This is a genomic window from Micromonospora sp. NPDC048947, assembly GCF_040649495.1.
In the GTDB taxonomy this organism is placed as follows: domain Bacteria; phylum Actinomycetota; class Actinomycetes; order Mycobacteriales; family Micromonosporaceae; genus Micromonospora; species Micromonospora alfalfae.
On the sequence record NZ_JBEZFO010000013.1, the window covers coordinates 1 to 205,244 of the forward strand.

General features: G+C 71.1%; 197 protein-coding genes, 4 tRNA genes and 6 pseudogenes. 129 read left to right on the forward strand and 78 right to left on the reverse strand.

Features of this window, described 5'->3' with window-relative positions; all coding sequences use genetic code 11:
- Nucleotides 1–838: AI-2E family transporter (locus AB0B98_RS19285; RefSeq protein ID WP_357364238.1), on the forward strand; the 838-nt coding region annotated here is incomplete at its 5' end.
- A gap of 109 nt (nt 839–947) precedes the next feature.
- Here AB0B98_RS19285 and AB0B98_RS19290 read toward each other — a convergent pair.
- Complete coding sequence (locus AB0B98_RS19290; protein ID WP_357364240.1) at nt 948–3,152, reverse strand: ATP-dependent DNA helicase; 2,205 nt, start codon at nt 3,150–3,152, stop codon at nt 948–950.
- A gap of 103 nt (nt 3,153–3,255) precedes the next feature.
- Here AB0B98_RS19290 and AB0B98_RS19295 point away from each other — a divergent pair, with 103 nt between their 5' ends.
- A complete protein-coding gene (locus AB0B98_RS19295) occupies nt 3,256–3,762 on the forward strand; it encodes a DUF402 domain-containing protein (protein WP_357279879.1) in 507 nt (168 codons plus the stop codon).
- Nucleotides 3,763–3,786: 24 nt separating this feature from the next.
- Here AB0B98_RS19295 and sigJ read toward each other — a convergent pair whose 3' ends face one another.
- Nucleotides 3,787–4,752 carry an RNA polymerase sigma factor SigJ gene (gene sigJ / locus AB0B98_RS19300; RefSeq protein WP_357364242.1) on the reverse strand — a complete coding sequence of 322 codons (966 nt, stop codon included), beginning with the start codon at nt 4,750–4,752 and terminating at the stop codon, nt 3,787–3,789.
- Nucleotides 4,753–4,944: 192 nt separating this feature from the next.
- On the opposite strand from sigJ, the gene AB0B98_RS19305 reads away from it, so the two are divergent.
- The 3 genes from AB0B98_RS19305 (at nt 4,945) to AB0B98_RS19315 (ending at nt 7,655) form a co-directional block, all read left to right on the forward strand.
- A complete protein-coding gene (locus AB0B98_RS19305) occupies nt 4,945–5,889 on the forward strand; it encodes a PPK2 family polyphosphate kinase (RefSeq protein WP_357364243.1) in 945 nt (314 codons plus the stop codon).
- Nucleotides 5,890–6,016: 127 nt separating this feature from the next.
- A complete protein-coding gene (locus AB0B98_RS19310) occupies nt 6,017–6,643 on the forward strand; it encodes a DUF47 family protein (protein WP_053655020.1) in 627 nt (208 codons plus the stop codon).
- A gap of 4 nt (nt 6,644–6,647) precedes the next feature.
- Nucleotides 6,648–7,655, forward strand: coding sequence for an inorganic phosphate transporter (locus tag AB0B98_RS19315; protein WP_091402868.1), 1,008 nt, complete (start codon nt 6,648–6,650; stop codon nt 7,653–7,655).
- Nucleotides 7,656–7,711: 56 nt separating this feature from the next.
- On the opposite strand, the gene AB0B98_RS19320 is transcribed toward AB0B98_RS19315, so the two are convergent.
- Nucleotides 7,712–8,680, reverse strand: coding sequence for a Gfo/Idh/MocA family oxidoreductase (locus tag AB0B98_RS19320; RefSeq protein WP_357364245.1), 969 nt, complete (start codon nt 8,678–8,680; stop codon nt 7,712–7,714).
- Between the two features lie 297 nt (nt 8,681–8,977).
- Between AB0B98_RS19320 and AB0B98_RS19325 the strand changes: the two genes are divergently transcribed.
- Nucleotides 8,978–9,811, forward strand: a complete 834-nt coding sequence (locus AB0B98_RS19325) for an NUDIX hydrolase (RefSeq protein ID WP_357364247.1) — start codon at nt 8,978–8,980, stop codon at nt 9,809–9,811.
- 277 nt (nt 9,812–10,088) lie between these two features.
- Here the strand turns inward: AB0B98_RS19325 and pstB are convergent, their stop codons facing one another.
- From pstB to AB0B98_RS19360, 7 genes are all read right to left on the reverse strand, one after another.
- Nucleotides 10,089–10,865 (reverse strand): phosphate ABC transporter ATP-binding protein PstB, encoded by a 777-nt coding sequence (gene pstB, locus AB0B98_RS19330; RefSeq protein ID WP_112584183.1) that lies wholly within the window; start codon nt 10,863–10,865, stop codon nt 10,089–10,091.
- A gap of 17 nt (nt 10,866–10,882) precedes the next feature.
- A complete protein-coding gene (pstA, locus tag AB0B98_RS19335) occupies nt 10,883–11,971 on the reverse strand; it encodes a phosphate ABC transporter permease PstA (protein ID WP_357364248.1) in 1,089 nt (362 codons plus the stop codon).
- Entirely contained in the window at nt 11,968–13,059 is a 1,092-nt protein-coding gene (gene pstC, locus AB0B98_RS19340; protein ID WP_238666994.1) for a phosphate ABC transporter permease subunit PstC, read from the reverse strand. Before pstC ends, pstA begins: the two co-directional genes overlap by 4 nt.
- 38 nt (nt 13,060–13,097) lie before the next feature.
- Complete coding sequence (pstS, locus tag AB0B98_RS19345) at nt 13,098–14,204, reverse strand: phosphate ABC transporter substrate-binding protein PstS (protein ID WP_238666993.1); 1,107 nt, start codon at nt 14,202–14,204, stop codon at nt 13,098–13,100.
- 291 nt (nt 14,205–14,495) lie between these two features.
- Complete coding sequence (gene mshD / locus AB0B98_RS19350; protein ID WP_357364250.1) at nt 14,496–15,422, reverse strand: mycothiol synthase; 927 nt, start codon at nt 15,420–15,422, stop codon at nt 14,496–14,498.
- A gap of 58 nt (nt 15,423–15,480) precedes the next feature.
- Nucleotides 15,481–16,356: a polysaccharide deacetylase family protein gene (locus AB0B98_RS19355; RefSeq protein WP_357364251.1), complete on the reverse strand. Its 876-nt coding sequence runs from the start codon at nt 16,354–16,356 to the stop codon at nt 15,481–15,483.
- A gap of 157 nt (nt 16,357–16,513) precedes the next feature.
- Entirely contained in the window at nt 16,514–17,233 is a 720-nt protein-coding gene (locus tag AB0B98_RS19360; RefSeq protein WP_238667165.1) for a response regulator transcription factor, read from the reverse strand.
- 241 nt (nt 17,234–17,474) lie between these two features.
- Here AB0B98_RS19360 and AB0B98_RS19365 point away from each other — a divergent pair, with 241 nt between their 5' ends.
- The 7 genes from AB0B98_RS19365 (at nt 17,475) to AB0B98_RS19395 (ending at nt 22,567) form a co-directional block, all read left to right on the forward strand.
- Entirely contained in the window at nt 17,475–18,533 is a 1,059-nt protein-coding gene (locus AB0B98_RS19365) for a hypothetical protein (RefSeq protein WP_357364253.1), read from the forward strand.
- Between the two features lie 104 nt (nt 18,534–18,637).
- On the forward strand, nt 18,638–19,426 hold the full coding sequence (locus tag AB0B98_RS19370) for a DUF2993 domain-containing protein (RefSeq protein ID WP_238666989.1): 789 nt from the start codon (nt 18,638–18,640) through the stop codon (nt 19,424–19,426).
- A 105-nt stretch (nt 19,427–19,531) separates the two neighbouring features.
- A complete protein-coding gene (locus tag AB0B98_RS19375; protein WP_310503780.1) occupies nt 19,532–19,609 on the forward strand; it encodes an Ms5788A family Cys-rich leader peptide in 78 nt (25 codons plus the stop codon).
- Between the two features lie 205 nt (nt 19,610–19,814).
- Entirely contained in the window at nt 19,815–20,663 is an 849-nt protein-coding gene (locus AB0B98_RS19380) for a sulfurtransferase (protein WP_357364255.1), read from the forward strand.
- Nucleotides 20,664–20,665: 2 nt separating this feature from the next.
- Nucleotides 20,666–20,986, forward strand: a complete 321-nt coding sequence (locus tag AB0B98_RS19385) for a DUF1416 domain-containing protein (protein ID WP_091402852.1) — start codon at nt 20,666–20,668, stop codon at nt 20,984–20,986.
- A gap of 187 nt (nt 20,987–21,173) precedes the next feature.
- Nucleotides 21,174–21,632, forward strand: a complete 459-nt coding sequence (locus AB0B98_RS19390) for a winged helix-turn-helix domain-containing protein (RefSeq protein WP_357364468.1) — start codon at nt 21,174–21,176, stop codon at nt 21,630–21,632.
- A gap of 71 nt (nt 21,633–21,703) precedes the next feature.
- Nucleotides 21,704–22,567 (forward strand): hypothetical protein, encoded by an 864-nt coding sequence (locus tag AB0B98_RS19395; protein ID WP_357364257.1) that lies wholly within the window; start codon nt 21,704–21,706, stop codon nt 22,565–22,567.
- A gap of 19 nt (nt 22,568–22,586) precedes the next feature.
- Here AB0B98_RS19395 and AB0B98_RS19400 read toward each other — a convergent pair whose 3' ends face one another.
- The 3 genes from AB0B98_RS19400 to AB0B98_RS19410 all read right to left on the reverse strand — a co-directional run bounded on the left by AB0B98_RS19400 (nt 22,587) and on the right by AB0B98_RS19410 (nt 25,472).
- Nucleotides 22,587–24,641 carry a glycogen debranching N-terminal domain-containing protein gene (locus AB0B98_RS19400; RefSeq protein WP_357364259.1) on the reverse strand — a complete coding sequence of 685 codons (2,055 nt, stop codon included), beginning with the start codon at nt 24,639–24,641 and terminating at the stop codon, nt 22,587–22,589.
- Nucleotides 24,638–25,018, reverse strand: a complete 381-nt coding sequence (locus tag AB0B98_RS19405; protein ID WP_357279827.1) for an SCP2 sterol-binding domain-containing protein — start codon at nt 25,016–25,018, stop codon at nt 24,638–24,640. The genes AB0B98_RS19400 and AB0B98_RS19405 overlap by 4 nt, the downstream gene beginning before the upstream one ends.
- 79 nt (nt 25,019–25,097) lie before the next feature.
- The gene (locus AB0B98_RS19410) at nt 25,098–25,472 is read right to left on the reverse strand and encodes a DsrE family protein (RefSeq protein WP_238666984.1); all 375 of its coding nucleotides are present in this window, start codon (nt 25,470–25,472) and stop codon (nt 25,098–25,100) included.
- A 12-nt stretch (nt 25,473–25,484) separates the two neighbouring features.
- Between AB0B98_RS19410 and mtfM the strand changes: the two genes are divergently transcribed.
- Nucleotides 25,485–25,589: a small membrane protein MtfM gene (gene mtfM, locus AB0B98_RS19415; protein ID WP_030327764.1), complete on the forward strand. Its 105-nt coding sequence runs from the start codon at nt 25,485–25,487 to the stop codon at nt 25,587–25,589.
- Nucleotides 25,586–26,176 (forward strand): FABP family protein, encoded by a 591-nt coding sequence (locus AB0B98_RS19420; RefSeq protein WP_357364261.1) that lies wholly within the window; start codon nt 25,586–25,588, stop codon nt 26,174–26,176. Before mtfM ends, AB0B98_RS19420 begins: the two co-directional genes overlap by 4 nt.
- A 3-nt stretch (nt 26,177–26,179) precedes the next feature.
- Here AB0B98_RS19420 and AB0B98_RS19425 read toward each other — a convergent pair whose 3' ends face one another.
- On the reverse strand, nt 26,180–27,061 hold the full coding sequence (locus AB0B98_RS19425) for an aminotransferase class IV (RefSeq protein ID WP_357364263.1): 882 nt from the start codon (nt 27,059–27,061) through the stop codon (nt 26,180–26,182).
- A 69-nt stretch (nt 27,062–27,130) separates the two neighbouring features.
- Between AB0B98_RS19425 and AB0B98_RS19430 the strand changes: the two genes are divergently transcribed.
- The 4 genes from AB0B98_RS19430 to AB0B98_RS19445 all read left to right on the forward strand — a co-directional run bounded on the left by AB0B98_RS19430 (nt 27,131) and on the right by AB0B98_RS19445 (nt 30,573).
- A complete protein-coding gene (locus AB0B98_RS19430; protein ID WP_238666982.1) occupies nt 27,131–27,559 on the forward strand; it encodes a Fur family transcriptional regulator in 429 nt (142 codons plus the stop codon).
- A complete protein-coding gene (locus AB0B98_RS19435; RefSeq protein WP_357364265.1) occupies nt 27,556–28,668 on the forward strand; it encodes a folate-binding protein in 1,113 nt (370 codons plus the stop codon). Before AB0B98_RS19430 ends, AB0B98_RS19435 begins: the two co-directional genes overlap by 4 nt.
- A gap of 23 nt (nt 28,669–28,691) precedes the next feature.
- Nucleotides 28,692–29,519, forward strand: coding sequence for a 3-keto-5-aminohexanoate cleavage protein (locus AB0B98_RS19440; RefSeq protein ID WP_357364267.1), 828 nt, complete (start codon nt 28,692–28,694; stop codon nt 29,517–29,519).
- A gap of 94 nt (nt 29,520–29,613) precedes the next feature.
- Nucleotides 29,614–30,573, forward strand: a complete 960-nt coding sequence (locus AB0B98_RS19445; RefSeq protein WP_238666980.1) for an asparaginase — start codon at nt 29,614–29,616, stop codon at nt 30,571–30,573.
- 18 nt (nt 30,574–30,591) lie between these two features.
- On the opposite strand, the gene AB0B98_RS19450 is transcribed toward AB0B98_RS19445, so the two are convergent.
- Nucleotides 30,592–31,389, reverse strand: coding sequence for an alpha/beta hydrolase (locus AB0B98_RS19450; RefSeq protein WP_357364269.1), 798 nt, complete (start codon nt 31,387–31,389; stop codon nt 30,592–30,594).
- A 112-nt stretch (nt 31,390–31,501) separates the two neighbouring features.
- On the opposite strand from AB0B98_RS19450, the pseudogene AB0B98_RS19455 reads away from it, so the two are divergent.
- The 6 genes and pseudogenes from AB0B98_RS19455 to AB0B98_RS19480 form a co-directional block, all read left to right on the forward strand.
- A pseudogene (locus AB0B98_RS19455) lies at nt 31,502–31,996 on the forward strand (helix-turn-helix transcriptional regulator); the annotation flags it as partial.
- A gap of 113 nt (nt 31,997–32,109) precedes the next feature.
- Complete coding sequence (locus AB0B98_RS19460) at nt 32,110–32,739, forward strand: hypothetical protein (RefSeq protein WP_357364270.1); 630 nt, start codon at nt 32,110–32,112, stop codon at nt 32,737–32,739.
- Nucleotides 32,740–32,810: 71 nt separating this feature from the next.
- On the forward strand, nt 32,811–33,125 hold the full coding sequence (locus AB0B98_RS19465) for a DUF2516 family protein (protein ID WP_238666976.1): 315 nt from the start codon (nt 32,811–32,813) through the stop codon (nt 33,123–33,125).
- Entirely contained in the window at nt 33,122–34,009 is an 888-nt protein-coding gene (locus tag AB0B98_RS19470) for an alpha/beta hydrolase (RefSeq protein WP_357364272.1), read from the forward strand. Before AB0B98_RS19465 ends, AB0B98_RS19470 begins: the two co-directional genes overlap by 4 nt.
- Nucleotides 34,010–34,020: 11 nt before the next feature.
- A complete protein-coding gene (locus AB0B98_RS19475) occupies nt 34,021–34,758 on the forward strand; it encodes an alanyl-tRNA editing protein (protein WP_238666974.1) in 738 nt (245 codons plus the stop codon).
- A 55-nt stretch (nt 34,759–34,813) separates the two neighbouring features.
- Nucleotides 34,814–35,728: an SDR family oxidoreductase gene (locus AB0B98_RS19480; protein ID WP_238666973.1), complete on the forward strand. Its 915-nt coding sequence runs from the start codon at nt 34,814–34,816 to the stop codon at nt 35,726–35,728.
- Here AB0B98_RS19480 and AB0B98_RS19485 read toward each other — a convergent pair.
- From AB0B98_RS19485 to AB0B98_RS19505, 5 genes are read right to left on the reverse strand one after another with little or no spacing between them, the layout of a single operon-like run.
- Nucleotides 35,719–36,687 (reverse strand): WYL domain-containing protein, encoded by a 969-nt coding sequence (locus AB0B98_RS19485; protein WP_357364275.1) that lies wholly within the window; start codon nt 36,685–36,687, stop codon nt 35,719–35,721. The two genes, AB0B98_RS19480 and AB0B98_RS19485, sit on opposite strands and share 10 nt — an antisense overlap.
- Before the next feature lie 23 nt (nt 36,688–36,710).
- Nucleotides 36,711–37,352, reverse strand: coding sequence for a response regulator transcription factor (locus tag AB0B98_RS19490; protein ID WP_357364277.1), 642 nt, complete (start codon nt 37,350–37,352; stop codon nt 36,711–36,713).
- Nucleotides 37,349–38,617 (reverse strand): sensor histidine kinase, encoded by a 1,269-nt coding sequence (locus AB0B98_RS19495; RefSeq protein WP_357364278.1) that lies wholly within the window; start codon nt 38,615–38,617, stop codon nt 37,349–37,351. Before AB0B98_RS19495 ends, AB0B98_RS19490 begins: the two co-directional genes overlap by 4 nt.
- 11 nt (nt 38,618–38,628) lie before the next feature.
- The gene (locus tag AB0B98_RS19500) at nt 38,629–39,363 is read right to left on the reverse strand and encodes an ABC transporter permease (RefSeq protein ID WP_357364280.1); all 735 of its coding nucleotides are present in this window, start codon (nt 39,361–39,363) and stop codon (nt 38,629–38,631) included.
- A 12-nt stretch (nt 39,364–39,375) separates the two neighbouring features.
- Nucleotides 39,376–40,284: an ABC transporter ATP-binding protein gene (locus tag AB0B98_RS19505; protein ID WP_357364283.1), complete on the reverse strand. Its 909-nt coding sequence runs from the start codon at nt 40,282–40,284 to the stop codon at nt 39,376–39,378.
- Between the two features lie 200 nt (nt 40,285–40,484).
- Between AB0B98_RS19505 and AB0B98_RS19510 the strand changes: the two genes are divergently transcribed.
- Entirely contained in the window at nt 40,485–41,315 is an 831-nt protein-coding gene (locus tag AB0B98_RS19510; protein WP_357364285.1) for an EI24 domain-containing protein, read from the forward strand.
- Between the two features lie 2 nt (nt 41,316–41,317).
- Nucleotides 41,318–41,839, forward strand: coding sequence for an O-acetyl-ADP-ribose deacetylase (locus AB0B98_RS19515; RefSeq protein ID WP_357364287.1), 522 nt, complete (start codon nt 41,318–41,320; stop codon nt 41,837–41,839).
- A gap of 368 nt (nt 41,840–42,207) precedes the next feature.
- Here AB0B98_RS19515 and AB0B98_RS19520 read toward each other — a convergent pair whose 3' ends face one another.
- Nucleotides 42,208–42,939, reverse strand: a complete 732-nt coding sequence (locus AB0B98_RS19520; RefSeq protein WP_357364289.1) for a helix-turn-helix transcriptional regulator — start codon at nt 42,937–42,939, stop codon at nt 42,208–42,210.
- Nucleotides 42,940–43,293: 354 nt separating this feature from the next.
- On the opposite strand from AB0B98_RS19520, the gene AB0B98_RS19525 reads away from it, so the two are divergent.
- Both AB0B98_RS19525 and AB0B98_RS19530 read left to right on the forward strand, forming a co-directional pair.
- Nucleotides 43,294–43,566, forward strand: a complete 273-nt coding sequence (locus AB0B98_RS19525) for a hypothetical protein (RefSeq protein WP_357364470.1) — start codon at nt 43,294–43,296, stop codon at nt 43,564–43,566.
- Nucleotides 43,563–43,838, forward strand: coding sequence for a hypothetical protein (locus AB0B98_RS19530; protein WP_357364291.1), 276 nt, complete (start codon nt 43,563–43,565; stop codon nt 43,836–43,838). Before AB0B98_RS19525 ends, AB0B98_RS19530 begins: the two co-directional genes overlap by 4 nt.
- Nucleotides 43,839–43,875: 37 nt before the next feature.
- On the opposite strand, the gene AB0B98_RS19535 is transcribed toward AB0B98_RS19530, so the two are convergent.
- The 7 genes from AB0B98_RS19535 to AB0B98_RS19565 all read right to left on the reverse strand — a co-directional run bounded on the left by AB0B98_RS19535 (nt 43,876) and on the right by AB0B98_RS19565 (nt 51,527).
- Nucleotides 43,876–44,772 (reverse strand): GNAT family N-acetyltransferase, encoded by an 897-nt coding sequence (locus AB0B98_RS19535; protein WP_357364293.1) that lies wholly within the window; start codon nt 44,770–44,772, stop codon nt 43,876–43,878.
- Between the two features lie 143 nt (nt 44,773–44,915).
- Nucleotides 44,916–45,923 carry a LacI family DNA-binding transcriptional regulator gene (locus AB0B98_RS19540; protein ID WP_112584215.1) on the reverse strand — a complete coding sequence of 336 codons (1,008 nt, stop codon included), beginning with the start codon at nt 45,921–45,923 and terminating at the stop codon, nt 44,916–44,918.
- 18 nt (nt 45,924–45,941) lie between these two features.
- A complete protein-coding gene (locus AB0B98_RS19545) occupies nt 45,942–47,354 on the reverse strand; it encodes a GH1 family beta-glucosidase (protein WP_357364295.1) in 1,413 nt (470 codons plus the stop codon).
- Nucleotides 47,351–48,184, reverse strand: coding sequence for a carbohydrate ABC transporter permease (locus AB0B98_RS19550; RefSeq protein WP_238666961.1), 834 nt, complete (start codon nt 48,182–48,184; stop codon nt 47,351–47,353). The genes AB0B98_RS19545 and AB0B98_RS19550 overlap by 4 nt, the downstream gene beginning before the upstream one ends.
- The gene (locus AB0B98_RS19555; RefSeq protein ID WP_357364297.1) at nt 48,181–49,161 is read right to left on the reverse strand and encodes a sugar ABC transporter permease; all 981 of its coding nucleotides are present in this window, start codon (nt 49,159–49,161) and stop codon (nt 48,181–48,183) included. Before AB0B98_RS19555 ends, AB0B98_RS19550 begins: the two co-directional genes overlap by 4 nt.
- A gap of 73 nt (nt 49,162–49,234) precedes the next feature.
- Nucleotides 49,235–50,539, reverse strand: coding sequence for an extracellular solute-binding protein (locus AB0B98_RS19560; RefSeq protein WP_357364299.1), 1,305 nt, complete (start codon nt 50,537–50,539; stop codon nt 49,235–49,237).
- 229 nt (nt 50,540–50,768) lie between these two features.
- Nucleotides 50,769–51,527: a maleylpyruvate isomerase family mycothiol-dependent enzyme gene (locus tag AB0B98_RS19565; protein ID WP_357364301.1), complete on the reverse strand. Its 759-nt coding sequence runs from the start codon at nt 51,525–51,527 to the stop codon at nt 50,769–50,771.
- 69 nt (nt 51,528–51,596) lie between these two features.
- Between AB0B98_RS19565 and AB0B98_RS19570 the strand changes: the two genes are divergently transcribed.
- The gene (locus AB0B98_RS19570) at nt 51,597–52,679 is read left to right on the forward strand and encodes a UDP-N-acetylmuramate dehydrogenase (protein WP_357364303.1); all 1,083 of its coding nucleotides are present in this window, start codon (nt 51,597–51,599) and stop codon (nt 52,677–52,679) included.
- A gap of 165 nt (nt 52,680–52,844) precedes the next feature.
- Here AB0B98_RS19570 and AB0B98_RS19575 read toward each other — a convergent pair whose 3' ends face one another.
- Nucleotides 52,845–53,633, reverse strand: a complete 789-nt coding sequence (locus AB0B98_RS19575; RefSeq protein WP_357364305.1) for a class I SAM-dependent methyltransferase — start codon at nt 53,631–53,633, stop codon at nt 52,845–52,847.
- 225 nt (nt 53,634–53,858) lie between these two features.
- Nucleotides 53,859–54,620 carry an SDR family oxidoreductase gene (locus AB0B98_RS19580; protein WP_238666956.1) on the reverse strand — a complete coding sequence of 254 codons (762 nt, stop codon included), beginning with the start codon at nt 54,618–54,620 and terminating at the stop codon, nt 53,859–53,861.
- Between the two features lie 205 nt (nt 54,621–54,825).
- Here AB0B98_RS19580 and mshA point away from each other — a divergent pair, with 205 nt between their 5' ends.
- The 3 genes from mshA to AB0B98_RS19595 all read left to right on the forward strand — a co-directional run bounded on the left by mshA (nt 54,826) and on the right by AB0B98_RS19595 (nt 58,186).
- Complete coding sequence (gene mshA, locus AB0B98_RS19585; protein WP_357364307.1) at nt 54,826–56,190, forward strand: D-inositol-3-phosphate glycosyltransferase; 1,365 nt, start codon at nt 54,826–54,828, stop codon at nt 56,188–56,190.
- Nucleotides 56,191–56,248: 58 nt separating this feature from the next.
- Nucleotides 56,249–56,764 (forward strand): YbjN domain-containing protein, encoded by a 516-nt coding sequence (locus AB0B98_RS19590; protein ID WP_357364309.1) that lies wholly within the window; start codon nt 56,249–56,251, stop codon nt 56,762–56,764.
- A 351-nt stretch (nt 56,765–57,115) separates the two neighbouring features.
- Nucleotides 57,116–58,186: a hypothetical protein gene (locus AB0B98_RS19595; protein ID WP_357364472.1), complete on the forward strand. Its 1,071-nt coding sequence runs from the start codon at nt 57,116–57,118 to the stop codon at nt 58,184–58,186.
- A gap of 365 nt (nt 58,187–58,551) precedes the next feature.
- Here the strand turns inward: AB0B98_RS19595 and AB0B98_RS19600 are convergent, their stop codons facing one another.
- Entirely contained in the window at nt 58,552–59,847 is a 1,296-nt protein-coding gene (locus AB0B98_RS19600) for an MFS transporter (protein WP_357364311.1), read from the reverse strand.
- A gap of 74 nt (nt 59,848–59,921) precedes the next feature.
- Nucleotides 59,922–61,202: an MFS transporter gene (locus tag AB0B98_RS19605; RefSeq protein ID WP_357364313.1), complete on the reverse strand. Its 1,281-nt coding sequence runs from the start codon at nt 61,200–61,202 to the stop codon at nt 59,922–59,924.
- 152 nt (nt 61,203–61,354) lie between these two features.
- On the opposite strand from AB0B98_RS19605, the gene AB0B98_RS19610 reads away from it, so the two are divergent.
- The gene (locus AB0B98_RS19610) at nt 61,355–62,122 is read left to right on the forward strand and encodes a phosphoglyceromutase (protein WP_124817985.1); all 768 of its coding nucleotides are present in this window, start codon (nt 61,355–61,357) and stop codon (nt 62,120–62,122) included.
- A gap of 65 nt (nt 62,123–62,187) precedes the next feature.
- On the opposite strand, the gene phoU is transcribed toward AB0B98_RS19610, so the two are convergent.
- Nucleotides 62,188–62,841 (reverse strand): phosphate signaling complex protein PhoU, encoded by a 654-nt coding sequence (gene phoU / locus AB0B98_RS19615; protein WP_238666950.1) that lies wholly within the window; start codon nt 62,839–62,841, stop codon nt 62,188–62,190.
- 204 nt (nt 62,842–63,045) lie between these two features.
- Here phoU and AB0B98_RS19620 point away from each other — a divergent pair, with 204 nt between their 5' ends.
- Together AB0B98_RS19620 and AB0B98_RS19625 are read left to right on the forward strand one after the other, a co-directional pair.
- Nucleotides 63,046–64,329 (forward strand): ATP-binding protein, encoded by a 1,284-nt coding sequence (locus AB0B98_RS19620; RefSeq protein ID WP_238666949.1) that lies wholly within the window; start codon nt 63,046–63,048, stop codon nt 64,327–64,329.
- A 24-nt stretch (nt 64,330–64,353) separates the two neighbouring features.
- Nucleotides 64,354–65,037: a response regulator transcription factor gene (locus AB0B98_RS19625; RefSeq protein WP_030329696.1), complete on the forward strand. Its 684-nt coding sequence runs from the start codon at nt 64,354–64,356 to the stop codon at nt 65,035–65,037.
- Nucleotides 65,038–65,139: 102 nt separating this feature from the next.
- Here the strand turns inward: AB0B98_RS19625 and AB0B98_RS19630 are convergent, their stop codons facing one another.
- The 3 genes from AB0B98_RS19630 to AB0B98_RS19640 are packed head-to-tail and all read right to left on the reverse strand — an operon-like array spanning nt 65,140 to nt 66,580.
- A complete protein-coding gene (locus AB0B98_RS19630) occupies nt 65,140–65,547 on the reverse strand; it encodes a type II toxin-antitoxin system death-on-curing family toxin (protein ID WP_357364474.1) in 408 nt (135 codons plus the stop codon).
- Nucleotides 65,547–65,747 carry a hypothetical protein gene (locus tag AB0B98_RS19635; RefSeq protein WP_357364315.1) on the reverse strand — a complete coding sequence of 67 codons (201 nt, stop codon included), beginning with the start codon at nt 65,745–65,747 and terminating at the stop codon, nt 65,547–65,549. The genes AB0B98_RS19630 and AB0B98_RS19635 overlap by 1 nt, the downstream gene beginning before the upstream one ends.
- A gap of 35 nt (nt 65,748–65,782) precedes the next feature.
- The gene (locus AB0B98_RS19640; protein WP_357364476.1) at nt 65,783–66,580 is read right to left on the reverse strand and encodes a hypothetical protein; all 798 of its coding nucleotides are present in this window, start codon (nt 66,578–66,580) and stop codon (nt 65,783–65,785) included.
- Nucleotides 66,581–66,660: 80 nt separating this feature from the next.
- Here AB0B98_RS19640 and AB0B98_RS19645 point away from each other — a divergent pair, with 80 nt between their 5' ends.
- Nucleotides 66,661–67,605: a Ppx/GppA phosphatase family protein gene (locus tag AB0B98_RS19645; RefSeq protein WP_357364317.1), complete on the forward strand. Its 945-nt coding sequence runs from the start codon at nt 66,661–66,663 to the stop codon at nt 67,603–67,605.
- 75 nt (nt 67,606–67,680) lie between these two features.
- A complete protein-coding gene (locus AB0B98_RS19650; RefSeq protein ID WP_238666947.1) occupies nt 67,681–68,487 on the forward strand; it encodes a sugar phosphate isomerase/epimerase in 807 nt (268 codons plus the stop codon).
- 31 nt (nt 68,488–68,518) lie between these two features.
- Here the strand turns inward: AB0B98_RS19650 and AB0B98_RS19655 are convergent, their stop codons facing one another.
- The 3 genes from AB0B98_RS19655 to AB0B98_RS19665 are packed head-to-tail and all read right to left on the reverse strand — an operon-like array spanning nt 68,519 to nt 70,565.
- Complete coding sequence (locus AB0B98_RS19655) at nt 68,519–69,106, reverse strand: CGNR zinc finger domain-containing protein (protein WP_238666946.1); 588 nt, start codon at nt 69,104–69,106, stop codon at nt 68,519–68,521.
- Nucleotides 69,107–69,124: 18 nt separating this feature from the next.
- Entirely contained in the window at nt 69,125–70,291 is a 1,167-nt protein-coding gene (locus AB0B98_RS19660; RefSeq protein WP_357364319.1) for a glutathionylspermidine synthase family protein, read from the reverse strand.
- A 1-nt stretch (nt 70,292) separates the two neighbouring features.
- Complete coding sequence (locus AB0B98_RS19665) at nt 70,293–70,565, reverse strand: hypothetical protein (protein ID WP_238666944.1); 273 nt, start codon at nt 70,563–70,565, stop codon at nt 70,293–70,295.
- Nucleotides 70,566–70,671: 106 nt separating this feature from the next.
- Between AB0B98_RS19665 and AB0B98_RS19670 the strand changes: the two genes are divergently transcribed.
- The 11 genes from AB0B98_RS19670 (at nt 70,672) to AB0B98_RS19720 (ending at nt 81,060) form a co-directional block, all read left to right on the forward strand.
- Nucleotides 70,672–71,592: a proline dehydrogenase family protein gene (locus tag AB0B98_RS19670; protein ID WP_355005766.1), complete on the forward strand. Its 921-nt coding sequence runs from the start codon at nt 70,672–70,674 to the stop codon at nt 71,590–71,592.
- A 106-nt stretch (nt 71,593–71,698) separates the two neighbouring features.
- Nucleotides 71,699–72,499, forward strand: coding sequence for an alpha/beta hydrolase (locus AB0B98_RS19675; RefSeq protein WP_357364321.1), 801 nt, complete (start codon nt 71,699–71,701; stop codon nt 72,497–72,499).
- Nucleotides 72,492–73,067 (forward strand): WHG domain-containing protein, encoded by a 576-nt coding sequence (locus tag AB0B98_RS19680; RefSeq protein WP_357364323.1) that lies wholly within the window; start codon nt 72,492–72,494, stop codon nt 73,065–73,067. Before AB0B98_RS19675 ends, AB0B98_RS19680 begins: the two co-directional genes overlap by 8 nt.
- 69 nt (nt 73,068–73,136) lie before the next feature.
- On the forward strand, nt 73,137–74,426 hold the full coding sequence (locus AB0B98_RS19685; protein WP_357364325.1) for a hypothetical protein: 1,290 nt from the start codon (nt 73,137–73,139) through the stop codon (nt 74,424–74,426).
- A 79-nt stretch (nt 74,427–74,505) separates the two neighbouring features.
- Nucleotides 74,506–75,852 carry an efflux RND transporter periplasmic adaptor subunit gene (locus tag AB0B98_RS19690; RefSeq protein WP_357364478.1) on the forward strand — a complete coding sequence of 449 codons (1,347 nt, stop codon included), beginning with the start codon at nt 74,506–74,508 and terminating at the stop codon, nt 75,850–75,852.
- Nucleotides 75,849–76,751: an ABC transporter ATP-binding protein gene (locus AB0B98_RS19695; RefSeq protein ID WP_357364327.1), complete on the forward strand. Its 903-nt coding sequence runs from the start codon at nt 75,849–75,851 to the stop codon at nt 76,749–76,751. The genes AB0B98_RS19690 and AB0B98_RS19695 overlap by 4 nt, the downstream gene beginning before the upstream one ends.
- Nucleotides 76,748–77,932 (forward strand): ABC transporter permease, encoded by a 1,185-nt coding sequence (locus AB0B98_RS19700; RefSeq protein ID WP_238666938.1) that lies wholly within the window; start codon nt 76,748–76,750, stop codon nt 77,930–77,932. The genes AB0B98_RS19695 and AB0B98_RS19700 overlap by 4 nt, the downstream gene beginning before the upstream one ends.
- A gap of 212 nt (nt 77,933–78,144) precedes the next feature.
- Nucleotides 78,145–78,354 carry a helix-turn-helix domain-containing protein gene (locus AB0B98_RS19705; RefSeq protein ID WP_007465625.1) on the forward strand — a complete coding sequence of 70 codons (210 nt, stop codon included), beginning with the start codon at nt 78,145–78,147 and terminating at the stop codon, nt 78,352–78,354.
- Nucleotides 78,355–78,624: 270 nt separating this feature from the next.
- Complete coding sequence (locus AB0B98_RS19710; protein ID WP_007465623.1) at nt 78,625–78,726, forward strand: AURKAIP1/COX24 domain-containing protein; 102 nt, start codon at nt 78,625–78,627, stop codon at nt 78,724–78,726.
- A 122-nt stretch (nt 78,727–78,848) separates the two neighbouring features.
- Entirely contained in the window at nt 78,849–79,925 is a 1,077-nt protein-coding gene (locus AB0B98_RS19715; protein WP_238666937.1) for an NAD-dependent epimerase/dehydratase family protein, read from the forward strand.
- A 226-nt stretch (nt 79,926–80,151) separates the two neighbouring features.
- The gene (locus tag AB0B98_RS19720) at nt 80,152–81,060 is read left to right on the forward strand and encodes a lysophospholipid acyltransferase family protein (RefSeq protein ID WP_238684595.1); all 909 of its coding nucleotides are present in this window, start codon (nt 80,152–80,154) and stop codon (nt 81,058–81,060) included.
- A 35-nt stretch (nt 81,061–81,095) separates the two neighbouring features.
- Here AB0B98_RS19720 and AB0B98_RS19725 read toward each other — a convergent pair whose 3' ends face one another.
- The 3 genes from AB0B98_RS19725 to AB0B98_RS19735 form a co-directional block, all read right to left on the reverse strand.
- Nucleotides 81,096–81,965 carry an HAD-IB family hydrolase gene (locus AB0B98_RS19725; protein WP_357364328.1) on the reverse strand — a complete coding sequence of 290 codons (870 nt, stop codon included), beginning with the start codon at nt 81,963–81,965 and terminating at the stop codon, nt 81,096–81,098.
- A gap of 127 nt (nt 81,966–82,092) precedes the next feature.
- A complete protein-coding gene (locus AB0B98_RS19730; protein WP_357364330.1) occupies nt 82,093–82,962 on the reverse strand; it encodes a DUF5667 domain-containing protein in 870 nt (289 codons plus the stop codon).
- Nucleotides 82,963–83,251: 289 nt separating this feature from the next.
- Nucleotides 83,252–84,208: an ECF subfamily RNA polymerase sigma factor, BldN family gene (locus AB0B98_RS19735; RefSeq protein ID WP_357364333.1), complete on the reverse strand. Its 957-nt coding sequence runs from the start codon at nt 84,206–84,208 to the stop codon at nt 83,252–83,254.
- 585 nt (nt 84,209–84,793) lie between these two features.
- Here AB0B98_RS19735 and AB0B98_RS19740 point away from each other — a divergent pair.
- From AB0B98_RS19740 to AB0B98_RS19750, 3 genes are read left to right on the forward strand one after another with little or no spacing between them, the layout of a single operon-like run.
- Nucleotides 84,794–86,401 carry an AMP-binding protein gene (locus tag AB0B98_RS19740; protein WP_357364335.1) on the forward strand — a complete coding sequence of 536 codons (1,608 nt, stop codon included), beginning with the start codon at nt 84,794–84,796 and terminating at the stop codon, nt 86,399–86,401.
- Nucleotides 86,391–86,645 (forward strand): glutaredoxin family protein, encoded by a 255-nt coding sequence (locus tag AB0B98_RS19745; RefSeq protein ID WP_030490173.1) that lies wholly within the window; start codon nt 86,391–86,393, stop codon nt 86,643–86,645. The genes AB0B98_RS19740 and AB0B98_RS19745 overlap by 11 nt, the downstream gene beginning before the upstream one ends.
- A 20-nt stretch (nt 86,646–86,665) precedes the next feature.
- Nucleotides 86,666–87,328 carry an HAD hydrolase-like protein gene (locus tag AB0B98_RS19750; protein WP_357364337.1) on the forward strand — a complete coding sequence of 221 codons (663 nt, stop codon included), beginning with the start codon at nt 86,666–86,668 and terminating at the stop codon, nt 87,326–87,328.
- Here the strand turns inward: AB0B98_RS19750 and AB0B98_RS19755 are convergent.
- On the reverse strand, nt 87,309–87,962 hold the full coding sequence (locus tag AB0B98_RS19755; RefSeq protein WP_030329744.1) for a response regulator transcription factor: 654 nt from the start codon (nt 87,960–87,962) through the stop codon (nt 87,309–87,311). The genes AB0B98_RS19750 and AB0B98_RS19755 overlap by 20 nt on opposite strands.
- A gap of 58 nt (nt 87,963–88,020) precedes the next feature.
- A complete protein-coding gene (locus AB0B98_RS19760) occupies nt 88,021–89,325 on the reverse strand; it encodes a sensor histidine kinase (RefSeq protein WP_357364338.1) in 1,305 nt (434 codons plus the stop codon).
- A gap of 371 nt (nt 89,326–89,696) precedes the next feature.
- On the opposite strand from AB0B98_RS19760, the gene AB0B98_RS19765 reads away from it, so the two are divergent.
- From AB0B98_RS19765 to AB0B98_RS19790, 6 genes are all read left to right on the forward strand, one after another.
- On the forward strand, nt 89,697–90,467 hold the full coding sequence (locus tag AB0B98_RS19765; RefSeq protein ID WP_238666930.1) for a redox-sensing transcriptional repressor Rex: 771 nt from the start codon (nt 89,697–89,699) through the stop codon (nt 90,465–90,467).
- Nucleotides 90,464–91,861, forward strand: coding sequence for a glutamyl-tRNA reductase (locus tag AB0B98_RS19770; RefSeq protein ID WP_357364340.1), 1,398 nt, complete (start codon nt 90,464–90,466; stop codon nt 91,859–91,861). The genes AB0B98_RS19765 and AB0B98_RS19770 overlap by 4 nt, the downstream gene beginning before the upstream one ends.
- On the forward strand, nt 91,858–92,826 hold the full coding sequence (hemC, locus tag AB0B98_RS19775; RefSeq protein WP_238666928.1) for a hydroxymethylbilane synthase: 969 nt from the start codon (nt 91,858–91,860) through the stop codon (nt 92,824–92,826). The genes AB0B98_RS19770 and hemC overlap by 4 nt, the downstream gene beginning before the upstream one ends.
- Nucleotides 92,823–94,403 (forward strand): uroporphyrinogen-III synthase, encoded by a 1,581-nt coding sequence (locus tag AB0B98_RS19780; protein ID WP_112584249.1) that lies wholly within the window; start codon nt 92,823–92,825, stop codon nt 94,401–94,403. Before hemC ends, AB0B98_RS19780 begins: the two co-directional genes overlap by 4 nt.
- 20 nt (nt 94,404–94,423) lie before the next feature.
- Nucleotides 94,424–95,407: a porphobilinogen synthase gene (gene hemB / locus AB0B98_RS19785; protein ID WP_196919917.1), complete on the forward strand. Its 984-nt coding sequence runs from the start codon at nt 94,424–94,426 to the stop codon at nt 95,405–95,407.
- Nucleotides 95,408–95,959: 552 nt separating this feature from the next.
- Complete coding sequence (locus AB0B98_RS19790; protein WP_357279580.1) at nt 95,960–96,448, forward strand: helix-turn-helix transcriptional regulator; 489 nt, start codon at nt 95,960–95,962, stop codon at nt 96,446–96,448.
- Between the two features lie 66 nt (nt 96,449–96,514).
- Here the strand turns inward: AB0B98_RS19790 and AB0B98_RS19795 are convergent, their stop codons facing one another.
- The 3 genes from AB0B98_RS19795 to AB0B98_RS19805 form a co-directional block, all read right to left on the reverse strand.
- Nucleotides 96,515–99,817 (reverse strand): lamin tail domain-containing protein, encoded by a 3,303-nt coding sequence (locus tag AB0B98_RS19795; protein WP_357364344.1) that lies wholly within the window; start codon nt 99,815–99,817, stop codon nt 96,515–96,517.
- 92 nt (nt 99,818–99,909) lie between these two features.
- Complete coding sequence (locus tag AB0B98_RS19800) at nt 99,910–100,926, reverse strand: GNAT family N-acetyltransferase (RefSeq protein WP_357364481.1); 1,017 nt, start codon at nt 100,924–100,926, stop codon at nt 99,910–99,912.
- Nucleotides 100,927–100,998: 72 nt separating this feature from the next.
- A complete protein-coding gene (locus AB0B98_RS19805) occupies nt 100,999–102,543 on the reverse strand; it encodes a lytic transglycosylase domain-containing protein (RefSeq protein WP_357364346.1) in 1,545 nt (514 codons plus the stop codon).
- Between the two features lie 36 nt (nt 102,544–102,579).
- Here AB0B98_RS19805 and AB0B98_RS19810 point away from each other — a divergent pair, with 36 nt between their 5' ends.
- Together AB0B98_RS19810 and AB0B98_RS19815 are read left to right on the forward strand one after the other, a co-directional pair.
- Complete coding sequence (locus AB0B98_RS19810; protein WP_238666924.1) at nt 102,580–102,795, forward strand: zinc ribbon domain-containing protein; 216 nt, start codon at nt 102,580–102,582, stop codon at nt 102,793–102,795.
- Between the two features lie 152 nt (nt 102,796–102,947).
- Nucleotides 102,948–105,788, forward strand: coding sequence for an adenylate/guanylate cyclase domain-containing protein (locus tag AB0B98_RS19815; RefSeq protein WP_357364347.1), 2,841 nt, complete (start codon nt 102,948–102,950; stop codon nt 105,786–105,788).
- A 198-nt stretch (nt 105,789–105,986) separates the two neighbouring features.
- Here the strand turns inward: AB0B98_RS19815 and AB0B98_RS19820 are convergent, their stop codons facing one another.
- Entirely contained in the window at nt 105,987–106,523 is a 537-nt protein-coding gene (locus AB0B98_RS19820) for a phospholipase (RefSeq protein ID WP_238666922.1), read from the reverse strand.
- A gap of 178 nt (nt 106,524–106,701) precedes the next feature.
- Nucleotides 106,702–108,354, reverse strand: coding sequence for a family 10 glycosylhydrolase (locus tag AB0B98_RS19825; protein ID WP_357364350.1), 1,653 nt, complete (start codon nt 108,352–108,354; stop codon nt 106,702–106,704).
- Nucleotides 108,355–108,556: 202 nt separating this feature from the next.
- Here AB0B98_RS19825 and AB0B98_RS19830 point away from each other — a divergent pair, with 202 nt between their 5' ends.
- Together AB0B98_RS19830 and AB0B98_RS19835 are read left to right on the forward strand one after the other, a co-directional pair.
- Nucleotides 108,557–110,059 carry an amino acid permease gene (locus tag AB0B98_RS19830; protein WP_357364352.1) on the forward strand — a complete coding sequence of 501 codons (1,503 nt, stop codon included), beginning with the start codon at nt 108,557–108,559 and terminating at the stop codon, nt 110,057–110,059.
- A 120-nt stretch (nt 110,060–110,179) separates the two neighbouring features.
- Nucleotides 110,180–111,232: a LacI family DNA-binding transcriptional regulator gene (locus AB0B98_RS19835; RefSeq protein ID WP_357364354.1), complete on the forward strand. Its 1,053-nt coding sequence runs from the start codon at nt 110,180–110,182 to the stop codon at nt 111,230–111,232.
- Between the two features lie 45 nt (nt 111,233–111,277).
- On the opposite strand, the gene AB0B98_RS19840 is transcribed toward AB0B98_RS19835, so the two are convergent.
- From AB0B98_RS19840 to AB0B98_RS19850, 3 genes are all read right to left on the reverse strand, one after another.
- Nucleotides 111,278–112,003, reverse strand: coding sequence for a methyltransferase domain-containing protein (locus AB0B98_RS19840; RefSeq protein ID WP_357364356.1), 726 nt, complete (start codon nt 112,001–112,003; stop codon nt 111,278–111,280).
- Nucleotides 112,004–112,265: 262 nt separating this feature from the next.
- Nucleotides 112,266–112,574, reverse strand: a complete 309-nt coding sequence (locus AB0B98_RS19845) for a hypothetical protein (RefSeq protein WP_124822832.1) — start codon at nt 112,572–112,574, stop codon at nt 112,266–112,268.
- A 38-nt stretch (nt 112,575–112,612) separates the two neighbouring features.
- Nucleotides 112,613–114,250 (reverse strand): ABC-F family ATP-binding cassette domain-containing protein, encoded by a 1,638-nt coding sequence (locus AB0B98_RS19850; protein ID WP_357364358.1) that lies wholly within the window; start codon nt 114,248–114,250, stop codon nt 112,613–112,615.
- A gap of 62 nt (nt 114,251–114,312) precedes the next feature.
- On the opposite strand from AB0B98_RS19850, the gene AB0B98_RS19855 reads away from it, so the two are divergent.
- The 4 genes from AB0B98_RS19855 (at nt 114,313) to AB0B98_RS19870 (ending at nt 116,560) form a co-directional block, all read left to right on the forward strand.
- A complete protein-coding gene (locus tag AB0B98_RS19855) occupies nt 114,313–115,083 on the forward strand; it encodes an ROK family protein (protein ID WP_357364360.1) in 771 nt (256 codons plus the stop codon).
- A gap of 129 nt (nt 115,084–115,212) precedes the next feature.
- Nucleotides 115,213–115,581: a tetratricopeptide repeat protein gene (locus AB0B98_RS19860; RefSeq protein WP_112584722.1), complete on the forward strand. Its 369-nt coding sequence runs from the start codon at nt 115,213–115,215 to the stop codon at nt 115,579–115,581.
- A 116-nt stretch (nt 115,582–115,697) separates the two neighbouring features.
- Nucleotides 115,698–115,952 carry a Smr/MutS family protein gene (locus AB0B98_RS19865; RefSeq protein ID WP_007465523.1) on the forward strand — a complete coding sequence of 85 codons (255 nt, stop codon included), beginning with the start codon at nt 115,698–115,700 and terminating at the stop codon, nt 115,950–115,952.
- A gap of 41 nt (nt 115,953–115,993) precedes the next feature.
- A complete protein-coding gene (locus AB0B98_RS19870) occupies nt 115,994–116,560 on the forward strand; it encodes an NUDIX hydrolase (RefSeq protein ID WP_357364362.1) in 567 nt (188 codons plus the stop codon).
- On the opposite strand, the pseudogene AB0B98_RS19875 reads toward AB0B98_RS19870, so the two are convergent.
- Nucleotides 116,561–117,355 (reverse strand): annotated as a pseudogene (locus AB0B98_RS19875) (XRE family transcriptional regulator); the annotation flags it as partial.
- A 65-nt stretch (nt 117,356–117,420) separates the two neighbouring features.
- On the opposite strand from AB0B98_RS19875, the gene AB0B98_RS19880 reads away from it, so the two are divergent.
- Complete coding sequence (locus AB0B98_RS19880; RefSeq protein ID WP_357364364.1) at nt 117,421–117,639, forward strand: hypothetical protein; 219 nt, start codon at nt 117,421–117,423, stop codon at nt 117,637–117,639.
- A 47-nt stretch (nt 117,640–117,686) separates the two neighbouring features.
- Here the strand turns inward: AB0B98_RS19880 and AB0B98_RS19885 are convergent, their stop codons facing one another.
- Both AB0B98_RS19885 and AB0B98_RS19890 read right to left on the reverse strand, forming a co-directional pair.
- Nucleotides 117,687–118,031: a hypothetical protein gene (locus tag AB0B98_RS19885; protein ID WP_357364366.1), complete on the reverse strand. Its 345-nt coding sequence runs from the start codon at nt 118,029–118,031 to the stop codon at nt 117,687–117,689.
- A 163-nt stretch (nt 118,032–118,194) separates the two neighbouring features.
- Complete coding sequence (locus AB0B98_RS19890; RefSeq protein WP_357364368.1) at nt 118,195–118,689, reverse strand: GNAT family N-acetyltransferase; 495 nt, start codon at nt 118,687–118,689, stop codon at nt 118,195–118,197.
- A 210-nt stretch (nt 118,690–118,899) separates the two neighbouring features.
- Between AB0B98_RS19890 and AB0B98_RS19895 the strand changes: the two genes are divergently transcribed.
- A complete protein-coding gene (locus AB0B98_RS19895; RefSeq protein WP_357364370.1) occupies nt 118,900–119,397 on the forward strand; it encodes an NUDIX domain-containing protein in 498 nt (165 codons plus the stop codon).
- Between the two features lie 83 nt (nt 119,398–119,480).
- Here AB0B98_RS19895 and AB0B98_RS19900 read toward each other — a convergent pair whose 3' ends face one another.
- Together AB0B98_RS19900 and AB0B98_RS19905 are read right to left on the reverse strand one after the other, a co-directional pair.
- Complete coding sequence (locus AB0B98_RS19900; protein WP_357364372.1) at nt 119,481–120,167, reverse strand: hypothetical protein; 687 nt, start codon at nt 120,165–120,167, stop codon at nt 119,481–119,483.
- A gap of 82 nt (nt 120,168–120,249) precedes the next feature.
- Entirely contained in the window at nt 120,250–120,498 is a 249-nt protein-coding gene (locus AB0B98_RS19905) for a hypothetical protein (RefSeq protein WP_238666906.1), read from the reverse strand.
- A gap of 194 nt (nt 120,499–120,692) precedes the next feature.
- On the opposite strand from AB0B98_RS19905, the gene AB0B98_RS19910 reads away from it, so the two are divergent.
- Together AB0B98_RS19910 and AB0B98_RS19915 are read left to right on the forward strand one after the other, a co-directional pair.
- A complete protein-coding gene (locus tag AB0B98_RS19910) occupies nt 120,693–121,493 on the forward strand; it encodes a proline hydroxylase (RefSeq protein ID WP_357364374.1) in 801 nt (266 codons plus the stop codon).
- A gap of 16 nt (nt 121,494–121,509) precedes the next feature.
- Nucleotides 121,510–122,451, forward strand: a complete 942-nt coding sequence (locus AB0B98_RS19915; RefSeq protein WP_266304376.1) for a threonine/serine dehydratase — start codon at nt 121,510–121,512, stop codon at nt 122,449–122,451.
- 4 nt (nt 122,452–122,455) lie between these two features.
- Here AB0B98_RS19915 and AB0B98_RS19920 read toward each other — a convergent pair whose 3' ends face one another.
- Nucleotides 122,456–124,606, reverse strand: a complete 2,151-nt coding sequence (locus AB0B98_RS19920) for a tetratricopeptide repeat protein (RefSeq protein WP_357364377.1) — start codon at nt 124,604–124,606, stop codon at nt 122,456–122,458.
- A gap of 281 nt (nt 124,607–124,887) precedes the next feature.
- Here AB0B98_RS19920 and AB0B98_RS19925 point away from each other — a divergent pair, with 281 nt between their 5' ends.
- A complete protein-coding gene (locus AB0B98_RS19925; RefSeq protein ID WP_357364379.1) occupies nt 124,888–125,376 on the forward strand; it encodes a hypothetical protein in 489 nt (162 codons plus the stop codon).
- Nucleotides 125,377–125,464: 88 nt separating this feature from the next.
- On the opposite strand, the gene AB0B98_RS19930 is transcribed toward AB0B98_RS19925, so the two are convergent.
- On the reverse strand, nt 125,465–127,837 hold the full coding sequence (locus AB0B98_RS19930) for a M28 family peptidase (RefSeq protein ID WP_357364483.1): 2,373 nt from the start codon (nt 127,835–127,837) through the stop codon (nt 125,465–125,467).
- A 338-nt stretch (nt 127,838–128,175) separates the two neighbouring features.
- Here AB0B98_RS19930 and AB0B98_RS19935 point away from each other — a divergent pair, with 338 nt between their 5' ends.
- From AB0B98_RS19935 to AB0B98_RS19965, 7 genes are all read left to right on the forward strand, one after another.
- A complete protein-coding gene (locus AB0B98_RS19935) occupies nt 128,176–129,375 on the forward strand; it encodes a fused response regulator/phosphatase (RefSeq protein WP_238667156.1) in 1,200 nt (399 codons plus the stop codon).
- Entirely contained in the window at nt 129,372–131,105 is a 1,734-nt protein-coding gene (locus AB0B98_RS19940) for an ATP-binding protein (protein WP_357364380.1), read from the forward strand. The genes AB0B98_RS19935 and AB0B98_RS19940 overlap by 4 nt, the downstream gene beginning before the upstream one ends.
- Nucleotides 131,102–131,554 (forward strand): response regulator, encoded by a 453-nt coding sequence (locus tag AB0B98_RS19945; RefSeq protein WP_357364382.1) that lies wholly within the window; start codon nt 131,102–131,104, stop codon nt 131,552–131,554. Before AB0B98_RS19940 ends, AB0B98_RS19945 begins: the two co-directional genes overlap by 4 nt.
- Nucleotides 131,547–132,356: an inositol monophosphatase gene (locus AB0B98_RS19950; protein ID WP_357364384.1), complete on the forward strand. Its 810-nt coding sequence runs from the start codon at nt 131,547–131,549 to the stop codon at nt 132,354–132,356. The genes AB0B98_RS19945 and AB0B98_RS19950 overlap by 8 nt, the downstream gene beginning before the upstream one ends.
- A 180-nt stretch (nt 132,357–132,536) precedes the next feature.
- The gene (locus AB0B98_RS19955; protein WP_357364386.1) at nt 132,537–133,553 is read left to right on the forward strand and encodes a hypothetical protein; all 1,017 of its coding nucleotides are present in this window, start codon (nt 132,537–132,539) and stop codon (nt 133,551–133,553) included.
- A 36-nt stretch (nt 133,554–133,589) separates the two neighbouring features.
- Nucleotides 133,590–135,152 carry a fused MFS/spermidine synthase gene (locus AB0B98_RS19960; RefSeq protein ID WP_357364388.1) on the forward strand — a complete coding sequence of 521 codons (1,563 nt, stop codon included), beginning with the start codon at nt 133,590–133,592 and terminating at the stop codon, nt 135,150–135,152.
- Between the two features lie 71 nt (nt 135,153–135,223).
- A complete protein-coding gene (locus AB0B98_RS19965) occupies nt 135,224–136,873 on the forward strand; it encodes a serine/threonine-protein kinase (protein WP_357364390.1) in 1,650 nt (549 codons plus the stop codon).
- 119 nt (nt 136,874–136,992) lie between these two features.
- Here the strand turns inward: AB0B98_RS19965 and AB0B98_RS19970 are convergent, their stop codons facing one another.
- Together AB0B98_RS19970 and AB0B98_RS19975 are read right to left on the reverse strand one after the other, a co-directional pair.
- Nucleotides 136,993–137,661: a TrkA family potassium uptake protein gene (locus AB0B98_RS19970; RefSeq protein ID WP_357364392.1), complete on the reverse strand. Its 669-nt coding sequence runs from the start codon at nt 137,659–137,661 to the stop codon at nt 136,993–136,995.
- Nucleotides 137,662–137,729: 68 nt separating this feature from the next.
- The gene (locus AB0B98_RS19975) at nt 137,730–139,064 is read right to left on the reverse strand and encodes a potassium transporter TrkG (protein ID WP_357364394.1); all 1,335 of its coding nucleotides are present in this window, start codon (nt 139,062–139,064) and stop codon (nt 137,730–137,732) included.
- A gap of 123 nt (nt 139,065–139,187) precedes the next feature.
- Here AB0B98_RS19975 and AB0B98_RS19980 point away from each other — a divergent pair, with 123 nt between their 5' ends.
- Entirely contained in the window at nt 139,188–139,409 is a 222-nt protein-coding gene (locus tag AB0B98_RS19980; RefSeq protein WP_357364396.1) for a hypothetical protein, read from the forward strand.
- Between the two features lie 427 nt (nt 139,410–139,836).
- Complete coding sequence (locus AB0B98_RS19985; protein ID WP_357364398.1) at nt 139,837–140,592, forward strand: phage Gp37/Gp68 family protein; 756 nt, start codon at nt 139,837–139,839, stop codon at nt 140,590–140,592.
- Between the two features lie 339 nt (nt 140,593–140,931).
- On the opposite strand, the gene tcmP is transcribed toward AB0B98_RS19985, so the two are convergent.
- Together tcmP and AB0B98_RS19995 are read right to left on the reverse strand one after the other, a co-directional pair.
- Nucleotides 140,932–141,792, reverse strand: coding sequence for a three-Cys-motif partner protein TcmP (gene tcmP, locus AB0B98_RS19990; protein WP_357364400.1), 861 nt, complete (start codon nt 141,790–141,792; stop codon nt 140,932–140,934).
- Between the two features lie 244 nt (nt 141,793–142,036).
- Nucleotides 142,037–142,267 (reverse strand): winged helix-turn-helix domain-containing protein, encoded by a 231-nt coding sequence (locus AB0B98_RS19995; RefSeq protein WP_357364402.1) that lies wholly within the window; start codon nt 142,265–142,267, stop codon nt 142,037–142,039.
- 287 nt (nt 142,268–142,554) lie between these two features.
- On the opposite strand from AB0B98_RS19995, the gene AB0B98_RS20000 reads away from it, so the two are divergent.
- The 8 genes from AB0B98_RS20000 to AB0B98_RS20035 all read left to right on the forward strand — a co-directional run bounded on the left by AB0B98_RS20000 (nt 142,555) and on the right by AB0B98_RS20035 (nt 151,133).
- On the forward strand, nt 142,555–142,794 hold the full coding sequence (locus tag AB0B98_RS20000; protein ID WP_357364404.1) for a hypothetical protein: 240 nt from the start codon (nt 142,555–142,557) through the stop codon (nt 142,792–142,794).
- A gap of 219 nt (nt 142,795–143,013) precedes the next feature.
- On the forward strand, nt 143,014–144,213 hold the full coding sequence (locus AB0B98_RS20005; RefSeq protein ID WP_238666895.1) for a substrate-binding domain-containing protein: 1,200 nt from the start codon (nt 143,014–143,016) through the stop codon (nt 144,211–144,213).
- Nucleotides 144,214–144,215: 2 nt separating this feature from the next.
- Nucleotides 144,216–144,959, forward strand: coding sequence for an ABC transporter ATP-binding protein (locus AB0B98_RS20010; protein WP_238666894.1), 744 nt, complete (start codon nt 144,216–144,218; stop codon nt 144,957–144,959).
- A gap of 62 nt (nt 144,960–145,021) precedes the next feature.
- Nucleotides 145,022–145,783, forward strand: coding sequence for an ABC transporter ATP-binding protein (locus AB0B98_RS20015; protein WP_238666893.1), 762 nt, complete (start codon nt 145,022–145,024; stop codon nt 145,781–145,783).
- On the forward strand, nt 145,783–146,673 hold the full coding sequence (locus AB0B98_RS20020; RefSeq protein WP_124815814.1) for a branched-chain amino acid ABC transporter permease: 891 nt from the start codon (nt 145,783–145,785) through the stop codon (nt 146,671–146,673). Before AB0B98_RS20015 ends, AB0B98_RS20020 begins: the two co-directional genes overlap by 1 nt.
- The gene (locus AB0B98_RS20025; RefSeq protein ID WP_357364408.1) at nt 146,670–147,773 is read left to right on the forward strand and encodes a branched-chain amino acid ABC transporter permease; all 1,104 of its coding nucleotides are present in this window, start codon (nt 146,670–146,672) and stop codon (nt 147,771–147,773) included. The genes AB0B98_RS20020 and AB0B98_RS20025 overlap by 4 nt, the downstream gene beginning before the upstream one ends.
- Nucleotides 147,774–147,872: 99 nt before the next feature.
- Entirely contained in the window at nt 147,873–150,005 is a 2,133-nt protein-coding gene (locus AB0B98_RS20030; RefSeq protein ID WP_357364410.1) for a DEAD/DEAH box helicase, read from the forward strand.
- A 201-nt stretch (nt 150,006–150,206) separates the two neighbouring features.
- On the forward strand, nt 150,207–151,133 hold the full coding sequence (locus AB0B98_RS20035; protein ID WP_357364412.1) for a hypothetical protein: 927 nt from the start codon (nt 150,207–150,209) through the stop codon (nt 151,131–151,133).
- 144 nt (nt 151,134–151,277) lie between these two features.
- Here the strand turns inward: AB0B98_RS20035 and AB0B98_RS20040 are convergent, their stop codons facing one another.
- Nucleotides 151,278–151,694, reverse strand: coding sequence for a helix-turn-helix domain-containing protein (locus tag AB0B98_RS20040; protein WP_210785506.1), 417 nt, complete (start codon nt 151,692–151,694; stop codon nt 151,278–151,280).
- 247 nt (nt 151,695–151,941) lie between these two features.
- On the opposite strand from AB0B98_RS20040, the gene AB0B98_RS20045 reads away from it, so the two are divergent.
- Nucleotides 151,942–152,382 (forward strand): hypothetical protein, encoded by a 441-nt coding sequence (locus tag AB0B98_RS20045; protein WP_238666888.1) that lies wholly within the window; start codon nt 151,942–151,944, stop codon nt 152,380–152,382.
- Between the two features lie 11 nt (nt 152,383–152,393).
- Here the strand turns inward: AB0B98_RS20045 and AB0B98_RS20050 are convergent, their stop codons facing one another.
- Both AB0B98_RS20050 and AB0B98_RS20055 read right to left on the reverse strand, forming a co-directional pair.
- Nucleotides 152,394–153,554, reverse strand: a complete 1,161-nt coding sequence (locus tag AB0B98_RS20050; RefSeq protein WP_357279398.1) for an SAM-dependent methyltransferase — start codon at nt 153,552–153,554, stop codon at nt 152,394–152,396.
- 88 nt (nt 153,555–153,642) lie between these two features.
- On the reverse strand, nt 153,643–155,340 hold the full coding sequence (locus AB0B98_RS20055; RefSeq protein WP_357364414.1) for a DEAD/DEAH box helicase: 1,698 nt from the start codon (nt 155,338–155,340) through the stop codon (nt 153,643–153,645).
- A 415-nt stretch (nt 155,341–155,755) separates the two neighbouring features.
- On the opposite strand from AB0B98_RS20055, the gene AB0B98_RS20060 reads away from it, so the two are divergent.
- A complete protein-coding gene (locus AB0B98_RS20060) occupies nt 155,756–156,397 on the forward strand; it encodes a ferritin-like fold-containing protein (protein WP_238666885.1) in 642 nt (213 codons plus the stop codon).
- A gap of 75 nt (nt 156,398–156,472) precedes the next feature.
- On the opposite strand, the gene AB0B98_RS20065 is transcribed toward AB0B98_RS20060, so the two are convergent.
- Both AB0B98_RS20065 and AB0B98_RS20070 read right to left on the reverse strand, forming a co-directional pair.
- Nucleotides 156,473–156,700 carry a DUF3107 domain-containing protein gene (locus tag AB0B98_RS20065; RefSeq protein WP_088950288.1) on the reverse strand — a complete coding sequence of 76 codons (228 nt, stop codon included), beginning with the start codon at nt 156,698–156,700 and terminating at the stop codon, nt 156,473–156,475.
- Nucleotides 156,701–156,764: 64 nt separating this feature from the next.
- A complete protein-coding gene (locus AB0B98_RS20070; protein ID WP_030489514.1) occupies nt 156,765–157,403 on the reverse strand; it encodes a TetR/AcrR family transcriptional regulator in 639 nt (212 codons plus the stop codon).
- Between the two features lie 2,333 nt (nt 157,404–159,736).
- Between AB0B98_RS20070 and AB0B98_RS20075 the strand changes: the two are divergent.
- From AB0B98_RS20075 to AB0B98_RS20100, 6 genes and pseudogenes are all read left to right on the forward strand, one after another.
- Nucleotides 159,737–160,894, forward strand: a pseudogene (locus tag AB0B98_RS20075) (hypothetical protein); the annotation flags it as partial.
- Between the two features lie 23 nt (nt 160,895–160,917).
- Nucleotides 160,918–161,892: an alpha/beta hydrolase gene (locus AB0B98_RS20080; RefSeq protein WP_357364416.1), complete on the forward strand. Its 975-nt coding sequence runs from the start codon at nt 160,918–160,920 to the stop codon at nt 161,890–161,892.
- Nucleotides 161,893–161,897: 5 nt separating this feature from the next.
- A complete protein-coding gene (locus tag AB0B98_RS20085) occupies nt 161,898–162,743 on the forward strand; it encodes a DUF3152 domain-containing protein (protein WP_357364418.1) in 846 nt (281 codons plus the stop codon).
- A gap of 188 nt (nt 162,744–162,931) precedes the next feature.
- A complete protein-coding gene (locus AB0B98_RS20090; RefSeq protein WP_357364420.1) occupies nt 162,932–163,669 on the forward strand; it encodes a DUF3152 domain-containing protein in 738 nt (245 codons plus the stop codon).
- A 56-nt stretch (nt 163,670–163,725) separates the two neighbouring features.
- A pseudogene (moeZ, locus tag AB0B98_RS20095) lies at nt 163,726–164,974 on the forward strand (adenylyltransferase/sulfurtransferase MoeZ).
- 128 nt (nt 164,975–165,102) lie between these two features.
- Entirely contained in the window at nt 165,103–165,990 is an 888-nt protein-coding gene (locus tag AB0B98_RS20100; RefSeq protein WP_357364485.1) for a prenyltransferase/squalene oxidase repeat-containing protein, read from the forward strand.
- Nucleotides 165,991–166,096: 106 nt separating this feature from the next.
- Here the strand turns inward: AB0B98_RS20100 and AB0B98_RS20105 are convergent, their stop codons facing one another.
- Both AB0B98_RS20105 and proB read right to left on the reverse strand, forming a co-directional pair.
- Nucleotides 166,097–167,338: a glutamate-5-semialdehyde dehydrogenase gene (locus AB0B98_RS20105; protein WP_357364422.1), complete on the reverse strand. Its 1,242-nt coding sequence runs from the start codon at nt 167,336–167,338 to the stop codon at nt 166,097–166,099.
- A 37-nt stretch (nt 167,339–167,375) separates the two neighbouring features.
- Nucleotides 167,376–168,485 (reverse strand): glutamate 5-kinase, encoded by a 1,110-nt coding sequence (gene proB, locus AB0B98_RS20110; RefSeq protein WP_357364424.1) that lies wholly within the window; start codon nt 168,483–168,485, stop codon nt 167,376–167,378.
- A gap of 61 nt (nt 168,486–168,546) precedes the next feature.
- On the opposite strand from proB, the gene AB0B98_RS20115 reads away from it, so the two are divergent.
- From AB0B98_RS20115 to AB0B98_RS20125, 3 genes are read left to right on the forward strand one after another with little or no spacing between them, the layout of a single operon-like run.
- Nucleotides 168,547–168,861, forward strand: a complete 315-nt coding sequence (locus AB0B98_RS20115; protein WP_238666878.1) for an MGMT family protein — start codon at nt 168,547–168,549, stop codon at nt 168,859–168,861.
- Between the two features lie 32 nt (nt 168,862–168,893).
- Nucleotides 168,894–170,279, forward strand: a complete 1,386-nt coding sequence (locus AB0B98_RS20120) for an MFS transporter (RefSeq protein WP_238666877.1) — start codon at nt 168,894–168,896, stop codon at nt 170,277–170,279.
- Nucleotides 170,280–170,306: 27 nt separating this feature from the next.
- Nucleotides 170,307–171,815, forward strand: a complete 1,509-nt coding sequence (locus AB0B98_RS20125; RefSeq protein ID WP_357364426.1) for an aminotransferase class V-fold PLP-dependent enzyme — start codon at nt 170,307–170,309, stop codon at nt 171,813–171,815.
- Between the two features lie 54 nt (nt 171,816–171,869).
- On the opposite strand, the gene AB0B98_RS20130 is transcribed toward AB0B98_RS20125, so the two are convergent.
- The 4 genes from AB0B98_RS20130 to AB0B98_RS20145 all read right to left on the reverse strand — a co-directional run bounded on the left by AB0B98_RS20130 (nt 171,870) and on the right by AB0B98_RS20145 (nt 175,611).
- On the reverse strand, nt 171,870–173,075 hold the full coding sequence (locus tag AB0B98_RS20130; protein ID WP_357364428.1) for a hypothetical protein: 1,206 nt from the start codon (nt 173,073–173,075) through the stop codon (nt 171,870–171,872).
- Entirely contained in the window at nt 173,068–173,634 is a 567-nt protein-coding gene (locus tag AB0B98_RS20135) for a SigE family RNA polymerase sigma factor (RefSeq protein WP_357364430.1), read from the reverse strand. The genes AB0B98_RS20130 and AB0B98_RS20135 overlap by 8 nt, the downstream gene beginning before the upstream one ends.
- A 269-nt stretch (nt 173,635–173,903) precedes the next feature.
- Nucleotides 173,904–175,103 carry a hypothetical protein gene (locus tag AB0B98_RS20140; protein ID WP_357364432.1) on the reverse strand — a complete coding sequence of 400 codons (1,200 nt, stop codon included), beginning with the start codon at nt 175,101–175,103 and terminating at the stop codon, nt 173,904–173,906.
- Nucleotides 175,096–175,611, reverse strand: coding sequence for a SigE family RNA polymerase sigma factor (locus tag AB0B98_RS20145; protein ID WP_238667154.1), 516 nt, complete (start codon nt 175,609–175,611; stop codon nt 175,096–175,098). The genes AB0B98_RS20140 and AB0B98_RS20145 overlap by 8 nt, the downstream gene beginning before the upstream one ends.
- A gap of 240 nt (nt 175,612–175,851) precedes the next feature.
- Here AB0B98_RS20145 and AB0B98_RS20150 point away from each other — a divergent pair, with 240 nt between their 5' ends.
- Complete coding sequence (locus AB0B98_RS20150; RefSeq protein WP_112620697.1) at nt 175,852–176,433, forward strand: NADH-quinone oxidoreductase subunit B; 582 nt, start codon at nt 175,852–175,854, stop codon at nt 176,431–176,433.
- A 50-nt stretch (nt 176,434–176,483) separates the two neighbouring features.
- Nucleotides 176,484–177,800 carry a DUF2252 domain-containing protein gene (locus AB0B98_RS20155; protein ID WP_357364434.1) on the forward strand — a complete coding sequence of 439 codons (1,317 nt, stop codon included), beginning with the start codon at nt 176,484–176,486 and terminating at the stop codon, nt 177,798–177,800.
- Between the two features lie 16 nt (nt 177,801–177,816).
- Here AB0B98_RS20155 and AB0B98_RS20160 read toward each other — a convergent pair whose 3' ends face one another.
- A complete protein-coding gene (locus tag AB0B98_RS20160; protein ID WP_357364436.1) occupies nt 177,817–178,863 on the reverse strand; it encodes a glucose 1-dehydrogenase in 1,047 nt (348 codons plus the stop codon).
- Nucleotides 178,864–178,968: 105 nt separating this feature from the next.
- On the opposite strand from AB0B98_RS20160, the pseudogene AB0B98_RS20165 reads away from it, so the two are divergent.
- A pseudogene (locus AB0B98_RS20165) lies at nt 178,969–179,547 on the forward strand (NADH-quinone oxidoreductase subunit C); the annotation flags it as partial.
- Nucleotides 179,548–180,032: 485 nt separating this feature from the next.
- A complete protein-coding gene (locus tag AB0B98_RS20170) occupies nt 180,033–180,995 on the forward strand; it encodes a complex I subunit 1 family protein (RefSeq protein WP_030329816.1) in 963 nt (320 codons plus the stop codon).
- 325 nt (nt 180,996–181,320) lie between these two features.
- On the opposite strand, the gene AB0B98_RS20175 is transcribed toward AB0B98_RS20170, so the two are convergent.
- The gene (locus tag AB0B98_RS20175; protein WP_357364438.1) at nt 181,321–182,340 is read right to left on the reverse strand and encodes a glutathione S-transferase C-terminal domain-containing protein; all 1,020 of its coding nucleotides are present in this window, start codon (nt 182,338–182,340) and stop codon (nt 181,321–181,323) included.
- 81 nt (nt 182,341–182,421) lie between these two features.
- Between AB0B98_RS20175 and AB0B98_RS20180 the strand changes: the two genes are divergently transcribed.
- The 12 genes from AB0B98_RS20180 to AB0B98_RS20235 all read left to right on the forward strand — a co-directional run bounded on the left by AB0B98_RS20180 (nt 182,422) and on the right by AB0B98_RS20235 (nt 193,929).
- Nucleotides 182,422–182,847, forward strand: a complete 426-nt coding sequence (locus AB0B98_RS20180) for an ester cyclase (protein WP_357364440.1) — start codon at nt 182,422–182,424, stop codon at nt 182,845–182,847.
- A gap of 103 nt (nt 182,848–182,950) precedes the next feature.
- Entirely contained in the window at nt 182,951–183,547 is a 597-nt protein-coding gene (locus AB0B98_RS20185) for an NADH-quinone oxidoreductase subunit I (protein WP_357364441.1), read from the forward strand.
- A 25-nt stretch (nt 183,548–183,572) separates the two neighbouring features.
- Complete coding sequence (locus AB0B98_RS20190; RefSeq protein ID WP_238667496.1) at nt 183,573–184,133, forward strand: NADH-quinone oxidoreductase subunit J; 561 nt, start codon at nt 183,573–183,575, stop codon at nt 184,131–184,133.
- A complete protein-coding gene (gene nuoK / locus AB0B98_RS20195; protein WP_238667497.1) occupies nt 184,130–184,492 on the forward strand; it encodes an NADH-quinone oxidoreductase subunit NuoK in 363 nt (120 codons plus the stop codon). The genes AB0B98_RS20190 and nuoK overlap by 4 nt, the downstream gene beginning before the upstream one ends.
- Nucleotides 184,489–186,420 (forward strand): NADH-quinone oxidoreductase subunit L, encoded by a 1,932-nt coding sequence (locus AB0B98_RS20200; RefSeq protein ID WP_357364444.1) that lies wholly within the window; start codon nt 184,489–184,491, stop codon nt 186,418–186,420. Before nuoK ends, AB0B98_RS20200 begins: the two co-directional genes overlap by 4 nt.
- Nucleotides 186,417–187,925 carry an NADH-quinone oxidoreductase subunit M gene (locus AB0B98_RS20205; RefSeq protein ID WP_357364446.1) on the forward strand — a complete coding sequence of 503 codons (1,509 nt, stop codon included), beginning with the start codon at nt 186,417–186,419 and terminating at the stop codon, nt 187,923–187,925. Before AB0B98_RS20200 ends, AB0B98_RS20205 begins: the two co-directional genes overlap by 4 nt.
- Nucleotides 187,922–189,421, forward strand: a complete 1,500-nt coding sequence (locus tag AB0B98_RS20210) for a proton-conducting transporter membrane subunit (protein WP_357364448.1) — start codon at nt 187,922–187,924, stop codon at nt 189,419–189,421. Before AB0B98_RS20205 ends, AB0B98_RS20210 begins: the two co-directional genes overlap by 4 nt.
- 115 nt (nt 189,422–189,536) lie before the next feature.
- A complete protein-coding gene (gene htpX / locus AB0B98_RS20215; RefSeq protein ID WP_357364450.1) occupies nt 189,537–190,412 on the forward strand; it encodes a zinc metalloprotease HtpX in 876 nt (291 codons plus the stop codon).
- A gap of 145 nt (nt 190,413–190,557) precedes the next feature.
- Complete coding sequence (locus AB0B98_RS20220; protein ID WP_357364451.1) at nt 190,558–191,817, forward strand: MFS transporter; 1,260 nt, start codon at nt 190,558–190,560, stop codon at nt 191,815–191,817.
- Between the two features lie 189 nt (nt 191,818–192,006).
- Nucleotides 192,007–192,534, forward strand: coding sequence for a dihydrofolate reductase family protein (locus AB0B98_RS20225; RefSeq protein ID WP_357364453.1), 528 nt, complete (start codon nt 192,007–192,009; stop codon nt 192,532–192,534).
- Between the two features lie 26 nt (nt 192,535–192,560).
- Nucleotides 192,561–192,950 (forward strand): hypothetical protein, encoded by a 390-nt coding sequence (locus AB0B98_RS20230; protein ID WP_357364455.1) that lies wholly within the window; start codon nt 192,561–192,563, stop codon nt 192,948–192,950.
- Between the two features lie 226 nt (nt 192,951–193,176).
- Nucleotides 193,177–193,929: a DUF1028 domain-containing protein gene (locus tag AB0B98_RS20235; RefSeq protein ID WP_357364457.1), complete on the forward strand. Its 753-nt coding sequence runs from the start codon at nt 193,177–193,179 to the stop codon at nt 193,927–193,929.
- 123 nt (nt 193,930–194,052) lie between these two features.
- Here the strand turns inward: AB0B98_RS20235 and AB0B98_RS20240 are convergent, their stop codons facing one another.
- Nucleotides 194,053–194,547, reverse strand: a complete 495-nt coding sequence (locus AB0B98_RS20240; RefSeq protein ID WP_091402478.1) for a YajQ family cyclic di-GMP-binding protein — start codon at nt 194,545–194,547, stop codon at nt 194,053–194,055.
- Nucleotides 194,548–194,694: 147 nt separating this feature from the next.
- On the opposite strand from AB0B98_RS20240, the gene AB0B98_RS20245 reads away from it, so the two are divergent.
- The 14 genes from AB0B98_RS20245 to rplA all read left to right on the forward strand — a co-directional run bounded on the left by AB0B98_RS20245 (nt 194,695) and on the right by rplA (nt 205,132).
- Nucleotides 194,695–194,778: transfer RNA gene (locus AB0B98_RS20245), tRNA-Tyr, on the forward strand.
- 241 nt (nt 194,779–195,019) lie between these two features.
- The gene (locus tag AB0B98_RS20250; protein ID WP_357364459.1) at nt 195,020–195,769 is read left to right on the forward strand and encodes a hypothetical protein; all 750 of its coding nucleotides are present in this window, start codon (nt 195,020–195,022) and stop codon (nt 195,767–195,769) included.
- A 638-nt stretch (nt 195,770–196,407) separates the two neighbouring features.
- A complete protein-coding gene (locus AB0B98_RS20255) occupies nt 196,408–196,944 on the forward strand; it encodes a hypothetical protein (protein WP_357364461.1) in 537 nt (178 codons plus the stop codon).
- 1,206 nt (nt 196,945–198,150) lie between these two features.
- On the forward strand, nt 198,151–200,622 hold the full coding sequence (locus AB0B98_RS20260; protein WP_238667615.1) for an EAL domain-containing protein: 2,472 nt from the start codon (nt 198,151–198,153) through the stop codon (nt 200,620–200,622).
- A 93-nt stretch (nt 200,623–200,715) separates the two neighbouring features.
- A tRNA-Thr gene (locus tag AB0B98_RS20265) sits at nt 200,716–200,788 on the forward strand.
- Nucleotides 200,789–200,812: 24 nt separating this feature from the next.
- A tRNA-Met gene (locus AB0B98_RS20270) sits at nt 200,813–200,885 on the forward strand.
- Between the two features lie 132 nt (nt 200,886–201,017).
- Nucleotides 201,018–201,185, forward strand: a complete 168-nt coding sequence (rpmG, locus tag AB0B98_RS20275; protein ID WP_007073056.1) for a 50S ribosomal protein L33 — start codon at nt 201,018–201,020, stop codon at nt 201,183–201,185.
- Nucleotides 201,186–201,311: 126 nt separating this feature from the next.
- Nucleotides 201,312–201,758: a MaoC family dehydratase N-terminal domain-containing protein gene (locus AB0B98_RS20280; protein ID WP_357364463.1), complete on the forward strand. Its 447-nt coding sequence runs from the start codon at nt 201,312–201,314 to the stop codon at nt 201,756–201,758.
- Nucleotide 201,759: 1 nt separating this feature from the next.
- The gene (locus AB0B98_RS20285; protein WP_357364465.1) at nt 201,760–202,152 is read left to right on the forward strand and encodes a MaoC family dehydratase; all 393 of its coding nucleotides are present in this window, start codon (nt 201,760–201,762) and stop codon (nt 202,150–202,152) included.
- 129 nt (nt 202,153–202,281) lie between these two features.
- A tRNA-Trp gene (locus tag AB0B98_RS20290) sits at nt 202,282–202,354 on the forward strand.
- A 214-nt stretch (nt 202,355–202,568) separates the two neighbouring features.
- Entirely contained in the window at nt 202,569–202,958 is a 390-nt protein-coding gene (gene secE / locus AB0B98_RS20295; RefSeq protein ID WP_030329860.1) for a preprotein translocase subunit SecE, read from the forward strand.
- A 38-nt stretch (nt 202,959–202,996) separates the two neighbouring features.
- Nucleotides 202,997–203,719 (forward strand): transcription termination/antitermination protein NusG, encoded by a 723-nt coding sequence (gene nusG / locus AB0B98_RS20300; protein ID WP_238667527.1) that lies wholly within the window; start codon nt 202,997–202,999, stop codon nt 203,717–203,719.
- Between the two features lie 186 nt (nt 203,720–203,905).
- Entirely contained in the window at nt 203,906–204,337 is a 432-nt protein-coding gene (gene rplK / locus AB0B98_RS20305; protein ID WP_091402426.1) for a 50S ribosomal protein L11, read from the forward strand.
- Between the two features lie 78 nt (nt 204,338–204,415).
- Nucleotides 204,416–205,132: a 50S ribosomal protein L1 gene (gene rplA / locus AB0B98_RS20310; RefSeq protein ID WP_091402424.1), complete on the forward strand. Its 717-nt coding sequence runs from the start codon at nt 204,416–204,418 to the stop codon at nt 205,130–205,132.
- A 21-nt stretch (nt 205,133–205,153) separates the two neighbouring features.
- On the opposite strand, the pseudogene AB0B98_RS20315 reads toward rplA, so the two are convergent.
- A pseudogene (locus AB0B98_RS20315) lies at nt 205,154–205,244 on the reverse strand (hypothetical protein); the annotation flags it as partial.

Consider the following 205,244-nt stretch of genomic DNA (forward strand, 5'->3'; position numbering starts at 1 on the left):
CACGCTGACACTGGTGGTCAACGAGTTCATTCGCGGCGTACCGGAGCTGAGCGAGAAGTCGTCGGAGGGCGTCCGGCAGATCCAGAACTGGCTGAAGACGGGCCCGCTGCACCTCTCCGACACCCAACTCGACAGGTACATCGACGAGGCGCAGGCCTGGATCAACAACAACACCTCGAGGTTCACCAGCGGCGCGCTGAGCACCGCCGCGACCCTGGCCGAGGTGCTGACCGGCACGCTGCTGGTGCTCTTCGCGACGTTCTTCTTCCTGCGCGACGGCAACCGGATCTGGCGCTTCCTGGTCCGGCTGCTGCCGGTGGCCGCCCGGTGGAAGGTCGACGACGCGGGCCGCGCCTCCTGGCAGACGCTTGTCGCCTACGTCCGCGCGACAGTGCTTGTCGCGTTCATCGACGCGGTCGGCATCGGCATCTTCCTGGTCGCCTTCGACATCCCGTTCGCCTTCCCGCTGGCCGCCCTGGTCTTCCTCGGCGCGTTCATCCCGATCGTCGGTGCGGCGCTCTCCGGCGGCGTGGCGGTGCTGGTGGCCCTGGTCGACAGCGGCCCGGTCACCGCGCTGATCATCCTGGGCGCGGTGATCGGCGTGCAGCAGATCGAGGGGCACGTGCTCCAACCGCTGATCATGGGCCGGGCGGTCGCCCTCCACCCGCTCGCCGTGATCATCGGTATCGCCGCCGGTGTCGTACTCGCCGGCATCACCGGCGCGCTGGTCTCCGTGCCGCTCATCGCGGTGCTGAACACCGCGGTCCGCCGGCTTGCCGCCCGCAGGGTCCCGGACACTCCGCCCGACGCGGTGGTCGTCGCCTCCCAGGCCCCCTAGACCCGCGAGATCACGCAGGATCAAGGAAAGAGTGGCCTCCCGACAACGGGAGACCACTCTTTCCTTGTTTGAGCGCGATCTTGGGCCTGCCCGAGCGGCGCGGTGCGGGTCAGGACTTGGCCAGGCGTTCCAGCGCGCCCCGGGCCACCTCGGGGCGGGTCGTGTACCAGAACGGGGGCAGCGAGCAGCGCAGGAACGGCCCGTACCCTCGGGCCGTCTCCAGCCGGGAGTCGAGCACTGCTACCACTCCCTTGTCGCCGGTCGCCCGGATCAGCCGGCCCACGCCCTGCGCCAGCCGTACCGCCGCGATCGGCACGCTGACCGCCGCGAAGCCGGAGCCACCGCCCGCGTCCACTGCCGCCGCGCGGGCCGCCGCCAGCGGTTCGTCCGGGCGGGGGAAGGGCAGCCGGTCGATGACGACGAGCTGGCAGGCGTCACCCGGCACATCCACCCCCTGCCAGAGCGACATCACCCCGAACAGGCAGCTGGCGCGCTCCTCGCGGAAGCGGCGCACCAGCAGCGGCAGCGCCTCCTCACCCTGGAGCAACACCGGCAGGTCGGTCCGCGCGCGCAACAGCTCCGCCGCCTGCTGCGCGGCCCGCCGGGAGGAGAAGAGCCCCAGAGTACGACCACCGAGCGCCTCGACCAGCCCGAGCAGTTCCTCCCCGGCCGCCTCGGGCAACCCGGAGACGCTGGGGCGGGGAAGGTGCGCGGCGACGTACAGGATGCCCTGCCGGGCGTAGTCGAACGGCGAACCGACGTCGAGTGACCGCCAACCGGGGCCTTCGGTGGCCGGGACGACGGCGTTCGCTGTGACGTCGCCGGCGACGCGACGGCCCGGTGCCTCGGCAGCCGGCCGGCCGGGCCCGGTGCGGGCGGCCAGTGCGGCAGCGGCGGGGGTCGGCGGGGCGGGCGGCGGCGCGTCCAGCCCGAGGGCGCGGGCGACGGTGTCGAACCGGCCGCCCAGCGCCAGGGTCGCCGAGGTGGCCACGACGGTGCGTTCGTCGTACAGGTGGGTGGCGAGGGTGCCGGCCACCGACAGCGGCGCGACCACAAGCGCGCGGCGGTTGCCGCTGTCGTTCTTCTCCACCCAGGCCACGTCGTGGTCGCCCTCCTCCAGCAGCCGCTGCGCGGTGGTGGAGAGCTCGTCCAGGGCAGCCTTGGCCTGCTGCTTGCGGACCGGGTCGGGATCGTCGGACTTGATGTCGCCGATCGCGTCCAGGGCGGAGCGGGTCGCCGCGTCGAGCAGCGTGCACGCCTCCCGCAGTGGCGTCGGCAGCCCCGCGGTGATCCGCCCGGCCGGCGCCTCGGCCAGCCCGACCGCCAGGGCGTCGCCGGCGGCGGTGAGCGCCTCGGCGGTCTCCGGGCGCAGCAGCGTACGGGCCCGCCGGGTGGTCCGGTCGATCAGCTCCGGCACCAGCTCCGCCTGGGCGGCGGAGGAGACCCGGTCGGCCAGCTCGTGCGCCTCGTCGACGATGAGCAACTTGTGCGGCGGCACGATGTGCCGGTCGGCGAGCATGTCGACAGCGAGCAGGCTGTGGTTGGTCACCACGATGTCGGCCTCCCGGGCGCGGGCCCGCGACGCCTCGGCGAAGCACTCCTGCCCGAACGGGCAACGGGCCGCGCCGACGCACTCCCGGGCCGGCATCGACACCAGCCGCCAGGCCTGGTCGTCGACGCCCGGGTCCAGTTCGTCCCGGTCGCCGGTGGCGGTCTTCTCGGCCCAGTCGCGCAGCCGCTCGACCTGCTTGCCCAGCCGGCCCGCCTCACCGAGCCACTTCGTCCCGCCGCCAGGGCGCGCCGCGGGGGCGTCGAAGAGGGTGTCCTCCGGTTCCTCCTCGGTGGAGTTGTCCAGTCGGGCGAGGCAGAGATAGTGATGGCGGCCCTTGAGCACGGCGAAGGTGGGCCGACGGCCGAGCACCGGCTCGACCGCGTCGGCGAGCCGGGGCAGGTCGTGGTCGACCAGTTGGGACTGCAAAGCCAGGGTGGCAGTGGAGACCACCACCGGGCCGTCCACAGTGAGCGCCGGCGCGAGGTACGCCAGCGACTTGCCGGTCCCGGTGCCCGCCTGCACGAGCAGATGCTCGCCGCCGGCCACGCACTCCTCGATCGCCGTGGTCATCTGCAGTTGGCCGGGGCGCTCAGCGCCGCCGGGCACCGCGCCGACCGCCGCCGCCAGCAGCTCGGTGCCACTGGGCCGGGCACCCCGCCGCCGGCCCTTTCCACGGGCCGACGGGGTGGCGGAACCGGTGGCGGTGCGGGGCGGAGTCACCGTGCGACGGTACCCGGCGCCGCCGACACCGACCGCGCCCATCCGCCGCGTGGCGCGATGCCGACCGGCGCGGGCGTTGCGGCCGACCCCGTCCGGTTACGGCCGCGCTACGACGCGTTGGGCTGTATCGGTTAGGGTGCGAATCATGCCGAGCGACATGGTCCGCGTGATCTACCGCAAGTACGACGGCAGCGCCCACCGCGACTACCCGGCCCGCCGGCTCACCGAGGACGATCTCGGCGTCTGGCTCGGCGTGCCCGAGGGCACCGAGTCGGTCTACCACGGCCGGCCCTCGGTGGAGAAGATCCCGTTCGTGCTGTTGGTGCCACACCGCGCCTGGTGGACGGGCATGTTCAACCCCCCGCCCCGCACCAGCGAGGTCTACTGCGACATCACGACCCCGGCCCACTGGGAGTCCGACGACACCGTCCACCTGATCGACCTGGACCTGGACGTCGTCAGGCGTCGGGCCACCGGCCTGGTGGAGCTGCTCGACGAGGACGAGTTCGCCGAGCACCGGGCCCGGTTCGGCTACCCGGACGACGTGGTTGCCGAGGCCGAAGCCGCGGCACAGCGGCTGTTGGGGGCCCTGGGCGACGGCACCGAGCCGTTCGCCACCGCGTACCGCAAATGGTTGGCTCTGGTGGTCTGAGGCCGCACGCCCGGCCGCGCCAGCTCACCAGCGCGGCGGCCAGCCGTCCGCCGCCGCCAGCGGTGGCAGGTCGGTCAGCTTCTCCGGGTTGAGCTGGTTGTAGATCGCGGTGATCCGGCCCTGGTCGACAGCGAACGCGGTGACCAGGCGGATCGGTCGCCCGTCGCTGTGCGTCGTCTCCAGTTGCAGGCCGAGAACGCCGTCGACGAGCACCGGCCGAGCCAGCACCCGGTCGGTGTACCGGCCGGTCCGGCCGAACAGGCCGAGCGTGAGGCGAGCCACGGAGTCCGCGCCGAGCACCGGCCAGCGGGCGGCCGGGAAATGCCCGCCCGAGTCGCCGACGAAGACCACGTCCGGCGCGAGCACCTGAAGCAGTTGGTCCAGTTCGCCGGACTCGGTGGCGGCGACGAACGCCTCGAGCACCCGGCGTTGCTCGGCCGGGTCGGCGGTGTGCCGGGGTACGTCCGGCGAGGTGACCGCCCGTCGGGCCCGGGAGGCGAGCTGCCGAGCCGCCACCTCGGTGGTGCCGAGCACCCCCGCGACCTGCGCGAACGGCAGCGCGAACACGTCGTGCAGAACGAGAGCGACCCGTTGCTCCGGCGCGAGCCGCTCCAGCACCACCAGCAGCGCCGTGCCGACCTCGTCGGTGCGCACCGCCCGCTCCGCCGGGTCTGGCGCGTAGCCGTCGGCTGGCAGCCGGCCGCCCAACTGGCTCACCACAGGCTCCGGCAGCCACTGCCCCGGGTACGCCTCCCGGCGGACCCGGGCCGAGCGGAGCACGTCCAGGCAGATCCGAGCGCAGGTGGTGGTCAGCCACGCGGACAGGTCCCGGATCTCGGCGCGGGCCGCCGGGTCGGCCAGCGCCCCGGCGTAACGCAGCCAGGTCTCCTGCACCGCGTCCTCCGCCTCGCTGCGGCTGCCCAGCATCCGGTGGGCCACCGCGAGCAGCCGGCCCCGCTCGGCCTCGAACTCCGTCGCCAGCTCCCGCACGACCCACCACCCCTTCCGGTCGGCGTCCCCGGCCTACATCCTCCCGCCGAGGGGCCGCGCCGGCAGCCCCGAAACGGCCCGGCGGGCCGATGCTGTCGGTGGGGTGGGGACCGCGTGGTGCCGGACAGCGGGTCGGGTCCAGGAGGTGACTCTCGGCGGGCGGAACGGCGGTGGGTGGGCGATGATCCGTGCATGAGCGCACCCCAGCAAGGGCAGATCGTGGCGCCGGACGGCGGTTCCGTGCGGGACCTGCTGCGCGTCACCGCGCCGGTGGATCTCGGCGCGATCGATCCGCGGTCCATGCCCGGCCTGCCGGAGCCCGCCGGCCGCGGCGAGCACCGTAAGACCTGGGCGCGCGAGCAGGTGGAGCTGGTCGGCGAGGAGTTGGGCCGGCAGCAGGAGATGCTTTTCGCGATGGCCAAGACCGGGTCGGAACGGCCGGCGCGCCGGGTGCTGCTGGTGCTCCAGGCAATGGACTGCGGCGGCAAGGACGGCACGATCAAGCGGGTGGCCGGCGCGATGAACCCGCTGGGCCTGCACATCCGCTCGTTCGGGCCGCCGACCCGCCAGGAGCTGCGGCACGACTTCCTCTGGCGGATTCGCCGGGAGCTGCCACCGCCCGGGTACGTGGGGATGTTCAACCGTTCACACTACGAGGATGTGTTGATCGCCCGGGTCGGCTCGCTGGTGCCGGAGACGACCTGGCGAGCCCGCTATGACGAGATCAACTCTTTCGAGCAGGAGCTGGCCGAGGGCGGCGGCGTCACCCTGATCAAGGTGATGCTGCACATCTCGTACGCCGAGCAGGGCAAGCGCCTGATGGAGCGGCTCACCGACCCGCGCAAGCACTGGAAGTACAACCCCTCCGACATCGACTCGCGAGGGCACTGGGACGACTACCAGGCCGCGTACGCAGAGGCCCTGGGCCGGTGCGACACGGACGCCGCGCCCTGGTTCGTGGTGCCGGCGGACCGCAAGTGGTACCGGGACTGGGCGGTGGCTCACCTGCTGCGTGAGACGTTCGACACGCTCGAACTGGGGTATCCGGCTGCCGATTTCGACGTGTCGCGGGAGCGCAAGCGCCTGTTGGCTGGGGGAGTGGGTGCGGGTGGGGCGGCCGAGATGAACGGCAGGTGAACGACCGGTGAATGGTGCCTGGCCAGGGGTGGGCCGGCGAATTCCCGGTTCTGCCGTTTTCTAGCATTCACCGAGCGGGCGCTCTCGGGCACCGCCACCCTTCCACCGACGCGACGAGGTCTGTGCTGTGAAGTTTTCCTTCCGCCCCACCGAGGGCGCCTTCTACGAGCTCTTCACCAGGGCCGCGCAGAACCTGGTCCGGGGCACCGCGCTGCTCAACGAGCTGGCCCTGCCCGGCGTGGACGTGCAGTCCGTCAGCGAGCGGCTGACCGAGGTCGAGCACGACAGCGACCAGATCACCCACGATCTGTACAAGAAGATCAACTCGACCTTCATCACCCCGTTCGACAGGGAGGACATCTACCGGCTCGGCTCGCTGCTGGACGACGTGATGGACCACCTGGAAGCGGTCGGCGACCTGCTCTACCTGTACGGGCTGACCGAGCTTCCGGCGCTCCCCCGTGAGCTGCACGAGATGGTCAACGTGCTCGACCAGCAGGCCAAGCTGACCGCCGACGCCATGCCCCGGCTCAAGTCGATGAAGGATCTCGAGGACTACTGGATCGAGTGCAACCGGCTAGAGAACGAGGGCGACCGGATCAACCGGCAGCTGCTCGTCCGGCTCTTCTCCGGTGAGTACGACGCGTTGACGGTGCTGAAGATGAAGGAGGTCGCCGACGAGCTGGAGGCCGCCTGCGACGCCTTCGAGCACGTGGCCAACACCGTCGAGACCATCGCCGTCAAGGAGTCCTGAGCCGGTGTCCCCTGAACTCATCGCCGTGTTGGCGGTGATCGCGGTGGCCTTGGCGTTCGACTACACCAACGGCTTCCACGACGCCGCCAACGCGATCGCCACAAGCGTCTCCACGCGGGCACTGACACCTCGGATCGCCCTCGGGCTCGCCGCTGTCGGCAATTTCGTCGGCGCCCACTTCGGCGCCGGCGTGGCCAAGACCGTCGGCGACGGTCTGGTCACCCTCCCCACCGGGGTGAACAGCCTCGGGGTGGTCTTCGCCGGGGTGCTCGGGGCGATCGCTTGGAACCTGATCACCTGGTACTTCGGTCTGCCGTCGTCGTCCTCGCACGCGCTCTTCGGCGGCCTCGTCGGCGCGACCCTGCTGTCCACCGGCGGCATCGTGCAGTGGGGCAACATCGGCGAGAAGGTGCTGCTGCCGATGGTGCTGTCGCCGATCGTCGGCCTCACCCTCGGTTACCTGCTGATGCTGGCGATCCTGTGGCTGTTCCGGAAGGGGCAGCCGGGCAAGCTCAACCGGGGCTTCCGCTGGGCGCAGACCGCCTCGGCGGCCGCCATGTCGGTAGGCCACGGCATGCAGGACGCCGCCAAGACCATGGGCATCGTGGTGCTGGCGCTCTACACCGGTGGTTTCCAGGAGAGCAAGACGCACATCCCGGGCTGGGTCTTCTGGACCTCGGCGACGATGCTCGCCCTCGGCACGTACGCCGGCGGCTGGCGGATCATCCGTACCCTCGGACGAAAGATCATCGATCTGGGGCCGCCGGAAGGCTTCGCCGCCGAGACCGTCGCCAGCGCGGTGCTCTACTTCAACGCCCTGGTGCTGAAGGCGCCGATCTCCACCACCCACACGATCACCTCGGCGATCATGGGTGTGGGCGCGACCAAGCGGCTCTCCGCCGTCCGCTGGAACGTGGCCGGCAACATCGTGCTCGCCTGGATCATCACGTTCCCGGCCGCCGCGCTGATCGCGTGCGTCACGTACCTGCTGGTCCGACCGCTCTTCGGCTGAGTTTCCGGAAGGGCCCCTGGCTACGGCGAGACCGTGGCCGGGGGCCCTTTCGCCGTTCAGACGTAACGCACGCCGATCTGCTCGCGGACCGTGTCCAGCAGTGTCATCACCTCAAGGGTCGTGGCATGCGGCACCACAGGGCTCTCGGTCAGGCCGGCGGCCAGGCAGCGCTGCACCTCGATCGCCTCGTACTGGTAGCCGTTGCCGGCCCCGTCGGCGACGATCGTCTCCGGCTCCGCGCCGGCCCGGTGCACTGTCACCGAACCCGGCCGGAAGAACGGCTCCGGCAGGTCGATCCGCCCCGTGGTGCCGGTGATCGAGGCGGTCTGCCCGCTCAACCCGACCATGCCGCAGCTCAGGTTCGCCAGCGCGCCGGTGTCGTAGCCGAACAGCATGCCGGTGTTCTCGTCAGTGCCCTCCGGCCCGAGCTGCGCCCAGGACCTGATGTGCTGCGGCACCCCGAGCAGCAGGTGGGCCAGGCTGATCGGGTAGATCCCCAGGTCGAGCAGGGCACCCCCGCCCAGCGCCGCGTTGCGCATCCGGTGCTCCGGCGGGAACGGCCCGGCCACCCCGAAGTCGGCCCGGAGGCCGGTCACGGTGCCGATCGCCCCGTCCGCGATGAGCTCGACGACCCGCAGGATCATCGGATTCAGCCGCATCCACATGGCCTCCATCAGGAAGACCCCGGCCGCGCGGGCAGTCTGCACCAACTCGGTGCTGGTGGCCAGGTCGAGCGTGAACGGCTTCTCCAACAGCACCGCCCGCCCGGCGGTGAGGCAGGTCATCGCCGCCTCATAGTGCGCGGAGTGTGGCGTCGCCACGTAGATCGCGTCCACCTCCGGGTCGGCGGCCAACTCCACCCAGGAGCCGTAGGCGCGCTTCGCGCCGTACGTGTCGGCGAAGCGCCGCGCGCTCTCCACGGCGCGGGAACCGACAGCCACCAACTCGGCGTCCGGCACCAGCCGGAGGTCTTCGGCGAAACGGCTGGCGATGTGGCCGGTGGCCAGGATGCCCCAACGAGTCATGCCGGAACGCTAACCGAGCCAGGTGAACCGCCCGCTGCCCGGTCGCCAGCCAGTTCATCCGGCGGGACCCGGAGGCGTTCCTGGCCGCCCCGCGCGCCGCGCGCCGCGCCCTGCCGTGAGCCGCGCCCCGTTGTGAGCCGCGCTCCGCCGGGCGACCACCCGCACCCAGGCCCTTTGCTCTGCTTCAACCGACGCAACAGTGACCGGACATCCTCGCCTGGATTGAAGCAGAGCAAGGGAGGCGTGGGGCGATGCGGGCGAGCCGGCGCCGGCTGGTCGGGGAACTAGGCTCGCGGCATGACGATCGACAGCGACGGTTTCGCCGCCCCGGCCGCCCTGGTCGAGCACGCCCGCCGGTTCCAGGCCGAGGGTGGCACCCCGGCGACGCCGCGGGTCGCGGCCACCGTGCTGCTGCTGCGTCCGACCGACACCGACTTCGAGGTGTACGTCATCCGCCGGGTCGCCGCGATGACCTTCGGCGGGATGTACGCCTTCCCCGGCGGCGGGGTGGACCGCTCCGACTCGGAGGCGCACCTGGACTGGGCCGGCCCGACCCCCGCCGAGTGGGCGGACCGGCTCGGGGTGGCCCCGCAGGCCGCGCAGGCGGTGGTCTGCGCCGCCGCTCGGGAGGTCTTCGAGGAGGCCGGCGTACTGCTCGCCGGTCCGAACCGGGAAACCGTTGTGGGCGACGTCAGCGGCGACGACTGGGAGGCGGCCCGGCAGGACCTGGAGGGGCGACGGCTGGGCTTCGCCGCGCTGCTCGCCGATCGTCAGCTCACCCTCCGGTCGGACCTGCTGCTGCCGTGGAGCCGGTGGATCACTCCCGAGTTCGAGCCGCGCCGCTTCGACACGTACTTCTTCATCGCCCTGCTGCCGGCGGGCCAGCGGACCCGCGACGTCTCCGGCGAGGCCGACCACACGCTGTGGATCCGGCCGGCGGACGCGCTGGCCCGCGCGCAGGCCGGCGAGCTGACCATGTTGCCACCGACAGTGGTCACGCTGGCCCAGGTGGCGGCGGCCGGCGACCTGGCCGGGGTGGCGCGGGCGGCGGCCGATCGAGACGCGGCCACGCCGGTCACCCCGCGCCTGGACCTGCCCCCGAACGGCGAACCCCGCTTCGTCCTGGGCTGACCACCGCCCCGAGCCTGACCCCGCCCGCGCCTGCCCGCCCGGAGCGCGCCCGTACCCGCGCCTGCCTGCGCCTCCCGCCGCCACCGCCACCGCCACCGCAAGATCGTGCTCGATCCAGGAAGTAGTGGCGTCGTTGCGGGGAGGAGGCCACTACTTCCACGTTCCAGCGCGATCTTGGAGGCGCGCGACGGCGTTGGTGGCGGGGTGAGGCGGGGCCGGACATGGCACCGGCGCCCACGCCGGGAGGGCGGGGCGCCGGTGACCGGACGTGGTCGGCTCAGCCGAAGCGGCCGGTGATGTAGTCCTCGGTCTTCTTCACGCTCGGGTTGCTGAAGATCTTCTGGGTGTTGTCGTACTCGATCAGCCGGCCCGGGTCGCCGGTCTTCTCGATCGAGAAGAAGGCGGTCCGGTCCGACACGCGGGCGGCCTGCTGCATGTTGTGCGTCACGATGATGATCGTGAACTTGTCCTTGAGCTGGAACATCAGGTCCTCGATCGCCAGCGTGGAGATCGGGTCCAGGGCGGAGCACGGTTCGTCCATCAGGACGACCTGCGGCTCGACCGCGATGGTCCGGGCGATGCAAAGCCGCTGCTGCTGACCGCCGGAGAGGCCCGCGCCGGGCTTGCCCAGCCGGTCCTTGACCTCGCCCCACAGGTTCGCGGCGCGCAGGGCCTTCTCGGCCGCGTCCTCCAGGATCGACTTCTTGCGGACCCCGTTGAGCTTCAGCCCGGCCACCACGTTCTCGAAGATGCTCATGGTGGGGAACGGGTTCGGCCGTTGGAAGACCATGCCGATGGTGCGCCGGACCGCTGTGACGTCCACGTCCCGGTCGTAGATGTCCTGGTCGTCGATGGTCAGGCTGCCCTCGACCCGGGCCCCCGGCAGCACCTCGTGCATCCGGTTGATCGACCGCAGGAACGTCGACTTGCCGCAGCCGGACGGCCCGATGAGAGCGGTGACCGTCTTCGGCTCGACAGTCAGGTTGATGTTCTCGATCGCTTTGAAGCCGCCGTAGTACGCGGTGACGTTCGAGGCGGATACGCGCTTGGCCATTGTGGTACCTCCGGGGTTCATCGGCTGAGCCTGTTGCGACGGGCCAGCAGCTTCGCCGCGATCGTCAGGATGAGCACGAGGGCGACCAGGGTGAGTGCCGCGGTCCACGCCCGTGCCGGTGCGTACTTCGACGCGTCGCCGGCCTGCTGGTAGACGAAGAGGGACAGCGACGACTGGTTGTTCTCGAAGGGGTTGGTGTTGATCGCGGCGCCACCGCCGGCGACCAGCAGCACCGGCGCGGTCTCACCGGCCGCGCGGGCGATGGCGAGCATGACGCCGGTGACGATGCCGGGCAGCGCCGTCGGCAGCACCACCCGCAGGATGGTCTTCCACTTGGGTACGCCGAGCGCGTACGCGCCCTCGCGCAGTGGCGCCGGTACGAGGCGGAGCATCTCCTCGGTGGACCGGACGATGGTGGGCAGCATGAGCACGCTCAGCGCGAGCGCGGCGGCGAAGCCGGAGAAGCTGGGCCGACCGTCGTTGAACCACGGCGACACGATCAGCACCCAGAACGCCAGCACGAAGAGGCCGGAGACGATCGACGGGATGCCGGTCATCACGTCCACGAAGAACCGGATCGCGAAGGCGAACTTGCCCCGCCCGTACTCGACGATGTAGATCGCGCAGAGAACGCCGAGCGGGACGGTGATCAGTGCGGCGATGCCGACCTGCTCCAGCGTGCCGACGATCGCGTGGTACGCGCCGCCGTTGGCGTCCCGGGCCCCGATGTTGTTCATCGAGGTCTGGAAGAAGTTGACGTCCAGTCGGTCGGCGCCCTTGCTGACCAGCGTCCAGACCACCGACACGAGCGGCAGCACCGCCAGCACGAAGGCGGAGTGGATCAGTGCGCTCCAGGTGCGGTTGCGGGCCGATCGGCGCCCCTCGACCGCGTTGGCGGCGGCGAAGAGCCCGACCAGGTAGAGGATCGCGGCGAGGACGACCACGAGGACCGGGCCGCCGATGCTGGTGCCGTAGACGATCACGGCGGAGAGCGCCAGGGCCGCCACGGCGATGGCCGGGGCGGCGTACCAGGGCAGCCGCTTGGCCCGCAGCGAGTCGGGTTGGGCCGGCGGCCGGGTGCGGTGGGAGGTGGCGGTTGTGGTCATGCGGCCGACTCCGTGAACTCCCGGCGGCGGTAGATGATCGCCCGCGCCGTGATGTTGACGATCAGCGTGATGGTGAACAGCACCAGACCGGAGGCGATGAGCGCGCCCCGGCCGGTCTCGTTCGCCTCGCCGAACGCGTTGGCGATGTTGGCGGCGATGGTGTTGCCGCCGTTCTGGATCAGGTTGAACGAGATGCCGAAGGTGATACCGAGGGTCAGCGCCAGGGCGATGGTCTCGCCGAGCGCCCGGCCGAGGCCGAGCATCATCGCGGCGATGATGCCGGGACGGCCGTAGGGCAGCACCGCGGTGCGGAGCATCTCCCAACGGGTGGCGCCCAGGGCGAGGGCGGCTTCCTCGTTCGCCGTCGGCGTCTGGAGGAACACCTCGCGGGAGAGCGAGGTGATGATCGGCAGCACCATGATCGCGAGCACCAGGGCGCCGAGCATGACGGACGCCCCGAACGGGCCGTCGCCACCGAAGAGCGGGATCCAGCCGAAGTGCTCGTTCAGCCAGACCGAGAAGTCCCGGACGGGGCTGCTGAAGACGTCCCGCCCCCAGAGGCCGAAGACCACGCTCGGCACGGCGGCCAGCAGGTCGACCAGGAAGCCGAGCGCGGTGCCCAACCGGCGCGGCGCGTAGTGCGAGAGGTAGAGCGCGATGCCGAGCGCGACCGGCACCGCGATGAGCAGTGCGAGCGCCGAGCTGAGCACGGTGCCGAAGGCGAGCGCACCGATGCCGAACTTCGGCTCTGTCTCGTTGGGGGACCAGCCCTCGTAGGACCAGAAGTTCTCGGTGTTGGCGCGTAGGGCCGGCACCGCCTTGGCGACCAGGAAGATCGCGATGGCGGCGATGATGACCAGAACTGCGGTGCCGGCGGCCAGGGTGAGGCCGCGGAAGGCCCGCTCGGCGCCGAACCTACGGCTGCGCGGCAGCGCGCCGCCGCCGCCCAGCCCGGTGCCGCCCGGGGAACGGGTGCTGACTGGTGCCTCGGCCACACGCGCCGAGGCACCGGCGGGCCACTCGTGACTCTGCGTCACGCGCGTCCCGCCGGTGCCGGCGTCGGCCGAGCGGTGAGGGGTTTCACCCATCTGCTCGCTCGATTCGGTTGCGGAGGTGTGGAATCGGGTCAGGAGAGGTTCTTGACCGCGGTCTCGACCTTGGTGCGGACCGTCTCCGGCAGCGGGGCGTAGCCCAGCTCGGTGAGAGAGGCCTGGCCCTCGGCGCTGGCGGCGTGGCCCAGCAGGCCCTTGACCAGCTTCAGCTTGTCGGCCGCGAGGCCCTTGCTGCAGACGATCTCGTACGTGGCAAGGACGATCGGGTACGCCCCGGCCTCCTTGGTGTTGTAGTCGATCTTCAGCTTGAGGTCGTCGCCCTGACCCTCGACGGCAGCGCCGGCGATGGTCTTGCCGGCCGCCTCGGCGGTCAGCGCGGCGAACTCGCCGTTGCCGTTGCCGATCTTCGACATCTTCAGACCGGCGTTCTCGGCGAACGACCACTCCATGTAGCCGATGGCGCCGTCCGCGCCCTTGACCTTGCTGGCCACGCCGTCCGAGCCCTTGGCGCCGGTGCCGCCCGGGGCCTTCCACGCCTTGGCGTTGCCCAGGGTCCAGTCGCTCTCAGCGGTCTTCGAGAGGTACTTGGTGAAGTTGTCGGTGGTGCCCGACTCGTCCGAGCGGTGGACGGTCTGGATCGTGGTCGCCGGGAGCTTGGCCTCCGGGTTGTCGGCCTTGATCGTGGCGTCGTCCCACTTGGTGACCTTGCCGGCGAAGATCTTCGCCAGGGTGGCCGGCTTGAGCTGGAGGTTGTCCACGCCGCTGACGTTGTAGGCGACGGCCACCGGGCCGATCACCATCGGCAGGTGGATGGCCTTGCCGCCGACGCACTTGGCGTCCGCCTGCGGCTGCTCCTCCGGCTTGAGCGCGGAGTCGGAACCGGCGAAGTCGGCGGTCCCGGCGATGAACGCCTGGATGCCGGCACCCGAGCCGGAAGCCTCGTAGTTGATCGTGGTGCCCTGGCACTTCTGCTGGTACGCCTTGATCCACTCGGCCATGGCGTTCTTCTGCGCCGACGAGCCCTGGGCGTTCAGCGTGCCGGTAGCGCAGTCGACCGCGGCGGCCGAGCCCGAAGCACTCGCGCCGGAGGCGGGCTCGTTGTTGTCCGAGCCGCATGCACTGAGGCCGAGCGTCGCGGCAAGAGCGAGGCAGGCAATAGTGCCGTACCGCTGGAGCTTCACCTGAGGGGTTTCCCTTCGCGTCTGACTTGGCGCCCCGATCCCGGGGCCCGAGGACCGGCACTGACCGGCTGACACGAAAGTTAGAAGTGCCAGGTAGCCGGTTCGCCGGTCGCAAGTGAACGCAAGGTGAACACGTACGGCCCCTGAGGTGACCGCTTGCCGAGGGTGAGTTGTCCGTTAAATGAACCCGGGTACACCTGTCGGAAGTATGGGTATATTTCCGGTTCGGCGTTATCCCGCCGATGCTCGGCCGTTACCCACCGGTGACGCGGTCGGGGCGACGGCCGCAGCTCAGCCCAGGTGGTAGTTGATGTGCGCGGACCAGCGGGCGAAGCCCAGCCGCTCGTAGAGCGCGACGGCCCCGGTGTTCGAGTCGTCCACGAAGAGCATCACCCGGTCGAGGCCACGCTTGTCCCGCAGGTGTGCCAACCCGGCGGTGGTCAGGGCCCGGCCGAGACCGCCACCGTGCGCGGTCGGCTCCACCCCCAGGACGTACACCTCGCCGATCCGGGCCGACCCCGGCCGCTCGTGCACCTTGGTCCAGTGGAAGCCGAGCAGCCGGCCGGTTGCGGTCTCCTCGGCGAGCAGGAAACCGGCCGGGTCGAACCACGGCTCGGCGAGGCGGACCCGCAGGTCGTCCGACGTCCACCGGCCCTGTTCGGGGTGCTCGGCGAAGGCCCGTGCGTTGAGGGCCAACCAGGCCGCGTCGTCAGCCCCGGGCCGGAACGCGCGCAGCGCCACACCCTCGGGCAGGCGCGGCTCACCCAGCGGGGCGGCCAACGGCCGGCGCAACTGCCAGAGCACCCGGGAGCGGGTGAAGCCGAGGTCGACGGCGAGCGCGGCGGCCGAGGGGTGGTCGCCGTGCGCCCACGCCCGCAGCGGCCCGGTGGCCGAGGCGAGTACGCCCCGGGCGAGCGCCCGCCCGGTGCCCCGCCGCCGGTACGCGGGGTGCACCACGAGCTCCACCCCGATCCCACCGACCGGGTCACTGGTGTCCAGGTGTGCGTACCCGGTGAGAGTGCCGTCGTCGGCGCGGGCGATCAGATGTACGGCGGGGGCGTCGGGATCGCGCAGCCGCAGCAGGACGTGTTCGTCGAGCGGGTCCGCTCCGTCCGTGTCACCTGCGGCGCTGGCGAGGGCGAGTACGTCGGCGATCTCCGCCGGCGCCAGTTGGTCGCTCCGGGTCACCTGGTCGCTGGTCGGCTCCGCGCTGCTCATCCCGCCACCGTATCCGTTGCCTGTGGTTACGCCCGGAGCGTCGCCGTAAAGCCGCGGCTCACGTCGGGTCGGTGGGGAGTGCCTCCAGCTCGAACCGGGCCGTCAGGTCGGGCAGGATCCGGCGCAGCGCCTCCATCGTGCCCTGCCGGTCCCCACCGGCGTCGTGCAGCAGCACCACCGAGCCCGGTTCGGCCTGGCTCAGCACCGTCGCGGTGATCTTGCTGGCGCCGGGTAGCTCCCAGTCCGACGGATCCACCGACCAGTGCAGCGGGGTCATGCCGAGCTGCCGCGCCACCGACACCACCGGGTACGTCCAGGCTCCGCCCGGCTGGCGGTACCAGACGATCGGCGCGTTCGGCACCGCCGCCCGGATCGCCGCGTTGGTGCGCAGGAGGTCGGAGCGGATGGCGTCGGCCGACCGGGCGCCCAGGCCGACGTCGTGGTGCCAGGAGTGGTTGCACAGGGTGTGCCCGGCGTCCACGATCGACTGGACCAGGTCGGGGTGGTTCTGCGCGTTCTCGCCGACCACGCAGAACGTGGCGCGCACGTCGTATTCGCGCAGGAGGGCGAGGACCTGCGGCGTGTAGCGCGGGTCCGGCCCGTCGTCGAAGGTCAGCGCGAGCCGCGGGGTGCCGGTGGTGGCGTGCGCGCCGAACAGGTTGTCGTCTCCGGCGTCCCGTCCGGACCCGTCCTGGCCGGTCTCGGCTGGGCCGGTCTCGGTCGCGCTTGCGCTGGCGCTCGGGGCTCCGTTCGGCTCGCCAACGCTGGGTTGGTCGGCGTAGTGCGGTCCGTCGGCGCTCGTTGTGACACTGGTGGAGTGCCGAGGCGTCTGGTCGGGGACGAGGCTGCGGCCCAGCACGTACGCGGAGCCGAGCAGCCCTGCCACCACAAGCGTCACGATCCCCGCCGCCCTCGCGGTCGAGTTGCCCCGCATCACGACTTCCGCCTGGCTTGCCGGTCACGCCGGCCCGTCGCCCCCGTGTTCAGTGCGCGCACCGTCGCCCCTTTCTCCGACAAACCCGGCAGTCAGAATAGAGCTGCCAAGCCGCGCAAAAAGGGCATATGGGAAATCGCCCGGAGTGGTCTCCGGATCAGACAGACACTGGCGTGTGCTCAGCCTCGGGGAGCGACCGCGACGGCGGAACGACGAACTTGTAGCCGACCTGGCGGACGGTGCCGATCATCGACTCGTACTCCGAGCCGAGCTTGGCGCGCAGTCGCCGGACGTGCACGTCCACGGTGCGGGTGCCGCCGAAGTAGTCGTAGCCCCAGACCTCGCGCAGGAGCTGGTCCCGGGTGAACACCCGGCCCGGGTGCTGGGCCAGGAACTTCAGCAGCTCGAACTCCTTGTAGGTGAGGTCGAGCGGACGGCCCTTCAGCTTGGCCGCGTAGGTGTCCGGGTCGATGGTCAACTCGCCGGCCCGGATCGAGCCACCCGCGCCAGCTGTCGCGTTGCTGAGCCGGCCCACCGCCAGCCGCAGCCGTGCCTCGACCTCGGCAGGGCCGGCCGAGGCGAGGATGACATCGTCGACGCCCCAGTCGGCGTTGAGTGCGATCAGGCCGGCCTCGGTCACCACCGCGACCAACGGCACGCCGAGCCCGGTGGCGTGCAACATCCGGCAGGTCGCCCGGGCCTCGCTCAACTCCGATCGGGCATCCACCATCACCGCGTCCGGGCTGGGGCCCGCGACCAGGGTGCGAACATCACGCGGCGCGGTGCGGACCGAGTGCGGCAGCAGGTCGAGCGCCGGCAGCACAGCCGACGGTTCTCCTGCGCGCGCGGTCACCAGCAGCAGGATCTCCACGATCACCTCCGTCCCGGCGGCGCGAGGCCGCACGCGACCAGTCGCACTCATCAAGGAGTGCGCTGAGAAATTGCGTGGTCCCGGCGTCGCTGACGGGCGGGTAACGCGTTGAGCCTAACCGATCGCCTCGGCCGCGCCGTCAGGCCATTTCCTGTTTGTCTAGCTTGCCCCTGATCGTGGCGCGGATTTTAACGTCGCTGAAACCCGTGACCACCGCGTCGGGCCGCCGGTCTGGCACGATCGGGTCGTGTTTCCCTCCACCTCGCCCGAGGCCGGCCGCGAATCGTGGCCCGCTGGGCCCCAACCGGGTCCGGCCGCCGCAGCGACGCGCGGCCAACCGCCCGCGCCGCGTACCGGTCCGGCCACCACCGACGGCGACCGCCGCGAACGGGGTGGGCCGCGCCGGGCCCGTCGCGCCGGCGAGCCGGCCCGCCGATCCGAAGACGAGATCGACGAGCCGGAAGAGGAGGTCATTCCTCCGGTCGCGGTGCACCGTCAACTGGCGCTGACCATCGCCGGCTTCGCCGCGCTGCTCGGTGTCGGCCTGGTGCTCGGCGCGCAGACGTCGGGCCCCGGCCACCGGCTGCCGTTCGCCTTCATCATCTTCGGCGTCCAACTTCTGTTCGTGCTGGCCTGGACGATGGCCATGCGACCGCCCGCGCTGTTGGTGGTCGCCGGTATCAGCGCCGCTGTCGCGGCGTTCGTCGACATCGCCGCGGTGCAGACCGACGTCGCCGGCCTGGCACCGCTGGGCTACCTGGCCGCCGGTGGGTTCCTCGCCGCGGTGCTCGGTCAGCTGGTCCGTCGGGTCGACCGGGTCCGGGTCACCGACTCCCTCGGCTCCACACTGCTCATCGTGGTCGGGGTGGTGGCCTTCGGCACCCTGATCGTGCTCAGCCGGATCCCGGCCGGCACTCAGGCGATCACCGTCTGCCTGACCGCGAGCGGCGTCGCGCTCACCGTCGCCCGGCTCACCGACGCAGTGCTGCCCTGGCCCCGACTCGCACCGCAGGTGCCCCGGGGTGCGGCCGGCGTGGTTGCCGGCGCGATGGTCGGCACGCTGACCAGCGCCCTGCTCGGCAGCTATCTGGTGGCTCCCTTCACGCCGACCCGGGCCGCCGTGATCGGCTTGGTTGCGGCGGTCACCGCCGTCCTCTCCGACCTCGCCGTGGGGTACGCGGAGGCGGGCCGGTTGATGGCCGGCGAACCTCCCACGATGTGGGTGGCCCGGCACATGCAGGGCCCACTCGGCGGCTTCGCCCTGGCGGCGCCCACCGCGTACGCCATGTGCATGCTCTTCCTCTGAGTCACGGTTGAGCGCTGAGCCGGTCGGGTACCTACTGGTGCGCCGCCCTGCGGCGTCGGTACGAACGATCCGTCGCGGCGCGACGGGCGGAGACAGGAGGCGGCGTGGCGCAGGACTATCCGGTGGACCAGGCGCGACCCCGACGGCGTGGCCGCAAGCTGCTCATCGGGCTGTTCGTGCTGCTCCTGCTGCTGGCGGGGCTGCTGGTGGTCGCCGACCGGGTCGCGGTCGGGGTCGCCGAGCGGATGATCGGCGACCGCGTACAACAGGAGATCGCCAAGCAGGGCGCACAGTCCGCCGCACCCGAGGTGGAGGTGGGCGGAACTCCGTTCCTCACCCAGGTGCTGGATGGCCGTTACCAGCGGATCACCATCAACCTGCGGGACGTGCAGGCCTCGGTCGAGGGCGACGCCGTCCGGCTGCCGGTGCTCGATGTGACGGCCCGCGACGTTCGCGCTTCGCTGGACACCCTGCGCACCGGCCAGGGTGACATCGTGGCGGACACCGTCAACGGTGCCGGCACGATCAGCTACGAGAGTCTGGCAGCGCTGCTCAACCGCCCGGGTCTCACCCTCGGCGAGCAGAACGGCAAGCTCACCGTCAAGGCCCCGGCCGACATCCTCGGTCAGAAGCTCACCATCAGCGGCACCGCCGACGTCACAGTCGCCGACAACGGCGCTGTCGCCCTGCGGTTCAACGACCTGGACGCCGCGGGTCTGCCGAACCTCCCGCTCGCTCGTGCCTTCCTGAGCAACTACGCCAAGAGCATCTCCATCGACGTTCCTCTGCCGGAGTTGCCGTTCCAGCTCGCGGTCCGGGAGGTCCGTCCACTGCCGGAAGGGCTGGCGGTCACCGCCGACGCCAAGAACGTGCCGATCAACTCCGCTGGCTGACGCCGGAGGCGCTGTGGGACGCCGAGATCCTCGGCGATCCCGGCGATTCCCGGATGGTGGTCGGCCCAGTGGCAGCACGGTCACTGGCTGGTAGGCTCCCTGGCCATGGGGACCCACCTCACCAAACGGCGCGCGGTCGACCTGTGTCGCGTGGCCACCTGCCTGTGTCGCCCCGTCATCTGACGGCGGGGCTGTCTCCGGCCGCCTGACGGCGGCCACCGGCACAGGGTTCTCGCACCCTCCGGTTATCCCACCGAACGCCCGGCAGCGGCGCCGTCGCACGAACCCGTGATCCGTCCTTCCGCTGGGTCCCGCGCGTGGTGCGACAGTTACACACATCGATTCGCGCGCGTTGGCTCACCATCCATCCTCACCAGGGAGTGATTCGATGAGTCGCGACACCGCACTCGTTTCGGCCGAGTGGGCCGAGAAGAACCTCGACGCCCCGGGCGTCGTCTTCGTCGAGGTCGACGAGGACACCTCGGCCTACGAGACCGGCCACATCGCCGGTGCCATCAAGATTGACTGGAGGACCGACCTCCAGGACCAGGTCCGCCGGGACTTCGTCAACAAGACGCAGTTCGAGGCGCTGCTCTCCGAGCGGGGCATCAGCAACGACGACACCGTCATCCTGTACGGCGGCAACAACAACTGGTTCGCCGCGTACGCCTACTGGTACTTCAAGCTCTACGGCCACCGTGACGTGAAGCTGCTCGACGGCGGCCGCAAGAAGTGGGAACTGGACGCCCGCCCGCTCGTCACCGACGCGGTGTCCCGCCCGGCGACCCAGTACGTCGCGCAGGAGCCGGACACCTCCATCCGGGCCTTCCGCGACGAGGTCGTCGCCGCGATCGGCACCAAGAACCTTGTCGACGTGCGCAGCCCCGACGAGTTCGCCGGTCGCCTCCTCGCCCCCGCCCACCTGCCGCAGGAGCAGGCGCAGCGGGCCGGCCACATCCCCACCGCGATCAGCGTGCCGTGGTCCAAGGCGGCCAACGAGGACGGCACCTTCCGGTCCGACGACGACCTGCGCAGGATCTACGGCGACGCGGGGCTCGACGACGGCAAGGAGACCATCGCGTACTGCCGGATCGGTGAGCGCTCGTCGCACACCTGGTTCGTGCTCCAGGAGCTGCTGGGTCACCGCAACGTCAAGAACTACGACGGCTCCTGGACCGAGTACGGCTCGCTGGTCGGTGTGCCGGTGGCGCTCGGCGACGAACCCGGGGAGGCATGATCATGACTCTTCCCACCGCCGCGGGTTGCGCCGCACCGGACCAGGCCGCGCCGCTGCCGGCCAGCCTGGACCTGGAGAAGGAAACCGTCATCACCGGCATCGTCCGGTCCGCCGAGGCCGAGCCGGTGCCGGGCGCGTACGTCCGGCTGCTCGACTCGACCGGTGAGTTCACCGCCGAGGTGGTCACCTCGGCCGCCGGGCAGTTCCGGTTCTTCGCCGCGCCGGGTTCCTGGACGCTGCGGGCGTTGTCCCGGCACGGCAACGGCGACACCGCTGTCACTGCCGGCCGAGGCGTCAACGAGGTGGCCGTCACCGTCGCCTGACCCACTGCTCTGATCGACCGGGGCCGGTCACCCTCCCGGGGGTGGCTGGCCCCGGTCGTTTCTTCGCAGCGCGCCGGAGCGGGTGCCGAAATCCATCGGCGTGCGTCACTATCTACTGGTGAGTTTCAGGGATGAAAGCGGCGGGTCCGACGAAGCGGTCCCCATCGTCCTCTGCGTGGGCACCGACATGTCGCTGCGGGAGCGGGTGCTGAGCCAACTCGACGGGCACGCCCCGGTGCTCAGCTGTTCCGATCTGACCGAGCTGCGCGAACTGTTGTCGTCGCCGACGGGTCCGGCGCCGGTCAGTCCCACAGTCCTTCCGCTCGCCGGGGCGCGGGGGCTGGTGAAGTGGGGTGAACTGGTCGTCGACCGGGCCGGACACCGGGTCACCTGGCGCGGCGAGGTGCTCCCGCTGACTCCCACCGAGCGGGAGTTGCTCACAGTGCTCATCGGCCCACCGCTGGTGGTGTGGAGCTACGAACGCCTCTGCGCCTCTGCGTTGGGTGGCGCGGAGACCGCAGCGCTGCAATCCACAGTCAGGCGGCTTCGTCGCAGGCTGCGGGGCCTGCCGGGCGGACCGCAGGTGCACACGGTGCGGGGCGTCGGCTACCGGCTCGACCCGCCGCCCCGGCTCAACGACCACTGACCCGCGGTTGCTCCGTCGGGCCGACCGCCTCCGCCGCCGGCCCGGCGGCGGGCACGTGACACCATTGCCGGGTGAGCGGTGCTGTGCAGACGGGTTGGGCCTCTTCGGCCGGCCCCGCCGCGCCGACACCGGCCCGGTCGCGGCGGCGTTGGCTGCTGGCGGTGACAGTGGCCTGGGCGGTGCTGCTGGCCGGGCTCACCTGGATATCGGTGCGGGATGACCCGCCGACCGTGCGTGAACAGCGTTCCCTCGATCAGGCCGGCCCGGTTGTCGACCGGGCGGTCGGCGAGTTGGCTCGCGCGGCCGGTGCGGCAGGTCTGCTGGAACTGAGCCCGGCACGGGTCGCGTCCGGTTGTCGGGTCACCCCGTTCGCCGACGGGGCGAGGTTGCGGCGCGAGGTCGGGGTGCTCGCTGCCGCCGGTGACGAGAAGGCAGTGCTGGCCGGCATCGCCGAGCGGCTGCCGGCGAGCTGGCGGGCCGGGGTCGGGCCCGGGGTGGACGGTCCCGAGCTGCGCGCCGACGCCGGAGAGTTCGTGGCCGTCGAGGGCCGGCCGACAGTCGATGGCCGGGTGCGACTGGTCGTCGACACCGGTTGCCGGCCGGTCGGCGCCGGCTACACGCCGGCTCCGGCCACCGCCGCCGGCCCGGAGACCGCAGCGCTGACCGCCGCACTGAAAGCCCTTGACCGGCCGGGCGACGCCGCGCCGGAGCTGGTCACCGCGCCCTGCCCGGGCGGCGGTCTCGCCCGTACCTCGTGGTCCGCGAACGGTCCCGGCCCGGCGGCCTCGACGGCCGCGCTCGCCCCGCTGGCCGGCAACGCCCCACTGCTTGACCAACCCCCGGTGTACGCGTACCGCAGCGGTGCCGTCACGGTGCTGGCCGAGATCGGCCCGGACGCCACCCGACTGACCGCCACCGTCGGCTGCCCGAGCTGAGCCGGGCCGCCCGCGCGGGTCAGCCGCCGTCCGGCTGGTCCTCCGGGTCACGGCTGCGGCCCAACGCGTCGACCATGCCCCACCGGCCGGGGATGTCCAGCAGCTCGACCCGGCCCATCCCCGGTGGCACCGCCGGATCGATGATCAGGTGTTCGCCCTGCGGCTCCAACCCCAGCATCACCCGCAGCAGCAGCAGCGGGGTGCCTGTCGACCAGGCCTGCGGGCTGCACGCGGTCGGGTACTCCACCGGGTAGTCGGTGAGGTCGCGGGCGTAGCCGGCGAACGCCTCCGGCAGCCGACCCTCGAAGTACCGGGACGCGGCCAGCATGGTGTCGCAGATCAGCCCGGCCTCCTCCCGGAAGCCGTACCGCCACAACCCCCAGGCGATGATCGAGTTGTCGAACGGCCAGACGGTGCCCACGTGGTAGCCGATCGGGTTGTACCGCCCCTCGTCCGAGGCGAGCGTCCGCACCCCCCAGCCGGAGAACAGCCGTGGCCCGAGCAGGTGCTCGACCACCTTGCCGGCCCGGGACTCGTCCACGATGCCGCTCCACAGCAGGTGCCCGATGTTCGAGGTCAGCGCGTCCACCTGCCGGCCGTCGGCGTCCAACGCGAGCGCGTAGTACCCGCGGTCGGCGATCCAGAAGTCTCTGTCGAACCGCCGTTTCAGGTCGGCGGCCTGCCGCTCCAACTCGTCGGCGAACTCCGGATCGTTCCAGAAGGTCCTGGCCAGCCGGGCGGCCCGGATCTTCGCGTCGTACGCGTAGCCCTGCAACTCGCAGGTGGCCCGGGGGAAGCCGGGCAGCTCACCGTCGGCGTACGAGATGGCGTCCCAGGAGTCCTTCCAGCACTGGTTCTGCAGGCCGGTCTCCGGGTTGCGGGTCTGATACCAGAGGTAGCCGGTGCCGAGCAGGTCACCGTAGGTGTCGATCCATTCCAGCGCCCTGCGGACCTGCGACTCCAGCTTGCGGACGAGTGTGGCGTCACCGGTCCACAGCTCGTACTCGTCGATCAGGATGATGAACAGGGGCGTCGAGTCGGCCGACCCGTAGTACGGCGAGTGTGGCTGCTCCTCGAAGCCGGCGGTCTCCCCGTACCGCAACTCGTGCAGGATCTTGCCGGGTTCCTCGTCCCGGAAGTCGTCCACCCGCTGCCCCTGAAGTCCGGCAAGCATCAGGAGGGTCGGCGGGACCAGCTCCGGCAGGAACGGCAGCACCTGCAACGAGGTGATGATGCTGTCCCTGCCGAACAGGGTCATGAACCAGGGGAGCCCTGCGGCGATCAGCCGTACGCCCAGGGCGATCGACTCGTAGCGCAGCGCGGCCAGGTCGTTGAGGCTGCGCCGGTACGCCCCGGCCAGCGGCTCGCAGTCGCAGCCGAGCTTCGGCGCCCTGTCGATCAGCTCCTGCTGCTCGGCCCGGATGGCGTCCGCGCTGCGGCTGCCGCCGTACGGGAGGGTGGCCCGGATGTCCTCGCCCCGGGCCCCGTAGACGACGCTTGACACGTGCAGCGTGGTGGTCCAGCTGTCGTTGCGGGCCACCCGGATCCGGAAGGTCATCCCAGTCTCGTCGACCTGCGCGGGAGCGGTGCTGCTGACCACCATCTCCCGGTGGAACGCCTCCCGTCGGTAGGTCAGCCGCAGCTCGTTCTCGGCGACGGTGACAGTGGTCCGGCCCCGCTTCTGCCGAGAGTTCTTGATCTCGAACAGGTCGGCGAAGTCGGCCCCGACCTCGATCCGGAGGGTGCACTCGACGTCCGCGCCGAGGTGGTTCAGCACTGTCAGCTCCTCCTCGAAGCTGCCCACAATCGCCCGGCTGCGGATCACCGACGCCTTGGCGTCCAGATAGTGCGTGGGCTCGCCGGGGGCGAGGAAGAACTTGGTGCGGTACGACTGGGCATCGTCGACGGAGAGGGCGTGCAGCCGCTGGCCGTCCAGGGTGAGCACCCAGGTGGACAGGAAGCGGGTGTCGAAGGAGAACAGCCCGGTGGGGAAGTCGTAGGACGGTTCGATGTCCCCACGCCGGTCGCTGACCATGAAGGTGTTGCCGTCCAGAATGCTGACGAGGTCCTTCACCGCAGTCGCCCGGCTGCTCGGCGGGCCGTTTCGCGGGGGTCGCGGGTGCCGGGCGGGTCCGGGAAGAACCGGCGGAAGGCGAGGAAGAGCACCACGTTCCCGCTGAACGTGCTCTCGTTGCGCAGCACCGCGGCGACCCCCTGGGCTTCGCCGCTGATCAGCCGGTCGAAGAGGGCGGCGCTGCTGTACCAGATCGCGTCGGCCGGGCCACGCCCCCGGATGACCTGTACCGACCCGGGCCGCATCCGGACCAGCCAGTGTTCGGTGCGGTGGTCCTCGCCGAGGTCGATCTGGAGGGTGCCGTCGGCCAGGCCGCCCAGAACCTCGGCGGCGCGCGACGGCAGTGCCTCGAAGAACCTCTCCGCCGCCTCGGTCACATCCGAATCGTAGGCAGCCGTCCGAGATGTCGGGTCGGTATCGGCACTCCGCTCGGATCGACCCACCGCAGCCGTGCGGTCAGTAGACGAGTGCCTGCGCGCCCTCGGCCATGGCCTCCTCGACGAAGACCGCGGCACCGGCGATCCGGACCCCGGGGAGTACGTCGTCCGGACCGATCTCCCGTCGGGCCGCGCACTGCGTGCAGGCGGTCACCCGGCCGCTGGTCAGGATGACGTGCAACAACTCGGCAAGGGGTGCCGAGTGCGGCAGGTCGAACTGCTGGGCGCGACCGGGCAGCGCGAACCAGGTGGACTCACCGGTCAGCCAGAGCGAGACGTCCACCCCTGCCGCTACCGCCGTCGCGGCGACTGTGAATGCCTGCGCGCACCGCTCCGGGGCGTCCGCCCCTGCGGTGGCCTTGACGACGAGAGTGCGGGCCATGTGACCCAGCATAGGATGGCCGGGATGGTTACCGAGATCGGGTTTGTCAGCCTGCTTGTCGCTGGCCTGGGCGGGCTCGCCGGTGGCCTGGTCTACCTTGCCGTACGCATTTCGAGAGGACGCTGGTGAGCGACGAGAACCCGCTGCAGCCGCCGTGGCTGAACGCGCCGCCGGTCGAGGAGTACCCGTTCGAGGAGAGCCACGACCTGCGGGTCGGGCCGAAGCTGCACCCCGCGCTGGATGCCCTGTTGCCGTACATCGGTCTGTGGCGCGGTCGGGGCAAGGGCGGTTTTCCCACCATCGAGGATTTCGACTACGCGCAGGAGATCCGGATCAGCCATGACGGCCGGCCGTTTCTGCACTACGAGTCGCGTGCCTGGATCCTCGACGAGCAGAGCAAGCCGGTCCGTCCGGCCGGCCGCGAGGTGGGCTGGTGGCGACCGGTGCTGGTGGATGGGCGGGCGACCGACGAGCTGGAGGCGTTGCTGACCACCCCGACCGGGGTGATGGAGCTGCACCTGGGCAAGCGCACCGGCACGCAGCTCGAGTTCGCCACCGACGCGGTGATCCGGACTCCGACCGCCAAGGAGGTCACCGGCGGGCACCGGCTCTTCGGCATCGTCGAGGGTGCGCTGCTCTACGCCCAGGAGATGGCCGCCATGGGGCACGGGCTCAGTCCGCACCTCTCCGCCCGACTCGTCCGGGTCGGCGGCTGACGCTCAGTCGACAGGGAAGCCCAGCAGGGCCTGTAGGGAGGGGGTACGCGGGCAGCGAGCCCGTCGTACCCCGTCCAGCGTGTGCACCTCGGCGGCGCCGCGCAGTGACGAGGTGAACCACACGCCGTCCGCCGCGTGCAGGTCGGCCGGGCTGACCATCCGTTCGGTGGCGCTCAGGCCCAGGTCGTTCGCGTGGGCGAGCAGCCAGGCCGCTGTGGTGCCGGCGAGGATGCCGGTGCTGGTGGCCGGCACCGCGCAGAGCGTGTGGTTGGTGAGCCACACCACATTGGCTGTGGGGCCCTCCAGCGCGTACCCGTCGGAGGAGACCCAGAGCACGTCGTCGACGCCGGCCCGGCGGGCCCAGCGGCGGGCGGCGCTGTTCACCGCGTACGACGTGGACTTGATGCCGGCCGGCAGCCAGGTGAGCCCGCTGCGGGCGGCGGCGGGTAGACCCAGCGGCAGGGTGGCCACACTGATGCCGTCCCGCCGGGCGGCCCGGAAGATCGCCGGCACCGGGGCCAGCGTGGCGTAGATCGTGGGCGGACCGCCGGCCTCCGGGCCGCGGGTGCAGACCAACCTGAGTGCCCCCTCCACAGCCGCTGGCCAGCCTGTCCGCACCTGGTCCAGCAGGTCGATCAGCGCGGTGGTGGGGGGCAGGGGCAGCTCGACGGCGGTGGCCGCCGTGGCCAGGCGGGCCAGGTGTTCGTCGCGCAGCCACGGCTGGCCGTCGCGCAGGTGCATGGTCTCGAAGAGGCCGTCGCCGTGCAGCACGCCGAGGTCGTCACCGCGCAGCACCGGGTCGTCGGGCGGCACCGGGCCACGCCCCAGGACGGCGATCCGCGCGGTCGGGTCGGCCGGGTTCTTCTCGACGGACGACCTCACCATGACCGTCGAGCGTAGCGGTGATCGATCGCCGGGCGGGGAACAGCCTGCTGGCCGAACTATGATCGGACGGTGTCCGAATCCTCCCTCGCGGAAATGCTGCGGTCCCGTGGGCTGCGGCTGACGGCCCAGCGGCAGCTCGTCCTCCAGGCGGTGCTCGATCTGGGCCACGCCACCCCGGAGCAGGTGCACACCGCGGTCCGGGAGGTCGCCGCCGGCGTCAACATCACCACCATCTACCGCACGCTCGAGCTGCTGGAACGGCTCGGTCTGGTCACCCACACGCACCTGTCGCACGGCTCACCGACCTATCACGCCGCCGGTGAACACCAACACGTCCACCTGGTCTGCCGGGAGTGTGGCGCGATCGACGAGATCGATCCGGAGCTGCTCCGCCCTCTCGCCGACCAGTTGGCCGCGCAGCGCGGGTTCCGGGTGGACATCGGGCACGTGTCACTCTTCGGCGTCTGCGTACGCTGCGAGAACGGGGACGAAAAATGATCGACATCGCGGGCGCGGTGGCCGTCGAGAGCATCGACGAGGCCAGCCGTGACCAGCCGGATCCGGCGCACGTCGCGGCCGGGGTGCGAGGGGTGGCCGCGCACTACGGCGACCCGCTGCGCGAGCAGCGCACCCTCGACACCGCTGTCGGTCTGGTCGACCGGTCGCACCGAGGGGTCATCGCGGTGCCCGGGGAAGAGCGGGCCAGTTGGCTGCACACTGTCACCTCGCAGCACCTGAACGCGCTGGCCGCCGGTGAGGGCACCGAGTTGCTGGTGCTGTCGCCGCACGGCCACGTCGAGCAGCACGCCATGGTCGCCGAGGACGGCGAGACCGCCTGGCTCGACACCGAGCCCGGCGCGACCCAGGGCCTGCTGACCTACCTGGAGAAGATGCGGTTCTTCAGCAAGGTCGAACCACGCGACGCGACGGCCGAGCGCGCGCTGTTGTCGCTGGTCGGGCCGGAGGCCATGGAGGCGCTCGGCACGCTCGGCGTGACCGGGCTCGCCGCACCGGACGTGGTCGCGGTGCCGGGTCCGAAGTTCCCGCACGGTGCCGTGCCACCGCGGGCGAGCGCTAGGTACGACGTACGACCGCTGCCGATCGGCGGCTGGGCCCGACGTGGTCCGCTCGGGGTGGACCTGCTGGTGCCCCGCTCGGCGATGGACCAGGTGGTTGCGGAGCTGCGCGGCGCCGGGGTGCCGGTCGCGGGGCTGTGGGCGTACGAGGCGATCCGGGTGGCCGCCCGGCAGCCCCGGGTCGGGGTGGACACCGACCACCGGACCATTCCGGCCGAGGTCGACCTGATCGCCCCGGCGGTGCATCTGGACAAGGGTTGCTACCGGGGGCAGGAGACGGTGGCGCGGGTGCACAACATGGGCCGGCCGCCGCGTCGCCTCGTACTGCTGCATCTGGACGGGGTGACAACCGATCAGCCGCCGGTGGCCGGTACGCCGGTGACGCTCGATGGCCGGGCGGTCGGCTTCGTCGGCACCGCCGTGCTGCACCACGAGCTGGGCCAGGTCGCTCTCGCCGTGCTGAAGCGGAACGTCCCGGACGACGCCGCGTTGCTGATCGGCGAGACCGCGGCGGCGATCGACCCGTCCTGAGCGGGCCGTCTAGGATCGCCGGCATGACGACAGGGACGTTGATCACGGTGGCCCCGACCGGCGCTGAGTCGGCCAAGGCGGAGGTGCCGGCGCTGCCGGTGACCCTCGACGAGTTGCTGCTCACCGCCAAGGAGTGCGAGGCGCTCGGCGCCGCCGTGATCCACGTCCACATCCGCGACGACGAGGCCCGGCCGACGCTCGACCCGGTGCGGCTGGCCGACACCGTGGCGGCGCTGCGGGAGAGCACCGACCTGATCGTGCAGCTCTCCTCCGGTGGCGCGGTGACCGACCCGGAGGCGGCCCGGCTCGCCGTGCTCGACGCCCGTCCGGACATGGCCTCCTGCACCATGGGCACCGTCAACTTCGGCGACGACGTCTTCCTCAACCGTTGGGAGTTCATCGTCGACCTGCACACCCGGATGCAGGAACGCGGGATCGTGCCGGAGTACGAGATCTTCGACCTCGGTCACCTGTCCGCGTTGCAGCGGTTGCTCGCTAAGTACGGGCTGCCGGCCGGCGGGCACGTGCACGTCGACTTCGTGATGGGTGTGCCGGGCGGGATGCCGGGCACCACCGAGACCCTTGTCGCGGCCCACCGGATGCTGCGGGACCTGCCCGAGGGCACCACCTTCTCGGCCACCGGCGTCGGCCGGAGCACCATCGCGGTGCTGCTGGCCTCGCTGTCGACCGGCGGGCACCTGCGGGTCGGCATGGAGGACACCGTGACGTACGCGAAGGGACGCCCGGTGGAGTCCAACATGCAGTTGGTCGCCCGCGCTGTGGGTTTCGCCCAGCTCGCTCAGCGCCCACCGCTGACCACCACCGAGGCCCGCGAACTGCTCGGGCTGTAAGGCCGGGTCTGTCCCGCGCCCCTGTCACCCGGGCGGTGGACCTCCTGGTCACCCCGCCGCCGGGCACCCCCGGACCGTCGGTACCGTCCAGCGCGTGACGAAGACGTACGAGGGCGGCGCGCCGCTCGCCGAGGTGGTCCGGTCCGGGTTCGTGGAGGGTGCGCACCGCGGCTCGGTGGTGGTGCTGGACGCCGCCGGTGTCGCTGTGGCGTCCGCGGGCGACGTGACCTCGCCGATCTTCCCCAGGTCGGCCAGCAAGCCGATGCAGGCGATCGGGATGCTCCGGGCCGGCCTGGCCCTTACCGACCCGGCCGACGTGGCGCTGGTCTCGGCGAGCCACGCCGGCGAGGAATTCCACCTGGCCCGGGTCGGTGCGCTGTTGGAGCGCGCCGGGTTGGACGCGTCGGCGCTGCACTGCCCGCCCGACCTGCCGGTGGGGGCCGCGGCCCGGGAGGCGGTCCTTCGGGCCGGTGGCGGCCCGAGCCGGGTGCAGATGAACTGCTCCGGCAAGCACAGCGGGATGCTGTTGACCTGCGAGGCCGCCGGTTGGTCGCGGGAGGGCTACTGGCGGCCGGAGCACCCGCTTCAGCAGCGGCTGCGGGCCGCCATCGAGGAGTTCACCGGCGAGCAGGCGGCGGCGGTGGGGGTCGACGGTTGCGGCGCCCCGGTCCTCGCGGTGTCGCTGGCCGGTCTGGCCGGGGCGTACCTGCGGCTGGTCGACGCCGAGCCCGGCTCGGTGCCGCGCACGGTGGCCGACGCGATGCGGGCGCACCCGGAGATCGTGGGTGGCACCCAGGCCGACGACACCCGTCTGATGCGCGGTGTCCCGGGGCTGCTGGCCAAGGTCGGTGCCGAGGGTGTGATCGCCGTGGCGCTGCCGGGCGTCGGCGCCGTCGCACTGAAGATCGACGACGGCGCCGACCGGGCCCGGATGCCGGTGCTGGTCTCCGCGCTGCGCCGGCTCGGCGTGGACGCTCCGGTGTTGACCGAGTACGCCGAGGCACCGCTCTTCGGTGGCGGGGTCCCGGTCGGGGCGGTTCGCCCGCTCTGGTGAGACCAGCGGCGGTGGTGGCTAGCCCAGGAAGTCGAGCAGCGCGGCGTTGACCGGCTCCGGACGCTCCAGCGGGAGCAGGTGCGCGGCGTCCGGCACGTCCGGCAGTCGTACCGCGCCGGGGACCTCGGCGGCGATCCGGTCGGCGAGCCGACTGATGTCCGGCACGTCCGCGGCGCCGGCGGTGACCAGGACGGGGATCTTCAGCTCACCGAGACGACCGATCGCCGGTGGCGTCAGCTCTCCCACCTCGACCGCGCCGAGCGCCAGCTCCGCGGCGAGGGCACGCTGGTCCATCTCCTGCGCGAACGCGAGCAGCTCGGTGTCGACGTCCTCCGGCTGGCGTCGCGGGCCGACCACCCAGAACCGCACCTCACCGGCCGCGCCGGCGACGAAGTCGTCCGGGTCGACCTCGCCGACCAGGTCGTCCCAGAGGTCGTTCGCCTCGTCGGACCACTCGTTGCCGGAGACCGCCGTGTCGAACAGCGCGAGCGCGCTCACCCGGTCGGGGTGGGCCAGCGCGGTGTCGATGGCGACCGCCCCGCCGAAGGAGCAGCCGACCAGGGCGGCCCGGGGCAGGTCGAGCGCGTCCAGCAGCCCGGCCACGTCGTCGTGGTGCGTGAACGGGGTCGGCGGGAGCTCCGAGTCGCCGTAGCCACGCAGGTCCGGGACGATCACCCGGTGCCGGGCGGCGAGCGCTGCCACCTGCCCGCGCCACATCCGCCGGTCGGCGATTCCGGCGTGCAGCAGGACGACTGGCGAACCGGTGCCGGCCTCGTCGTACGCGATGCTTGCTCCATTGACTGTGATCTTGTGCACGGACGGACCGTACGGAGCGGCCGGGCGGCGCGCAAACGGGATCCTGAGACCTTGCTAACTATGGTTAGCGTTTTGCTTGCAAGAGCTAGCGCTGGCGGTTAGCGTCGCTGCCATGGCCACACCCAAGGACCTTCCCGACGTCGGCGGGTTCATCCGCGATCTGCGGCGTAACGCCAAGATCTCGCTTCGGCAGCTCGCCGAGCAGGCGGGGGTCAGCAACCCGTACCTCAGCCAGATCGAGCGCGGCCTGCGCAAGCCCAGCGCCGAGGTGCTCCAGCAACTGGCGAGCGCGCTGCGGGTCTCCACGCCGGCGATGTACCTGCGCGCCGGTCTGCTCGATGACAAGGAAGGCCACGGGGTGCTCGCCGCCATCGCCGTGGACGCCGACCTGACGATGGCGCAGAAGCAGTCGCTCAGTCAGATCTACGAGACGTTCCGCCGGGAGAACACCCGGCTGGCCGAGGCCCAGGCCGGAGCCGAGACGGCGCAGGCCGACCAGCCCGCCAGCCAGCCCGCGGACCTGGCCGCCAGTCAGCCCGCCAGTCAGGCCGCGGACCTGGCAAATGTGGCAGCGACCGGCCCCACCACCGTCGGCGGCACCCCGACCGAGGCCGTGCTCGAGTCGGTCGCCGTCACCGAGGCGGGCACCGCCCCCGCCCCGGGCAGCACCAGCATCCCCCAGAAGAAGAAGGCCGCCGAGGCGGCCGAAGAGGAGACGTCATGAGCGAGCCGAAGACCAACCGCATCCCCGCCCCGATCTACGCCGCAGCCGGTGCCGGTGAGCTGGCCATCGAGCAGCTGCGCAAGCTGCCGGCCGTGGTCGGTGTCCTCAGCACCCGGGTCGTCGCCGACCTGGGTGGCCGGGCCGTGCTGACCGGCTTCGAGCTGAAGCAGAAGGCCACCGAGACGCTGCGCACCGCCAACGAGACCGCCGACCTGGCGAAGCTGCGTGAGGTGGCCGACATCGACAAGCTGCGCGCCGCCGCGACCCGCAACGCCGCCCTGGTGGTCGCGGGCGCCCAGGTCGCCCAGGAGCGCGCGTTCGCCGCGTACGGCGCGCTGGTCGCCCGGGGCGAGCGGGTCGTCGGTGCCGGTGTGCTGGAGGCCGCCGACACGGTCAACGCCGACATCGAGGCCACCGAGTCCGTGACGCCGGCCGCCCCCGCCGCCGCCGCCACCGCTGCGGCCCCCGTCGCCGCGCCGACCCCGGCCGACGTGGCCGAGATCGCCGAGGCCAAGCCGGCCGCGATCAAGAAGGTCGCCCGCGCGCCGAAGGCCGCCAAGCCGGCCGAGACCCCGTCGGCGAAGCTCCCCCGGGCCACCAAGCGGACCCGTCCGGCAGCCGAGTAGCTCGTCGGGTCGACGACCCCGGCGGCGTCCTTGTCGGACGTAGCCGGGGTCGTGGACATAAACTGGCCGACATGGCCAACGCCGCGCCGATCTTCGCCTTTGCCGTCCGTGACGTGATCGAGCTGATCCTGCTCGTCTTCGCGCTGATCGTTCAGGGCGTCGCCCTGGTGCACGCCGTCACGCAGCGCTCCGACGCCTTCCCCGCCATCGGCACGCTCCCCAAGGGCGGCTGGATCGCCATCCTGGCGGTGTGCCTCGCGCTCACCCTGCTCGGGTTCGGTCCGATCAGCCTCTTCGGACTCGTCGGCATCGCCGCCGGTCTGATCTACCTGCTCGACGTCCGGGTCGGTCTGCGCGACCTGAGTGACGGCAAAGGGTTCTGGTGAGAGGTTTTCGCTGGCCACCCCCACCCGACAGCGGGCCCCGCACCTGGGGGCCCGGGCCGGGTGGGCCGCGTACCGGCCGGCCGGCACTGCCGGAGCCGGAGACCGAGCTGGTCACCACCCCGCACGGCGTCCGGCTGGAGCGGCTGGTCACCGGCACCGGTGATCCGGCCACCGTGTTCGCGCACGGGCTGGGCAACGGCATCGCCACCACCCGCCCCTTCGGCAGTGGGGTGAACGGCCGCAAGGTGTTCTTCCAGTTCCGCGGGCACGGCCGTTCCGAAGCCCCGGACGGGCCGTGGGACTACCTGGACCTGGCCCGGGACCTACGGGCGATCGCCGACCTCGGCGGCGCCAGCCGGGCGTTCGGCGCGAGCCTCGGCGCGGGTGCCCTCTGCCGGCTCCTCGTGGAGAGCCCGGAGCGTTTCGACAAGCTGGTCTTCTTCCTGCCGGCGGTCCTCGACGAGCCACGCGGGCCGCTCGCCCGGGAGCGCATCACCGACCTGCTGGAGGCGGTGGAGAGCGGGGACGCCTCGGCGGTCGCCGACATCGTCACGCTGGAGTTGCCCCCGGCGGTGCGCAACACCCCGGCCGGCTGGGCCTACCTGCGGCAACGGCTCGACCAGCTGCTCCGCGACGGTCTGGCCGACGGTCTGGCCACGCTCACCGACCAGACTCCGCTGCGCCAGATCGGTGACCTGACGGCGGTCACCGCGCCGGCGCTGGTGATCGGTTGCGCGGGCGACGACCTGCACCCGGTCGACGTCGCCGAGCGGCTCGCCGTCGCGCTGCCACAGGCCACCCTGCACGTGTACGACCGGCCCGGCGTGCTCTGGTCGGAACGCGCCGATCTGCGGGACCGCATCTCCGGCTTCCTGAACGAGTAACCTGCCCAGTCATGGGCGTCACACAGCACGGCCGGACGCACCGGCTTGACCTTGCCGACCCGACACTGCGCGAATGGACCTGCACGGTCCTGCACTCCGATGCGGAGCAGGGCATCGTGCTCGACCGTTCGGCGTTCTACCCGGGCGGCGGTGGTCAACCACCCGACCACGGCGTGCTGCTCTGGCAGGGCGTGCAGACCCGGATCGTCGGCACCCGCAAGGGCGACGACCCCTACCTGATTCCCGCCGAGGGTGACCCGCTGCCGCCGGTCGGCACCGCTGTCGTCGGTGCGTTGGAAGACGAGCGCCGCACCCGCCTGATGCGTACCCACTCCGGGCTGCACGTGCTCTGCGGTGTAGTGTTCCGCGACTTCGGCGCGCTGGTGACCGGAAACTCGATGGAACCGGGCGAGGCCCGGATGGATTTCAACCTCCCCGAGGTGCCCCCGGACTTCAAGAGCCGCATCGAGGAGTTGGTGAACGCCGAGGTGGCCGCCGACCGATCGGTCGCCACCCGGGTGCTGCCGCGCACCGAGGCGCTGGCTCTGCCGGACATCATCCGTACCCAGTCCAACCTCATCCCGCCGGATGAGCAGGAGGTCCGGATCGTCGACATCGTCGGTCTGGACGTGCAGGCCGACGGTGGCACCCACGTCGCCTCCACCGCCCAGATCGGCAAGGTCCAGGTGGTCAAGGTGGAGAGCAAGGGCCGCGCCAACCGCCGGGTCCGGGTCCGACTGGTCGACTAGATCGAGTCCCGAATTCGGACGTCGGTTGTCAGGTATTCCTGACAACGTCGCAGGCATGACACAACCGCTCACAGGAAAGATCGCGCTCGTCGCCGGTGCCACCCGTGGTGCCGGACGGCAGATCGCCGTTCAGCTCGGCGCGGCCGGTGCCACTGTCTACGCCACCGGTCGCAGCTCCCGGGCCGGCCGCTCCGAGATGGACCGACCGGAGACCATCGAGGAGACCGCCGAGCTGGTCAGCGCGGCCGGCGGCACCGGCATCGCCGTTCAGGTCGACCACCTGGTGCCCGAGCAGGTCCGCGACCTGGTCGCCCGGATCGACGCCGAGCAGGGGCAACTCGACGTGCTGGTGAACGACATCTGGGGCGGCGACCCACTGGTCACCTGGGACAAGCCGGTCTGGGAGCAGCCGCTCGACGCAGGTTTCCGTACGCTGCGACTGGCTGTCGACACGCACATCATCACCAGCCACTTCGCGCTGCCGCTGCTGATCCGCAAGCCCGGCGGCCTGGTGGTGGAGATGGGCGACGGCACCAAGGCGTACAACGACGAGAACTACCGGCTGTCGGTCTTCTACGACCTGGCCAAGGTCTCGGTCAACCGGCTCGCCTTCAGTCAGGCGCACGAGCTGAAGCCGCACGGCTGCACGGCCGTGGCGCTCACTCCCGGCTGGATCCGCTCCGAGGCGATGCTGGAGCACTTCGGCGTGACCGAGGAGAACTGGCGCGACGGCGCCGCCACCGACCCGAACTTCCTCATCTCGGAGACCCCGGCCTTCGTCGGCCGGGCGGTGGCCGCGCTCGCCGCCGACGAGGAGAAGGCCCGCTGGAGCGGCAGATCCGTCGACGCCGGCACGCTGTCCAAGGTGTACGGCTTCACCGACCTCGACGGCAGCCAACCCGAGGGTTTCCGCTACATCACCGAGGTGGTCGACGCGGGCAAGCCGGCGGACGTGACCGGCTACCGGTAGAGCGCGGCGAGCCGGTCGGCGCTCTCCGCGAACAACCGCCGCAGCTCTGGTGGGTCGATGACCTCCACCTCGGGGCCGAGCCCCAGCAGTTGGCGGTACGCCACCGGGACCGACTCGACGGACAGCCGGGTCACCACCCAGCCCTGCCCGTCGGGTGGGCCGGCGGCGGCGACCAGTTCGTCGTACACGAAGGGGGCATCGACCAGGTGCCGGAGCTGGCGCAGGCCGGCGGGGCTCAGCCGGACGACGACCTCGGCCCGCAGCATGGTCCGCAGGAACGACCCGGCCTGCTCGCGCCAGTGCCCGGCCAGGTCGAAGCCCTCGTCGCGGTCGAAGTGCTCGTCGCCCACCTCGACCCCGGTGACCCGGTCCACCCGGTAGGTGCGCACGTTCTCGCCGACCCGGCCGACCAGATACCAGACCCCGCTCTTGAGGACCAGGCCGTACGGCTGGACGGGGCGGGTCACCTCCCGGTCGCCGCGTCGGTAGCGCAGCTCCACCACAAGGTCTCCCCAGACCGCCCGCGCCAGGTCGGGCAGCCAGAGCGGTGGCGCTGTCTCCCGGAACCAGCCCGGCACGTCCAGGTGGAACCGCTGCCCGGTGCGGGCCGGCGCGTCGCGTAGGGCGGGTGGCAGCGCGGCGAGCACCTTCAGCTCGGCCGACGCGACAGCGTCGGCGAGTCCCATCTCGCCGGCCGGCCCGGGCAGCCCGGCGAGGAAGAGCGCCTCCGCCTCGTCCCGGGTCAGCCCGGTCAACCGGGTGCGGTACCCACCGAGCAGGCGGTAACCGCCGGCCCGCCCCCGGTCGGCGTAGACCGGCACGCCCGCCGCGGAGAGCGCCAGGACGTCCCGGTAGACGGTCCGCTCGGACACCTCCAGCTCCCGCGCCAGCTCGCTCGCGGTCATCGACCCGCGCGACTGCAACAGCAACAGCAACGAGATCAGTCGGGACGCGCGCATCCGCCCATCCTGCCCGGTGCCGCTCACCGCCCGCCGGGCGTCAGCAACCCCCTGTCGTACGCGGTGGCCACCGCGGCAGCCCGGTCGTTGACCCCGAGCTTGGCGTACAGGTGCAGCAGGTGCGTCTTGACGGTGGCCTCACTGATGAACAGGCGGGCCGCCGCCTCCCGGTTGGAGGCACCCCGGGCCACCAGGGTGAGCACTTCCAGCTCCCGTTGACTGAGCGGCTCCTCGGCGGGAGCGCGCAGCCGGCCCATCAGCCGGCCGGCGACGCTCGGCGCGAGCACCGACTCGCCCCGGGCCGCGGCCCGGACCGCCCGGACCAGATCCTCCCGAGGGGTGTCCTTGAGCAGGTAACCTGTCGCGCCGGCCTCGATCGCCGGCAGCACGTCGGCGTCCGTGTCGTAGGTGGTGAGCACCAGCACCCGGGCGGCGCTGCCGGCGCGGGCCAGCCTGCCGATGGCTGTCACCCCGTCCATTCCGGGCATCCGGAGGTCCATCAGCACCACGTCCGGCCGCAGCGTCGCTACCAGGACCAACGCCTCCGACCCGTCCGCTGCCTCGCCCACCACCTCGAAATCGCTGTCGCCGGTGAACATCCCCCGCAGGCCGTCCCGCACGACCGGGTGGTCGTCGACGATCAGCAGCCGTATCGGGGCGGTCAACAGGCACCTCCGGGTAGCGCCGGGACGGACGCCGAGATGGCGGTGCCGCCGCCCGGCTCGGACTCGACTGCCAACTCGCCGCCGACCCGGGTGACCCGCTGCCGCATGGCGGTCAGCCCGTACCCGCCGCCCGGCTCGCGGGAGGCCGGCCGGTCGGTGATGTCGAAGCCGGCCCCGTCGTCGCGCACATCGAGCGTGACCACGTCCGCCATGTACGACAGGGTCAGCCCGACCCGCGACGCGGCGGCGTGCCGGGCCACGTTGGCCAGCGCTTCCTGAGCGGCCCGGAGCAGGGTCACCTCGACCTCAGGGTGCAGCGGGCGGGGCGTGCCGGTGGTGGCCACGTCGGCTCGTACCCCGTTGAGGGCCGACCAGCGCCCACCCAACTCCACCAGGGCATCGGGTAGCCGGGCCGTCTCCAACGGTTCCGGACGGACCGCCTGTACCGAGCGGCGGGCCTCGGTGAGGCTCTCCCGGGCCAGTGCGAGCGCGTTGTCCACGTGCCGGCGCCAGTCTGCGGACCGGTCGCGGGTCTGCTCGGCCGCCTCCAACTGGGTGATGATGCCGGTCAGCCCCTGGGCCAGGGTGTCGTGGATCTCCCGTGCCATCCGTTGCCGCTCGTCGAGCACGCCGGCCTCCCGGGCCTGCGTGAGCAGTTGGGCGTGCAGCCCGGCGTTCTCACTGACCGTCTCGGTGAGCTGGCGGTTGGTCTCGCCGAGTTCCGCCACCAACCGTTTGCGTTTGGCGTCCTCCTGTTCGGCGACCATCGCGAACCAGCTCACCGAGCCGGCCACCACCAGGTTGAACAGCACCAGCACCAGCCAGAGCGGCCAGTGCGACATCACCACCGACAGACCACCGCCCTGCGACGTGGCGACGAGGGTGGCCGTGGTGACCACGCCGGCGACCCGCCAGCGCCCGGGCAGCACCGGAAAGGCGTGGATGTAGCCGATCCAGGCGAAGAAGCCGTACCACGGGCTGGCGGCCACCAGTGCGGCGGCGAACGTGAGCAGGCCGGCGTAGTAGATCGCCATCAGCGTGCGCCGGCTATGCCAGCCGGGGTGCACTGTGACGAACCAGGCGACCCAGCATCCGGCCGCCACGGCGATGGCGAGGGTGGGCAGTGTGTCGAGATGATCGGGTGCCGGGGCGACCAGGGCCAGCAGGGTGCCCAGGGTCAGCCCGCCGAAGGGGAACACCCGATAGAGGCTCGCCTCGCGCTCCCGCCAACTGGCCAGACGGTCGTGCCCACCGTCGCAGGTCATCGCATCTCCGCTCACTCCCAGCGGAACAGTTTCGCCGCGCCGGCGCCGGCCGCCACGGCGATGACCGCCATTATCCCCAGATGCAGCGGCTGCGGCGGGGTGCCGGTCCAGGCGTCGAGGAGCGCCTGCACCCCGGGCGGCGTGTAGTCGCCGATCCGCGCCACAAAGTCCGGGAGCAGGAACCGGGGCAGGTAGACCCCGCCGAAGAACATGATGACCAGGAAGAGCGGCACGGCCAGGGCCTGTGCCGCCTTCGTCGTCCGGGCCACAGCGGCGACCAGCAGGCCGAGCGACAGCAGGGCGGCCGTGCCGAGGATGAACGCCAGCGTGAAGCCGAGCGGGTGCCGGGGGAAGGGCACACCGAACGCGAGCCGGGCGACGACGATGAGCAGCAGCGCGCTGGCCAGGATCCCGGCCAGGGCCAGCACCAGTTGGGCGGCGAGCAGAGCGGCCGGGTGCGCCGGGGTGGTCGCCAGCCGACGCAGCACGCCGCGTTCCCGGTAGGTGGCCAGCACGGCGGGCAGGATGTTCACCCCGACCATGGCGAGGGTGACCACCAGCAGCGACGGGGCGAAGTAGCTGACGAAGGTCTGCCCGTCGAAGGTCGGATCCGGCTTGCGCAGCGAGGGGACCAACCCGAGCACCACCAGGATCAGTGTGGGCAGCCCGATCGTGGTGAGAAGCGTCGGCAGGTCCCGCAGGTAGAGGCGCGCCTCGGTTCTCAGGATGTTGCGGAAGGCGTGCATGCTGGCTTCCCCTCAGTTGGCGGGCCGGTGCCCGGTCAGCTCGACGAAGGCATCGTCGAGGGTGGACTGCTCCAGCCGCAGGTCCGCGGCGACGATCTGGTGGCGGGCGAGCACCGAGGTGACGGCGTGCAGCAACTCACCGGTGCCGGTCACCACCACCTGGCTGCCGGTGCGCTGCACGGCGGACACCTCGGGCAGATCGGCGAGGAGTCGGTCGTCGATCGGAGTCGAGGGCCGGAACCGGATCCGCTGCTCCGGAGCCACCGCCGACACCAGGCCCGCCGGGCTGTCCAGGGCGACCACCCGACCCCTGTCGATCACCGCGACCCGGTCGCAGAGCCGCTCGGCCTCCTCCATGAAGTGGGTGACCAGCACGATCGTCACCCCGCTGTCGCGGACCTGTTCGATGAGGCCCCAGGTGTCCCGGCGGGCCTGCGGGTCCAGCCCGGTGGTCAGCTCGTCGAGGATCGCGATCTCCGGGTTGCCCACCAGTGCCAGCGCGATGGAGAGTCGCTGCTTCTGACCGCCGGAGAGCTTCTTGTACGCGGTGTTCCGTTTGTCGCCGAGGCCCAGCTTGTCGATCAACTCGGCCGGGTCGGCCGGGTTGCGGTAGAACGAGGCGTACAACTCCAGTGCCTCGGCCACCCGCAACCGGTCCGGCAGTTGGCTCTCCTGGAGTTGCACACCGACCCGCTGGCGTAGCTGGGCCGCGTCCCTGCGGGGGTCGAGCCCGAGGACCGACACCCCGCCCCCGTCGGGAACACGCAGCCCGGCGACGCACTCCACTGTGGTGGTCTTGCCGGCGCCGTTCGGGCCGAGGACGCCGAAGATCTCCCCGGCCTCAACGGCGAGCGACACGTCGTCCACCGCCACCAGATCGCCGTACCGCTTCTTCAGGTGGGTCACCTCGATGACCGGCATCGTGCCGCCTTCCGCCGCCGCTGACTTCGTACCCCTCAAGCGTTGTCGGGGTGGCCCGTCGGCGAATCGACCGGTCAGCGACGAACCCTGGCGTCCCCGGTGGATCACCGCTGTCCGTCAACCGGTTGATGTGTACGTGGTGAGTCGCTGCTAGCGCTCCGCCCGGCGGATCCGGTCACGGCTGGTTAGGCTGCTCGATCGTGGATGCCAGCAGAATCGCCAGCCCGGTGACCGGGGTCGTCGGACGCTTCCTCTCCGGGGCGGGGCTGCTCCTGCGCGGGTTGGGCCTCTACGTCCGCAGCCCGGGGCTGATGCTGCTCGGCATCGTGCCGGCGCTGATCTCCGGCGTGCTGTTCCTGGCCGCGCTCGCCACGCTGGTGTACTTCGTGGACGATCTCGCCGCGCTTGTCACCCCGTTCGCCGACGACTGGTCGAGCACCGGCCGCAGCCTGGTCCGGGTGATCGCCGGGTTGGCCTTCCTGGGGCTTGGCGGCCTGCTCGGCGTGCTCACCTTCACCGCTGTCACCCTGGTCATCGGCGACCCGTTCTACGAGAAGATCTCCGAGCAGGTCGAGCAGCGGTACGGCGGCACGCCGGGCGCTGTGGAGGTGCCCTTCTGGTCGTCGCTGCGCCGCAGCCTCGCCGACTCGGTACGCCTGGTGGCGCTCACGGCGTTGGTCGGCATCCCGCTCTTCGTCGCCGGTTTCATCCCGGTGGTCGGCCAGACGGTCGTCCCGGTCATCGGGGCGGCAGTGGGCGGCTGGTTCCTCGCCGTGGAGCTGGTGGGTGCACCGTTCTACCGACGGGGGATGCGGCTGCCGCAGCGCCGGACGATCCTGAAGGCCGACCGACCCACGGCGCTCGGCTTCGGCGTGGCCGTCTTCCTCTGCTTCCTGATTCCGCTCGGCGCCGTACTGATCATGCCGGCCGCCGTCGCCGGCGCCACGTTGCTGGCCCGCCGCTCGATGGGCCAGCCGATCGACGGCCCGCTGTCCGCGCCGCCTGCCGGCCAGCCCGTCGAAAGGAGCTAGCCGTGGAGATCACCCTGGTCGAGGGCGACATCACCACCCAGCGGGTGGACGCCATAGTGAATGCCGCGAACTCGTCACTGCTCGGCGGCGGTGGGGTCGACGGGGCCATCCACCGGCGCGGCGGCCCCGCCATCCTCGCGGAGTGCCGGGCGCTGCGGGCGTCCCGCTACGGCCGAGGGTTGCCGACCGGGCAGGCGGTGGCGACCACGGCCGGGGAGCTGCCGGCCCGCTGGGTGATCCACACGGTCGGGCCGGTCTGGTCGGCCGGCGAGGACCGGTCGGCGCTGCTGCGCGACTGCTACGCCAACAGCCTGCGGGTGGCCGACGAGGTGGGCGCTGGCACTGTGGCCTTTCCGTTGATCTCCGCCGGCATCTACGGCTGGCCGGTCGACGACGCTGTCGGTCAGGCGCTGACGGTGCTGCGGTCGGCCACCCCGGCCGCCGTCACCGAGGCCCGCCTGGTGCTGTTCGGGGCGGACACCCACGCCACAGCACGCCGGATCTTCGACGACACCGTCGCGTAGGGGCATCTCCCCTTGATCATTTAATGGTGAGTAGTTCAACACCGTTGCCTTAGGCGGAGTGGCTGTTCGTCAACCCCGCACCTCGTCGATCATGGAGTTATGGTGGGCGACAAAGCGCCCGTGCAGCACCAGAACAGGCACCACAACTCCATGATCGACGAGGCCGGGCTGCCCCCGTGCCGCGATCTTGCACTTACTGTCCCGACTTAAGGGGCATTCCGCGCTTTTCGGCGACCCAAAGTGCAAGATCGGCGCAAGCAACCGATCGCCTTACGCAACGGTGTTGATGAGTAGTTCCCACGAGCGGCTTTGAACTACTCACCATCAAGTGATCACTGCACCGACGCCGCTCTGCTGGTCCACTGCGGCTACGCCGCCCGGGCGTCATCCCAGAGGGACTCGAAGTGCTCCACGTAACGATCGAATGGACCGCCGGCCTCCCGGCGGCGGAGGTGCATCGTTACTGAGTCCTGCCCTAGACGTGCGCCGATATGCGTAGCCACTATCGCCTCGTCATCGAAGATCCAAACGGACATGGCAGCATGCCGTTCTGACAGTCGGACGGCAAGGGGTTCCGGAGACTTCGCGATCTCGGCCTGAGTCATGGCTATGCGGGTCGCGAGCGTGAGGGGAGTGGCCTCAATACGCTCTCGCGCTGTGGTGACCGTGCTGCCGGGGTCACCGAGCAGGAAACGCACATCTGCGCCGCCCTGAGCCTTTGCGCCGAGCGTGGTGGCGGCGTTGGGTACCTCGAGCCAGACGAAGTAACTCGTGTACCCGCCGAACCACAACCGGGTATCTGCTTTGTTGATCAACTCGCGGAATAACGAACGCGGAAGGTCGGATCGGCGCGCGTACACGCCGACCAGCTCACGATCTGAACCGACCTTGATAGCGCGGCGGACGACTTCGGGCCATAGCACTTCTACATCCTGACCCAACACCCCGGCGGCCCGCATCCGGGAGCGGGGGTGAGGAACGCGACCCCTGCTGATCCACCGCTCAACCGTCTTCGGATCCACACCACATTTCTCGGCCAGGTCAGCAACGGTCAGCCCCGTCGATCTGAGGGCTTGTCCGAGGGCGTCGTTCCGCGTCATCGCAAGGGGACCTTTCCTAGACGTCCCCGATGGTCGCACACGGACGGTAGAGGCGTCCGGTACCCGCTGAAACCGTGCGGATAAGCGGTACCGCTGGTGGAAGCGAAATCCAGCGAGGGCTGCCCGGGCCGCCCCGTGGCCGAGCACTTCGGGGCGGTCCTCCTAGACCACCGGAGGGGGAGACATGCCCGAGGAGCGACCTGCACCGCAACCGAAACCGGCGCCCGCACCCGTGGAGCGCCCGCCGGTCCCGTGGCCACCCGGAACCATCGGCCCGGTGCCGCGCCCGGGGTTACGGGTCAATCGTGTTGCGGACCGCCGTTGGATGGCCCGGTGAGCGGGTCCGCGCGGACGGTGAAGTCGGGCGATGTCCTGCACCTGACTCGCGCCGCGAGTGTGCAGTTCCTCCGGCCGATCTTCGTCCGAGTGATCAGGCTTCCCAACTGGGTCACTTATGACGGCTGGCTCTGGATTGAGGGCTACGAGCTAGGCCCGAAGGGCGAGGCGGTCGTTCGGCGGTCGCTCTTCGTCCAGATGTCCGGGCTGATCTGGCCGGATGCTCCGGTGTCGACCGCTCGGCCGACGACCCGCCGGCAGATACGTCGTGGTCAGGTGAGGGTCGGATGACCACTCGCCCTCGGCCGCACCTGCCGATGCGTCCTGCTTGGCTGTGTCGCAACTGTGCTGCGCCTTGGCCCTGCGGTCCGGCTCAACTCAACCTCATTGCCGAGTTCTATGGTCATTCGATCGCTTTGGCGTTCTACCTGGCCTCATCGATGCAGGAGGCCGTCGACGACATGTACGGCCTGGGCGGTCGCCCGGATCTCGCGGTGATGCACACCCGCTTTCTCGGGTGGTTGTCCCTGGCCCGCCGCTCACGGCCGGTAGATCGCCGTTGAGCAGCTGATCCGCTCTCGTACTGAGGGTGACTGATGATCAGGTCAGCTCGGCCAGGCAGCTCCACTCGGCTGCCACCGGGCGGTAGCCCAGTCGGGCGTTGATTGCCAGCATCGGCGCGTTCGCCTCGTCGTTCGAGGTGTACGCGACGCGTACGCCGTTCGCGGCGGCCCGGTGCAGCGCCGCCGTCTTGGCCAGCCGGGCCAGCCCCCGTCCCCGGTACGCAGGGACGCTGCCGGTGAAGTCCGACCACATCCGGTCCCCGTCCCGCTTCACCAGGCTGAACGCGGCCACCTCCCCGTCGACCTCGACAGCGGTGCTGGCTCTCTTGTCCAGGCCGAGGTTGTCCCAGACGTCGTACAGCCAGTCCTCGTAGCCAATCGAGTCGACCGGTACGTCGCCCGGCTCATCCAGCGCCGCGATCACGTCCGCCGTGTAGAGCCGGTGCGGGTCGATTTCCGCGATCGGACGCAGCCGTACGCCTGGTGCCGGGTCGGGCAGCGCGGGTGCCGGATTCAGGTCGAGCGCCGAGAAGCGCAGCTCGCGACTGGGCTCGTAGCCGTGCTGACTGGCGAACGGCAGCGCCTCCGGCTGGGCGAAGGCGCGGAGCCGGTGGACCCCCAGCGGGGCGAGGTGACCCGTGGCGGTCGTCAACAGGGCGGTGCCGATGCCGCGCCGCCGGTGCTCGGGGTGCACGTGCAGGAGGGTGATGTCACCGAAACCCGCCGTAGAGGTCGACGCGTTGCGTTGCGCCGTCACCCATCCGACGATCTGGGCATCGACCTCGGCCACGAAGGCGGCCCAGTCCCTGCCCGGTACCGGCTCGGCGATCATCTTGCGGGTCGACTCGACCCCGCGCACCAGGTACGGGTAGACCGTCGCCCGTAGCGCCACCACGCCCGGCGCGTCGTCCGGCCGCGCCTCACGTATCCGCATGTCAGGCCCCCGTCCGGACGGCGGCGACGGCCTCGACCTCGACGAGTTGGTGGAGACAGCTGAGCAGTGCGACAGGATCCGGCATGTCGGCGAGGCTAACCAGGATCGCCTGCCCCGAGCGACGCATTAACCGCCTGGCGCGGTCAGGCGGAGGCGCGACGGATCAGCTCGGTGGGCAGCATGACCGCCTGCTCGATGCTCTCCCCGGCGGCCAGCCGGAGCAGTTGGCGGGTCATCCGGCGGCCGAGTTCCACGATCGGCTGCCGGACGGTGGTCAGCGGCGGCTCGGTGTAGGCAGCGGTCTCGATGTCGTCGAAGCCGACCACCGCCACGTCGTCGGGCACCCGCCGACCGGCCTCGCGCAGCGTCCGCAGGGCGGCGTGCGCCATCAGGTCGGAGGCGGCGAAGACGCCGTCGAGGTCGGGATGCTCGGCGAGCAGGCGGCGCATCGCCGCCGACCCGGATTCCCGGGTGAAGTCACCGATGGCGATCAGCTCGGGCAGCCCCGCGTCGGCGACAGTGCTGCGGTAACCGCTGAGTCGTTCGATCCCGGCGACCATGTCCTGTGGCCCGGCGATCGTCGCGATCCGTCGGCGACCGCTGTCGATCATGTGCCGGACGGCCGCTGTCACCCCGGCCACGTGGTCGACGTCGACGTACGGGACGGGCACGTCGCCGAGCGGCCGGCCGCTGACCACCACCGGGATGCCGAGTCGGGCCAGCGTGCCGGGCAGCGGGTCGGCACCGTGCAGCGACGCGAAGAGCACGCCGTCGACGTGCCGACCGGTGGTGTACCGCTCGACCCGGTGGTGCCCGGCCGGTGAGCCGGCGAGCATCAGCACCAGTTGCTTGTCGGCCGCCTCCAACTCCTGGCTGACGCCCCGGATGATGCCGGGAAAGACCTGGTCGTCGGAGAAGACCCGGGTGGCCGCCTCCGGCATGACCAGGGCGATCGAGTCGGTGCGCTGGGTGACCAGGCTGCGGGCCGCCAGGTTGGGGACGTACCCCAACTCGGCGACCGCCCGGGTGACCGCCTCGCGGATCGGTTCGGCGACGGTGGTGGACCCGTTGACCACCCGGGAAACGGTGGCGCGGGACACCCCGGCCCGCGCTGCCACCGCTTCGAGCGTCGGCCGCTGCGCCGTCGTCATCGCGCTTTCCCCCGCTCGTCACAGCCCGTTCCGGGAGATCACCTCCTGGTACCACCGGGCGCTGGCCTTCGGTGTGCGCCGCTGGGTCAGGTAGTCGACGTGCACGATCCCGAACCGCTTGCGGTAACCCTCCGCCCACTCGAAGTTGTCCAGGAATGACCATACGAGATAACCGCGCAGGTCCACGCCCCGGGAGATCGCATCGTGCGCCGCACGGAGGTGCCCGTCGAGGTAGGCGATGCGATCGGCGTCGATCACCTGCGTCGGGCCGTCGGGCGAGTCGGCGCCGGGCTTGTCGGGGAACGCCGCACCGTTCTCGGTGATCAGCAGCGGCACACCGGGATAGTCGGCGGCGATCCGCTCCAGCAGCCGGGTGAGCCCGGCCGGTTCGATCATCCAACCCATGTCGGTGAGCGGCCCGGCCGGCGGCAGGAAGTGCACAGCGCCCTCGGTGCCCGGGTACGCGACGTTGCCTGCGCCGTCGGGCCGACCGGCCACGTAACTCGGGGCGTAGTAGTTGATGCCGAGCAGGTCGATCGGGGCGGCGATCACCTTCTCGTCGCCGTCGCGGATGAACGTCGGCTCGACGATCCGGGCCACGTGCTCGCGGACGTCGTCCGGGTAGCCGCCGGCCAGCAGCGGGTCGAGGAAGATCCGGTTGTGCAGGCCGTCGACAAGGCGCACCGCGGCGGCGTCGGCAGCGCTCTGCGGGTCGGCCGGGCGTACGTCGGCCGGGTTGACAGTGACGCCCACGCTGCGTGCGCCGGCCGCGCGCAACGCCCGCGCCGCCAGGCCGTGCCCCAACAGCAGATGGTGTACGGCGGTGAAGGCCGCCGCCGGATCCTGCTCACCCGGAGCGTGCAGCCCGTTGGCGTAACCGAGGTAGGCCGAGCACCACGGCTCGTTGAGCGTGGTCCACACGTCGATCCGGTCGCCGAGGCGGGCGTACACCGCCGTGGCGTAGGTGGCGAAGTGCTCGGCGGTGTCCCGGTTGGTCCAGCCACCCCGGTCGCCGAGGGCCTGCGGCAGGTCCCAGTGGTAGAGGGTGACGATCGGGTCGATTCCCCGATCGAGCAGCGTGTCGGTGAGCCGGTCGTAGAAGTCCAGCCCACGGGGGTTGGCCGGGCCGGTGCCGTCGGGCTGGATCCGCGGCCAGGCGACGGAGAACCGGTACGCCCGCAGACCCAGCTCGGCCATCAGCGCCACGTCGTCGGCGTACCGGTGGTAGTGGTCGCAGGCGACGTCGCCGGTGTGGCCCTGGTACACCTTGCCGGGCGTACGGCTGAAGGTGTCCCAGATGGACGGTCCGCGACCGTCGTCGCGGGCCGCACCCTCGATCTGGTACGCGGCGGTGGCCGCCCCCCAGAGGAAGTGTTCGGGAAACCGGATCTCGTTGCTGGACCGGTTGGTTGGCTCGCTCCGCTCGTTCACGCCTTGACCGCACCTTCCATGATTCCGCCGATGATCTGCCGGCCGAACAACACGAAGACCAGTAGCAGGGGCAGCGTCGCGATGGCCGTTCCGGTGAACACCTGCGACATGTCCTGGTAGTACCCGTCCGACAGCGCTCGTAGGGACAGCTGCACCGTCGGATTCGCCGGATCGTTCAGTACAGCGTACGGCCAGAGGAAGTCGTTCCAGGTGGTCATGAAGGTGAGCAGGCCGAGGACGGCGGCGGCCGGGCGCAGCGCGGGCAGCACGACGTGCCACCAGATCCGGGCGGTGCCACAACCGTCCATCCGGGCGGCCTCGATCAGCTCGTCACTGACCGCCTGGCCGGCGTACTGCCGCATCATGAACACCCCGAACCCGGTGACCAGCACCGGGACGATGACCGCGGGCAGCCGGTCGTTCCACTGCAGCTTGGTCATGAGCAGGTAGAGCGGGATCACGCCGAGCTGGGTCGGCACCATCATGGTCGCGATGATCACCAGCAGCATCGCGTTGCGGCCACGGAACCTGAGCTTGGCGAAGGCGAACCCGGCCAGGCTGGAGAAGAACACCACTGACACTGTGACAGTGGTGGCCACGATCGCCGAGTTGATCAGACCGGTCAGGAAGTACGCGTCGGGGTTGTCGAACAGCCGGGCGATGTTGGCGCCCAGGTTGCCGCCGGGCGTGACCGGGGGTGGCAGCTGGCCCATCGCGTCGTTGCTGCGGCTGGCGACGACGAACATCCACCAGATCGGAAAGACCGACAGGCCGGCGGCGACGACCAGGGCGAGGTAGGTGAGCGGGCTGGCCCGCCAGAGTCGGCTCATCGTGCCGCTCCCTTCTGCGGTCGGTCCCCGCCGAGGCGGCGCAGGAGCAGCACGTTGACGGCCGCGACGATCGCGATGAGCGCGAAGAGCAGCCAGGCCACGGCCGAGCCGTACCCGAAGTTGTAGTGCGGGGCGAAGGCGTTCTCGAACATGTACATGGTCAGCGTCTGCGACTCGCGCAGCGGTCCGCCGCGGATCGGGTTGGTGCCGGAGTTGAACATCCGGGGCTCGGTGAAGAGTTGCAGGCCGCCGATGGTGGCGATGATGGTGCAGAAGATGATCGTCGGCTTGAGCAGCGGCACGGTGACCGACCAGAACTGCCGGGCCCGGCCGGCGCCGTCGATCGCCGCGGCCTCGTACAGGTCGCGGGGGATGGCCTGCATCGCGGCCAGCAGGATCAGCGCGTTGTAGCCGGTCCACCGCCAGTCGACCATCGCGGAGATGGCCACCCAGGAGGCGAACCGGTTGGACTTCCAGCCGATGGCGTCCACCCCGACCAGGTCGAGCAACCAGTTGATCATCCCGAACTCGCGGCCGAAGAGCACCCCGAAGACGATCGCCACCGCGGCCGTGGAGGTCACGTTGGGGACGAGCACCGCCATCCGCCAGCCGGTGCGGGCGCGCAGGCCCCGGTTGAGGAGGTTGGCCAGCCAGAGCGCGGCGAGCAACTGCGGCACCGTGGAGATCACGAAGATGCCCAGCGTGTTCACCAGCGCGTGCCAGAAGTCCGCGTCGGCCAGCAGCCGGGTGTAGTTCTCCGCCCCGACGAAGGGGTGGTCGGCTCCGAGCAGGTCCCAGTCGTGCAGCGAGACCCAGAAGGTGTACGCCAGCGGGTACGCCCCGAAGATGCCGAAGATCAGGAAGAACGGGGCGACGTAGAGGTACGGCGAGTACCGGGTGTCGAGCCGGCTGAGCCGGCCTGGCGAACGCTGGGGCGCCGGTACCACCGGCGGGCGGGCGTCGAGCTGGACGGTCATGCCCGGGAACTCCTTTCCGCACTACGGGCGGAACTCCGGTCGTCGGAGCCCGCCCGCACGCACGCTGGTTGGGCTACTTGGCGGCGGCCTTCTTCGCGTTGGTCACCGCGTCGGTCCAGCCCTGCGCGGGGCTGCGCTGACCCAGCTCCACGGTCCGTACGGCGTTCTCCACCTCGGTCCGTACGGCCTGGTTCTTCGGGCCCATGTAGACCGGCTTCAGGCTCTTCGCGCCGGTGCCGAAGATGGCGCCGACCGGTGCCCCCGAGAAGTACGCGTTGGTCGCGCCGGTGATCGCCGGGTCGTCGAGCGCCTGCGGCGAGGAGGGCAGCGGACCCTTGGCCTTGAACGCCCCGATCTGCCCCTTGGCGCTGGTCAGGAACTTGGCCAGCCTGATCGCCTCGGCCTGGTGCTTGCTCTGCTTGGGCACGGCGAGGTGCGACCCACCCCAGTTGCCGCCGTTGCCGGGCACCCGGGCGATGTCCCACTTGCCCTGGGCGTCAGTTCCGGCGTTGGCCTCGATGACGCCGGTCATCCAGGCGGGGCAGGCGATGGTGGCGAACTTCGACTGCTTGAAGGCGGAGACCCACTCCTCCGACCAGGAGCCGTACTTGCCGGAGAGGCCCGAGTCGATGATGTCCATTGTGGTGTCCCACGCCTGTCGCACGGCCGGGTTGCTGTCCACGACCAGTTTCTCGCTGGTGTCGTAGTAGCTGTAGCCGGAGGTGTTGCCGGCGGTCTGCAACAGGATGGTGTTGAAGGTGTTCGTCGCCCCGTCGAGGAAGGACGCGCCGGTCTTCGCGGCGGCGAACTTCTCGCCGGTGGCGATGTAGTCCGGCCAGGTGGGCCAGAGCTTCGAGACCGCCTCCCGCTCGGTGGGCAGGCCGGCTTTCTGGAAGAGGTCCTTGCGGTAGCACATGGCGATGCCGCCGACGTCGGTGCCGAGGCCGATGAGCTGCTTGCCGTCGGCGGTCAGGCCGGCGTTCCACTTCCACTCCAGGAAGTTGCCCTTGAGGTCGGCGGCGCCGTGGTCCAGCAGGTTGACGAAGTTGGCCGGGTTGGCCTTGTACTCGACAAGCAGGCCCTCCTCGATGGCCACCACGTCGCCGGCGCCCCGGCCGGCGGCGAGCCACTGGGTGAGCTTCGGCGAGTACTCGTCGAGGTTGGTGCCGGTGCCGCGCTCGACGACCTTCACGCCGGGGTTCGCGGTCATGTACTCCTGGTAGAGCTGCTCGTAGCCGAACTGGCCGAAGACGTCGACGGTCAGGGTGACCGGTCCGTCGCCCGGCTCGTCACCGCCGCCGCAGCCAGAGGTGACGAGCAGGGCGGTGGCGGCGACGAGGGCCACTGCGGCGAGGCGGCGGCGCGGGATGACAGCCATTGGTTATCGACCTCTCTCAAGGCGGGCGGGGTGATGGCAGATGGCTAAGAGAGCGCTCTCACGACACTGTGGTGGGTCACCAACGCACTGTCAAGAGAGCGCTCTCTCTGCGTTGCGTTCCCGTGATGAACGCTCGCCGGGGGCGGCGTCGCCCGGTAGGCGGGGATGCCCCAACATCGACGAGGGCGTCACCCCCGCCGGGGTGACGCCCTCGTTCGTTGTCGGTCGGTCAGCCGGTGCGCAGACCGTTCAACAGGGTGCGGTCGCCGACGACGTCCAGCGTCTCGAAGCTCACCCGACCCCAGAGCGCCAGCAGCAGGTCGCTCGCGGTGCCGCTGACCTGGGCGCGGGCGTGGTGATCGTCGTGGTCGAAGATGGTCGCGGTGTCGAGCAGCGCCACCCCCTCGCCGCGCAACCGCAGATACCACTCCTGGGCCGCATCGGTCGCGCAGAGCTGCACGACCCCGTGCCAGGTACCCGGAACCTGCCGCCGGCCCGCCGGCAGCCAGGTGTCCAGCACCTCGCTCACCCCGTCGGCCGCGAGCTTCGCCTCCACCGGGTCACCAGCCGCGATGGCGAGCTGGGCGTCCCAGCGGTGCACAGCCGTCTCGTGCGCCATCCGACGCGGCCAGAAGCCGGCCTTCTTCGGCTGCGGAGCCCAGTTCCAGGCCGGTGCCTCGGGATCGAGCCCGTCGAAGACGGTCATCACCCGGTCGTAACCCTGCTGCCACAACTGGAGCGCGTTCACGCCCGGGTCAGCCTCGATCTTCTCCCGCCGAGGCGGTTGGCCGGTCTGGCCGGAACCGGCGAAAGACGAAATCCAGTGGTAGAGGCCAGCCATGTGCAGTGTGAGGTCGTTGACCGTCCAGCCCGGACAGGACAGCACCGGTGTCTCCGGCGGCGCCTCGGCCACCGCTGCCGCGAAAGCCGGACCCTCCGTCCGGAGCGCCCCGATCCAGAAATCCTTGCTGCCCTGCAGTCTGCTCATCGCCATCCTCCCGGGGGTGCCGGGCGACCAGTGGGTGCCACGGCTACTTGTCAGCCTAAGGTGAAGGGCGTGCCAGACGCCTCCGCCCAGCCGACAACCGACGCCGATCGTGCCATCCCCGGTCCACTCGCCGGCTACACCACCCTGCGAACGGGTGGGCCGGCCGAGCGGATCGTGGCCGCCGGCAGTGCCGACGAACTCGTCCACGCGGTACGCGCCGCGGCGGAGCCGGTCCTGATCCTGGCCGGGGGCAGCAACGTGGTGATCGGCGACGCCGGCTTCCCCGGCACCGTCGTGCTGGTGCGCTCCCGTGGCATGCGGGTCATCGCCGAGGACGCCACCTCGGTCACCGTACGGGTCGACGCCGGCGAGCCCTGGGACGACCTGGTCGCCGCCACTGTCGCCAACGGCTGGGCCGGGCTCGAATGCCTGTCCGGCATCCCCGGCTCGACCGGTGCCACCCCGATCCAGAATGTCGGCGCGTACGGCCAGGAGGTCGCCGAGACGATCACCGGCGTCGAGGTGTACGACCGGGTCGAGGGCACCCGCCAGGTCATCCCCGCAGCCGAATGCGGCTTCGCCTACCGGGGCAGCATCTTCAAGTACATGGACCGCTGGGTGGTGCTCTCGGTCGACTTCCGACTCGCCAGGTCCCCGCTCTCCGGGCCGGTGCGCTACGCGGAACTGGCCCGAGCCCTCGGTGTCGAGGTGGGCGAGCAGGTGCCGCTGGCCGACGCCCGAGCGGTGGTGCTGCGGCTGCGGGCGGGCAAGGGGATGGTGCTCGACGCCAACGACCCGGACACTCGCTCGGTCGGCTCCTTCTTCACCAACCCGGTGCTCGACCGCGCGACGTACGAACAGCTCCTGGAACGCTCCGCCGAGCTGGGCGACCCGCCCGCCTGGCCCGGAGCGGACGGCCTGGTCAAGGTGAGCGCCGCCTGGCTGATCGACAAGGCCGGCTTCGCCAAGGGCCACCCCGGCGAGGGTGGAGTGGCCATTTCCAGCAAGCACACACTGGCCCTGACCAACCGCAGCGGCACCGCCCACACCAGCGACCTGCTCGCCCTGGCCCGCACCATCAGCGATCAGGTCCACGCCCGCTTCGGCGTAACCCTGCACCCCGAACCAGTCCTCATCAACTGCACCCTCTAACCCCCACCCCACCCCACCCCTGCCCCCAACCCTGCCCCCACCCCTGCCCCCGCGATCTTGCAGTTTCTGCGGGGACATAACGGCCACAACAGGGGCGAATCAACGACCGAAAGTGCAAGATCGGCGTGGGGGGTGTGGTGGGCGTGGTGGGGCCTGTGGGGTGGGTTAGGGGAGGGGCCAGGGGAGGGTTAGTTCGCCCTGGCGCCAGCGGGTGGGGTTGCCGAGGATGGGCCAGCCCGTTTCGCGGAGGCGGGTCACCGCGTGCAGCCAGCGTTGGCGGGGGCCGAAGGTGGCGTACGGGGCGGCGGCCTGCCAGGCGTCGTCCAGGGCGCGGATCAGCCCGTGCACCGGCTCACCGGGAACGTTGCGGTGGATCAGCGCCTTGGGTAGTCGCTCGGCCAGTTCGGCGGGGCTGCCCAGCGTGGTGAGCTTCGCGGCCAGGGTCAGCGTCTGCGGGCCGTCGGCGTCGATCAGCAGCCAACTGGCGAGCCGCCCCAACTCGTCACACGTGCCCTCGACGAGCACTCCGCCGGGGGCGAGCGCTGCGGTCATCGTCTGCCAGGCTTCGGCCACCTCGCTCTCGTCGTACTGTCGCAGCACGTTGAACGCGCGGACCAGCACCGGCCGGAGCCCGGCCAACTCGAACCCACCTCTGGCGAACGTCAGCCCGGGTGGGTCGGCGGCCGGCGCCGCGGCGGCCACCCGGGCGGCGTCGATCTCCAACCCGACCAGCCGTACGTCCGGACGGACCCCGGCGGCCAGTCGAGCGCGCAACTCCACAGCGGTCACCGGGGTGGCGCCGTAGCCGAGGTCGACCACCAGCGGGTCGTCCGCCGCCAACAGCCGGTCGGCGCAGGTGGCGACGATCCAGTTGTCCACCCGACGGAGCCGGTTCGGGTTCGTCGTGCCGCGCGTGACCACGCCGAACGGCCGCCGCCGCGCCGCGGGGCTCATGTCGACCTCAAGGTCAATCTCCGTTCGCGACTGCGGGCTCGCAAACCCGGCTCACTTCTCGCGCAGCACTGCTAGGGCCTGTTTCATAAGAACTGGCCGGCCTCCGGCGGGCCCGGACGACGACCGGCGGCGTTGCGGTCTGGTCCGGATACGACACCGGTATCCGGACCAAACCGCGCCTTGCCCGGACTCCGCCTCGGCTCGACCGCCCTCATGAAACAGGCCCTAGACCCGGTGCACCTTGTGCTGGGCGGCCTGTGCCCGGGGGCGGACCACCAGCCGGTCGATGTTGACGTGCTCGGGACGGGTGGCGCACCAGGCGATGCAGTCGGCGACGTCCTCGGCGACCAGTGGCCCCGGCACCCCTGCGTAGACGGCGGCTGCCCGTTCCGCGTCGCCCTCGAAGCGGACCAGCCCGAACTCGTCGGTCTTCACCATGCCCGGGTCGATCTCGATGACTCGCAGCGGCCGGCCACACAGCTCCAGGCGGAGCGTGCCGGCGATGGCGGTCTGCGCGTGCTTCGCGGCGGTGTAGCCGCCCCCGCCCTCGTACACGGTCAGGCCGGCAGTGGAGGAGACCACCACGATGGTGCCGGAGCCGGAGGCTTCCAGCGCCGGCAGCAGCGCCTGGGTGACCCGCAGGGTGCCGAGCACGTTCACGTCGTACATCCACTGCCAGTCGGCGACCGAGCCGGACTCGACCGGGTCCAGCCCGCGCGCTCCGCCGGCGTTGTTGACCAGGAGCGTGACCGGCCCGGGTGCCTGGGCGGCGGCCTCGGCGAGCCGGGCCACCGATTCGTCCGAGGTGATGTCGCAGGTCACGGCGGTGGCCTGCCCGCCGGCGGCGGTGATCTCGGCGACCAGGTCGGTGAGCCGTTCGGCGCGGCGGGCGGCGGCGAGCACGTGGAAGCCCTCGGCGGCGAGCCGGCGGGCGGTGGCCGCGCCGATCCCGCTGGACGCTCCGGTGACGATGGCGACTGAGGTCATCAGGCCATTGTCACAGCGGGCGTCCGACCGGCCCCGACCGGGCGTACGGCGGCCATTGGCGGGCGTTCGGTGATGAGGTCCGTCACGCCGGGGGGCCGCGCCGGGGAATTTCCGACGCCCGATGGGGAAGATGACATCCGGCGTACAGGTTGACCGAGAAGCGCCGGTCGTGCGAGACGGCATCAACCGTGAAGAAGGAGCGGATGTGGCGGATATGCACACCGGTGTCGGGCGTCAGCGAGGTGCCCAGCCGTGGCCCCGGCCGCGCCGCATCGCCACCCTGTCGGTACACACCTCCCCCCTGCACCAGCCCGGCACGGGTGATGCCGGCGGAATGAACGTCTACATCCTCGAAGTGGCTCGGCGTCTCGCCGAGGCCAACGTGGAGGTGGAGATCTTCACCCGGGCCACCTCCGGTGACCTTCCCCCGGTGGTCGAGATGGCGCCCGGAGTGCAGGTTCGGCACATCACCTCCGGCCCCCTGGAGGGCCTCACCAAGGAGGAGCTGCCCGGTCAGCTCTGCGCCTTCACCGCGGGGGTGCTGCGCGCGGAGGCGTCCCGTCCGCCCGGCCACTACGACCTGATCCACTCCCACTACTGGCTCTCCGGGCAGGTCGGCTGGCTGGCCAAGGAGCGCTGGGGGGTGCCGCTGGTGCACACCGCGCACACCCTGGCGAAGGTCAAGAACGCCCAGCTCGCGGCCGGTGACCGGCCGGAGCCCAAGGCCCGGGTCATCGGCGAGGAACAGGTGGTCGCCGAGGCGGACCGGTTGGTCGCCAACACCCGGTTCGAGGCCAGCGACCTACTCGACCGATACGACGCCGATCCGACCCGGGTGTCCGTCGTGCAGCCGGGTGTCGACCTGGCCCGGTTCCGGCCCGCGCCGGGCGACAGGTCCGCGGCGGCCCGCCAGACCCGTCGCCGGCTGGGGCTTCCAGTCGACGGGTACGTGGTTGCCTTCGTCGGTCGGATCCAGCCGCTCAAGGCCCCCGACGTGCTGATCCGCGCGATCGCCGCGCTGCGTGAGCGCGATCCGGCGCTGGCCGATCAGGTGACGGTGGTGATCTGCGGCGGGCCCAGCGGCAGTGGGCTGGATCGGCCGACCGCCCTGATCGAGTTGGCCGCTAAGCTCGGGGTCAGCGACGGGGTGCGGTTCCTGCCGCCGCTCACCGGGGACGACCTTCCGGCCCTGTTCCGAGCGGCGGACCTGGTCGCGGTGCCGTCGCACAACGAATCGTTCGGGCTGGTCGCCCTGGAGGCGCAGGCCTGCGGTACGCCGGTGCTGGCCGCCGCCGTGGGAGGGCTGGTCACCGCCGTCCGGGACCAGGTCAGTGGGGTGCTGATCGACGGTCACGACCCGGTCGACTGGGCCCGTGCGATGGCTGGCCTGCTGCCGAACCGGGCGCTGCGCTCGGTGCTGGCCCGAGGCGCCGAGCAGCACGCCCGGCACTTCTCCTGGGACCGTACGGTCGCCGGTCTGCTCGGGGTCTACGGCGAGGCGATCGCCGGGCACCGTGCCCGGCTCGCTGCCGACCTGGCGGGTGACCCGGCCCTCTCCTGTTCCTGGTGACCCGGGGCAGCCCGTCGTCACCCGGTGCGCGAGCCGGGTCGGTCGTAGAGTGGGTCCGGTGAGCCCGAAGAGCGATCTTGCGACCCTGATCGAGTCGGTCTGTGCCGAGCGGGACCTGGCCTGGGAGTCGACCGGCCCCGGCTCGTACGCGGTGACGCTGCCGGGCACCCACAAGCTCAAGACGATCTGCAACCTGATCGTCGGCGAGCACGCGCTGCGGATCGAAGCGTTCGTGATGCGTCAGCCGGACGAGCGCCGCGAGGAGCTGTGGGCCTGGCTGTTGCAGCGCAACGCCCGGATGTACGGGGTCTCCTTCTCCACCGACGCGGTCGGCGACGTGTACCTGACCGGTCGGGTCAACCCGGCCGGCGTGGACGCCGACGAGTTGGATCGACTGTTCGGCGCGGTGCTCACGTACGCCGACGAGTCGTTCGACACGATGCTGGAGATCGGCTTCGGCAGTTCGATCCGGCGGGAGTACGAGTGGCGGGTGAAGCGGGGCGAGTCGACAGCCAACCTGGCCGCCTTCGCCCACCTCTTCGAGCCCTCCGGCACCGGCCCCGACCCGACCTGATCCCGGGCCCGCGCACCGGCACCCGGCACCCGGTGCCCGCGCCCGCCCCCGCCGGAAGATCGTGCTCGAACCAGGAAGTAGTGGTGTCGCCGACGCGGCGATGCCACTCGATCCTGGATCCAGCACGACCATGGCGAGTTGACTGTGGTTCGGAGTGCTCCTGACGGGTATGCCGCACCGCGCGGTGCGGCAAGGGACCCCCGCGCGCCGATGACGGAGTGCCAAGGAGCGGAGCGTCCCATGGCTCAGCGGAACAGCTCAGGTCGCGGCGCGACTGCGACCACTACCAAGCGACAGGCCGGCAACCAGACGCCGGGAACGCCCGGAGTCTCCGAGTCGGAGATTTCCCGGATGCGGGTGGACGACATCCGCGGGCAGTTGCGCAAACGCGGGGTCTCCGGGATCTCCGCACTGCGCAAGCCGGAGCTGGTGAAACAGTTGGTGCGCTCGATGCGGGCCGGCGCGGGTCGGAGCAGCACCGGCCCGTCGGGCCGGGCCGCCGGCACCAGGGCGTCGGCGGGTCGTGCCGCCGCCACCAAGAAGTCGGCGGCCAGGCCGGCGTCGAGCCGCGCGAAGGCTTCGCCGGCGAACAAGAGCGCGCCCGCGAAGCGGGCCGCCGCAACGAAGGCGACCGCCGGGCGGAAGTCGACGGCGGCGGCGAAGAGGGCGCCGGCGAAGAAGGCGACCGCCACGAAGAGGACGACAGCGGCGACGTCGACGGCCGCCCGCAAGACCACGGCCGCGAGCAGGACCACCGCCGCCCGGAAGACCACGGCCGCCCGCAAGACCGCGGCGGCGCGGAAGACCACGGCGGCCCGTAAGACGGCGACGGCGCGTACGGCACCCGCGCGGAAGGCGCCGGCGAAGAAGGCACCGGCGCGGCCGGCGGCGAAGCGCGCGACACCGGCCAGGAGCGCGACGGCGAAGCGCACGACACCGGCGAAGAGCACGGCGGCGAAGCGTACGACGGCGAAGCGCACCGCACCGGCGAAGAGCACGGCGGCGAAGCGCACGTTGACGCCGTCGACCGGTGGCGCGACGGCGGCCGGCGGGATCCGGACCGGACGGGGTACGGGGCGGTCGGTCCGCAGTTCGCAGGTGATCTCGTCGATCAGTGACCGACCGGAGCGGCCGGGACGGAGTTTGATCACGGCGAACCACGAGGTGATCCAGCGGTGGGCCCGGGAACGCGGGGCCAGGCCGGCGACCATCGCCGGCACCGAGCGGGATGGCCGGGCGGGTGTGTTGACCTTCAACATTCCCGGATACCGGGAAAGCAGCCGGATTCGCGAGATCACCTGGGATGAGTGGTTCTACACGTTTGACCTGCGGCGGCTGAACCTGATTTATCAGGAGCAGTTGCGGAACGGCCGCCAGAGCAGCTTCTTCCGGACCGAGTCACCCGATCGGGAAGACGGTTGAGGTGTTTGCGGGAATGGCCGACGGGTACCCGGCTGTTGCCAACGGACGAGGCCGGAGCAGCGGATACTCGCCAGTTGTGACCGGCGAGACAGCCGTTCTGGGTTGAATCCAGAATCCGGGCGAACTAGCTTTATTGCACCGCGCCACGTTTGGAAACGTTCGGGGGAGCGGCGGATCGATCAGATCCGCGCACCAGACGAGGCGCGAGGGGACGGGTGGAATAACCGTTGGGGGACGGTTCCCACCTGTTTGGACCGGCGGCGTGAGCGGGCGATGCTTACGGGGGTGAGTGTTGCCCGCCGCCGCCGGCCCCGCCGGCGAGCGCCCACCACGACCTCAGGGACGTGGTGGGCGCTTTACGTCGGTTAGCCGACCGGTACGCGGTCTGCGGGGGTCGTCGGCTCCGGGTCGACGACCCGGCGCAGCGCGGCGACGTGCCGCTCCCGGGGTGGCCCGGCGAGCAGGTGTCCGAGCGCGGCCAGCAGACCCAGCCCGCCCACGATCAACCAGTGCCGGTCGCCGAGGTGCTGGAGGCTCACCCCGCCGAGGGTGGGCGCGACGAACGCCGCGGCTGGGAACGTCAGGTAGAAGACCGACTGGTAGCGCGCTCGTAGCTGCGGTGGCGCCAGGTCCGCGTTGATCTGCGCGTTGGGCGGGGCGGCGAGCATCGAGCCGACCGTCCAGATCACAGCGGCACCCAGGTAGATGGCGAGTTCTTCGGCGATGGCGAGCGCCCCGAAACCGAGCGCGAGCAGCGCCGTGGAGGCGGACAGCACCACGTGCTTGCGGTGCCTGTCGATCAGCCGGGGCACGAACAACTGCCCGACCACGATCAGCGCGCCGCCGAGCGCCACCACCAGCCCGTACGCCGATGGTCCGAGGCCGTCCGCGCGCATTGCCAGCGGCATGATGGTCGACGTCTGCATGGTGAGTACGGCCAGCACGAAGGTGAGCCCGACGAAGACCAGGAAGGTGCGGTCGGTGAGTGCCGTGTGCAGTCCGGGCCGACGGGCCCGGATGGATTTCGGTGCCGCGACTGTGACGGGCGGTGGGCCTGCCGCTGGTCGGGTCAGCCGCAGGGTTTCGGGCACCTTCCAGGCGATCACGACGGCGGCGGTCAGTGTGGCGCCCGCGTCGACAAGGAACAGCGCGGTGAAGCTGGCCTCGGCCAGGACCCCGGCGAGCAGCGAGGCGACAGCCATGCCGAGGTTGAACGCCCAGAACTGAAGGTTGAACGCCCGCGAGCGGCGTTCGGCGGGCACCACGTCGACGATCGCCGCCACGAACGCCGGGCTGGGCATCGAGTGGACCACGCCGATCAGCGCGGAGAGCATCGCGATCAGCAGCAGGGGGCGGGTGAAGGCGAGCGCCACCATCAGGCCGACAGTGGCCAGGTGTGCGGCGAGCAGGGTCGCCCGGCGTCCCCACCGGTCGGCGAGCACCCCGCCGAGGAGCACTCCGGCTGCTCCGCCGGCCCCGTACGCGCCGACCACGGTGCCGGCCAGCCCTTCGCTCGCGCCGCGTACGTCGGTGAGGTAGAGCGAGAGGAACAGCATGGCGAACGCGCCGGCCCGGTTGATCAGCAGGCCGGCCCAGAGGTACCAGAAGGTGGCGGGTAGTCCGCCTGCGGTGTCGTGCCACCAGCGCCGCAGGGCGTGCACCCGACCTCCCGACAGTTCAGGTTGTTAACTGTTTCCACTGCACAGTAGGAACTCCGGCACCGCCGCGCCACTCATTACGCCTCGGCGGGCTGTGGCGCACGGGACGCGGTGGTCGGTGCGAGTGCCTCACCGGAGCGGCGCAGCGCGGTCGCGCGCCGTTCCCGGGCCGGCCCGGACACCAGGTGGGCCACGGCGGTCAGGAGGCCGAGCGCGGCGCAGCCGTACCAGAGGGTGTCGTTGCCGGCGTGCTCACGCACCAGGCCACCGAGGATCGGCGCGCTGGCCCCGGCGATCTGCCACGAGAGGGAGAACACGCCCTGGTACCGACCGCGCAGTTCGGCCGGGGACAGTTCGGCGATCAGCGTGGAGTTGGAGGGCGAGTTCAGCATCTCGCCGACCGTCCAGATCAGCACCGTCAGCCCGTAGAACCACGGGGTGCCGGCGAACGCGGTCAGTCCGAATCCCACGCCCATCACCACGGATGCCAGCGCGAGCACGTGTGAGCGGCTCCGGCCCCGGATCAGTCGGGGCACGAAGAGTTGTCCGACCACGATGAGGATGCCGTTGAGCGCGATCACCGAGCCGTAGGTGGCCGGGCTCAGGCCGTCGTCGCCCATCGCGATCGGCAGCATCGAGATGTGCTGGAGGAACACCAGCGCGGCGAACAGGTTGAGTGCCACGAAGCCGAGGTAGACCCGGTCGGTGAGGATCGTGCGCAGCGCGCCACGTGGAGCCGCCGCTGCCGTGACGTCGGCGGCCGGGCCGGCCTGTCGGGTCTCCGGCACCTTGCTGAAGATGATCAGCGCGGTGATCAGCATGGTGGCCGCGTCGACCACGAACAGCAGCAGGTAGTCGGCCTGGGCGGCGAGACCGGCGAGGACGGCGGCGCAGGCGAAGCCGAGGTTGATCGCCCAGTAGTTGAGCGAGAAGGCGCGAAGCCGGTCCTTCGCCGGCACCACGTCGATCATCATCGCCCCGAACGCGGGCCGGGCCGCCTCGGCGAACATGCCGAGCAGCAGCGCGCCCAGCGCCACCGCCCAGAGATCGCGGGCCAGCCCGAGCCCGAGCATCATGACCGCCGCGCCCACGTGGGCGGTGAGCAGTGTCGGCCGGCGGCCCCACCGGTCGGCCAGAGTGCCGCCGGCGGTCGTGCCGAACGCCCCGCCGACGCCCCAGAGGCCGATCACCAGGCCGGCCTGCGAGGCCGAGAAGCCACGTTCCTGAGTCAGGTAGATGGCGAGGAAGACGAGGACGAACGAGCCGAGTCGGTTGATCAGAGTGCCGGACCACAGGTACCAGAAGGTGGTCGGTAGGCCGCCGGTGGTGTCCCGGAACCAACTCCGCATCGTCCGCATATGGCGCCCCGCTTGCAAGTAATGACCGATGTGACTGGCGTGCCTTACAACCCTAGTGGCGGCCGGATCCGCTGGTCATCAGCTTTTTCACGTGGTGGTCGTCACGACGGCTGCCCGCGTGTCCGCCGGGCGGTTGAGGCAGGATGATCCGCATGACTGCGAGCGAAGGGCCCACCGTCGGGACGCTGGTCCTGCTGCGACACGGTGAGAGCGACTGGAATGCCAAGAACCTCTTCACCGGCTGGGTGGACGTCGACCTGACCGAGAAGGGCGAGGGCGAGGCGCGGCGCGGCGGCGAGTTGATGCGCGAGCACAGCCTGCTGCCGGACGTCGTGCACACCAGCGTGATGCGCCGTGCGATCCGCACCGCCGAGCTGGCGCTCAACGCCGCCGACCGGCACTGGATCGCCGTGCGCCGGTCGTGGCGGCTCAACGAGCGCCACTACGGCGCCCTGCAGGGCAAGGACAAGAAGCAGACCCTCGACGAGTACGGCGAGGAGCAGTTCATGCTCTGGCGCCGGTCGTACGACACGCCACCGCCGCCCATCGACGACAACGACGAGTGGTCGCAGGTGGGTGACCCACGCTACGCGCTGCTGCCGACCGAGCTGATGCCACGCACCGAGTGCCTCAAGGACGTCGTCGACCGGATGCTGCCCTACTGGTACGACTCGATCGTGCCGGACATCCTGGCCGGCCGGACGGTGCTGGTGGCCGCGCACGGCAACTCGCTGCGCGCCCTCGTCAAGCACCTCGACCAGATCTCCGACGAGGCGATCGCGAAGCTGAACATCCCGACGGGCATCCCGCTGCGCTACGACCTCGACCCGCAGCTGCGCCCGCTCACCCTGGGCGGCACCTACCTCGACCCGACCGCTGCGAAGGCAGCCGCCGCGGCGGTGGCCAACCAGGGGCGCTGAGCCACTAGAAAAGGGGGCCCCTCGTCATCGCGGGAAGCGATGGCGAGGGGCCCTTTCCCTGCCGGTCAGTTGCCGCTGGGCGCGCTCTCCCCGGTGATCAGGTAGATCACGTGCTCGCCGGCGTTCACCGCGTGGTCGGCGAAGCGCTCGTAGAAGCGGCCCAGCAGGGTGGCGTCGATGGCCGTCTCCACCCCGTACGGCCAGTCGTCACCGAGCAGCACGGCGAACAGGTTCTTGTGCAGCTCGTCCATGGCGTCGTCGTCGCGGTCCAGTTCGCCGGCGAGGTCGGCGTCGGGCTTCGCCAGCACCGAACCGATCTTCACGGCCATCCGGTCGGCGATCTCGGACATCTCGGTGAAGACCGTCCGCAGCTCGGCCGGGACGGCGGGGGAGGGGTGCCGGCGCAGCGCTGTCTTCGCCACGTGCTCGGCGAGGTCGCCCATCCGCTCCAGATCGGCTGCCACGTGCAGCGCGGTGATCATCGCCCGGAGGTCGGAGGCGACCGGCGCCTGTCGGGCGAGCAGGTCACAGACCCGCTCCTCGACGTGCCGGTAGAGGTCGTCGATCTCGGCGTCCCGCTCGATGACCGTCTCGGCGGCCTGCCGGTCGGCGGTGAGCAGGGCCCGGGTGGCCTGGCGCATGGCGGCGCGGACGCCCTCCGCCATGTCCACCAGCAGTTGGCTGACGATCTGGAGGTCGGCCCGGAACTCGTCGCGCATCATCACGTCCTGTGGTCGGTCGCCGCCGACGGGTGCCGGCGCAGGGGGTTGAGCAGGTGCGACGCCAACGGTAGGGCGCGTGGACGGATCCCGGATGAACCACGGTGAACGACGCCAGACGTGGGGGTGAACACTTCCGTAAGTGAGGGTATTTCGTCCCGTTCTGTGTGGTAGCCAGGTTAACAATGACCCTACGATCGCCGGGTGGAGTGGGCGGTGGCGGTCGTGGTGGCCCTGGCGTTGGTGGCCGGGATGGCCGCCGGTCTGCTGCTGCCCCGGTTCCTGCCGAGGCGGAACGGTCACTCCACGTCGACGGGGAGCGTCAGCTTCCGCTGGAGCAGGGGGAGGCCCGCGATAGCCGACGAGCAGCAGGCCGGGCTCGGCCGCCGGACGATCGACTCACTCCGGGCCGGTGTCGTGGTTCTGGACAACGACGACGTCCCCGTGCTGATCAACCCGGCCGCCCGCGCGATGGGGCTGCTGCGCACCGGCAGCACCCCCGGCTCAATCGCCGCGCATCCGCTGATCCGTACCCTTGCCGGCCAGGTGCGACGTACCGGCGTGCGACGCGAGATCGAGCTGGACCTGCCCCGAGGTCGCGACAGCGCGGGGGAGAACCCGCTCGGCGTGCACCTGCGGGCGATGGGTCTCGGCAACGGCTTCATCGCGGTCGAGGCGGTCGACGTGACCGAGTCGCACCGGCTGACCCGGGTACGACGCGACTTCGTGGCCAACGTGAGTCACGAGCTGAAGACCCCGATCGGGGCCCTGCAACTGCTCGCCGAGGCGTTGCTGGACGCCACCGAGCCGGCCGACGCCGCTGCGCCCGACCTCTCCGAGGACCTGGTGGCTGCCCGCCGGTTCGCGGAACGGATCCAGCACGAATCGACCCGGCTGGGTCGGCTGGTGCAGGAGTTGCTGGAGCTGACCCGGTTGCAGGGGGCTGAGCCACAGCCGCCACCGGAGCCGGTCGCCCTGGACTGGGTGATCGCCGAGGTGGTCGACCGGACCCGCACCACTGCCTCCGCCCGCGGTGTCACAGTGACAGTGGAAGGGGCGCGTGGGCTCACCGCGTACGGCAGCGACTCCCAGCTCGCCACTGCTGTGGCGAACCTGGTGGAGAACGCGATCAACTATTCGGGCGAGGACACCACGGTGCGGGTGACCCTCAGCGGCGACGACGAGCACGTCGAGGTCGCCGTCGCCGACCAGGGCATCGGTATCGCCCCCACCGACGTGGACCGGGTCTTCGAGCGGTTCTACCGGGCCGACCAGGCCCGCTCGCGTGCCACCGGCGGCACCGGGCTCGGCCTGGCGATCGTGAAACACATTGCGAGCAACCATGGCGGACGGGTCGAGGTGTCGAGCACTCTTGGTGGTGGATCGACGTTCACCCTCCGGCTGCCCGCCAGTCCACCGGACGACCTCCTGGCGACACTGCCGCCGGTTGGGATCGAGTCCGGTCCGACTGGGCTACGGCAGGTCTGACAGCAGATGGAAAGGAAATCACCGTTGAGCCGCGTTCTGGTGGTCGAGGACGAGGAGTCGTTCTCCGACGCCTTGTCGTACATGCTCCGTAAGGAGGGCTTTGAGGTTTCGGTCGCCGCGACCGGCACCGACGCCCTCACCGAGTTCGACCGGACCGGCGCCGACATCGTGCTGCTCGACCTGATGTTGCCCGAGATGTCAGGGACCGAGGTCTGCCGGCAGTTGCGGCAGCGCTCCGCGGTTCCGATCATCATGGTCACCGCCCGCGACAGCGAGATCGACAAGGTGGTCGGGCTGGAGATCGGCGCCGACGACTACGTCACGAAGCCGTACTCGCCGCGGGAACTGGTCGCCCGGATCCGGGCGGTGCTGCGCCGGCAGAGCCCGGAGGTGGCCGAGGCGGGTGCGCCGACGCTGGCCGCCGGGCCGGTGCGGATGGACATCGAGCGGCACGTGGTGACAGTCGACGGCGGGGCCGTGCAGCTGCCGCTGAAGGAATTCGAACTGCTGGAGCTGCTGCTGCGCAACGCGGGCCGGGTGCTGACCCGTGGCCAGCTCATCGACCGGGTCTGGGGCGCCGACTACGTCGGTGACACCAAGACGCTTGACGTGCACGTCAAGCGGCTGCGCTCCAAGATCGAGCCGGAGCCGTCGGCGCCGCGCTTCATCGTGACAGTGCGGGGTCTGGGCTACAAGTTCGAGCCGTGATCGGCGTACCCGAAGGGGGCTTGCGCTCGGCGCAGGCCCCCTTCGGGCTGTGCTGCGGTGTCTTTGGAGCTGATGTCGCAAACGAGCCAGGCGTTGATGTCGTCAGCGATTCAGCTCCGAAGGCAGCTCAAACAGCTTGCGCAACGCCGCGGCAATCTCGGCCACTTCCGTCAGCTGGCCCTCTGCCACGCCGATGACCAGGTCGTACGCGACGTCCTGATCGGTCTCGTCGAGCGACGTGATCGTGATGGCGCGGTTCTGCAGCAGGAAGGTGATGGCCACGATCCAGCCGATCCGTTTGTTGCCGTCTACGAACGGGTGGTTGCTGACCAGCGAATGCAGCAGCGCGGAGGCCTTGGTCCACAGGTCGGGGTAGGCATCTTCCCCGAACACGCTCGTCTGCGGCCGGGCCACGGCCGACTCTGCGAGGCCGGCGTCCCGAATTCCGACGCCGAGCTTGCGGGCAATGCCCGCCACGTCAGCGAGCGTGGGATAACGGACCTCCGTCATCACTCCGCCAGGCGAGCGAGCAGCGTGGCGTGGCGTTCGATGATCTCGTCCGCGAGATCGCCGAACTCCTTGGCGTTTCGCCGAGTCAGGTAGTCGTCGATCGCGGTGACGACGACGGCATGCATCGACCGCGCCTCTTCGTCCGCCACGAGACGGAGTCGCCGTTCGCGGTCGTCGTCAAGTCGGAGTGTCATGGCCATGCCGCAAATGGTAGCAAGATTGCTACCAAGATCCGTCAGGATTCGTCTGCGGGGTGCGGGGCGATCATGCCCTGCTTCGTCCTGGTCGCGCACAGCTCGGCCAGCCGCTCGTACGCGGCAGCGCCGATCAGCGCGGTCAGCTCCGGCCCGTACGACAGGTACATCGGCTCGGTGCCGACGTGGGCGTCCGTCGAGGAGGTGCACCACCAGTCCAGGTCGTGCCCGCCGGCTCCCCAGCCCCGCCGGTCGAACTCGGACAGGGTGGAGACCAGCACCTTGCTGTTGTCCGGGCGCTTGACCCAGTCCTGATCGCGGCGGATCGGCAGCTGCCAACAGACGTCCGGCTTGTATTCCAACGGGTGCACCCCGTCGCGCAGCGCCTGGGCGTGCAGGGCGCAACCGCCACCGCCGGCGAAGTCGGCGTCGTTGAGGAACACGCACGGACCGTCGGGGCCCTGGGTGGCAGTGCGGCGGGCCGGGTTCTTGCCGTCGATGGTGTCCTCGTCGGTCCAGTTCTTGAACCCGCGCCGAAAGTGCTGCCAGGTCGACGGGGCGAGTCGCCGGACGGCGTTGCGAACCCGCTTCTCGTCGTCCGAGTCGGTGAAGAACGCACCGTGCGAGCAGCAACCGTCGGCGGCCCGGCCGGCGATGATGCCGTGGCAGCCCTTGCCGAAGATGCAGGTCCAGCGGGAGAGCAGCCAGGTCAGGTCGGCCCGGATCAGGTGCGTCTCGTCGGCCGGGTCGGTGAACTCGATCCACTCCCGAGGGAAGTCCAGGGGCACCTCGCGACTGCGCGGGTCACCCGGGTCGTCCACCAGCACACGGAGCTCCATCGTCACTCGGCCCAGCGTACGCGCGGTGACGTCCGCAGGCCGGTGAGCCGCGCAAACGTGTTGCGCCTAGGGTCTTCAGCATGCGACTGGGTGTCCTCGACGTCGGATCCAACACGGTGCATCTCCTTGTGGTGGACGCGCACCACGGCGCGCACCCGTGGCCGGCGCACTCCGAGAAGGTGGTGCTCCGGCTGGCCGAGCAGATCGGCCCCGACGGCGCGCTGACCGAGGCGGGCGCGGACGGCCTGGTCAAGGCGGTGGGCATGGCCAAGGCGGCGGCCACCGGGTTGGCGGCCGACGACCTGATCGCTTTCGCCACGTCCGCGGTGCGCGATGCCACAAACGCGGCCGAGGTGCTGGCCCGGGTCCGGGACGAGACCGGCGTACGCCTTGCGGTGCTCTCCGGGGCGGACGAGGCGCGCATGACGTTCCTGGCGGTACGGCGGTGGTTCGGCTGGTCGGCTGGTCGGCTGCTGGTGCTGGACATCGGTGGCGGCTCGTTGGAGATCGCCGCCGGCATCGACGAGGACCCGGACGTGGCGGTCTCCCTGCCACTCGGGGCCGGTCGACTGACCCGCGAGCGGCTGGGGGTCGATCCGGCCAGTGCGGCCCCGCCGTCGGCGGAGGCCGTCGACAAGCTCCGGGAGTACGTGGACGGCCGGCTGGACAAGGTCGTCGACCAGATGACCGAGGTGGGCTGGGGTCGGGCGGTGGCCACCTCGAAGACGTTCCGGACCCTGGCCCGACTGGCCGGGGCGGCCCCGTCCGGTTCCGGGCTGTGGGTGCGACGCAGCCTGACCCGGGCCGGCTTGCGGCAGGTCATCGGTTTCATCCGGCACATCCCACCGGCGCAACTGATGGAGCTGGAGGGGGTCAGCGCGGGTCGGGCCCACCAGTTGCTGGCCGGTGCGGTGGTCGCCGAGGCGGTGATGCGCCGCCTGGATCTGGACTCGCTGGACATCTGCCCGTGGGCGCTGCGGGAGGGTGTCATCCTCCGCCGACTCGATCAACTGGAGCCGATCTGATCAGGCGGCCGTTTTCGGTCGGTTTGCCGGCGCTCGTCACGATGCCCCCGGCGCTGCCGGGCTACGCTGGCTGATGTGACTTCCCGCGTGCCAGTGCTCCTGTCCAGCTCGTCGGTCTTTCCCGAGCCGACCGCGGCGGCGTTCCAACTGGCCGCGGCGCTCGGCTACGACGGCGTCGAGGTGATGGTCTGGACCGACGTGGTCAGCCAGGACGCGGGCGCGCTACGCGGCCTCTCCACGCACTACGACGTGCCGGTGCTCTCGGTGCACGCGCCCTGCCTGCTGGTCACCCAGCGGGTGTGGAGCCCGGACCCGTGGGAGCGCCTGCGCAAGGCCGCCGAGCTGGCCGAGACGCTGGGCGCGCCGACCGTCGTGGTGCACCCACCGTTCACCTGGCAGCGCGACTACGCCCGCAACTTCGCCGAGGGTCTGGCCACCGTCGCGGACCGGTTCAGCGGGCTGCGCTTCGCTGTGGAGAACATGTACCCGGTGCGGATGGCGGGCCGGCAGTTCGTCCCGTACGTGCCCGGCTGGGACCCGACCGACGCCGGCTACCCGTCGTACACCCTTGATCTGTCGCACTGCGCGGCCTCGCACAGCGACCCCCTGGAGATGGCCGACCGGATGGGCGCCGGGCTGGCGCACGTGCACCTCGGCGACGGCACCGGCGAGGGCCGCGACGAGCACCTGGTGCCCGGGCGCGGCACCCAGCCCTGCGGGGAGCTGCTCTCCTCGCTGGCCGGCAGGGGTTTCACCGGGGCGGTGGCGGTGGAGGTCGCCACCCGGGGCGCGAAGAGCCGCGCGGTGCGCGAGGCGGACCTGCGCGCCGCGCTGGAGTTCGCCCGCCAGCACCTGCCCACGTCTTCACCTGTCGACGCCTGACCCGTCCGCCCGAGATCGGGCGGTGGCGGTGTCAGCTGACCGGTGAGAGGGAATCGGCGGCGGAGGTCGGCTGCTGGGCGACGGTCACCTGCTCGCCGACCGCCGCCCGCTTACGGGCCCGGTGCGCGGCGACGTGCGAGCGGGTGGCGCAGCGCTCCGAGCAGAACCGCCGGCAGCAGTTGGACGACGTGTCCAGGTAGACGTTGCCGCACCGTTCGTCGGCGCAGACCCCGAACCGGGCGCTGCCGTACTCGCAGAGCCAGACCGACAGCCCCCAGACCGCGCCGGCCAGGTATTCGGCGCTGACCGAGGCACCCCGACTGGTCACGTGCATGTGCCAGTCGCTGGAGTCGTGCCCGGAGATGCGCGGCTGCACCGGGAACGCCTCGAGCAGCGTGTTCAGCTCGGTGACCGCCTGGGCGTCCCGCCCCGAGGTGCCGTACTCGAAGACGTCGCGCAACCGTTTCTGCGCCCGGCGGAAAATCGCCACGTCCCGGTCCGCGACCTCGTCGCGCATCCAGGCGTTCTCGTCGGGGAAGAGGGCCCGCAGGTCGTCGAGGTCGTCCAGGCGGGCGTTGACCAGGTCAACGCCGGTCCGGGCGTACGCGTCGAAGTTCACACCCCAACGGTAGACGACTCAGCGGGTGCGCGGCGCGTCGATGTAGTGCGGCAGGAACCGTGCGTAGCCGTCGGTGATCAGACTCGCGCTCTCCCGCACACCCACGCCGGCCGGTTCGCCGTCGACGATCCAGCTGCCCAGCACCATCCGGTTGCCAGCGAACTGCGGCAACGCCCGGAACTCCTGGTAGCACCAGCCCTCGTCGCCGTAGATCCCCGGGTTGGTGATCTCCTCATCGGCGGTGACGATGCGTACCGACCCACCCTCGCGGCCCAGCAGTGGCTTGGCGACGTACTCCGGCATGCCGCGCGGCGAGTCGAGGTACGCCGGGAGCAGGTACTCGTGGCCCGGGTACAGCTCCCAGAGGACCGCGAGCAGCGCCTTGTTGGAGAGCAGCAGTTTCCAGGCCGGCTCGATCCAGGTGGTCGGGGTGCCCGGGGCCAGGGCCGCCGGCCCGTACGGCTCGGCCAGCATCCACTCCCACGGGTAGAGCTTGAAGCAGGTGGTCACCGGGTTGTCGTCCGCGTCGACGAAGCGTCGGCCGTCCCAGCCGATCTCCTGGATGGGCTGGAGCTCGACGCTCAGGCCGGCCTGCCGGGCGGTCTCGGCGAGGTAGCCGGCGGTCATGTGGTCCTCGCCGGACTCCTCCTCGTTCGACCAGAGCACGTGCACCCGGGGGTCGTGCAGCCCGGCCCCGATCTTGGCCCAGGCACCGACCAGCCGCTCGTGCAGGCTGTTCCACTGGTCCAGCTCCGGCCGGGTCTGCTCCAGCCAGTACCACTGGATGATGCTCGCCTCGACCAACGCGGTGGGGGTGTCCGCGTTGTACTCCAACATCTTCGGTGGCCAGGTGCCGTCGTACGCGAGGTCGAAGCGCCCGTACAGGGTCGGCGGCGTCTCCCGCAGCGACCGGGCCACCGCCTCGACCGCCCACTCCGGGATGCCGAACTCGGCGTACCGGCGCTGCGCCACCACGTGTTCGGCCGCGGCCACCGACATCCGGTGCAGCTCCTCGGTGGCCTCCTCCAGCCGCAGCACCTCGTCCAGGTCGAAGGCGTACGCGGCGGTCTCGTCCCAGTACGACATGATCCCGCCGTCGGGCAGCTCGGTGTCGACGTAGACCAGCCCCTGCGACCGGATGGTGGCGTCCCAGTCGGGGCGGGGCGTGACCGTTTCGCGGCGCATGTCAGCCGCCGCAGGCGGCGAGGTGGGTGCCGAACCCGCCGCGTTCGGGCAGGGCCGCAGTGGTCGGCTCCGGGGCGGTGCGACCGGCCGTCGGGTCGGTGACCCGCATCGCCAGCGCGACCGTGTCGCCGCCGCCGACCGGCCCGAGAGCGCAGTCGTCGTCATCGTCGTCGTCCGAGGTCATGTTGCAGCCGGAGAGGGCGAGCGCGAGAGCGGTGAGCGCGCCGAGCTGCACGGAGGCCGATCGGAGTCGGCGGCGGGGGCGTTGGTCCACGGCATCGTTGTAGCCGATCGACGCCACCGCCGCCGCCCCGCCCCCATGCCGAGGTGGCCCGGCCGCCCCTCGGCGAGGCCCCTGGCAGGGGCGTTACGCTCGGCTCATGCTCCGTTCCGTCATCCTCGCCGCCTCCCGGTCATCCCAGGTCGAGCGGCTCGTCGCGACTGCCCCGTACACCCGGGACGTCGTCCGCCGGTTCGTCGCCGGCGCTGCCACAGACGACGCGTTGCGCGCGACCCGCGGGCTCGTCGACGACGGCCTCGCGGTCACCCTCGACCACCTCGGTGAGGACACCGTCCGCCCCGAGCAGGCCACCGCCACCCGGGACGAATACCTGAAACTGCTGAGGATGCTCGGTGCCGCGGGGCTCACCCCGGCCGCCGAGGTGAGCGTGAAGCTCTCCGCCCTCGGCCAGATGTTCGACGAGCAGTTGGCGTACGACAACGCGCGGGCGATCTGCGCGGCGGCCGACGCGGCGGGCACCACTGTCACGCTGGACATGGAGGACCACACCACCACCGACTCGACGTTGGAGGTGCTGAGCCGGCTACGCAAGGACTTCCCTTCGACCGGCGCGGTGCTCCAGGCGTACCTGCGGCGGACCGAGTCGGACTGCCGGGAGCTCTCCTCGGCCGGGTCGCGGGTGCGGCTGTGCAAGGGCGCCTACAAGGAGCCGGAGTCGGTGGCGTACCAGTCGGCCCGTGAGGTGGACAAGTCGTACGTGCGCTGCATGAACATCCTGATGTCCGGCGACGGTTACCCGATGCTGGCCACCCACGACCCGCGGATGATCGCCATCGGTGAGGACCGGGCCCGGTGGTTCGACAGGGGGCCGGAGCGCTTCGAGTTCCAGATGCTCTACGGCATCCGCCCCGAGGAGCAGGCCCGGTTGGCCGGCGAGGGCTACACGGTGCGCACCTACGTCCCGTACGGCGACGAGTGGTACGGCTACCTGATGCGCCGGCTCGCCGAGCGCCCCGCCAACCTGGTCTTCTTCGGCCGTGCCCTGATCTCCAAGAAGTAGTTCCTCCGGTTCGGCCGACGGGCCGACGGTGGCCCCTTGGGTCACCGTCGGCCCGTTTCCGGTATCCGGCTTGCCAACGTTGGCTAAGTGACTTAGCTTTAGAGCTATGACAACTAGCCAGGTGCGGCGGGACGGCGGACACATCGCGTACGAGGCGCAGGGCGAAGGGCCGTTGGTGGTCCTCGCGCACGGCATGGGCGAGAACAGAGCGAGCTTCCGGCACCTCGTGCCGCTGCTGGTGGCAGCCGGCCACCGGGTCGCCTCGGTCGACGTCCGGGGGCACGGCGAATCCAGCGCCGGCTGGCCCACGTACGCCCCGGCGGAGGTCGGCGCAGACCTGCTGGCCGTGGTCCGCGACCTCGACGCCGGTCCGGCGGTGCTGGTCGGCAGCTCGTCCGCCGCGGCGGCCGTGGTCTTCGCCGCCACCGACGCGCCCGAGCTGGTCACCGGCATCGTGCAGATCGGCGCGTTCGTCGGTCAGCCGAAGCTCAACCCGCTGCTGCGGATGGCGATGTGGTCAGTGCTGCACAGCCCTCGACTGTTCGGGATGTTCCACAACACCCTGTTCCCGGTGCACCGGCCCGCCGACGACGCCGCGTACCGCCGCTCGATGGTGGCCAACCTGCGGGAGCCCGGCCGGATGGCCGCGACACGCGGCGTGATCGCACCGGCCGAGCCGCACTGGACCGCCCGCGCCCCGCAGGTGCGGCAACCGGTGCTGGTGCTGATGGGATCCAAGGACCCGGACTTCCCCGACCCGGGAGCCGAGGCGCGGGCCGCCCGGCGGCTCTTCGGCACCGCCGAAGCTCGGATGATCGAGGAGTCCGGCCACTACCCGCACGCCGACCGGCCGCAACGCACCGCCGAGGAGCTGCTCGGCTTTCTGGCGGTGTGCGCCGGTGCCTAGGGTCGGCCTCAACCAGCAGACAGTCGTACGGGAGGCCGCCCGGCTGGCCGACGAGGTCGGCTTCCAACAGCTCACCCTCGCCGCGCTCGCCAGCCGGCTCGGGGTGGCGCTGCCCAGCCTCTACAAGCACGTACGGGGGGCGGACGCGTTGGCCCAGAAGCTGGCCGCCCTGGCCACCGCCGAGCTGGCCACCGAGATGACCACCGCCGCCGTCGGCCGCTCCGGTGGCGACGCGCTCCGGGCCATGGCGCAGGCCTACCGGAACTACGCCCTGCGGCACCCCGGCCGCTACCCGGCGACGCAGCGGGTGCCCGACCCGGCCGACCCGGAACACGTCGAGGCCGGCGAACGCGCGGTCGGTGCCATCTTCGCCGTGCTGCGCGGGTACGGGCTCACCGGCGACGACGCGGTGGACGCCACCCGCGCGCTGCGCAGCGCCCTGCACGGCTTCGTGACCCTGGAGGCCGCGGGCGGCTTCGGTCTGCCCCGTGACGTCGACCGCTCGTACCACCAGTTGGTCGCGAGCATGGACATCTCGTTCCGCTCCTGGCCGCGCACCGGCGGGTGAGCGAGCGGCAGTCCCGATCGGCCCGGGGTGGCCTCGCCGCATCCAGGTAGTGGTCGTACCCTTCGGCGGGTGACTGACGAGGTGCAGCAGCCAGCACCACGGCGGCTCTGGCCGCTGTGGACGGTGCTCGTGGTGGTTGTCCTGCTGCTGGGCTGCGGCCTGCCGGCGGCGCTCGTCGTCGGAGTGATCGGGGAGACAGGCGCGCGCCCCACAGTCAGTCGGGTCGGCGCGTCGGCTGCCGACGACCCGGCCACCGCAGTGGCCCGAGGGCTGTCCGACCGGATCACCGCACAGCTCCACAGGCAGTCCGCGGCACTCCTGGGAGGCGACCGCGCCGGGTTCCTCGCCGTCGCCGACCCCGTCGCCCACAACGACCTGCGCCGCCGCTTCGCCGCACTACGCGAACTCAAGGTGACCGGCTGGCGGGCCGAGCCGAGTGGCCTGCCCGTGCCGATCATCGGCAAGCCGGGCGAGTGGCGGCTGCTGGTGCGCTTCCAGTACTGCTTCGTCACGCCGAACTGCCGGCCCAGCCCGGTGCTGATCGGCACCCGGTGGCGGGAGAACGGTGACCAGCCCCGGATGGTCGCCATGGAGGAATCCAAGTCGGTGGAGACCGGCACCCGACCGTGGGAGATCAGCGACCTGGCGGTCGCCGTCGGCGCGCGGACCATGGTCGCCACCACCCCGGCGCTGCGCGGCAAGCTGCCCGGCCTGCTCGCGCGGGCGGAGGCGGCGGCCAAGGTCGCCGACGGGTACGCGGTGACCGGCTCACCGCCGGACCGGTACCGGATCTTCTATGCCGGGCGCACCGAGTGGCAGCGCTGGTACGGCGGGGAACGCCCGGAATGGACCGGCGGTTACGCGGTCACAGTGGGCGGCGGTCACCACGAGGTGGTGCTCAACGCCGAAGGGCTCACCAACAGCGGCACCGACGACCTGCTGCGGCACGAGCTGACCCACGCGGCGTCGCTGCCGGAACGCGGCTACCCGGGCAAGCTCACCTGGTGGTTGGTCGAGGGCCTGGCCGAGTTCGCCGGTGCCGGCGACCAGGCGGTCGACAGGTACGAGGGGATCGCCGACGTGCGCAAGATGGTCCGGGGCGGCTGGGACGGCAAGTTGGAGGGCGTCAACCCCGCCGACGACGCCTCCGCCGAACGGGTCGCCGGCAGCTACGGCATCGGCTACCTGGCCGTTCGGCACCTCGTCGACAGGTACGGGCCGCTGCGGCTGCTCACCTTCTTCAAGACGGTGGTGCACGACGGCCGAACCATCGACGCGGCCTCCGAGAAGGCGTTCGGTGAGCAGTGGTCGACGTTGCACGACGAGTGCGTGGCGTACGTCCGCGCCGCCGCCGGCTGACGCAGCTCGGAGGCGGTGCGGCGGTGCGCCGTACCATCGATGGGTGCGCCGTCCTCAGTCGTCACGGCCCGCCAGCACCATGCGGCCCCGCCTGCTCACCGCCCTGACCGCCGTCGTCGTCCTCACCGCCACCACCGCCGCGTCCTGCGGCGACGAAGGCCCCGATCTCGCGCTGGCGTCGGCCGCCCGCAACCCGGTCACCGAGGTGATCGACGCGCCCGCGACGGTGACCGCCCGCGCCGCCGCCACCCTCACCGCTCCCGCCGACGGCACAGTGGCCAGCCTGCGTGTCCAGCCTGGACAGCGGGTCAAGCGCGGTCAGGTGCTGGCGGTTGTCGACTCGCCGAGCGCGCAGCAGCGTCTCCGTCAGGCCAAGGAGGCGCTGTCGGCCGCGAAGCGCGCCGGCCGGGGCGTCGGATCGGGCAGCCTGACCAGCAGCCGGCGTGGCACCGACAAGGCGGCCAATGAGGCGTTCGACGCGGCCCGCAAAGCCGCCGAGAAGATCGCCGATCCGCAGTTGCGGGACGCGCTGCTGACCCAGGTGACGTCCGCTCAACAGCAATACAGCGCCGCCGCGCGCAGCGCCGACCAGGCGGTTCGCGCGGTGCAGCGGGGGATCAACGGGTTGAGTTCCGCCGTCGGCGCACTGTCCGCGGCGCAGCGGCTCCAGGCCCAGCAGGCGTACGACCTGGCGAAGGCGACAGTCGACGCGCTGACCCTGCGTGCCCCGATCGCCGGGGTGGTGCAGCCCGGTGGCACCCGGGCCGGCGGTGGCGCGAATGCCGCTCTCGCCGGGCTGTTGGAGCAGGCCGGTGGGGCGGGCCCCGACCCGTCCGCGCTGGCCCCCAGCCAGGGCGGTCCGCCGGCCGGGGTTGACGACGCGGTAGTGGTTGGCGGGCTGGTCACCGCCGGCACGCCGGTGCTGACAGTGGTGGACACCGGGCAGCTCGGACTGCTCGCCGAGGTGGACGAGACCGACGTACTCCTCGTCAAGGCCGGTGTGACAGCCACTGTCGAGTTGGACGCCGTCACCGGTGCCAGCTACGACGCCACCGTCCGCTCGGTCGACGTGCTGCCCACCAATTCCGCGCAGGGCGGGGTCACCTACCGGGTCCGCCTGGCGCTGGGCGCCGGGAAGCTGGCCGAGGACGAGCCTGCTCCGACGCCCCGCCCCGGCATGAACGCGATAGTGCACCTGCGGGTACGTGAGGCCGCCGACGCGGTGACCGTCCCCGCGTCGGCGGTGTTCTCCGCCGACGGCCGGGACGCGGTCTGGGTGGTCCGGGACGGCAAGGCAGGCCGGGCCTCGGTGACAGTGGGTGTCCAGGGGTCGGACCTGGTGCAGATCCTCAACGGCGTGCAGCCCGGCGACCGGATCGTGGTGCGCGGCGCCGACCAGGTCCGCGACGGCCAGGAAGTCCAGTGACCGAACCCGCCGTCGCAGATCGGCCGGCAGGGGAGCGCGTACCGGCCATCGAGGCGGTGGACGTGTCCCGGACGTACCAGCTCGACGGGGTGTCGGTGCAGGCGCTGCGCGGGGTGTCGCTCACTGTGCAGCCGGGGGACTACGTGGCCCTGGTCGGGCCGTCCGGCTCGGGCAAGTCCACCCTCATGCACCTCCTCGGCGGGCTGGACCGGCCCACCGGTGGCCGCCTGGTGATCGGCGGGCGGGACGTCAACGCCCTCGCCCCACCGGAGATGGCGACCCTGCGCAACGAGACCATCGGCTTCGTCTTCCAGGCGTTCCACCTGCTGCCGCGTACCTCGGCGGTGGAGAACGTGGCACTGCCCCTTGTCTACCGGGGAGTGTCGGCGCGGCAGCGGCGGGAGCGGGCGGCGGCGATGCTTGGCCGGGTCGGCCTCGGGCACCGGCTGGACCACCGGCCCAACCAGATGTCCGGCGGTGAGCAGCAGCGGGTGGCGATCGCCCGCGCCCTGGTCACCGAGCCGACGGTGCTGCTTGCCGACGAACCCACCGGCAACCTGGACAGCGTCACCGGCGCCGCCGTGCTGGAGCTGTTGGAACAACTGAACGCGGAGTCCGGGGTGGCGCTGGTGATGGTCACCCACGACCAGGAGGTGGCGGCCCGCGCCCACCGTCGGATCACCATGCGCGACGGGGTGGTCGTGGCCGACAGCGCCGACCCGTCCTCCGCCCATGATCGACCGCCGTCCGTTGATCACGGTCGACCTGCGACACTGGTCTCCGCTCCCAGCGCGGAGCCCCGGTCCGCGTCCGGAAGCGGTCCGGGGCACCCGTCCGGTGGCTCCGGTGGCGCCGCCGGAGCCACCGGGCGCCTTCCGCACGACGGGGGTAGGGCGTGAGGGTCGCCGAGGCGTGGCGGGTGGCGCTGGACGCCCTGCGGGCCAACCGGCTGCGCAGCGCGCTGACAATGCTCGGGGTGATCATCGGGGTGGCCTCGGTGGTGCTGCTGGTGGCCATCGGCACCGGCACCAAGCAGAAGGTCGAGCAACAGGTCGAGGGCCTCGGCTCCAACCTGCTGCTTGTCGTGCCCGGCCGGATCGAGGTGGGCAACGCGCCTGTCGTCTCGCCGCTGACCCTCAAGGACGTGGACGCCGTCACCCGGGTGGTCGGCGACCCCGATCGGGTGGCGGTCACCGTCGCCTCCGGGGCGACAGCGCGGGCCGGTGCCCGTTCCGACTTCACCACGGTGCAGGGCGTCCTGGAGACGACCCCGGCGGTGTTCACCCGCTCGCTGGCGCGGGGACGCTACCTCACCGGCACCGACGTGGACACCAGCCGACGGGTGGCGGTGCTCGGTGACTCGGTCGCCCGTGCGCTCTTCCCCGACCGGGACCCGCTCGGCCAGCAGGTGGCGCTGGCCGGGGTGCGGTTCCGGGTGATCGGTGTCTTCGCGCCGCTTGGGCAGAGCCTCGGCGTCGACCGGGACGACGAGGTGCACGTGCCGGTGACCGCCGCGCAGCGACTCTGGGGCACCCAGCGGGTCGACGGCATCGCGGTGAAGGCACCGGACCGGGAGCGGATCGACGAGCTGGGCGAACGGATCGTCGCCGAGCTGAACCGTCGCCACCCGGACACCGAGTTCAGTGCCGTCACCCAGCAGCAGATCCTCGGCGTGCTCGGCGACATCCTCGGTGTCCTCACCGGCGTGCTGGCGGCCATCGCCGGCATCTCGCTGCTCGTCGGCGGCGTCGGCGTCTCGAACATCATGCTGGTCAGCGTCCGGGAGCGGACCCGGGAGATCGGGCTGCGCAAGGCCGTCGGCGCACGACCCCGCGACATCGGCGTGCAGTTCCTGCTGGAGGCGGTGCTGCTCACCACGATCGGAGGGCTCACCGGGATGGCGCTGGGAGTGGGCACCGCAATGCTTGTCGACGCGCTGTCGCCAATTCCGGCGGCGATCACCTGGTGGTCGTTGGCGCTCGCCTTCGGCGTTTCGGCGGTGGTGGGCATCGTCTTCGGGGTGGTTCCCGCGCAGCGCGCCGGCCGTCTCGACCCGGTGGTCGCGCTGCGTACCGAATGAGCACGACCGGAACAACCGGACGACGGACGCGCACTGGCGGATACCGGGAGCACGGATCGGGTGAACAGGCCACCGAAGCATGATCAGTTGCAGGAAGGGATCGCGCCGGTCACAACCGCCCCGCTACCGTACTGGTAACACGCGCGTCGCCGGCCCGGCCCGGAGCATCCGTCGGGTTGGCACGCGCCGGGCATGGGATGGGTCGGTGAGCCATGGCCGGGTCACAGTCCGACGGACGGCTGTCGGAGGTCAAGTTCCTGACCGTTGCGGAAGTGGCGACGGTCATGCGGGTGTCAAAGATGACCGTCTATCGCCTGGTGCACAGCGGTGAGCTCACCGCCGTCCGGGTCGGCCGGTCATTCCGCGTGCCCGAGCATGCGGTGCACGAATATCTCCGGGGTGCCTTTCAGGAGACCGCCTGAGCCACCGCCCCGCCCTCCGGCTGGCGGCTGACCGGCATCGGTGGGCGTAAGGAGTGAGCTCGCGGGCAGTGCGGTCGCGAAGCAGAGGCAGCGGCGACGGGGGCGCGTTGGTCCGGCTGACGCCCTCCGGCTACCCTGGAGCCCGACCGAGACCCCACCGGTGCGCCCCGCCGCCCAGACTGGTCCGGTCCGTTGTCCGCAAGCGGTCGCCGTCGCCACCTGCGTGGTGTCATCCGGTCCGCCCCGCACGTTGTATCGAAAGGCTGTCGTATGGGCTCGGTGGTCAAGAAGCGCCGTAAGCGCATGGCTAAGAAGAAGCACCGCAAGCTGCTGCGCAAGACCCGCGTCCAGCGTCGCCGTCTCGGCAAGTGATCGCCGCCGGGCTCAACGCCCGGCGTTCGGCGTCACTTGCCAAACTGTCGACCTCCGGAGGCTCAGGTGATCAGGCCGTGGTCGTCCCGGCTCGGTCCATCCTGCCGGCGTAGGTGCGTCAGATGACCCCCGGTGGCACCTCAGGTGCTCCGGGGGTCGTCGTCGTCACCGGAGTGGGCCGTTACCTGGGTGCCCACGTGGCGGCCCGACTGGCCGCCGATCCGCGCATCGAACGGGTCATCGGTGTCGACGCACCGGACTCCGGCATCGAGTTCACCGACCTGCTCGACCGGGTCGAACGCATCCGCGTCGACAGCGGCTCCCTCGGTGGCCTCCTCGCCGACCTGGACGTCGACGCGGTGGTGCACCTCGCGCTGGTCACCTCACCCGACCCGCAGCACGGCGGCCGGTCCGCGATGAAGGACCAGAACGTCATCGGCAGCATGCAGATGCTCGCCGCCTGCCAGCGGGCACCCCGACTGCGCAAACTCGTGGTCCGCTCGTCGACAGCCGCCTACGGGGTGTCGTTCCGGGATCCGGCGGTCTTCACCGAGGAGACCGAACCCCGCGAGGTGCCGCGCGGAGGGTTCGGCCGCGACATCCTCGACCTTGAGGGGTACGTGCGCGGCTTCCGTCGCCGTCGGTCCGACGTCACCGCCACGGTGCTGCGCTTCGCCCCGTTCATCGGCTCGACCGCCGACACCACGTTGACCCGCTACTTCTCGCAGCCGTTCGTTCCGACCGTCTTCGGCCGTGACCCCCGCCTGCAGTTCCTGCACTTCGACGACGCGTTGGAGGTGCTGTACCGGTCGATCGTGGAGGACCATCCCGGCACCTACAACGTCGCCGGCCCCGGGGTGCTGTCGCTGTCCCAGGCGATCCGGCGCGCCGGACGGGTCGCCGTCCCGGTGCTGGAGCCGGGTCTCTCCGGGGCCGCCGCGCTGGCCCGCACCATGGGCTTCGGCCGCTACGGCCTGGACCAGGTCGACCTCTTCGTGCACGGCCGGGTGGTCGATACCAGCCGGCTTGAGCAGGAGTACGGCTTCACGCCCCGGTCGACCGCCGAGGCGTTCGAGGACTTCATCCGGGCCCATCACGGTGGGGTGGTGGTCACCCGGGATCAGTTGGCCGCTGCCGAGCAACTCGTCCTGGACGGCATCCGGCAGGTCCGCTCAGCGGTCCGGGAGCGTTCATCGTGAGCGCGAGGAGTGCGCCGGTCCTGCGAGCCCCGCAGTCGCGAACCGAGGCGGCATCATGAGTGGGCCGGAGGAGCGGCGCGACCCGCAGTCGGTCGGGCGTTTCGACGTACCGCAGCAGGTGCCCGCGCCGGACGCGGAGCCGGCGCGGCGCAACGGACATCGACCGGCCGCGCAGGCCGCGCCGACCCCGACGGAACCGCCGGCCTCGTCCGCACCGCCGACCTCGATGCCGGCCGACGAGGTCGACGCCGGGTTGCCCGGCGGCACCGAGCCGGCGGTGTCGGACCGCCCCGGCGACCACTGGGACCGCAAGGTCGCGAACGGGTTGGCGTTCCTGCGCCGGCGGCTCTCCGGTGACTACGAGGTCGACGAGTTCGGTTTCGACTCGGAGTTGACCGATGCCGTCTTCCACCCGCTGCTGCGGCTGCTCTACCGGGACTGGTTCCGCACCGAGGTCAGTGGGGTGGAGCACGTCCCCGTGGACGGGCCCGCCCTGGTGGTCGGCAACCACTCCGGGACTGTGGCGCTGGACGCCCTGATCCTCTCGGCGGCGCTGCACGACAAGCATCCCGCCCACCGCTACCTGCGGCTGCTCGGCGCCGACCTGGTCTTCCGGATGCCGGTGGTCTCCGAGTTGGCCCGCAAGACCGGCGGCACTGTGGCCTGCAACCCGGACGCCGAGCGGCTGCTCGGCGGCGGCGATCTGGTGGGTGTGTTCCCCGAGGGCTTCAAGGGCATCGGCAAGCTCTACGCAGACCGTTACAAACTGCAACGCTTCGGGCGGGGCGGTTTCGTCTCGGCGGCGCTGCGCACCGGCACCCCGATCGTGCCAGTCGCCATCGTCGGCGGCGAGGAGATCTACCCGATGCTCGCCGACATCAAGCCCCTGGCGCGGCTGCTGAAGCTGCCCTACTTCCCGGTCACGCCGACGTTCCCGCTGCTCGGCCCGCTGGGCATGGTGCCGCTACCCAGCAAGTGGCTGATCGAGTTCTGCCCGCCGATCCCCACCGCCCACCTGACCGACTCGGCGGACGACCCGCTGGTGGTCTTCAACCTCGCCGACCAGGTGCGGGAGACCATCCAGCAGACGCTGCACACGCTGCTGGAGCGACGGCCCGACCCGTTCGGCCCCTAGCCGCGGGTCGGAGCCGAGGCTTCTGAACGGGCGTCTCAGCCGGCGCGGCGGCGGCGTTGCAGGGCCAGGCCGGCGGTGACCGCGCCCGCGACCAGCCCGGCCGCCGCTGTCGACGGTACGGCGATCTTGACCGCACGGCGACCGGTGCGGAAGTCCCGCACCTCCCAACCGTGCTGGCGGGCCTGCCGCAGCAGGGCGCCGTCCGGGTTGACGGCCACCGCCCGGCCCACAGCACAGAGCAGCGGCAGGTCGTTCGCGGAATCGCTGTAGGCCGCGCAGCGGGACAGGTCGAGCCCTTCCACGGCGGCGAGCTGGGTGACCGCCTCAGCCTTGGCCGGCCCGTGCATCAGGTCACCCACCAACCGCCCCGTGTACGCCCCGTCCAGCACCTCGGCCACGGTGCCGATGGCGCCGGTCAGGCCGAGCCGGGCGGCGATCACCCGGCCGATCTCGACCGGGGCGGCGCTGACCAGCCAGACCCGCTGACCGGCGTCCAGGTGACGCTGAGCGAGCTGGTGGGTGCCGGCCCAGATCCGGGGAGCCATCATCTCGTCGAAGATCTCCTCGGCGAGGTGTTCGACCTCGTTCACCCGCCACCCCTGGACGAACGCCAGCGCCGCCTCCTTGGCCAGTGACATGTCACCGGCGTGCTCACGGGCCAGCAGCCGGAAGCGGAGCTGTTGCCAGGCGAATCGGGCCAGGTCGGCGGTGGTCACGTAGTTGCGGGAGGCGAGACCACGGGCGAACCAGTAGATCGACGCGCCCTGCATCATGGTGTTGTCCACGTCGAAGAACGCCGCGGCGGTCTGGTCGGGTGCGCTGACCGGGGCCAGGTCGGTCTCCGCCCAGGCTGCGGTGTGCCCCTCGGCGTCGGTGCTGACCGTCACCTTACGGCTACGCGCCACGCGAATCCCTTCCTCACCGGTACGACGGATGCTCCTCAGCGAGGGTATCCGCCGTAGACGGGCGACCGGCCGGGCACACAGGGAACTGTGGCGCGGCCGGTCGGACGTGCGGTATGGGGGACGCGGGTCAGCGGGCCCCGGGGCAGGTGCTCGGATCTGGCCCGAGGGCGTCGCTGGCGGTCGGTGCCGGCAGGCCGCAGGAGATCGCCGCGCGCAGGTCGTCCGAGCGTTCCCGGATGCTGTCCAGCAACGCCAGGGACCGCTGGGTGCGTTCCCGGTCGACCCGGGTGCTCCCGTCGAGCAGACCGCGTACCGCCCGGCGCTGGCTCGACACGAAGGTGTTCAGAGTGTCCAGGCTGCCCGGCTCGGCGCGCTGTACAGCAGCCGAGGTCAGCAGGCGAACTCCCTGCCGGCTGTCGGCGTCCATGTCGTCGAGGACCGCGCTGTAGCCGATCCGGTCGCCGCGCAGCTTTGCGGCTTCGCCGACTCTGGTCCGGGCGAAGTCCAGGAAGAGCTGGCCCCGGCTGATGTCGGAGCTGGCCAGGGCGAGCTGTGCCCGTTCGGTGGAGCGCTTCATGCCGTACAGCGCGTCACCGGGCACCGCGTTCTCGCTGGCGGCGGAGATCCCGGACACGGCGATGGCCCCGGCGGCGATGCCGACCAGGATCGCGCCCCGGGCTCGGGCCCGCCGTGCGGTGACCGCCGGCAGTAGCCGCCCGCGGGTGGTGGTGGCGGCCGGTTCGCTGACCGCCGCTGGTGTGCTGCCCAGCCCTTCCCGCTCGGCGGTTGCGAGCAGCATCGCCCGCAGGCCGGTACGGAAGTCCTGGTCCACCTCGACAGCCGGGGGGTCGACGCTGAGCCGCTGACCCACTGCGACGAGCGGCGCCAGTTGGCCGTCCACCCGGGATCGCACGTGGTGTCGTCGAGCGCCGTTGGCCTCGTCGAGAAGCTGCGCGAAGCGCTCCGCGCGCCGGCGGGAGAAGAGGGTGTTGTCCACCGCAGGCACCTCCTCTCGCTGGTCACGGCCGGTCGGCCGCCGTCGTTGCCAGCGACCGGGCGGCAGTGTGACACCACGGAGGTGAGGTGCCGCCGGCATGCCGGTCGGACCTCGGTGACCCGGGCCTGCCGGGACATCCACCGGTCGCACCCGGAGAAACGCGGCGGACCGGGCACGGGTTACGGGCCTGGCGGAGCGGAAATTACAGAAAGTGATGGTCATCACCGGGCGGGACCGACTCTGAGCTGCGCGGACGTTGATCGACGCCCGTCGGTCCCGCCGTAACAAACTACGGCTGGAAGCCGTCGGGCAGCAGCCGGGCGAGGGCGCGGACGGCGCGGTACTGGAGGGCCTTGATGGCTCCCTCGTTCTTGCCCATCGCGCGGGCCGTCTCGGCGACCGAGAAGCCCTGGAGGAAGCGGAGCACTATGCACTCCTGCTGCTCCGGGTTGAGCTGCTTCACAGCGGTGAGGAGCGCGACGTTGGTGATGTGCTCCACCACCGCCGCCTCCGGGCTGCCCTCCGGGCCCCGGTCCTCCCGGTCGGCGTCGAGCACGTCGCCGGTGGTGACCTCCAGCCGGTACCGGCCCGACTTGAAGTGATCCGCGACGAGGTTGCGGGCGATCGTCACCAGCCAGGCGCCGAGGTCGCGGCCCTGCCAGGTGAAGCTGCCGATCCGCTTGAGCGCGCGCAGGAAGGTGTCCGAGGTGAGATCCTCGGCGAGTTGCCGGTTGCCGACCCGGAAGTAGACGAACCGGAAGACGGTGTCCACGTAACGGTCGTAGATCAGACCGAACGCCTCGGACTCGCCGGCCTGGGCCCGCTCGATCAGCGTCCAGACCTCGGTTGCCGGGTCGGACGGGTCCGGGCGGCTCGGGAATCCGGTCGGGGTGGTCGCGGTGGTGGCCGGCACCGCCGGGATCACCGCTGTCTCGCCCGCCGCTGGGTCGGCGGTGACCGCCGGTGTGTCGCTTATCCGACGGCCCTGCACGGGCATTGGGGGCCGCTGCGGTACGGCGACCCGGCCGCCGGCCGGCTTCGCGTTCCCACCTGGCACCGCGGGTCGCGGCGGTGGCTCGTTGTGGTGTGGCCGGCTGCGGATCCGTTGCGCCGCGCCGTCACCCCGCACGACACCGCCGTGCTGTTCGTCCGATGGGGCACGGGCCGCTGGCCGCTCGTTGACGTGGGAGCGGGCGGGCTGACCGGTCAGGCCGACCGGGCGTTCCGCGTAACCGAAGGTGGTCACCGCGTTGCCCCCGTCCCGTCGGTCGCCGGACGGGCCGGTCTAGGTCTCGTCGGTGCGGACCGACCGGATGACCGGTCGGGCAGGACGGTCACGGGAGTTGCCGACGGGCGGCAATTCCCCTGGAGGTGTTGGTCCAATGCGCTCACAGGCACGGGGGCCTCCTCGGGCTGAGGGGTGTCGACTCACGGCAAATGGGGTGAGCCGACCCGAGTGATGATAGGGCCAACGTCACCCGCGCGTGGCAAGTCCGTTACACAAGGCGGAAGTATTTCCCGCTCCGTCGCACCGGTGGCGGACCGGTTGTCCGTCGTGTGCGATTGACTTTCCGTCGGCTTGGTGTTCCAGGGTGGATCCCCAGGTCGGAGGCTTGCCGACCGTTCGGCTGACCGGCCGCGCCGGCCGGCCGGGCGTCGCGGCCGAACCGCCCGTGGTCAGCGTCGCACGTCCCATCGACAGGACCTGATCGGATCGCCTGTGGCACACCGGACAGTCCCGTACATGGGACTGTCGCGGTGTCGTCCTCCGGGCGTGGCCCCAACCATCGGGCGTGGTCCGTCGCCGTCCGCTGTGCCAGACTCGATCACCGTGCAGGACGCCTCGGAAAGCCCCGCGCCGAACCTCGCCGACCGGGTCCGCCGGGCGGCTCTCGACAGCGCCGACCGGCCCGCGCTGCACTGGCGCGAGCACACAGTGAGCTGGTCCGAACTGGACGCCGCGGTGGACGCCGCCGCCCGGGGCCTGTCCGCCGCCGCGCCACCCGCCGACCCCGGCGGTACGCCGCCACGCGTCGCCATCGCGCTGCCCAACACACCGGACTTCGTGATCGCCTGGCTCGGCGCCCTCCGCGCCGGGCTGGTCACGGTGCCGGTCAACCCCGGCCTCACCGCCCCGGAGCTACGACACGTGCTTGCCGACTCCGGCGCGTCGGTGCTCATCGCCACCGACCACGTCCGAGGTCTGGTCGCCGACGTGGCAGCCGAGCTGCCCGCGCTCGCCTCGGTGCACGGCACGCCACCGACCGCCGAGGCGCCCGGACCGGCACCCCGCCCCCAACGCGGCGGCGTCGACCTGGCTGTACTGCTCTACACCTCCGGCACCGAAGGGCGACCCAAGGGCGCGATGCTCTCGCACCAGGCGCTGCTCGCCAACCACGAACAGGTCGCGGCGATCGAGCCGCCGGTGGTCGGGCCGAACGACACTGTTCTCCTGGCGTTGCCGCTGTTCCACGCGTACGGGCTCAACTCGGGGCTCGGCGCGGTGGTGCACCACGGCGCTACCGGTGTGCTGCTCGACGAGCCGGGCCCGACGGCAGGGCTGGACGAGGTCGCACGGCACCGGGTCAGCGTGCTGGTCGGCGTACCGTCGATGTTCCTGACCTGGGCCGGCGCGACCACGGCCCGCGCGGCGACCGCGTCGGTGCGGGTGGCGGTCTGCGGCGCGGCACCGCTCGAACCCGCTGTCGCGGCGCGCTTCACCGAGGCCACCGGGCATCAGGTGCACATCGGGTACGGCCTCACCGAGACCGCGCCGGTGCTCACCTCCACCCTTGTCGGCGGCGGGGCCAAGCCGGGTTCGATCGGCCGGCCGCTGCCCGGGGTGCGGCTACGCCTGGTCGGCGCCGACGGGGCGGACCTGTGGCGCGACGGGCTGGCCGTCCCCGACGACGACCCCGACGAGCTGGACATCTCCGACGTGGCGCCGGGCACCGACCCGGGGCAGATCGTGGTGTCCGGCCGCAACCTCTTCACCGGCTACTGGCCCGACGGTCGGGGCGGCCCGGACGCCGAGGGTTGGTGGGCCACCGGTGACATCGCGTACGCCGACGAGGACGGCGACCTCTTCCTGGTCGACCGGCTCGGCGAGCTGATCCTGGTCAACGGGTTCAACGTCTATCCGCACGAGGTCGAGCTGGTGCTCGCCGGGCACCCCGGCGTGGTCGAGTCGGCGGTACTGGGTGTGCCGCACCCGCGGACCGGCGAGACTGTGCGGGCGTACGTGGTGCCGGTGCAGGGCCGACCGGTGACCAGCGAGGAGTTGCTCGCCCACTGCGCACGGAACCTGGCCCGGTTCAAGTGCCCGACCGCTGTCGAGTTCGTCGACGCCCTGCCGCACTCGGCGATCGGCAAGGTACGCAAGACCCAACTCCGGTCGGCGACGCCGACCGACAGCACGGAGGTAACCGATGGCCAGTGACGCCCGACTCGCCCTGATCACCCGACCCGGCTGCCACCTGTGTGACGACGCCAAGGCGGCGCTCGACCGGGTGGTAGCGGTCACCGGCGACAAGTGGGTCGAGTGGGACGTCACCGGCGACGAGGGGCTGGAGCGGGAGTACGGGGACCGGCTGCCGGTGGTGATGCTCGACGGCAAGGAGCACGGCTACTGGCGGGTCGAGGAGGACCGGCTGCTGCGGGACCTGACCACGCCGCAGCTCTGACTGGTGCCTATGGTGCTCTGATGACCTCTGCGCACCCGCACCTCGTCTGGGACTGGAACGGCACCCTGCTCAACGACCTCAGCCTCGTGGTGTCCGCCACCAACGTCGTGTTCGCGAGCCTGGGTGGGCCGACGGTCACCTCGGACGAGCACCGGGTGCGGTTCCGCAGGCCGATCGCCGAGTACTACGCCGAGGTGCTCGGGCAGGCGGTGGACGACGACGAGTTCGGCCGACTGGACAAGATCTTCCACGACGCCTACCGCACCGGGCTGACGACCTGCGAGCTGGCCGCCGACGCGCGCGCCGCGATGGCGGCCTGGCCGGGCAGCCAGAGCCTGCTGTCCATGTGGTTCCACGAGGAGCTGGTCCCGACAGTGCACACGTACGGGTTGACCGGTCACTTCACCCGCGTCGACGGCCTCCGGGCCGCTGTCGGCGGCGGCCACAAGGCCGAGTCGCTCCAGCTGCACCTGGCCGAACTGGGCGTGGACGGCGCTTCGGTGGTGCTGATCGGCGACTCCATCGACGACGCGGACGCGGCGCTCGCGGTGGGTGGCAGTGCCGTGCTCTACACCGGCGGGTTCACCGACCCGGCCCGGCTGCGCGCCTCCGGTCACCCGGTGGCCGACACCCTCACCGACGCGGTGGCCCTGGCCCGTGAGGTCAGTTCCGCAGGTAGGTGAGGACGGCCAGCACCCGCCGGTGCTGTTCGGTGTCCGGCGGCAGGGTGAGCTTGGTGAAGATGTTGCGCACGTGCTTCTCCACCGCGCCGTCGCTGACCACCAGGGCGCGCGCGATGGCGGTGTTCGAACGCCCCTCGGCCATCAGGGCGAGCACCTCGCGCTCGCGGGGGGTCAGCTCGCGCAGCGGGTCGTCGCGGCGACGCCGGGCGAAGAGCTGACCGACCACCTCCGGGTCGAGCACGGTGCCGCCGCCCGCCACCCGCCGCAGCGCGTCCAGGAACTCGTCGATCGCTGCCACCCGGTCCTTGAGCAGGTAGCCGATCCCGCCGCCGGCGCCGCCGGTGGTGGCGAGCAGATCATCGGCGTACGACACCTCGACGTACTGGGAGAGCACCAGGATCGGCGTACGCGGCACCAGCCGGCGTGCCTCCACAGCGGCCCGCAGCCCCTCGTCGGTGTGCGACGGGGGCATCCGGACGTCGACGATCGACACGTCGGGCCGGTGCTCGACCACCGCCTCGACCAGGGCGTCACCGTCCCCGACGGCGGCCACCACCTGGTGCCCACTTTCGGTCAGCAGCCGGACCAGCCCCTCCCGGAGCAGGACGGCGTCGTCGGCGATCACGATGCGCATGGCTGTGTTGTCTACCACGTCCGGCCCGTCGTACGGGCTCGGCGCGGTGCCGGACCGGTCACAGCGGCAGCTCGGCGCGGATCTCGGTGGGTCCGCCGGTCGGGCTGACCACCACCAGTTCGCCACCGGCGGCCCGGACTCGGTCGGCGATGCCGGCGAGTCCGTGCCCCTTCGCCAGGTGCGCACCGCCCTGCCCGTCGTCGCCGACCCGCACCTGCAGGTGGGTGCCCTGCCGGGCCACGGCGACGGTGGCCTCGGTGGCCCGGCTGTGCTTGGCGACGTTTGTCAGCGCCTCGGACACCACGAAGTACGCGGTGTTCTCCACCGCCGGGTCGAGCCGCCCGGCCGGGGTGCCGAGCTGCGGGTCCACCTGGAGCTCGATCGGGATCAGCCCGCGGCCGGCGATAGCGGCCAGAGCGCTGGGCAGGCCCCGGTCGACAAGGATCGGCGGCGCGATGCCCCGGGACAGCGCCCGCAGCTCGGCCAGCGTGTCCCGGGTCTGGGTGACCGCCTCGTCGATGGTGCGGCCGGCAGCCTCCGGGTCCGAGGCGAGCTGCATCCGGGCCCGGCTGAGGTCCATCGCCAGTCGGACCAGGCGCTGCTGGGGGCCGTCGTGGATGTCACGTTCCAACCGGCGCAGCGCGGAGGCCTCGGCGGACACGGCCGCCCGCTTCTGCTCCTCCAGCACTGTGATCCGGTCGCGCATCTCGGCCACCCCGGTCAGCATCGCCTTGGCGAAGCTGGCCTGGAGCAGCGCGCAGCCCCGCACCACGATCGGCAGGGTGATCAGGAAGAACACCCCGAGCGCGCTGTACAGGCCGATCCGGGCGGTGGTCGAGTCGCCCAGGCCGAGCAGCTGCGCCAGGTCCTGGTCACCCTCGCCGTCGGCCCTGGGCAGGGCCCAGTCGTACGCCCAGTAGAGCGAGCCGGCGATCGCCGCTGCCCACCAGGACAGCGTCACCACGAAGGTGCTCGCCGCCGCGATCAGCCGCAGGATGCCGTGCGCCAGGTCGAGCCAGGACTGGGCGTCCCGCATCGGCACGAAGATCCGCCGCCAGGCGTTCGCGCCGGCCTCGGGAAGCCGGTAGTGCGGCCGGATCCGGGGCTGGTGGAGCACCGCGGGCAGCCGCAGCCGCTCGACGTCGGCCAGCCCACGGGCGGTGTACAGGGTGCCGCTGAGGATCGGCAGGCCGATCACCGTGACCACCAGGCCGATGCCGACCGCGAGGCCGACGATGAGGACGACGAAGCTGGCCAGCGCCAGGGGCAGGCCGAGCAGCACGTACCCGGAGTCGACGAAGAGCTGGCGGGGGATGCTCGGTGCCAGCGTCGGTCGGTCGCTGGTGGCGGCAACGGCGGTCATGCTCAAAGGCTAGGCATCTGGGCTCGGTGTCCCCATCCCGAAACCCCGCCTCTCCTCCGTAGTGCTGCCCCTACCACCGCCGGGACGACCCCTGGACAGGGCCGGCGCGGGATTGGTCAGAGAAGTCGGGATTGAGCAATAATCGCCCGGGCGGTGAGCGGACCAGGCCGTTCAATCGATCTTGCGGAATGGAGGGGCTGGTGACGTCGCGCCACGCAGCGACAAGATCGCGATTTGTGCACGTCTTCACAAGCGCCTACGCTGTGACTCCGACGCGCCCTGCTAGCACAGCCGGCAACCTCGGTCGCCAGCGGGAGTCCACAAACGGCCGACCAGCGGAGTTGGCCGAGGATCGCACCGCACGGAGTCTCATGAGTCAGCACCGTCACCCAGGCGCGCCCGGCCGCGCCGGTGCCGTACCGACGCTCCCGGATCTGCCCGAGGCGACAGTCGCTCGGCTCCCGGAGTACCTGCGCGCGCTGCACAACCTCGCCGACGCCGGGCACGAGACGGTCTCCAGCGAAGGTCTCTCCGCCGCCGCCGGGGTCAACTCCGCCAAGCTCCGCAAGGACCTCTCCCACCTCGGCTCGTACGGCACCCGGGGCGTCGGCTACGACGTCGCGCTGCTGATCGAGCAGATCGAGTATGTGCTCGGGCTCACCCAGCGCCGGGCGGTCGCCCTGGTCGGCGTGGGTAATCTCGGTCACGCTCTGGCCGGCTACGACGGCTTCGCCAGCCGTGGCTTCCGGATCGCCGCACTGCTCGACGCCGATCCCTCCCGGGTCGGTGAGGAGATCAACGGCCTGGTGGTCAGGCATGTTGACGACCTGCCGACGGTCGCCGCGGAGGAATCCCTCGCGATCGGCGTGATCGCCACCCCGGCCGCCGCCGCCCAGCAGGTCGCCGACCAACTGGTCGCCGTCGGCGTGACGAGCATCCTCAACTTCGCGCCGTGCGTACTCTCGGTTCCGGAGGGGGTCGACGTGCGCAAGGTCGACCTCGCCATCGAGCTGCAGATTCTGTCCTTCCACGAGCACCGCAAGGCGTCGCTGACCGCGCTGCCCGCCACCGGCGGGACCGCTTTCACCGCCCTGCCGGGCGGGTTCGCGGCCACCGACACCCAGGAGGCGATAGGCACGTGAAACTGCTCGTCGTCGGCGCGTCCTACCGGACCGCCCCGGTCGCCACGCTGGAGCAGCTGGCCGTGCCCCCCGCCGACCTCACCCGCACACTGGACCGCCTGGTCGCCCAGCCGTACGTGGCCGAGGCGGTGATCGTCTCCACCTGCAACCGGGTGGAGGTCTACGCCGCCGTGTCCGGTTTCCACGGTGGGCTCGGCGACGTCTGCGCCGTGCTGGCCGAGCAGGCCGGCAGCTCGCCGACAACGCTCGCCAGCCACCTGTACGTGCACTACGACACCGCGGCCGTGGACCACGTCTTCCGGGTCGCCACCGGTCTGGACTCGATGGTGGTGGGCGAGGCGCAGATCCTCGGCCAGCTGCGTGACGCGTACCACTGGGCCACCGGCGCCGACTCGGCCGGCCGGCTGCTGCACGAGCTGATGCAGCAGGCGCTGCGGGTTGGTAAGCGCGCCCACGCCGAGACCGGCATCGACCGGGCCGGCCAGAGCGTCGTCACCGCCGCCCTGGAACTGGCCGCCGGGCACCTCGACGGCGACCTCGTCGGCCACCCGGCCCTGGTGGTCGGCGCCGGTGCGATGGGTTCGCTCGGAGTGGCCACGCTGTCCCGGCTGGGCGCCGGGCCGCTCACCGTCAGCAACCGGGGCGCCGACCGGGCCGTCCGGCTCGCCGAGTCGTACGGGGCGACTGCCGCGCCGATGACCGAGCTGGCCGACACCCTCTCCACAGTGGACATCGTAGTGGCCGCCACCGCGTCCACCGAACCGGTCCTCACCCGGTCGGTGGTCACCGCGGCGCTGGCCGAACGTGACATGTCCCGGGGCCCACTGGTCCTGCTCGACCTGGCCGTTCCGCGCGACGTCGAGGAGGGCGTCGCCGAGCTGCCCGGCGTCGAGGTGATCGACATCGACCGGATGGCGGCGCTGCTCGCCGACGGTCCGGCGGCCGCCGACGCCGCAGCCGTCGAACGCATCGTCCTCGGCGAGGTGGAGGGCTTCCTCACCTGGCTGCGCGGTGCCGACGTGGCACCGACAGTGGCCGCGCTGCGCGGCCGGGCCGACGACGTGGTCACCGCCGAGCTGCGCCGACTGGCCCAGCGCCGCCCCGACCTCGGCGACGACCTGCGGGCCGAGGTGGCCCGCACCGTGCACCGGGTCGTGCAGCGGCTGCTGCACCAGCCCACCGTCAAGGTCCGCCAGTTGGCCGCGGAGCCCGGCGGCGACCAGTACGCGGCACTGCTGCGCGAGCTGTTCGACCTCGAGGTGCCGCAGACCTCGCCGGTGGACACCGTCCCGGACGTGCTGACCCCCGACCTCGGCATGGCGTTCCCCGGCACCGACGCGGTGTCCGGAGCCGACGCCGCCGAGCCCACCCCACCCACCGGAGGTGCGCGATGACCGCCCCCCTGCGCCTTGGCACCCGGGGCAGCGCCCTGGCGATGGCCCAGTCCGGCCAGGTCGCCGAGGCGGTGACCGCAGCCACCGGTCGCCCCGTCGAGCTGGTCGAGGTGGTCACCGCGGGCGACCGCTCCAACGCTCCGGTGCACCGGCTGGGCGTCGGGGTGTTCGTCTCCGCCCTGCGCGATGCGCTGACCGCCGGGACGATCGACTTCGCTGTGCACTCGTACAAGGATCTGCCCACGGCCGCCGCCGGTGGACTGCACATCGCGGCGGTGCCGGCCCGGCAGGACCCGCGCGACGCGTTGGTGGCCCGCGACGGCCGGACGCTCGCCGAGTTGCCGCCCGGGGCCACCGTGGGCACCGGCGCGCTGCGTCGGATCGCCCAGTTGCACGCCCTCGGCCTGCAACTGGAGGTCACCCCGATCCGCGGCAACGTCGACACCCGCCTGGGCCGGGTGCTCGGCACCGAGGCCGACCTCGACGCCGTCGTCCTGGCCCGGGCCGGTCTGGCCCGACTCGGCCGGCTCGACGTGATCACCGAATCGCTGGACCCGATGCTCATGCTGCCCGCTCCCGCTCAGGGTGCGTTGGCAGTGGAGTGCCGGGTCGACGACCAGGACCTGGTCGAGCTGCTCGCCGTGCTCGACCACGCACCGTCACGTGCCGCGGTCACCGCGGAACGTGCGTTTCTGGCAACCCTGGAGGCCGGGTGCAGCGCACCCGTCGCCGCCTATGCCGAGCTCGCCGAAGGCGAGACCGGCGATGAGATCTACCTGCGCGGGGCGGTGATCAGCCCGGACGGCACTCGTGACCTCCGGCTGTCCCGCACCGGAACGCCCGCCGACGCGGCGGAGATCGGTAAGGCACTCGCCGCCGAACTCCTCGACCTCGGCGCCGACTCGATCCTCGGCCACGAAGGACACACCGGCCCGGGGACCCAGCAATTTGGGAGCACAGAATGACCCGCACCCGTAAGCCCGTCGGCCGTATCGCGTTCGTCGGGGCTGGCCCCGGTGACCCGGGCCTGCTGACCCGTCGGGCCCACGACGCCCTGGTCGACGCCGACCAGGTGATCTACGACCGGGGAGTCCCGGAGTCGTTGCTCACCGTCGTTCGCGCCGAGGCCAGGGACGATGCCGAGTTCACCCCGGCCGAGGGCGCGCCGGGGGACGTGGCGAAGGTGCTGATCTCCGCGGCCCGCTCCGGGCTCAACGCGGTGCACCTGGTCGCCGGTGACCCGTTCGGCCACGACTCGGTGGTCAAGGAGGTGCAGGCGGTGGCCCGCACCGCCGCCCACTTCGAGGTGGTGCCCGGCGTCGGCCAGGCCGAGGGTGTGGCCACCTACGCCGGCGTCCCGCTGCCGGGTGTGCGTACGGCCGCCGACGTCGAGGACGTCAGCGCGCTGGACTTCGAGGCGCTGGCCACTGCCGTCGGCCGGGGTTCGCTGGCGCTCGCAGTGGACGCCGGTGACCTCGCCGCCGTCCGGGACGGCCTGCTCGCCGCCGGAGTCGACGGCACCACCGGCGTCGGAGTGACCGGCGACGGCACCGGCGAGACCCAGTACACGACCACGTCGACGGTGGACAGCTTCGTGGCCGCCGCGCTCGGTTTCACCGGCCGGGTGGTGCTCACCGTCGGTGTCGGCGTGGGGCAGCGCGACAAGCTGAGCTGGTGGGAGAACCGCCCGCTGTACGGCTGGAAGGTGCTCGTACCCCGGACCAAGGAGCAGGCCGGCGCGATGAGCGCCCGGCTGCGCGCGTACGGGGCGATCCCGTGCGAGGTGCCGACCATCGCGGTCGAGCCGCCGCGCACCCCGGCGCAGATGGAGCGGGCGGTCAAGGGCCTGGTCGACGGCCGGTACGCCTGGGTGATCTTCACGTCGGTCAACGCTGTCCGCGCGGTGTGGGAGAAGTTCGCCGAGCACGGCCTCGACGCCCGGCACTTCGGCGGCGTCAAGATCGCCTGCATCGGTGAGGCGACAGCGGACGCTGTCCGCGCGTTCGGCATCCAGCCGGAGCTGATCCCCGCCGGGGAGCAGTCCTCGGAGGGCCTGCTGGCCGAGTTCTCGCCGCACGACGAGATCCTCGACCCGGTGGGCCGGGTACTGCTGCCGCGCGCCGACATCGCCACCGAGACGCTTGCCGCCGGGCTCACCGAGCGCGGCTGGGAGGTCGACGACGTGACCGCGTACCGGACGGTGCGGGCCGCTCCGCCGCCCGCCGAGATTCGCGACGCGATCAAGTCGGGCGGGTTCGACGCGGTGCTCTTCACCTCGTCGTCCACGGTGCGCAACCTGGTCGGCATCGCCGGGAAGCCGCACGCCCGGACCGTTGTTGCCGTCATTGGGCCCAAGACGGCGGAGACCGCTACGGAGTTCGGCCTGCGCGTCGACGTCCAGCCGCCGCACGCCTCGGTGCCCGACCTGGTGGAGGCGCTCGCCGCCTACGCCGTCGAGCTGCGGGAGAAGCTGGCCGCCATGCCGGCCAAGCAGCGCCGTGGCTCGAAGGTGCAGGGCCCGACCGCCTTGCGCTTCCGGTAGTCGTTCGAGGAGGGCCTGCCATGTCGTACCCAGAGATCCGGCCCCGCCGGCTGCGCCGCAACCCGGCGGTCCGCCGGCTGGTGTCCGAGACCCGGGTCGACCCGGCCGAGCTGGTCGTGCCGATGTTCGTCAAGGAGGGGCTGACCGAGCCCCGCGCCATCGGGTCGCTCCCGGGGGTGCTCCAGCACTCCCGGGACTCGCTGCGCAAGGCGGCCGTCGAGGCGGTCCAGGCCGGTGTCGGCGGGATCATGCTGTTCGGCGTGCCGGAGCAGCGGGACCCGACCGGCTCCGGCGGCATCGACCCCAACGGCATCCTCAACGTCGCCATCCGCGATGTGGTGGCCGAGGTGGGCGACGCCACGGTGGTGATGAGCGACCTGTGCCTCGACGAGTTCACCTCGCACGGGCACTGTGGGCTGCTCACCCCCGACGGCGAGGTCGACAACGACTCGACCCTGGCCGCGTACGCCGAGATGGCGGTGGCCCAGGCCGCCGCCGGGGTCGGCATGGTCGGGCCGTCCGGGATGATGGACGGCCAGGTCGGCGTGGTACGCCGGGCCCTCGACGCCGCCGGCTACCAGGACGTCTCCGTGCTGGCCTACGCGGTGAAGTACGCCTCCGCCTTCTACGGTCCGTTCCGGGAGGCGGTGGAGTCGGCGCTGGAGGGCGACCGGCGCACCTACCAGCAGGACCCGGCCAATCTGCGTGAGTCGCTGCGCGAGGTCGCGTTGGACGTGGCCGAGGGCGCCGACCTGGTGATGGTCAAGCCGGCGCTGCCCTACCTCGACGTGGTGTCGGCGGTGCGGGCCGCGGTGGACGTCCCGGTCGCCGCCTACCAGGTCTCCGGCGAGTACGCGATGGTCGAGGCGGCCGCCGCGAACGGCTGGATCGACCGGGAGCGGGTGATGCTGGAGACGCTCACCTCGATCAAGCGGGCCGGCGCGCAGGTCATCCTCACCTACTGGGCCGTCGAGGCCGCCGGCCTGCTCCGCCAGCGCTACTGAGCGCTCCGTCCGCAGCCATCCTCTCCCGCCGTGCGCCGATCGTGGCGCGCCCGGTGGACCTTGACGCGGCCGTGATCGCTGGGGCCCGGCTCGCGCGGGGTCCAGGTCTTGTCGGCCGGATCCCGGCTCCTGACCGCGGCGGATCACGGCTCCTGACCGCGGCGGATCACGGCTCCTGACTGTGCGGATCCCTGGCTCTGATGTCTCCACGGCTGCCTTTGCTCTGCACCCGCGGATGCGCCGGCCACGGTCTCAGGCCGGCGCTGACCAGGATGGCGCGTTCCAGCAGGGATGGAGCGTGTCGGGGGTGGCGCATGAGAGGGCCCGTCGGGGTGGCGCGTATCAGGGTGCAGAGCAAAGGGGATAGGTCAGGGACTGCGTCCCCGCTCCGTCGCCCGTACGACGTGCTGCTCAAAGCCCACGACTTCGCCGCCTCAGCGGAAGCCACCCTCACCACGATGACGGATGTCCCGTTGTCCACAGGTCCTTCCGTTGTCCACAGGCCAGCCGAACGGGACTGCGAAAAACGGGGCGAGCCGGGACGGTGAAGGCATGGACGACCTACCGAGCGATCCCTCCGACACCCTATGGCCGGTCGTTGGCATCGTCCGGGCGGTCCGTCGCCACGCGGACCTCAGCCAACGTGAGCTGGCCCGACGGGCAGGGGTGCACCACGCCACCATCGGCCGGATCGAGGGCGGTCGGACTGTTCCGAGTATCGAGCTGCTCTGCCGGATCATCGAGGTCGTCGGGTGTCGGCTGGCCGTCGTCGACGACCTCGGCCGGATGCTCAAGCCGATGCGGGACTGGGAAGACACGCGTGACGGTGCGGGGCGCCGCTACCCCACGCACCTGGACACCATTCTCGACCCGAAGCCGGGGGAGTGGTGGGCGGACATCTACGGGCTGGCCCGCCCGCCCGAGACGTTCTACCGCAACCGGGAGGTCCGTGACGCGATGCGTCGGCGTAGCCAATGGGAGGTGCGGGTAGCCAAGCACCGCGGCGTTCCACCCCCGCCACAGCGCTGGCGGTACGACTGACCGCGGGACGGACGACGGCCCGCCGCCCCGGGCGGGTGCGGCGGGCCGTCGGCGACCACTCCAGAATCAGTCGTCGTTGGTGATCGTTCCGGTCGCGAGTGGGTCAGCCAGCCGCAGGCCGGGTACGCCGGCCACCAGCAGCGTCAACTTCTCGTCCGCCTCCCGCCTGCGGTCACCTCGAACCGACACCGGGAACGTCACCGACGTCTGCCCGGCGGCCAACACCTTGCAGCCGGCGTACGGGTCGAAGTCCGAGCCCGCCTGGGCCGTGAGGCCGACGGTGGCGGCGCAGAGCAGCACCGACTGGGACAGCGGCCGAGAGACGGTGGCGGTGAAGGTGAGCTGCCTGGTGCCCTGGTTGCCCTCGGCCACCGCCGTGTCGGCCACTGTCAACGACGCCCGGGACCGGAACCGGGCCACCTGCGGGTCGTGGTCACTGGAACCCCGCGACCCGTCACCGGCGAACTCCGCCGGCCAGTCGGCGTTGATGTGCGCCGCCCGCACCTGCACCAGGTCGCCGTAGAACGCGTCGTTGACGAACAGGTGGTCGAGTGTCTGCGCCTGCCCCTCGAAGCTGTACGAGTAGGCCGAGGCCGGCACGTCCGCGACGAGGTTGTCCCACAGGTTGTGCAGGCCCGCCTCGTAGAGCGGGGCGAGCTGGTCCGACGGCGTGGGCTGGTCACCGGTCGCGCTGAGTTCCTGGTGCCCAAAGGGCAACGGATCGTCCGGGCGGGGGAACACGTTCAGGTCCCCGCCGTAGACCACTCGGGCGGTCTGATCGGCCGCCTCGATCGCGGTGACGATCGCCGCACCGTAACGCGCCTGCTCCCGCCGCTGCCCGACCCGGCTGTCCGGACCGGAGGAGTAGTGGTTGCTGAGGGCGTACAGGGTGAACCGCTCGGTCGAGCCGGGCGCCGCGGCCACGCTGAACTTGCCCAACTGCGGAGCGCGGGTGAAGACGTTGCTCCCGTCCCGACCGGTCGAGGTGTCCACATCCGCCGGCAACACCGCGTTGAGGGCCTTCGGATTCTGCACGTCCGCGTTGGCCGGCAACCCCGCAGCCCGATACTGAACGGTCGGCGCCGACCCCAGCAGGGGGTCCGCCGCCGTCGCGGCCGCCAGCGACACCCGGTCCGTGCGGTACAGGAACGCTGCGGTGATACCGCGGGCGTCCGCACCGGTCCGGTCATAGGCAGCGGCGTACGCGGGCCCGCCGGCCGCCGCGACCGTGAGCGCCAACTCCTGGATGCTGTCCGGAGCGCCATCGGCGTTGTTGGTGTCGCCGCAGCTCAGGGCCGCCCCGGAGACCGTGCAGATGTCCTGGTCCTCGGCCTCCTGCACCAGGATCAGGTCCGGTGCGTGCAGGTCCTTGACGATCTGGTCGGCCAGCGCGGCAAGTTGCTCGCGGTATTCCGCCTCGCTGCCCGGGACGTAGTCGAACGGCGGGGCGACGCCTACGCAGCCGGCGTTACCGGCGAAGTCGCAACCGTCGAACGGGTCGTCGCGGTAGTCGTACAGGTTCTCCACGTTGTAGGTGGCCACTGCCACCTCCTGCGACCGGTCGGCCGGCTTGGGCGGGTTGTTCTTCGACGGGTCGGCCCCGGCGGCGAACTCCGCCCGCTCGACCTGGACGCCGTACTTCTCGAACGAGTAGTAGACCCCGCCCACCGCGTCCGCCCGCAGCGTGTCGAAGGTGTGCGCCGGCGGGAGCAGCGCGGCGCTGTCCCCGGCGGTGGCCTTCACGCCCATGCTGCCGAGCAGCGTCCGCTGGCCGTTGCCGTCGTCGAAGCGGCGGGTCGGGTCGTTGTCCAGTGGGTGCGAATCACGGAAGACCCGCCGAGAGTACGGGTCGGCGCGATCCAGCAGCGGGTCGTCGCGGTCGACCATCCACAGCTCCGCGTCGGCGGTGGAGGAGAAGACGTCCCGGCCGCTCACCGCGCCGCTGCCCGCACGCACGCGCATCCGGGAGCCCTCGTGCCGCTCCCAGAAGCGCTGCGCGTCCGTCAGTACGGCCGGCGGCAGCGCGTCGGTGACCGCGACCGCGGCGTCCACGACCAGCCCACCGCCGATCCGACGGACCAGCGACGCGCCGGAGAGTTGGGTGAAGTTGTAGTACTCCGACACCCGGGCCCGCAGCACCACCTCGTCGCCGACAGTCGGCACGTAACCGCCGATCAGCGAGGTGAACGTGCCCATGAACACGAAGATGCCGTCGGAGCTGGTCGGGTCGCCGTCGGTGTCACCAACGCGGCTCTGCAGGAAGAAGCCGTGCTGCTCCGCCCCCGCCGAGGTACGGGCCACCGTCAACTGGGTGATCACGCCGCGTACGTCGTACATCGTGCTGCTCGTGCCGTTGCCGCTCGCCGGTGCGAGCGGTGACCTGTCGCCCGGACCGGACTCGGCGTCGGTGGTCGGACCCTGCACCTCACCGACGGTCAGCTCCCGGGTCACCTGCACGACCAACGCGCAGCTCGCGGTGCCACCGCCGGCGTCGGTAGCGGTGAGGGTGACGGTGTACGCCCCGGCGGCGAGGTCGGCGCTCACGCCGACCGTGGCGCGGGCGGTGCCGCCCACCCCGTCGGCGGGGCTGAACGCGGTACGGGTGATCGAGCCGGAGGTCGGGGTCGGGCTGATCGCGGTCACCGCCAGGTCGACGATCGTGTCGTCGGGGTCGGCGGCGGTCACCTCCCGGCTCGCGGCCGTGCCGGCGGCGGTGACCAGCGCCCCACCACAGGTCAGCGTGGCCGGCACGTCGACCGGGCCACCTCCGTCCACCGAGTGCGCGCCCAGCCCGTCGAACGTGTCGACGGGGAAACCGGCCCACTGTGCGGCGGGGTCGAACGCGTCCGACGGGTCGGTGTCACCGGCGGCCACGCTCGGCAGCCGGCGCATCGTGTTGTCCGCGGTGCTGGTCACGCCGGCACCCCACTCGGTGCCCGGGTCGACGCCCACCTGGCCAATCGAGTCGAGCACCGTGGTGCCCCGGCGCAGCACTATCGCGTCGTCACCGTTGAAGAGGCTCGCCCCGGTCGTCTGGTCGGCCTGGGCGAGGATGGCGGCCCCGGCCGATGCGCTGGCGAACACGAACGCGTCGCCGGCCGCCACGCTGCCGGTCAGGGCGATAGTGGTGGCAGTGGTGGCGCCGTTGAAGTAGAGCTGCAACTGGTAGCCACCGGCCGCCAGGTCGACGGCGGTGCCAGTGCCGTTGAACAGCTCGATCGCCTTGTTGTTCGACGAACCCTCGACGTACTCCGAGATGAACAGGTCGGTGGGCGCGGCGCTGGCCGCGGTGGGTGCGACGCCGAGCGCCGTGACTGTCACGGCGGCGGTGGCGGTCGCGAGCGCGGCGATTGAGCGGCGCGGGCGCATAGGGCCTCCACGATGGGTGGATGGGGGTCAACGCACGTTAAGGTGCGCGACTGTCCACCGTCCATCCCCTAATGGACAGTTTCGTGAATTCCTCAGCGCGGCGGATCGAGGCGGTGCACCAGCTCAGCGACATCGACGCTGTATTCGCACCAGTCCCGGTCGGGGCGGTAGCCCAGCTCCGCGTTGACCTTCAACATCGCCTCGTTGGCCTGCGCGTTCCAGGTCTGCACCTCGATCAGCTCCGGCTCGGCGGAACGCAACTCCAGCAGCATCCGGGCCTTGATCGCCCGATCGATGCCGTAGCCCCGGTGATCCTGCGCGACAATCGTGTCGTACTGGTCGGCGCGGGTCGGGTGCTGCGCCGGCACCACCACCTCGGTCAGACCGGCCACCTCGCCGCTCTGCTCGTGCCGGGCGAGCACGATGTACGGTTTCATGCCCCGCCGGTGCAGCGTGTCGAGGCTGTCCCGCAGCCGCTCCGGGTCGTAGGAGCTGGGGCGCAGCTCACCGTCGTCGACGTCGCGCACCTCGGCCTTGGCCCGCGCGTACGCCTCGATCAGGTCGTCCGGCGGCCCGCCGGGGAAGAACTCCAGCTGGTAGCCCGAACCGATGCCGGTGGCCATCTCGGCCAGCTCGGCCCAGTCCACAGCGGTCAGGTCGAGCACGCTGCGCGTCTCCACGTACTCCCGGTTGAAACCGAGCGACTCGTAGAACCCGATGGCGGGCGTGTCGCCGACGACCTCGACCCCGATCGACTGGAAGCCCTCCTGGTAGACCCGGCGCGCGGCACGGAGCACCAGGTCACGGCCGAGCCCGGTGCGCCGCGCGGACGGGTGCACAAGCACCTCGAGCACACCGATGTCACCCAGAAGGAGTACGTGCACCTGGCCGAGCACCGCGCCCGTGGCACCCGGGGCGGTCGGCTCGGCCTGGGCGATCCAGGAGATCCGCCGCTCGCCGGGCATCACCTCGGCGAGGTATTCCCGCAACGAAGTCTCCCGCCAGGGCGGGTCCTGCGGCAGATCGGCCGCCAGGACCGCGTTCAGCGTGGCCAACAGCGACGCGATCTCGGCGGACGACGCGGTCCTGGGGTCCCACTCGCGCACCATCACCCGTCTAGCTTGCCGCTAACAGAGGCCCGGGGGAAGTGTCCAGTTCTCCAAGGTATCGAGACGATCACTTCATGACCGACTGGCCCGTCCGTACCGGTTCGCGGTGTCGTAGACGTCCTGGGCGTACCGCCGTACATCGTTGTAGGAGAGGATCGCGTTCCACCAGTCGCCCGCAATGCTCAGGTTTCGACCACCCTTGCAGAGGTAATTGCCCGCTGCCAGGGCGGCGTCGTCCAGGTCGTGCGGGTCCTTGCGGCCGTCGTTGTCCGCGTCCGCGCCGATCTCCTGCCAGGTGCTCGGGATGAACTGCATCGGGCCGATGGCGCGGTCGAGGATGGCGTTCCCGTCGAGCGCCCCACGGTCGGTGTCGATGATCCGCATCCGACCCTCCTTCCCGTCCAGCGGCAGGCCGAAGATGTTGGGCACCGCCTTGCCGTCCTGCCCCAACCGCGCCCCGTTGGTCGAGCCGTGATCCGATTCGACCTTTCCGATCGCGGCCAGCGTGGTCCAGCTCAGCGCACAGCTGCGGTTGGTCTGGGCGAGCACCAGCTCGGCGTAGCCGTACGCCTGCATGGCGACCGCCGGGACTCCGACCTTGGCACCGACCTGCTGCGCCCAGCCGGCCAGGGCGTCCGACGGTCGGCCACCGATCACCGACCCCGTCGGCAGCCCGTTGCCGGGCAACCCGCCGCTGGGCAGCGGAAGGGTCGGTAGCGGCCCGGTGGGCAGCGGGCTGGTCGGCAGACCGGACGGCACCCCCGGCGCGGCGACCCCGCTCGGCGCGGCCGACGCGTCGACAGCGACCGGGCGCGGCGAGCGGATCGCGGCCGGCACCAGCAGCGCTCCCGCGGCCCCGGTCGCGGCCACCAACGCCAGCAGGAAGACGCCAGGCACTGTCAGCCGACCACTCGGCCGACGTGCCCAGGCGCGGGTCGCCTGGGCCGCGGCGGCTGCTGCCCGGCGCGGCGGCAGACGTACCGCATGGGCGAACTGCACCCGCCGCCGGCGGGCCGGGTCGGACGCCGGCACGACCGGGATCTCATCCACAGTGGTCTTCGCCGGACCCGCGGCACCGGCCTTCGCTTCGTCAGTTGGCGTGTCGGCGCTCGACGCGCCGGCCGCCTTCGGCGCGGCCGGGCCACTGGCGCTGCCCTCCGCCTTCGCGTCCCCGGCTTTCGCGGTCTCGGCTTTCGCGCCGTCGGCTTTCGTGGCGTCCGCTTTCGCGCTGTCGGCCTTTGCGGTCTCGGCCTTGGCTGCCTCGGCCTTGGCTGCCTCGGCCTGGGAAGCGGCTGCGGGGCCTGCGGTCGGGACAGATTCGGCAGGGATCTTCGTGCCGGTGGCGCGCGCGTCCGGATCGGACCCGGCGGCGTCGGCTGCGGTGGGCTTCGCCGCTGGCGGAGCCGGCGTGGCGGCCGGTGGCGGGGCGGCCGGCGGCGTGCTCGGCGCGCCTGCGGAACGCCCGCTCAGCCAGGGGCGGCGGGGGCGGGGCACATTGCGCGCCAGGTCGGGCGCGGCCCCGGAGCCTTCGAGCGGCCCGTCCAACGGCGCGGCCGGTCGTAACGGTTGCACACGCGTGTCGTCCTCGCCGTCCACCACCTGTCGAGTATCACCCATGCTCCGCGAACCGTCAGATCCACGTACCCTGGGTGCATGCCCCGGTACGAGTTCCGTTGCCGCGCCTGCGGCGACACCTTCGAGGTCAACCGTTCGATGGCGGCGGCCGGTGAGCCGGCCAGCTGCCCTCAGGGACACGCCGACACGGTCAAGCTTCTGTCCGCTGTCGCGGTCACCGGTCGCAGTGGCGGTGCCGGTGGCGCCCCGGCACCCGCCGCTGGTGGCTGCTGCGGCGGCGCCTGCGGCTGCTGATCGGGCCAGTTCGCCGCCGCCTGGTGGGCCGGCCTTGCCGGGAGCGGGCCCGAGTGGCACGTTGAGGCGGCACTTGCCCGGCCGTTCTCACGATGTGTGATCGTTCGGACTCAGGCAGCATGAACCCGACGTCACGGGCGGAGGTTCCTCGCATGTCGCCACGGATCCAGCTCCCGAGCGGTTGGGTGACCTTCGTATTTACCGATATTGAGGGCTCGACCCGGCTGGCTCAGCTGCTCGGCCCTGACTACCGCCCGGTGCTCGCTGAGCATCGACGCCTGCTGCGCCGCACGCTGGCCAGCACGGGCGGCGCGGAGCTGCTGACCGAGGGCGACTCGTTCTTCCTTGCCTTCGAGGAAGCGGCCGCGGCGATGACCGCGTGCCTGACCGCCCAGCGGGCACTGTCCAGCCACGACTGGCCCACCCCTGAGGCCGCGCCCCGGGTGCGGATGGGCCTGCACACCGGCTATGCGGAGCCACGCGACGGCGAGTACGCCAGCCCCGAGGTGCACCGGGCTGCCCGGGTGGCGGCCGCCGCGCACGGCGGGCAGGTGCTCTGCACGGCGTCCACCGCACGTCGGGCCGAGCCGATGCCGCCGGGTGCGACCCTGCTCGACCTGGGCCTGCATCGACTACGCGGCTTCGACGACCGGGAACGACTGTTCCAACTTGTCGCCCCGGGTCTGGAGCGGCAGTTCCCCCGGCCCCGCACCGCCGACGCGGTGGCGCACAACCTGCCCACCCAGGTGACCTCGTTCGTCGGCCGGCAGGCCGAGCGCATCGAGCTGGGCCTGCTGGTGCGTCAACACCGCCTGGTCACCGTGCTGGGCGCCGGCGGCGCGGGCAAGACCCGGCTCGCTGTGGAGTTGGCCAGCGGAGTTGTCGAGGCGTACCCGGATGGGGTCTGGTTCGTCGACATCGCCTCGGTGACCGACCCGGGGCTGGTGGCGTTCGCCATCGCCGCCGTGCTCGGCCTGCGTCCCGAGCCCGGTCGGCCGATGCTGGACACCCTCGTCGAGTACGCGGCAGGCCGGCGGATGCTTGTCGTACTGGACACCTGCGACACCCAACCGGCGGCCTGCGCCGAGGTGATCGCGCGTCTGCTGTCCGGTGGGAGCGGCGTACGGGTGCTGGCCACCAGCCGTGAGTCGTTCAGCCTGCCCGGCGAGGTGGTGTGGCGGATTCCGCCGCTCTCGGTCGACCGGCGCGCGGACGGCGCGGAGAGCGACGCGGTGGCGCTGCTGCTGGACCGTACGGCGGCCGCGCGTGGTGGTCGGCAGCCGGACCCGGCCGAGTCCGCCGACCTACGCCGGGTGGTGCAGCGGTTGGACGGCCTGCCACTCGCCATCGAGTTGGCCGCCGCCCGGCTACGGGTGCTCTCCGTCGGCCAGCTCGCCGAGCGGCTGGACGATGTCCTCGGCACCCTGGACGCCGGCCGGCAGGACCCGGATCCGACACCGGTGGAGCGGGGCTGGTCCGGCAACCAGCAGGACACCGTGGACCTGGTCGCCGCGGCGGCCGGGGCGTCACCGCCCACCCCGGCGAGCCGGGCGGTGCAGCGCTCGGCCACCGAACGGCATCTGACCATGCAGGCCACCGTCACCTGGTCCTACCGGACGCTGGGGCCCCGGGCCGCCCGCCTGCTGCGGTGGCTGGCGGTCTTCGCCGGCCCGGTGGACCTGGCGACGGTGGAGTGGCTGCTGGGTGACGATCCGCTGGACCCGCTCTCGGTCCTGGTGGACAAGTCGATGGTGTTGGCCGAGCCGCGTGCCGCCGGCAGCACCTACCGGATGCTCGACCCTATCCGCGCGTACGCGGCGCGGCGGTTGGCCGAGGCGGGCGAGGAGCAGGCCGCTCGGGACCGGCACGTGGCCTGGTCGGCGCACGCCTTGGACCGGGCCCACCTGGGCCAGGACGGCCGACCGGTGACGCTGTCGTTGTATGCCCTCGATCCACTGGCCGGGGAGCTGCGCGCCGCGCTGCGCTGGTGCGCCACCGGCGGCAGCGCCCGTGCCGGTCTCGGCCTGGCGGGCGGCCTGGACCAGTGGTGGCTGGAGCGGGGCCTGGCCCGCGAAGGGCGGCTGTGGCTGTTCCGGCTGTACGGACGGATCGCGGAGACGGGGGAGCGGATCCCGGAGGCGGAGATGGCGGCGGCGTACCACATGCATTCGCTGCATGCCAGCGCCGACGGCGAGTTCGCCGAGGAGCTGCGCTACTCCCAGCGGGCGGAGGCAGCGGCCCGGCAGGCCGGCGACGCCGGGTTGCTGGCCCGAGTGCTCGCCGGCAGGGCCGCGCCGCTTGTCGACATGGGGCAGTTCGTCGAGGCCGAGCGGGTGTGCCGGGAGGTCATCGACTGGGCGCACGGGCAGGACGTGGTCGGCGAGGCGCTGTTCGCGGTCTTCAGCCTGGCCGAGCTGCTCTGGCGGCGGGGCGCCCTGGAGGAGGCTGCGGAGCTGCTGGGCGCGGTGCGTCCGGTGGAGGCGGCCCGACCCGTGGAGCGGGGCCGGCGTTCGGTGGACATGCTGCTCGGCATGGTCGCGCTGGCCCGCGGCGACGTGATCGCCGCACACGAGCATCTGCTGGTGGCGCTGCGCTCCCGGATGGGCCACGGCTACCACGGCCGGGCGTGCGACACCTTGAACGCGGTAGCGGTGCGTTGCGCGATCGGCGGGGAGCGGTTGACGGCCGCCCGCCTGTTCGGGGCAGCGCAGGCCACCAGGGCGAGCATGCGTGCCACCCCGGGCATCTTCGGCGGCTACTGGGCGGAGCAGCAGGGGGAGTTGCGCGCGGCGCTGGGCGACGCGGCCTTCGACGACGCGTACGGCGAGGGTGCGGAGCTGGGGCTGGACGAGGCCGCGGCGCTGGCACTCGACGTGGAACACCCGGACCTGGCGGCGGACTCGACCCGCTTCAGCACCGGCCTGTCCCAACCAACCCCGCGCCGTCCCGCCGACCCCGACCGCCACCCCGCCACCCGAACCGAACGCGCCTAACCCCCTACCCCGCCCCAGCCCGCCCCGCCCCAGCCCGCCCTGCCCCCAGCGATCTTGCACTTTCTGCGGTGAGATAACGGTGCCAAAGCGGCAAACCGGCAACCGAAAGTGCAAGATCGCGTGGGCGTGGGCGTGGGCGTGGGCGTGGGCGTGGGCGTGGTGGTGCGGGGCCGGGGGTCGGGGTGGAGGGCCGGGGGGTTAGTGGGTTGCGGCGTTGGCTTCGGCTTGGGCCTTCATTCGGGCGGCGCGGTCGATGTCGGCCTGCTGGACGGCCGCCACCGAACCGAAGATGCTGACCGCCTGGTAGTAGGTCCAGGCCAGGCTGTAGCAGGCCGGTCGGACGACCGAGTTGTACGTGGTGCAGACGCGCTTCAGGTCCGCGTAGAAGGCGCTGTCGAGGCGGGACTTGTTTGCCGGGAACTGGCCTACCGCCTTGTAGTTGCGGTAGCCGAAGTCGTGGCGGTAGCAGCCCAGGTTGAAGGTGAAGCCGAGCGGGTTGTCCGGGCTGGACGAGCAGTAGTCGGTGGACCAGTTGAAGTTGTACTCGGCCCAGGGGGCCCGGTTGACCCGGGCGCTGTTCCACGAGTTGTAGCTGGAGGCGCTGGTCTGGGTCCAGCTGGACAGCACGGAGAGCCGTTGGGCGGGGGTGACGGCGGCGGCGGGGGAGGCGATGGCGAGGGTGGCGAGCAGCGCTAACGCGCCCGAGGCGATGAGGGTGGCGAGACGTCGGGGCACGGGTGACCTCCGCGGGGTGTGCGGGTGGGACGGAAGTTACCGGCGGGTTACCGGATGTCGATGAGTGTCGATCAGCTGATCAACTAGGCGGTATGTGCATCGCCAACTATTGGTGACATACGTTGAAACAGACGAATGCCCCGGACGCACCAGGCGTCCGGGGCATTCAGCGAGGCGGTCAGCGCCTGACGAATACCGGCGGGCTGGTGGGGCTCTCGTTGGCCGAGCGGTCCACCGCGGTCAGCTGGTAGGTGTAGCGCCGACCGGGCTCGGCCGAGGTGTCCACCCAGGACTGGACGGTGCCGGGCGTGGCCCGGACGGTGTCGACCAGGTGCGCGGCGTCGGCGGTGGCGCACCTGCCGGGCAGCGTGGTGCCGTCGAAGCGGTAGATCGCGTACGAGCTGGCGGTGCCGAGCGGGCCGACGCCGTCGGCGGGCTGCCGCCAGGTGAGCCGGACCCCGTCGGCGTGCCTGGTCGCCTTGGTGACCACCGGGAAGAGCAGCGGCCGCGCCGGTAGGTGGGGCATGGCCGGCACCAGCGCCGGGCGGGAGTAGTGCTCGCCCGCGTAGATGTCGGTGGCGCCGAGCCGGTTGGCCCGCACCTGCACTGCGGAGAAGTGCACGTTGCCCTGCACCTCCGGGTACGACCGGTTGAGCGTCAGGTGGTCGGACAGCTCACGTGGGTTCTGCCAGTACGGCCCGTACGCCGGGTCGCCGCTCTTGTAGTCGGCCTGGCCGATGTAGAGCTGCACGCGGGTGCCGCGCACCGCCTCGGCCCACCACGGCACGAGGCGTGCGTAGTCGGCGGCCGGGTACTGGCCGATGTACCAGTAGAGCTGCGGCACCACGTAGTCGATCCACTCCTGCTTGATCCACTTGCGGGTGTCGGCGGAGATGATGTCGTACGACTGGCTGCCGGTGGTGTCCGAACCGAGCGGGTCGGCGGTCTTGTTGCGCCAGATGCCGAACGGGCTGACGCCGAACTTCACCCACGGCTTCGCCGCCTTGATCTTGCCGTTCATCTCCTGGATCAGCAGGTTGATGTTGTCCCGCCGCCAGTCGGCCCGGTCGGTGAAGCCCCGGTTGTGTGCCGCGAAGGTCGCGTCGTCAGGCACCTGGTAGGTGCCGCTGGGGTAGGGGTAGAAATAGTCGTCGAAGTGGACGCCGTCGATGTCGTACCGCCTGACGGCATCCATCATGGCGGTCTGGACGAACTCGCGGACCTCGGGGATTCCGGGGTTGTAGTAGAGCCGACTGCCGGCCACCCCGGCCGGTGGGTAGGCGAAGGTCCAGTCGGGGTGCTGCTGAGCCGGGTGGCCGGGGGCGAGCTGGCTCAGGTCGGCGCCGGCACCGCCCGGTGCGGGCATGGAGACGCGGTACGGGTTGAACCAGGCGTGGAACTCCAGGTTCCGCTTGTGCGACTCGTCGACCAGGAAGGCCAGCGGGTCCCAGCCCGGGTCCTGGCCGCGTACCCCGGTCAGGTATTCCGACCAGGGCTCGTACGGCGAGGGCCAGAGCGCGTCAGCGGTGGGCCGGACCTGCACCACGACGGCGTTGTGGTGCAGTCGCCCGGCCAGGTCGAGCAGCTCGCGGTACTCGGCCTGCTGGGCCGCGATCCGGTCCGGGTTGGTCTGGGAAGCCTTGCTGGGCCAGTCGATATTGACCACCGAGGAGATCCACATGGCCCGGAACTGCCGTTTCGGGGTGGCCGGGTCGGTGGCGCAGGTGGTGGTGTCGGCCGCGCTGGGTGCGGCGCTCGCGGGGGTGGCGCTGACGAACGTGCCGAGCAGGGCTGCGACCAGCCCGGCGACTCCGAGTCGGGTGGCTTTCATGCGGTGTGTCCCTTCGTTGGGGCTCCCGGATGTTTCGCGCGGTGCGCGGCAAGATTCGCCGTCGATGTCCGCGTTGCTGGTAGGAAATTTTCACAGTCTGGCCATCGCCGCAAGGGTTCGTGGTTGACCAATCGCGTCGGTGGGTAGCAACGCCGGTCACCGGCCGCCACGGAGGTGGTCGCACGGTGGGAGGGGTGACCGGGTGTCCGTGCTGCGCACAAAACCAATCAAGGACGTGATAGCCCAAGGTGAGGCGGACGGCAGCGACGGCCAGTTGGGGCTGAAGCGACGGCTCGGCGCGGTCGACCTCACCGGCTTCGGCATCGGCATCGTGATCGGCACCGGCATCTTCACGCTCACCGGGATCGAGGCCCGGGACAGCGCCGGGCCGGGCGTGGTGATCTCCTTCGCCATCGCCGGCGTGGTGGCCCTGCTCGCCGCCCTCTGCTACGCCGAGCTGGCCTCCAGCGTGCCGACCGCCGGCAGCGCCTACACCTACGCGTACGCCACCATGGGCGAGATCGTCGCCTGGATCATCGGCTGGGACCTGCTGCTGGAGTTCGCGCTCGGCGCCGCGGTGGTGGCCCGAGGCTGGTCCGGTTACCTCGCCGAACTGCTCGACCTGCCAACCCGGTGGTTCGGCGAGGAGGGCAGCACCGTCAACGTGGGCGCCATCGCCATCGTGCTGATCCTCGGCATCGTGGCGATCGTCGGCATCCGGGAATCCGCCCGGATCACCAACCTGCTGGTGCTGGTCAAGGTGGCCATCTGCGTCTTCGTGGTGGTGGCCGGACTGTTCTTCGTCAAGGCCGCCAACCTCACCCCGTTCATCCCGCCGGCCGAGCCCGCCGGGAGCGGCGACGACGGCATCAAGCAGCCGGTCACGCAGGCGCTCTTCGGGCTGGAGCCGTCGGTCTTCGGCTTCGTCGGGGTGCTCAGCGCCGCCGCCGTGGTCTTCTTCGCGTACACCGGCTTCGAGGCCGTGGCCAACCTGGGCGAGGAGACGCGGAAGCCCAAGCGGGACCTCACCCTGGGTCTGCTCGGCACGTTGCTGATCTCCACAGTGCTCTACATCGGCGTGTCGCTGGTGGTGGTCGGGATGGTGCCGTACACCGAGATCGACAGGGGCGCCCCGATCGCGTCGGCCTTCGAGTCGGTCGGCGCGGGCTGGGCGGCGGTGCTGGTCTCCATCGCCGCGGTCGCGGGCCTGACCAGCGTCATCCTGGTCGACCTGGTGGCGATGGGCCGGATCGGATTCGCCATCGCCCGGGACGGGTTGATCCCGCCCTCGATCGCGAAGGTGCACCCGCGCTGGGGCACCCCGTACCGGATCTCGGCGATCATGACGGTGGCGGTCGCGCTGCTGGCCGGCTTCCTGCCGCTGTCCGCGCTGGCCGACCTGGTCAGCATCGGCGCGCTCTGCGCGTTCGTCCTCGTGTCGGTGGCGGTGCCGATCCTGCGCCGCAAGCGGCCCGACCTGGAGCGGCCGTTCCGGGTGCCGTTCTCACCGGTGCTGCCCATCGTCTCGGCGTTGGCCTGCTTCTACCTGATGCTCAACCTGTCTGTGGAGACCTGGCTGCGGTTCCTGGCCTGGATGCTGCTCGGCGGGTCGATCTACTTCGGTTACGGCCACCGCCGCAACCGGCTGGCCCAGCACGAGCCCGCTGTCGCCCCGGCGTCTCGGGAGCCGAGCGCCGACAGCTGATCCGACGGGATGAGGAGGGGCCTCCTGCGACGGCAAGGGGCCCTTTCCTCATCGTTCGTGCACCGTCGCGGAGAAGGCGCTGACGGTATGGTGCGCCCGTCACCTCGGGGAGGTTGCGGCGTGCGACACAGACTCAAGGACGTGGCCGAACGGGCCGGCGTCTCCGTCAAGACCGTCTCCAACGTCGTGAACGGCCACGTGCACGTGCGACCGGACACCCGTGCCCGGGTCGAGGAGGCGATCGTCGAACTCAACTACCGGCCCAACCTCTCCGCCCGTCACCTCCGCAAGGGACGCACCGGCGTGATCGCGCTGGCGGTTCCGGAACTGGACATCCCGTACTTCGCCGAGCTGGCCCGTCACGTCGTCAGCGTCGCCGCCGAGCACGGTTGGACGGTGCTCATCGACCAGACCGGCGGCCGGCGTGACCAGGAACGGGTGCTTGCCTCCGGTATCACCGACCACCTGATCGACGGGCTCATCCTCAGTCCGTTGGCGCTCACCGTGGCGGACCTGGCCGCTCTGGACGGCACCCCGATGGTGCTGCTCGGCGAACGGATCGAACACTGCCCGGCGGATCGCGTGGTGATCGACAACGTGGCAGCGGCCCGGGAGATCACCAGCCACCTGATCCAGTTGGGTCGCCGCCGGATCGCGGCCGTCGGCGCGCAGCGCACCGACGAGGGTGCCAGCGCCCGGCTGCGCCTGGCCGGCTACCGGGACGCGCTGCGCGCCGCCGGCCTCGACCACGACCAGGCCCTGGTGGCGTCCGCGCCGGCCTGGCACCGCGCTGACGGCGCGGCCGCGATGCGGGGACTGCTCACCTCCGGCGTACGCCCCGACGCCGTCTTCTGCTTCAACGACACGCTGGCCCTCGGTGCCCTGCGGACCCTGCACGAGGCTGGCCTGCGGGTGCCCGAGGACGTGGCGGTGGCCGGCTTCGACGACATCGAGGACGGCAGGTTCGCCACCCCCGCCCTGAGCACCGTCGCCCCGGACAAGGAGCAGGTCGCCCGCCTGGCCGTCCAACTCCTCGCCAACCGCCTGGACGGCGACCCGACCCTCCCCGCCCAGCAACTAGCGGCCCCGTACCGTCTGAAACTCCGCGAGTCCACCACCCCTCGCGTTGATCATGAAGTTATTGCCACGAATGACGGCGTGTCGGCGCAATAACTTCATGATCAACGTGGGGTGGGGTGGGTGGGGTGGGGTGGGTGGTTAGTCGAAGAAGCGGGCTAGGTGGGACTGGGGTGCTGGGTCGGCGTCCGGGGGGAGGGGCGTCAGGTCGGCGAAGATCGAGGCGCCGTCGCAGCCTGCGTGCAATGGGTACCAGCGCGGCGTGCCAGGTGGCCGCAACTGACAGATCCCCTTGAACGTCTGCACGTCCATCAGCCGGACGTGGGTCGGGTCGGCCACCGCGTTCACATGCCCCCACCAGGGGCTCATCACGTGCAGCACCCCACCCGGGCGGAGCACCCGGTGACACTCGTCGACCAGTGGCAGGAAATCGATCAGGTGCTCCAGGATGTGCACCGCGAAGAGGACGTCCACCGAGTTGTCGGCGAGCGGCAGCGAGCCGGACAGGTCCGCCACGGCATCCACGCCGGGCGCCGGGTAGATGTCCAGCCCCAGGTTGCCCGACCACTGCTTGGTCGGCCCACAACCGAGGTCCACCACCACCGGCGGCCGCCCGCCGATGCCGACCCGGCACCAGACGCCGTAGACGCCGGCCAGCCGCCCCACCATGTCCCGCACCAGCCGTAGCTGGGCGGGTTCGGCCACGTCGCCGCTCAGATGGGCCACCCCCCGGTCGAACCGCACCTCGACCGCCAGGTCCCGCAACCGGTCATCGTGGCGGACCTGGTCCGCCCATGCCTGGGCGAGGAAATCGTCTATCGCCCGCAGCCGGTCGGCCGAGGGCGGAGTCTGTGCCAAAGCGACCATTCGGGCCACCTCCCGCCGCGCGATACCCGCAATCGCGCCCGTTATGCCCCGCTCGTCCACCTGGTCGGCGTGGCCCGCGCAACCGTGCGGTGGGCGTGTCGCAGGATGCGGGGCCAGGACGCAGTCATCTTGATGCCACACAGGCATCACGATGACTCTGAGGCATCAGGCTCAACGGAGACATCGGCTCCGCCCGCGCGCGGGGCGAGCCGCGAACGACCAACTCGGCTCATGCCACCGCAGTCGGCCCGGCGTGGTCGGGTCAGCCGGAGAGGGTGCGGCGGCCCCCGCGCATCCGCTGGCGAGGCGGCGGGTCGGCAGGCTTCGGCCGCTTGAGGTGGTAGCGGTGCAGTTCGTGGTTGCCGGGCAGGGAAGGGTCCTCGCTCATCGCGACCAACTCCCAGCCCTGGTCGCCGGCCCGGTTCAGGTGGGCCAGCGAGGTGTCGCCGTACGGCGTCACGTCGACCATCGAGCCGTCCGGCCCGTACCAGACGAAGACGACCTCCCAGCCGAGGTCGTTGGTCGCAGCCTGACGGCGGCGGACCAGCAGGGCGTACTCCCACTTGAGCATGGCGTCATTCTCACCCCGCGCCGGCCTGCGGGCACGGATCAATCCTCGGCGATCCGCCCGGCGTCGACCCGCAGTCGCCTGTTGGTCTCGATGGCGGCCAGCATCCGCCGGTCGTGGGTGACCAGCAGCAGCGTTCCGGGGTAGCTGGCCAGCGCCGATTCGAGCTGCTCGATGGCGGGCAGGTCCAGGTGGTTCGTGGGCTCGTCCAGCACCAGCAGGTTGACCCCGCGACCCTGGAGCAGGGCCAGCGCGGCCCGGGTCCGCTCACCGGGGGAGAGGGTGGCCGCCGGTCGGGGCACGTGCGCCGCCCGTAGGCCGAACTTGGCCAGCAGGGTCCGCGCGTCCGCCGGGGACAGGTGGGGTACGGCCGCCTCGAACGCGTCGATCAGCGGTACGTCGCCGAGGAACAGCCCGCGGGCCTGGTCCACTTCGCCGACCACCACGCCGGGCCCGAGCGAGGCGGTGCCGGCGTCCAGCGGTAGCCGGCCCAGCAGCGCTGCCAACAGTGTGGACTTGCCCGAGCCGTTCGCCCCGGTCACCGCGACCCGGTCCGCCCAGTCGATCTGGAGGTCGATCGGGCCGAGGGTGAAGCCACCACGGCGTACCACGGCTCCGCGCAGCGTGGCCACGACGGCGCCGGCGCGGGGCGCGGCGGCGATCTCCATCCGCAGCTCCCACTCCTTGCGGGGCTCCTCGACCACGTCGAGCCGTTCGATCAGCCGTTCGGTCTGCTTGGCCTTGGCGGCCTGCTTCTCGCTCGACTCGCTGCGGAACTTGCGGCCGATCTTGTCGTTGTCGGTGGCCTTGCGGCGGGCGTTCTTCACGCCCTTCTCCATCCACCCACGCTGGGTGCGGGCCCGAGCCTCCAGCCCAGCCTTGGTGTCGGCGTACTCCTCGAAGTCCGCGCGGGCGTGCCGGCGGGCCACCTCGCGCTCCTCCAGGAAGGCCGCGTAGCCGCCGCCGTAGTGGTTGATCTGCTGCTGCGGCAGGTCCAGCTCCAGCACCCGGGTCACCGTGCGGGTGAGGAACTCCCGGTCGTGGCTGACCAGCACCGTGCCGGCCCGTAGTCCGGTGACGAACTCCTCCAGCCGTTCCAGGCCGGCCAGGTCCAGGTCGTTTGTCGGCTCGTCGAGCAGGAACACGTCGTACCGGCTGAGCAGCAGCGACGCCAGCCCTGCGCGGGCCGCCTGCCCGCCGGAGAGCCCTGTCGTCGGGTGGTCAAGGTCGACGGCGAGCCCCAGGTCGGCGCTCACCTGCTCGGCGCGTTCGTCCAGGTCCGCGCCGCCGAGCGCGAGCCAGCGCTCCAACGCGTCGCCGTAGGCGTCGTCGGCACCCGCCGCCCCGGCGGTCAGCGCCTCGGTCGCCGCGTCCAACGCCAACTGAGCGGCGGTCACCCCGGTCCTGCGGGCCAGGAAGTCCCGTACCGTCTCGCCCGGCCGCCGCTCCGGCTCCTGCGGCAGGTGGCCGACGCTCGCGGTGGGCGGGCTCAGCCGCACGCTGCCGGCCTCGACCGGCAACAACCCGGCGAGGGTACGCAGCAGCGTCGACTTGCCGGCCCCGTTCGGCCCGACCAGCCCGACCACGTCGCCGGGGGCGACCACCAGGTCCAATCCGGCGAAGAGTGGTCGGTCACCGTGCCCGGCGGCCAGGTCCTTGACGATCATCGTGGCGCTCATCAGGACGGCAGCCTATCCGGCCGCCCGCATACCACCGGCCGGCAGCGGGCAGACTCAACGGCGTGGTGACCACACTGGCGATCGACTGTGGCGGCGGGGGCATCAAGGCGTCCGTGCTCGACGAGGCGGGAACGATGCGGGCCCGGCCGTTGCGGGTGCCCACCCCGTACCCGTTGCCGCCCGCGCTGTTTGTCCGGACCCTGCTGGATCTCGGCGGTCGCCTGCCGACTGCGGACCGGCTCACTGTCGGCGTACCCGGGATGATCCGGCACGGAGTGGTGGTGAGCACCCCGCACTACGTGACCCGCAACGGCCCCCGCAGCCGGGTCGACCCGGACCTGCAAGCCGAGTGGTCCGGCTGGGACGCCCGCGGCGCGCTGGCCGACGCGTTCGGGGTGCCGGCGCTGGTGCTCAACGACGCCGAGGTGCACGGCGCCGGAGTGGTCGCCGGCACCGGCTGCGAGCTGGTGCTGACCCTGGGGACGGGGCTGGGCAGCGCGCTTTTCGACGGCGGCGTCCTCGCGCCGCACCTGGAGCTGTCGCACGCGCCGGTGCGCTGGGGCACCACCTACGACACGTACGTCGGCGAGCCGGAACGGCGGCGGCTCGGCGACGCCTTCTGGTCCCGTCGGATCCGCCAGGTGGTCGACGGGCTCCGCCCGGTGTTCCGCTGGGACCGGCTCTACCTGGGTGGGGGCAACTCCCGACTGATCCGGCCCGAGCAACTGGCCCGGATGGGTGACGACGTGGTGGTGGTGCCGAACACCGCCGGAATCGTCGGCGGTGTCCGCGCCTGGGAACTTTCCGCCGGACGCCGGGACGCCCGCACCTGACCGTTCGACGCCCCTCAGCGGCCTTCGGTGGCTGGAACTGACCCGATCTCGACCCCGGGAACAGTCGCCAAACTTCCGGTGTTGTGCCAGCGTCGGAACAGGTGACGGTGCGACCCGAGGAGGTGGCAGATGGATCTTCTGGCGGACTACCGGCGGGCGACCATGTTCTTCGAAACCGGTGACCCCAGCGGGGCAGCCCGACTGCTGGAGCCGATCATCGACGCCGAACCCGGCAACGCGGCGGTCCGGCAACTGCTGGCCCGGGCGTACTTCCAGTCGGCCCAGCTCAACCGGGCCGAGGAACACCTGCGTGAGCTGGTCGAACGGGACCCGAGTGACCACTACGCGCACCACGTGCTCGGTCGGACCCTCGAACGGCTGAACCGACACACCGACGCGCTGCGGCACCTGCGGATCGCCGCCGCGATGTACGCGGCCAACGACGACTACCGGACCGCGCTGGAGCGGGTGGAGACCCGCCTCGGCGGCAGGCGCTGAACGTGCGGCGTGACACGGCAGGGGCGGTCCTTCGGGGCCGCCCCTTCGTCGTCGGACGACCTGGCGGAGGTGCCTAGGATGGCGGACATGGGACCTGACCTGCCGGGGGCTGCGGCATGAAGCTCAAGCTGGACCTGCACGAGATCTTCAACAAGGGCCAGGACATCGATCGCGCCCTGCGCGGGATCATGGACGAGGCGGTGGCGAAGAAGGCGACCCTCGTCGAGATCATCCCCGGCAAGGGGTCCGGTCAGCTCAAGAAGCGGGTGCTGCGGTTCCTCGACCAGAAGGACGTCAAGCAGCTCTACCACCGCGTGGAGAAGGACTCGAAGAACTTCGGCCGCCTCTTCGTCCACTTCCGCTGGAAGTGACGAGGGCACGCCGTCCGTGCCAGCGGTCGGATACTGGGCTGGTGACGGAGGAGCAGGGTACCGAGCCGACGCGGTGGACGATTCACGGTGAGCGGGTGGTGGATGGCAGCCGGCGAGCGCGGCTGAGCATCGCCGACGTGGAGGTGCCGGACGGGGTCCGTTTCGAGCAGTACGTGATCCGGGCGCCCCGGTCAGCCATGGTTGCGGTGCTTGACGAGCAGGAGCGGCTGCTGCTGATGCGGCGGCACCGGTTCGTGTTCGACCGGTGGGTGTGGGAGCTGCCTGGGGGTTATGTCGACGACGCTGAGCAGCCTTCGGCATGCGCGGTCCGGGAGGTCGAGGAGGAGACCGGGTGGCGTCCGGGTGCGGTGGAGCCGATGCTGTCGTTCCAGCCGTGGGTGGCGACCGCGGACGCGGAGAATCTGTTGTTCCTTGCGCGCGACGCGATACACATCGGTTCGCCGGTGGACGTCAACGAGGCCGAGCGGGTGGCCTGGATGCCGTTGGCGGAAGCGCGGGACCTCGTGTCCCGGGGTGAGATCGTGGGCTCCGGCACGGTGATCGCGGTGTTAGAGCTGGTCGCGCGCAAAGCCCGGGGTGAGCTGTAGTCAGCGGCGTTGACCGAGGGCCATGTCGACACGGTTGATGAAGTGTCGGACGGCTGGCCGGCGGCCGTGCGCTGTGAGTTTCGTTTGCAGGTCGCGTAGGTACCGGACGGCTCGGGCTGATCGCAGTTGAGAGGTCAGCGTGAGGGCTTTGGTCCCGATGACGCTGGCGCGATCGGGTTCGGCGTTGTGGGCGTGGATGGATGCGAGGAGAGTGAGGTTGAAGGCCTTGCCGCGTATGTAGCGTTCGTCCATGTGCAGTGAGCGGACGGTGAAGCGTTCGGCCTGCTGGTGGTGGCCGAGAGCATGGAAGCAGTGGCCGAACTTGGCTGACAGGTATGCCTCGTCGAAGTAGCCGAGCCATTGCGGGTCGCTGCTGCGGTCGGCCCGGTCGAGGGTCTGTTCTGCCTGGTGCAGTGCGGTGGTGCAGGCGCGTTCGTTGCGCGCGGCGGCGTGGGCATGAGCTTCCATGACCAGCGCCTCGGCGGTCAGCACCGCGAGGCCGGCGCGTTGTGCCGTCTGCCGGGCGGCGCGGGCGAGATCGACGCCGGCGGCATTGTGGCCGAGGTAGGTGGCTTGGTGGCTCATCGCCGCGAGGATTTCGGCGCCGAGCCCAGCATCGTCGGCAGCTCGGGCGAGGTCGAGGGCGTGGGTGAGGTAGCGCTGGGCGAGGCCGTGTTCGGCCGTGTCGTATGCCTGCCAACCGGCGAGCTGAGTTAGCTCGGCGACGGCGGCCAGCAGCTTTCGGCCGGTCGTCGGATCGTAGCGACCCTCGGTTAGAAGGGGCGTGACCTCGCGAGTCGAGGTCAGCCGTAAGGGCGAGGCGCAGGCGGGACGCAATGTGCTCCCATGATCGCGTGCCAATGAAGTCACTGATCCGGGCAAGTAAATGGCAGTTCGCATGCGGTGCCCTGATGTGGGCCTGTGGTGCCGCACTCATGCAGTACGTCATCTGGAGCGGAGCGGCGGCGGCGCTTTTCTTCGTGGGCCTGATGGCCTCGGGGGCTGGTGCTGGCATCGCCGGTGCCGGCATGCGCATGGCGGCAAAGCGCCAGGCAGCCAGTAGCCGTCAAACTTACTGAGAGGCTTTGGCTGGGCCTCGGGCGCTCCGTGACGCGAGCGGTGACGGTCAGAGGCTGGCGATGAGGAGTCCGCACACGGCCAGCGGAAGCACCGCGGACAGGCTGCCCAGCATGGCCGACGAGCGGATCCGGGTACGGGCGACGAGGACCGCGAGCATTGCCAGGCTGACCAGCAGCGCGAGGAACAGCGCGGGCGTAGCCGTGTAGAGCCCGAAGAGCAGCGCCCGCGACCGTTCGGAATCGCATACCTCGCCGCAGCCAGCCGGGACCGACCCGGAAAGCGTGCTGAGGAACAGGCCGAGTGACACGACAACGGCGACGTACCAGCCGACCAGCACCAGGAAGGATGAGCGCGCATCAACGAGATGTGTGCGTGACGGTGCCAGAGTCATGACCGAAGTATCCGCCATTGCGCGAGCCGGATCAGCCCCCGAAGGTATGGGCGCGGGAGCCGTGGCCTGGCCGGGCGGCGGACCAGCACTGCGGTCGGCCAGCATCAACGCCAGTTGATCGTTACGCCTGCCCAGGAGTGACTTGGCTGTGGCGCCACACGCGTCAGGCCCCGATCTCAGCGACCATCGTGTCCGCGTCCTCGAACGACTCGACAGTGCGAAACCCTTCAGCGGCGTACAGCCTTGCAGCGAAGTTCGCCCGCTCCACGCTCAGCGACACCGTGCGGATGCCACGCTCTCGTGCGGCCTGCAGGACGGCGCGCAGAAGTGCTCGACCCACACCTCGGCCCCGCCAGGTTTCCACCACGCCGAACGTCAGCTCGGGCACGTCGTCCCTCACGTATCCGTAGCCCGGATCGGCGGAGGTCAGGAATCGGAACCAGGCCGCCCCGACTGGACGATCAGTCGGGGCGACCGCAACCAGGCCGAAGTCGTCTGGCCGCATCCAGCCGGTGACATAGTGAGCCAGCGCAGGGTTCGCCAGGATCTGTTCGTGCGACCAGTTGCGCTCAGGCAGCCAGTTCACGGCCTCCACGAGCATGTCGACCAGGAATTCGGAATCAGCCGAGGTGGCCGCGCGGATGTCGAGGTCAGTCACCGCCGAAGCCTCGCACAGAGATCGAACAGAGCCAAGATCATGCCGTCTCCAGGCCGGCTGGCGGCAACGGAGATGCGTGGGAGCGGGCATGGGAAGCCCGATCGACCTACGAGCAGGAGGCGGCGGTTGGTTGGTTCATGGCCGCGGGCGAATCAGACCGCTGTGCCGTCGCGGGCGTCGACGGTGATCGTTGACCCGTAGGGTGTCCTGATGTCGACGGTGAACCTGCGGCGATCGGCGCGTGCGGTCGTCGTCGATGAGGACGACCGTGTTCTGCTGCTACGACTCGCCATTCCCGATCCCGCTGGCACGATCGTCGTGTGGATCACTCCCGGGGGTGGCGTCGAAGACGGCGAGACGCCACTGGCCGCCCTGCGGCGAGAGTTGCGCGAAGAGGTCGGCCTTGCTCTCGATGCCGACCCGCCTCAGGTCTGGCGCCAGGAGATAGTCGCCGCCGGGTTCGCACCCGGTCACGATGGCATCGTGAACGACTACTTCCTCCTTCGGACCGCCTCGTTCACGCCGCGCGGTTCGATGAGCGATGAGGAACTCGCCGCCGAGCACGTCATCGGCTGGCGTTGGTGGTCGCTGTCGGAGATCCGGGATCACCTCGGCCCGGAACTGTTCTCGCCCCGAGACCTTGCCACACCGTTGGCCGCACTGATCGTTGGCGGAGTGCCAACCCAACCCGTCGCGCTCGGCCTGTGAACCACACCCCTGCCGGGACCAGCTACAGCGGCCAGCCAACGATAGCGACCCTGCGGCTTAGGTACACCGCTCCGACGTAAGACTCAATCTAGCTTCTGGCGGCGTCTGCGCTCGATGTCCCGCTGGACTTCGGGATCCCACAGGGACGCGTTCCAGTCCTCCGGCTGCGTCTCGATGTCGAGCGCCAACCGGGCGGGCTGGCTTTCCACCTGTCCCGGCCGAGCTTCGTCCATGCGGAGTGGCGCGATGCTCGGACCGGCGGCGTCGTTCTGGTCTGCGGGGGTGGCCGGGTCAGTGAGCCGGCGCATGGCTCTCCGGTGGGTGATCAGGGCGCCGATGGCGAGCAGGATCGCCGCGATCGCCCGGACGACATGGAAGGCGGTCGGGGTCTTCATCGGCAGGAGGTACGACAGGAACAGGAGCAGAGCACCGGTTCCGACCGCCCAGTGCCGGACCGTCGCCGCGGCGATCGACTGTGCGTCGATGACCCGCTTGGTGACATTCGACCAGGTGAAAAAGGCGGCGAAGAGGGCCAGCGGACCGGCGATCGACAGGGCGCTGATGACTCCGCCGCTTGGCGGCGTCAGCAGGTCGGCGGTGATCGCGGCTCGGACCAGCGAGAGCCCTGCGAAGAGCGCCGCGAGCGCCAGCAGCGCCCACTGGGCCGCCTGCCAGTGCGCGGGTGGCTGGGGCGGCGGCGCGACGCCGCCGAGACAGGTGTGCCCCTGCCCAGGATGGTCGAGCTGGCTCCCGCAGTTCGAGCAGTTCATGCTGCACCGTCCCCCGTGCTAGCTGCAGCGACGCGTCAGGCTAGCAGCGCTGTCGGGGCGCTGGGGGTAGCTGTGTGGAGGGTCAGCCCGTGAGGGCGTCGGCGCGGGTGCCGTGACCGGTGGGGCGTCGGGACCAGCACTGTGGGCGCTGTCGGACGGCGAGCTCCAGAGCCTGATGATCGGACTCGATCATTTCCCGGGCTATTCGACGCGCCATTTCCAGGCGGTCGACGTGCATGTCAAGATCCGTCGGGCCGGCGCCTGCCATCTCGAACTCCTTGTCAGCGTTCGAACTAGTCGCATCATGCGTCACGCCGAGAATCGTCACCATTCCCCGATCGGTGGAAAGCTTCCGCCGTACGGTTCGGTGCCGCGTACCCCGGTTGCGCCGATGGTAGCGGTGGCCGCGCCAGATCGCCCGGAACTGCGGATACCTCGTCTTGCCCGCGCTTTGTACATTGCACGGTGCGCGGGTCGGGGGGCGCGACAAGTCCGGTGAGGGATCTTCGTTACGGGAGGACCGCCGTGCAGCATTCGAGCACTACCGATCCCTTGTTCGTCGCCGTCGAATCAGAATCGATCACCCGTGCGGATGTCGCCGGGCTCATCGCGGGGCGGCTGGCCGCCGTACGGGTGCCGGGGTTGCTCTCCGCGGCCCGCTGCCAGGCGATCACCGCGGCGCTCGCGAACGCGCCGATGGACCGCTACGACGAGAGCCGGGTCTTTCCCGTCGTCGCCAAGTTCGGTCCGGCCATCAACGACCACCGGGCCGCCGGTGAACTCCGCGAGGACTACTGGGAAGCCGCCCACGCGGCCGAGAAGAACTGGTCGACGCTGGGCCTGTCGGACTCCCCCCGGGACCTGTGCCTGGCCGCGTTCCGAGGTGCCTGGCCGAACGTGGCACCCGGGCGGCGGCAGGGTCGGGAGATGCACGTCGGCATCGTCCGCGAGATCAACGCGGGGCTCCAGGTGCACTTCGACGACGCGGTACGGGAGTACGCGGGCCGGCTGCTCGACAGCGAGGTGGTGGCCCAGTTGGCGTTCAACATCTACATCCGGGTGCCACCGGCCGGTGGGGAGACGGTGCTGTGGCGGCGGCGCTGGCAGCCGGACGACGAGCCGTTGCGGGTTCCCGGCGGGTACGGCTTCCAGGAGGCGGTGGCGGCCGACACGCAGTCGCTGACGTTGCGCCCCACGCTCGGGGAGGGCTTTCTGTTTGATCCGCGGCACTATCACACGGTGCGTCAGGCGTCGGATGGCCGACGGATCTCCATAGGATGTTTCGTCGGGCTCACCGACGACGGTCGACTGGCCCTCTGGTCGTAGTGAAGGGCGTTTCCCCATGGTGGACAGAAGCGACGTCGAGGCGGCCGCGGCTCTTGTCGAGGGGCGGGTCCGGGAAACCCCGGTCATCGCCGTCGACGGCGCCGATCTGGGTGTGCCCGGGCAGCTCAGCCTCAAGTTGGAGCTGCACCAGCACACCGGCTCGTTCAAGCCGCGTGGCGCGTTCAACCGGATGCTCCAGGGGTCGTTGCCCTCGGCCGGGGTGATCGCCGCATCGGGTGGCAACCATGGCCTCGCGGTCGCGTACGCCGCCCGGTCGTTGGGTGTGCCGGCGGAGGTCTTCGTGCCGGTCACCGCCTCGCCGGTGAAGGTGCAGCGGTTGGCCGGGTTGGGCGCCCAGGTGCGCCAGGTGGGCCAGCACTACGCGGAGGCGTTGGCGGCGAGCACCCAGCGGGCCGGGGAGACCGGCGCGTTGGTGGTGCACGCGTACGACCAGCCGGAGGTGGTGGCCGGTCAGGGCACCGTCGGCCGCGAGCTGGAGCGGCAGGTGGGCGGGATCGACACAGTGCTGGTGGCGGTCGGTGGCGGCGGGTTGGTGTCCGGTATCGCCAGTTGGTTCGGTGGCTCGGTACGTGTCGTGGCGGTCGAGCCGGAGCAGATCCCCACCCTGCACTCGGCGCTCAAGGCGGGTCGGCCGGTCGACATCGAGGTGGGTGGTATCGCCACCGATTCGCTGGGTGCCCGGCGGATCGGCGAGATCGCCTTCGACACCGCCCGCCGGACCGAGGTGGTGTCAGTGCTGGTCCGCGACGAGGACCTGGTGCGGGCGCGCCGGTTGCTCTGGTCGGAGCTGCGGGTCGCGGCCGAGTTGGGTGGTGCCGCCGCGTTGGCCGCGCTGGTCGGCGGCGCGTACGTGCCGCAGCCGGGGGAGCGGGTGGCAGTGATCATCTGTGGTGGCAACACCGACCCGAGCGACCTGGGCCCGGCCGCGCCGCACTGACCGGTCAGTCGCCGTCGCGCAGCCGGCGCAGCGCGTGCTCGACCTGGAGAGTGTCCAGGTGGGTGTCGCCGAGGAGTCGCCGACGGTCGGCCAGCAACCGCTCGTACACCTCGATCGCCGCGTCGACCTGCTCGTCGAGCAGCAGCACCAGGGCCAGGGTGGAGCGGATGGCGAGCACCTCGCTGCGGTCGGCGTGCCGGGGTTCCACGGTGGCCAGTGTGGCCCGCAGCTCGGCCTCCGCCTCGGCGAGCCGGCCCTGCGCCTGCATGCATCGGGCCAGCGTGTGCCGGGCCTGCCAGGTCTCCGGTTGGTTGAGCGGCCACAACCGGTAGCGGACCTCCAGGATGGCGTGCAGCATCTCCTCGGCCTCGGGCGCCCGTTGCTGGGCCAGCACCGCCAGCGCCAGGCTGTGCCGCATGATCATCGTGTCCCAGTGTTCCGGGCCGCGTACCTGGTCCTCGGCGGCGACGATCTGCCACAGCTCCAGCTCGGCCTCCGGCCACTGGCGCTGCGCCATGATCGCCTTGGTGAGCTTGTGCCGGCTGGCGAGGGTGTCGGCGTCGTCGCTGCCCAGCACCCTGGTGCGGTCCGCGATCACCTCGCGGAGCACCCGGTCGGCCATCTCCGGTTGGTTGCGCTCCAGCCAGGTGCGGCCCAGTTCGTGGCGCAGCGCCAGCACCTGCGGTCGGTCCAGGTCGTGGTCGTACGCGGCGCAACCGCGCACGATCGGGTCGAGGATGTCGAATGCCGACCCGGGTAGGCCGACAGCGATGAGGTAGCGGGCGGTGAGCCGGGTCAGCTCCAGCGCGCGGCGTACCGTCTCGGGGTCGTGCTTGTGTTTCTGCGGCACGAGGTATTCCCGCACGGCCTCGACCAGGTGCGGCACCAACACGTCCCAGTTGGTCCAGGCCGCCGAGTCGTCCGGGTTCTGCCCCTCGGTGGCGGCGAGCAGCAGTTTCATGACCAGCCCGTGGTATTCGGCGATCTGCTCACGCACCTCGTCGCGGTCGCGGAACATCGCGTGCACCAGTGGGTGTAGCGAGAGCACGTGCGCGAACGCCGGGTCGGTGACGTCCTCCTGCACGTCGAAGTCGACGAGGGCCAGGTTGCCGATGCCCTCCAGCACCTTCACCCGCTGCCGGCCGGTTAGCCCCTTGAAGAGCGGCGACTCGGCCAGGATGGCCGGCTTGAGCACCACCTCGTAGGGCACCGGGGAGATGCTCAGGCAGGCCAGCACGTTGAGCAGTGGTCGGCTCTGTTGAAGTTGGCGGCGGGCCAGCAGGTCCAGTGAGATGTCGTCGACCTCGCGGACGATCTCCAGGCCGAGGGACTCGTCGAGGTCGACGTCGGCGGCGTCGCGCGGTGAGCGGAACCGACGTTGCACGGCCGTCCGGTAGTCGGCGAAGGTGGTGATGGTGGATGACCCGCGCCAGACCGGGCTGGCGTTCACCGACCGCAGGTAGTTGCCGGCGGCGCGCAGCGCGAGGGGCAGCCCGCCCAGCTCCCGGGCGAGTTCCCGGGCGTCGGCCGGGCCGCCGGCCTGCGCGCCGGCCCGGTCGATGAGCACCTGCGCGCCGGCGTCGGCGTCGAGCGGGCGCACCTGGTGCAGCACCGACCAGGTGCCCCAGGTGGCCCGGTTGCCGTCCCGGCTGGTCACGATGACCATGCCGTCGTCGGCCTCCGGGCTGCGCAGCCAGCCGGTGCCGTCGGCGAGCACTCCGTCGGTGGGGCCCAGGCTGGCGGGCTCGTCCGCGCTGTCGAAGATCAACAGCCAGGGCTGTGCGGCCTGGTTGAGATAGCGCCACACCAGGTCGGTGGCGCTGATCATCCCCGCCCAGGCCTGGTCGACCTGGGTCTCCGACGCGCCGAGTTGGCTGACCACCTCCCGCATCCCGGAGTTGAGCCGCCCGGCCTGCACCCACCAGACCGTCCGGCCGTCGGCCCGCGCCCGGCGGGCGATCTCCAGAGCGACGTGGCTCTTGCCGGAGCCCCCCATGCCGCACAGGATGTGCACAGTGGGCCGGCCCTGGGCGATATCCGCCGGTTGGACGATCTCGTCGATCAGGTCGTCGCGCCCGTGCAGGGGGCTGTCCAGTCGCCCGAGCGGTGGATCGACGGAGACCCGACTCGGCCGGTCGTACGCAGGCCGAGGCACGCCGGCATCGTCGGGTGGAACGTCCGCAGTCAATGCGGTCCCCCTTCGGTGGCGAATTCACAATGGGTCGGCGGCTAATGATCCTTTCCATCTGGTGGACAGTCGGAGGGATTGCCACGCGCACCACGTCGACCGCAAGCGTATCCATCCCCGTACTGGGTTGCACACTCTCCGTTCAGGCCGCCCGGCTGACCAGAATCGGTGCCGGAATTCCCAATTCGCCGCTGATTCCGGCCGATCCGCCGTGCGCGCCACTCGACACGGGCATCCACGATGGACTTATGAACTGGCCGCCAATCCACCACGTCATCGACTGGGGTTCCGTGCCGGACTGGTTCGGCGCGGTCGGCTCCATCGCCAGTGTGCTCTTCGTCTACCTCGGATTGCGGCGGGAAATCCGCGCCCGCCGCAACGACGATCTGCGGGTCCGGGCCACCCAGGCTCGGCTGATCTCGGCGGTGGCCGAGATTCGCGGCACCTCGGTGCTGCGGGTCGCCGTGGCCAACGAGAGTGACGCACCGGTGCTGGACGTGGTGGTGCTGACTCGACTCGTTCCGCCCGACGATCCGGACGCCCCGCCGGTGGTGCTGGCCGCTGCGAAGGAGGTCCGTCGGATTCCCGGCCGGGACGTGCACGACCTGTTCGTCACCGTCGCGGCGGAGCACCGGCTCCGCGCTGCCGACACAGTTCTGGTGGACCTGACCTTCACCGACCACGACGGTAATCGTTGGCACCGGATCGGTGCCGGCCAACCCGAACCGGTGGGCTGACCGAATCGACGCCAGGTGGCATTTCCGGTCGCGAGGAAAGGTGGTGGTCCGGCGGTTGAATCGCTCCGCCGGACCACCGGGCCGTCCGTCAGATGGGATAGGTGCGGGCGACCGCCAGCATCTCGGAGGTGTGCGACCCGACAACGCCGACGGCCGGCGGTCGGGGGCGGAAGCCGGGCAGCCCGTCCAGCCCGTCACTGGCGTCCATTACCCGAATCGGCACCGGCGCCGCGGACCGCTGCAGCGTGAGCGTGATCTCGACACCTTCCGGGGGCGGAGCATGGAAGACCACTCCGAAGCCCCACCGGCGCCCACCCTGCTGTGCGGGCACCGTGCGGCCCGCCACCTCGGCCCGCAGCACCCGGGCGGTGACCGTCTCGACGTGCAGGGTGGCGACCCGGACCGCCCGCTGCGGAGTGAGTCGCAATCGCAGCGTGCGCTCGTCGGCGACGGCGCTGTCGGCGAGCACCTCCAGCTTCGGCGCCGGCAGGTTCGCCGCCTGCGCCGGCCCGGTCCGTAGCGCGTCGCCGCCGAGCCCGGGGAAGTCGTCCTCGACGCTGGTCACCACGTCCACGTAGCCGTCCGTCCACGGCTGCGGGTCGGTTTCGTCGCTCAGCCAGCGGGCCTGGCCAGTGCCGGCGTCCATCGCGTACATCAGGTGCGTCGGGGCGGGGTGGGCGGCGTCGAAGCGGTCGACGGCCAGGCCGACCCCGGCGAGCACCACCGCCGCCACCGCGGCGGCGCCGGCCGGCAGCACCGCGAGCCGCCGGGCCCGCAGCGCGAGCAGACCACGCTGGCCGCCGGCCTGCGGGTGTAGCAGGTCGACCACCGGCAGGGCGACCAGGCCGAGCAGCACCGCGACAAGCGCGGCCACCCCACCCATGCCCATCCCGAGCGCGGGGAAGAGCAGCACCACTGTGGGCAGCAGGATGACCACACCGACGGCCGTTGCGGCGGTCACGGCCACCACCGGCCACGGCCCGGTCTGCCGGGTACGCAGCGCGACCAGCCCACCGAGCGCGCCGGCCAGCGCCGGCAGTGTGGTGAGGTACGCCCCACCCGGCACCGCCACGGCGAGCAGCACTCCGAGCCCTGCCAGCCAGGCCAGCCCGCCGATGGCGAGCGCGGCCGGGCCGATCCGGCGGCGGGTCAGCGCGTACCAGGTGAACAGGATGGCGGTGGCGAGCGCCAGGACGGCCAGCCGGTACCAGATCGGTCGGTACGGGTCGAGCAGCTCCGCGTACCCCGGTCGGATCGCGGTGATCGCCAGCCAGAGCAGTTGGGCGGCGACCGGCGCGGCGACGATCGGCACCAGGGCCAGTGCGAAGCCGGCGGCCAGCCTGCCGATGCTGGCCCGGCCGCTCCGGCGGGTCACCCAGCCCAGGGCGGCAACCAGTGCCACCGCGAGCAGGGCCAGCGGCAGTGTGAGCCAGCCCGGGTAGCGGACCAGCCCGCCGGGAACGGGGAAGTACGTGGCGTCATGCCCGGAGCGCAGGTTGGTCAGGTCGGTGCCACCGAACTCCCGGGCCAGGCCCAACGCGTTGTCCCCGTGCTGTTGAAGGCTGCCCCGGTCCATGGCGGCCGGGGTGTCCAACGGCGTGTGGTAGATCGCGCCCCCGTCGATGTACGCCGAGTTCAGCCCGACGAACTTGTGATCGAGGAAGGCGGTGAAATCGGTGTCGTTCGGCAGCGCGCGGTAGATCTCCACCGCGAACGAGGTGCCGACCGGGTGGGGGGCGGCCCGGCCGAAGATGTCCACCAACTTCGCGTTGTTCCGGGACGTCTCGAACATGATCACCGGCCCGGTGGAGCCCCGCGCCTCCAGGTTGAGCACCACACCGCCGTCGGCGGCCAGCGGGTGACTGGCGGCGAACGCGGCCGCGCCGCAGAGGCACGCCTCCTCGGCGTCGGTCAGCACGAAGACGATGTCGTTGCGCGGCCGAGGGCCGGTGGTCAGCGCGCGGGCCACCTCCAGGATGGTCGACGTGCCGGCCGCGTCGTCGTTGCCGCCCGGCCCGGTCTGTACCGAGTCGTAGTGCGAGACCAGGAAGACCCGACCCGTCGAGTCGGTGCCGGGCAGCCGGGCCACCACGTTGCGGACCCGGGCCACTGTCGCCCCGCCCGCGGCCCCGCTGAGCTGACCAGCCTCCGGTGCCACAGTGTCCTGCACCTCGGTCTCCAGGCCCAGCCCCCGCAACCGCTGCTCCAGGTGCGCGCGGACCTGTTCGTTGGCCGGGCTGCCGGCGACGTGCGACCGGGCGGCGATCACCTGGACGTCCTCGTACGCGCGGCCGGCGCTGAACGCGTCAGCCGGCGCGTCGGCCGACTTCGGGGCCGGGGTGCGCAGGTCGAGCAGACTGCCGGCGGCGACCGCGGCCAGCGCGGCCAACGCCGCCGCGGCGGCCACGAGCCGCCGACGCGGCCGGGTCAGCGCGCGGCTGGCAGGGGGTACGCCCGGAATCGGACGGGTCGGCGTGCCCGTCGTGGCCGGGGTGGTGGGTGCGCCCACGGGGACTCCTCGGGGGGTGGTGGGGCCTGGGGTGGGATCATCCTGCCCGTCGGTGGCTGCGGATGGGATGGCCGGTACGTCCCGTGTCCGTCAGCCGCCCGGTTTGTCCACGGCCGAGCAGTGACGCGCCCCATCCCCGCCCGCGCCGCAGGCATCGTGTTGTGTGCGACCGTTGTCTAATACAGGATCAGCAGGGCACTCGGAAGGAGCCCGACATCACCAGCGAACTCCCGCGTCTCGCGGCGGTGACCCGGCCGCACCGGGGGGCCGGCTTGGCCGGTTCCCCAGTTGTGCCGTACCCGCACGGTGGCCTGGCGCGGCACGCCAACCTGCCGCCGGGTGAGCGGTTGCGGGTGCTGCTGGTGGAAGACGACGAGGGCGACGCCTTCCTGGTCGGTGAGCTGCTCGCCGAGACGAACTCGATGATCGACCTGCTGGTCGCCACCAGCCTCCGGGAGGCGCGGCAGCGGATCAGCGGCGTCGACTGCGTCCTGCTCGACCTGGGCCTGCCCGACGCGCAGGGGCTGGACGGGCTGCGCCAGGTGTTGGACATGTCCAGCGGCGCCGCGGTCTGCGTGCTGACCGGGCGCACGGACGAGCACCTGGGCGTCGTGGCGGTCGCCGAGGGCGCCCAGGACTATCTGGTCAAGGGCCAGGTCGACGGGGTGCTGCTGACCCGGGCGCTGCGCTACGCCGTGGAGCGTAAGCGCGCCGACGAGAACGCCCGCCGGTTGCGCGAGGTCGAGCTGCGCCAGGCCGAGTCGGCCCGACTCGAACGCGGCCTGCTGCCCCAACCGCTGATGACGACCGACCTGGTCGCGGTGCACACTTTCTACCGGCCGGGCCGGCACGCCGCGTTGATCGGCGGAGACTTCTTCGACGTGGTGCAGACCCACCCGGACCGCCTCGACCTGATCGTCGGCGACGTCTGTGGGCACGGGGTGGACGAGGCCGCGCTCGGGGTCGAGCTGCGGGTGGCCTGGCGGGCCCTGGTGCTCGCCCGGGTGCCGGACGACGAGGTGCTGCCCGCCCTGGAGCAGGTGCTGATGAGTGAGCGCCGCCTCCAGGAGATCTTCGCGACGGTGGCCACCGTCAGACTGGACCTGGACGCCAACCGGGCCACCGTCCGACTGGCCGGGCACCCGCCACCGCTGCTGCTCTCCGGCGGCCGGGTCGCCCCGGTGCCCGCGCCCGGCGGCCTGCTGCTGGGCGTACGACCTCGCCGGCCGATCGCCTACGACCTGGAGTTCGACACCGATGACTGGTCCCTGTTGATGTACACCGATGGCCTGATCGAGGGGCGGGTGGGCGCCGGCAACGAACGGCTCGACGTGCCCGGCCTCAGTGGCTTGCTGGGCGAGCCGGCCAACCATTCGGTGTCCCTGCCCGAGCTGCCGGCGTGGCTCGTCGGGCGGGCCGAGCGGCTCAACGGTGGCCCGCTCGCCGACGACGTGGCCATGCTGTTGGTCAGCCGGGGCGGTGGCCGGTGAAGCCGGTGGTCGGCGGCTGGAGTCTGCGCCGCCGGGTGATCACCCTGCTCGCCGTCGTGGGTTTCCTGTTGGTCGGGTTGGCCGGCGCGGAGGCGGCGATGGCCGCCCGCAACCGCACCCAGATCGACGCGGTCCTGAACGAGACCGGCCCGTTGCGGGTGCAGTCCCAGGAACTGCTCAACGCGCTGCTCGACCAGGAGACGGCGATCCGCGGGTACGCGGTCAGCGGCGACCGGGACGACCTGAACCCCTACCGGGAAGGGCTCGCCCAGGAGCAGAGCGTCGTCGCCTCGATGCGGACGCTGCTCGACGACTATCCGGAGATCAGCCAGGAGCTGCGGACCGTCGAGGAGCGTGTCACGCAGTGGCGACAGTCGGTTGCGGAGCCGGTGATCACCACCACCGAGCAGAGCGGCACCAACGCCGGCCAGGCGTTGGTCACCGAAGCGGCCCGGCAGCAGTTCGACGAGGTGCGCTTGGCGGTGAACGACCTCCAGGAGGAGGTCCTGGCCGCCCGGGAGCAGACCGCCACCAACGTCCGTACCAGCAGCAACATCCTGGTTGTTCTCCTGATCGTCGCCGCGCTGGTGGTGGTCGTCGCCGGGGCGGTGCTGCTGCTCTCGCTGGACCGGATGGTGGTCCGGCCGCTGACCGGCCTCGCCACCCAGGTCCGCGAGGTCGCCGAGGGCGACTACCAGCACCGCATTGCCCCCCTCGGTCCGCCGGAGTTCATCCGGCTCGGTGAGGACGTGGACGCGATGCGGCAGAAGATCGCCGCCGACCTGGCCGAGGTCCGGGCCGCCCGCGAGCGCATCGAGTGGGTCAACAGTCAGCTCCAGAAGCAGGCCGAGGAGCTGACCCGGTCCAACCGGGACCTGGAGCAGTTCGCGTACGTGGCCTCGCACGACCTGCAGGAGCCGCTGCGTAAGGTCGCCAGCTTCTGCCAGCTGCTCCAGCGCCGTTACGCCGGGCAGCTCGACGAGCGGGCCGACCAGTACATCGCCTTCGCTGTGGACGGCGCGCAACGGATGCAGCGCCTGATCAACGACCTGCTCGCGTTCTCCCGGATCGGGCGGCTCACCACCGGCTTCGTCGAGGTCGACCTCAACAAGGTGATGGGCGACGTGGCCGGCCAGACCGAGGCCGCCCGGCAGTACGCGGACGCCGAGTTGACCTGGACCGGTCTGCCGGTGATCTCGGGTGAGGAACCGTTGCTCACCAACCTGCTGGCCAACCTGGTCAGCAACTCGATCAAGTTCCGGCGCCCGGACGTGCCGTCGAAGGTGCACGTCTCGGCCCGCTTGGTGGGTGCCGAGTGGGAGATCACCTGCCAGGACAACGGCATCGGGATCGAGCCGGAGTTCGCCGACAAGATCTTTGTGATCTTCCAGCGGCTGCACTCGAAGGACGCGTACCCGGGCACCGGCATCGGGTTGGCGATCGTCAAGAAGATCGTCGAGTACCACGGCGGCCGCGTCTGGGTGGACACCGACGTGCCGGAGGGCACCGCGATCCGGTTCACCCTGCCGGCACTTCCCGAGGACGTCGCGGCGGCGGAAGCCGCCGATTCCGCCGGGGAGCCGAACGCCCCGACAGCGGGCGACGCGACGCCCTCGACCGAGGCTCCGGCAGCGTTGACGGAGCAGGCCGACGGGCCGGACCAGCCGGACCGGGCCGACGAGACGCTGGAAAGCGGTAGAACGGGTGACATGAGGGAGACGGTGGGATGACCGCGCCGGCGGATGGCAAGAGCCCGATCGAGGTCCTGCTCGTCGAGGACGACCCGGGTGACGTGCTGATGACCCAGGAAGCGTTCGAGGAACACAAGCTGCGTAACCGGCTGACCGTCGTCTCCGACGGGGCCGAGGCGCTCGCCTACCTGCGCCGGGAAGGCCAGTACGCCGACGCGGTGGCGCCCGACCTGATCCTGCTCGACCTGAACCTGCCCCGGCGCGACGGCCGGGAGGTGCTGGAGGAGATCAAGAAGGACGAGACCCTGCGTCGGATCCCGGTGGTGGTGCTCACCACCTCGCAGGCCGACGAGGACATCCTGCGCAGCTACCAGCTGCACGCCAACGCCTACGTGACCAAGCCGGTGGACTTCGAGCGCTTCATCTCGGTGGTCCGTCAGATCGACGAGTTCTTCGTCAGCGTGGTCAAGCTGCCGCCGCGTGGCTGACACCCTGTTGGACGACGTCGGCGACCTGCTCTGGGAGGCCGCCGACCAGGTCGTGCTGCCACTGTTCCGCAAGCTCGACGACGACGACGTGTCGGAGAAGGCACCCGGAGAGGTGGTCACCGTCGCCGACCGCCGGGCCGAGGAGCTGCTCTCGGCGGGGTTGCGGCGACTGCGGCCGGGTTCGATGGTGGTCGGCGAGGAGGGCGTCGCCGACGACCCGGGGTTGCTGCGGCATCTGCGCGACGGCGGGGACGTCTGGCTGGTCGACCCGGTCGACGGCACCGCCAACTTCGCCGCCGGTCGCCGCCCGTTCGCCCTGATGGTGTCGTTGCTGAGCGACGGTCGGCCGAGCGCCGGTTGGATCCTCGACCCGCTCGCCGACACGCTCGCCGCAGGTTGGGCGGAGGAGGGCACCCTGCTCAACGGTCGGCCGGTCGACGGCGCCGGCGCGGTGCCGCCGCTCGGCGAGCTGCGCGGCGCGGCGATGACCAAGTTCCTGCCGCCGGAGACCCGCGACCGGGTCCGCGCGGGCGGTCGGCGGCTCGGTGAGCTGCTGCCCGGTCTGCACTGCGCCGGTCGGGAGTACCTGGATATCCTCACCGGCGAGCAGCAGTTCGTCCTCTTCTGGCGCACCCTGCCCTGGGATCACGCCCCGGGCACCCTGTTGGTCCGGGCCGCCGGGGGTGTCGCCCGCCGGTTCGACGGCGTCGACTACCACCCCGCCGACGACGGCCGCGGTCTGCTGGTGGCGGCCAACGAGCAGGTCTGGGCCGAGGTGCACGACGCGCTGCTCACCATCTGATCGGCGCGCTGCGCGACCCCGTCGGGACGCTGCGTCGACATCGGGGCAGCTCGAGGGTCAGAGGGGTGGTCACCGGCCCGCAGTCCGGTATCGTGACCGGCGGTCTCCGCAAGCAGGCCGCCGACCGGCGTCGCCGTGCAGTGTCAATCGGGGGCCGGCGGTCTACGGAAGGACGCTTTCGTGCCCAGGACCAGGCTCAGCCCGCGGCTCGGTCGCCGCGCTCTGTTCGCAGTGCTCGCCGCCGTCGCGCTGGTGCTCGGCGGTGCCGCCGTGCCCGCGTACGCGGAGCCTGGCGAGGGTGGCAGCAAGAAGTTGCAGGACGCGCTGGAGTTGACCGCCAAGGGTCACATCGAGGCCAAGGCCAAGCTGGACAACTCCAAGCGTCGCCAGACGGCGCTGACCGGCGAACTGGCGACGCTTGAGGGTCGGCTGGTCGGGCTCAGCAGCCAGGTGGGCGAGGTGGCCGCCCAGTCGTACCGGGTGGGTCGACTGAGCGCTGTCTCGATGCTGCTCAACACGGCCACACCGGAGGCGTTCCTGCAACGCGCGGGCGACCTCGACCTGATGGCCCAGCGGGACAGCAAGCGGCTGCGTGACCTCACCGACGCCCGGCAGCAGGCGCAGCAGGCCAAGGTCGCCATCGACGCCGAGGTCCGCGAGCAGCAGAAGCAACTCGCCGTGATGGCGAAGAAGAAGAAGGAAGCCGAGGAGGCGCTCGCCGAGGTCAGCTCCGGCGGCAGCAACGGTTTCAGCGGTGGCAGCTCCACCTCGGCGAAGCCGGCGCCGCGTAACTCCGACGGGTCCTGGCCGTCGGAGTCCTGCTCGGTGAAGGACCCGACCACCTCCGGGTGCATCACTCCGCGGACCCTCAACGCGCTCAAGCAGACCCAGGCGGCCGGCTACAAGCGGCACGTCTCCTGCAAGCGCAGTGGTGGCAGCGGCGAGCATCCGAAGGGCCGGGCCTGCGACTTCTCGGCCGCCACGAACGGCTTCGAGGACAAGAACGCGACCGGCGGCGACAAGGCGTACGGGGACAGCCTGGCCGCCTGGCACGTGCGCAACGCCGACCGGCTCGGCGTGCTCTACGTGATCTGGTACCGGCAGATCTGGCATCCCGGCACCGGTTGGCGTTCGTACAGTGGAAGCGGCTCTCCGGCGGCGTCCCACACGAACCATGTTCATCTCTCTATGTACTGACCCGGAGCACCAGCTTCGCTGCGTACCATCGCGACGATGAGCTCCCCACCGTCCGACGTAGCGGCCCTGCCGGCGCCCCCGGCCCCGCCCGTGCCGGTCACCGGCCGGGCGCTGCCCAACGGCCTGGCCGCATTCCTGGTGTTCTTCTCCAGCGGTGCCGTGCTGGTGCTGGAGACAGTCGCGTTGCGCCTGGTCGGCCCGTACGTAGGGGTGACCCTTCAGGTGACCAGCTCGGTGATCGGCATCGCGCTGGCCGCGATCGCGTACGGCGCGTGGTCCGGCGGTTGGCTGGCCGACCGGCGTAACCCGCGAGGCCTGCTGGCGCCGGCGTTGGTGCTGGCCGGCATCGCCACCGCTGTCACCCTGCCCGTCGTCCGGTACGCCGGTGAGGTGCTGCGCGGTGGTGCGGCCAGCGGCATCCTGCTGCTTGTCGCGTTGGCGGTGTTCGTGCCGGCCGCGCTGCTGGCAGCTGTCACCCCGCTGGTGGTGAAACTCCAGCTCGCCGACCTGCGCCGCACCGGCCAGGTGGTCGGTCGACTCTCCGGGATCGGCACCCTGGGCGGCATCACCGCAACCCTGCTGACCGGGTTCGTGCTGGTCGCCGCGCTGCGCAGCACCGTCATCCTGCTGGCCCTGGCGCTCGCGCTCGGGCTGGTCGGCATCGGCCTCGGCTGGTACCTGCGCCGGCAGGAGCCCACCGAGCTGCCCGGTCCGGCCCGGGCCCGAGCCGCGCTGGCCGTACTCGGCCTGGCCGGGGCGGGGCTGACCACCGTGGCACCCAACCCGTGCGACATCGAGACGGCGTACCACTGCGCCCGGGTCACCGCGGACCCCGCCCGGCCCAGCGGGCGGACGCTGCTGCTCAACTCCGCCCAGCACTCGTACGTGGACCTCAACGACCCGAAACACCTGGAGTACGCGTACACGAAGTGGATCGGCGCGGTCGGCGACGTCGCCGCGCCGGCCGGTCAGCGCCTGGACGCGCTGCACCTGGGCGGCGGTGGCTTCACGGTGCCGCGCTACCTGACCGCGACCCGACCGGGCACCGACAACCTGGTGTTCGAGATCGACGGCGGGCTGGTCGAGCTGGGTGAGCAGGAGCTGGGCGTACGGCCGGGGCCGGACCTGCGGGCGGTGGTGGGTGACGCCCGGATGCTCGTTGCCGGCGAGCCGACCGACAGCCGCGACCTGGTGGTCGGGGACGCGTTCGGGCACCTGGTGGTGCCCTGGCACCTGGCCACCCGGGAGATGGCCGCCGACGTCCGGCGGGTGACCCGCCCCGGCGGCGTGTACGTGCAGAACGTCATCGACTACCCGCCGCTGCGGTTCATCCGCGCCGAGTTGGCCACTGTGGCAGCCGAGTTCGGGCACGTCGCGTTGATCGCGCCGCCGGAAGCGCTCGCCCAGGAGCAGGGCTCCAACTTCCTCATCGTCGGCTCCGACGCGCCGTTGCCGCTGGAAGCTGTCCGGGTCCGGCTGGCCGAGGTGGATCCGAAGGTCAGCCTGCTGTCCGGTGCGGCGCTGACGGACTTCGTCGACGGGGCGATGGTGTTGACCGACGACTACGCCCCGGTGGATCAGCTGCTGGCCACCGCCTGATCGGGTGACAATCCTGACCGATTCCGATACTCCAGGTGTAGGCGGGCCGTTCCTGGGCAACATCGCTCACCATGGGTGGTGGGGACCGGAACGGCGCGCAGTTGCTCGATGAGCGGTACCGGCTGATCGAACAACTCGGCGCGGGCGGCATGTCGGTGGTCTGGCGTGGCTACGACGAGGTGCTCGGTCGTCAGGTCGCGGTGAAGGTGTTGGCCTCCCGGCTGGCCAGCGACCGGGCCTTCCGCCACCGCATCCGGATCGAGGCGCAGGCCGCCGCGCGGCTCTGCCACCCCAACATCACCAACGTGTACGACTACGGCGAGTCCGAGCAGGTCGGTCTGACGGTGCCGTACGTGGTGATGGAGCTGGTCGACGGCGCTTCGCTGGCCAGCCGGTTGGGTCGGGAGAGCCAACTGCCGTGGCGGGAGGCGGTGACCATCGGCGCCGAGGTCAGCTCCGCGCTGACCACCGCGCACGCCCGTGGGGTGGTGCACCGCGACGTCACCCCGGGCAACGTCATGCTCACCTCAACCGGGGTCAAGGTGGTCGACTTCGGCATCTCCGCGCTCGTCGGGGAGAGCGAGAAGGGCCCGGACGGCACGCTGTTGGGCACCCCCGCGTACCTCGCCCCGGAGCGGCTGGACAACGGCCAGGTCTCCCCGGCCACCGACGTGTACGCCGTTGGACTGCTGCTCTACCGGATGCTCACCGGTCGACTGCCGTGGCTCGCCAGCACGACCACCCAGATGCTGCGCGCCCACATGTACAACGACCCGGAGCCGATGCCCACCGTCGCGGGGCTGCCCGACGGGGTGGCCGACCTGGTCGGACGTTGCCTGGCCAAGCGGCCCGCCGACCGACCGGCCACCGCCGAGCTGACCCGGACGCTCGCCGAGGCGGCCGGCATGCTCGCGGCGGTGCCGGTCTCCCCGGCCGCCGGGCCGCTGGACGCGACCATGCTCGGCAGTGCGCGTACCACGATCCTGCCCTGGTCGGCGGCGACCGACGCGTTGCCGTTGTCGCGGACCCGCAACCGGGACCGTCGGACGCAGCAGCGGGTGACCCGGCGTCGACGGGTGGAGGCCGGAGTGGCCGCCGTCGGGCTGATCGCGGTCACCGGGGCGATGTGGGGGTTCACCTCGCGCAGCCCGGCCAGCGGAGGGGACCGGCCGACGACCGAGGCGCGGATGGGTCTGCCGGCGGCGGTGCCCTGCGAGGTGGCGTACGCGTTGCGCTCCGACTCCGGCACCGAGTTCTCCGCCGAGCTGACGTTGACCAACACCGGTGGCCGTGAGCTGCGGGACTGGGCGATGAGCTTCACCTTCCCCGGGCAGCAGAAGGTGACGAAGGCGGAGCCCGCGCCGGTGCACCAGCAGGGGAGCACGGTGCTGATCCGACCGGCGGCCCAGCGCACCACGCTGGCCGCTGGCGCGGCCGAGAAGGTGACCCTCACGGGTAGGTACAGCGGGGCGAACCCGCTGCCTGTGGAGTTCCGGCTCGGCGAGGCGACCTGCGGGGTTCGGGTTTCCGGCGTCGCCGGCAGCGCGCCGTCCACGGCCCCGCCGAGCAAGGCCGCCACGCCGAAGGCTCCGCCCAAGGCAGCGAAGGTGCGCAGCGGCTCCGGTTCGGGCGGCGGCGCGTCGAAGGCCAAGCCGCCGAAGCCGGCGAAGGCCCCGGCGAAGCCCGCGAAGGCTGCCGGTGGTGGTCCGGGAAAAGCGTGAAGGTGACCAAGGGGCCGGGTGGTCACCGGAAGTGAGCAGGCCACACCGTTTCGCCATGCTTCGGGGCCGTCGGACCAACTGGTTCGACGGCCCCGGTCGATCTCGCCCTGCGGAGCAGTTCAGCGCAACCCCGCGAATCGCTGCACCTGGTCGATCCCACCTTCGACGATGAGCACCCCGTTCAGGGGAAGCGTGGTGTCGTCGGAGGTGTACCGGAAGCGTTCGCCCGGCAGCTTGGCACCGACCACGCGTACCCCGAAGCGCTCCTCCGGTTTCAGGTCGAGCAGTGTGCGCCCGACCAGGGACTCTGGCACCCGGACGGTGGCGATGGCGAAGTCGTCGTCGAACTCGATGAAGTCGAGCAACCGGCTGACGATCAGGTGCGCGACCCGGTCCCCGGTCTCCGCCTCCGGGAAGATCACGTGGTGCGCGCCCACCGACGCCAGGATCTTGGCGTGCTTCTGCGAGGTGGCCCGCGCCCAGATCTGGGGCACACCCAGCTCGACCAGCGCCAACACGGTGAGCACACTCGCTTCCACCGAGGCCCCGATGGCCACCACCGCCCGCCCGAAACTGGTGATGCCCAGCTGCCGCAGCGCCCCCTCCTCGGTCGCGTCGGCCTGAACCACCCGGTCGAGCTGCGCCGACCAGCGCTGCACCTTCGCCGGGTTGCGGTCGATGGCCAACACCTCGCGGTTCATCCGGGTCAGCGACCCGGCCAGGTGGCAACCGAATCGACCCAGCCCGATCACCACGACGCCGCCGCTGTCCGCTCGTCTAGCCGACACCTCGGCCCTCCCTGCTCCCAAGGGTGTGGTCCCGGCGTGCGGGCCGGCCGACACTTCCGAAACACGCCCTAGCCGACAATGGGTTGCTCCTGGGGATAGCGGTAGAGGCGGCGTCGGGTGTTCAGGGCGATCGCCGACCCCAGGGTGAGCGTCCCGACGCGGCCGATGAACATCAGCACGGTCAGCACCAGTTGGCCGCCGGCCGGCAGTTCGGCGGCCAGACCGATGGTCAGACCGGTGGTGCTGAACGCCGAGGTGATCTCGAACAGGGCCGCGACGAAGCGGACGCCCTCGGTGAGCAGCAGCAACAGCATGGTCCCGGCGGTCACCAACGCGACGCTGAGCAGCGCCACGGTGACCGCCTGCCGCTGGCTCGCGGTGGCCACCCGCCGATGCCCGATCGTCACGTCGGGCTCGCCCCGCAACTCCGCCCAGATGGTGAACGCCAGGAGGAAGAACGTGGAGACCTTGATGCCACCGGCCGTGCTGGCACTGCCGCCGCCGATGAACATCAGCACGATCAGCAGGGGATAGCTCTCCTCCTGCAGGTCGGCGATGTTCAGGACGCTGAAGCCGCCGGTGCGGCTCAGCGCGATCTGGGTGAACGACGCGAGGATCTTCCCGGGTACGTCGTACTGGCCGATGGTGCTCGCGTTGGTCCACTCGGCGGCGAGCAGGCCGGCGAAGCCGACCAGCAGCAGCGCCGCGCTGCCCCAGATGGTCAACTTCGTCGCCACCGCCCAGTGCGTCGGCTGCCGCCACTCGCGGACCGCCTCGAAGAGCGCGGGAAACCCGAGACCGCCGATGATCGCGCCGATCGCCAGGGGCAGCGACACCCACGGGTCACGGCTGAAGGCCAGGAGCCCGTCGGTGTAGAGCGCGAAGCCGCCGTTGTTGAACCCCTGCACGGCGTGGAAGGCGCCCGACCAGAGGGCCTGCCCGAACGGATAGTCGTAGGCCAGCCAGAGCCGACCGGCGATCAGCACTGTCATCACCGCCTCGCAGGCGAAGACGGTCAGCGCGATTCGGCGGAGCAACCGGCCCACCTCACCGATGCCGAACTCGGCCGTTTCGGCCTGCACCAGCAACCGGTTGCGCAGTCCGAGCTGGCTGGAGACCACCAGGATGACCAACGCCGCGACAGTGAGGATGCCGAGGCCGCCGAGCTGGGTGAGCAGGGTGATCACCACCAGTCCCGCGCCGGACCAGTAGTTCGGCGTGTCGGTGATGGCCATGCCGGTGACCGACACAGCCGAGGTGGCGGTGAAGAGCGCTGTGACCACGGGTGCGCGTTCGTGTTCCACTGTCGCCCAGCGCGCCATGAGCAACAGGGTGCCGAGCAGTATCGGCACCAGGAACGCGAACGGCACCAGTCGCACGGGATTGCGGAAGAACTGGCGCACCAGACAATCTTCCTGTCCGCCAGCGGCCCTGGAGTGGGAACGGACATTCCGGAGATTCATCTGCCGGCCAGCCATCGACCAGCTCCTGGCAAATCAGGGGCGGTCTGCTTAACCGGACCAGCGATGACAGGAGACGGCGTTGCGACGTACCCTCTCGTGCACTCCTGGACGTTCCGCGCCGAGAACAAGTTCCTCCCAGCGGACCTCCGGATCGGCGCTGACCCGAACGCGCGCGGCGACATCACCGTCGAGTACGAAAATCTCCTTGGCCTGGGCCTCGACGGTGTCTTCAGCGACCATCCGGACACCGCCCTCGCGGCCCTCGCCGCCCGCCCCGGCCACTGACCCACTCCGATCCTCGGCCCGGAGCTGACCCGCTCCCGGCCGGTCACCGGGCCGACCTGGCTCGGTCCCACGCGCTGGCCCGTCGTCCGCCACCCGGACGGCGGGCCAGCGGCATGTCCGCCCACCCAGGGGTCCGGCCAGGTGGGCCCACGGGCGCGGGCAGCGCCTCGCGGACGCTATGGAGTTGATGCCGCAGACGAATCGCGCTTGCTCCGAATCGCATCGAGCGTGATGTAGTGGCCACCAACGTCTAGTGACACCACTGCGCAGGTCTCAATTGGTCTGGCCCCGCAGTTGGCCTGCGTGCTTGCCGGCCCCTGGTGGCGGCTTCATTGCCAGCGAAGATGGCGGGCCGACACGCCGCGCAACCCTTCCCATGCGTACGGTTGTTCGACAGTATGGGCCCGTCGAGCGGAAGGAGAAGCGCATGGCAGACAAGAGCGCCATCGAGTGGACGGAAGCAACCTGGAATCCCACCACTGGTTGTGACCGCATCTCGTCGGGCTGCGATAACTGCTATGCGATGACTCTCGCTAAGCGCTTGAAAGCCATGCGCTCGGCCAAATATCAGACCGATGGGGACCCACGCACCTCGGGCCCCGGGTTTGGCGTCGCCTTGCACCCTGATGCCCTCGATATTCCTCGTCGCTGGCGTGACCCACGGACCGTCTTCGTCAACTCCATGTCGGATCTGTTCCACGCCCGGGTTCCACTCACCTACGTGCAACAGGTTTTCGCTGTCATGCGCGAAACCCCCAGGCATACCTTCCAGGTGCTCACCAAGCGCGCCGCCAGGCTGGCGAAGGTCGCCCATCAGATCGACTGGCCGGCGAACGTCTGGATGGGCGTGAGCGTCGAGGACCACGCTCAGCGGGAACGGGTCGCCCAGCTCCGCGAGGTGCCGGCTGCGGTACGTTTCATCTCGGCCGAGCCGCTGCTGGGGCCACTGGTCGACCTGGATCTCGACGACATCGACTGGCTGATCGCGGGGGGCGAGTCGGGGCAGGGCTGCCGCCCGATGGAGCCGACGTGGGTGCGTGACCTCCGGGATCAGTGCGTGTCTGCTGGCACCGCCTTCTTCTTCAAGCAGTGGGGCGGGCGTACGCCGAAACTTGGCGGCCGGCACCTCGACGGTCGGACCTGGGACGAAATGCCGGCCCCGCGCCTACTTGTGCAGGCATAGGGCCGCCGCGGGTGGGGCTACGGCTCAAGGCCGCCAGAGGACTTCCTTCCAGAAGTCACCCGTGCCGGGGCTGCTGATCCGGCCCTGTCGATGCAGCGACTTGACGGCCTGTCGTACGTGTGGTGCCCAAGCGTGCCCAAGTACGTCACCGTAGATCTCTGGCACATGATCGACGATCTTGACCGTAGAAGTCTGTTCGAGCAATTTGATGATGTTCCGCTCGATCGCACCTGACCAGCGAGGGGCGTTCTCGGCCTTGTACTGCTCGGCGTCGAAGACGGGACCGTCGCCGAACAGCGTCTCCGCTACGTGGTCGCCCCGGCGGATCTGCTCCCGGACCTACGCCTCCTCCCATTCGACGCCAGCCTTACCGAGGGTGTCGGCGAAATGCCAGGCACCTTCGCCATGGGTGGTGAACAGGGCGAGGACGTATTTCGGGGCGAGACCGGGGCGTGGGCGCACCGGCATCTGCACCGCCTGGTAGTTGGACCCCTGGGTGAGATCTCGGGCGTACCTGTCCGCAACCCGGAGTGCGACGTCCGTGGCGCGTTGGTCATCGCCAGCATCCGACACCTCGGCGAAGTAGCTGCGCCACCAGCCGCCACCCAAGAATCGATCCAATCGCGCGGCTGTCCTCCGGTCGCTCTCCGACAGCCCACCCGATCGACTCTCGGCAACGTGGACGGCCCGTCCCATCCGAGCCACGGTGGAAACGCTGAAGTGCAGTAGCAATTCGGTCGGTGGCCAGTTGGGGCGCCCGAGCAGCCGCGTCCGGATCAGATCGAAGTCAAGAGCCGGCCCGAAGGGATCGAGAAAGGCGAAGAGCGAGGCACCCTTGGCCAAGGCCAGCACCTCGGGCAGGTGTTGGTCAAGGGTGCCCTGGCGAAGTTCACGTCGAACCACCCCGCCCTTGTCGCGGAGCACCTGCTCCAGGTTCGCGTAGCTGTCCGGATCCTGCTCGACGAAGAACGCGAGCACGTCGCGGAAGCCTTGAACGAACTCGGCGCACCGGGACAACAGCAGCGGAGATCCTGGCTCTCCGCCGTCGTACTCGCCTCTGCCGGCGTAGCCGTCGAGGAAGACGATCGGGTTGCCCTGCCCTGTCTTGGAGGCGAAGACCACGGGATAGCGCTTGAGGATGCCGTGCTTCAGTACGGCCGCCGCCTTCTTCGACCGGAAAAATTCGTCGTTGTTGGACAACGGCCCTCCCGTGACACTCACTTGCGGTCATGAGAAGGTAGCGCTGTGTTCTTGAGTCCGCTGCCCCACGGAAGGGGTCACTCGGAGCGGATTCGATCGGGGGGACGCCCAGTGAGCAGCGCCGACGACTTCCTAGTGATTGGCCGTCGCGCAGTCCTCAGTCCATGATCTGACACAGGCGTAGCGCTGACGCGGGATTTGGTGCGCTGGAGCCCTCATTGGTCATTCGGGGTCGCTAAAGTGCCTACCGGCGGGGTTGTTCGGCGACGTAGGTGCCACGCCCGGGCTGTCCGGTGATCAGCTCACGGTCGTGCAGCAGGGAGAGCGCTCGCGACGCGGTGTTCATGTGCACGGCGTAGGTCTCGGCGAGTTCCCGAGTGGAGGGCAGCTTCTCTCCCGGCTTCAACTCGCCGCTCTTGATCTTCGCGGCGATCTCGTTGGCAATGCGTCGGTAGGGCGCTTCTGCTGTGGGCATGGTGAGGACTCCGGCTGGTTCGGCTCCTCGATCATGCCGGCCTGCACCAATAACTGCAACAGGCTGCGATGTCGCTGCCGCACACCATCGACCTACACAAGTAATTGGTGTAGGTTGCTGGGTGTCCGGCTCTGGTTGGTTCGGCAAACCCCGGAGTTCGGGCCTCTGGTGGGCTCCGCGTTCGTACCGCCGCTGTCGAGAGCTGCGGGCGTGGGGCCGGGTGGTCCGGTGCGCGTCCCCTACCCGCGCGCCGGATCGCCCTCCAGGTCAACGGATCGAGGGTGAGCATGGCGAGTGGACGCTTCGTGGTGCACCTGCCGGTGGTGGCGGCTGATCTGCCGGGGGCGTTGCGGTTCGCGCGGGCGATAACGCGGGCGCTGGGTTTCCTCGCGGACGTGGACCGGGCCGAGACCACGGTGTCGGAGGAGGACGCTCAGTGCGTACGACATCGGGTTTTCTGTGACCACCTGCTCGACGGCCGGCGGCGGTGCCCGCGCCCGGCGGACCACGACGGGCCGTGCGGCTAAGGCCGGATGGTCCGGGGAGACACATGGGTCGGTCCACCGGTGGCGCTCCAGGCTATCGGGAGGCCTGGGTCGGGGATGGGGGTGCGGCCCGCTGTAACCTCCGGCCACCTCATTCCTGTTACTTGTGTGTTTCCGCCACATAGCTCGTGGGTGACGTCACTTCTAGCGTGAGCCGTCACGAAGAAGTTCTCTCCCTCTGAGTCCTCATGTGGAGTCGCAATGACGGTCCGGACGACGCGGCGGGCGTTCCTCTCCGCCGCCACGATGATGGCCGCGGCGCTGGCCGCCACGGCCTGTGGCAGCCCGCAGGACACCGCCACCGGCGGCGGCGACAGTGCCGCCCCGGTCAAGGTCGGCCTGGTGTACTCCCAGTCGGGAGCCCTGGCCAGCTACGGAAAGCAGTACATCGAGGGGTTCAAGGCGGGGCTGGACTTCGCCACCCAGGGCACCGGCAAGGTCGGTGACCGCAAGATCGAGTTGACCGAGGTCGACGACGCTGGCGATCCGGCCAAGGCCGTCTCCGCGGCGAAGGACCTGATCGGCAAGGGTACGAAGATCATCGCCGGCTCCACAGCTTCCGGTGTGGCGCTCCAGGTCGCGCCGATCGCGGCGCAGAACAAGGTCCTGTTCATCTCCGGCCCGGCCGCCACGGACGCGGTGACCGGCGCGAACAAGTACACCTTCCGCTCCGGTCGGCAGTCCTACCAGGACGTGGTGACCGCCAAGTCGTTCATCGGCGACCCCACCGGCAAGAAGGTGGTGGTCTTCGCCCAGGACGGCGCGTTCGGTGACGCCAACGAGGCCGCCGTCAAGGCCGTCATCGGCAGTGCGGGCGCGACGGTGAGCAGCGTCCGGGCCCCGGCCAGCGCCACCGAGTTCACCCCGTTCGCCAGCCAGATCAAGACCGCGAAGCCGGACCTGCTCTTCGTGGCGTGGGCGGGCACCACCGCCCCGGCCATGTGGCAGACCCTCGACCAGCAGGGCGTCCTCTCGTCCACCACTGTCGTCACCGGCCTCGACATCCGCGCCTCGTGGCCGACCTTCGGTGCTGCCGGCGCGAAGATCTCCTTCCTGTCGCACTACTTCGACGGTGCCAGCGACACCGAGGCCAGCAAGGCGCTGAAGGCCACTGTCAACACCATCGACCTGTTCCACCCGGACGGCTTCGCCGCCGCGCAGATGGTGGTCCGGGCCGCGCAGGAGGGTGGCGACGACGTCGACAAGATGGTCACCGCCCTGGAGGGCTGGAGCTTCGACGGGGTCAAGGGCAAGATGACCATCCGGGCCGCCGACCACGCGCTGCTCCAGCCGATGTTCCAGGCCAAGCTGACCGGCAGCGGCACCGCGTTCACGGCGACCGCGCAGAAGAGCCTCACCGGTGACGAGACCGCGCCGCCGGCCGTGGCCATGAAGGGCTGACCATGCTCGCCACCCGCGGTCTGACCTGGCGGATCGGTGAGGTCGCCATCGTCGACAGCGTCTACCTCGACCTGGCGCCCGGGGAGTTCCTGGGCGTCATCGGGCCCAACGGCGCCGGTAAGACCTCACTGTTCAACCTGATCACCGGCCTGCGCCGGCCGACCGAGGGCCGGATCGTGCTGGACGGGCAGGACATCGGGGCGCTTGCGCCGCACCGGCGGGCGCGCCTCGGTCTGGGCCGTACCTTCCAGGCGTCCTCGGTCTTCGGCTCGCTGAGCGTGCGGGAGAACGTCCGGCTCGCCGTGCAGGCGCACCGCGGGGGCTCGATGGCACTGTGGCGGCGGGCGGCGGCCGACCGGGAGGTCGCCGCCGCCGCCGACGCGGCGCTCGACCGGGTCGGCCTCGCCCACCGGGGTACGGCCCTCGCCGGCACCCTGGCCCACGGCGAGAAGCGCAAGCTGGAGATCGCCCTGCTGCTCGCCGGTGAACCGCGGGTGATGCTGCTGGACGAGCCGATGGCCGGGGTCAGCGCCGAGGACGTGCCGGAACTGGTGGCCGTCATCAAGTCGTTGACCGGCGACAGTGGTCGGGCGGTGCTGATGGTCGAACACCACATGGACGTCATCCTGGAACTGGCCGACCGCATCGCCGTCATGCATCACGGCGCGCTGCTGGCCTGCGACACCCCGGAGACGGTGATGGCCAACCCCACAGTGCAAGAGGCCTACCTGGGGGAGTCGCTGTGAACGCGAGGAGTGAGCCGGGTCTGCCAGCCCCGCAGTCGCGAACTGAGGAACCGATCCTCAGTGTGGAGGAGCTTTCGGTCCGGATCTCCGGGCTGCACATCCTCCAGGGGGTGTCCTTCACTGTCGCCCCGACCGGCGTGACAGTCCTGCTCGGTCGCAACGGCGTCGGCAAGACCACCACGCTGCGCGCGATCGTCGGCCTCACCCCGCCCGCGGGGGAGGTCCGCGGCACCATCCGGATGGGCGCGCAGAGTCTGCTGGCCCGGCCGACGCACCGGCTGGTCCGCGGTGGGCTCGGCTACGTGCCCGAGGACCGCTGCGTGTTCGCCGGGCTCACCGTCGCGGAGAACCTGCGCCTCGCCGAGCGGCGCGGCACCACCCCGGCGTACGACAAGGTCTTCGCGCTCTTTCCGGAGCTGGACCGACGCGGACGGCAACGGGCCGGTTCGCTCTCCGGCGGGCAGCAGCAGATGCTCGCCATCGGGCGGGTGCTGCTCAACGACAACCGGCTGCTGCTCGTCGACGAGCCGACCAAGGGGTTGGCGCCGAAGGTGGTGACCGAGGTGGCCGAGGTGCTGGAACGGGTCGCGGAGTCGGTGCCGGTGCTGCTGGTCGAGCAGAACCTGGCAGTCGTACGCCGACTGGCCCGCGACGCTGTCGTGCTGGCCGCCGGCAAGGTGGCGTGGACCGGCGACGCCCACGAGTTGCTGTTGGAGACCGCGTTGACGAAGTCGCTGCTCGGTGTCGGCTCGGCGGAGGTGTCCACGCCGAGCGCGAGGAGTGAGCTTGCGAGCCCCGCAGTCGCGAGGAAGGACCAGCTCTGATGGGCACCGTGATCCTGTTGGCGTTGACCGGCCTCGGCCTGGCGGCGCTGTACTTCCTGGTCGCCTCCGGCCTGTCCCTGGTCTTCGGCCTGGCCGACGTGCTCAACTTCGCGCACGGGCTGTTCCTCGGCGTCGGCGCGTACGGCACCTGGTGGGCGGCGGGCAACCTGCCGGGCGCCGGCCCGGACGGGTTCGGCTTCGTGTTCGCTGTCGCCTTCGGGGTGGCCGCCGGCACGCTGGTCGCGATCCTGGTCGAGCTGGTGCTGATCCGCCCGCTGTACTCCCGCACCATCGAGCAGGTGCTCGTCACCGTCGGGCTGTCACTGGCCGGGGTGGCGTTGCTCCAGGCCACCTGGGGTGCGGACGCCCGGCCGTTCCCGCGTCCGGACTGGACCCGGCAGGTGACCGGGATCCTCGGCGCGCAGGTGCCAAACGGTGGCCTGCTGCTGATCATCGCGGCGGTGCTGGTGCTCGGCGCGATCCTGGCGTTCCTGCGCTGGACCCGGTACGGCCTGGTGATCCGCGCCGGGGTGGAGAACCGGGAGATGGTGACAGCGCTGGGCATCGACGTCCGCAAGGCGTTCACGCTGGTCTTCGCGATCGGTGGGGCGGCCGCCGCGCTCGCCGGCGCGCTCGGCGGGGTCTACTTCGGCACCGTCTCGCCCGGGCAGGGCGGCTCGCTGCTGATCTTCGCGTTCATCGTGGTGGTGATCGGCGGGATGGGCTCGGTGGTCGGCTCCGCGTACGCGGCGGTCGTGGTCGGGCTGGTGCAGCAGTTCGTCAACTACTACGGCACGTCCGGGCTGGGCGACATCTGCGTGGTCGGGCTGCTGGCCGTGGTGCTGCTGCTGCGTCCGCAGGGCATCGCCGGAAAGGTGGCAACGGCATGACGGTGATCGACGCGCCTCGCGCGCAGGTGCCCGACGAACTGAGTCCGCAGCGGGGGCGGTGGCACCGGGTCCGCCCGTTCCTGCCGCTGGTCGCGCTGGTGGTGCTGGCGATCCTGCCGTACTCGACGATCTCCCTGCCGGGGATCTTCGAGGGGCCGGTCAACTCACCAGGCACCCTGCAACTGCTCGCCATCTGCCTGATCTTCGGTGGGTTGGCGGCCGGGTACGACCTGCTCTTCGGCCGGACCGGGATGCTCTCCTTCGGGCACGCGCTGTACTTCGCCGCCGGTGTCTACGGCACCGACATCCTGGTCACCCGGGCCGGTCTGCCGCTGTGGCAGGCGGGGCTGTTGACCATCACCGGCGGCACCATCCTCGCCGCGCTGCTTGGCGCGGTGGCGCTGCGGACGGTGGGCATCGCGTTCGCCATGGTCACTTTGGCCTTCGCCCAGGTGGGCGCGATCCTGGTGGCCCGGGACTTCGGCGGGCTCACCGGTGGCGAGGAGGGCCTGCCGCTGGACGTGTCGGGGCTGCCCGCCGGACTGGTGGGGGTGACAAACACGGTCAACCTGTACTGGTTGGCGCTGGCGTACCTGACCCTTGTGGTCTTCGTGGTGCACCGGGTGAGCGGGTCACCGACCGGTCGGGTGCTCGCCGGGTTGCGCGACGACGAGCGGCGGATCGGGGTGCTCGGGCTGGACCCGTACCGCTACAAGCTGGTGGCGTTCACCCTGGCCGGCGGGTTGGCGTCGGCGGGCGGGGTGGTCTACGTCCTGATCGTCGGCGGCGCGTCGCCGCACATCACGTCCTCCGAGCTGACCCTGTCGCTGCTGGTCATGGTGGTGCTCGGCGGGCCGGGCACCCGGTGGGGTCCGGTGCTCGGTGGTGTCCTCTACATGTACCTGGACCACCGGCTCACCGCCTTCGGCACGAGCGACGCGGTGGACAACCTGCCGGCCGTCCTCAGCCGTCCGTTGAGCCAGCCGCTGTTCGTCCTGGGCACGGTCTTCATCCTGGCCGTCTACTTCTTCCCAGGAGGCCTCACGAGCCTCGCCCCCCGCCTGTCCCACCTGACCCGCGCCCTCCGCCCCCGCCGTTGACTCGGTTGATCAAGAGGTTTGCGTCAGAATCAGGCCGAATGGTGACGCAAACCTCTTGATCAACAGGGGGATGACGGACGGCGCTGGTAGAAATGCCGGGTGGAGACAGCAGAGCGGGCAGCGGTACGCGAGCGGGCCGAGGCGGTGCTGCGCCGGCTGGCCGGTGACCACGCCCGGCTGCGCGAGGATCAGTGGCGCGCCATCGAGGCGCTGGTCGTCGACCGGCGGCGGGTGCTCTGCGTCCAGCGCACCGGTTGGGGCAAGTCGGCTGTCTACTTCGTAGCCACCGCACTGCTCCGCGACCGCGAGCAGCGCCACCAGGCCGGGCCGACAGTCATCGTCTCGCCGCTGCTGGCGTTGATGCGCAACCAGGTCGAGGCCGCCGCGCGGGCCGGCATCCGGGCCCGCACGATCAACTCGGCGAACCTCGACGAGTGGGACGAGATCACCGCCGAGATCCAGACCGGCGCGGTGGACGTGCTGCTGATCAGCCCCGAACGGCTCAACAACCCGGATTTCCGCGACGGTGTCCTGCCGAAGTTGGCCGCCACCACCGGCCTGCTGGTGGTCGACGAGGCGCACTGCGTCTCCGACTGGGGGCACGACTTCCGGCCGGACTACCGGCGGCTGCGGACGTTCCTCGCCGAGCTGCCCGAGCGCACCCCCGTGCTGGCGACCACCGCCACCGCCAACGCCCGGGTCACCCAGGACGTCGCCGAGCAGCTGGGCGACGCCCTCATCCTGCGCGGCACCCTGGACCGCGAGTCGCTGCGCCTCGGGGTGCTCGACCTGCCCAGCCCGGCGCACCGGCTGGCCTGGCTCGCCGACCACCTGGACCAGCTGCCCGGCTCGGGCATCGTCTACACGCTGACGGTCGCGGCAGCGGGGGAGACCGCAGAGTTCCTGCGCTCCCGGGGCTACCCGGTCGCCTCGTACAGCGGGCAGTCCGACGACGCCGACCGGCGCGCCGCCGAACAGGACCTGCTCGACAACAAGATCAAGGCGTTGGTCGCCACCAGCGCCCTCGGCATGGGCTTCGACAAGCCCGACCTGGGCTTCGTCGTCCACCTCGGCGCGCCACCCTCGCCGATCGCGTACTACCAGCAGGTCGGCCGCGCCGGCCGCGCCGTCGAGCACGCCGAGGTGCTGCTGCTGCCCGGCGTCGAGGACGCCGCGATCTGGCGGTACTTCGCCTCGCTGGCGTTCCCACCGGAGCAGCAGGTCCGGGCCGTGCTGGCCGCCCTGCACACCGACCGCCCGCTCTCCACCCAGGCACTCGAACCCCTCGTCGACCTGCGCCGGGCCCGGTTGGAGCTGATGCTGAAGGTGCTCGACGTGGACGGCGCGGTCCGCCGGGTGCGCGGTGGTTGGCTCGCCACCGGCGAGCAGTGGGTCTACGACGAGGCCCGGTTGCGCCGCGTCGCCGAGGCGCGCACCGTCGAGCAACAGGCAATGCGGGAGTACGCGACGACGTCCGACTGCCGGATGCGATATCTACGGGAACGCCTGGACGACACCGAGGCGGCCGACTGCGGCCGATGCGACAGGTGCGCCGACCCACTCTTCGCCGCTGACGTGTCGACCGCCGCGCTCTCCGCCGCGCAGACCTTCCTGGGTCGACCCGGCGTGGAGATCGCACCGAAGAAGCTGTGGCCGACCGGGCTCGACGCCGTGGGCGTACCCCTCAAGGGCCGGATCGCCCCCGCGGAGCAGGCGCTGCCGGGCCGGGCCGTCGGGCGCCTCTCCGACCTGGGCTGGGGTGGCAGGCTGCGCGCCCTCGTCGGCCCGGAAGCGCCGGACGCGCCGGTGCCCGACGACGTCGCCGGCGCCGTCGTGGAGGTGCTGAAGGCATGGGCGCACGGTGACGACCCGTGGCCCCGCCGGCCGGTGGCGGTGGTCGCCGTCGGTTCCCGTCGGCGGCCCCGGCTGCTCGGCTCGCTGGCCGAGCGGATCGCCACAGTGGGCCGGCTGCCGCTGCTCGGCGAGGTCACCGCGTCCGGCCCCGACGGCCCGGGTGGGCCACGGGGCAACAGCGCCCAACGGGTACGCGCCCTGCACGACACCTTCACCGTGCCGACCGACCTGGCCGACGCCCTGGCCGGGCTGGACGGCCCGGTGCTGCTCGTCGACGACCTGATCGACTCGGGCTGGACGATGACGCTTGTGACCAGGGCCCTACGCCGGGCCGGCGCGACCGACGTGCTCCCACTCGCCCTGGCCGTGGCCGGCTGACCCGCTGCCGTCCGGTCGGGTGGGAAAGTTCCCGGGCGGTGTCGAATGCGACAGTCGCCACGCTGTCCGGGCGTCGGCCTGACGTGGCCGGACGCGGCGGTACCGTGGGCGGCATGACCGACCAGCAGCCCGTCACCCGTGCGTGCGCCGTTGCGGGCACTACCGTCGGCGGCGTGGCCGGCCAGGCGCTGGGCGTCGGTAGTGGCTGACCAGGGTCCCGCCGAACTGGACCGGAGCACTCTCCGGCTGGCGCTGGTGGTCGGCGGGCTGGTGCTGGCGGTGCTGCTCGGCTTCGGCCTCGGCCGGCTGAACGCCAACGGCACCGTCACCGGCAGCCCGTCGTTGGCCGCCGAGCACACCGACCCACCGGGCGTCGCGCCGCACAACCACGGCAGTGCCGCGGCCACCGATCAGGGCGCGCCCACCGAGCCAGGTGGTCTGGCGGTCAGCTCGGCCGGGTTCACACTGGTGCCGGTGGCCACCGAGTTCGCGGCGGGTCGCCCCGATCAGCTCCGCTTCCAGGTGCGCGACGCGCAGCGCCGGCCGGTGACCCGGTTCGCCATCGTGCACGACAAGCCGATGCACCTCATCGTCGTCCGACGGGACCTGACCGGCTACCAGCACCTGCACCCGACAATGGCGGCCGACGGCACCTGGTCGGTGCCGTTGACCCTCACGCAGCCCGGCCTCTGGCGCGCGTACGCCGATTTCACAGTGGTCGCCGACAACGGCTCGCAGACCGCTGTGACCCTCGGCACGGACCTGGTGGCGCCGGGCGACTACCGACCCCGTTCACTGCCGGGTCCGGCCACCTCGACGACGGTGGACGGCTTCACCGTCGGCTACCAGGGCACTGCGCAGGCCGGGGCGACAGTGCCGCTGACCTTCCGGGTCGACGGCGTTGGCGGCGCAGCCCCGCTGGAGCGGTACCTCGGGGCGTACGGGCACCTGGTGGCGTTGCGCGAGGGCGACCTCGGCTATCTGCACGTGCACCCGGAGACCGAGTTGGTGGACGGTCAGATCAAGTTCTGGTTGACCACCCCCGGTCCGGGCCGCTACCGCCTCTACCTCGACTTCCAGGTGAACGCCGAAGTCCGAACCGCCGAGTTCACCCTCACCGTCCCCTAACCCCACCCACCCTCGTCCCCCACCCCCCACCCCCACCCCTTCCCCCGTTGATCATGAAGTTATTGCCCTTCGCCGCGGCGTGTCGTGGCAATAACTTCATGATCAACGCCCGCGGAGGGGGGTGGGGTGGGGGTGGGGTGGGGTTTAGCTGGCTCGGCGGATGGGGCGGCGGGCCAGGTAGCGGAGCAGGTCGCGGATGTGGTGCTTCTCCTCGGCGGGGACCGTAGGGTCGGCCAGCCGGTCCAAGATGGCCCGGACATCGGCCTCGACCGGGCCGTCGTCGTGGCGTCGGCGGGGCGCGGGACCGGCGTCGGGCAGCCCGAGCGCGCGGAACGCGGCGGCGACCGGCAGATCCAGTGCGGCGCAGAAACCGCGCACCTTTGCCAACTCGGGATAGTCCTGCCAGTCGCCGGCCAGCCAGCGGAACACTGTGGAGCGACCCACGCCCGTGTGTGAGGCAAGATCAGTCACGGTCCAGCCGCGTTCGTCGCGAGCGTCATCGATGGCGCGCCGGACGAAGCGGGCGAAGGCCATCTGCGGTGATACGTCGGCTGATCCCATCCCTGTGTGTCTTCCCCCCTGCCGGAGCACCGGGACGATGCGCCTTCCGAGGGTAGTACGCCAGGAGCCGGAAACAATTGACTGACCGCACAAACTGTCCCGTGGACGAGACTTTTCTCTGGAAGCGTGTGTGCAGAACGAAAATTGCATCGAGCGATCTTCATCGTTCTTCAATTAAGCTCGGTGCTCGTCCCGACATGGCATCTGTCGCCTGCCGCCTCCGACCGGACCATCGCCGAGGAGCACCATGGCCGAATCGAGCCGCCCCCAGCCGTACCAGCCCGGTGCGGTGAGCCTCTTCTTCGTCGCCAAGGCAGGTGTCTTCGCCGCCGCGTTCTGGATCTGGTTGCTGGTCCTGGTGCTCCGCACCGACTCCGCGACCGGCCTCCAGGTGCTGGCCGCCACCGGCACCATCACCACCACGCTGGTCGCGGTCCTGCTCGGCGCCCGGATGGCGTTGCAACACAACGCCGCCATCCGGCACGCCGAGGTGAAGAAGCTGCTGGTCGACATCTCCTGGAACGCCTTCGCGGCGGCCGGCAACGCCGAGACCGGGGGCACTGTCGTGCCATTCCCGACCGCCCCGGCCGACGGTGATTGGGCCGGCCAGCGGACGGCCGCCGACCGGGTGTCGGTCCTCGACCGCGGTGTCAGCGAGCGCAACGGCGGCCGGGATCGGCGACGCTAGCCACCCACCCCCTAGGAGACGGACGCCTCGCCGGCGGCCAGCAGGGTCTCCAGCCGGGGAGTGACCTGCCACTGGTCCACCAGCTCGCGGTACTCCGCGCGCTGTGGCTCGGTCGCCCCGGCACCGGTACGACGGGCGCGGATCAGCAGGTTACGCGGGGTGTGCTGCGAGTCCACGAACTCCACCACCTCGGTCCGGTACCCGTGCACCCGCAGCAGCCCGGCGCGCAGCGCGTCGGTGAGCACGTCGGCGAAGCGCTCGCGCAGGATGCCCTGCCGGGTCAGCAGCTCGTACGGGGCCGGGGCGGGGTGGGCGCGGAGCTGCTTCGCCAGATCGTGGTGGCAGCACGGCGCGGCCAGCACCCAGCGGGCCTCCCAGCGCACCGCGCGGGCCAGCGCCTCGTCGGTGGCGGTGTCGCAGGCGTGCAGCGCCAGCACCAGGTCGGGGGCGGGGTCGACGACGGCGTCGGCGATCGTCCCGGCCACGAAGCTGACCTGGTCGGCCCAGCCGAGCCGTTGCGCCAGCTCGGTGTTTCGTCGCCGCTGGTCCTCCCGGACGTCCACGCCGACCAGCTGGACGTCGAGCCCCCGACCTGTCAGATAGCGGTACGCGGCGAACGTCAGGTAGGCGTTGCCGCAGCCCAGGTCGACCACCCGTAGCGGACCGGTCAGGTCGTCGGGCAGGGTCGCGGCCAGGGCCCGCAGGAACGCGTCGACCTGGCGGCGCTTCGCCGCCGAGCCGCCGATCTCCGCGAAGATCGGGTCACCGGGGTCGAGCAGGTATTCCTTCGTCCGGTCGTTTCCGGTGGGCGTCGCCGCCGGACGCGACGTCGCGGCCCGGTGCACCTGCGCCTCGCCGGATTTGGTCACCCGCAGTTGAAGGGTCGCGTCGGCCGTCTCGACGTGCCAGTTACCGAACGGTTCGGCGAGCAGTTCGTCGATCGCCGCAGCGGCCTCCGGACCGGAGGCGAGGTTGCGGGTGTAGGGGCGAGCACCGTCGGACGTGGTGATCTGCATCCGGGGCCCGGCCTTGAGCCGCACCGGCCGCAGTTCGGCCCGTTCAACTGTGGGGCGGCGACCGCGTCGACGTCCGGCGGCGACCGCCCGGGTCAGCGCGGGGTCGAGCAGCAGCGCCCGAACCTCGGTCAGGGCGGCGTCCAGTGGTTGCGGCATCGTTCCATCTTCGGCAGGTGGGGTGGGAGAAGGGAACATCCCCCGTACCGCGCGAGGCGGTGCGGGGGATGTCAGATGTGGCTGGTGGTCAGTCCGCTGTCGCCTCGGCCGGAGTGTCCGCGCCGGAACCGCCACCACGGCGGCGGCGTCGGCGGCGCGGCTTGGACGCCTCGCCGTCAGACGCGGTGGCCGGCTCGGAGGGGCCGGCGTCGGCGGAGATCACGGCTGTCGCCTCGGCCGCGACCACCTCGCCGGCACGGCGGCGACGCCGGCGGCGGGGGGTACGGGTGCCTTCGTTGCCTTCGGCGGCGGCGTCGGCCGCAGGTGCCTCGGCGACGGCCGGCGTGCCGGCGTCGGAGCGGTCGCGGCGGCCATCGCCCCGACCACGGCGCTCGCCGCGACCCTCACCACGGCTCTCGCCGCGTCGGGGGCCCCGACCGCCGCTGTCGCCCCGACGGGAGCGGGTCGTCCCACCCAGATCCTCTTCGATCTCGGCGGACAGCCCGGCCCGGGTGCGCTCGGCGGTGGGCAGCGTGCCGCTGACCTCGGTGGAGATGTGCAGGTCGGTGTAGAGGTGCGGCGACGTGTGGTACGTCTCCGGCGGCTCCGGCATCTCCAGACCGAGGGTCTTGTCGATGATCCGCCAGCGCGGCATGTCGTCCCAGTCGACGAAGGTCACCGCGACACCCGTCGCGCCGGCCCGGCCGGTACGACCGATCCGGTGGGTGTAGGTGTCCTGGTCTTCCGGGCAGTCGTAGTTGATGACGTGGGTGACGCCGGTGACGTCCAGCCCACGCGCCGCCACGTCGGTGGCGACCAAGATGTCGATCTTGCCGGCCCGGAAGGCCCGCAGAGCCCGCTCGCGGGCACCCTGGCCGAGGTCACCATGCACCGCGGCGACCGCGAACCCGCGGAAGTCGAGGTCCTCGGCGACCCGGTCGGCGGCACGCTTGGTACGCGTGAAGATCATGGTCAGCCCACGCCCCTCCGCCTGGAGGATGCGCGCCACCACCTCGACCTTGTTCATCGAGTGGGTGCGGTAGACCAACTGCTGGGTCTGCGGCGACGGGCCGGTCTCGGCGGTGTGCCCGGCGTGGATCGTCATCGGCTGACGCAGGAAGCGGCGCGACAATGTGACGATCGGGTCCGGCATGGTGGCCGAGAAGAGCATCGTCTGCCGGTCTTCCGGAAGCATCGCCAGGATCTTCTCGACGTCGTCGAGGAAGCCCAGGTCGAGCATCCGGTCGGCCTCGTCGAGGACGAGTGCGTGCACCCGGTCGAGCCGGAGGTGCTTCTGCTTCTGCAGGTCCATCAGTCGGCCGGGCGTGCCGACCAGGATCTCGACGCCCTTGCGGAGCGCGTCGATCTGCGGCTCGTACGCCACGCCGCCGTAGATCGGCAGCACGCGGACGCCGCGCGTCCGGCCGGCGGCGGCCAGGTCCTTGGCGACCTGGATGCCCAGCTCGCGGGTGGGGACGACGACCAGGGCCTGGGGGACACCGTCGCTGCCCTCGCCCGGGGCGAAGACCCGGTCGAGCAGGGGTACGCCGAAGCCGAGGGTCTTGCCGGTGCCGGTGGGCGCCTGACCGATCAGGTCGACGCCGCGCAGCGCGATCGGGATAGCGTATTCCTGGATGGCGAAGGCGCGGGTGATGCCAGCCGAGGCCAGGGCCTCGACGGTCTCGGCGCGGGCGCCGAGTGCGGCGAACGTGGGGGCCTCCGGTCGAACCGGGGCGGTGGGGGCCAGTTCCTGGCCGTCCAGCAAATCTTGAGTCAGGTCGCTCATGTGGATGTGGGGGTGCCCTCTCGTGGGTGCGCCCGTCATGTCCTCAGGGCGCGTTCGGTATGACGCGGGCCACACGGTCGGCGGCAGATTGCCGAGCCGGACCGGGCCGCACGCGCGCCGCGGGCTGAGCTTCGATCAGATCGGCGCCCACGGCAACTGCTCCATGTTACCTGAACAGGCATGCCCCCGTCCCGATTCCCAGTCGGCCACTCGCCACGCGGGGCAAGCAAATGTGACCTAAGCCACACTCTGCGCCGCGCCCGACGTCGCGCCCCCTCGCTCCGCCGACGTCGACCATGGACTTGTGCTGGGGTACAAAGTTCGCAAAGTGGGTTAAGGCAGGCGGCACCACTCCATGATCGGCAAGGACGGCGCGGGACGCGGTCGAGGGCCGCTACGCGATAGCCTGCCGCTCGTGTCCGCTTCCGGTTCCGCGTACGCCGACCTGCTGGGTCTGGTCGCCTTCGGTGAGCTGCTCGCCTTCGAGCGGATGGCGGGCGATGCCCGGCTCGCTCCCGACCTGCGCCGCCGGGCCGCACTGAACGAGATGGCCGCGGCCGAGATCGCCAACTACCGGCGCCTCGCCGACCGGCTCAGAGTGTTGGGCGTACCGCCCGAGGACGCGATGGCGCCCTACGTCGAGCCGTTGCAGGCGTACCACGATTCGACCGAGCCACGGGACTGGGCGGAAGTGGTCACCAAGGCGTACGTGGGCGACGCGATCACCGACGACTTCGTTCGCGAGATCGCCGACGCGCTGGAGGAACCGGACCGGGCGTTGGTGCTGGACGTCCTGCACGACTCCCGGTACGCGGACTTCGCCGCGGTGGAGATCCGGGCGGCCGTCGCCGACGACCCCAGGGTGGCCGGTCGACTCTCCATGTGGGCCCGGCGGCTGGTCGGTGAGGCGTTGTCCCAGGCCGGCCGGGTCGCCGCCGAGCGGGCCACCCTCACCGCGCTGATCGCACGCGACGGCCGGGTCGACGTGCCGGGGCTGTTCGGCAGGCTCACCACCGCGCACACCGCGCGAATGGCCGCCGCCGGGCTGAACAACTGACCACCCGGCCGGGTCGGCCGGCGCCGGCCTGCGGCAGGTGGGCCGAGTGCCGACCTGCCGCGATGGCCGGACCGGTCAGCGGACGGTGAACCCGACCGCCCGCGACGACGCCTCGGCGATCTCGACGTAGGCGACCTTCTCGACCGGAACGATGACCCGCCGGCCCTTCTCGTCGGTCAGGGAGAGCGTGCCGCCGTTACCGGCGAAGGCGTCGGTCACGATCTGCTCGATCTCGGCCGGCGACTGCGCGCTGTCCACTACCAGCTCGCGTGGCGCGTACTGCACGCCGATCTTGACCTCCACTGTGCCTCCTCAACTGGGGCGAAAGAACCGCCCTGCGAAGGCTATCCGATCACGGGGCCAGCGGTCAGGCTGACTCACCTTGCAGCGGGAAGCTCGCGATGCCCCGCCACGACAGCGCGGCCACCAACGCCTCCGCCTCGGCCTTCGGCACCTGACGGCCGCCCGCCAGCCAGAACTGCGCGGCCGTCTCCGCCGCGCCGACCAGCCCGGAGGCGAGCAACTCGGCGTGTGCCCGACTCACTCCGGTGTCGGAGATGATGGTGTCGGTGATCGCCGCGATGCAGCCCTGTTCGACCCGCTCCACCCGCTGGCGCACCGCCGGGTCGTTGCGCAGATCCGACTCGAAGACGAGCCGGAACGCCTCGCTCTCGTGGTCGACGAAGTCGAAGTACGCCCGCACCGACGCGCTGACCCGCTCCTTGTTGTCGCTGGTGCCGCGCATCGCATCCTGCACCTGAGCGACGATGGCGTCACAGTGCGTGTCGAGCAGCGCGAGGTAGAGATCCATCTTTCCGGGAAAGTGTTGGTAGAGCACCGGCTTCGAAACCCCGGCCCGCTCGGCGATGTCGTCCATCGCGGCGGCGTGGTAGCCCTGCGCGACGAACACCTCCTGCGCCGCAGCGAGAAGCTGCTTACGGCGCGCGGAGCGGGGCAGGCGGGTGGGCCGGCCGGCGGTCTGTGCACCGTTCCCCGCAGCGGTCATGGGATCCTCCGAGTTCTTCGTACGAGCCGGCATTTTCCCCCCAGACCGGGCGAGGCCCGTGACCTCGGTCGTGGAAATGGCCCGCCGCTGTAACTTATCGCCACTCTCGGCACACGGTAGCCTCAGCGGGGGCGACCAAGGAGCGCGCGGTGAGTGAAACAGGGCAACCCGGAGCCGCCACCCCGGGAGAGCACGGTGACGGAGCGGGTCAGCACGACGACCCGAGCCGTTCCGTCAGTGGGTGGGCGCCTCCGGCGGGTGGGTGGCCCCGAGCCGCCGACCGCGAGGACGCCCGGGATGAGGCGCCGCGCTGGCAGCCCGACCCCGCGTCGGGCTGGCGGACCTCCTCGACACGGCACGGTGACCTGCCATCGCCGCTGGTCGGGCGGTCGGGCGACCCGGAGTCGCCGGTCCGCGCCAACGGCCACCACGTCAACGGCGCGCACCACCCGGACGACGTCAACGGCGTCCCTCACCCCGGTCTCGAACCGCCCGCAGGACGCCCCACACCGGTGAGCGCCCCGCCCGGGCTGCCCGCTGAGGGGCGTCCCGGGGCGGCCAGCGACCGGCTCGTGGTGCCCGCCCAACGTCCCGCACCGCCGACGGAGCAGAGTGCCGTCGAGCCCGACCCGGGCTCCTCCCCACAGTTCACAGTCGATCCGGCTGCCGCGCACCGTGCCCGCTGGGCCGAGCCCGGGTTGCCCACCTCGGCCCCGCCGGCCGTCCAGGTGCCGCCCGTCGGCACCGCGGCGTCGGGCTTTGAGGTGCCGCCCGGTTTCCACGCGCCGACCGGCGAGCGGCTGGCCGCCGACGAGAATCCGACCGCGCCACGCGACTGGCGGGACCCGCTCGCACCCGAGCCCGCGGCGACCGCGGGACGCACCCCGGGCCCTACCGCGTCCGCCGACGAGGGCGAGCCCGGTCGCGCTAGCGAGGGTTCCCGGCCGGCGGAGACGCATCGCGCCGGAGAGGCGCACCGCAGCGGCGACGCGCACCGCGCCGGCGAAACGCACCGCGCCGGGGAGTCGTCGGCCATCGAGCCCGACTGGTCGGGGCCGAACTGGAACCGTCCGAGCTGGGGTGGCGGGTGGGCCCCGCCCTGGTCCCGCCAGGACGACGAGCCGGCTGGCCCGGCAGCACGGGACGAGCCGGCACCGGACTGGGTCGGCGAACCCCACCAGCCGTACGAGCCGGTGCGCGCCGAGGTGCCCCGTCCGTACGAGCCGGTGCGCGCCGAACCACCCCGGGCGTACGAACCCGCCCGGGTCGAATCCGAGTCCACCCCGGAACGCCCCGCCGAACCGACCAGCGGTCCGCCTGTTGATCGTCCGTCGTGGGCTGGTGGTGTGACGCCGACCAGCGGTCCGCCTGTTGATCGTCCGTCGTGGGCTGGTGGTGTGACGCCGACCAGCGGTCCGCCTGCTGACCGTCCGTCCTGGGCGGGGTCCGGGGCGATCGGTGGCCCCCGGGCCGACCGCCCGTCCTGGGCTGGCGGGGCCGATCCCGACCCGACCAGCGCGTCACCCGCGCGGCCCTCCTGGGCTGGGGGGTCCGATCCGACGCCGACAAGCGTGCCGCCGGTGCGGCCGTCCTGGGCCGGCGGGTCCGAGGCGGCGACCAGCGTGCCGCCGGTGCGGCCGTCCTGGGCTGGCGGGTCCGAACCGCCTGTGACCGGCGCGGCGTCGACGCGGCAGTCAGTGGCCGGTGGTGCCGATCCGGCGCCGGCCGCCTCGCCGCCGACGCGACCCTCCTGGGCCTCCAGCCCGGCACCGGCCGACCCACCCGCACCGCCCGAAGCGATACCTCCGGCACCCGCCGGACCGCCTCCGGCTCCGGCCGGGCCACCTCCCACGCTGACCGACGCGCCACCGGCTCCGGCAGGCCCGTCGCTGGTCGCGGAGCGCTCGTCCTGGACCGGCGGTTCGCCGACGGCGAGCAGTTCCCGGGCCGAGCGGCCGGACTGGTCCGAGGGCCGGCTTCCGGCCACCCCGGTCGAGCGCCCGTCGTGGCCGGCCAGCCGGTCGGCCAGCGCTGGTGAGGGCGAGACGCCCGGCCGGTCCCGGCCCGATGTCCGACCGACAGCACCGTTCCGGCTCCGGCCGGCGACACCCGAGCCCGGTCCGTCACCCGTCGAGCCGTCCCCACCGGCCGCGCCGGTCAACGGTTCGCCATCGACTGACGCCACCCCGTCCTCCACCACAGCGGTCCCGCCCACCGCCACAATGGGTTCCGGCCGCCGCGATCAGCCCGCACCGGCGTCCGCCTCCGCCTACGCGGCGCGCCGATCCGCTCCCGACCCGACGTCGCCGGCCGACGATGGCCGGGAGTCGACTGCGAGCGCGGTGGTGCTGCCGCAGCGCGTCCCCGCAGAACCGGACGTGCCCGTCGTGCCGGAGCCGCCAGCCGTGGAGCCACCCGCCGAAACCCCGGAACTTGCCCGCATCGCCACTCACCTGCGTCGGGACGACGAGCCAGCCCCACTGCGAGAGCGCCCGGAGGGGTTCGATGTCAACGCCATCCTGGACGCCGTCCGGGAGGTGGCCGGTGTCCGCGACGCGGCCCTGCGCCGCACGCCGGCGGGGGCGCACAGTCTGCGACTCGACCTCGCCGACGGTGCCGACCCGGCCGAGGTGAGTCGGCAGGTGGCCCGGCTGCTCCAGGAGCGGATGGGGTTGGCCGCAGCCCCGCAGAACGTGCCCGGCCTGCCCAGCACGCCACCTCCACCGGTTCGCCGTCGCGCGGCCGAGCCCGCCGAGCGGCGTACCCCGGAGACTCGAAACGCGGCTTCGCGCGACCCCGGCGAGGTTCGGTCGGCCGAGTCGCCGACGGTGGCCCGCCCGTCCGGCGGTCGGGTCGATTCCCCGCCGGCCGGGCCGGAGCAGCGGACCGGCACGGACCCGATGCGCCGCCGCCGGTCGAACGCTCCGCACCGGGGGCGCGCCACGGTGGAGGAACCCGGGTCGGTCTCTTCCGCGCCGACGGGCGCCGCGACCGGTAGCCCGGCGACGCTGGGTACGTCGTACTCCGGTGGCCAGGTGACCACGACGGAGTCGGCGCCGTCCCGGCCGCTGGAGACCGGCGGTGCGCCGGGGCCCCGAGTGGTGATCGACCACGTGCAGGTCAGCACCTTCGGCCTGGACGCGAACGTGGAGGTCCGGCTGCTGGCCGGGGGTGACAGCGCCTCCGGGTACGCCACCGGGCCGGCGGTGGACGGCTACGTGTTGCGGCTCTGCGCGGTGGCGGCGGCGGCCGCGGTGGACGAGTTGCTGCGCGGTGCCGAGAACGCCGAGCGTGGGCGCTGTTTCGTCGAACACGCTGCTGTGGTGCCGTTCGGCAATTGCGAGGTGGCCACAGTGGTGGCGCTGCTGGTCTGTGAGGGCTGGGTCGAGCAGCTCGCCGGGTCGGCCCTGGTCGCTGGTGATCCGCGTCAGGCGGTGGTCCGGGCGACGCTGGCCGCGGTCAACCGTCGGCTGGAGGCGCTGCTGTCCTGAGTGGTCCGAGGCAGACTGGAGCAATGAGACGCGCCACCCTCTGGCCGGACCACCTGCTCCCCGACGACGCCGTTCCGCCGCCATGGCCGGGCCGGGAAGTCCGCCTCGACGGACGGGTCACCTACGTGCGGGACACCCCGGCCACCGCCGCTGGCGCGGAGCCGGCGCTGTACGTGCACGGGTTGGGCGGGTCGTCGCAGAACTGGACCGACCTGGCCGGGCTGCTCGCCGACCGGCTGGACGGTCAGGCCATCGATCTGCCCGGCTTCGGCCGTAGCGAGCCGGGCCCGAGCTACACGATTCCGGCCTTCGCGGATCTGGTGGTCCGCTGGATCGAGCATTCCGGTCGAGGGCCGGTGCACCTGTTCGGCAATTCGCTGGGCGGGGCTGTGGCGGTCCAGGTCGCCGGGCTCCGGCCGGATCTGGTCCGCACCCTCACCCTGATCTCCCCGGCGCTGCCGTTCCTGGATTTCCGGCGCTCGTTGCAGGGGCGGATGCTGCCGGTGCTCGCCATTCCGCGCGGTGAGCGGCTGGTCGCCCGGCACCTCACCCAGCTCGCTCCCGAGGTGATGGCTCAGCAGGTGCTGGAGGCGTGCGTCGCCGACCTCAGCCGGATCTGCGATCAGCGCCGGGCCGAGGCGCTGGAGGAGATCCGGGTGCGGTACGAGGCCGAGCACTACGCCGCCGCGTACGTCCGGACGTTCCGTGGGTTGGTCTCCAGCTTCCTGCGGGCGTACCTGCCGGGGCCGGGGTCGCTGTGGCGCCTCGCCGAGGCGGTACGGGCTCCGACACTGGTGGTGGGCGGTCTGCAGGACCGTCTGGTCGACGTGCGGGTCGGGCCGCAGACCGCCCGGGTCATTCCGGACAGCCGATTGATGATGCTTGAGGGCGTCGGTCATGTGGCGCAGTTGGAGGTTCCCCGGCTGGTTGCCCGCGCGGTGGTCGGCCTGCTCGCCGAAACGGAGGACACCGCGGGGCGGTCTGATCTGGCAGGCTGACCTGGATGCCCAGCTCAGCCCGCCATCCTGCTCGCCGTCGGCGACGTTTCGCGCTGTTCGCCCAGCTGGTGGCGGTGGTGGTGGCCGTCGGTGCGGTGGTGACCGTGATCGCCGAGGGGCCGGGTGGGCGTCCCGGCGCTGACCGGTTGGCCGCCGAGGAGATCGGCCCGCCGCCGCTGGTGGCTGGGCCGCTGCCGCCCGACCCGTCGCCCTCTGCCGCGGTTCCGTCCAGCCCGGCCCCGGTGTTGCGGGTGCCCGGCGCGGTCCCGAGCGCCGGTACTGGCGGGTTCGGCTACGACGCCCGCTCCGGCCCGGTGCTGGGTCGGGCGGGTGAGCTGCGGCGTTACCGGGTCGCTGTGGAGTCGGGCAGTGCCGAGGGCGTCACCGGGTTCGCCCAGGCGGTTGAGGCGGCGCTCGCCGGGCCGGGCAGTTGGGTCGACAGCGGCAGGTTGCGGTTGCAGCAGGTGCCGGGGGCTGCGCCTCGGGACTTCACCGTCTACCTGGCCACCGCCCGGACTGCGGGTCGGATGTGCGCGAAGGGTGGGGTGGACATCCGGATCGGCGGTCGCCCGTACACGTCCTGTCGGGCGCCCGGCCAGGTGATCATCAACCTGGATCGGTGGCGGTTGTCGGTGCCGCACTTCGTCTCGGCCGGTGTGCCGTTGGCTGTCTACCGGACGTACGTGGTCAACCACGAGGTGGGTCACCAGCTCGGGCATCGGCACGAGCGCTGTCCCGGCGCTGGCCGGCCCGCGCCGGTGATGATGCAGCAGACGCTCTTCCTCAACGGCTGCCGGGTCAACCCCTGGCCGTACCTGAATGGGCGTCGATACACCGGTCCGGCGCTGTGAGTGGATCGGCCCGACACGCCGACGAATGACTCCTCCATCAGGCGTCTTGCGGCAATAGCCATAAAAACGGAGAAATGCCCGAATAATCTGGCACGCTTGATCCTATGACGCCGTCGTCCCCTTACGGCCCGCCCCGGCCGCCCGAGCCCCGGTCGGCGTCGCAGGATGTGCGTCCCGCGTTCGTCCGGATGCACAGGCGTCGCCGTCGCAGCATGCTGCTCGGCCTGCTCGTGCTCGCAACCGCCATCGGGGTGACGGTTAGCCGGGGCGGCGAGCCGACGGTCGAGCCTCCGGCCACCACGCAGGGTGGCATGGGCCACGGAGGTGGGGTGGCCGCGCACCCCGCGCCCACCGGCTATCCGTCGGTCGGAGCGGGACGCTTCACGGCAGCCGACGGCGAGACATCAGTGCACGGCACGGACGGACCGCTGCACCGGTACCGGGTCGTCGTCGAACGAGACGCCGGCCAGGACGCCGAGGTGTTCGCCGCCACGGTGGACGAGGTGCTGGCCGACCCGCGCAGTTGGATCGCGTCCGATGAGCTGCGGGTGCAACGGGTGGCCGACGCCCGGGCCGCCGACTTCACCATCTACCTGGCCACCCCTGTCACGTCCGAGCGGATGTGCGCCGAGGGCGGCCTGACCACCGAGCGCTACACCTCCTGTCGGCTGCCCGGTCAGGTCATCATCAACCTGGCCCGCTGGATGGAGGCGGTCCCCGACTACGGCGCCTCGCTGGACACGTACCGCACGTACGTCATCAACCACGAGGTGGGCCACGAGTTCGGCGAGGAGCACGAGGCGTGCCCCGGCCCGGGGGAGCCCGCCCCGGTGATGCAGCAGCAGACGTACGGCCTGCAAGGGTGCGTCGCCAACGCCTGGCCGTACCTCGACGGTCGTCGTTACGCGGGGGACATCGTCCCCTGATCTGGTGGGTCGTCGGTTATTCCCGCTCCCGCATAGCGGACCACGTGTCGTCCCTCATGGCCGAGGAGGGCTCCCGCGAGCAACAATGGCGCGGTTCACACCGCCGATCCCGGGGAGTCCACCGTGTCGTTGCCCCCGCTCGTCGAGCCCGCCGCCGAGCTGACCGTAGACGAGATCCGCCGCTACTCACGTCACTTGATCATTCCGGACGTCGGGGTGACCGGCCAGAAGCGGCTGAAGAACGCCCGGGTGCTCTGTGTCGGTGCCGGTGGCCTCGGGTCGCCCGCCCTGTTGTACCTCGCCGCGGCGGGTGTCGGCACGCTCGGCATCATCGACTTCGACACCGTCGACGAGTCGAACCTCCAGCGCCAGGTCATCCACGGCGTGTCCGACGTCGGCCGGTCCAAGGCCGAGTCCGCCGCAGCGTCGATCCGCGAGATCAACCCCCTGGTCAACGTGGAGATCCACAACACCGCGCTGGACCGGGAGAACGTCCGTGAGATCTTCGCCCAGTACGACCTGATCGTCGACGGCACCGACAACTTCGCCACCCGCTACATGGTGAACGATGCGGCGGTGCTGCTGGGTAAGCCGTACGTCTGGGGCTCGATCTACCGCTTCGACGGCCAGGCGTCGGTGTTCTGGGCCGAGCACGGCCCCTGCTACCGCTGCCTCTACCCGGAGCCGCCGCCGCCCGGCATGGTTCCCTCCTGCGCTGAGGGCGGCGTGCTCGGAGTCCTCTGCGCGTCGATCGGTTCGATCCAGGTGAACGAGGCGATCAAGCTGCTCGCCGGCATCGGTGAGCCGTTGGTCGGCCGCCTGATGGTCTACGACGCCCTGGAGATGGAATACCGCAAGATCAAGGTCCGCAAGGACCCGAACTGCGCGCTCTGCGGCGACAACCCGACCGTCACCGACCTGCTGGAAGACTACGAGGACTTCTGCGGCGCGGTCTCCGAGGAGGCCCAGGAGGCGACGCTCGACTCGACCATCACCGCCCTGGAGCTCAAGGAGTGGCAGGACGCCGGCAAGGACATCTTCCTCGTCGACGTACGCGAGCCGGCCGAGTACGAGATCGTCCGGATCCCCGGCGCCACCCTGATCCCCAAGGGCGACATCATCTCCGGTGAGGCCCTCGCGAAGCTGCCGCAGGACCGGCAGATCGTGCTGCACTGCAAGTCCGGCGTCCGCTCGGCGGAGGCGCTCGCCGCGCTCAAGGCGGCCGGTTTCAAGGATGCCGTGCACGTGCAGGGCGGCGTGCTCTCCTGGATCAAGCAGATCGACCCGTCGCTGCCCGCGTACTGACCGATCGAGCCGGGGCGGCCCTGGCGCGGCCACGCCGCCGCGCTGGGGTCGCCCAGGCGACCGCCCCGGCAAATCGACGCAGATGACGCCGAGCGGCCGTCCCGCCGGAGCGACGCAGCCATTCCGGGCTGGCCGATTCTCCGAGGCGGCATCGCGTCTGCGCAGGTAGCGTCTCCGCCGTGGTCGACTTGGAAGCCGCGATCGGGTTCGTCGTGGCGCATGGGGATGCGGTGGAACGCGCCCGTCTCTCCTGGCTCCGCAACGGCACCGCCGTGCCCTCCGAGTTGCTGGAGACGGCCGAGGTCGGCCAGTCACCGGACGGCGGTTGGCCGGCCACCTGGGGCGGCGAGGTCGCCTCGATCGACGCCACCTGCTTCCGGCTCGTCGAGCTGGACGACCTGGGCGGGCTCGGCCGTCCCGCCGCCCGCCGCGCCCTGGACTGGCTGGCGTCCCGGCAGCAGGCCGACGGCGGTTGGGAAGAGGACGCGTCGCTGGCCGACTCGGCTCCGGAGTGGGCCCGTCCCGGCGACCCGGAGGCCGGGTTCCTCGTGACGGCCAACGCCGGCTTCTGGCTCACCGTCGCTGGCCTGGACGCCCGGGCCTCGGGTCCGCTCGACCATCGGGTCGGTGGGGCGTACGCCGGGGTGGTGCAGGCGGCTGCCCACTCGCTCGCCGTGCGGCTGCGCCCGGACGGTACCTGGCCGTCGTACCTGGCCGCGGGCTGGCTGAGCGCGGCCGTGCTGCACCGGCAGGAGATGTTCCAGGAGTCCGCCCGGATCCAGGTGGTGCTCGCCGAGCGGATGCCGAAGATGCCCCCCGGGGACGTTGCGTGGCTGGCTGCCACGTTGCGCCGCGCTGGCGTTGACCCACAGGACTGGATCATGGTGCGGGCGCTGCGCCGGCTGACCGAGACCCAGCGCAGCGACGGCGGGTGGGAGAGCGAGGACGGCCACCAGTTCGACGTGCACGCCACGCTGGCCGCGATCCGGGCGGCCCGCCCGGCGCCGCCGAGCTGAACCCCTCCGCCCCTCCGGTCGATCTTGCAGCTTGTGTCGTCGTTGTGTGCCATATGCCCCTTGTGTCGGGACAGAAAGTGCAAGATCGCCGCAGGGGGGGCGGGGCTTAGCGCACGTGCCCGTCGCCGGTGACGACGTACTTGGTGCTGGTCAGCTCGGGCAGGCCCATCGGACCGCGAGCGTGCAGCTTCTGGGTGGAGATGCCGATCTCCGCCCCGAAGCCGAACTCGCCGCCGTCGGTGAACCGGGTCGAAGCGTTCACCATCACCGCCGCCGCGTCCACTCTCGCGACGAAGTCGCGGGCCGCGCTCGCCGAGTCGGTCACGATCGCCTCGGTGTGCCCGGTGCCGAAGCGGCGGATGTGCGCGACCGCCGCGTCCAGCGAGTCGACCACCGCCACCGAGATGTCGGCTGACAGGTACTCGGTGGCGTAGTCCTCCTCGGTCGCCGGGACCACAGCGGCGGAGTGGGCGGCCACAGCGGGAGAGCCGTGCACTGTCACCCCCGCCTCGGCGAACGCGGCCAGCACCAACGGCAGGAACGCGTCGGCGATGCCCGCGTGCACCAGCAGCGACTCGGCGGTGTTGCAGGTGGACAGGCGTTGCGTCTTGGCGTTCAGCGTCACCGCCACGGCCTTCGCCAGGTCGGCGGCGGCATCGACGTAGACGTGGCAGTTGCCCACCCCGGTTTCGATCACCGGCACTGTCGACTCCTCGACCACGGTCCGGATGAGCGACGCGCCACCGCGCGGAATGAGCACGTCGACGAGACCCCTGGCGCGCATCAGCTCCTTCACCGAGTCACGGGAGCTGGCGTCGAGCAACTGCACCGCGTCGGCGGGCAGACCGGCCCCGGCGACCGCGTCGCGCAGCACGGCGACCAGCGCGGCGTTCGAGTGCGCGGCCGACGACGACCCGCGCAGCAGCGCCGCGTTGCCGGACTTGAGGCAGATCCCGGCGGCGTCCACCGTCACGTTGGGCCGCGCCTCGTAGATGATGCCGACCACCCCGAACGGCACCCGGATCTGACGCAGCTCCAGGCCGTTGGGCAGGGTGGACCCGCGGACCACCTCGCCGACCGGGTCGGGCAACGCCGCCATCTCACGCAGCGCGTCGGCGATGCCGGCCACCCGACCCGCGTCGAGCGCGAGCCGGTCCAGCACTGCCGCGCTCAGCCCGGCCTCACGGCCAGCCGCCAGGTCCGCCTCGTTCGCGGTCAGGATCTCCGGGGTACGCGCCACCAGCGCATCGGCCATCGCCACCAGCGCGGCGTCCTTGACCGTACGCGTGGCCACTGCCAACTCCGCGGCGGCGTCCCTCGCCCGTCGCGCCTGCTCGGTAACGCTCATGCCGGCACTCCTCAAATGGTGTGGGAAGGTCCTCGGTTCACAGCAGCACCAGGTCGTCGCGGTGGACGACCTCTCGTTCGTACGCCGGGCCGAGCGCCGCGGCGAGTTCGGACGTGGAGCGGCCGAGCAGCCCGGGTAGCTCCACCGCGTCGTAGTTGACAAGCCCTCGGGCGACCGATGCGCCGGCGGTGTCCACCAGGTCCACCGGGTCGCCGGCCGTGAACGTGCCGTCCACGGCGGTGATGCCGGCCGGGAGCAGCGACTTGCGCCGCCCGACGACGGCGGCGACCGCGCCCGGGTCGAGGTGCAGCCGCCCCCGGGGTGAGGTGGCGTGGGCCAGCCAGAACAGCCGGGCCGTCGGGCGTCGCCGCTGCGGGTGGAAGAGCGTGCCGACCGGTTCGCCGGCCAGCGCCGGCGTGGCCAGGTCGGCGGCGGTGAGCACCACCGGGATGCCGAAGCCGGTGGCGATCCGCGCGGCCTCGACCTTGGTCACCATGCCACCGGTGCCGACGCCGGACCGGCCGGCCCCGCCGATGGTGATGCCGGCGAGGTCCGCTTCGTCGCGCACCTCGGCGATCCGGGTCGAGCGCGGGTTGGCGGGGTCACCGGTCCAGAGCGCGTCCACGTCGGAGAGGAGCACCAGCAGGTCGGCGTGCACCAGCGCGGCCACCAGGGCGGCCAGCCGATCGTTGTCGCCGAACCGGATCTCCTGGGTGGCCACCGTGTCGTTCTCGTTGACGATCGGCACCGCCCGCAGGTCGAGCAGCTTGCGTAGCGTCCGGTACGCGTTGCGGTAGTGCGCTCGCCGGGTCACGTCGTCGACTGTGAGCAGCACCTGCCCGACGGTGCGGCCGTGCCGGGCGAAGCTGGCCGCGTACCTGCCGATCAGAAGCCCCTGCCCGACGCTGGCGGCGGCCTGCTGGGTGGCCAGGTCGCGCGGGCGTCGGGACAGCCCGAGCGGGGCGAGCCCGGCGGCGATGGCGCCGGAGGAGACCAGCACCACCTCGCGCCCTTCGGCGGTGAGCCGACCGAGGGTGTCGACCAGCGTGTCGACGCGCTCGTCGGCCAACCCGCCGGTGGCGGTGGTCAACGAGGAGGATCCGATCTTGACGACGACCCGCCGGGCCGTCGTGACTGCGTCGCGCACCCGACCATTCTGCGTGGTCACGGCCGCACCGCCCGGCGGCCTTCCCATATGGTGGCGGATTGTGACTCCAGACGAGTACGTCGAGGCGGTGCTCGACCTGGTCGAGCGGATCCCGGAGGGCCGGGTCATGTCGTACGGCGGGGTGGCCGACGCGCTGTCCGAGCGTTCCGGACGTGCCTCGGCCCGGTTGGTCGGCAACATCATGGCTCGGCACGGCGGCTCGGTGCCCTGGCATCGGGTGGTGACCGCGAGTGGTCGACTGCCGCCGGGTCACGAGCGCGAGGCCCGGGCCCGACTGCGGGCCGAGGGAGTGCCGCTTCGCGGTGAGGGCGTGGACATCGGGGCGGCGGGTTGGTCGCCTGATGAGGGGATGTGACCGCCGTTCAAACGTGAGTAACATTCGGCCCCATGAAAACGCCGCCGGGCGCCGGCTCATCAGCCACCGGCTCGCTGCCCCGCTCGGTGCACGCCGGCTACGCGCTCGGTTCACTGGCGACCGGAGCGTTCGGCACAGTGCCCGGCCTGCTGCTGCTGCCGTACCTGACCGACACCCTGGGCGTGGCCGCCGGGCTGGCCGCCCTGCTGGTGTTGCTGCCAAAGGCATGGGACGTGCTGGTCAACCCGGTCGCCGGGCGGATCTCCGACCGGACCCGGTCGCGGTGGGGTGCCCGCCGGCCGTACCTGCTCGTCGCCGGCCTCGCGCTCGCCGTCCTGTTCGCGTCGATCTTCGCCGCGCCCTTCGGTAACGGTCCGGCGGCCGTGGCGTACGTGGCCTTCGCCTTCCTCGCCACCGCCACCGCGTTCGCCTTCTTCCAGGTGCCGTACGTGGCGATGCCGGCGGAGCTGACAGGCGACTACGCCGAGCGCACCCGGTTGATGACCTGGCGGATCGCGGTACTGGCGTTGGCCATCCTTGTCTCCGGCGCTGTCGCGCCGCTGGTGGTGAGCGCCGGTGGCGACGGCGTGGCCGGGCACCGCTGGATGGGCCTGTTCGTGGCGGTGCTGATCGCCCTCGGCGCCCTCGGCGCGTTCCTGGGCACCCGGTCCGCGCCGACCGGCACTGTGGGCGAGAGCGAGCCGACGCTACGCGCCCAACTCGCCGTGGCCGGTGCCAACCGTCCGTTCCGGGCACTGCTGATCTGCTTCGTGGTGCAGTCCGCCGGGGTGGCCACGATCCTGGCCGGGGTCAACTACTTCGCCGGGCAGATCCTGCGCGACGAGGAGAGCGGGCCGACACTGCTCTTCGTCTGCTTCGTCGGGCCGGCGCTGCTGGTGATGCCGATCTGGAGCCGGATCGGTGCCCGGCTGGGCAAGCGCACCGCGCTGGTCGTCGCCTCGCTGATCCTCGCCGTCGGGGCGTTCGCCCTGGTCGCCGCGCCGGTGCTGCCGGCGGTGGCTGTCTATCTCGTGGTGGCGCTGATCGGCGTGGGGTACGCCGGGCAGCAGGTCTTCGCACTGGCCATGTTGCCGGACTGCATCGCGCACGAGACGGCGCGTACCGGCCGACGGCAGGCGGGCGTCTTCACCGGGCTGTGGACCGCCGGGGAGACCTTCGGTCTGGCGCTCGGCCCGGGAATCTACGGACTGGTGCTCCAGCTCTCCGGCTACGTGTCCTCCGACACCGGCTCCGCGGCTGCCCAGTCGGACACGGCGAGACTGGGTGTCCTCCTCGGTTTCACGCTGATCCCCGCCCTGCTGATCGCCCCTCCGATCCTCCTGCTCCGCAGGTACACCCTCACCGCCCAGAGCGACCGGGTCGATCATGGAGTTGTGCTGGGGGACGAAAGCCGTTGACCGTCACGAGAAGGGCACCATGACTCCATGATCGACGAGAACAGGGTTGAGGCTGGGGCGCTTTCCGCCACCGGGGTTCCGGCGGAACGGGTTCTTGACGAGGTGCGGGAGCTGCGGGCGAGTGACGCGCCCACCCACGGGGGGCGGCTGTTCGCGTACGTCTACGACCCGGCGGTGCCCGGGCTGGACGAGCTGGCCGCCGCAGCCCACCGGGAGAGCGCGCACGTCAACGGGTTGGACCCGACCGCGTTCCCGTCCCTGCTGGCCATGGAGAACGCGCTCGTCGGCGCCGCCGGCCGGGTGCTGGGCGCCGGCCCCGGGACCACCGCCCCGGACGTCGTCGGCAGCGTCACCAGCGGCGGCACCGAATCGTTGATCCTCGCCGTCAAGACCGCCCGGGACGCCCACCCGGAGATCGCCGCACCCCGGATCGTGGTGCCGTCGAGCGCGCACGCGGCGTTCGCCAAGGCGGCGCACTACCTGCGGGTGGCGCTGGACGTCGTACCCGTCTCCCCGGAGACGCTTCGCCCCGACCCAGCCGCGATGGCCACCGCGATCCGCCCGGAGACGGTGCTGGTCGCCTGCTCCGCGCCGTCGTACGCGCACGGGGTGGTGGACCCCGTCACGCAGATCGCCGCCGCCGCGGCCGAGGCCGGGGTGCGCTGCCACGTGGACGCCTGCTTCGGCGGCTGGACCCTGCCGTACCTGCGCCGTCTGGGGGAGCCGGTGCCACCGTTCGACTTCGCGGTGCCCGGGGTCACTTCCATCTCGGTCGACCTGCACAAGTACGCGTACGCCCCGAAGGGGGTGTCGGTGCTCCTGCACCGCGACGCCACGCTGCGCGCCCCGCAATACTTCGCGTACGCCGACTGGCCCGGCTACACCATGATCAATCCGGTTATCGCGTCCACCCGCTCGGGCGGCCCGATCGCCGCCGCGTACGCCACTGTGCGGCACGTCGGCGACGACGGCTACCTGCGGCTGGCCGCCATCACCAGGGACGCGGTCGTCGGTCTGGCCGACGCGGTCCGGGCCGTCGACGGCTTGCGGCTGATGGCCGAGCCGGAGTCGACAGTCGTCTGCTTCACCGCCACCGAGGGCGGACCCGACCTGTTCGTCCTGGTCGACGAGCTGACCGCGCGGGGCTGGCACACCCAACCCCAACTGTCGTACGACGGCCTGCCCGCCAGCGTGCACCTCACCGTGACCGCCGCCGTCGCCCCCCGGGTAGCCGAATTCGGGCCGGACCTGGCCGAGGCGGTGGCCGCAGCCAGGGCCGCCGGCCCGGTGCGGTTGCCCGCCGAGCTGGCCACCCTTGTCGGCGCGCTGACCCCCGAGGCGCTGACCCCGGACCTGATCGTCGGCCTGGCCGCCGGGCTGGGCCTGAGCGGCGAGGCGGGGTCGGGCGCGGCACCGCTGCCGGAGCGGATGGCGCTGGTGAACACCCTGCTCGATGCCGCGCCATCGGCGCTGCGCGAGCGGTTGCTTGTCGAATTCGTCAGTCTGCTGCAACGCCCCAGTTGGGCGCCGAGCTGACAGTGCGGCAACGGGCCCGGCGGTCGGTTCCGGCCGCCGGGTCCGTTGGCCGGATCAGGGAGTCAGCCGTACCTCCACGAAGTTGTTCTTGAAGGTCAGGTCCTGCCAGTGCCGGTCCTGGTCGTCGAAGTGCACCACCCGGACGCTGGGCTGTCTCAGCGCCGTGGGGTCGACGAGCAGGTGGAACGTGTACGCCCGGCGCTCCCCGGCCCGCAGGCCGGCTGTGCGGCAGGTGGTCCCCGACTCGTCGCCTCCCCGCCACGGCACGCAGATCGACGAGTCGGCCTTGCTCATCGCCCCGATGTGGTTGATTTCAGCGAAGCCGACGTGCGCCACGTCCACCGGCCCCTTGTTCGTCACGGTCACGGTCAGGGTGCCCGGACGCTTCCCGTCTGTGCCGGCCGGCCCGAGTACGAGGTCGCCGCCGCTCAACACCAGGTCGGTCAGCCGAGGGTCAGTGCCGAAGGACCTCGGCCCGTCGCTCTGGGTGAACCGGCCGTCGTGCCAGCGGTACGTCCGCCACTGCTTCTGCGCCCAGTAACTCCGCATCGAGCAGCAGGGCTGGATGTCGGCCACCTGGGCCCGCACCCTCCCGTCCTCCGTGACAGCGGCGTCCGTGATGTCGTCGAGCCCCTCGGCCGTGCCGATGACCCGGGCCATGGTCACGATCCGACCGTGCCCGTCGCGGTCGAACGCCACGAGTTGTTTCGCCGAGGCCTCGCCAATCGGACAGCTGAGCAGGGCGACCGTCTCGGTCGCGCCATCGCTGTCCAGGTCGGTGTAGTCCAGGTCCAGGTCCTCCAGTGCCGGCACACCCATGGTGTGCGTCGGCGGCCGCAGCCGAACGTCCGAGGTGGCGCAGTTCCGCGCGTACGAGGGCCAGGCCGGCAGGTCGACGCGGGCGGCCAGCAGCTGGGCGCGGCTGATCCGGCCGTCCGGCGCGGCCGGACTCGTGGTCGTGGTGGTGCTGGGCGTCAGCGGGGTCGACGGCGGCGGTGCGGGGGCACTCGGCGGCGGTGTGGTCGGCTCGCCGGTCTGTGCCGGCGTCGGAACCGATCCGTCATTTCGCAGGGCGGCGTTGGCGACGATCGGTGCGACCGCCAGGACGATCGCCGTCACGGCCACCGTCACAGCCTTCGCCTGCCGACGCCGACGAAGGGTACGCCGTGCCTGGTCAGGTCCCGGACCTGCGATCTGGGAGATCGTCTCGGCGCGGTACGCAGCGAACCGTTCCCGTAGCCGCGGGTCGACGTCAGACATTGCCCATCCCCTCGGTGCCCTCGTCGAGCAGCCCCGCCAACGCTGCCCGGCCGCGGTGCAGCCACGACTTGACGGTGCCCTCGGCCACACCCTCCTGACTCGCTATCTCAGTGACCGGCAGATCGGCGAGGTAGTGCAGGATGACTGCCCGCCGGTGGTGGGCGGGTAGTTGGGCCAGCGCGGCGTCGATCGCCACCCGATCGGGCGTCGGCCCGGCCATCGTGGCCTCGGCCCGCCGCTGCCGGAGCAGGTGGTCGCGCGCGGTCCGGAGCCGTCGCCAACGGCTCCGGGCGAGATTCCAGGCGACCTGCCGGACCCAGGCGACCGGATCGTCGTACCGGGCCAGCCGGTCCCACCGGGCCAGGGCCCGGCAGAACGCCTCCTGCGCGAGGTCCTGGGCCTGTGAGAGGTCGCCCACGTAGGCGCCCAGTTGGCTGGTCACGTTGCGAAAGTGCGCGTGGTAGAAGTCGTCGAAGCTCACAGTCGTGGTGCGCTCCCCGCCCCTCGCGGCAATCGCCCCCGGTGGCTCGTTGGCACGGGCTCCCGTCATCACTGTCACTGCCCCTCCCCCGTTCGCCGTCGGGCCCGTACCCGAGGCGGTCGTACCACTCGCTCATCGGGGTCGTTCCCGTGCTCCCGATGTCGGCGCTCCTGCTCGGCGTGCCGTACCCCCTTAGAAGCTCCGAACGGGTCTCGGGGTTGCAGCTCGACGCTGTGGTTCGACTGTCGTATGGGGGACTGAGTGGCGAGGCGGGGTCGGACGCGGACCACCGCCGGGGCGGATGGCGCAGGTGGACACGCAGCTCGACGCCGCGCCACCGACGCCGGTCAGCGGTACGTGATCACGACGGTGTTGTCGGGGTCGTAGACCTCCTCGACGAAGTCGAAGCTGGCGTCCATCGGCCGGACGTCCACCTCGGCCTTCCCGGTTCCGACGGTGGCACCCGCCGCCACCCGGAAGCCCAGCGTGAGCCGGAGTTCCTTGCCCCCTTCGAGCCGGTTCAGATCACAGGTGACCGGCTCACCGGTCGATTCCGGGTCGTTGCGGCAGGCCGCCCACCCGTCGCCGTCCGGGCGGATCGCCGCCGGCAGGCCGAGCCGCAACGCCACATAGGCGGCCGGACCCGTGGCTCCGTTGCGGATGCGTACCGTCACAGTGCCGGTCCGGGAGCCGTCCGATGCGTCGGACAGCGTCAGATCAGTCGAGGTGACGACCAGGTTGACGTCGTGCTTGTTGGTGCCGAAGCTCGTCGGCCCGGAGACCTGGGCGAAGGCGTCGCCCTTCCAGCGGTAGCCCCGCCACTGCCGCTGTGACCACTCGGCTGGCCAACCGCCCCCGGGAGCGATGTCACCGACCTGAACGCGGACCGTGCCGTCGCCCACCACATCCAGCGCGAACAGCCACTGCGGCTTGTCGATTGTGGTCGCTACCACCCGGCCGACAGTCGTCACCTTTCCTTCCTTGTCCCTGTCGAAGGCGACCACCTGCATCGGCCCGCGGGTGCCCAGTACGCACTGCACGAGAGCCACCGTCTCCACCGCGCCGTCCCCGTCGATGTCGCCGTGGTCGAGCGCCAGGAGCCAGTTCGCGCCTTCCCGGGCGTCGGCGGTAAGCCGGGTCTGCGACGTCGGGCAGCCTCGACCGGCCCGCCACGCCGGCACTGTCACAGGCACCCCCAGCAACTGTGCCCGGCTGAACCGGCCGTCCGGCACTGTCGTGGTCGGGCTGGTACTGGTCCCGGCGGGGCTGGGGGTTGAACTCGGCGGTGGCGTCGGCGACACCGACACGCTCGGCGTCGGCTCGACCGGACCGGGCCGGTGCTCATTGCCGCTCATCGCCGCGTACCCGACGGCCGACCCGCCGAACAGGGCGAGCGCCGTCGTGGCAGTGGCAGCCAGCCGTCGTCGGCTGCGGCCTCGTACCGTCCGCCGAACGGCGGCCGGCCCCGGTGCCTCGACCTCCGGCAGCGCGCTGCGGCGGTATCGGGCGAACTCTTCGGCGAGGTCGAGAACCTCCTGCTCAGACATCTCGCACCTCCTCGTTTGTGTCGCGCAGAAGTGTGGCGAGAGCGGCCCGGCCCCGGTGCAGCCAGGACTTGACAGTCCCCTCGGCTACCTGTTCCTGGGCGGCGATCTCGGCGACCGTCAGGTCGGCGAGGTAATGCAGCACGACGGCCCGCCGCTGCTTCGGCGGCAGTTTCGCCAGGGCGGCGTCGACAGCGACCCGGTCAGGGTTCGGCTCGGCCACGTGTGTCTCCCGTTGCCGCAGCAGCCACAGTTGTGCGGTCCGCAGCCGCCGCCAGCGGTTGTGGCCGAGGTTCCAGGCGACCCGACGGACCCAGGCCAGCGGGTCCTGGTAACCGACGAGCTGGTCCCAGCGGGCGTACGCCCGACAGAACGCCTCCTGAACCAGTTCCTGCGCCTGCCCACGGTCACCCGTGTACGCGGTCAACTGCACCACCAGCCCACGGAAGTGGGCGTGGTAGAAGTCGTCGAAGACCAGCTCCGCTGGTGTGGAGGTTGCGCCTCCCGGCAGGTCCGGCGGGCGTCCGCCCTCCCGCACATCTCGTGTCACAAGCACTCGTCCTCCCCGTGGCGGCTGCGGGCGGTGTGTTCGCCAGCACCGGTCACACAAGCGAGCGCGCCAGTAGGTTGCGCGTCAGTCGCTGCCGATCCTTGTCGGCTCCGGGACAGTTGGTGGACCCCTCGCGCCGATCACCGCCGGACCGCACGGACGTCGTCTGTGATTCACTGTCGGTGAGGAGAGGGGGCGGTCGTGCAGCTACCGGCAGTGCTCGGGGAGCCGATCCGGTTTGTGCTGAACTGGGGCCGTCGCTACTCGCTCTGGGTTTTCAACTTCGGTCTGGCCTGCTGTGCCATCGAGTTCATCGCCACCAGCATGGGACGGCACGACTTCATCCGCCTCGGCGTGATCCCGTTCGCCCACGGCCCCCGCCAGGCCGACCTGATGGTGGTCTCCGGCACCGTGACCGACAAGATGGCCCCGGCGATCAAGCGGCTCTACGATCAGATGCCCGAGCCGAAGTACGTCATCTCGTTCGGCGCCTGCTCCAACTGTGGCGGCCCCTACTGGGATTCGTACTCGGTGACCAAGGGCGTCGACCAGCTCATCCCGGTCGACGTGTACGTGCCCGGCTGCCCGCCCCGGCCGGAGGCGCTGCTGCACGGCATCCTGCGCCTGCAGGAGAAGATCGCCGCCGAGCAGTCCGGCATCGGGGGTGTGCCGCAACGGGACGTGTTGGCCGCGCCGTTGGACGCTCCGCCCCGCGAGGCCGCCGCCCCGCGCTCGGTCGACTCGCTCACCGCTCCGCCGGTACGCCCACCCACCGCGACCTGACAGCGTGAGTCACCACCCTGTTGTGGACCCGCCGCACTAGCCTGCGCACTATGAGCAGCTCAGCGGACCAGCGGTCCACCCACATCGTCGATGTGCTCACCGACGAGTTCGGCGCGTCGATGGCGATCGACCCGGCCGCCTTCCGCCGCAAGTTCCGCAAGATGGCGGCGTCGCCGTTCGCCTTCTACCGGGGCAGCGCCGCGCTGTTCTACGCCGACCAGCTCGGCGACTTCGCCGACGACCGGTTCTCCGACGAGCAGACCAGCCGGGTGTGGATCCACGGCGACCTGCACGCGGAGAACTTCGGCACCTACATGAACGCCTCCGGGCAGCTCGTGTTCAACGTCAACGACTTCGACGAGGCGTACGTCGGGCCGTTCACCTGGGACCTGCGCCGGCTCGCGGCCAGCGTGGCGCTGCTCGGCTACGGCAAGGCGCTCTCCGACACGGCGATCGGGGAGCTGGTGGCCGGGTTCGCCCGGTCGTACCTGACCGAGCTACGGGCCATCGCTGCCGGTGGCGACGACGCGATCGGCTCGATCACCCTGGACAACGCCGACGGGGTGCTGCGCCGGGTGCTCCAACGGGCCCGGCTCAACACCCGCGTGGACCTGCTCGCCGCGCAGACCACAATTGACAACTACGAGCGACGTTTCTCCATCGGCGACGGGGTCTTCGAGATCGACGACGCCACCCGGGACCTGGTCAGCACCGCCTTCCAGGACTACCTGGGCACCCTGCCAACCGCGTCGACGCAGCTGCGCCCGGTGGCGGCCCGGATCAAGGACGTGGTGCTGCGCAAGGGGGTGGGCATCGGCTCGGCCGGGCTGCCGTCGTACAACCTGCTGCTGGAGGGGCACACCCAGGCGTTGGAGAACGACGTCGTCATCTACATGAAGCAGGCGCAGGTGCCGGCCGTGGCGCGGTACGTCACCGACGAGACGGTCCGCGGCTACTTCCAACACCAGGGGCACCGGACCGCCGAGTCGCAGCGGGCGTTGCAGGCGCACGCCGACCCGTGGCTGGGCTTCACCGAGCTGAACGGGGCCGGTCAGCTGGTCGCCGAGGTCTCCCCGTACGCCGCCGATCTGGACTGGTCGGACGTGAACGAGCCGGAGGAGCTGACCGGAGTTCTCGTCGACCTTGGCCGGGCGGTGGCCCGGATGCACTCGGTAGCCGACGATGAGTCAAGCCACGACCTGGTGGACTACTCCACCGAAGAGGCGATCGTCGCGGCGGTGGACGCCGACGAGTCGGGATTCGTCGACCACCTGGTGGATTTCGCGCACGCGTACGGGGTGCGCGCCCGCCAGGACCATCAGCTCTTCGTCGACCTGTTCCGCAACGGTCGGCTGCCGGGCATCTGATCGGGCGCGGCGTCGCTCAGGACGCGAATTCCAGCACCACCTTGATGTCGTCCGGTCCGGGCGTGTACGCGTCGGCGTACCTGTTCACCGGCACCCGTCGGGTGATCAGCGACTCGAGCCAGATTTGGTCGGCGCGGGCGAGCGCCTGCGCGGCCATGTTCCAGTGTCGTCGGTTGGCGTTCACCGAGCCGAACACCACGTTGTTCTCCAGCACCAGCGCCCGATTCAGCGCCCCGGCGTCGAAGTCGATGCTCCGGCCACCGCTGGACACCCCGGCCAGGCAGACGATCCCGGTGGGGGCCGCCTTGCACATGACGTCGAGGACCACTGTGGGAGCGCCGGTGCACTCGATCACCACGTCCGGCTCGAAGGGCAGGTCGTTGACCGGCACCGTGTGGTAGGTGGCGCCGAGCCCGGCGACCAGCTCCGGCTTCGGCCCCTCGGTGTTCCGGTCCAGCACGTGGACGGTGAGCCCACGCTGGGTGCCGAGCAACGCGGCCAGCAGGCCGATCGGCCCGGCCCCGGTCACCAGGACGGTCTGCGGCTGCCACTCGGCCCGGTGCCCGATCCGCTCGATGTGGTCCCACGCCTTCGCCACCACACTTGTCGGCTCCAACAGCACGCCCACCTGGGCCAGCGTCGGGTCGAGCGCGACAGCGAACCGCGGCTCGACCCGCCAGCGGTCCCTGGCGAACCCGGCCAGTCCCTTGATGCCGTGCTCGGTGTACCGACCGTTGCGGCACATGTCCCACTCGCCCACAGCGCAGTTCGAGCAGGGCACCGGGTCGGGGTACCGGACGATCCCCGCCACCAGGTCACCGGGTTGCAGGGTGCCGCTGGAGTCCTCGATCACCCGGCCCAGTGACTCGTGCCCGATGACCAGGCGGTCGGCACCCGGCGGCGCCTCGCCATACTCCCCGGCGATGATCTCGTGGTCGGTGCCGCAGATCCCCACCGCCAACGCCTCGACCAGGACAGAGCCCTCCTCGGCAGCCGGCTCCGGCTGATCCTCGACGAGGCTCAGCGAGTTGGCGACCCCTGGTCTTACCGTCACAGCGCGCACGCCCTCATCTTTCCCCGCCGGGGCGTGCGCCGCGCCCAAAGCCGGCAGATCGCTGGGCATCGGCGGCGGCCGGGTGCGGGCCCGGCCGGCACTAGGATCAGCGGCATGACTCCCGAAGAGGTCGGCGCTCGACTGGTCGCGCTGCTCGCGCCGGTCGAGGCGACCCCGTCGGTCTCCGGCGGGCAACGTTTCGCTCGGGCCACAGTCGACGTGCCACCCGCGAGTTGGCTGACGGCGGTTTCCGCCGCCCGCGACGACACCGAGCTGGCCTGCGACTTCTTCGACTGGCTCTCCGCCGTCGACGAGTTGGCCGAGGGCTTCGACGTGGTGGCGCACCTCTGGTCGACGCGACTGCGTCACGGCCTGCTGCTGCGTACCCGGTTGCCGCGCGGCGCGCCCACTGTCGCCTCGGTGGTCGACGTCTACCCCGGTGCCGCCTGGCACGAGCGGGAGACGCACGAGATGTTCGGCATCGACTTCGCCGGGCACGGGGAACTGCTGCCGCTGCTGCTGCCACCGGAGTTCGAGGGTCACCCGCTGCGTAAGGAGTTCGTGCTGGCTTCCCGGGTGGCCAAGCCCTGGCCGGGCGCGAAGGAACCGGGCGAGTCCGAGGCCGGCGGCGGACGTCGACCGATCCGCCCACCGGGCGTTCCCGCTCCGGGCGAGTGGGGTCCCACGCCCACCCCGGCCGGCGCCGGTGGGGTGGGGGAGGGCCCGCGTGGCGGCACCCCGGCCAGGCCGGCCCGTGAGCGTCCGGCCCGGCCCGCCCCGGGGGCCCGTCCGGCGCGTACTCCCCGACCGGCCGGCGCCACCGACGGCCCGACCTCTGCCGACCAGCCTGCGCCCGACGCAGGCTCGGCCGCACCTGACCAACCCGGCGCGGGCCCGGCCACCGAGACCGTGCCCGGCGTTGGCCCGGCCACCGAGACCGTGCCCGGCGTTGGCCCGGCCACCGAGACCGTGTCCGGCGTTGGCCCGGCTGCCGAGACCGTGTCCGCTGTTGGTCCGGCCTCCGAGACCGTGCCCGGCGTCGACGGGGCCGACCAGATCGCGCCAGGCTCGGCTGCACCGGGCAGGCCCGGCGAGGGCTCGGCCGCGTCGGGTGGCGAGCCGATCGCGGACCCGCCGGGCCGCGACGACCGGAGCGACCACGACGGGGGTACGGCCTGATGCCGCTCTGGGTGGAGTTGGTGCTCCGGATCGGCGGCGTGGTGGTCGCGTTCCTCACCCTGCCGTTGCTTGTCGGCCAGGCCGAACACAAGGTGATGGCGCACATGCAGGGTCGGCTCGGCCCGATGTACGCGGGCGGCTTCCACGGTTGGGCGCAGCTCGTGGCCGACGGGGTCAAGTTCGTGCAGAAGGAGGACATCACTCCGCGCGAGGCGGACCGGGCGGTGTTCCGGTTGGCGCCGGCGGTGGCCCTGGTGCCCTACCTGCTGGTGTTGCTCGTCATTCCGCTCGGTCCGAACGACCTGGTCGGGCAACCGTTGGACATCGGCCTCTTCTTCGTGCTGGCCGTGGTCGGCGTCGGGGTGGTGGCGGTGCTGATGTCGGCGTGGGCGTCGGCCAACAAGTACAGCCTGCTGGGCGGGTTGCGCGGGGCGGCCCAGTTGCTCGGTTACGAGCTGCCGCTGGTGCTGGCCGCCGCGTCGGTGGCGATGGCGGCCGGCACGCTCAGCCTGTCGGGCATCGTCGAGGCGTGGCAGCCGTGGTGGCTGCTCTGGCAGGCGCCCGCGATGATCATTTTCTTCGTCGCCGGGCTGGCCGAGATCCGTCGGCCACCGTTCGACATGCCGGTGGCCGACTCGGAGCTGGTCTTCGGTTACATGACCGAGTACACCGGTCTGCGGTTCGCGTTCTTCCTGCTGGCCGAGTACGTCGGCATCGTGGTGATCGCCGCGCTGACCACTGTGCTGTTCCTGGGTGGTTGGCAGGGCCCGTTCGCCGACGACCAGTTGGGCTGGCTCTGGACGCTGCTCAAGATCTTCGCGGTGTCCTTCGTGATCATCTGGCTCCGGGTTTCCTACCCCCGGCTGCGCGAGGACCAACTCCAACGCCTCTGCTGGCTGGTCCTTGTACCCGCATCCCTCGCTCAACTGGTCCTAACCGCAGCCGTCCGCATAGCCCTGTAACCCAACCCCGCCCCGCCCAGCCCCGCCCCGCGCCCGCCCGGCCCCGCCGCGCCCCGCCCCCGCCCCGCCCCGCAGCCCGCCCCCGCCCGGCCCGCCGCGCCCCGCCGCGTCGATCAAGGAGTTGTGGTGGGTGACAAATCACCCGGACACTCGTAATTCAGGCACCACAACTCCTTGATCGACGGGGTCGGGAGGTCGCCGACCCGCGATCTTGCACTTACTGTGCCGACAAAAGGGGCATAGCGCTCGAATCGGCAACCGAAACTGCAAGATCGGCGGAGCGGACGGGTGAAAGCACGGGCGCGGGGCGGGCGGGGGTGTTCGTTTAGGGCAGCGGGGTGTGTTCGGGGTTGACTGGTTCGACCGGCGGTGGGGGCGGGGTGCCGTCGCCGAAGGGGCGGCCACCCAGCGCTTCCCGACCGTGTGGGGTGAGCCAGTTGGACAGGTCGGGGCCGAGCGGAACGATCCCGGTCGGGTTGATGTCGCGGTGCACCTCGTAGTAGTGCCGCTTGATGTGGTCGAAGTCGATGGTGTCGCCGAACCCGGGGGTCTGGAACAGGTCCCGGGCGTACGCCCACAGCACCGGCATCTCGCTCAGCTTCTGCCTGTTGCACTTGAAGTGGCCGTGGTAGACGGGATCGAAGCGGACCAGGGTGGTGAACAGTCGCACGTCGGCCTCGGTGATGGTGTCGCCGACCAGGTAGCGCTGGTCGGTCAACCGCTCGGTGAGCCAGTCCAGCCGGTCGAAGAGCTGGTGGTACGCCTTGTCGTAGGCCTCCTGGTTGCCGGCGAACCCGCACCGGTAGACGCCGTTGTTGACGTCCCGGAACACCACGGCATTGACCTCGTCGATCTGTTCCCGCAGGTGCTCGGGGTAGAGCTGTGGGGCGCCCTCGCGGTGGTACGCCCTCCACTGCGTGGACAGGTCAAGGCTCATCTGCGCGTAGTCGTTGGTCACCACCTGCCCGGTCGGCACGTCCACGATCGCCGGCACTGTGATGCCGCGCTCGTAGCCGGGGAAGCGCTTGAAGTACGCCTCCTGGATGCGCTCGATGCCGAGCACCGGGTCCCGGCCGTCCGGGTCGAGGTCGAAGGTCCAGCTCCGGGCGTCGTGGGTCGGGCCGGCCACCGCCATCGAGATGGCGTCCTCCAGGCCGAGCAACCGCCGCACGATGATCAGTCGGTTGGCCCACGGGCAGGCCCGGCTGACCGCCAACCGGTACCGGCCCGGCTCGACCGGATATCCGTCGCGCCCGTCCTCGGTGATCCGGGTGGCGATGTACCGCTGGTCGCGGGTGAACTCGCCGCCCGGCTCGACGTACTTGCCGCCTTTTTCCTCGCCCACGTCGCCCTCCTGGTCTGGTCAGTGTCTCTACCCAATCCTCGCGGATCTACGGCGCACCGTGGTCCCGGTTACCCTGCCGGCATGACGGACGTGGAGGCGGCGGCCCGGCGGTTCATCGCCGATGTGTGGAATGCCCGCCAGGAGGAGTCGGCGTACGAGCTGGTCGCCGAGGAGTGCCCGGGGCTGGGCGGCACCGGGCCGGAGGCGACGTTGGCCTGGCATCGTGAGCGCCGGGCGGCCTTCCCGGACCTCCGTTACAAGATCGTCGACGTGGTCGCGGCCGGTGAGCGGGTGGCGGTGCACTGGCGGGCCGCCGGCACCCATGTCGGGCAGTTCGGGCCGGTGCCGCCGACCGGGCAGGTGGTCAGCTATTCGGGTGCGACGTTCCTGCGCTTCGACGCGGCGGGCCGGATCGTCGAGGTGTGGAGCTGCAACGAGCTGTTCCAGTTGCTGCAACAGCTCGGCGTCGAGATGCTCCCACCGGTGTTCGGCGGGCCCGCTGCGTGATTCGGCTGATCCGCAGGTGACATTGCTCCTGGGGTGAGCCCTAGGGCCGTAGACCTGTGGGTGGTGGTCGCGCGCGCCGTGGCCACAGGGCAGGATGGTCGACATGAGCGACCCCAGCGAGCGCGGTGCCACCGGCGAACGCGGCCTTCCCGGCGCGGGCCTGGTGAAGGGCCTGGCGGTCACCCTCAAGACGATGACCAGCCGTTCGACCACCCAGCAGTACCCGGACACGGCTCCTGATCTGCCGCCGCGCTCGCGTGGTGTGATCGCGCTGTCCGAGGAGAACTGCACTGTCTGCATGCTCTGCGCCCGCGAGTGTCCGGACTGGTGCATCTACATCGACTCGCACAAGGAGGAGGTGGTGGTGCCCGGCGCCGCCCGCCCCCGCCAGCGCAACGTGCTCGACAAGTTCGACATCGACTTCTCGCTCTGCATGTACTGCGGCATCTGCATCGAGGTCTGCCCGTTCGACGCGCTCTACTGGTCACCGGAGTTCGAGTACGCCGAGTACGACATCAAGGATCTGCTGCACGACAAGGACCACCTCGGTCAGTGGATGGCCACCGTTCCGCCGCCGCCCGCGCACGACCCGAACGGTGAGCCGGCCAAGGAGGAGACGTCCGCCGCGCGCAAGGCGGCCGCCGCCCGTCCCGCTCCGCCAGCGGTACGCCCCGACGGCGACCAGGATCCGGCGTCGTGATCGCCCGAGCCGGAAGGGCGCCGCGGTGACCGGCGCGGATGTGCTGCTGGTCGCCCTCGGCGCGGTGGCGGTGGGTGCCGGCGTGCTGGTGGTGACCACGAAGCACCTGGTCCGGGCCGGGCTCTACCTGGTGGTGTGCCTTGGCGCGTTGGCCGGTGACTTCCTGGTGCTCAGCGCCGAGCTGGTGGCCTGGGTGCAGGTGCTGATCTACGTGGGCGCGGTGGTGGTCCTGCTGTTGTTCGCGGTGATGCTGACCCGGGCCCCGATCGGCGCTTCCGACGACCTGGACCGGCCCGGCTGGCCGGCCGCGCTGATCGGTGGCGGCGCCGGGCTGGGGCTGACGGCCCTGCTTGTCGACGCGTACCGCTGGAGCACTGTCACACTGCCGCACGCCGGCACCGCCGAGCGGTTGGGCGAGCAGATCTTCCAATCCTGGGTGCTGCCGTTCGAGGTGCTCTCGGTGCTGCTGCTCGCCGCCCTGGTGGGCGCGATCGTGCTCTCCCGCCCGGACATCGGCCGAGCCGCCCCGCAACGCGACGGGCGGGCGGCCGACCTGGTCGACAGCGAGCCCGGGGGTCGCCGGTGAGGCCGGTCATCCCGTACGTCACCGCCGCGCTGCTGTTCGGCCTCGGCGTGTACGGCGTACTGCGCCGCCGCAACGCGGTGCTGGTGCTGATGTCTGTCGAGTTGATGCTCAACGCGGTCAACCTGATCCTGGTCACCGCGGACACCACGGCCCGCGCCGTGCTCCCGCATTCGGGGCAGGTCTTCGCGCTGTTCGTCATCGTCCTGGCCGCCGCCGAGATCGGGGTGGGGTTGGCGATCGTCCTCCAGCTCTACCGGCTGCGGGCGACGGTCGCAGTGGATGACGTGCCGTTGACCGAGTCGCCGGATCCCGTTGGTGGGCGCGAGCCGGCCGTCGGAGACTCGGAGGCGGTCCGGTGACCGGGCTGCTCGGGGCGCTGCTGCCCGCCGTACCGCTGGTCGCCGGGCTGCTCGGGCTCCTGCTGCCACCGGCCCCTCGGCGCGACAGCGCGACCGGCGGCGACCGCGCACGGACGGCCGCCGTGACGCTCGGCGTCGCGGGTGCTGCCGGTGCGCTGGCGCTGGCCGTCGCGCTGCTGCTCACTGTCGATGGGCCGATGGAGACGTCGGCCTCCTGGGTCGACTTCGGCGGGTTGGCGGTGACCCTCGGTGTACGGCTGGACGGGGCCGCCGCACTGGTCGCGGTGGCGGTCACCGCTGTCGCCCTGGCCGTGCAGGTCTACTCGATCGGTTACCTGCGGCGCGGTCCGCACGACGACGTCGACGTGGACCACCGCTACCCGCCCTACGCCGCCCAGATCAGCCTCTTCACCGGTGCCATGTTGCTGGTGGTGGTCGCCGGGGACCTGATCATGTTGTTGGTCGGCTGGGAGGTGATGGGCCTCTGCTCGTACCTGCTGATCGCCCACGACCGCCGACTGGCCGGCGCCCCCGCCGCGGCCATGAAGGCGTTCCTGGTGACCCGGGTCGGTGACGTGGGGTTCCTGCTCGGCATCGCGCTGCTGGGTGTGTCGACGGGCAGCTTCCGGATCGCCGACGTGCTCGCCCACGACCACTCCGGCGCGACCTTGACCGCCGCTGGCCTGCTGCTGCTCGCCGGTGTGGCGGGCAAGAGCGCGCAGTTCCCGCTGCACACCTGGCTGCCGGACGCGATGGCCGGCCCGACCCCGATCTCCGCGCTGATCCACGCCGCGACGATGGTCGCCGCCGGGGTGTACGCGGTGGCCCGGCTCTACCCGCTGTTCACTGCCGCGCCGGTGACGCTGACGGTGCTGGGGGTGCTCGGCGCGATCACGCTGCTGCTCGGCGCGCTCGCCGCCACCGCCCAGGACGACATCAAACGCGTACTGGCCTGGTCGACGGTTTCCCAGTTGGGCTACATGACCGGCGCGCTGGCGGTCGGTTCACCGTCGGCGGCGCTGTTCCACCTGCTCACCCATGCCGCTTTCAAGGCGCTGCTGTTCCTCGCCGCCGGCGCGGTGATCCACGCCGTCGGCACCACGCTGATGTCGGAGATGGGCGGGCTGCGGCGCAGCATGCCTGTGACGTTCTGGTGCACCGTGGTGGGCCTGGGCGCCCTGGCCGGGGTGCCGCCGTTGGCCGGGTTCTGGAGCAAGGACGGCGTACTGACGGTCGCCGAGTCGGCCGCGCTGGAGGGCACCGGCCCGGCCCCGTCCTGGGTCGGCTGGATCGTCTGGATCGCCGGGCTGGTCGGCGTGGCGCTCACCGCCTGGTACGCAGGTCGGCTGCTGCTGCGGGCCTTCTTCGGCACCCCGCGCCTGCCCCTGGTCCAGCCGCACGACCCGCCGGCGGTGCTGCGCTGGCCGGTGCTGCTGCTGGCCGTGCCGGCCGCGCTGCTCGGTCTGGCCGGGTTCGTCGGGGCGTTCGCCGACCGTCTGCGGTTCCCCACCGTCCCGGTGGCGGGCTCCGAGGACGGCCTGGTCCACCTGGGGTCGGGGGTGCTGCTGCCGCTCGCGTTCCTGCTGTTCGGCGCCGCGCTGGTGCTGCTGGGCTGGCGGCGCGACAGGGCCGCCGACCCGGCGGCCGCGCTGGGTCCGCTGCGGCCGGTCTTCGCCCGCGCGTTCCGGCTCGACGACGTCCAGCACACCCTTGTCGTACGCCCGGTCCGCGCGCTGGCCCGTGCCGCGCGAACGGGTGACGAGGTGGTGGTGGACGGCGCTGTCGAGGGCAGCGGGCGAGCCGCGTCCGGTCTGGGCGCGGGGCTGGCCGCGTTGCACCGTGCGGCGCTGCCTCGGGCCGCCACCGGTGTACTGGCCGGCGCGCTGCTGGTCGGGCTCGCCGCCGCCATCTTCGGAGGAATCCAATGAGCGTCGGGCAGGGGTTGCTGGTCGCGGTGCTGGCGGTGCCGGCGCTGGGTGCGGTTGCGGTGGCGGCGACGCCCCGGGACCGGGTGGCCCGGCTGGTCGGCACTGTCGCGGCGGCGTTGACCCTGCTGGCCGCGGTGCCGCTGGTGTTCGACCGTCGGGGCTGGGTCGTCTGGTCGGGCAACGAGCCGGCGGTGCGCCCGTGGCACCAACTGGACCTTCAGTGGGTGCCCGGTCTGGAGTTGCGCTTCCACCTCGGCGTCGACGGCATCTCCTGGCCGTTGGTGGTGTTGACCGCGCTGCTCACGTTGCTCTGCTGCGCGTACACGATGTGGCGGGTTCCGGACGGCGGCAGCGGCCGGGCGCTCGTCGCGCTGCTGCTGGTGGTGGAGGTGGGCATCCTGGGCACCTTCCTCGCCCTGGACCTGGTGTTGTTCTTCCTCTTCTTCGAGGTCGTCCTGCTGCCGATGTACGCGATCATCGCCGGCTGGGGTGGCGCGGAGCGGCGTCGGGCGGCCCGGAAGTTCGCGCTCTACACGCTGTTCGGTTCGGTGTTGCTGCTGGTCGGCGTGTACGTGGTGGTCGCCGCCGCCGGCACCGCCGACCTGGTGACGTTGACCGGTGGCGCGGGGATGTCCCGGGGTACCCAGTTGGCAGCGTTCACACTGCTCGCGTTGGCGTTCGCGGTGAAGAGCCCGCTGTGGCCGTTGCACTCCTGGCTGCCTGACGCGCACACCCAGGCACCCACTGTGGGCAGTGTCGTGTTGGCCGGTGTGCTGCTCAAGATGGGCACGTACGGCCTGATAAGGGTCGCGGTGGGGGTGGCGCCGGAGGGCGCCCGTTGGGCGGCGCCGGTGCTCGGCGTGCTCGCCGTCGCCGCGATCCTGATCGGATCGCTGGTCTGCCTGGCCCAGTCGGAGGTGAAGCGGCTCATCGCGTACTCAAGCGTGGGGCACATGGGCTTCGTGCTGCTGGGCGTCGCCACGCTGACCGCCACCGGCATCCAGGCAGCGTTGATCGGCAACGTCGCGCACGGGGTGATCACCGGCCTGCTGTTCTTCCTGGCCGGGGCGGTGAAGGACCGTACCGGCACGGGCACCCTCGCCGAGCTGTCCGGGTTGCGGGAGACCTCGCCCCGGTTGGCGGGTCTGCTCGCGTTCGCGGCGATCGCGTCGCTGGGCCTGCCCGGGCTGGCCGGTTTCTGGGGTGAGGCGTTCGCGGTGATCGCCGCCGTGCAGGTGGGCGGTCCGCTCTGGACCACCCTCGGGGTGCTGGCGGCGGTCGGTGGGGCGCTCACCGCCGCGTACTTCCTGCGGTTGTTGCGCCAGGTCACCCACAACCGGCCGAGCCCCGCCGTCGGTCGGGTCGGCCCCGGCCTGGCCGGTGCGGAGTTGACCGCCTGGGTGCCGCTGGTGTTGCTCGCGTTGGCCATCGGGCTGGCGCCGACGCTGGTCCTCGGCGTCGCCGAGGTCCCCGTCGACGCCCTGATCGGGGTGGTCAAGCCATGAACGTCGTGCAGAGCGTGGACAGCGTCGCGCTGCTGCCGGCCTACCTGGCCGCCGGCACGGCCGTGCTCGTGCTCATCACCGACCTGCTCGTGGCCCGGCCACGGGCCACCATCGCCGTGGCCGCGCTCGGCGCGCTCGGCACCGCCGTCGGCTCCGCGCTGGTCGGGATGAGTGCCGAGCGGCGGACGTTCTGTGTGGGCGCCGACTGTTCCTGGATCTTCGGCGGTCGGGCGGCAGTGGTCGGCGTGGTGGTCGCGCTGCTGACGCTGGGCGTGCTCGGGCTGTCGGTGCCCGCGCTGCGGGCCGGACGGTCACCGACCGGGGAGTACGCCTTCCTGTTGGCGTGCTCGATGACCGGCGGCGTGGTGCTCGGCGCGGCCGGCGACCTGATCACGCTGATCGTCGCGCTGGAGACGCTGACCCTGCCGCTGTACGTGCTGGTCGGCCTGCGCCGGGGGAGCCTCGCGAGCGCCGAGGCGGCGGTGACCTTCTTCGTGGTCAGCGTGGTGGCGACCACGCTGACCCTGCTCGGCGCGGCGTTGCTGTACGCGGTGACCGGTGGGCTGCACCTGGACCGGCTCGGCGCGTTGCTCGCCGAGCAGCCAGAGCTGCGGGACCTGCCGTTGACCACAGCCGCGGTGGCGGTGCTGCTGGTCGGTCTGGCCTTCAAGGTGGCGGCGGTGCCGTTCCACGCCTGGGCGCCGGCCACCTACGACGGCGCGCCACTGCCGGTGGCCGCGTACCTGTCCACCGCGTCGAAGCTGGGCGGCCTGGTCGCCCTGCTCGCCGTTGTGCAACGGGCGCTGCCAGCGGACCAGACCGGTCCGGTGCTGGCTCTGCTCGCCGTGCTCACCATGACCGTCGGCAACCTGGTCGCCCTGCGTCAGCGGCGGACCGTCCGGCTGCTCGCCTGGTCGTCAGTCGCGCAGGCCGGGTACATTCTCGCGCCGTTGGGAGCGTTGGCGCTGGCCGCCGGGCGCACTGACGAGGCACTGTCCGCCGCGTACGCGGCCGCCCTGGCGTACGCCGTGTTCTTCGTGGTGTTGGAACTGGCCGCGTTCGCCGGGGTGACAGCGCTGCGGCCGGCGGGTGCGAACGGCGGCACGTTGGACGACCTTCGCGGGGCAGCCCGGCGGCACCCGTGGCGGGCTGCGGCGTTCGGTCTCGCGCTGGTGGGTCTGGCTGGTCTGCCGCCGGGGCTGGCCGGCCTGTTCGCGAAGGTGACGGTGGTCCGGGCGCTGCTGGACGGTGGCGCGGCCTGGCTGGCGCTGGTGGTGGCGCTGAACGCCGTGATCGGGCTCGCCTACTACCTGCGGGTGACCGCCGCGCTCTGGGCGCCGAGCACGACGCCCGGCCCGGCCGCGGCGCTCGCCGGTGGCGGAGCGTCGGGCGTACCCGTGGTGGGTGTGGTGGCGGTGGTGCTCGCGGTGGCGACGGTGGCCGCCGTGGTGCTCGGCGTCGCCCCGCAGTTGGTGCTCGACCTGGCCGGTCGCTGACCCCACCTGGGCTTCGGTCTCAGTCAACTCTCAGCGTTGAGACGGATGGTTGGTGGGTACCGGGTTGTTACACCGGTCAGCGGATCCCGGCGATCCGTGCACCGAAGGAGACATCGTGCACCACAACCGTCTGAAGACCGCAGCGCTGCTTGGCCTGCTCAGCGCCCTGATCCTGGCGGTGGGCTACTGGTTCGGCGGCAGCGGCGGCCTGGTCATCGCCGTCGTCGTGTCTCTGGTCATGAACGGCGTCACCTACTTCTACTCCGACAAGCTCGCACTGCGCTCGATGGGGGCGCAACCGGTCACCGAGGCGCAGTTCCCCGAGCTGTACCGGATGGTCCGGGAGTTGGCCACCGACGCCCGGCAGCCGATGCCGCGGCTCTACGTCAGCCCCACCGCGCAGCCCAACGCGTTCGCCACCGGTCGCAATCCGCAGCACGCGGCGGTCTGCGTGACCCAGGGCATCACCGAGATCCTCGACTACCGTGAGCTGCGCGGCGTGATCGGGCACGAACTGTCCCACGTCTACAACCGGGACATCCTGATCTCCAGCGTGGCGGCCGGCCTGGCCAGCATCATCACCCTGCTGGCGAACCTCGCCTTCTTCATCCCGCTGGGCGGCGGGGACGACGAGGACCGACCCAACCCGGCTGTGCTGCTGCTCACCCTGATCCTGGGCCCGATCGCGGCCACTGTGATCCAGTTGGCGATCAGCCGGAGCCGCGAGTTCCAGGCGGACGCCTCCGGCGCTGAGTTGAGCCGCGACCCGCTGGCCCTGGCCAGCGCGCTCCGCAAGATCGACGCGGTGGCCCGACGTCGGCCGTTGCCGGCCCAGGGCCAGCTCACCAGCACCGCCCACCTCATGATCGCCAACCCGTTCCGGGGCGGCGGCATGGCGGCGCTCTTCTCCACCCACCCGAAGATGGAGGACCGCGTCGCCCGGCTGGAGCAGATGGCCCGCGACTCGGGGCCGGTGCAGTTCCAGCGCTGAACCGCTGATCCACCGCCTCCGCCCGTACCCGGCCGCGCCGGGTACGGGCGGATCGCTGTATCGGAGACTATTCCGCTGTCCTCCTGTCAGGCAGCGGCGTTAGGGTCATAACGGCTCACGCTCGTTACATCTCGGGAGGTTCACGGTGACCGCGCTGCGTCAGTACCTGGGTGTCTGGCGGATCCCCGGCGCGCCCATGCTGCTGATCACCGGCATCATCGGGCGGCTCGGAATCGGCATGACCCCGCTGGCGCTGCTCCTGGTCGTCGAGCAGGTGACCGGGCGCTACTCGCTGGCCGCCATCGCCGGCGGCATCTACGCCCTCGCCGGGGCCGCGCTCAGCCCGGTGGCCGGACGGATCGCCGACCGGATCGGCCCCAGCCCCGTCCTGCTGCTCACCGCCGTGGCTCACCCGCTGGCGCTCATCGGGCTGCTGCTGGCCAGCCGCTCCGGCGACGACGCGCTCCCCGTCATCTACCTGACCGCAGGCGTGGCCGGCGCCACCTACCCGCCGCTCAGCGCCGCCATCCGAGGCGCATGGAACGACCTGACCGGCCCCAACTCCGGCCGATACCACCTCCGCAACACAGCGCTCGCCGCCGAGACCACGCTGTTCGAAATCGTCTTCGTCCTCGGCCCACTGCTCGTCGCCGGCTTCGTCCTCGTCGCCGACGCGGCGGCCGCGCTGATCGGCGCGGCAGTGGTCACACTGGTCGGCACCACCGCCGTGGCCCTCGGCCGGGTCATGCGCGGCTGGCGTCCGCACCCACAGGAACACCACGCCCGTGGGCTCGGCCCACTACGGGTCCCCGGCTTCCCGGCCCTGCTGATCTGCGTCGCCGGCCTGGGCATCGCATTCGGGGCCGCCGGTGTGATCGTGCCGGCGTTCGCCAGCGACCACTCCACCGGCGACCCGGAGAGCCTTGCCGGCGTCCTGCTCGCGGTCTGGGGAGTCGGCAGCGCCCTCGGTGGGCTCTGGTTCGGCGTCCGCAAGCCAGCACCGAACATGACCCGGCAGTTCGCCCTGTTGCTCGCCGCGCTGGCCGCCACCTTCGCCGTGTTCGCGGTGATGCCCACCCCGCTCGCGCTGGGTGTCGCGCTGGTCGCCGGCGGGGCCACCATCGCGCCCGCGCTGACCCTGGAGAACACCCTGGTCGGCCGGATCGCCCCGACCGGCATGTTGAACGAGGCGTACACCTGGGTGGTCACCGTCGCGGTGGCGGCGAGCGCCGCCGGCGGCTCGCTGGCCGGCGTGATCGTGGACCACGCCGGCGGTGTCCGCTGGGCGTTCCTGTTCGCCGGGGCGGCGGTCGCCATCGGGGCCGCGGTCGCCGCACTACCCGCCGGGCCCATCGCCCGCGCGGAAACCGCAGCGGTACGCGCCGAACACCCCGTCCCGGTCTGACCTGCCGGTCTTCCTTCCGGCGGCCGTGCGGCTTCCGGTCAGCTTGATCCACCAGGCGGCCGTGCGCGCTTGATCCACGCGGCGGCCGTGCGCGCTTGATCCACTCGGGTTCCTGGAAATCGGGGTGTCCCTACGCGGCGGACACCCCGATTTTCAGGAACCCGGGTTCTGCCCGCCTACCCTGGGCTCATGGCCAAGCTTCTATATTCGGCGACGGCGTCACTCGACGGCTACATCGCCGGCCCCGGCGGCGACATGTCGTGGCTGAGCGACCACCTGGGCGGCGGAAACCCGACGGCGGAGCGCCTGCTCAACAACGTCGGCGCGATCCTGGCCGGCAACGGCACATTCGGCGGTGACGATCCCAACCGTGGCACCGACAGCGAAGGCGCGTTCGGCGGCCAGTACCACGGGCCGGTGTTCGTCCTCACCCACCGCCCACCGGCCGAGCCACCCGCGGACGTCACGTTCGTCGGTGACCTGCACACCGCTGTCGCCCAGGCCAAGGAGGCCGCCGGGGACCGGTACGTCAACATCCTCGGCGCCAACGTCGCCAAGCAGTGCATCGAGGCCGGGCTGCTCGACGAGGTCCTCATGTTCTTCGCCCCGGTGCTGCTCGGTGACGGGGTGCGCATGTTCGACCACCCCGGCGGCACCAAAGTGAGGTTGGAGTCGCTGCCCGGCGAGACCGAGCACTGGTACCGCGTCGTCTACTGAGGCCACGTACGGATGGGGCGAGCCACATGGAACACGTCGACGACCCGGATCGAGCCATCGGCCTGCGCATGACCACCCGGCAGTGGCGCCACCTGGATGGCGCGGTCGACAGCGAGGTCAGCGTTGCGGCGGAGAGCGGCGATCCTCACCAGCTCGTGCAGACAGGGTCAGGCATCCGCGAAGCGGGATGGGACCAGATCGCGCACTGGACCCCCGGTGTCGCCGGCTCGGGGAACTGGCCGACCGACGACGAGGAAGTCGCCGTCAAGCTGTCGCGCAGACAATGGGAGCTGGCTGCCCAGTGCGCCGCGCACTGGGCCGCTGTCGCCGGCGACGTGGGCCACGAGCAGGAAGCGGCCGTGCTGCGCTCTGTCCACGCACTCGTGGTCCACGGACTCCGTGCGGAACCAGCCTGACCAGCGGGGCGAGCCGACGCACAGGGCGACGACCACCGCGTCGACGGTGACCTCGACCGGGCCGCGCCTCCTCGGTCTGGCGGTTGTCCCGGTTCGCTTGCCGGGCGCCGACGCCGGCCCGGGCAGTTGATGCTGGCGAGCGGATGGCGCGCAAGCCGAGGTCCCGGGCGACGGCAACCAGGCGGCCTCCGGGCATGCCGGGAGTAGGTCCGGGTACCTCCCAGGCGTGACCTTCTCGATCGCCGCACGTTGCCGGCGTACCAGCCAACTGGGGGTGGGAGCCCTGACAGCCAGACCTGCGGTCGGCAAGCTCGTCGCACACGTCCATTCGGGCGGCGGTGCGGTGGCGACCCAGGCCACCCCCAATCCGTTTCTGGCCTATCACGGCCTGCCGTTGCTCGACGAGGGCCGCTCGCCGCAGGAGGTCCTGACCGAGCTGCTGGCCCATGACCCGGGCCGGGAGGTGCGGCAGGTCGGCATGGTCGATCGCCACGGCCGCTCGTACGCCTTCACCGGCTCCCGAACAAAGGGCTGGGCCGGACACCGCACCGGGCCGGGTTACGCCGTGCAGGGCAACCGCCTGGTAGGCCCGCAGACCCTCACGGAAATCATCCGAGTGTTCGAGGAGAGTGCCGAACTCGACCTGGCGGAGCGGCTCGTCCTGGCCATCGGGGCCGGCGAGGAGGCCGGCGGTGACCGGCACGGCGCGCGTTCGGCGACCGTCGTGGTGATCGGGGACCAGCCGTACCCGCTCTGGGACGTGCGAGTCGACGACGCCGAGCATCCGGCGCGGGAACTGCACCGGCTGCACGGCGTCTTTCGGGAAGAGGTGTTACCGACCATCAGCGGGATGCCGACCCGCGACGATCCCATGGGCGAAGCCGCCCGGCAGGCGCTCGGGGCGCAGATGGTGGGCAGGACACCGGCAAACGCCGTCCACCAGCAGACAGCAACGCCGGGAACCGACGAAGCCCTGTGAGTAGGCGTCCGATGCATCCAGCGGTCCCCGGTCTCGCCGCACCCAGCCAGGCCCCGCGCCTGCCTGACTTCGATGTCGTAGAGCCCCGGCTGGTCGGCAGCGGCTTGGGCGGCGGTCGCCGTCCTACCTGTAGTTGTTGAACTGAAGGGCGACTCCGAAGTCCTCGCCCTTGAGCAGCGAGATGACCGCCTGCAGGTCGTCGCGCTTCTTGCCGGTCACGCGCAGTTGGTCGCCCTGGATCTGTGCCTGCACGCCCTTGGGGCCCTCTTCGCGGATCTTCTTGCTGATCGCCTTGGCCTTGTCCGTCTCGATGCCCTGGATCACCTTGCAGTCGATCTTGAAGATCTTGCCCGACGGGCGCGGCTCCCCGGCATCCAGCGACTTCAGCGAGATGTTCCGCTTGACGAGCTTCTCCTTGAACACGTCCAGTGCGGCGCGGACGCGCTCCTCGGTCTCCGCCTGAAGACCGATCGCCTCCTCGCCAGACCAGGAGATCTCAGCGCCGGTGCCGCGGAAGTCGAACCGCGTCGCAAGCTCCTTCTCCGCCTGCCGAAGGGCGTTGTCGACCTCCTGACGGTCAACCTTGCTCACGATGTCGAACGACGGGTTCGCTGCCATGTTTCTGCTCCTGCTGTCCGGCGGTCTGGGCCTGCCGTCGGCCGCCGACCAGCGGCACGACCCCCTGACCGTACCCGGTTGCGTAGGTGCCGGGGGGAGCCGCTATCCTTGCTTCCGCCGCCGCGTTACGACGCGGTGGGGTGCCCTGGCGGGTTGCCCGAGCGGCCAATGGGAGCGGACTGTAAATCCGTCGCGAAAGCTTCAGAGGTTCGAATCCTCTACCCGCCACCAGGGAACGGCAAGGCCCTTGACCTGCGGAAATGCAAGTCAGGGGCCTTCGTCGTCTCCCGCCTGCTGTTGACCTTGGTTGCCCTTCGTTGTCCAGCCCATCGGGCACGCAACGGGCACGGCGTCTGTTCGTCGCTCCTCGGGGGTTTGGGTGAGTTGGAAGCGAGTCGCCGGTTTCGTTGCCACGACCGACCCGCTTAAGGCATACGGCGGGGTCAGGCTGGCTGAGGAAGCGCTTCGCTCCATGCATGATCAGTTCGTGCGTGGTGAGGTGCCGATGAACGGCCATCACGACAGCCTGCTTCCGATCCGCACCCGGAATCTTGTTGTGTCATTACGACCGACGGAGCGGGGCGGCTTGGGGCTCTGGTTGGAAGTGGATGTTCATGAGGACGACTGGGAGAGGTCGGGCTTGGCTCGGGGGTGGTCCTACTCCGCCCAAGAACATCTCCGACCAGAGGAGTGGCCGACGCCATCTCAGCCGGTCGTCTCCGTCACGATTGCCGCTGGACGCTTCGCCAACGTTGATCTCGTTGCGGCTCTCCAACTCATAAATCGCGACTTCCCGGTCACCGGCTCCCGGCTGTTTCAGTTCTCAGCCCTTCCTCCGGCTCGCATCATCGTTGAGATGGGCTGGCCGGTGCTGGTGGCGCTCGGACCGAATCTCGCGGCCTCCGCCATCTGGGATGGCCTTAAGCTGCTCGTCCTCCGTTTTCAGGTACGCAAAGATCGGGCGCGTGAGTCGGGCACCGGTCCAGTTCCTATCGACAAGCCCATCGTGGAGTTCCATGTTGCTGGCGGGGATTTCCGGGCCACAGCTGCTGTCAGGACAGACAACCCCGACGTTCTCCAGAAGGCAATGGAGGCGTTGAGCGACAGCATCAAGGTTGCAGCCGCCCGGCTGCCGGCACCCGCTGCTGGGAACGAGACTCGGCCACCCTCGGTTTATTTGGGTTACGACGATGAGGGACAGGGCTGGAAGCAGCCGCACTGAATGCGGATCTCCTCGTCGGGCAGTCACCGACCGATCAGTCTCCCCGGACCGGGACAAGGTGGAGCGCCCTGCTGGACGAACGACCTTGGCCCGGTCCGGGGAGACTGATAGCCCTTGCGGTGCCCGACGAGGTGATCCGCCCCGGCATCTCTGAGGAGGGCCGGGGCTCGGGGCAGCGCCTTGAGGTCTTAAAAATCTTGTGTCCGTCACCGTGGCCGGCCGGCCCGGCCGATGCCGGCCGGAGGTAGCCAGCAGGCCGGGGCCGGGCCGGCGCGGCCCGCTTGCGGGCCGCCTTGACCGGGCACGGAAGGCCGAAGATCATTCCGGAGGGGCACGCAACGGGCACGCGGGGGAGCCTGGGCGGGCCAGCCAAAACCAAAACCGGCCCTGAACTGTGCGTATAGACATCGACAGCCTTGATAACGAGCAAAACTGTAAATCCGTCGCGAAAGCTTCAGAGGTTCGAATCCTCTACCCGCCACCAGGTGCGAAAGAGGCCCTGACCAGCGTGAAAGCCTGTCAGGGGCCTCTTTCGTGAGTCCCACTCAGTCCCGCTTCAGCCCGCTCAATCTCGCTGGCCGTGTCGTATACGTGTCGCCAGCCGACGCTGGGTAGCGGCGCGGCTGCACCATGGTCGGATGGCATGGGAGTGGTTGCCCCCGGCAGGGACAGTTGCAGCATCAATAGTCGGGACAGTCGGCCTCGTGGCCGTATCAGTGCGCGCCGCCGCTGCCGGCAGGCAAACGCAAGTCGATGTTGCCAAGGTCCAGGCTGACGCAGCGTTGACGAAAACTCTTCTTGACGAAAAGCGTGCGCTTTACGCCAAGTTTCTCGGTTTGGCGGACACCGCCAGGAACAAGGTCGCTGACGAGCGTAAGCGCAAAGCCGCTCTCGTCCAGCTGGTTGGGCATGACGAGTCGGACGGTGACGAGGTTGAGCTTGAGGGTGAGACGGCTGACGTGGAGTGGTCTGCTGAACTCAACGAGCTACTCACCGAGATGTCTGGCCTACGCATGCAGATCATGATCCTTTCCGGTCCTGAGATGGCCCGCAAGGCGGGCGACCTCTTCGCCGTCGTGCGCGACTTCGCAAGGCGCAAGGCCACCGAAAGCGACGTCATGGTTGAGTTGGTCGCTGTTGGAGATGCGATGCACGTGGACGCAACCCAGCCCTAGGCTGTGCCTACTCGGTTAGGTGCTCGCCTAGAGCGGCCTCGATCCGGCGAGCTGTTTCCTCCTGGCCGTAGACGTCCAACGCGAGTCCCTTGTCGACACCGGGACGCTGTGGTGGCTGACCGTTGCCGTCACCTCGTTCGCCCGGTGGTGCTGGGAGTTTCGGGCGGTTTGAGGCCACGGCCCAGGCGGTTGGCCGAGCCCCGCCGCCGGTATCGGTTCCGGTCGGCTTCACCACGTTCCCGGCTGAGGTCTTGGCCGCTTCGCGGAGCTGGCCGAGTCGGTCTACCCGGCCTCTCGTACTTCAACGAAGTTGACCGCGGCGGCCACTTCGCGACCGCGGCGGCCACTTCGCGACCGCGGCGGCCACTTCGCGACCGCGGCGGCCACTTCGCGACCGCGGCGGCCACTTCGCGACCTGGGAGAAGCCGTGTGGAGTTCGCCGATCGGTCGCGAAGGCTACAGAGTCTCGAACCGTCCGTCTCCGGCGGTGATAATCGAGAGACTCCGATCCTATGGATCCGAGAGGATTGTTGTGTTCAACTGGTCACCGGTTGCGAACCCGGCCAACCGGCGCCCGTCGTCCTGGGGAGTTTCGGTGGTCGGGAAGGTCCGGTGCCGCCCATACCTGCCGGCTTTGCGTTCGCGGCGGGCTTTGCTACTGGAAGCGGCTTCCATGACGTAGATCCAAATTGTGGCTATAACTTGAACACGCATCATCTGCGCGTCTCCTGGGACCAGCCAACGACCTTGCAGGGCTTCCGTCGTTGAAGCGTTCGGGCCGGCTGGACGGGCCTGCGCCGCTCAGCCGTCCGACCGCTTTGCGGGCTGCCTCGTGTGTGGCACCATCGTGGAATCTTGCCTTCCCGACACCCCTGCCATGAGGAGCACACGATGTCTGGTCAAAGGCTGGCCCGGCGGGTCGGCATGGTGTTCGCAGCACTGGCTTTCGTTGTGATGGCAGGCGGGGCTTCCGGAAGTTTCGGGGAGTTCCAGGCTTTTGACTACGTCTGGACGGCACCGCAGCGCTAGCCGAGGCTGGTGACACCACTGTCGTATCGGACGGTGTCGTCAGCTTCGTTTCCGGCCGTGCGTCCTTCGCAGCAGTGACCGGTAAGGAGTGGGATGGCTGGCCGCCGGTCCGCGTCGGGTGGCTCGGGGTCTCCTCGGCGCCCGGCCCAGTACGCATGGTTCATCACCGGCCCGTTGATGTTCCTGGCCGTCGTCTTCTCGATGACGATCGGGCTGGTGACCCCGAACCGGCCGCACCCGTCCGGGTCCTGGGGGCTCGCCGCCGTCCTGCTGGGCGTGATGGTGATCGCCGGCCTGCCGATGCTGAACTTCGTCATCGGGCGGCAGTCCTTCGGGGTGCGGCTCGTCGAGATCCCGCTGGTGCCGGCGTTCGTCTTTCTTCCGCCGTTGATGGTCGTCCTGGTTTACACCCTCTCCACGCTGATAACCCACCTGCGGTACCGCTTCGGGGTGGAGAAGCTGGCCTTCAACGTCGCCAACGCCGCCGCTGCCGTGTCGCTGGCCGGCCTCGTGTTGCTGGCGCTCCCACCGGTTGTGGGTGTCGGACCGCGGACGTGGGGAGTGCTCTTCGCGTCCGTCGGCACCGTCGTGGTGTCGACCCTCGCCGGCGTGGCCGGGGTGATCGCGATCATGCACGGCCGGCATGCCGCGCTGGGTGTGCTGCGCAGCGGCTTGCCGTCTCTGCTGGCCAACGGTGTCAATCTCGTAGTCGGGTTGATCGTCCTGATCGCTGTGGACAGCACCTGGTGGTCGGCCGTGTTGATCGTCGTGCTCGGGGTGGCGCTCGCGAAAGTCTACCGGTCGTACGAGCAGTTTTTCCGGCAGCACCGGACGCTCGGCGACATGTACGAACTCACCCAGGCGATGACCGCCAACGGGCAGAGCGGCAACCTGGCTGACGTTCTCCTCGGTCGGATCCGGGGGTTGATGCAGGCCGAGTACGCGACGCTGTGGTTGCCAGCCCAGGGGCGTCACCCGGAGGTGATGCTGACCGCGCGGGTCGACGACGCCGGCCTGTTGGACACGTCGCCGACGCCGGTGGTCGTTCGCGAGGAGGCCCGCCGTCAGCGTCGCAGTCTGGCAATGGGTGTTCGCCTCGGCGACGAGGAGAGCCTGCGAGGGTCGCTGCGCGCCACCGGTGTGAAGGACATCATCGTGGTGCCGCTCTACTCGGGTCAGGCGGTGATCGGCACGCTCGAGGTGGTCAACCGCCTCAGCGACGTCGGTCATTTCACCCCGGGCGACATCCCCGTCTTCGAGACGGTCGCCGCTCATGCGGCCGTGGCCCTGGAGAATTCGCGGTTGGTCGACCGGCTTCGGCACGACGCCCACCACGACACGTTGACCCGACTGCCCAACCGGCGGCGGATCACCGGAGCGCTGGACGAGTCGGTCAAGATCCGGGCACCGGGCGAGGTGGTGGCGCTGCTGCTCTTCGACGTCGACGGGCTGCGCCAGGTCAACGAGTCCCTGGGGCACGCGGCCGGGGACAAGGTCCTCACCGAGGTCGCCACCCGGTTGCGGGCCAGCGCGCCGTCGTCGGCTCTGGTTGGCCGCGCCGGTGGGGACGAGTTCCTGGTGACACTGCGGTTGGAGAGCGCCGAGGCCGCGCTTGAGCTGGCCGCCCAACTGCGCGACCAGATCCGCGACGAGATGGTCTTCGACGCGCTCACCCTCGACGTGGACACTGCCGTCGGGGTGGCCGTACACCCGGATCATGGCAGCGACGCGGCGACCCTGCTGCTCCGGGTCGACCTCGCCGCCACCGCGGCCAAGTCGGTGCCGGGCAGCGTGCAGCTGTTCAATCCCGCACTGGAGTCCCGTTCACTGCGCCGGTTGGGTCTGGCCGGCGATCTGCGCCGAGCACTGGACCAGAACGAGCTGGAGGTCTACTTCCAGCCCAAGGTGACTCTGCGGGACCGGCGCCTGGTGGGTGTGGAGTGTCTGGCCCGCTGGGAGCATCCGGCGCACGGCACTGTCGCGCCCGAGGACTTCGTGGCGGTGGCCGAGCACACCGGCCAGTTGAGCCGGCTCACCGAGGTGGTGCTCCGGGAGGGCCTTCGGCGCAGCCGGGACTGGGCGCTGGCCGACCAGCCGCTGCCCATCGCTGTCAACCTCTCGGCTCGGACGCTCATCGACAGGCACTTCCCGGACCGGGTCCAGGAGTTGTTGACCGAGTACAAGGTGCCGGCGCAGCGCCTCACCCTGGAGATCACCGAGTCGGGGGTGCTGGACGGCACGGACCGGCCGATCCCCACCCTGCAACGGCTACGGGATCTTGGCGTACGGCTGTCGGTGGACGACTTCGGCACTGGTGACTCGTCTCTGGCGCACCTGCGCCGGCTGCCGGTGCACGAGGTGAAGGTGGACCGCTCCTTCGTGCAGGGCATGGCGACCGACCCGGGGGACCTGGCGATCGTCAACGCGGTGGTCACGCTTTCCCAGCAGTTCGGCCTGGCGGTGGTGGCCGAGGGGGTGGAGAGCGAGTTGACCCTGGAGCTTCTCCAGGACATCGGCTGCGAGATCGGGCAGGGTTTCCTGTTCAGCCGGCCGCTGCCGTACGAGCGGTTGGCCGCCTGGTTCGGTGCCCAGGTCGAGCCGGAGACGACCTCGAACGGGGAGCTGCCGCGCCTGCGTGTCGTGCCCTGAACAGGGCGCGGACGATCACCGGGGATCCGATTTCACCTGTCGACCCGGGCCGTGTACTCTTACTCCTGCGCGCCCCACGGGGAGATCGCGCAGGCCCCCTTAGCTCAGTCGGCAGAGCGTCTCCATGGTAAGGAGAAGGTCTACGGTTCGATTCCGTAAGGGGGCTCGAGGGTTCAGCTGGACCCATCGCAGCGGTGTAGCTCAGATGGTAGAGCAAGCGGCTCATAATCGCTGTGTCGCCGGTTCAAGTCCGGCCACCGCTACTCTCGTCTTCCGGGCTCGTTGCCGGTGGTCGTAAGAATGGGCGCTTCTGGCGCCCACTTTGCATGTCCGCGCTGTCAGCGTCTAGGCTGGCGCGTCGTAGTTGTTTCCGTTAGCGAGGAAGGCACTCCGCCGTGGCGAAGGCTACCGATGTCCGGCCGAAGATCACTTTGGCGTGTGTGGAGTGCAAGGAGCGCAACTACATCACGCGCAAGAACCGGCGCAACGACCCCGACCGCATCGAGCTGAAGAAGTTCTGCCCGCGTGACGGTCGGCACACGGTCCACCGCGAGACCCGCTGACTGCTGGTCGGCCTCAGGGCCGGCCGTTGTCGAAGCTTTCCGATCGCCGATCTGACCGGTTTGGTGCGGCTCCGCCGCCGCCTACCGATCAGGTCGGCGATTGGGCTTTCCGTGTAGGTTCGCGGCATGCCTCTGGACCCTTCCTTCGTCGGCCGGACGTATCCGCCGACCGCCCCCTACCAGGTGGGCCGAGAAAAGATCCGCGAGTTCGCCAGCGCCATCGGTGCCACCGACCCGGCTCACCACGACCCGGAGGCCGCGCGGGCGCTGGGTCACCCCGACGTGGTCGCTCCGCCGACCTTTCCGGTGATCGTGACGATGGCCGCGAGCAGTCAGATCATCGGGGACCCGGCCCTGGGTGTCGACTACAGCCGCCTGGTGCACGGCGACCAACGGTTCGCGTACACCAGGCCGGTGGTCGCCGGCGACGAGCTGGTCTGCACCAACACCATCGAGGACGTCAGCACCAGGGGTGGGCACGGCTTCCTGACCACGCGCACCGACGTGAGCACCGTCGGCGGGGAACCGGTGGTCGCGGTCTGGGCCAGGTACGTCATTCGCGGGGAGGCCTGAGATGGAGTTGCCAGCACAGACGTTTCAGGTGACCCGCGCGGACCTGGTCCGCTACGCCGGCGCCTCGGGCGACTTCAACCCGATCCACTGGAGCGACCGGGTCGCCACCACTGTGGGTCTGCCCGGGGTGATCGCCCACGGCATGTTCACCATGGCGTTGGTCGGCCGGGCGGTCACCGAGTGGGCCGGGTCGCCGGACGCGGTGGTCGAGTACGGCGTGCGTTTCACCCGACCGGTGGTGGTACCCGACGACGACCAGGGGACTGAGATCGAGGTGACCGCGCGGGTCCGCGAGGTGACCGAGGACGGCCTCACCCGACTCGAGGTGACCGCGACCTGCCTGGGTGACAAGGTGCTGTCGCAGGCGCGGGCAACCATCCGGACGGCGCGCTGAAGCGAGCCCGCCACGCGTGGCGGAGAGACCGGTTGGGAAAGTCGGGCGGCTACCCGTACACTGGTCCGCCGTGGGGCAAGTGACCCCTGCTCGGTCGTCTGTGGCCGCGTGGGGCGAGTGTTGCCACATAGGGGTGTAGCTCAATTGGCAGAGCAGCGGTCTCCAAAACCGCAGGCTGCAGGTTCAAGTCCTGTCACCCCTGCGCCTCAGGCCTGACCGTTCCCGTGGGTCGCGCCGCCAGCTTGGCGGCGTCCGGCCCGTGGTGGTGGCATCGGCGGGGTGGCTCCGAGGCAATCGGGGCCCTCCGGGCGATCCACCGGCCGCGGCCCGTCGCGGGACGGTTGGGTCCGGCCGGCGTGACCAGCGCCGCGTACGCCACTCGGCGTGCGACCCCAGATTCCGCGACGGAGGGCGAAGTGGCCGACAACAAGCGGCGCGACGACGACGGCGACGATCGTCTGGACGACGAGATCGTCGACGACGTGGCCGACGACGACGCCTCCGGCGCGGACGAGCCGGTTTCCCGGGGGGGCACCGCCACGCGGTCCCGTGCCCGGGCGGAGTCGGCGGACAGCCGGCCGACCACGCGGTCGGAAACGGGTCGGGTGGGCGTCTTCGGCCGCATCGCCCGGTTCTTCCGCGAGGTCGTAGCTGAACTGCGTAAGGTCATCTGGCCGACCCGCAAGGAGTTGCTGACCTACACCGCCGTGGTGGTGGCGTTCGTCGCGGTGATGCTGACGATCGTGGGTGTGCTGGACTTCGGCTTCGCCAAGGTCGTGTTGTTTGTCTTTGGCAACTCGGACTGACCGGCTGCCTCCAGCCATAGTGACGGAAGTGAGCGAGCGTGCCTGAGTACGACGAGACCGCCGGACCGGTGGACGAGCAGTCCACGGTCGCGACGGCGGCTGGTGACGAGTCGGTTGAGGCCGCCAGCGAGCCGGAGTTCCCTACGACCGAGCCCGCCCCGGACGAGGACTACGACCCCGTCGCGGAGCTGAGGCAGAAGCTGCGCTACGCGCCAGGTGACTGGTACGTGGTGCACTCGTACGCCGGCTACGAGAACAAGGTCAAGACCAACCTCGAGACCCGGATCACGAGCCTCGACATGGAGGACTTCATCTACCAGGTCGAGGTGCCGACCCGGGAAGAGGTCGAGGTCAAGAACGGTAAGCGTTCGCAGATCCAGGCCAAGGTCTTCCCGGGTTACATCCTGGTTCGGATGGAGTTGACCGCCGAGTCCTACTCCTGTGTCCGGAACACTCCGGGTGTGACCGGCTTCGTCGGCGCGACCGACAGGGCCGACCGGCCTGCTCCGCTCTCGCTCGACGAGGTGCTGAAGTGGCTGGCGCCGGCTGTCGAGACCGAGCAGAAGAAGTCGAAGCCGGAGATCAAGGTCCTCGACTTCGAGGTGGGCGACTCCGTCACCGTCACCGACGGCGCGTTCGCGTCGCTGCCGGCCACGATCAGCGAGATCAACGCCGACCAGCAGAAGCTCAAGGTGCTGGTGTCGATCTTCGGTCGTGAGACTCCGGTGGAGCTCAACTTCAACCAGGTCGCCAAGATCTGATTGGTCGTCGGCGGCGGGCCCGACCCGCCGCCGACGTCGGCGTACGCGCTCTCGCTCGACCTCGGCGGACGAGTGGGCTGCGGCCTGCGCTACTCTTGAATGTCGCCGCTGTCGCACCGCGCTGACCGTGCGCGCCCGAGGGCGGCGACAGCCGCATTTTCCCAGCTCCAAGCCCCAGGAAGTGACATGCCTCCGAAGAAGAAGCTCGTCAAGACGTTCACGCTTCAGTTGCCGGCGGGCCAGGCCACGCCGGCGCCGCCGGTCGGCCCCGCGCTCGGCCAGCACGGCGTGAACATCATGGAGTTCTGCAAGTCCTACAACGCGCAGACCGAGTCTCAGCGGGGCGACATCGTCCCCGCCGAGATCAGCGTGTTCGAGGACCGGTCCTTCACGTTCGTGCTGAAGACCCCGCCCGCTGCCCGGCTGCTGATCAAGGCCGCCGGTGTGCAGAAGGGTTCGGGTGTTCCGCAGTCCGAGAAGGTCGGCTCGGTCAGCCGCGCCCAGCTGCGTGAGATCGCCGAGAAGAAGATGGCCGACCTCAACGCCAACGACATCGCCCAGGCCGAGAAGATCATCGCCGGCACCGCCCGGTCGATGGGCATCACCGTCAACGACTGACGTCGGCCCCGGCCTTCGACCCGACAGTGGGAGGGCTCGCGCCGAGCGGCCCGCCAGAGACCACAGGAGTAATCAGTAATGCAGCGCAGCAAGAGCTACCGCAAGGCCGCCGATGTCATCGACCGGTCGAAGCTCTACACCCCCACCGAGGCCGTGAAGCTGGCCAAGGAGACCACCAACGTCAAGTTCGACGCCACGGTCGAGGTCGCCATGCGCCTCGGCGTCGACCCCCGCAAGGCGGACCAGATGGTCCGCGGCACGGTCAACCTGCCGCACGGCACCGGCAAGACCGCCCGCGTGATCGTGTTCGCCAGCGGCGCGAAGGCCGAAGAGGCCGCCGCCGCGGGTGCGGACGAGGTGGGCACCGATGAGCTGGTCGCCCGCATCCAGGGTGGTTGGCTCGACTTCGACGCGGCGATCGCCACGCCGGACCAGATGGCCAAGATCGGCCGGATCGCGCGGATCCTGGGCCCGCGCGGTCTCATGCCGAACCCGAAGACCGGCACGGTGACCATGGACGTCACCAAGGCGGTGCAGGACATCAAGGGCGGCAAGATCACCTTCCGGGTGGACAAGCACTCCAACCTGCACCTGATCATCGGCAAGGCCTCCTTCACGGAGACCCAGCTGGTGGACAACTACGCAGCGGTGCTCGACGAGGTGCTGCGCGCCAAGCCGTCCGCGGCCAAGGGCAAGTACCTCCGCAAGGTCATCCTGACCACCACGATGGGCCCGGGCGTCCCGGTCGACCCGAACCTGGTGAAGAACCTTCGGGAGGACCAGGCCGACGCCTGAGTCGACAGTTCGCTCCGCCGCGAGCCCGGTGGACAGGCCCTTCTTCTTCAGCACCGACTTCAGCGCGTGGTAGACCTCCGCGCCCGAGCGCAGCGCCTCACGGAAGGTGGGC

What these genes read in the sequence shown, in the direction of transcription:
- AB0B98_RS19290 (WP_357364240.1), bottom strand. Translation starts at nt 3,152, where the DNA reads ATGGGCGCGGTCGGTGTCGGCGGCGCCGGGTACCGTCGCACGGTGACT.
- AB0B98_RS19295 (WP_357279879.1), top strand. Translation starts at nt 3,256, where the DNA reads ATGCCGAGCGACATGGTCCGCGTGATCTACCGCAAGTACGACGGCAGC.
- AB0B98_RS19305 (WP_357364243.1), top strand. Translation starts at nt 4,945, where the DNA reads ATGAGCGCACCCCAGCAAGGGCAGATCGTGGCGCCGGACGGCGGTTCC.
- AB0B98_RS19320 (WP_357364245.1), bottom strand. Translation starts at nt 8,680, where the DNA reads ATGACTCGTTGGGGCATCCTGGCCACCGGCCACATCGCCAGCCGTTTC.
- AB0B98_RS19325 (WP_357364247.1), top strand. Translation starts at nt 8,978, where the DNA reads ATGACGATCGACAGCGACGGTTTCGCCGCCCCGGCCGCCCTGGTCGAG.
- pstB (WP_112584183.1), bottom strand. Translation starts at nt 10,865, where the DNA reads ATGGCCAAGCGCGTATCCGCCTCGAACGTCACCGCGTACTACGGCGGC.
- pstA (WP_357364248.1), bottom strand. Translation starts at nt 11,971, where the DNA reads ATGACCACAACCGCCACCTCCCACCGCACCCGGCCGCCGGCCCAACCC.
- pstC (WP_238666994.1), bottom strand. Translation starts at nt 13,059, where the DNA reads ATGGGTGAAACCCCTCACCGCTCGGCCGACGCCGGCACCGGCGGGACG.
- mshD (WP_357364250.1), bottom strand. Translation starts at nt 15,422, where the DNA reads ATGAGCAGCGCGGAGCCGACCAGCGACCAGGTGACCCGGAGCGACCAA.
- AB0B98_RS19355 (WP_357364251.1), bottom strand. Translation starts at nt 16,356, where the DNA reads ATGCGGGGCAACTCGACCGCGAGGGCGGCGGGGATCGTGACGCTTGTG.
- AB0B98_RS19375 (WP_310503780.1), top strand. Translation starts at nt 19,532, where the DNA reads ATGGGGACCCACCTCACCAAACGGCGCGCGGTCGACCTGTGTCGCGTG.
- AB0B98_RS19380 (WP_357364255.1), top strand. Translation starts at nt 19,815, where the DNA reads ATGAGTCGCGACACCGCACTCGTTTCGGCCGAGTGGGCCGAGAAGAAC.
- AB0B98_RS19385 (WP_091402852.1), top strand. Translation starts at nt 20,666, where the DNA reads ATGACTCTTCCCACCGCCGCGGGTTGCGCCGCACCGGACCAGGCCGCG.
- AB0B98_RS19390 (WP_357364468.1), top strand. Translation starts at nt 21,174, where the DNA reads ATGTCGCTGCGGGAGCGGGTGCTGAGCCAACTCGACGGGCACGCCCCG.
- AB0B98_RS19410 (WP_238666984.1), bottom strand. Translation starts at nt 25,472, where the DNA reads ATGCTGGGTCACATGGCCCGCACTCTCGTCGTCAAGGCCACCGCAGGG.
- mtfM (WP_030327764.1), top strand. Translation starts at nt 25,485, where the DNA reads ATGGTTACCGAGATCGGGTTTGTCAGCCTGCTTGTCGCTGGCCTGGGC.
- AB0B98_RS19425 (WP_357364263.1), bottom strand. Translation starts at nt 27,061, where the DNA reads ATGGTGAGGTCGTCCGTCGAGAAGAACCCGGCCGACCCGACCGCGCGG.
- AB0B98_RS19435 (WP_357364265.1), top strand. Translation starts at nt 27,556, where the DNA reads ATGATCGACATCGCGGGCGCGGTGGCCGTCGAGAGCATCGACGAGGCC.
- AB0B98_RS19440 (WP_357364267.1), top strand. Translation starts at nt 28,692, where the DNA reads ATGACGACAGGGACGTTGATCACGGTGGCCCCGACCGGCGCTGAGTCG.
- AB0B98_RS19460 (WP_357364270.1), top strand. Translation starts at nt 32,110, where the DNA reads ATGAGCGAGCCGAAGACCAACCGCATCCCCGCCCCGATCTACGCCGCA.
- AB0B98_RS19465 (WP_238666976.1), top strand. Translation starts at nt 32,811, where the DNA reads ATGGCCAACGCCGCGCCGATCTTCGCCTTTGCCGTCCGTGACGTGATC.
- AB0B98_RS19475 (WP_238666974.1), top strand. Translation starts at nt 34,021, where the DNA reads ATGGGCGTCACACAGCACGGCCGGACGCACCGGCTTGACCTTGCCGAC.
- AB0B98_RS19480 (WP_238666973.1), top strand. Translation starts at nt 34,814, where the DNA reads ATGACACAACCGCTCACAGGAAAGATCGCGCTCGTCGCCGGTGCCACC.
- AB0B98_RS19485 (WP_357364275.1), bottom strand. Translation starts at nt 36,687, where the DNA reads ATGCGCGCGTCCCGACTGATCTCGTTGCTGTTGCTGTTGCAGTCGCGC.
- AB0B98_RS19495 (WP_357364278.1), bottom strand. Translation starts at nt 38,617, where the DNA reads ATGACCTGCGACGGTGGGCACGACCGTCTGGCCAGTTGGCGGGAGCGC.
- AB0B98_RS19500 (WP_357364280.1), bottom strand. Translation starts at nt 39,363, where the DNA reads ATGCACGCCTTCCGCAACATCCTGAGAACCGAGGCGCGCCTCTACCTG.
- AB0B98_RS19505 (WP_357364283.1), bottom strand. Translation starts at nt 40,284, where the DNA reads ATGCCGGTCATCGAGGTGACCCACCTGAAGAAGCGGTACGGCGATCTG.
- AB0B98_RS19520 (WP_357364289.1), bottom strand. Translation starts at nt 42,939, where the DNA reads ATGACGCGGAACGACGCCCTCGGACAAGCCCTCAGATCGACGGGGCTG.
- AB0B98_RS19530 (WP_357364291.1), top strand. Translation starts at nt 43,563, where the DNA reads ATGACCACTCGCCCTCGGCCGCACCTGCCGATGCGTCCTGCTTGGCTG.
- AB0B98_RS19535 (WP_357364293.1), bottom strand. Translation starts at nt 44,772, where the DNA reads ATGCGGATACGTGAGGCGCGGCCGGACGACGCGCCGGGCGTGGTGGCG.
- AB0B98_RS19540 (WP_112584215.1), bottom strand. Translation starts at nt 45,923, where the DNA reads ATGACGACGGCGCAGCGGCCGACGCTCGAAGCGGTGGCAGCGCGGGCC.
- AB0B98_RS19550 (WP_238666961.1), bottom strand. Translation starts at nt 48,184, where the DNA reads ATGAGCCGACTCTGGCGGGCCAGCCCGCTCACCTACCTCGCCCTGGTC.
- AB0B98_RS19555 (WP_357364297.1), bottom strand. Translation starts at nt 49,161, where the DNA reads ATGACCGTCCAGCTCGACGCCCGCCCGCCGGTGGTACCGGCGCCCCAG.
- AB0B98_RS19560 (WP_357364299.1), bottom strand. Translation starts at nt 50,539, where the DNA reads ATGGCTGTCATCCCGCGCCGCCGCCTCGCCGCAGTGGCCCTCGTCGCC.
- AB0B98_RS19565 (WP_357364301.1), bottom strand. Translation starts at nt 51,527, where the DNA reads ATGAGCAGACTGCAGGGCAGCAAGGATTTCTGGATCGGGGCGCTCCGG.
- AB0B98_RS19575 (WP_357364305.1), bottom strand. Translation starts at nt 53,633, where the DNA reads ATGAGCCCCGCGGCGCGGCGGCGGCCGTTCGGCGTGGTCACGCGCGGC.
- AB0B98_RS19580 (WP_238666956.1), bottom strand. Translation starts at nt 54,620, where the DNA reads ATGACCTCAGTCGCCATCGTCACCGGAGCGTCCAGCGGGATCGGCGCG.
- AB0B98_RS19595 (WP_357364472.1), top strand. Translation starts at nt 57,116, where the DNA reads ATGCGGGTGGACGACATCCGCGGGCAGTTGCGCAAACGCGGGGTCTCC.
- AB0B98_RS19605 (WP_357364313.1), bottom strand. Translation starts at nt 61,202, where the DNA reads ATGCGGACGATGCGGAGTTGGTTCCGGGACACCACCGGCGGCCTACCG.
- AB0B98_RS19610 (WP_124817985.1), top strand. Translation starts at nt 61,355, where the DNA reads ATGACTGCGAGCGAAGGGCCCACCGTCGGGACGCTGGTCCTGCTGCGA.
- phoU (WP_238666950.1), bottom strand. Translation starts at nt 62,841, where the DNA reads ATGCGCGACGAGTTCCGGGCCGACCTCCAGATCGTCAGCCAACTGCTG.
- AB0B98_RS19630 (WP_357364474.1), bottom strand. Translation starts at nt 65,547, where the DNA reads ATGACGGAGGTCCGTTATCCCACGCTCGCTGACGTGGCGGGCATTGCC.
- AB0B98_RS19635 (WP_357364315.1), bottom strand. Translation starts at nt 65,747, where the DNA reads ATGGCCATGACACTCCGACTTGACGACGACCGCGAACGGCGACTCCGT.
- AB0B98_RS19640 (WP_357364476.1), bottom strand. Translation starts at nt 66,580, where the DNA reads ATGGAGCTCCGTGTGCTGGTGGACGACCCGGGTGACCCGCGCAGTCGC.
- AB0B98_RS19645 (WP_357364317.1), top strand. Translation starts at nt 66,661, where the DNA reads ATGCGACTGGGTGTCCTCGACGTCGGATCCAACACGGTGCATCTCCTT.
- AB0B98_RS19660 (WP_357364319.1), bottom strand. Translation starts at nt 70,291, where the DNA reads ATGCGCCGCGAAACGGTCACGCCCCGCCCCGACTGGGACGCCACCATC.
- AB0B98_RS19670 (WP_355005766.1), top strand. Translation starts at nt 70,672, where the DNA reads ATGCTCCGTTCCGTCATCCTCGCCGCCTCCCGGTCATCCCAGGTCGAG.
- AB0B98_RS19675 (WP_357364321.1), top strand. Translation starts at nt 71,699, where the DNA reads ATGACAACTAGCCAGGTGCGGCGGGACGGCGGACACATCGCGTACGAG.
- AB0B98_RS19690 (WP_357364478.1), top strand. Translation starts at nt 74,506, where the DNA reads ATGCGGCCCCGCCTGCTCACCGCCCTGACCGCCGTCGTCGTCCTCACC.
- AB0B98_RS19705 (WP_007465625.1), top strand. Translation starts at nt 78,145, where the DNA reads ATGGCCGGGTCACAGTCCGACGGACGGCTGTCGGAGGTCAAGTTCCTG.
- AB0B98_RS19710 (WP_007465623.1), top strand. Translation starts at nt 78,625, where the DNA reads ATGGGCTCGGTGGTCAAGAAGCGCCGTAAGCGCATGGCTAAGAAGAAG.
- AB0B98_RS19715 (WP_238666937.1), top strand. Translation starts at nt 78,849, where the DNA reads ATGACCCCCGGTGGCACCTCAGGTGCTCCGGGGGTCGTCGTCGTCACC.
- AB0B98_RS19720 (WP_238684595.1), top strand. Translation starts at nt 80,152, where the DNA reads ATGCCGGCCGACGAGGTCGACGCCGGGTTGCCCGGCGGCACCGAGCCG.
- AB0B98_RS19745 (WP_030490173.1), top strand. Translation starts at nt 86,391, where the DNA reads ATGGCCAGTGACGCCCGACTCGCCCTGATCACCCGACCCGGCTGCCAC.
- AB0B98_RS19750 (WP_357364337.1), top strand. Translation starts at nt 86,666, where the DNA reads ATGACCTCTGCGCACCCGCACCTCGTCTGGGACTGGAACGGCACCCTG.
- AB0B98_RS19755 (WP_030329744.1), bottom strand. Translation starts at nt 87,962, where the DNA reads ATGCGCATCGTGATCGCCGACGACGCCGTCCTGCTCCGGGAGGGGCTG.
- AB0B98_RS19760 (WP_357364338.1), bottom strand. Translation starts at nt 89,325, where the DNA reads ATGACCGCCGTTGCCGCCACCAGCGACCGACCGACGCTGGCACCGAGC.
- AB0B98_RS19765 (WP_238666930.1), top strand. Translation starts at nt 89,697, where the DNA reads ATGAGTCAGCACCGTCACCCAGGCGCGCCCGGCCGCGCCGGTGCCGTA.
- hemC (WP_238666928.1), top strand. Translation starts at nt 91,858, where the DNA reads ATGACCGCCCCCCTGCGCCTTGGCACCCGGGGCAGCGCCCTGGCGATG.
- AB0B98_RS19780 (WP_112584249.1), top strand. Translation starts at nt 92,823, where the DNA reads ATGACCCGCACCCGTAAGCCCGTCGGCCGTATCGCGTTCGTCGGGGCT.
- hemB (WP_196919917.1), top strand. Translation starts at nt 94,424, where the DNA reads ATGTCGTACCCAGAGATCCGGCCCCGCCGGCTGCGCCGCAACCCGGCG.
- AB0B98_RS19790 (WP_357279580.1), top strand. Translation starts at nt 95,960, where the DNA reads ATGGACGACCTACCGAGCGATCCCTCCGACACCCTATGGCCGGTCGTT.
- AB0B98_RS19795 (WP_357364344.1), bottom strand. Translation starts at nt 99,817, where the DNA reads ATGCGCCCGCGCCGCTCAATCGCCGCGCTCGCGACCGCCACCGCCGCC.
- AB0B98_RS19800 (WP_357364481.1), bottom strand. Translation starts at nt 100,926, where the DNA reads ATGGTGCGCGAGTGGGACCCCAGGACCGCGTCGTCCGCCGAGATCGCG.
- AB0B98_RS19805 (WP_357364346.1), bottom strand. Translation starts at nt 102,543, where the DNA reads ATGGGTGATACTCGACAGGTGGTGGACGGCGAGGACGACACGCGTGTG.
- AB0B98_RS19810 (WP_238666924.1), top strand. Translation starts at nt 102,580, where the DNA reads ATGCCCCGGTACGAGTTCCGTTGCCGCGCCTGCGGCGACACCTTCGAG.
- AB0B98_RS19815 (WP_357364347.1), top strand. Translation starts at nt 102,948, where the DNA reads ATGTCGCCACGGATCCAGCTCCCGAGCGGTTGGGTGACCTTCGTATTT.
- AB0B98_RS19825 (WP_357364350.1), bottom strand. Translation starts at nt 108,354, where the DNA reads ATGAAAGCCACCCGACTCGGAGTCGCCGGGCTGGTCGCAGCCCTGCTC.
- AB0B98_RS19840 (WP_357364356.1), bottom strand. Translation starts at nt 112,003, where the DNA reads ATGGTCGCTTTGGCACAGACTCCGCCCTCGGCCGACCGGCTGCGGGCG.
- AB0B98_RS19845 (WP_124822832.1), bottom strand. Translation starts at nt 112,574, where the DNA reads ATGCTCAAGTGGGAGTACGCCCTGCTGGTCCGCCGCCGTCAGGCTGCG.
- AB0B98_RS19850 (WP_357364358.1), bottom strand. Translation starts at nt 114,250, where the DNA reads ATGAGCGCCACGATGATCGTCAAGGACCTGGCCGCCGGGCACGGTGAC.
- AB0B98_RS19860 (WP_112584722.1), top strand. Translation starts at nt 115,213, where the DNA reads ATGGATCTTCTGGCGGACTACCGGCGGGCGACCATGTTCTTCGAAACC.
- AB0B98_RS19865 (WP_007465523.1), top strand. Translation starts at nt 115,698, where the DNA reads ATGAAGCTCAAGCTGGACCTGCACGAGATCTTCAACAAGGGCCAGGAC.
- AB0B98_RS19880 (WP_357364364.1), top strand. Translation starts at nt 117,421, where the DNA reads ATGAAGTCACTGATCCGGGCAAGTAAATGGCAGTTCGCATGCGGTGCC.
- AB0B98_RS19885 (WP_357364366.1), bottom strand. Translation starts at nt 118,031, where the DNA reads ATGACTCTGGCACCGTCACGCACACATCTCGTTGATGCGCGCTCATCC.
- AB0B98_RS19895 (WP_357364370.1), top strand. Translation starts at nt 118,900, where the DNA reads ATGTCGACGGTGAACCTGCGGCGATCGGCGCGTGCGGTCGTCGTCGAT.
- AB0B98_RS19900 (WP_357364372.1), bottom strand. Translation starts at nt 120,167, where the DNA reads ATGAACTGCTCGAACTGCGGGAGCCAGCTCGACCATCCTGGGCAGGGG.
- AB0B98_RS19905 (WP_238666906.1), bottom strand. Translation starts at nt 120,498, where the DNA reads ATGGTGACGATTCTCGGCGTGACGCATGATGCGACTAGTTCGAACGCT.
- AB0B98_RS19915 (WP_266304376.1), top strand. Translation starts at nt 121,510, where the DNA reads ATGGTGGACAGAAGCGACGTCGAGGCGGCCGCGGCTCTTGTCGAGGGG.
- AB0B98_RS19925 (WP_357364379.1), top strand. Translation starts at nt 124,888, where the DNA reads ATGAACTGGCCGCCAATCCACCACGTCATCGACTGGGGTTCCGTGCCG.
- AB0B98_RS19945 (WP_357364382.1), top strand. Translation starts at nt 131,102, where the DNA reads ATGACCGCGCCGGCGGATGGCAAGAGCCCGATCGAGGTCCTGCTCGTC.
- AB0B98_RS19960 (WP_357364388.1), top strand. Translation starts at nt 133,590, where the DNA reads ATGAGCTCCCCACCGTCCGACGTAGCGGCCCTGCCGGCGCCCCCGGCC.
- AB0B98_RS19965 (WP_357364390.1), top strand. Translation starts at nt 135,224, where the DNA reads ATGGGTGGTGGGGACCGGAACGGCGCGCAGTTGCTCGATGAGCGGTAC.
- AB0B98_RS19980 (WP_357364396.1), top strand. Translation starts at nt 139,188, where the DNA reads ATGACAGGAGACGGCGTTGCGACGTACCCTCTCGTGCACTCCTGGACG.
- AB0B98_RS19985 (WP_357364398.1), top strand. Translation starts at nt 139,837, where the DNA reads ATGGCAGACAAGAGCGCCATCGAGTGGACGGAAGCAACCTGGAATCCC.
- AB0B98_RS19995 (WP_357364402.1), bottom strand. Translation starts at nt 142,267, where the DNA reads ATGCCCACAGCAGAAGCGCCCTACCGACGCATTGCCAACGAGATCGCC.
- AB0B98_RS20000 (WP_357364404.1), top strand. Translation starts at nt 142,555, where the DNA reads ATGGCGAGTGGACGCTTCGTGGTGCACCTGCCGGTGGTGGCGGCTGAT.
- AB0B98_RS20005 (WP_238666895.1), top strand. Translation starts at nt 143,014, where the DNA reads ATGACGGTCCGGACGACGCGGCGGGCGTTCCTCTCCGCCGCCACGATG.
- AB0B98_RS20010 (WP_238666894.1), top strand. Translation starts at nt 144,216, where the DNA reads ATGCTCGCCACCCGCGGTCTGACCTGGCGGATCGGTGAGGTCGCCATC.
- AB0B98_RS20020 (WP_124815814.1), top strand. Translation starts at nt 145,783, where the DNA reads ATGGGCACCGTGATCCTGTTGGCGTTGACCGGCCTCGGCCTGGCGGCG.
- AB0B98_RS20025 (WP_357364408.1), top strand. Translation starts at nt 146,670, where the DNA reads ATGACGGTGATCGACGCGCCTCGCGCGCAGGTGCCCGACGAACTGAGT.
- AB0B98_RS20040 (WP_210785506.1), bottom strand. Translation starts at nt 151,694, where the DNA reads ATGGGATCAGCCGACGTATCACCGCAGATGGCCTTCGCCCGCTTCGTC.
- AB0B98_RS20045 (WP_238666888.1), top strand. Translation starts at nt 151,942, where the DNA reads ATGGCCGAATCGAGCCGCCCCCAGCCGTACCAGCCCGGTGCGGTGAGC.
- AB0B98_RS20050 (WP_357279398.1), bottom strand. Translation starts at nt 153,554, where the DNA reads ATGCCGCAACCACTGGACGCCGCCCTGACCGAGGTTCGGGCGCTGCTG.
- AB0B98_RS20055 (WP_357364414.1), bottom strand. Translation starts at nt 155,340, where the DNA reads ATGAGCGACCTGACTCAAGATTTGCTGGACGGCCAGGAACTGGCCCCC.
- AB0B98_RS20070 (WP_030489514.1), bottom strand. Translation starts at nt 157,403, where the DNA reads ATGACCGCTGCGGGGAACGGTGCACAGACCGCCGGCCGGCCCACCCGC.
- AB0B98_RS20080 (WP_357364416.1), top strand. Translation starts at nt 160,918, where the DNA reads ATGAGACGCGCCACCCTCTGGCCGGACCACCTGCTCCCCGACGACGCC.
- AB0B98_RS20085 (WP_357364418.1), top strand. Translation starts at nt 161,898, where the DNA reads ATGCCCAGCTCAGCCCGCCATCCTGCTCGCCGTCGGCGACGTTTCGCG.
- AB0B98_RS20090 (WP_357364420.1), top strand. Translation starts at nt 162,932, where the DNA reads ATGCACAGGCGTCGCCGTCGCAGCATGCTGCTCGGCCTGCTCGTGCTC.
- AB0B98_RS20105 (WP_357364422.1), bottom strand. Translation starts at nt 167,338, where the DNA reads ATGAGCGTTACCGAGCAGGCGCGACGGGCGAGGGACGCCGCCGCGGAG.
- AB0B98_RS20120 (WP_238666877.1), top strand. Translation starts at nt 168,894, where the DNA reads ATGAAAACGCCGCCGGGCGCCGGCTCATCAGCCACCGGCTCGCTGCCC.
- AB0B98_RS20125 (WP_357364426.1), top strand. Translation starts at nt 170,307, where the DNA reads ATGATCGACGAGAACAGGGTTGAGGCTGGGGCGCTTTCCGCCACCGGG.
- AB0B98_RS20130 (WP_357364428.1), bottom strand. Translation starts at nt 173,075, where the DNA reads ATGTCTGACGTCGACCCGCGGCTACGGGAACGGTTCGCTGCGTACCGC.
- AB0B98_RS20140 (WP_357364432.1), bottom strand. Translation starts at nt 175,103, where the DNA reads ATGTCTGAGCAGGAGGTTCTCGACCTCGCCGAAGAGTTCGCCCGATAC.
- AB0B98_RS20155 (WP_357364434.1), top strand. Translation starts at nt 176,484, where the DNA reads ATGAGCAGCTCAGCGGACCAGCGGTCCACCCACATCGTCGATGTGCTC.
- AB0B98_RS20170 (WP_030329816.1), top strand. Translation starts at nt 180,033, where the DNA reads ATGCCGCTCTGGGTGGAGTTGGTGCTCCGGATCGGCGGCGTGGTGGTC.
- AB0B98_RS20180 (WP_357364440.1), top strand. Translation starts at nt 182,422, where the DNA reads ATGACGGACGTGGAGGCGGCGGCCCGGCGGTTCATCGCCGATGTGTGG.
- AB0B98_RS20185 (WP_357364441.1), top strand. Translation starts at nt 182,951, where the DNA reads ATGAGCGACCCCAGCGAGCGCGGTGCCACCGGCGAACGCGGCCTTCCC.
- AB0B98_RS20205 (WP_357364446.1), top strand. Translation starts at nt 186,417, where the DNA reads ATGAGCGTCGGGCAGGGGTTGCTGGTCGCGGTGCTGGCGGTGCCGGCG.
- AB0B98_RS20210 (WP_357364448.1), top strand. Translation starts at nt 187,922, where the DNA reads ATGAACGTCGTGCAGAGCGTGGACAGCGTCGCGCTGCTGCCGGCCTAC.
- AB0B98_RS20225 (WP_357364453.1), top strand. Translation starts at nt 192,007, where the DNA reads ATGGCCAAGCTTCTATATTCGGCGACGGCGTCACTCGACGGCTACATC.
- AB0B98_RS20230 (WP_357364455.1), top strand. Translation starts at nt 192,561, where the DNA reads ATGGAACACGTCGACGACCCGGATCGAGCCATCGGCCTGCGCATGACC.
- AB0B98_RS20240 (WP_091402478.1), bottom strand. Translation starts at nt 194,547, where the DNA reads ATGGCAGCGAACCCGTCGTTCGACATCGTGAGCAAGGTTGACCGTCAG.
- AB0B98_RS20250 (WP_357364459.1), top strand. Translation starts at nt 195,020, where the DNA reads ATGCATGATCAGTTCGTGCGTGGTGAGGTGCCGATGAACGGCCATCAC.
- AB0B98_RS20255 (WP_357364461.1), top strand. Translation starts at nt 196,408, where the DNA reads ATGGCATGGGAGTGGTTGCCCCCGGCAGGGACAGTTGCAGCATCAATA.
- AB0B98_RS20260 (WP_238667615.1), top strand. Translation starts at nt 198,151, where the DNA reads ATGTTCCTGGCCGTCGTCTTCTCGATGACGATCGGGCTGGTGACCCCG.
- AB0B98_RS20280 (WP_357364463.1), top strand. Translation starts at nt 201,312, where the DNA reads ATGCCTCTGGACCCTTCCTTCGTCGGCCGGACGTATCCGCCGACCGCC.
- AB0B98_RS20285 (WP_357364465.1), top strand. Translation starts at nt 201,760, where the DNA reads ATGGAGTTGCCAGCACAGACGTTTCAGGTGACCCGCGCGGACCTGGTC.
- rplK (WP_091402426.1), top strand. Translation starts at nt 203,906, where the DNA reads ATGCCTCCGAAGAAGAAGCTCGTCAAGACGTTCACGCTTCAGTTGCCG.
- rplA (WP_091402424.1), top strand. Translation starts at nt 204,416, where the DNA reads ATGCAGCGCAGCAAGAGCTACCGCAAGGCCGCCGATGTCATCGACCGG.